The organism is Variovorax sp. P1_G12 (assembly GCF_056405555.1).
The window spans coordinates 55,224-224,301 of record NZ_JBFUBW010000010.1; the positions used below are offsets into that span (position 1 = coordinate 55,224).

General features: G+C 66.8%; 158 protein-coding genes, 1 pseudogene and 2 riboswitches (1 of these 161 running past the window's edge). Of the genes and pseudogenes, 67 read left to right on the forward strand and 92 right to left on the reverse strand.

Annotated features, from left to right (window positions below; genetic code table 11):
- The 9 genes from AC1D2O_RS13495 to AC1D2O_RS13535 form a co-directional block, all read right to left on the reverse strand.
- Nucleotides 1-402, reverse strand: partial view of a hypothetical protein gene (locus tag AC1D2O_RS13495; protein ID WP_478092431.1) — the 5' portion only. The gene continues 225 nt to the left of window position 1, outside the view; the window shows 402 of its 627 coding nt (coding positions 1-402); its start codon is at nucleotides 400-402; its stop codon lies beyond the left edge, outside the window.
- Between the two features lie 11 nt (nucleotides 403-413).
- On the reverse strand, nucleotides 414-1,322 hold the full coding sequence (locus AC1D2O_RS13500) for a DUF2092 domain-containing protein (protein WP_478092433.1): 909 nt from the start codon (nucleotides 1,320-1,322) through the stop codon (nucleotides 414-416).
- Nucleotides 1,323-1,384: 62 nt separating this feature from the next.
- Nucleotides 1,385-2,233: a tetratricopeptide repeat protein gene (locus tag AC1D2O_RS13505; protein WP_478092435.1), complete on the reverse strand. Its 849-nt coding sequence runs from the start codon at nucleotides 2,231-2,233 to the stop codon at nucleotides 1,385-1,387.
- A 114-nt stretch (nucleotides 2,234-2,347) separates the two neighbouring features.
- Nucleotides 2,348-3,298 carry an MlaD family protein gene (locus AC1D2O_RS13510; RefSeq protein ID WP_478092437.1) on the reverse strand — a complete coding sequence of 317 codons (951 nt, stop codon included), beginning with the start codon at nucleotides 3,296-3,298 and terminating at the stop codon, nucleotides 2,348-2,350.
- A 201-nt stretch (nucleotides 3,299-3,499) separates the two neighbouring features.
- The gene (locus AC1D2O_RS13515) at nucleotides 3,500-4,297 is read right to left on the reverse strand and encodes an ABC transporter permease (protein ID WP_478157185.1); all 798 of its coding nucleotides are present in this window, start codon (nucleotides 4,295-4,297) and stop codon (nucleotides 3,500-3,502) included.
- Between the two features lie 4 nt (nucleotides 4,298-4,301).
- Nucleotides 4,302-5,075, reverse strand: a complete 774-nt coding sequence (locus AC1D2O_RS13520) for an ABC transporter ATP-binding protein (RefSeq protein ID WP_478092078.1) — start codon at nucleotides 5,073-5,075, stop codon at nucleotides 4,302-4,304.
- A gap of 25 nt (nucleotides 5,076-5,100) precedes the next feature.
- Nucleotides 5,101-6,102, reverse strand: coding sequence for an ABC transporter substrate-binding protein (locus AC1D2O_RS13525; RefSeq protein WP_478092076.1), 1,002 nt, complete (start codon nucleotides 6,100-6,102; stop codon nucleotides 5,101-5,103).
- A 36-nt stretch (nucleotides 6,103-6,138) separates the two neighbouring features.
- Nucleotides 6,139-7,875 carry a hydantoinase B/oxoprolinase family protein gene (locus tag AC1D2O_RS13530; RefSeq protein ID WP_478092074.1) on the reverse strand — a complete coding sequence of 579 codons (1,737 nt, stop codon included), beginning with the start codon at nucleotides 7,873-7,875 and terminating at the stop codon, nucleotides 6,139-6,141.
- Complete coding sequence (locus AC1D2O_RS13535; RefSeq protein ID WP_478092072.1) at nucleotides 7,872-9,992, reverse strand: hydantoinase/oxoprolinase family protein; 2,121 nt, start codon at nucleotides 9,990-9,992, stop codon at nucleotides 7,872-7,874. The genes AC1D2O_RS13530 and AC1D2O_RS13535 overlap by 4 nt, the downstream gene beginning before the upstream one ends.
- Before the next feature lie 212 nt (nucleotides 9,993-10,204).
- Between AC1D2O_RS13535 and AC1D2O_RS13540 the strand changes: the two genes are divergently transcribed.
- Nucleotides 10,205-10,888 (forward strand): TetR family transcriptional regulator, encoded by a 684-nt coding sequence (locus AC1D2O_RS13540; RefSeq protein WP_478092070.1) that lies wholly within the window; start codon nucleotides 10,205-10,207, stop codon nucleotides 10,886-10,888.
- Nucleotides 10,889-11,025: 137 nt separating this feature from the next.
- Complete coding sequence (locus AC1D2O_RS13545; RefSeq protein WP_478157186.1) at nucleotides 11,026-11,403, forward strand: RidA family protein; 378 nt, start codon at nucleotides 11,026-11,028, stop codon at nucleotides 11,401-11,403.
- A 228-nt stretch (nucleotides 11,404-11,631) separates the two neighbouring features.
- Here AC1D2O_RS13545 and AC1D2O_RS13550 read toward each other — a convergent pair whose 3' ends face one another.
- The 17 genes from AC1D2O_RS13550 to AC1D2O_RS13630 all read right to left on the reverse strand — a co-directional run bounded on the left by AC1D2O_RS13550 (nucleotide 11,632) and on the right by AC1D2O_RS13630 (nucleotide 29,514).
- Nucleotides 11,632-12,327 carry a GntR family transcriptional regulator gene (locus AC1D2O_RS13550; RefSeq protein WP_478157188.1) on the reverse strand — a complete coding sequence of 232 codons (696 nt, stop codon included), beginning with the start codon at nucleotides 12,325-12,327 and terminating at the stop codon, nucleotides 11,632-11,634.
- Between the two features lie 70 nt (nucleotides 12,328-12,397).
- Nucleotides 12,398-13,153, reverse strand: coding sequence for an aspartate/glutamate racemase family protein (locus AC1D2O_RS13555; RefSeq protein ID WP_478092132.1), 756 nt, complete (start codon nucleotides 13,151-13,153; stop codon nucleotides 12,398-12,400).
- Nucleotides 13,154-13,177: 24 nt separating this feature from the next.
- Nucleotides 13,178-14,605 (reverse strand): dihydropyrimidinase, encoded by a 1,428-nt coding sequence (gene hydA / locus AC1D2O_RS13560; protein ID WP_478092130.1) that lies wholly within the window; start codon nucleotides 14,603-14,605, stop codon nucleotides 13,178-13,180.
- Nucleotides 14,602-15,321: a maleate cis-trans isomerase family protein gene (locus tag AC1D2O_RS13565; protein ID WP_478092128.1), complete on the reverse strand. Its 720-nt coding sequence runs from the start codon at nucleotides 15,319-15,321 to the stop codon at nucleotides 14,602-14,604. The genes hydA and AC1D2O_RS13565 overlap by 4 nt, the downstream gene beginning before the upstream one ends.
- Nucleotides 15,322-15,342: 21 nt before the next feature.
- Nucleotides 15,343-16,668 carry an MFS transporter gene (locus tag AC1D2O_RS13570; protein WP_478092127.1) on the reverse strand — a complete coding sequence of 442 codons (1,326 nt, stop codon included), beginning with the start codon at nucleotides 16,666-16,668 and terminating at the stop codon, nucleotides 15,343-15,345.
- Nucleotides 16,669-16,886: 218 nt separating this feature from the next.
- Nucleotides 16,887-18,113, reverse strand: a complete 1,227-nt coding sequence (locus tag AC1D2O_RS13575) for a pyridoxal-phosphate-dependent aminotransferase family protein (protein WP_478092126.1) — start codon at nucleotides 18,111-18,113, stop codon at nucleotides 16,887-16,889.
- 33 nt (nucleotides 18,114-18,146) lie between these two features.
- Complete coding sequence (locus AC1D2O_RS13580; RefSeq protein WP_478157190.1) at nucleotides 18,147-18,917, reverse strand: fumarylacetoacetate hydrolase family protein; 771 nt, start codon at nucleotides 18,915-18,917, stop codon at nucleotides 18,147-18,149.
- 33 nt (nucleotides 18,918-18,950) lie between these two features.
- The gene (locus tag AC1D2O_RS13585) at nucleotides 18,951-19,745 is read right to left on the reverse strand and encodes a 2-keto-4-pentenoate hydratase (protein WP_478089844.1); all 795 of its coding nucleotides are present in this window, start codon (nucleotides 19,743-19,745) and stop codon (nucleotides 18,951-18,953) included.
- On the reverse strand, nucleotides 19,721-21,097 hold the full coding sequence (locus AC1D2O_RS13590) for an amidase (RefSeq protein ID WP_478157191.1): 1,377 nt from the start codon (nucleotides 21,095-21,097) through the stop codon (nucleotides 19,721-19,723). Before AC1D2O_RS13590 ends, AC1D2O_RS13585 begins: the two co-directional genes overlap by 25 nt.
- A 7-nt stretch (nucleotides 21,098-21,104) precedes the next feature.
- On the reverse strand, nucleotides 21,105-22,397 hold the full coding sequence (locus AC1D2O_RS13595; RefSeq protein ID WP_478089846.1) for a TRAP transporter large permease: 1,293 nt from the start codon (nucleotides 22,395-22,397) through the stop codon (nucleotides 21,105-21,107).
- On the reverse strand, nucleotides 22,394-23,041 hold the full coding sequence (locus AC1D2O_RS13600; RefSeq protein ID WP_478157193.1) for a TRAP transporter small permease subunit: 648 nt from the start codon (nucleotides 23,039-23,041) through the stop codon (nucleotides 22,394-22,396). The genes AC1D2O_RS13595 and AC1D2O_RS13600 overlap by 4 nt, the downstream gene beginning before the upstream one ends.
- A gap of 11 nt (nucleotides 23,042-23,052) precedes the next feature.
- Nucleotides 23,053-24,108, reverse strand: a complete 1,056-nt coding sequence (locus AC1D2O_RS13605) for a TRAP transporter substrate-binding protein (protein ID WP_478089848.1) — start codon at nucleotides 24,106-24,108, stop codon at nucleotides 23,053-23,055.
- Between the two features lie 181 nt (nucleotides 24,109-24,289).
- Complete coding sequence (locus AC1D2O_RS13610; protein ID WP_478089849.1) at nucleotides 24,290-25,114, reverse strand: IclR family transcriptional regulator; 825 nt, start codon at nucleotides 25,112-25,114, stop codon at nucleotides 24,290-24,292.
- A 210-nt stretch (nucleotides 25,115-25,324) separates the two neighbouring features.
- Nucleotides 25,325-26,344, reverse strand: a complete 1,020-nt coding sequence (locus AC1D2O_RS13615) for a Bug family tripartite tricarboxylate transporter substrate binding protein (protein WP_478089850.1) — start codon at nucleotides 26,342-26,344, stop codon at nucleotides 25,325-25,327.
- Between the two features lie 31 nt (nucleotides 26,345-26,375).
- Entirely contained in the window at nucleotides 26,376-27,761 is a 1,386-nt protein-coding gene (locus AC1D2O_RS13620; RefSeq protein ID WP_478157242.1) for a sensor histidine kinase, read from the reverse strand.
- A gap of 42 nt (nucleotides 27,762-27,803) precedes the next feature.
- Nucleotides 27,804-28,469, reverse strand: a complete 666-nt coding sequence (locus AC1D2O_RS13625; protein ID WP_478089851.1) for a response regulator — start codon at nucleotides 28,467-28,469, stop codon at nucleotides 27,804-27,806.
- A gap of 25 nt (nucleotides 28,470-28,494) precedes the next feature.
- Nucleotides 28,495-29,514, reverse strand: coding sequence for a Bug family tripartite tricarboxylate transporter substrate binding protein (locus tag AC1D2O_RS13630; protein WP_478089852.1), 1,020 nt, complete (start codon nucleotides 29,512-29,514; stop codon nucleotides 28,495-28,497).
- A 413-nt stretch (nucleotides 29,515-29,927) separates the two neighbouring features.
- On the opposite strand from AC1D2O_RS13630, the gene AC1D2O_RS13635 reads away from it, so the two are divergent.
- The 4 genes from AC1D2O_RS13635 (at nucleotide 29,928) to AC1D2O_RS13650 (ending at nucleotide 32,066) form a co-directional block, all read left to right on the forward strand.
- Nucleotides 29,928-30,113, forward strand: a complete 186-nt coding sequence (locus AC1D2O_RS13635) for a hypothetical protein (RefSeq protein ID WP_478089853.1) — start codon at nucleotides 29,928-29,930, stop codon at nucleotides 30,111-30,113.
- Nucleotides 30,114-30,306: 193 nt separating this feature from the next.
- Nucleotides 30,307-30,912, forward strand: coding sequence for a methyltransferase domain-containing protein (locus AC1D2O_RS13640; RefSeq protein WP_478089854.1), 606 nt, complete (start codon nucleotides 30,307-30,309; stop codon nucleotides 30,910-30,912).
- 258 nt (nucleotides 30,913-31,170) lie between these two features.
- Nucleotides 31,171-31,389 carry a hypothetical protein gene (locus AC1D2O_RS13645; RefSeq protein ID WP_478089855.1) on the forward strand — a complete coding sequence of 73 codons (219 nt, stop codon included), beginning with the start codon at nucleotides 31,171-31,173 and terminating at the stop codon, nucleotides 31,387-31,389.
- A 449-nt stretch (nucleotides 31,390-31,838) separates the two neighbouring features.
- Entirely contained in the window at nucleotides 31,839-32,066 is a 228-nt protein-coding gene (locus AC1D2O_RS13650) for a hypothetical protein (protein ID WP_478089856.1), read from the forward strand.
- A 101-nt stretch (nucleotides 32,067-32,167) separates the two neighbouring features.
- Here the strand turns inward: AC1D2O_RS13650 and AC1D2O_RS13655 are convergent, their stop codons facing one another.
- Nucleotides 32,168-32,377, reverse strand: a complete 210-nt coding sequence (locus AC1D2O_RS13655) for a hypothetical protein (protein ID WP_478157195.1) — start codon at nucleotides 32,375-32,377, stop codon at nucleotides 32,168-32,170.
- Between the two features lie 904 nt (nucleotides 32,378-33,281).
- Between AC1D2O_RS13655 and AC1D2O_RS13660 the strand changes: the two genes are divergently transcribed.
- Together AC1D2O_RS13660 and AC1D2O_RS13665 are read left to right on the forward strand one after the other, a co-directional pair.
- A complete protein-coding gene (locus AC1D2O_RS13660; RefSeq protein ID WP_478085815.1) occupies nucleotides 33,282-33,614 on the forward strand; it encodes a hypothetical protein in 333 nt (110 codons plus the stop codon).
- 335 nt (nucleotides 33,615-33,949) lie between these two features.
- The gene (locus AC1D2O_RS13665) at nucleotides 33,950-34,270 is read left to right on the forward strand and encodes an Mpo1-like protein (RefSeq protein ID WP_478085817.1); all 321 of its coding nucleotides are present in this window, start codon (nucleotides 33,950-33,952) and stop codon (nucleotides 34,268-34,270) included.
- Between the two features lie 149 nt (nucleotides 34,271-34,419).
- On the opposite strand, the gene AC1D2O_RS13670 is transcribed toward AC1D2O_RS13665, so the two are convergent.
- Entirely contained in the window at nucleotides 34,420-35,412 is a 993-nt protein-coding gene (locus AC1D2O_RS13670; protein ID WP_478085819.1) for a LysR substrate-binding domain-containing protein, read from the reverse strand.
- Nucleotides 35,413-35,522: 110 nt separating this feature from the next.
- Here AC1D2O_RS13670 and AC1D2O_RS13675 point away from each other — a divergent pair, with 110 nt between their 5' ends.
- The 5 genes from AC1D2O_RS13675 to AC1D2O_RS13695 all read left to right on the forward strand — a co-directional run bounded on the left by AC1D2O_RS13675 (nucleotide 35,523) and on the right by AC1D2O_RS13695 (nucleotide 39,360).
- Nucleotides 35,523-36,209: an isochorismatase family protein gene (locus AC1D2O_RS13675; RefSeq protein ID WP_478085821.1), complete on the forward strand. Its 687-nt coding sequence runs from the start codon at nucleotides 35,523-35,525 to the stop codon at nucleotides 36,207-36,209.
- An 8-nt stretch (nucleotides 36,210-36,217) separates the two neighbouring features.
- Nucleotides 36,218-37,024, forward strand: a complete 807-nt coding sequence (locus AC1D2O_RS13680) for a pirin family protein (RefSeq protein WP_478085822.1) — start codon at nucleotides 36,218-36,220, stop codon at nucleotides 37,022-37,024.
- Complete coding sequence (locus tag AC1D2O_RS13685; protein ID WP_478085823.1) at nucleotides 37,021-37,764, forward strand: SDR family NAD(P)-dependent oxidoreductase; 744 nt, start codon at nucleotides 37,021-37,023, stop codon at nucleotides 37,762-37,764. The genes AC1D2O_RS13680 and AC1D2O_RS13685 overlap by 4 nt, the downstream gene beginning before the upstream one ends.
- Before the next feature lie 58 nt (nucleotides 37,765-37,822).
- Nucleotides 37,823-38,806 carry an ABC transporter substrate-binding protein gene (locus AC1D2O_RS13690; RefSeq protein ID WP_478157197.1) on the forward strand — a complete coding sequence of 328 codons (984 nt, stop codon included), beginning with the start codon at nucleotides 37,823-37,825 and terminating at the stop codon, nucleotides 38,804-38,806.
- A gap of 65 nt (nucleotides 38,807-38,871) precedes the next feature.
- Nucleotides 38,872-39,360: a RidA family protein gene (locus AC1D2O_RS13695; protein ID WP_478085827.1), complete on the forward strand. Its 489-nt coding sequence runs from the start codon at nucleotides 38,872-38,874 to the stop codon at nucleotides 39,358-39,360.
- Between the two features lie 174 nt (nucleotides 39,361-39,534).
- Here the strand turns inward: AC1D2O_RS13695 and AC1D2O_RS13700 are convergent, their stop codons facing one another.
- Entirely contained in the window at nucleotides 39,535-40,134 is a 600-nt protein-coding gene (locus AC1D2O_RS13700; protein WP_478085828.1) for a hypothetical protein, read from the reverse strand.
- A 370-nt stretch (nucleotides 40,135-40,504) separates the two neighbouring features.
- On the opposite strand from AC1D2O_RS13700, the pseudogene AC1D2O_RS13705 reads away from it, so the two are divergent.
- Nucleotides 40,505-40,795 (forward strand): annotated as a pseudogene (locus AC1D2O_RS13705) (helix-turn-helix domain-containing protein); the annotation flags it as partial.
- A 109-nt stretch (nucleotides 40,796-40,904) separates the two neighbouring features.
- On the opposite strand, the gene AC1D2O_RS13710 reads toward AC1D2O_RS13705, so the two are convergent.
- Together AC1D2O_RS13710 and AC1D2O_RS13715 are read right to left on the reverse strand one after the other, a co-directional pair.
- Nucleotides 40,905-42,824 (reverse strand): serine hydrolase domain-containing protein, encoded by a 1,920-nt coding sequence (locus AC1D2O_RS13710; RefSeq protein WP_478157199.1) that lies wholly within the window; start codon nucleotides 42,822-42,824, stop codon nucleotides 40,905-40,907.
- Between the two features lie 44 nt (nucleotides 42,825-42,868).
- Nucleotides 42,869-44,746: a serine hydrolase domain-containing protein gene (locus AC1D2O_RS13715; protein ID WP_478085831.1), complete on the reverse strand. Its 1,878-nt coding sequence runs from the start codon at nucleotides 44,744-44,746 to the stop codon at nucleotides 42,869-42,871.
- Between the two features lie 416 nt (nucleotides 44,747-45,162).
- On the opposite strand from AC1D2O_RS13715, the gene AC1D2O_RS13720 reads away from it, so the two are divergent.
- Nucleotides 45,163-46,509, forward strand: a complete 1,347-nt coding sequence (locus AC1D2O_RS13720) for a serine hydrolase domain-containing protein (protein ID WP_478085832.1) — start codon at nucleotides 45,163-45,165, stop codon at nucleotides 46,507-46,509.
- A 54-nt stretch (nucleotides 46,510-46,563) separates the two neighbouring features.
- On the opposite strand, the gene AC1D2O_RS13725 is transcribed toward AC1D2O_RS13720, so the two are convergent.
- The 4 genes from AC1D2O_RS13725 to AC1D2O_RS13740 form a co-directional block, all read right to left on the reverse strand.
- Nucleotides 46,564-46,878 (reverse strand): NIPSNAP family protein, encoded by a 315-nt coding sequence (locus AC1D2O_RS13725; protein WP_478085834.1) that lies wholly within the window; start codon nucleotides 46,876-46,878, stop codon nucleotides 46,564-46,566.
- A gap of 102 nt (nucleotides 46,879-46,980) precedes the next feature.
- The gene (locus tag AC1D2O_RS13730; protein ID WP_478085836.1) at nucleotides 46,981-47,748 is read right to left on the reverse strand and encodes an SDR family NAD(P)-dependent oxidoreductase; all 768 of its coding nucleotides are present in this window, start codon (nucleotides 47,746-47,748) and stop codon (nucleotides 46,981-46,983) included.
- Nucleotides 47,745-49,025 (reverse strand): MFS transporter, encoded by a 1,281-nt coding sequence (locus AC1D2O_RS13735; RefSeq protein ID WP_478085838.1) that lies wholly within the window; start codon nucleotides 49,023-49,025, stop codon nucleotides 47,745-47,747. The genes AC1D2O_RS13730 and AC1D2O_RS13735 overlap by 4 nt, the downstream gene beginning before the upstream one ends.
- Nucleotides 49,022-50,569 (reverse strand): GMC oxidoreductase, encoded by a 1,548-nt coding sequence (locus AC1D2O_RS13740; RefSeq protein ID WP_478157201.1) that lies wholly within the window; start codon nucleotides 50,567-50,569, stop codon nucleotides 49,022-49,024. Before AC1D2O_RS13740 ends, AC1D2O_RS13735 begins: the two co-directional genes overlap by 4 nt.
- Before the next feature lie 237 nt (nucleotides 50,570-50,806).
- Between AC1D2O_RS13740 and AC1D2O_RS13745 the strand changes: the two genes are divergently transcribed.
- Nucleotides 50,807-52,603: a glycoside hydrolase family 15 protein gene (locus AC1D2O_RS13745; RefSeq protein WP_478157203.1), complete on the forward strand. Its 1,797-nt coding sequence runs from the start codon at nucleotides 50,807-50,809 to the stop codon at nucleotides 52,601-52,603.
- Complete coding sequence (locus AC1D2O_RS13750; protein ID WP_478085844.1) at nucleotides 52,600-53,529, forward strand: aldose 1-epimerase family protein; 930 nt, start codon at nucleotides 52,600-52,602, stop codon at nucleotides 53,527-53,529. Before AC1D2O_RS13745 ends, AC1D2O_RS13750 begins: the two co-directional genes overlap by 4 nt.
- Nucleotides 53,530-53,591: 62 nt before the next feature.
- Here AC1D2O_RS13750 and glnA read toward each other — a convergent pair whose 3' ends face one another.
- Nucleotides 53,592-55,085, reverse strand: a complete 1,494-nt coding sequence (gene glnA / locus AC1D2O_RS13755) for a type I glutamate--ammonia ligase (protein ID WP_478085845.1) — start codon at nucleotides 55,083-55,085, stop codon at nucleotides 53,592-53,594.
- A gap of 66 nt (nucleotides 55,086-55,151) precedes the next feature.
- A complete protein-coding gene (locus tag AC1D2O_RS13760; protein WP_478085847.1) occupies nucleotides 55,152-55,403 on the reverse strand; it encodes a hypothetical protein in 252 nt (83 codons plus the stop codon).
- A gap of 552 nt (nucleotides 55,404-55,955) precedes the next feature.
- Here AC1D2O_RS13760 and AC1D2O_RS13765 point away from each other — a divergent pair.
- From AC1D2O_RS13765 to AC1D2O_RS13800, 8 genes are all read left to right on the forward strand, one after another.
- Complete coding sequence (locus tag AC1D2O_RS13765; protein ID WP_478157204.1) at nucleotides 55,956-58,040, forward strand: hypothetical protein; 2,085 nt, start codon at nucleotides 55,956-55,958, stop codon at nucleotides 58,038-58,040.
- Nucleotides 58,041-58,051: 11 nt separating this feature from the next.
- Nucleotides 58,052-58,366, forward strand: coding sequence for a hypothetical protein (locus AC1D2O_RS13770; protein ID WP_478085849.1), 315 nt, complete (start codon nucleotides 58,052-58,054; stop codon nucleotides 58,364-58,366).
- An 8-nt stretch (nucleotides 58,367-58,374) separates the two neighbouring features.
- Nucleotides 58,375-60,489 (forward strand): phosphocholine-specific phospholipase C, encoded by a 2,115-nt coding sequence (locus AC1D2O_RS13775; RefSeq protein WP_478085851.1) that lies wholly within the window; start codon nucleotides 58,375-58,377, stop codon nucleotides 60,487-60,489.
- A 120-nt stretch (nucleotides 60,490-60,609) separates the two neighbouring features.
- Nucleotides 60,610-61,386, forward strand: coding sequence for a DeoR/GlpR family DNA-binding transcription regulator (locus AC1D2O_RS13780; protein WP_478157205.1), 777 nt, complete (start codon nucleotides 60,610-60,612; stop codon nucleotides 61,384-61,386).
- Nucleotides 61,387-61,689: 303 nt separating this feature from the next.
- Nucleotides 61,690-62,781, forward strand: coding sequence for an ABC transporter substrate-binding protein (locus AC1D2O_RS13785; protein WP_478085855.1), 1,092 nt, complete (start codon nucleotides 61,690-61,692; stop codon nucleotides 62,779-62,781).
- Nucleotides 62,782-62,785: 4 nt separating this feature from the next.
- The gene (locus AC1D2O_RS13790; RefSeq protein ID WP_478085857.1) at nucleotides 62,786-63,604 is read left to right on the forward strand and encodes an ABC transporter ATP-binding protein; all 819 of its coding nucleotides are present in this window, start codon (nucleotides 62,786-62,788) and stop codon (nucleotides 63,602-63,604) included.
- Nucleotides 63,601-64,419, forward strand: a complete 819-nt coding sequence (locus AC1D2O_RS13795; protein WP_478085859.1) for an ABC transporter permease — start codon at nucleotides 63,601-63,603, stop codon at nucleotides 64,417-64,419. The genes AC1D2O_RS13790 and AC1D2O_RS13795 overlap by 4 nt, the downstream gene beginning before the upstream one ends.
- Nucleotides 64,412-65,365: a substrate-binding periplasmic protein gene (locus AC1D2O_RS13800; RefSeq protein WP_478085861.1), complete on the forward strand. Its 954-nt coding sequence runs from the start codon at nucleotides 64,412-64,414 to the stop codon at nucleotides 65,363-65,365. The genes AC1D2O_RS13795 and AC1D2O_RS13800 overlap by 8 nt, the downstream gene beginning before the upstream one ends.
- Before the next feature lie 13 nt (nucleotides 65,366-65,378).
- On the opposite strand, the gene AC1D2O_RS13805 is transcribed toward AC1D2O_RS13800, so the two are convergent.
- Nucleotides 65,379-65,606 (reverse strand): hypothetical protein, encoded by a 228-nt coding sequence (locus tag AC1D2O_RS13805; protein ID WP_478085863.1) that lies wholly within the window; start codon nucleotides 65,604-65,606, stop codon nucleotides 65,379-65,381.
- Nucleotides 65,607-65,790: 184 nt separating this feature from the next.
- On the opposite strand from AC1D2O_RS13805, the gene AC1D2O_RS13810 reads away from it, so the two are divergent.
- The 12 genes from AC1D2O_RS13810 to AC1D2O_RS13865 all read left to right on the forward strand — a co-directional run bounded on the left by AC1D2O_RS13810 (nucleotide 65,791) and on the right by AC1D2O_RS13865 (nucleotide 78,358).
- Entirely contained in the window at nucleotides 65,791-67,305 is a 1,515-nt protein-coding gene (locus tag AC1D2O_RS13810; RefSeq protein WP_478085864.1) for an amidohydrolase family protein, read from the forward strand.
- 36 nt (nucleotides 67,306-67,341) lie between these two features.
- Nucleotides 67,342-68,460 (forward strand): ABC transporter substrate-binding protein, encoded by a 1,119-nt coding sequence (locus tag AC1D2O_RS13815; protein WP_478085866.1) that lies wholly within the window; start codon nucleotides 67,342-67,344, stop codon nucleotides 68,458-68,460.
- Nucleotides 68,450-69,322, forward strand: a complete 873-nt coding sequence (locus AC1D2O_RS13820) for an ABC transporter permease (RefSeq protein ID WP_478085867.1) — start codon at nucleotides 68,450-68,452, stop codon at nucleotides 69,320-69,322. Before AC1D2O_RS13815 ends, AC1D2O_RS13820 begins: the two co-directional genes overlap by 11 nt.
- The gene (locus AC1D2O_RS13825) at nucleotides 69,319-70,146 is read left to right on the forward strand and encodes an ABC transporter permease (protein WP_478085868.1); all 828 of its coding nucleotides are present in this window, start codon (nucleotides 69,319-69,321) and stop codon (nucleotides 70,144-70,146) included. Before AC1D2O_RS13820 ends, AC1D2O_RS13825 begins: the two co-directional genes overlap by 4 nt.
- A gap of 21 nt (nucleotides 70,147-70,167) precedes the next feature.
- On the forward strand, nucleotides 70,168-71,031 hold the full coding sequence (locus AC1D2O_RS13830; RefSeq protein WP_478085870.1) for an ABC transporter ATP-binding protein: 864 nt from the start codon (nucleotides 70,168-70,170) through the stop codon (nucleotides 71,029-71,031).
- Nucleotides 71,032-71,086: 55 nt separating this feature from the next.
- Complete coding sequence (locus AC1D2O_RS13835; protein WP_478157207.1) at nucleotides 71,087-72,433, forward strand: LLM class flavin-dependent oxidoreductase; 1,347 nt, start codon at nucleotides 71,087-71,089, stop codon at nucleotides 72,431-72,433.
- Nucleotides 72,430-72,765 carry an acyl-CoA dehydrogenase family protein gene (locus AC1D2O_RS13840; RefSeq protein WP_478085872.1) on the forward strand — a complete coding sequence of 112 codons (336 nt, stop codon included), beginning with the start codon at nucleotides 72,430-72,432 and terminating at the stop codon, nucleotides 72,763-72,765. Before AC1D2O_RS13835 ends, AC1D2O_RS13840 begins: the two co-directional genes overlap by 4 nt.
- Nucleotides 72,766-72,890: 125 nt before the next feature.
- The gene (locus AC1D2O_RS13845) at nucleotides 72,891-73,820 is read left to right on the forward strand and encodes a TauD/TfdA dioxygenase family protein (protein ID WP_478157209.1); all 930 of its coding nucleotides are present in this window, start codon (nucleotides 72,891-72,893) and stop codon (nucleotides 73,818-73,820) included.
- Between the two features lie 13 nt (nucleotides 73,821-73,833).
- On the forward strand, nucleotides 73,834-75,078 hold the full coding sequence (locus AC1D2O_RS13850) for an acyl-CoA dehydrogenase family protein (protein ID WP_478085397.1): 1,245 nt from the start codon (nucleotides 73,834-73,836) through the stop codon (nucleotides 75,076-75,078).
- Between the two features lie 78 nt (nucleotides 75,079-75,156).
- A complete protein-coding gene (locus AC1D2O_RS13855; RefSeq protein ID WP_478085395.1) occupies nucleotides 75,157-75,984 on the forward strand; it encodes a MetQ/NlpA family ABC transporter substrate-binding protein in 828 nt (275 codons plus the stop codon).
- A gap of 90 nt (nucleotides 75,985-76,074) precedes the next feature.
- The gene (locus tag AC1D2O_RS13860) at nucleotides 76,075-77,460 is read left to right on the forward strand and encodes an LLM class flavin-dependent oxidoreductase (RefSeq protein ID WP_478085393.1); all 1,386 of its coding nucleotides are present in this window, start codon (nucleotides 76,075-76,077) and stop codon (nucleotides 77,458-77,460) included.
- Between the two features lie 67 nt (nucleotides 77,461-77,527).
- Nucleotides 77,528-78,358, forward strand: coding sequence for a MetQ/NlpA family ABC transporter substrate-binding protein (locus AC1D2O_RS13865; protein ID WP_478157210.1), 831 nt, complete (start codon nucleotides 77,528-77,530; stop codon nucleotides 78,356-78,358).
- Between the two features lie 238 nt (nucleotides 78,359-78,596).
- On the opposite strand, the gene AC1D2O_RS13870 is transcribed toward AC1D2O_RS13865, so the two are convergent.
- From AC1D2O_RS13870 to AC1D2O_RS13980, 23 genes are all read right to left on the reverse strand, one after another.
- Nucleotides 78,597-79,469 (reverse strand): ABC transporter permease, encoded by an 873-nt coding sequence (locus AC1D2O_RS13870; RefSeq protein ID WP_478085389.1) that lies wholly within the window; start codon nucleotides 79,467-79,469, stop codon nucleotides 78,597-78,599.
- Nucleotides 79,466-80,383, reverse strand: coding sequence for an ABC transporter ATP-binding protein (locus AC1D2O_RS13875; protein WP_478085387.1), 918 nt, complete (start codon nucleotides 80,381-80,383; stop codon nucleotides 79,466-79,468). The genes AC1D2O_RS13870 and AC1D2O_RS13875 overlap by 4 nt, the downstream gene beginning before the upstream one ends.
- Nucleotides 80,384-80,425: 42 nt before the next feature.
- A complete protein-coding gene (locus AC1D2O_RS13880) occupies nucleotides 80,426-81,436 on the reverse strand; it encodes an ABC transporter substrate-binding protein (RefSeq protein ID WP_478157212.1) in 1,011 nt (336 codons plus the stop codon).
- A gap of 22 nt (nucleotides 81,437-81,458) precedes the next feature.
- Entirely contained in the window at nucleotides 81,459-82,343 is an 885-nt protein-coding gene (locus AC1D2O_RS13885; RefSeq protein ID WP_478085383.1) for a TauD/TfdA dioxygenase family protein, read from the reverse strand.
- A 126-nt stretch (nucleotides 82,344-82,469) separates the two neighbouring features.
- Nucleotides 82,470-84,368, reverse strand: a complete 1,899-nt coding sequence (locus AC1D2O_RS13890) for a family 2A encapsulin nanocompartment cargo protein cysteine desulfurase (protein ID WP_478085406.1) — start codon at nucleotides 84,366-84,368, stop codon at nucleotides 82,470-82,472.
- A gap of 92 nt (nucleotides 84,369-84,460) precedes the next feature.
- On the reverse strand, nucleotides 84,461-85,393 hold the full coding sequence (locus tag AC1D2O_RS13895; RefSeq protein WP_478085381.1) for a family 2A encapsulin nanocompartment shell protein: 933 nt from the start codon (nucleotides 85,391-85,393) through the stop codon (nucleotides 84,461-84,463).
- A gap of 66 nt (nucleotides 85,394-85,459) precedes the next feature.
- Nucleotides 85,460-85,729: a helix-turn-helix domain-containing protein gene (locus tag AC1D2O_RS13900; protein WP_478085380.1), complete on the reverse strand. Its 270-nt coding sequence runs from the start codon at nucleotides 85,727-85,729 to the stop codon at nucleotides 85,460-85,462.
- Nucleotides 85,726-86,658: a serine O-acetyltransferase EpsC gene (epsC, locus tag AC1D2O_RS13905; RefSeq protein WP_478085379.1), complete on the reverse strand. Its 933-nt coding sequence runs from the start codon at nucleotides 86,656-86,658 to the stop codon at nucleotides 85,726-85,728. Before epsC ends, AC1D2O_RS13900 begins: the two co-directional genes overlap by 4 nt.
- Nucleotides 86,659-86,697: 39 nt before the next feature.
- Nucleotides 86,698-87,177, reverse strand: coding sequence for a rhodanese-like domain-containing protein (locus AC1D2O_RS13910; protein WP_478085377.1), 480 nt, complete (start codon nucleotides 87,175-87,177; stop codon nucleotides 86,698-86,700).
- A gap of 115 nt (nucleotides 87,178-87,292) precedes the next feature.
- Nucleotides 87,293-88,651, reverse strand: a complete 1,359-nt coding sequence (locus tag AC1D2O_RS13915) for an LLM class flavin-dependent oxidoreductase (protein WP_478085375.1) — start codon at nucleotides 88,649-88,651, stop codon at nucleotides 87,293-87,295.
- A complete protein-coding gene (locus tag AC1D2O_RS13920; RefSeq protein ID WP_478085373.1) occupies nucleotides 88,648-89,520 on the reverse strand; it encodes a CmcJ/NvfI family oxidoreductase in 873 nt (290 codons plus the stop codon). Before AC1D2O_RS13920 ends, AC1D2O_RS13915 begins: the two co-directional genes overlap by 4 nt.
- A 405-nt stretch (nucleotides 89,521-89,925) precedes the next feature.
- The gene (locus AC1D2O_RS13925) at nucleotides 89,926-90,360 is read right to left on the reverse strand and encodes a DoxX family protein (protein WP_478085371.1); all 435 of its coding nucleotides are present in this window, start codon (nucleotides 90,358-90,360) and stop codon (nucleotides 89,926-89,928) included.
- Nucleotides 90,361-90,667: 307 nt separating this feature from the next.
- Nucleotides 90,668-91,246: an FMN reductase gene (msuE, locus tag AC1D2O_RS13930; protein WP_478085369.1), complete on the reverse strand. Its 579-nt coding sequence runs from the start codon at nucleotides 91,244-91,246 to the stop codon at nucleotides 90,668-90,670.
- 557 nt (nucleotides 91,247-91,803) lie between these two features.
- Complete coding sequence (locus tag AC1D2O_RS13935) at nucleotides 91,804-92,634, reverse strand: SDR family NAD(P)-dependent oxidoreductase (RefSeq protein WP_478085367.1); 831 nt, start codon at nucleotides 92,632-92,634, stop codon at nucleotides 91,804-91,806.
- A 5-nt stretch (nucleotides 92,635-92,639) separates the two neighbouring features.
- Nucleotides 92,640-93,563: an NAD-dependent epimerase/dehydratase family protein gene (locus AC1D2O_RS13940; protein WP_478157214.1), complete on the reverse strand. Its 924-nt coding sequence runs from the start codon at nucleotides 93,561-93,563 to the stop codon at nucleotides 92,640-92,642.
- Nucleotides 93,560-94,765, reverse strand: a complete 1,206-nt coding sequence (locus AC1D2O_RS13945; RefSeq protein WP_478085363.1) for an ABC transporter substrate-binding protein — start codon at nucleotides 94,763-94,765, stop codon at nucleotides 93,560-93,562. The genes AC1D2O_RS13940 and AC1D2O_RS13945 overlap by 4 nt, the downstream gene beginning before the upstream one ends.
- A 75-nt stretch (nucleotides 94,766-94,840) precedes the next feature.
- Nucleotides 94,841-95,548, reverse strand: coding sequence for an ABC transporter ATP-binding protein (locus AC1D2O_RS13950; protein ID WP_478085361.1), 708 nt, complete (start codon nucleotides 95,546-95,548; stop codon nucleotides 94,841-94,843).
- Nucleotides 95,545-96,264, reverse strand: a complete 720-nt coding sequence (locus AC1D2O_RS13955; RefSeq protein WP_478085360.1) for an ABC transporter ATP-binding protein — start codon at nucleotides 96,262-96,264, stop codon at nucleotides 95,545-95,547. The genes AC1D2O_RS13950 and AC1D2O_RS13955 overlap by 4 nt, the downstream gene beginning before the upstream one ends.
- Nucleotides 96,265-96,287: 23 nt before the next feature.
- Nucleotides 96,288-97,274, reverse strand: a complete 987-nt coding sequence (locus AC1D2O_RS13960) for a branched-chain amino acid ABC transporter permease (RefSeq protein ID WP_478085358.1) — start codon at nucleotides 97,272-97,274, stop codon at nucleotides 96,288-96,290.
- Between the two features lie 24 nt (nucleotides 97,275-97,298).
- Nucleotides 97,299-98,150, reverse strand: coding sequence for a branched-chain amino acid ABC transporter permease (locus AC1D2O_RS13965; protein WP_478085357.1), 852 nt, complete (start codon nucleotides 98,148-98,150; stop codon nucleotides 97,299-97,301).
- Between the two features lie 24 nt (nucleotides 98,151-98,174).
- On the reverse strand, nucleotides 98,175-99,020 hold the full coding sequence (locus AC1D2O_RS13970) for an SDR family NAD(P)-dependent oxidoreductase (protein ID WP_478085355.1): 846 nt from the start codon (nucleotides 99,018-99,020) through the stop codon (nucleotides 98,175-98,177).
- A 130-nt stretch (nucleotides 99,021-99,150) separates the two neighbouring features.
- On the reverse strand, nucleotides 99,151-100,905 hold the full coding sequence (locus AC1D2O_RS13975) for an FAD-dependent oxidoreductase (protein WP_478157216.1): 1,755 nt from the start codon (nucleotides 100,903-100,905) through the stop codon (nucleotides 99,151-99,153).
- A 152-nt stretch (nucleotides 100,906-101,057) separates the two neighbouring features.
- Nucleotides 101,058-101,846, reverse strand: coding sequence for a shikimate dehydrogenase family protein (locus tag AC1D2O_RS13980; protein ID WP_478157218.1), 789 nt, complete (start codon nucleotides 101,844-101,846; stop codon nucleotides 101,058-101,060).
- 103 nt (nucleotides 101,847-101,949) lie between these two features.
- On the opposite strand from AC1D2O_RS13980, the gene AC1D2O_RS13985 reads away from it, so the two are divergent.
- From AC1D2O_RS13985 to AC1D2O_RS14005, 5 genes are read left to right on the forward strand one after another with little or no spacing between them, the layout of a single operon-like run.
- On the forward strand, nucleotides 101,950-103,725 hold the full coding sequence (locus AC1D2O_RS13985; RefSeq protein WP_478085350.1) for an FAD-dependent oxidoreductase: 1,776 nt from the start codon (nucleotides 101,950-101,952) through the stop codon (nucleotides 103,723-103,725).
- A gap of 9 nt (nucleotides 103,726-103,734) precedes the next feature.
- Nucleotides 103,735-104,361 carry an NIPSNAP family protein gene (locus tag AC1D2O_RS13990; RefSeq protein WP_478085349.1) on the forward strand — a complete coding sequence of 209 codons (627 nt, stop codon included), beginning with the start codon at nucleotides 103,735-103,737 and terminating at the stop codon, nucleotides 104,359-104,361.
- 16 nt (nucleotides 104,362-104,377) lie between these two features.
- A complete protein-coding gene (locus AC1D2O_RS13995) occupies nucleotides 104,378-105,205 on the forward strand; it encodes a sugar phosphate isomerase/epimerase family protein (RefSeq protein ID WP_478085347.1) in 828 nt (275 codons plus the stop codon).
- Nucleotides 105,151-106,410: an acyl-CoA dehydrogenase family protein gene (locus tag AC1D2O_RS14000; RefSeq protein WP_478085345.1), complete on the forward strand. Its 1,260-nt coding sequence runs from the start codon at nucleotides 105,151-105,153 to the stop codon at nucleotides 106,408-106,410. Before AC1D2O_RS13995 ends, AC1D2O_RS14000 begins: the two co-directional genes overlap by 55 nt.
- Nucleotides 106,411-106,415: 5 nt before the next feature.
- Nucleotides 106,416-107,999, forward strand: coding sequence for an acyl CoA:acetate/3-ketoacid CoA transferase (locus AC1D2O_RS14005; protein WP_478085343.1), 1,584 nt, complete (start codon nucleotides 106,416-106,418; stop codon nucleotides 107,997-107,999).
- Here the strand turns inward: AC1D2O_RS14005 and AC1D2O_RS14010 are convergent.
- Genes AC1D2O_RS14010 through AC1D2O_RS14020 form a run of 3 tightly spaced genes read right to left on the reverse strand, consistent with a single transcriptional unit; the run spans nucleotide 107,996 to nucleotide 110,948 of the window.
- Nucleotides 107,996-108,340 carry an NIPSNAP family protein gene (locus tag AC1D2O_RS14010; protein ID WP_478085342.1) on the reverse strand — a complete coding sequence of 115 codons (345 nt, stop codon included), beginning with the start codon at nucleotides 108,338-108,340 and terminating at the stop codon, nucleotides 107,996-107,998. The two genes, AC1D2O_RS14005 and AC1D2O_RS14010, sit on opposite strands and share 4 nt — an antisense overlap.
- The gene (locus AC1D2O_RS14015) at nucleotides 108,340-110,109 is read right to left on the reverse strand and encodes an FAD-dependent oxidoreductase (RefSeq protein WP_478085340.1); all 1,770 of its coding nucleotides are present in this window, start codon (nucleotides 110,107-110,109) and stop codon (nucleotides 108,340-108,342) included. The genes AC1D2O_RS14010 and AC1D2O_RS14015 overlap by 1 nt, the downstream gene beginning before the upstream one ends.
- Nucleotides 110,110-110,132: 23 nt before the next feature.
- Nucleotides 110,133-110,948, reverse strand: a complete 816-nt coding sequence (locus AC1D2O_RS14020) for an SDR family NAD(P)-dependent oxidoreductase (RefSeq protein ID WP_478157220.1) — start codon at nucleotides 110,946-110,948, stop codon at nucleotides 110,133-110,135.
- Nucleotides 110,949-111,055: 107 nt separating this feature from the next.
- Here AC1D2O_RS14020 and AC1D2O_RS14025 point away from each other — a divergent pair, with 107 nt between their 5' ends.
- The 3 genes from AC1D2O_RS14025 (at nucleotide 111,056) to AC1D2O_RS14035 (ending at nucleotide 113,954) form a co-directional block, all read left to right on the forward strand.
- Nucleotides 111,056-111,967, forward strand: coding sequence for a helix-turn-helix domain-containing protein (locus AC1D2O_RS14025; RefSeq protein WP_478085338.1), 912 nt, complete (start codon nucleotides 111,056-111,058; stop codon nucleotides 111,965-111,967).
- Between the two features lie 86 nt (nucleotides 111,968-112,053).
- On the forward strand, nucleotides 112,054-113,115 hold the full coding sequence (locus AC1D2O_RS14030) for a Gfo/Idh/MocA family protein (protein WP_478085336.1): 1,062 nt from the start codon (nucleotides 112,054-112,056) through the stop codon (nucleotides 113,113-113,115).
- Nucleotides 113,116-113,156: 41 nt separating this feature from the next.
- Nucleotides 113,157-113,954 (forward strand): IclR family transcriptional regulator, encoded by a 798-nt coding sequence (locus tag AC1D2O_RS14035; RefSeq protein WP_478085335.1) that lies wholly within the window; start codon nucleotides 113,157-113,159, stop codon nucleotides 113,952-113,954.
- Here the strand turns inward: AC1D2O_RS14035 and AC1D2O_RS14040 are convergent.
- On the reverse strand, nucleotides 113,951-114,187 hold the full coding sequence (locus AC1D2O_RS14040) for a hypothetical protein (protein ID WP_478085334.1): 237 nt from the start codon (nucleotides 114,185-114,187) through the stop codon (nucleotides 113,951-113,953). The two genes, AC1D2O_RS14035 and AC1D2O_RS14040, sit on opposite strands and share 4 nt — an antisense overlap.
- Before the next feature lie 641 nt (nucleotides 114,188-114,828).
- On the opposite strand from AC1D2O_RS14040, the gene AC1D2O_RS14045 reads away from it, so the two are divergent.
- Nucleotides 114,829-116,328 carry a PhoX family protein gene (locus AC1D2O_RS14045; protein ID WP_478085332.1) on the forward strand — a complete coding sequence of 500 codons (1,500 nt, stop codon included), beginning with the start codon at nucleotides 114,829-114,831 and terminating at the stop codon, nucleotides 116,326-116,328.
- A 55-nt stretch (nucleotides 116,329-116,383) separates the two neighbouring features.
- Here AC1D2O_RS14045 and AC1D2O_RS14050 read toward each other — a convergent pair whose 3' ends face one another.
- Nucleotides 116,384-116,641 carry a hypothetical protein gene (locus AC1D2O_RS14050; RefSeq protein ID WP_478085331.1) on the reverse strand — a complete coding sequence of 86 codons (258 nt, stop codon included), beginning with the start codon at nucleotides 116,639-116,641 and terminating at the stop codon, nucleotides 116,384-116,386.
- Between the two features lie 713 nt (nucleotides 116,642-117,354).
- Here AC1D2O_RS14050 and bioA point away from each other — a divergent pair.
- From bioA to AC1D2O_RS14075, 5 genes are read left to right on the forward strand one after another with little or no spacing between them, the layout of a single operon-like run.
- The gene (gene bioA, locus AC1D2O_RS14055) at nucleotides 117,355-118,737 is read left to right on the forward strand and encodes an adenosylmethionine--8-amino-7-oxononanoate transaminase (RefSeq protein ID WP_478157221.1); all 1,383 of its coding nucleotides are present in this window, start codon (nucleotides 117,355-117,357) and stop codon (nucleotides 118,735-118,737) included.
- The gene (bioF, locus tag AC1D2O_RS14060; protein WP_478085327.1) at nucleotides 118,703-119,905 is read left to right on the forward strand and encodes an 8-amino-7-oxononanoate synthase; all 1,203 of its coding nucleotides are present in this window, start codon (nucleotides 118,703-118,705) and stop codon (nucleotides 119,903-119,905) included. The genes bioA and bioF overlap by 35 nt, the downstream gene beginning before the upstream one ends.
- Nucleotides 119,902-120,618: a dethiobiotin synthase gene (gene bioD, locus AC1D2O_RS14065; protein WP_478157223.1), complete on the forward strand. Its 717-nt coding sequence runs from the start codon at nucleotides 119,902-119,904 to the stop codon at nucleotides 120,616-120,618. Before bioF ends, bioD begins: the two co-directional genes overlap by 4 nt.
- 47 nt (nucleotides 120,619-120,665) lie before the next feature.
- Nucleotides 120,666-121,673, forward strand: a complete 1,008-nt coding sequence (gene bioB, locus AC1D2O_RS14070; RefSeq protein ID WP_478085325.1) for a biotin synthase BioB — start codon at nucleotides 120,666-120,668, stop codon at nucleotides 121,671-121,673.
- Nucleotides 121,670-122,947, forward strand: a complete 1,278-nt coding sequence (locus AC1D2O_RS14075) for a cytochrome P450 (RefSeq protein ID WP_478085323.1) — start codon at nucleotides 121,670-121,672, stop codon at nucleotides 122,945-122,947. The genes bioB and AC1D2O_RS14075 overlap by 4 nt, the downstream gene beginning before the upstream one ends.
- On the opposite strand, the gene AC1D2O_RS14080 is transcribed toward AC1D2O_RS14075, so the two are convergent.
- Complete coding sequence (locus tag AC1D2O_RS14080; RefSeq protein WP_478157225.1) at nucleotides 122,908-123,471, reverse strand: chorismate--pyruvate lyase family protein; 564 nt, start codon at nucleotides 123,469-123,471, stop codon at nucleotides 122,908-122,910. The genes AC1D2O_RS14075 and AC1D2O_RS14080 overlap by 40 nt on opposite strands.
- Between AC1D2O_RS14080 and pabB the strand changes: the two genes are divergently transcribed.
- Complete coding sequence (gene pabB, locus AC1D2O_RS14085; protein WP_478157227.1) at nucleotides 123,470-124,984, forward strand: aminodeoxychorismate synthase component I; 1,515 nt, start codon at nucleotides 123,470-123,472, stop codon at nucleotides 124,982-124,984. The two genes, AC1D2O_RS14080 and pabB, sit on opposite strands and share 2 nt — an antisense overlap.
- Before the next feature lie 155 nt (nucleotides 124,985-125,139).
- Here pabB and AC1D2O_RS14090 read toward each other — a convergent pair whose 3' ends face one another.
- A complete protein-coding gene (locus AC1D2O_RS14090) occupies nucleotides 125,140-125,556 on the reverse strand; it encodes a PIN domain-containing protein (protein ID WP_478085319.1) in 417 nt (138 codons plus the stop codon).
- Nucleotides 125,553-125,819 carry an antitoxin gene (locus AC1D2O_RS14095; RefSeq protein ID WP_478085318.1) on the reverse strand — a complete coding sequence of 89 codons (267 nt, stop codon included), beginning with the start codon at nucleotides 125,817-125,819 and terminating at the stop codon, nucleotides 125,553-125,555. The genes AC1D2O_RS14090 and AC1D2O_RS14095 overlap by 4 nt, the downstream gene beginning before the upstream one ends.
- 135 nt (nucleotides 125,820-125,954) lie before the next feature.
- Here AC1D2O_RS14095 and AC1D2O_RS14100 point away from each other — a divergent pair, with 135 nt between their 5' ends.
- Nucleotides 125,955-126,119 carry a hypothetical protein gene (locus AC1D2O_RS14100; protein ID WP_478157229.1) on the forward strand — a complete coding sequence of 55 codons (165 nt, stop codon included), beginning with the start codon at nucleotides 125,955-125,957 and terminating at the stop codon, nucleotides 126,117-126,119.
- Here the strand turns inward: AC1D2O_RS14100 and cobF are convergent.
- The 5 genes from cobF to cbiE all read right to left on the reverse strand — a co-directional run bounded on the left by cobF (nucleotide 126,095) and on the right by cbiE (nucleotide 130,069).
- Nucleotides 126,095-126,865, reverse strand: a complete 771-nt coding sequence (cobF, locus tag AC1D2O_RS14105; protein WP_478085316.1) for a precorrin-6A synthase (deacetylating) — start codon at nucleotides 126,863-126,865, stop codon at nucleotides 126,095-126,097. The genes AC1D2O_RS14100 and cobF overlap by 25 nt on opposite strands.
- Nucleotides 126,866-126,899: 34 nt before the next feature.
- Entirely contained in the window at nucleotides 126,900-127,586 is a 687-nt protein-coding gene (locus AC1D2O_RS14110) for an energy-coupling factor ABC transporter permease (RefSeq protein ID WP_478085314.1), read from the reverse strand.
- 79 nt (nucleotides 127,587-127,665) lie between these two features.
- Nucleotides 127,666-128,448 (reverse strand): precorrin-4 C(11)-methyltransferase, encoded by a 783-nt coding sequence (gene cobM / locus AC1D2O_RS14115; protein ID WP_478085312.1) that lies wholly within the window; start codon nucleotides 128,446-128,448, stop codon nucleotides 127,666-127,668.
- A complete protein-coding gene (locus AC1D2O_RS14120; RefSeq protein WP_478157230.1) occupies nucleotides 128,445-128,876 on the reverse strand; it encodes a cobalamin biosynthesis protein in 432 nt (143 codons plus the stop codon). Before AC1D2O_RS14120 ends, cobM begins: the two co-directional genes overlap by 4 nt.
- Nucleotides 128,858-130,069 carry a precorrin-6y C5,15-methyltransferase (decarboxylating) subunit CbiE gene (cbiE, locus tag AC1D2O_RS14125; protein ID WP_478085308.1) on the reverse strand — a complete coding sequence of 404 codons (1,212 nt, stop codon included), beginning with the start codon at nucleotides 130,067-130,069 and terminating at the stop codon, nucleotides 128,858-128,860. Before cbiE ends, AC1D2O_RS14120 begins: the two co-directional genes overlap by 19 nt.
- Here cbiE and AC1D2O_RS14130 point away from each other — a divergent pair.
- The gene (locus AC1D2O_RS14130; protein WP_478085306.1) at nucleotides 130,068-130,841 is read left to right on the forward strand and encodes a cobalt-precorrin-6A reductase; all 774 of its coding nucleotides are present in this window, start codon (nucleotides 130,068-130,070) and stop codon (nucleotides 130,839-130,841) included. The genes cbiE and AC1D2O_RS14130 overlap by 2 nt on opposite strands.
- On the opposite strand, the gene cobJ is transcribed toward AC1D2O_RS14130, so the two are convergent.
- The 13 genes from cobJ to AC1D2O_RS14195 form a co-directional block, all read right to left on the reverse strand.
- Nucleotides 130,802-131,617, reverse strand: coding sequence for a precorrin-3B C(17)-methyltransferase (cobJ, locus tag AC1D2O_RS14135; RefSeq protein WP_478085305.1), 816 nt, complete (start codon nucleotides 131,615-131,617; stop codon nucleotides 130,802-130,804). The genes AC1D2O_RS14130 and cobJ overlap by 40 nt on opposite strands.
- Nucleotides 131,614-132,345 (reverse strand): precorrin-2 C(20)-methyltransferase, encoded by a 732-nt coding sequence (locus AC1D2O_RS14140; RefSeq protein WP_478085303.1) that lies wholly within the window; start codon nucleotides 132,343-132,345, stop codon nucleotides 131,614-131,616. Before AC1D2O_RS14140 ends, cobJ begins: the two co-directional genes overlap by 4 nt.
- Complete coding sequence (locus AC1D2O_RS14145; protein WP_478085404.1) at nucleotides 132,342-132,971, reverse strand: precorrin-8X methylmutase; 630 nt, start codon at nucleotides 132,969-132,971, stop codon at nucleotides 132,342-132,344. Before AC1D2O_RS14145 ends, AC1D2O_RS14140 begins: the two co-directional genes overlap by 4 nt.
- Entirely contained in the window at nucleotides 132,968-134,182 is a 1,215-nt protein-coding gene (locus AC1D2O_RS14150) for a hypothetical protein (RefSeq protein WP_478085302.1), read from the reverse strand. Before AC1D2O_RS14150 ends, AC1D2O_RS14145 begins: the two co-directional genes overlap by 4 nt.
- Nucleotides 134,183-134,192: 10 nt before the next feature.
- On the reverse strand, nucleotides 134,193-134,609 hold the full coding sequence (locus AC1D2O_RS14155; RefSeq protein ID WP_478085300.1) for a DUF1636 family protein: 417 nt from the start codon (nucleotides 134,607-134,609) through the stop codon (nucleotides 134,193-134,195).
- Nucleotides 134,610-134,630: 21 nt separating this feature from the next.
- A complete protein-coding gene (locus AC1D2O_RS14160) occupies nucleotides 134,631-135,185 on the reverse strand; it encodes a vWA domain-containing protein (protein WP_478085299.1) in 555 nt (184 codons plus the stop codon).
- Between the two features lie 125 nt (nucleotides 135,186-135,310).
- Nucleotides 135,311-136,405 carry a magnesium chelatase ATPase subunit I gene (locus AC1D2O_RS14165; protein ID WP_478085298.1) on the reverse strand — a complete coding sequence of 365 codons (1,095 nt, stop codon included), beginning with the start codon at nucleotides 136,403-136,405 and terminating at the stop codon, nucleotides 135,311-135,313.
- Nucleotides 136,405-140,259 (reverse strand): cobaltochelatase subunit CobN, encoded by a 3,855-nt coding sequence (gene cobN / locus AC1D2O_RS14170; protein WP_478085297.1) that lies wholly within the window; start codon nucleotides 140,257-140,259, stop codon nucleotides 136,405-136,407. The genes AC1D2O_RS14165 and cobN overlap by 1 nt, the downstream gene beginning before the upstream one ends.
- Nucleotides 140,260-140,279: 20 nt before the next feature.
- Entirely contained in the window at nucleotides 140,280-141,341 is a 1,062-nt protein-coding gene (cobW, locus tag AC1D2O_RS14175; protein ID WP_478085402.1) for a cobalamin biosynthesis protein CobW, read from the reverse strand.
- 71 nt (nucleotides 141,342-141,412) lie between these two features.
- Entirely contained in the window at nucleotides 141,413-142,729 is a 1,317-nt protein-coding gene (locus AC1D2O_RS14180) for a cobyrinate a,c-diamide synthase (RefSeq protein ID WP_478085295.1), read from the reverse strand.
- A gap of 181 nt (nucleotides 142,730-142,910) precedes the next feature.
- Nucleotides 142,911-143,166, reverse strand: a riboswitch (cobalamin riboswitch).
- A 12-nt stretch (nucleotides 143,167-143,178) separates the two neighbouring features.
- On the reverse strand, nucleotides 143,179-144,696 hold the full coding sequence (locus AC1D2O_RS14185) for a PepSY domain-containing protein (protein ID WP_478085294.1): 1,518 nt from the start codon (nucleotides 144,694-144,696) through the stop codon (nucleotides 143,179-143,181).
- An 89-nt stretch (nucleotides 144,697-144,785) separates the two neighbouring features.
- Nucleotides 144,786-147,029 (reverse strand): TonB-dependent receptor, encoded by a 2,244-nt coding sequence (locus AC1D2O_RS14190; protein ID WP_478085292.1) that lies wholly within the window; start codon nucleotides 147,027-147,029, stop codon nucleotides 144,786-144,788.
- A 127-nt stretch (nucleotides 147,030-147,156) separates the two neighbouring features.
- A riboswitch (cobalamin riboswitch) is annotated at nucleotides 147,157-147,418 on the reverse strand.
- A gap of 59 nt (nucleotides 147,419-147,477) precedes the next feature.
- The gene (locus AC1D2O_RS14195) at nucleotides 147,478-148,509 is read right to left on the reverse strand and encodes a LacI family DNA-binding transcriptional regulator (RefSeq protein ID WP_478085291.1); all 1,032 of its coding nucleotides are present in this window, start codon (nucleotides 148,507-148,509) and stop codon (nucleotides 147,478-147,480) included.
- Between the two features lie 131 nt (nucleotides 148,510-148,640).
- Between AC1D2O_RS14195 and AC1D2O_RS14200 the strand changes: the two genes are divergently transcribed.
- The 6 genes from AC1D2O_RS14200 to AC1D2O_RS14225 are packed head-to-tail and all read left to right on the forward strand — an operon-like array spanning nucleotide 148,641 to nucleotide 153,613.
- The gene (locus AC1D2O_RS14200; protein WP_478085289.1) at nucleotides 148,641-149,507 is read left to right on the forward strand and encodes a dioxygenase family protein; all 867 of its coding nucleotides are present in this window, start codon (nucleotides 148,641-148,643) and stop codon (nucleotides 149,505-149,507) included.
- A gap of 30 nt (nucleotides 149,508-149,537) precedes the next feature.
- On the forward strand, nucleotides 149,538-150,302 hold the full coding sequence (locus tag AC1D2O_RS14205; RefSeq protein WP_478085287.1) for an SDR family NAD(P)-dependent oxidoreductase: 765 nt from the start codon (nucleotides 149,538-149,540) through the stop codon (nucleotides 150,300-150,302).
- Nucleotides 150,299-151,204, forward strand: coding sequence for a beta-keto acid cleavage family enzyme (locus AC1D2O_RS14210; protein ID WP_478085286.1), 906 nt, complete (start codon nucleotides 150,299-150,301; stop codon nucleotides 151,202-151,204). The genes AC1D2O_RS14205 and AC1D2O_RS14210 overlap by 4 nt, the downstream gene beginning before the upstream one ends.
- Complete coding sequence (locus AC1D2O_RS14215; RefSeq protein WP_478085284.1) at nucleotides 151,201-152,208, forward strand: quinone oxidoreductase family protein; 1,008 nt, start codon at nucleotides 151,201-151,203, stop codon at nucleotides 152,206-152,208. The genes AC1D2O_RS14210 and AC1D2O_RS14215 overlap by 4 nt, the downstream gene beginning before the upstream one ends.
- A 20-nt stretch (nucleotides 152,209-152,228) precedes the next feature.
- Nucleotides 152,229-152,585: a cupin domain-containing protein gene (locus AC1D2O_RS14220; RefSeq protein ID WP_478085283.1), complete on the forward strand. Its 357-nt coding sequence runs from the start codon at nucleotides 152,229-152,231 to the stop codon at nucleotides 152,583-152,585.
- A 38-nt stretch (nucleotides 152,586-152,623) separates the two neighbouring features.
- Nucleotides 152,624-153,613 (forward strand): Bug family tripartite tricarboxylate transporter substrate binding protein, encoded by a 990-nt coding sequence (locus AC1D2O_RS14225; RefSeq protein ID WP_478085281.1) that lies wholly within the window; start codon nucleotides 152,624-152,626, stop codon nucleotides 153,611-153,613.
- 249 nt (nucleotides 153,614-153,862) lie between these two features.
- Here AC1D2O_RS14225 and AC1D2O_RS14230 read toward each other — a convergent pair whose 3' ends face one another.
- Entirely contained in the window at nucleotides 153,863-154,105 is a 243-nt protein-coding gene (locus AC1D2O_RS14230; RefSeq protein ID WP_478157233.1) for a hypothetical protein, read from the reverse strand.
- Between the two features lie 244 nt (nucleotides 154,106-154,349).
- On the opposite strand from AC1D2O_RS14230, the gene AC1D2O_RS14235 reads away from it, so the two are divergent.
- Nucleotides 154,350-157,964, forward strand: a complete 3,615-nt coding sequence (locus AC1D2O_RS14235; RefSeq protein WP_478157234.1) for a helix-turn-helix transcriptional regulator — start codon at nucleotides 154,350-154,352, stop codon at nucleotides 157,962-157,964.
- A gap of 25 nt (nucleotides 157,965-157,989) precedes the next feature.
- Here the strand turns inward: AC1D2O_RS14235 and AC1D2O_RS14240 are convergent, their stop codons facing one another.
- From AC1D2O_RS14240 to AC1D2O_RS14250, 3 genes are all read right to left on the reverse strand, one after another.
- Complete coding sequence (locus AC1D2O_RS14240) at nucleotides 157,990-159,366, reverse strand: FAD-binding oxidoreductase (RefSeq protein ID WP_478157236.1); 1,377 nt, start codon at nucleotides 159,364-159,366, stop codon at nucleotides 157,990-157,992.
- 119 nt (nucleotides 159,367-159,485) lie between these two features.
- Nucleotides 159,486-159,764 (reverse strand): DUF4242 domain-containing protein, encoded by a 279-nt coding sequence (locus AC1D2O_RS14245; RefSeq protein ID WP_478085279.1) that lies wholly within the window; start codon nucleotides 159,762-159,764, stop codon nucleotides 159,486-159,488.
- A 556-nt stretch (nucleotides 159,765-160,320) separates the two neighbouring features.
- Nucleotides 160,321-161,070 (reverse strand): GntR family transcriptional regulator, encoded by a 750-nt coding sequence (locus tag AC1D2O_RS14250; RefSeq protein WP_478085277.1) that lies wholly within the window; start codon nucleotides 161,068-161,070, stop codon nucleotides 160,321-160,323.
- Nucleotides 161,071-161,174: 104 nt separating this feature from the next.
- Here AC1D2O_RS14250 and pcaB point away from each other — a divergent pair, with 104 nt between their 5' ends.
- The 6 genes from pcaB to AC1D2O_RS14280 all read left to right on the forward strand — a co-directional run bounded on the left by pcaB (nucleotide 161,175) and on the right by AC1D2O_RS14280 (nucleotide 168,595).
- Nucleotides 161,175-162,551 carry a 3-carboxy-cis,cis-muconate cycloisomerase gene (pcaB, locus tag AC1D2O_RS14255; RefSeq protein ID WP_478085275.1) on the forward strand — a complete coding sequence of 459 codons (1,377 nt, stop codon included), beginning with the start codon at nucleotides 161,175-161,177 and terminating at the stop codon, nucleotides 162,549-162,551.
- A 20-nt stretch (nucleotides 162,552-162,571) separates the two neighbouring features.
- On the forward strand, nucleotides 162,572-163,984 hold the full coding sequence (locus tag AC1D2O_RS14260) for a cation:dicarboxylate symporter family transporter (RefSeq protein WP_478085273.1): 1,413 nt from the start codon (nucleotides 162,572-162,574) through the stop codon (nucleotides 163,982-163,984).
- Nucleotides 163,985-164,012: 28 nt separating this feature from the next.
- Nucleotides 164,013-164,987, forward strand: coding sequence for a tripartite tricarboxylate transporter substrate binding protein BugD (locus AC1D2O_RS14265; protein ID WP_478157244.1), 975 nt, complete (start codon nucleotides 164,013-164,015; stop codon nucleotides 164,985-164,987).
- Between the two features lie 2 nt (nucleotides 164,988-164,989).
- Nucleotides 164,990-166,381 carry a class II fumarate hydratase gene (locus AC1D2O_RS14270; protein ID WP_478090571.1) on the forward strand — a complete coding sequence of 464 codons (1,392 nt, stop codon included), beginning with the start codon at nucleotides 164,990-164,992 and terminating at the stop codon, nucleotides 166,379-166,381.
- Nucleotides 166,382-166,779: 398 nt separating this feature from the next.
- Nucleotides 166,780-166,929 (forward strand): hypothetical protein, encoded by a 150-nt coding sequence (locus AC1D2O_RS14275; protein ID WP_478090570.1) that lies wholly within the window; start codon nucleotides 166,780-166,782, stop codon nucleotides 166,927-166,929.
- Nucleotides 166,930-166,978: 49 nt separating this feature from the next.
- A complete protein-coding gene (locus AC1D2O_RS14280; protein ID WP_478090569.1) occupies nucleotides 166,979-168,595 on the forward strand; it encodes an outer membrane protein assembly factor BamB family protein in 1,617 nt (538 codons plus the stop codon).
- A gap of 252 nt (nucleotides 168,596-168,847) precedes the next feature.
- On the opposite strand, the gene AC1D2O_RS14285 is transcribed toward AC1D2O_RS14280, so the two are convergent.
- Nucleotides 168,848-169,078 (reverse strand): AMP-binding enzyme (locus AC1D2O_RS14285; RefSeq protein ID WP_478157238.1); only part of this gene is annotated, 231 nt, incomplete at its 5' end.

Below are 169,078 nucleotides of genomic sequence, written 5' to 3' on the forward strand. Positions count from 1 at the left end.
GTTGTTGCCGGCGACATTGACGTTGACGTTCCGATTGGCGTTGACGTTCGTATTGCGGTTGGCGTTGACGTTGGCATTGCGGTTGCTGTTGACGTTGTTCGCGCTGGCACTTCGGACGTCATTGGTCCGCGTGTCGGCCCTGCTGTTGTTGACCTGCGCGGCCTGCCTGCCGCCGCCCGCAGCCGCAGCGCCGCCACCGCCACCGCCCCCAGCGCGGGCGCCTCCACCGCCTCCGCCGGCGCTCGCACGAGCCCCGCCCCCGCCACCGCCGCCACCACCGCCGCGGCCCCCGCCCCCACCGCCGCGATCGCCCGCGGCCTCGGCCACAGGGGTCCACGCAAAGCTGACCAAGACCAGGACGGCCAGGGGAGCCGCAAGCATCTTGCTGAATGATCCTTTCATGGTCGCGCTCCTCACCTGGCTTTCACCGGAACAATTTCGATTCGGGTCGCACCCTTGGGTGGTGTGAACCTGAACGTCGCCTCGTTGAAGGCCGGCTTCAGATTCCAGTCCATGAGGGTGATCGATTGCGGTCGCGCATCGTCGCTGCGGTTGGTGATCACGAGCTTGCGCGGCAAGGGCTTGTTGCCCGCCGTGATCCAGATCTGCCAATCGAAATCCCCCTGTCGAAAGGCGTAGTGGTCGCAGAGACTGTCCCCGATGAAGTCCTGCCCGGCATTCATCGCCGATTCGATCTTGTCGACCGGCGCTGCCGGGGTGCCCCAGGTGAACAGGTCGGACATCGGGATCTCGACGCCGTAGCGCTCTTCCAGCTTGCCGACGAGCACGCTGTTGGGCTCCGAGAACTCGACGGTCGAGTAGTACTTCTGCGCAGGGATGTACAGCGCAACCGTCTTGCCGTCATAGAAGATCTCGCGCTCCGAGCGAACACTCCACATCCGGGCGCGCAGCTTGTTGGGACGCTCTGCATCGACCGTGGCCGAGGCCGTGTGCATCAGCTTCTGGCCGTCGCTCAGGACGCGCTCGCCCGTCAGCGTGGTCGAGGCCCGGAACCGGTCCAGCGTCTGCAAGTAGGCGCCCATGTCCTTGAGGGCCTGAATCGAAGCCGGATCGACGGGATTGGCGGCGGGCGGCGGGGCCGCGCCCGCGGGGGCTGTTTGCGCGTCGACGACCGGTGCCGCCAGAGACAAGGCCAGAATGGCCGATGCAAGTCTTCCGAGTTTCATCTGCGCTCCTTTGCAGCTGCGCGTCCAGCATGCGCGAGCGGGTCGGATCGCAAATTGACAAATATCAATCGCCATGCCAAATGCCGAAGTTCGGCCGCGGCCGAGCGGCCTCGTCGCGGCCAGGCGCGAACGCACGGTATCCGGTTCTATCCCAGGCAACGGCGCGGATCGTCCCGCCGTCAACGCCGCGCCGCGGTCTACGGCGCCGCAGCCGCCAGCAGTCTCGCGGTGCGCTCGGCACCCGCCTCGTTCCCGGCGGCGAGGGCCACGTCGCGCGCCCGGGTCCAGTAGTCCCGGGCGAGTTCCGGCTTGTCCTGCGACGCCTGACCCAGGAGCAGCAAGTCCTGGTAGATCTTCTCGCTCGCTCCCGCCGCCTTGTCCATCTTCAAGGCTTCTTCGAGCAGCGGCACCGCGGCGGCCGGTGTCTTCATCGCGAGATAGGCACTGCCCTGCAGGCGCAGCGCATTGGCCTTCTCCAGCGCATCGTCCTTGGCCAGCGCGCGCTGGGCCTGCTGCGCCAGCCGCAATCCCTCCTCGGCGTTTCCGGCGCTCAGCGCCAGATAGGCCTTCAGGTTGAGGATCTTGCCCCTGACACTGCAGCCGCTGCCGCAGAGCGTGGCGGCCTGATCGAGCGATTGCCCGGCGCTCGCGCGATCGCTCGCCTGCACCGCCATGGCGCGACGCAATGCGGCCTCGGCACGGCGCTCGGCGCTGAACGCGAGGCGGCGCTCGTCCAGCACCAGGTCGAGCTGCTTCAGCGCCTCGTCCTGGCGCCCCATGCGCAGGTAGACCATCGAGAGGTTGAGCCGCGTGGCGGCGATGGCGTCATCGTCCTCGATCGACTGTTCGACCACCAGTGCCTGCTGGAAGAAGGCCAGCGCACGCGGCAGGTTCCCCGCCTTGTAGCGATCGATGCCCTGGGTGCTGTAGCCCTGGGCCTGGATCTCGGACGCCGAGCGCACGGGCGGCGTCGAGCAAGCGCCGAGCAGGCACAGGGCCAGGGCACACAGCCCGCAGGCGTTCCGTCTCACTGCGCGGCTCGTCATTGGGAACCTCCGCGCAGCAGCGCTTCGGTACTCGCCTTGGGAGCGGCCCGGCGGCTCATTGGGAACCTCCGCGCAGCAGCGCTTCGGTATTCGCCTTGGGGGCGGCCCGGCGGCTCATTGCACCTCCCCCGGAAGCGGCAGCCCGCCGATGCTGTCGATCGGCAGCGACTGTGGCGTGGTCGGCGTGCCGGTCAGCAGGCTGATCGGCCAGGTCTGGCGCGCATTGCTCACCATCTGGTTGGTCTGCGTCGCCGCGGCCTGGACCTGGTCGAGCACGGCGGGCAATCGCTCCGACGCCTGGGCCGCCATCGCCTGCAGCTCGGCACTGGCCTTCTGCGAGGTGGCCGCGGCCTGCTGCACCTTCTCGATCACTTCGGGGGCGGCCTGCGCCACGACGTCGATGGTCTGGCCGGCCCTCTGCAGCGTGGACACGGCACCGGTCTCTATGGTCTGCACGGCCTGCTGCGTCTTGTCGAGCACGTCGCTGGTCCTCTCGGCGATCGCGGGCATTTTCGAGACGACATCGCGGCCCGCCTGCAGCGTCTGCTGGAAGGCGCCGTCCGGGTCGGTCAGGCTTTCGGTCAGCTTGCGCGCGTCGGCGATCACCGGCATCAGCGCGGTCTGCATCTCCTGCGCGATCAGGCCGCCGTCCCCGCCGCGCTCGAACGCCAGCACCTCGCCGGACGCCACCGGCTGCCCACCGGCCCGCGGCGGCACCAGGTCGATCGCGGGCTTGCCGATCGGGCTCTCCTGCACCAGGCGGGCCCGCGTGCCCTTCGGAATCTGCGCCATGTGGTCGCGGCCAATGCCGAGTTCGAGCCGTGCGCCCGATGCGCCGGCCGGCGACAGCGAGATGGCGCGCACGTTGCCGACCACCACGCCACGGGTGGTCACCGGCATGCCCTGGGCCATGCCGGCGGCGTCGGGCAGGTCGACGAAGAGCCTGTCCTGGCGCTGGAACAAGCCCTGCTGGTAGGCGATCCAGGCCAGCAACGCGGCGATGACCAGGACGAGGACCACCACCACCGCGGGGGCAGTCCGGGGCCTTGTGTCGGATTTGAGCATCGGTATCCTCCGGTGAAAGAGAGCGCCAGATTCCTGAACCTCGCGAGTATCTCCGGGATGGGGGTCCAGGGTGTGCGCGTTCCCGAACGCGGCCGACACTCACTTCGCCACCCGGAAGAAGGTCAGAGGTCCTAAATGCACGTATCACTACCGGCAGCGTGGGAAGTCGGCAAATTCATAGGCGCGCGAAAGTAAATTCCTTCAAGCCGACGCGCCGTTCAGCCCCGGACGCTCGCGCTGCGAGGCATGCCAGACCAGGTAGCGCGCCTCCGCGACCTCGATGGCCTTGAACAGCAGCACCCCCAGGATGCACAGCAGGATCAGCGCGACAAACACCGTGGACGTATCGAAGCTCCCCTGTGCCACCAGAATCACATGGCCAAGCCCCGCCTCGCCGGCGACGAACTCGCCGACGATGGTGCCGACCAGTGCGAAGGACACGCCGACCTTCATGCCCGCGAAGATGCTCGGCAGCGCATTTGGAAATCGGATCTTCCACAGCATCTTGGCGCGCGAGGCATGGTTGACGCGCGCCATGTCGAGCATGTCGGGATCGGTCGAGCGCAGGCCGAGCACGGTGTCGATCAGGATCGGGAAGATCGCGATCAGCATCGCGATCGCGACCTTCGGCATGGCGCCCGTGCCCATCCAGATCACGAACAGCGGTGCCAGCGCGACCTTGGGCACCGCGTTCAGCGCGACCAGCAGCGAGTAGAGTGTGCGGTCCAGGAACTTCGAATACACGATGCCGATCGCCGCAGCCACGCCGAGCAGCAGCGCGAGCGCGAAGCCATAGAGCGTGGTGCGCAGCGTATCGAGGCTTTCGAGCAGCAGATAGCCCGGCTGGGCGAAGAACTGCGCGATGATCTTGGACGGCGCCGGCAGCAGGAAGTCGCGAATGCCCAGCGTTCGCACGCAGGCCTCCCAGATCACGAGCAGCACCAGCAGCGTGAACATCGCCTGCCGGCTTCGCTCGGTTCGGGCCCAGATGTATTTCATGGTATCAGCCCTTGAAGATGCCGATGTCTCGGAAGGTGTCTCGGATGCGGGCGACGTAGGCGGCGAACTCCGCCGTCTCGCGGATGTCGAGCCCGCGCGGTCGCTCGAGTTCGATCGGGATCACGTCGGCGATGCGGCCGGGCCCACGCGCCATCATTACCACGCGGCCGCCGAGGTAGACCGCCTCGGTGATCGAATGAGTGATGAAGACCACGGTCTTGCCCGTGGCCAGCCAGGTCCGCTGCAGCTCGGCATTGAGCTCGTCGCGGGTGAACGGATCGAGCGCACCGAAGGGTTCATCCATCAGTAGCAGCTGCGGGTCGAGCAGCATGGCGCGGCAGATCGACACGCGCTGGCGCATGCCGCCGGAGAGCTCGCGCGGGTAGCGGTCGAGGAAGGCCGACAGCCCGAACAGGCCGAGCAACTCGCGCGCCCGAGGCTCGTGCTGGCGCCGATCGAGATCATGGAACTCGGCTGCCACCAGCACGTTGTCGAGGATGTTGCGCCACTCGAGCAGCAGGTCGCGCTGGAACACCACGCCCATGTCGTCTGGCGGCGCATCGATGTCCCTGCCGCGCAGTGCGAGCTTGCCGCTGGTGATCGGCTCGAGCCCGGCCATGCAGCGCATCAGCGTGCTCTTGCCGCAGCCGCTCGGGCCGACGATGCTGACGAACTCGCCTTCCTCGATGTGCAGGTCGATGTCCTGCAGCGCATGGATCGGCTTGCGCTCCGAGCGGTAGATCTTGTTCAGCCGCTCGATCTCAAGGAAGCTGGACACGGGGGTGTTCCTCGCGGGAGCGGGTTCAGACGGCCAGGAGCGCATTGGTGTAGTAATCCGAGGGTTTGTGGCCGGGCTTGATCTGGCCGGTCTGCTCCATCGACTTGATCGCCGCGGCCCAATCGGCGTCGGTCTGCAATCCGAACGGCAGGTTCTTGGCGGTCGGACTCTCGAAGAACGGGCGATAGGCGGCGATCTGCCCGCGCAGCACGTCGGCATCAAGCTTGGCATTCGGCCGCTGGGCGATGATCGCGGCCACCGCCTCGTCGACGTGGCCATCGTGGATGTACTGCCAGGCCTTGACCTGCACCTGGACGAACTTCGCGATCGCCTCGCGCTTGCTCTCGAGGGTCTTCGGCGTCAGCGCCAGTCCGTAGCTCGGGAAGCTGATGCCGCTGTCACCGAGGAGCAGCGCCGATGCCTTGCGCGTCTTCAGCACCATCGGCTGGCCGAACGGCGCCTGCGACATGAAGCCGTCGCTGTTGCCCGATGCATAGGTCGAGATCATCGCGCTCGGCGCGACCATCACCAGCTCGATGCTGCTCTTCGTCATGCCGTTGGCCTTGAGGAAGGGCTCGATGAAAGGCGCCCACGGGCTGGTCGTGAAGCAGACGATCTTCTTGCCGGCGAGATCCTTGGGCGTCTTGATGCCCAGCGACTGGTCCATCAGCACCGCCAGGTCGCCGGTGCGCGCGAAACCCGCCACCGAGATCAGGTCGAGCCCGTTCTCCTTCGCGACCGCCATCGTGCCGAGTGCGACCTGGCCGATGTCGGCCTGGCCTGCCGACAGCAGTTGCAGGGTCGAGATGGTGCCAGTGCCGTCCTGCACTTCGACGTCCAGGCCCTGCGCCTTGAACAGGCCTTTCTGCAGCGCCAGGTGCATCGCACCATGCATGCCCCAGGGCGAAAAATCCAGCCTCACGCGCAGTTTCTCCGCGCCTTGCGCACGCGCTGGCGCGCCGCCCAGGGAAAGGACGGGCAGGGCAATCATTGCCGCCAGCCCGGTGCTCAGTGTCCGTCGCTTCATTGCATTCTCCGGTTGCAGGTTGTGGGTGGAATCCGTTCAGGAAGGGGTGCTGGCCACGCGCTCGGCGCGCAGCGCCCGCGTCGCGGCGGGGTCGGCCTTGCCGGTATGCGGATCGACGATCGCCAGGTAGTGCTGCCGCACGAACGCCGCGCTCAGCTTGCGATTCCAGACGTCTTTCTCGATCTCGGCCAGCGGGCGTAGCAAGGGATTGCCGAATCCGCCGCCGCCCGGCTGGATGTGCGTCACCTTGTCGTTTCGTGCAATCTGCATGCCGACCTTGCTCGGCAGCGCCTCGTCGACGTCGCCGCGCGTGAGGATGTTCGATGCCGCGGCTGCCGCGCCACCGCCATCGAGGCCGTAGGGCTGAAACTTCATTCGGTCGGCGCGCAATTGCAGCAGCACGTCGTCGGCCAGCACGCGGTAGCTGCGCTGGATGCCGAGGCCGCCGCGGTAGCGGCCGGCACCGCACGAATCGGGCTGCAGCTCATAAGACTCGACTCGCACCGGATGCTGCGCTTCCAGCGTTTCGATCGGCGTGTTGGACAGGTTCTGCGAGGCGTTGGTGATGGCCTCGACGCCATCGGCATGCGGCCGCGCGCCCCAGGCACCGCAGATCATGTCGACGATGATGTAGGGTTGGCCATCGTCCCGCTTTCCCGACAGGCAGACCACCGTGTTGCCGCCCTCGCCCGCCGCCGGGATGCGGTCGGGAACCACCTGGGCCAGCGCACCGAGCATGGTGTCGAACACCCGGTAGCCGGTGAGCGCACGGGCCGCGACGGCCGCCGGCTCGACCGGATTCAGCACCGTCCCTTCGGGTACGTGGATCTCGACGCAGCGGAATACGCCGGCGTTGTTCGGCACGTCGCCCTTGAGCGCGCAGCGCACGCTCAGGTAGGTGCACGAGTTGGTGTACGAGCGGGTCGAGTTGATGGCCGCGCGAACCTGCGGCGACGAGCCGGTGTAGTCGACGCTGACGTGGTCCTCATGCACCGTCAGCGCGACCCGGATCGGGATCGGCTCCGGCGACAGGCCGTCGTCGTCGATGAAGTCCTCGAAGGTGAAGGTGCCCTTGGGCCAGGTCCGTATCTCGGCACGGGTCAGGCGCTCGGCGTAGTCGAGCAGCTCGGCGAAATAGGTGCGTGCGCCCTCGCGGCCATAGCGGTCGAGCAGGCTGGTGAGCTCGCGCACGCCGACCTGGCAGGCGGCGTACTGCGCGCGCAGGTCGCCGAGCACCCGGTCCGGCACCCGCACGTTCTGCGCGATCACGCGCTCCATGATGTCGTTGACCTTGCCGCCGTCGTAGAACTTGACCACCGGGATGCGCAGCCCTTCCTGGTAGATCTCGGTCGAGTCGCTGGCGTTGGAGCCCGGAACGCGGCCGCCGACGTCGGTGTGGTGGCAGATCACGACGCAGAAGCCTTCGAGTTCGCCCTGGTAGAAGAACGGCACGAACATGAAAATGTCGGGCAGGTGCATGCCGCCCTGGTACGGGTCGTTGACGATGATCGCGTCGCCGGGCGCCAGGTCGTTGCCGTAGCGCGCCTTGACGGCCTCCATCGCCTCGGGGATCGCGCCCAGGTGCAGCGCGATGGTCTTGGCCTGCGCGATCATCCGCCCCTGGCGGTCGCAGATCGCGGCCGAGTAGTCCATCACGTCCTTGACGATCTCCGAGCGCGCGGTGCGCAACACGGTGTAGGCGACCTCGTCGACGATCGAGTCCATCGCGTTCTTGATCACGGCGAAGGTGATCGGGTCGATCTGGATGGTCATTGCGCTTGCTCCTGGAGGTCGATGATGATGTTGCCGATCGCGTCCGATCGCACGCTGCAGTGCGGCGGAACCACGATGGTGGTGTCGTAGGACTCGATCACCATCGGCCCCTGCTCGGCCGACTGGCCGATCCTCGCACGCGGCACGATGCGCGTCATGACGGGCGCTTCGCCGGCCGCGAAACTCACCAGCCGGGTGCCGCTCTCGCCCTGTAGCGCGGTCGCGTCGACCTGGCAGCTGGCGAAGTCGAGGCGGTGCTTGCTCCGGCCGCGCGCCGAAACCCGCAGGTTGACCAGCTCCAGCGGCTCGTCACTGCTGTAGCCGAAGGTCTGCTGGTACATCGCCTGGAAATCGCGCGTGAGTTGCGCGACCACGTCGGCGTCGAGGCGCGCCGACGCCAGCGGTATCGTGAGCTCGGAGCTCTGGCCCAGGTAGCGCAGGTCGACGGCCAGCACGGCGCTCGCGTCTTCCGGCGGATAGCCTTCCGATGCCAGCACCGTGTAGCCCTTGTCGGACAGCGCATTCGCGATCGCGCCTATGGCGGCCGGCTCGCAGTCCGCGAGCGGCCGCAGTACGGCCTTGACGAAGTTGTGCTCGGCATCGGCCGACAGCATGCCGGCCGAGCAGAACACGCCGGCCATGATCGGCGCGATCACCCGCTTGATGCCGAGCAGCCGGGCCACGGCGACCGCATGCAGCGGACCGCCGCCACCGAAGGCGATCATCGACATCTCGCGCGGATCGCGGCCGCGTTCCACCGTGACGGCGCGGATCGCACGCGCCATGTTGACGTTGGCGACGTGGCGCACGCCATGCGCAGCAGCCAGCAGGTTGAGCCCGAGCGGTCGGCCAACGTCGTGTTCGATCGCCGTCTTCGACAGTTCGGGCGACACTTTGAGGCTACCGCCCGCCAGCGCCTTGGGATTCAGGTAGCCGAGCACCATGTTGGCGTCGGTCACCGTCGGATGCGGATTGCCGTTGCCGTAGCAGGCCGGGCCCGGGTGCGCGCCGGCCGATTCCGGGCCGACGCACAGCAGGCCGCCGGCATCGATCCAGGCGATCGAGCCGCCGCCGGCGCCGACTTCGGCGATGTCGATCGCCGGCACCTTGAGTACGTAGCCGCCGCCCTTGACGAAGCGGCTCGGCGCACTGATGCCGTCGCGGAACTCGTACTCGTTGGTCAGCGAGGGCTGGCCGTTCGCGATGATCGAAGCCTTGGCGGTGGTGCCGCCCATGTCGAACACGATCAGGTCGGCGTCGCCGCCGAGCGCGCCGATCTCGACCGCACCGGCCACGCCGCCCGCCGGTCCCGAGGCGACCGCGAAGACCGGCTTGTCGCTGGCCGAGGCGATGCCCATCATGCCGCCGTTCGACGCCATCACCTGCAGCGAGGCAGTGATGCCCATGCGCGTGAGGTCGTCGCGCAGCCGGGCCAGATAGGTGCGCATGGCCGGCAGGATGTAGGCGTTGACCACCGTCGTGCTGGTGCGCTCGTACTCCTTGATCTCCGGCAGCACTTCGCAGGAGACGCTCAGCAACAGCTGCGGAAAGTGCTGCTGCAGCAGCGCCTTGGCCGCCAGCTCGTGCGCCGGATTGATATAGCTGTTGAGGAAGCAGATCGCGAGCGAGGTCACGCCCTCGTCGGCCAGCTGCCGCGTCTCGTCGAGCAGTTGCGCCGTGTCGAGCGCCGTGACGACGCGGCCCTGCGCATCGATGCGCTCGCGGATGCCGCGGCGCCAGCGCCGGGTGGACAGGGGTTCGGGCTTGGACCAGCCGAGGTCGAACATCGTGGGCGTGCGGATGCGGCCGATCTCGAGCACGTCGCGAAAGCCCTCGGTGGTCAGCACGCCGGTCGGCGCACCGACCTTCTGCAGGATCGTGTTCGAGGCCGTGGTGGTGCCGTGCACGATCTCGGTGATGTCGCCGGGCGCCACGCCGGCCTGATCGATCAGCGCGCCCAGGCCGTTGACGATCGCCAGGCCGAGGTTCTCCGGCGTGGTCGACGTCTTGTTCACGAACAGCCTGCCGTCGGGCAGGGCCAGGACGATGTCCGTGAAGGTGCCTCCAATGTCGCACCCGACGCGGACGCCTCGAGAGGCGCTCTTGGTCAAGTTCATCCGCTACTCCGTTTCACATGCCTCGCGGCTGGTTGATAATCCGACTCTCCGATAAACTAACTAACTAGCTAGTCCAATATGAAGCGAAATATAGGAGACGTGATGGCCGCCTGTCAACGCGAACTTTCATCAGTTTCGGCAAGAGGTTCGGGATGGGCCCGCTAAACTCGCGCGGCCGGGTTGGGCCCAGCCCGCAGGAGACCGGTGAATCCATGACAGAAACCAAGGCCGCCACGGCCAAGCGCCGGCCACGCAATGCGCAGGCCACGCGCGAGCGCATCGTCAAGATCGCGAGCAAGGAGTTCGCCGCGCACGGCTACGACGGCGCGCGGGTCGATGCCATCGTCGCGCGCTGCAAGATCAGCAAGAACCTGGTCTATCACTACTTCGCGAGCAAGGAAGCCCTGTTCATCGAAGTGATGGAGCATGCCTACGGCGCCATGCGCGAGCGGCAGAATGAGCTCGCGCTGACCGGCGACAACCCGGTCGAGGACATGCGCGAACTGGTGATGAAGACCATCCAGCACTTCATCGATCAGCCTGATTTCCTGCAGTTGCTGTCGACCGAGAACCTGCACAAGGCGGCGCACATCCGCAAGTCCAAGCAGATCGCGGCGATGTTCAATCCGCTGCGCACGGCCCTGGCCAACGTGCTCGAGAAGGGCAAGGAACAGGGTGTGTTCCGGCTGGATGCGGACTGGGTCGATCTCTACGTGTCGATCTCGGGGCTGGGCTCGTACTTCATCACCAACCGCTACACGCTGTCGTATGTGCTCGGCGTCGACCTGGGGGCGCCGGACCGCGTGCAGGCACGGCTACACCATGCGGCCGACATGGTCATCAGCTACCTGTGCGACAAGCGGGGGCTTCCGGCGCCCCCTTCAATCGCTTGCTGAATCCGCGCAACGGTCATCTGAGTTCTCCTTGGCGTCGACGACCCGGCACTTTACGCGGCACTTCGCTTCCTGAAGAATGTGCCGGCGGGTCGCATCGGCACCTCGCCGGGTCCCCTTCTTCACGAAAGGTACCGAAAATGACGACGGAGTTCTTTCGAGAGAGCAATGCGGGTACACGAACGCTGCCGCGCTCGCTGGCGACGAAGGCCGGCGGCTTCGTCTTTGTGTCCGGACAGGTGGCCAGGGACGAAAACGGCAACGTCGTCGCAGGCGGGATCGAGGCTCACACGCGCCAGACGATGAAGAACGTCGCTCATGCACTTTCATTGGCCGGTTGCACGCTCGAGGACGTGGTGAAGACCACGGTCTGGCTCGATGACGCACGCGACTTCGATGAATTCAATCGCATCTACAGCGAGTTCTTCCCTGGAGACAAGCCGGCACGCTCGACAATTCAGGCGACAAACATGGTCGCCACCAAGATCGAGATCGAGGTCATTGCCTACAGGCCGTGAGGCCGATGCCGATCTCTTCTTTCGGCAGCGCCTTGTCCGCCTCCAGCGGGCATTTCGAGCTGGCGCGTCAAGCGCGACGCGCGGGCGGCGTTGTCCCCGGACCCGGTGGACAGACTTGTGGACAACCGCATGCGCAACGCAGGGGATTGACTCCAGACGGGCCTTCCGACGCGATGCCTCAAAAACAGGCAGCGCGCTGATGGAACCCAGGGCGCCCAAAGCCGCCCGCTATCCGAGGATGCTCTCCAGGTCGGCCTCGTCGCTTCCCGCGTCGAGCCGGAGGCTTTGCTGAATGTGGTCCAGATGGTGGAGCATGAGGGTTTCGGCCCGCCGCGCGTCGTTGCGCTTGATCGCGTCGACGATCTCTTCGTGCTCGTCGGCGCGGCAACTGGTCGCGGTGGGCGCGTCGTACAGCGAGATGATCAGGCAGGTCAGCGTCGACAGCTCGCGCATCGTGCGCGCGAGCGCCGAGTTGCCGGCCAGTTCGGCCAGCAGCAGGTGGAATTCGCCCGACAGGCGCACCACGGCGCGCGCATCGTTGCGCTGGCGCGCGTCGGCCTCGAGTTCGAGATGCCGGCGCAGGCGCTGCATCTTGAAGTCGTCCATCGTGCCGATCAGCCGGCGCAGCACGCCGGGCTCGATCAGGCGGCGCGCCTCGAAGACGTCCTGTGCCTGCTCGATGGTCGGCTTGGCGACATGGGCGCCGCGCTGCGGCACCAGCTCGACGATCTGCTCATGGGCCAGGCGGGCCAGCACCTCGCGCACCTTGGCGCGGCTGGTGCCGAAGATGGTTGCCAGCCGGTCTTCGCCGAGCTTGGTGCCCGGCGCCAGGCGGTGTTCGAGAATCGCCGTGGAGATCTTCTCGGCGATGGCTTCGACGCTCTGCTCGCGGCCGGTTGCGCTCGTGTCCTTGGGAGAAATCATTTTCTTTGGCATGCGTTGCGATCTTAGCGACGGATTCAGGCGTCGGAACGCCGTCAGGTCGCCGAAGGCCTCATCTCTGCGCGCGGTCCCGTGCGAGCAGCCTTGCAATGCCCTCGGGCAGTCCGTGGTTCGGCTTGATCGGCGGCGGCGCGAAACTGCCCTGGCGCGCGGGCAGCGTGCCCAGTGACACCAGCGTCTGCGCGTGGCAGACGGCGCTCGACACGCCATCGACCACGGGCACCGGAATGCGGTCCCGGATCGATCGCGCCAGGCCCGCCAGCGGTGCGCCGGCGATGATGATCACGTCGGCGCCGTCGTCCTGCACGGCCGACAGGCACAGCGCTTCCAGGCGCGCCGTGTGGTCTTCCTGGACGCGCCCAATGTCCTTCAGCGGGTTGTCCAGGTTGCGGATGCTTGCCAGGCGCTCGCTCAGGCCGTTGGCCTGGACGCATTCGCGGTACCAGGCGGTGATCCGGTGCGAGATCGCGACGATCGAGAAACGCTTGCCGAGCAGGCAGGCGCTCATCAGCGCGGCCTCGGTCAGCCCGACCACGGGGATGTCGAGCACTTCGCGCAGCCCGTCGATGCCCGGATCGCCGAAGGCGGCGACGACGATGGCGTCATGCCGGTCGCAGTGTTCGGCGGCGAGCGTGGCTGTGGCGTAGGCGCCGATCAGCGATTCGAAGCGCGTCTCGATGTACGCGACGCCGAACGGCGCCGTGAGCACGCGGATCTGCGTGCCCGGCGCGGCCGCGCGGCGCGCCTCCGCCTCGATCAGGTCGGAAACGCTCTGGGAGGTGTTGGGGTTGATCAGCAGCAGGTTCATGGCGGGCCTCGGTTCTGCGTGGCGCTATCGGAGGGGGCGAGCCGGCAGCAGGCTCGGCCGGCCGCGCTTCAGAAACTGTCCGCGGCCGGCGCGCGGATGGAAGGTGTCGCCGTCCCACACCACCTCGCCGCGCGCGATCGTCAGCGCCGGCCATGCCTTCACCTCGATGCCCTCGTAGGGCGTGTAGTCCACCGCGTGGTGAAGATCGGCATTGCGCACCTGGCGCGGCGTGGCGCCCCAGACCACGAGGTCGGCATCGGCGCCGATGGCGATGGTGCCCTTGCGCGGATGCAGGCCGTAGGCCTTGGCAGGGTTCGTCGACGTCAGTTCGACGAAGCGGTTGATGGTGATGCGACCGTCGAGCACGCCGTGCGAGAACAGCAGCGGCAACCGGGTCTCGATGCCCGGAATGCCGTTGGGAATGTGGCGGAACTCGACCTCCTTGCCGCCCGGCTTCTTGCCTTCCGGTGCGTCATAGCGGAACGGCGCATGGTCGGACGAGAAGATCGTGAACAGGCCGTCGGCCAGGCCGTTCCAGATGACCTGCTGGTTGTCCTTGTTGCGCGGCGGCGGACTGCACACGCAGCGGGCGCCGCCGTAGCTGTCGTCGATGCCGAGGTCCTCGGCGGTGAGAAACAGGTACTGCGGACAGGTCTCGGCAAACACGTGCAGGCCGTGCGAGCGCGCCCAGCGGATCTGTTCGACGGCCTCCTTGCCCGACACGTGGACGATCATGATCGGCACGTCGACGAGTTCCGACAGCGCGATGGCCCGGTGCGTGGCCTCGCGTTCGACCAGCATCGGCCGCGAATGCGCGTGAAACCGCGGCGCCGTCCGGCCGCTGGCCTCCAGCCGCTTGGTCAGCCACTCGATGCAGTCCGCGTTTTCGGCATGGATCATCGCCATGGCGTCGTGGCTTCGCGCGACATCCAGCACGTCCAGGATCTGGCCGTCGTTGAGCTTGAGATCGTCGTACGTCATGTAGATCTTGAACGACGTGTAGCCTTCGGCGATCAATTGCGGCAGCTCGTGCTTGAGCACCTCCTCGGTCGGGTCGCTGACGATCAGATGAAAGGCGTGGTCGACGTGCGCGCGGCCCTCCGCGCGCTCGTGGTAGTCGCGCACCGCGGCGCGCAGCGACTGGCCCTTCTGCTGCGCGGCGAACGGAATCACCGTGGTGGTGCCTCCGCAGGCGGCCGCACGGGTGCCGGTGTCGAAATCGTCGGCCATTCGCACCGGTGCCTCCATGGGCTGGTCGAGATGGCAATGGGCATCGACGCCGCCCGGCGTGACGAAGGCGCCGGCCGCATCGATCTCGCGGACGCCGGCGGGCAGGCCCATGCCGAGCTGCACGATGCGGCCGTCGACGATGCCGATGTCGGCATCGAAGGTGTCGCTGGCGGTGGCCACGCGCGCATTGCGCACGACCAGATCAAGACCCTTGGTGATCATGAAAACAGCCCTCCCCAACCCTTGACACTGCGCGTATCGACACCGATGAGCTTCAACGCCTTCCAGACCACGGTCGCCACCGAGTCGTAGATCGGGATGCCGAGCTCGCGCTCCAGCTCGTCCACCAGCGGCGCACCGTGCAGGTTGGTGCACATCACGGTGATGGCGTCGGGCTTGGCCTGCGCCACCTCGCGAATCATCGTGCGCAGCGTGTCGGGCGCGACCTCGGCGAACGAGAAGTTCACCGTGAGATCGAGGTGCCGTTCGGCCACGCACTCGACGTCGAGTTCAGCGTAGTTGGCGACGATGCGCCGCTGCACGTCTTCGACATAGGGCGACACGAGCCCCAGCGTGCGCGCGCCCTGTGCGGCCAGCAGGTCGTTGAGCGCCAGCACCGATGTGGTCGCGGGAATGCCGGTCGCTTCGGTGATGCGGGCGCACAGCGCGCGGTCGCGCTCGAAGCCGAGCCAGCTCGCGGAGGTGCCGCTCCAGCAGATCACGTCGACATTCGCATCGGCCAGCAGCTTCGCCGCGTCGAGGATCGTGCGCTCGTCGAACTGGCTCTGCGACTTGTCGCCCATCGAGATCTCGGTCACCCGGAACCGCGAGAAATGCGCCGTGACACCCGGCACGCCGGCGACCATGGCGCTGGTCAGCGGCTCGAGCGCCGTGTTGGAGGAAGGCGTCAACACGCCGATGCGTTTTTGCTGGGACATTTCGCGAACTTTGAAAGTGAACTAGACGGGCAGCTTCTTGCTGTAGTCGATCAGCAGCGTGGAGCAGACGAACAGGCCCGCACCGGCCGCCGCGAACAGCATCAGCGCCAGGAAGTAGGAGCCGGTCGCCTGCACGATCAGGCCGACCACGATCGGCACGCCGATGCCCGCGACGTTGCCGCCCAGGTTCATCGTGCCGCCGAGGAAGCCGACGTGCGCCCGGCGACCGAGGATCGAAGGCACGCACCAGAACAGGCCGCACCAGCGCAGGAAGAACAGCGTGATCGACAGCAGCACGACCACGACGACCGGGTTCGTGATCTGCGACACCATGTAGATCGCAATGGTGGCGATCACCGACGAGATGCCGAACAGCGTGCGCAGCACCCTGGTGGTCGAGGCGCCCGCGGCCATCCACTTGTCGGCCAGCCAGCCGCCGAACATTTCACCGACGAAGCCCGAGAAGAACATGATGAACACCGCGCCGCCCATCTGCTTGATGTCGAAGCCGTGCACCTTGGAGAGGTAGTTCGGCATCCAGGTGAGCAGGCCGTAGAAGAGCGCGTTGAAGCACATCCAGCCGAAGAACATGCCCCAGACCGAACGGAAGCGCAGGAAGTCGAGCAGGCGGCCGCTGGCGCCTTTCGGCTCGCTGGCGGCATCCTGCGCATGGCTCGCCTCGATGTACTTCGCCTCCGCCTCGTTGACGCCGGGATGTTCGCGCGGATGGTTGCGGATGTAGCTCCAGGCAAAGAAGCCGGCGACGACGGTGCCGACACCCGCGATGACGAAGGCCAGGCGCCATGAGCCGAGCATCGCGATGAGGCCCGAGATCAGGATCGCGCCCAGCGCGGCGCCCAGCGGCGCACCGCCGTCGAGCAGGGTCGCACCCCGGCCGCGCTCGTTCTGCGTCATCCAGATGCCGTTGAGCTTGCCGCCCGCGGGATAGATCGGCGCCTCCGCCGCACCCAGGCCCAGGCGCGTCAGCAGCAAGGGAACCCAGCCGGTGCAGAACGCGGCAATGGCCTGGAAGAAGCCCCAGCCGAGCGTCGCGCCGGCGATGACGATGCGCGGGCCGAAACGGTCCGCCAGCATGCCGCCCGGAATCTGCATGAGCGCATAGGTCCAGAAGAAGGAACTCAACAGCAGACCCTGCACGGCCGGCCCGATGTCGAACTCCTTGGCGATCAGCGGCATGGCCACGGACAGCGACGCCCGGTCGATGTAGTTGATCGAGATGAGGAACAACATCATCAGGAAGATCTTCCAACGCACCTTGGTGGGCTGGAGGGCGGTGTCGGGTGCTGCGGCGGTCGCTGTCGCGTCGGCCGTCATGGTGGGTTGCATCGGTTTGTCTCCTTGCTTGGCACGAGGTGCCAACCTGCAGGGAAGCACCCGGCACGCTGGCGAGCTTGCAGCCGCGATGCGGGCTGGTCTGGCCAGTGCACCTCCGAGGCTGTCCGGTGGAATTTAGATTCCGTCGACTTCAATGTCAACATCAATGTTGACAATGTCGTCGACGTTAGGTGAAAACACCTACCACTCCACCCGCCTCCAAGCCGGAATCAGCTCGCATTCGCCAGGGGCGTTGCCGCAAAGAACGCCATGGCCGCCAGCACGCCGCTGCCGGCCAGCGGAACGCCTGCCAGCTTGAAGCCCATCTCGACGCCCGTCAACGCAGCCATCAGGGTCAGGTCGTTGCAATCGCCCAGGTGCCCGATCCGGAACATGCGGCCCCTCAGCTTGCCCAGCCCGGCGCCGAGCGAGAGATCGAATCGCTCGTGGATCAGCTTGCGCAGCGCATCGGCATCGACCCCTTGCGGCGTGATGACGCCGGTCAGCACCGGCGAATGCACCCGCTCGTCCGCGCATTGCGTCGGCAGGCCCCAGGCACGCACCGCGGTCCGAACCCCCTCGCCCCATCGCTGGTGGCGTGCGAACACCACGGGCAGGCCCTGCTCGAGCAGCATGTCGAGCGCTTCGCTGAGACCGTAGAGCAGGTTCGTGCTGGGCGTGTAGGGCCAGTAGCCGCCCTTGTTCATCTCGACGATTTCATCCCAGGCCCAGAACGCCTTGGGCAAGCGGGCCGTCCGGCTGACTTCGATGGCCTTGGGCGACAGCGCGTTGAAGCTGATGCCCGGCGGCAGCATCAGCCCCTTCTGCGAGCCGCTGACCGTGACGTCGACACCCCACTCGTCGTGGCGGTAGTCGGCACTCGCGAGGCCGGAGATGGTGTCGACCATCAACAGGGCCGGATGGCCCGCCGCGTCGATCGCACGGCGCACCGCGGCGATGTCGGAGGTGACGCCCGTGGAGGTTTCGTTGTGCACCACGCACACGGCCTTGATGCGATGCGCGCTGTCCTTGCGCAGGCGCTCCTCGATCAGATCGGCCTGCACGCCATGGCGCCAGCTGCGCGGCAGACCGGTCTCGTCGGTGCCCGGCAATGCGAGGAACTCGGGCTCGAGGCCGAGCCGTTGCGCCATCTTCTGCCACAGCGTCGCGAAATGGCCGGTCTCGAACATCAGGACGCTGTCGCCGGGGCTCATCACGTTGACCAGCGCGGCCTCCCAGGCGCCGGTGCCCGACGCGGGGTAGACCACCACCGGATGCCGCGTCTGGAACACCTGCTGCAACCCGCCGATCACCTTCTTGCCGAGCGTGGCGAACTCGGGCCCGCGATGGTCGATGGTCGGCAGGCTGATGGCCCGGAGGATCCGGTCGGGCACCGGGCTGGGGCCGGGAATCTGCAGGAAATGGCGGCCGCTGGAATGGTTGTCGAGAGCGATCATTTGTGTCTCAGTCCTTGGGTCTGGTTCGAGGGTCTAGAACTGCACCGACGCGCGGCCGATGCCCGGAAAATCCACGGTGACGAGGTCGCCCTCGACCGCGCTCAGGATGCCCACCCAGGTGCCGCTGGTCACCACCGTGCCGGCCGCCATGCGGTCGCCATGGCGCGTGGCATGACGCAGCCACGCAGGCAGCACGTGGGCAGGGTCGCCGAGCGAGTGGGTGCCGCGCCGTTCGACCGGCGGCTGGCTGCCGATGCGCACCTCGCAGGCCTGTGCGCTCCAATCGCGCCCGGCAAACGGAATCCATTCGCCGAGCACCAGCGCACCGTGCGATTGCAGGTCCGCCAGCTTGCACAGCGCAGGGGCGTCGATGGCCTCCTGCCAGCGCGAGTCGACGACTTCGATCGAGACCGCCATCGCATCGACCAGGGCACGCGCGCTGTCGACATCCAGCGTCGATGCGAGCGCTTCATCGACCTCGCGTCCGAGCCGCAAGGCCACTTCGGCCTCGATGCCGCGCATGTGGAACGGCCAGTGGCCGGCGCGCGCCGGGCTCGTCCACACGCCGGCGGGCGGCAGCGGCGCGCAGGTCAGCTCGGCGTCGCGCGACGGGCCGCCGGCCTTCCAGTAGCGCGGCGGCGAGGTCGCGAACCAGCCGAGCTCGCCGGCCACCCGCTGCTGCACCGCGTAGGCATCGTCCGCGCTGCCCAGCGCATCGGCCAGGGGCGCGGCAAGGCGCAGGGTGTTGTCGCGACGCGCGCGCACCAATGCGTCGGCGACTGCATCGATCTTTGAAAGGGACATATGGATTTCCTGTTGTCGGCTTCGAAAGGAAGCTCAGAAGAACACGCTCAGCGGCGCGAGGCCCGCCACTTCCACCCGCACGGCCGTCCCTTGCGAGGCGAACAGCATGCCGGTGCACGAGCCGGTGGTGACGACCTGGCCGGCCTTGAGCCCGGCACCCCGCGCCGCGCAATGATTGGCCAGCCACACCAGCAGGCCGCCGACATCCGGCTGGGGGTGCTCGCCGACCGTGTGCGCGACGACCTGATCGTCGAAGCGCATCATGACCTCGACCTGCTTCAAATCGAACCAGGCGGGATCGAAAGGCTCGGGCTCGCCGAGCACCAGTCCGCCGTGGCACAGCAGATCGGCGAGGAGCGCGTCAGGGTCCGCATCGAGCCAGTCGGCCAGGCGGGTTTCCGCGATCTCGATCGCAGGCAATACCGACCCGATCGCCAGCGCAAGCTCGTTGCGCGTGTAGGGGCGCGCGCGCGGCGGCAGGTCGGACCCGAGGCGGAAGGCGACCCCGGCTTCGGCCCCGCGCAAGTGCCAGGCGGAGCCCTGGAGCACCGCTGCGCCGGGCACCAGCCCTTCGGCCGGCAGCGGTGCGCAGATCGGCTCCTGGCCGGGGCCGGCCGCGCCGACCTTCCAGCCGCCGATCGAACCGATCGCGACCAGCGTCGCGTCCTGGATCGCATAGGCCTCGCCGCGATTTCGCGGCTGCAGCAGCATCGACGGCACCCGTCGGCCATCGCGCCGCGCACGGCACAGTGCCTGCGCGGCAGCGTCCGGCGTGAGCTCGGCGACCACGGCGGCCGACATCGTCAGAGCTCGGGAAAGCGCTGCCATGGATCCGCCTGTTCGATCGAGCGGGCCAGCGCGAGCAGCGCGGCGTCCGCGCCCTCGCGGGCCACCAGCTGCATGCCGACCGGCAGGCCGTCCGCGAAGCCGCATGGCAGCGCAATGGCCGGCAGGCCGACGGCGTTGGCGAAACCCGCAAACACGGCATGGCCTCGCGGGCCGACCTCGCGTCCATCGATGCGCGTCGGGTGGGTCTCGTTCGCCGGCCAGGGCAGCGCGGCCGCCGCCGGCGTCAACAGGAAATCGTACTGGTCGAACAGGCGCGCCAGCGCGGCGCGCAGCCGTTCTGCCTCGAACAGCAGGTCGAACAGATCGGCCGCCGTGGCCTTGCGGCCGGCTTCGGCGTTCGCCTGCATCACCGGGCCGAACAGCGACGGATCGAAGGGCCGGCCCGACAGCTCCTGCGGATGCGCGACAAGCCACGCCAGGCCCACCTGGGCCAGCAGCGACCAGCGTTCGTTGACCGCTTCGACCATGCCGAAGTCCTGCGCCGTCGTGACCTCGTGCCCCAGCGCTGCGATTCTTTGCGCGGCCGCTCGTGTCAACGCTGCGATCTGCGGATCGACCGGGTGATCGCCGAAGCGCGGTATGAAGAGAATGCGCGCGCCCGGCGAACTCCCCTCCTCCATCGGGCCGCGCCCGATCACCTGCATCACCGCAGCCACGTCTGCCACGCTGCGGGCGATCGGTCCAGCCACTTCGAAGTCGAGAAAGATCGGCGGCAGCCCGCCGCCGCGCGGCACGCGTCCGCGAGAGGGCTTGAAGCCGACCAGGTTGGTGTGCGAGGCGGGCCTGCGAATCGACCCGCCGCCATCGGTGCCCAGCGCGATCGGGCATCCGCCGGCAGCCACCAGCGCCACCGCGCCACCCGACGAGCCGCCCGGCGTCAGCGCCGGGTTCCACGGGTTGCCGGTGGGGCCGAACACCGGATTGTTGGTGTAGCCCTGCATCGTGAACTCGGGCACATTGGTCTTGCCGAAGATCACGGCACCGCTTTCGCGCAGTCTTGCCACCGGAAGCTCGTCGCGCTCGGCGATGAGTCCGCCGAGGGCACGGCTGCCCCAGTGGGTCGGCAGGCCGAGCACCTGCAGGTTGTCCTTGATGGTGACGGGCACCCCGTCCAGCGCGCCGAGCGCCCGGCCTGCGCGCCAGCGCGCGGTGCTTTCCTCGGCGGCGTGCGCCGCGCCTTCGCCGTCGAGCGTGATGAGCGCATTCAGCCGTGGGTTGACCTCGGCGCTGCGCGACATGCAGGCCCGCAGCGCCTCGGTCGGCGTGAACGACGCATCGCGAAAGCCGGCCACGAGCTGCGCCGCAGTGAGCTGCCAGAGCGGTGTGTTCATCGCTTCCTCACATGTGCGCCGGCAACCAGGTCACCAGCTGCGGCACGGCCATCAGCAGCAGCGTGAACAGGATCATGATCAGCGCATAGGGCAAGGCACCGTAGATCGCATCCTCGATGCCGCCCTTGTCCGGACGGATGCCATGCACCACGAACAGGTTCATGCCCACCGGCGGCGTGATCAGGCCCAACTCGCACATCAGCACGATGAAGATGCCGAACCAGATCGGGTCGACACCGATCGCCGTCGCAATCGGGTAGGTGATCGGGATCGTCGCGACCTGCATCGACAGCACGTCCATGAACATGCCCAGGATCAGGTAGAACACGATCAGCGCGAGGATCAGGCCGGTGGCCGACAGGCCCAGGCCCGCGACCCACTTCGTCATCGCCTCGGCCACGCCGGTGAGGCTCACCGTCAGGTTGAGGATGAAGGCCGCCGCGACGATCAGCAGGATCATGCCGCTCACGCGTGCCGTCGAGACAAAGCAGTTTCGCAGCAGCTCCCAGTTCAGCTTGCCCGACTGCCACACGAAGGCAAGCGCCGCCATCACGCCGAGCGCCGCGCTCTCGGCCGCGGTGGCGATCCCGAAATAGAGGCTGCCCATCACGATGCCGAACACCACCATCGGCGGGATCAGATGCACCAGCACGCGCAGCCGCTGGTCGAGCGGCACCTTCGGCTCGCGCATCACCTTGCCGCTGGCCAGGCTCGACAGCGCGATCCAGACCATGAAGCACAGCGTGAGCAGGATGCCCGGGATGATGCCGGCGATGAACAGCTTGCCGATCGAGTTGTTGGTGAGCGACCCGTACACGATCATGTTCACGCTCGGCGGGATCAGGATGCCGAGCGTTCCGCCCGCGGCCAGGCTGCCGAGCGAGGCGCGCATCGGGTAGCCGCGCTTTTGCAGCGAGGGCAATGCCACCGTGCCGACTGTGGCCGCGGTGGCGACCGACGAGCCGGAAGTCGCGGCGAACAGCGCGCAGCTGCCGATGTTGGTGTGCAGCAGCCCACCCGGCAGGCGGCCGAGCCAGGCCGACAGCGCGATGTACATGCGGTCGGCAATGCCGGAGCGCAGCAGCAGCTCGCCGAGCAGGACGAACAGCGGCACGGAGGTCAGCAGGGCTTCGTTCTGAACGCCCCACACCACCGGTGCGATCGAGTCCATGAACGGAACGCCGTAGGCGGCGATGCCGCCGATGATCCCGACCGCCGCCATCGACACGGCGATCGGCATGCCGGCCAGCATCAGGGCGAGCATGGAGAGGAACGCGAATCCGATCAGTGCGATGTTCATGGTGCCTCTCCTTCGACAGCCTGGCGCACCTTGAGGTCGTCCAGTTCCTCCTTCAGCTCTTCCTTCGCGCTCTTCGGATGGAAGTCGCTGTTCAGCGTCGCGATGTCGCCGCGCAGCAGCAGCTGCGTCGCACGCAGCGCCAGGCCGCAGGCCACCAGCGCAAAGATCACGAGGCCTGCGTACCAGACGCCCTGCGGGATGATCAGCGGCGTGGCCCACGGTGTCTGCGCGGTGCTGCGGTAGGCCGTCGTGTCCTGGATCACCTTGAACGCCACCCAGGCGATGAACAAGGCGAGCACGGCCAGCGAGAGGATCGAGATCCAGTTCAGAAGCGCCTGCACGCGCAACGGGAACTTGTCGTGGAAGACGTCGACGCGGATGTGGTTGCGCCCCAGCAGGGCCAGGCTGAAGGCGATCGTCGACCCGACGGCCAACGCGTAGCCACCCAGCTCGTCGGCACCTTGCAGCGAGATGTTGAACACCTTTCGCAAAATGGTCTCGATGGTGACGATCACCGCCAGCCCCAGGAAGATGGCGCCGAACGCGGTGGCCAGCACCGTTTCCATGCGCGTCTTGAAGTCGACAGGCCCGGCAGGCGCCACCTTCCCGGTGGACGCCGCAATGGGCTGCCGCTCGCTCGTCATGGCGCGGCTGTTCACTTCAGCCCCAGCACCGGTGCGACCGTCGCCTGCCAGGTCTTCGAGCAGGTGGGGTTGGACCTGTCGCACACCTCGGCCCACACCGGCAGCGACACCTTGTTGACCGCGCTGCGCACCAGCTCGATGTCGGCCGGCGTGACCGGCACGTTGACGAGGTTGAACTTCTTGCCGGTCGTGCACGGGTCCTTGCCGGCATTGCAGTTCAGGGCGTCCTGGAACAGCTCTTCGGAGTACTTCCACACGTCGTCGGTCAAGGCGTCGAAGGCCTTGGTCAGCTTCACCTGCTGGTCGGGCGTCAGCGCTTTCCATGACTTCATGGTCATGCCGTAGCCGTTGAGCGCCATCTGGAAGCCGATCGCCATCTGGTGGGTCGTCACTTCAGGCCAACCCGCCGAGTTGGCCGAGCTCGGCCCGGTGATCGCGCAATCGACCACGCCGAGCGACAGCGACTGGTGCGTGTCGGCGAACGACACCGGCACCGGCGTGCCGCCCACCATCTCGATGAACTTGGCCAGGTTCTGGTCGTACACGCGCACCTTCATGCCCTTGATGTCGGCCAGCTTGGCGACCGGCTTCTTGCAGAAGAGGATCTGCGGGCCAAAGGGCCAGACGCCCAGCAGCTTGACGCCGAACTGCGCCTGCAGCCGCGCATCCGCCGTGTCGAAGTAGGCCTTGGCCACCTTGCGGCCGGTGGCGTAGTCGGGCGCCGCGCCCACCAGGTCGAGCCCCAGGATGGTCGGCTCGTCGCGGGAGTTCTGCGACACCCGCAGCGACACGATGTCGAACAGCCCGGCCTTCATGACGCGCAGTTGCTCGGTGTCCTTGATGCCCAGCGTATCGATGGGCTTGTAGTCGACGTCGATCGGCAGTCCGGTCCTGGCCGAGAAGTTCTCGAAGAACGGTTGCTCCTTGTTCTTCTGGATCAGCCCGGTGGCCAGCGGCTGGCCGACGGCTTTCAGCTTGATCCTGTCTTGCGCGTGGGCCGCGGGCAGGCCGAGCATCACGGCCAGGGCGACCGTCGCGATGGATTTGAGACGAGGGTGAAACAGCATGAAGACTCCTGGGGATGTGAGACGGGTTGGCGGGCGGCACTTGGGAAGAGATGAGCCATTGGATTCCGCCGCGGCGTGGCGCAGCAGACTATTCCGCTGCGCGGGAAGACGCGCAAAAACTCTTTGGGATCAATGACTTGGCGCTGCGCGCCGGTGGAAGACCCGCGCTGGGGCCCAGCCCCTAGACGCGGCCGCCGTAGGCGGATGTGATCTCGTCGGCGGCGGCGCGCACCGCGGCGCCAAGCTGCACGAAGTCGGTGCTCTTGATGCGCTGCGTGGGCCCTACGAGCGAGATCGCGCCGAAGGGCTGGCCATGCTCGTCGCGGATCGCGGCGGCGATGCATCGCAGGCCGACCGCGTTCTGCTCGTCATCGATCGCATGGCCCGCGCGGCGCACTTCGCCGAGCGTTTCATGCAGTCGCGAGGCGCGCGCGATCGTGTTGTTGGTGAGCTTCGGCAGGCCATAGGTGCGCAGGTACTGCAGCACGTCGTCCTCCGCCATCGCCGCCAGGATCGACTGCCCCATCGCGGTACCGTGCAGCGGCGCGCGAAACCCCGGCTTGCCGATGGCGCGCATCAGCTCACGGCTCTCGACCTGCGTCACGAAGACGATATCGCCGAGATCGGCAATGCCGAGATTGATGCTCTCGCCGGTGCTGTCGCGCAGCCGGCGCATCACCGGCAGCGCCAGGTGCGCGATGCGGCGGCGCCGCGCGAACGCGGCCCCCACGGAGAAGCAGCGCACGCCCACATACCAGAGGTTGGTCTCGCGGTCGAACTGGACGAACTGCCGCTGCTCGAGCGTCGTGAGCAGGCGGTGGGCCGTGGACGACGACAGCCCGCTGTGCGCCGCGATGTCGACCAGGCGATAGCCCTCGTCGTCCTCGGCGAGCAGTTCGAGCAGCTGCATCGCTCGCGTGAGCGACTGCACGGTGCTGTCGCTGTCGCGGTCGATGCGGGTGACCTTGGTGGTCTTGGCGGGCGGGGGAGGCGAGCTGGCGGTCATGGCGTGCCTTTTGCAAGTTGCGCGCCATCGGCCTCTGGCCGTCCGCAGCGCGATCTGGCCGTCGATGGTCCGTGACAACGAGAGCGTCAAACACAGTGTTTACACTGATGTCGACATTGTTCCGGGCGCACCCGGCCCGACGCATGCAGAAAGTCGCACCGCGATGGTGCAGATGGGGTTCCAGTCCATGGCAGGCCAGCGGGAATCTCGCTAGCCGTTCCAGCGCCGCAGCCCCAGATCCGAGGCCAGGCTCCGATAGCGCCCGATGCTGGCCTGGACGTATTCCTCCAGTGCGCGCCCCGTACGTGAGAACGCATGGAGCCGATGGCGCTCGCGCAAGGCCGGATAGCCCGGCGCCTCCATCGCTTCGCGAAAGGCATCGATCCATGCGCGCGCGGCCGGCTCGGGGGCGGCGGCGCTCATGTAGACGCCGCGGACGGTGGGCCAGACCAGGTCCACCTTCTGTTCGCGCGCGGTGGGGATGCCGGCGAGCTGCCCGTCGAGCGCCGTCTCCGACAGCACCGCCAGGATGCGCACCGCGGCACCGCCGGCGATGGCCTGCAGCGCTTCGGCGGCATCGCCGGGAAACAGGTCGACGTGCTTGCCCTGCAGCGCCCGCAACGCATCGCCGCCGCCTTCGAAGGAGACGAAGCGCATCGACCTGGGGTCGCGCCCCGCGGCCCTCAGCAGCAGCGCGGCCTTCACCCAGTCCTGGCTGCCGACCGTTCCGCCGGCGCCGAAGGCGAGGCGCGAAGGCTCCTGCCGCAGGGCCGCGACCACATCCTGCAGCGACTGGTAGGGCGAGTCGCGGTGCACCGCGACCACGCCGTAGTCCGTGCCGAGGGCGGCGATCCAGCGCGCGACATTCGGCGAGTGCGGGCCGAAGCGGCCTTGCGCGATATTGAGCAGGGTGCCGCTGGAGAACGCCACGAGCAGCGAAGGCCCGCCCATCTGGCCGGTGGCGATGCGGTCGAAGGCCACCGCGCCGATGCCGCCGGGCATGAAGCGCTGCGCCAGCGGCGGACGCGCCGGACGCACCGCCTGCAGGCCGTCGCGCGCCAGCGCGCAGGTGAGGTCGAAGCCACCGCCCGCCTTGGCGGGGATCACGCATTCCGCCGCCGCCGCGCTCGGATCATCAGACGGCCCGACGGCGGCCCCGCCGACGCCGGGCAGCGCGAGGCCCGGGAGCGTGCACAGCACATGGCGGCGGGTGACATTCGGCTGGAACATGGTCGACGGCTCTTTCTTTCTCTGCCACGCATCACGGACTGGCCACAGGCCACCACAGCGACGCATGAAGGCCCCGGGTGCCCTCGCGGGCCTTGAGTTCGAGATCACCCTGGTGGCGCTGCGCGATGGAACGCGCAATCGCCAACCCCAGGCCGGACCCGCCCTGGCCCGCGCGGCTGCCGCGCACGAAGCGCCGCCCCAGCGCCGCACATTCCTCGTCGCTGAGCCCGGGGCCGTCGTCTTCCACGGTCAGGCGCCAGCCGCGTTGCTCCTCGACCGCCATGAGCGTGATAGTGCCGCGCGCCGGCGTGTAGGCGATCGCGTTGACGACCAGGTTGCTCAAGGCCTCGCGCAGCAGGCCCGCATCGGCCACGGCGCGGAGCTTCGCGGCCGGCGGGTGGATGCCCAGGTCGATCTGCTTGCTGCGCGCCAGCGGCAGCAGGTCGACGGCGACGTCGCGCAGCAGCGCCGCGAGGTCGACCGGCTCGAACGCCAGCGACACGGTGTCGCTGCGGCCCAGGGCCAGCAGCTGCTGGGTGCTGCGCGTGACGCGGCCGATCTCGACGCCGAGCGCTTCGAGGGCCTGGCCCACCTGGGCCGGATCCTGCGCGCGACGGGCATAGTCGACCTGCATCTGCAGGGTCGTGAGGTGGGTGCGCAACTGGTGCGAGGCGTCGTCGAGAAACTGGCGCTGCTGCGCCACCAGGTCCTGCGTGCGGGCCATCTGCTGGTTCACCGCGCCGACCAGCGGCCGGATGTCCGCCGGCAGGTCGGCATCCTCGATGCGCGTGAGGTCGTCGGGCGTGCGCGCCTGCACCTCGCGCGCCAGCCGCGTCAGGGGCCGCAGCGCCGCCGCCAGGGCCAGCGCGGTGCTGAGCAGGAGCAGCGCCAGCACCACGCCGTCGCGCAGCGCCGCGCGCCGGACGAAGCGCGAGCTGAACGCCTGCCGCGAGCGCGTGCTTTCGCCGACCTGGATCAGCACGCTGCGCCCGCTGCTCCCAGCCGGCGCGCGGTCGAGCTCGCGCCGGTAGGCGGCCAGGCGGACCGGCTCGCCGAAGTAGCTCGCGTCGTAGAACACCGGCACGCCGGGCCTCAGCTCGGCGCGCGGCTCGGGCAGGTCGGCGCTGCCGAGCTCCACCAGGCCGTCCGAAGTCGCCACGCGGAAATAGACCTGGCCGCTGGCGGTCAGCTCGAAGAACTCGAACAGGGTGTATGGCAGCTCGACCGACAGCCCGCCCGAGGCGGTAGAGATGTTGGCATCGATCGACTTCAGGGCGCCGAGCACCGAGCGGTCATAGGCCGCGTTGGCCGCCTCGAGCGCATCGTGCCGGGTCATCCAGAGCTCGATGCAGGTCACCAGCAGCAGCGACGGCAGCAGCAGCAGCGCCAGGCGTTGCCGCAGGCTGGCACGCCGCATCCAGTTCGCGGCGGCGCCGAGGGGCTGCAGCAGCGCGCTCACTCAGCCGAGCTCCAGCGCGTACCCCAGGCCGCGCAGGGTCGTGATGCGAACGCCGCTGCCGTCGAGCCGCTTGCGCAGCCGATGCACGAACACCTCCACCGCCTCGGGGTGCACGCTCTCGTCGTCCGAGAACACCCGGTCGAGGATCTGCTGCTTCGACAGCGGCTCGCCGCTGCGCTGCGCCAGCACCCGCAGCACCGACAGCTCGCGCGGAGACAGCGCCAGCAGCTCGCCGTGCAGCGTGAACTGCTTGCGGCCGCCGTCGTAGACCAGCGGGCCGCAGGCCAGGCGCGGATGCTCGACGCCGCGCGCGCGCCGCACCAGCGCCTGCAGGCGGGCTTCGAGTTCGGCCAGGGCGAAGGGCTTGGCCAGAAAGTCGTCGGCGCCCGCGTTCAGCAGGGCGACGCGTTCGGCCAGCGAATCCCGGGCCGTGAGGATCAGCGTCGGCAGCCGCTGGTCGCGCTCGCGCAGGCGCTGCAGCACCTCGTGGCCATCGAGGCCGGGCAGGCCGAGGTCGAGCACCAGTGCGTCGTGGTCGTGCGCCTGCAGCGCGCGATCGGCCAGGCGGCCGTCGTCCACCCATTCGACCTGGATGCCGGCGTGCTCGAGCGCCTTGCACAGCCAGGTGCCCAGCGTGTGTTCGTCCTCAGCCAGCAGAATGCGCATGGCCTCGATGGTAGGGCCGCCGGCTTCAGTCGGGCTTGATGTTCGCGCGCGCGATGACCGTCTTCCAGCGGGCCTGCTCGGCGGCGATGAACTGGGCGAACTGCTCCGGCGTGCCGCCGACGACCTCGGCGGCATCGCCGCGCAGGCGCTCCGTCGCGGCGGGCGATCGCACGGCCTTCATGGTTTCCGTGGAGAGCTTCGCCAGGTTGGCCGGCGCCATGCTCGCGGGCGCGAGCATCCCGTACCACTGGGTCATCTCGAAGCCCGGGTAGCCCTGCTCGGCCACGGTCGGCACATCCGGCAGCTGCGGCAGGCGCTGGGCCGAGCCGGTGGCGATGCAGCGCACCTTGCCCGACTTGATGAAGGGAATGATGGCGGCCGCGCCGATCGCCGAGGCGTCGAGCCGGCCCGACAGCAGGTCGGTGAGCATCGGGCCGGTGCCGCGGTAGGGCACGTGCAGCATGAAGACGCCGGACGTGACCTTCAGGTATTCGAAGGCCAGATGGCCGGCGCTGCCGTTGCCGGCGGAACCGTAGCTGAGCTTGCCCGGCTTCGACTTGGCGTAGGCGATGAATTCCTTCAGGTTCCTGGCCGGCACGTCGGGATGGACCACGTACAGGCTCGGCACTTTGGCGAGCAGGCTGACGGGCTTGAAGTCCTTGTTCGGATCGTAGGGCAGCTTGTCGAAGATGAAGGGGTTCACGGCCAGCGTGCCGATGTGGCCGAGGATGATCGTGTGCTGGTCGTCGCTGCGCGCGACCTCGGCCATGGCGATGTTGCCGGCGGCGCCGGGCTTGTTGTCGACGTAGACGCTCTGGCCCAGCGTGTTGGAAAGCTCCGCCGCGGTGGAGCGGGCCACGATCTCCGAGCTTCCGCCGGGCGCGAAGGGCACCACGAAGCGCACCGACTTGCCGGGCCAGCTGCCCTGGGCGGATGCGAATCGCGGGACCAACCCCGCCAGGCCCAGGGCGCCACCCGCCTGGAGGAAAGTGCGGCGGGCCAGGTGGGCATCGGCGCGGGAGTCGTCACGGTGGTCAGCGAACATGTTGTCTCCATTCGGTCTTGCAAGGCCGCGATGGTGCGCCTGCCAAGCTTTCGGAATGCTGTCAGTGCCTGCCCGCTTTTGCAAACAGCTCTATCCGTCCGACGCGTCATCGAACGGGAACTCCGCACGAAAGACGAAGCTCCGGCGTTCACACAGCGTCGCTCGCTCCCGCGAGCGCCCTTGTCATTTCCGCTGCTCCTGCTCCGCTTCGTGCCTGGAGCATTCGTGACTTCCGCCTCGCAGGCACGCATCGTTTGTGGTGAATACCCTCGGCAGAACTGTCATGTTGCCCCGCTATATTGGCCCGAGCCAGTAGTCAGAAGAACGAGACAATGTCCTATCAAGAGTGGGTTGAGACCCTGTATATCGCGCCCGGCCACCCTACGTGCCCGGTTTACGCCATGCCGTATCCCATGGCCCGCAACCAGACGCCAGCGGATCTTCCGTTGGAGCACCAGCAGCAGGACTGGCGCGAGGTTGCGAAGTTGGACGGTAACCTCGCGCTCGTGCATATCGAGCCGGGCTACGTGGACTTCGCAGCTGACATCGTCGGCCGGCAGGTCGGCACGCATTTCGAAGTGACCCGGCACGCACATTGAGCCGCTGCGTCGCTGTACGCGCGACCACTTGACGCCGATCGGGTCGAGGCCTACTTGGGGCAGAATCCTTCCGAATGCAAACGACCCCGCAAGCAGGAAGTTCCTCCTGCGCGAAGGCCAAAGGAACCCCAGAGCGAAGTGGCGTCACCTGGTATCGGAACCGTTCGGTCGGCGCCTGACGAGAAGCGTGAATATGCACTCAGCCTCCGCCACCATCTTCGACGAAGCCTATTACCAGCGGTACTACTTCGACAAGAAGACCAAAGTGGTGGACCCACAGCGTGCCGAGCGCTTGGGCGCATTCGTCTGCGCTTATCTGCGATACCTGCGCGTGCCCGTCAATCGAGTGCTCGACGTGGGTTGCGGCATCGGGCTCTGGCGCGACATCGTGGCGCGAGAATTCCCCTTGGCCAGCTACCACGGCGTGGAGTACAGCGAGTATCTGTGCGGGCGCTACGGGTGGGAGCGCGGCTCGGTGGTGGATTACCAAGTCAGGAAGCCCTTTGACTTCGTCATCTGCCAGGGCGTACTGCCTTATCTCAGCCCGCAAGATTTGAAGCGCGCTCTGCGCAACCTGAGCCTGCTGAGCCAGGGCGCCCTGTATGTGGAGGCAGTGACGCGCGAGGACTACGAGCGCGACATCGTCGATGAGGACCTCACCGACCCCCACATCTATCGCCACCGCGCCGAGGTCTACCGGCACGGGCTGTCGCGGCACCTTCAAGAAGTGGGCGGCGGCGTGTGGCTGAGCCGGCAAGCCGACGTGCCACTGTTCTCACTGGAGTGCGTCACAGAGTGACGGTTCCCCCGGAAAGCTCCTCAGGCAAAGGTGCGACTGTGTCGCCGTCGAGTGGCGACCGATTCGAGGCTGAAGGGTGCGGGCTCCGACTGCATGGTTCGCTTGGGCAACGGCGTCGCGCGAACGATTTTTTCCTCAGGCATCGCGTACGGCGCCCATCCACACGCCACAGTTCTACGCAAAATTCGTGAAGTAATGCACGCCCACTAGGCCGTCCGGTCAATGGTGTGGACAACAGGAAGAACCTAACGTTGACACGTGACGCGCACTTTCGTGCGCGGGCTCAAACTGACGCGCGCGAACTCGACACTTCGCCCGTCAACTCCTTCTGGCTGGTTGAGAAAGGTGGAAGCGTTCAACACGCGCGGCCCGCCACCAGCCAGCCTTTTGCTGCCGCCGTGGCACCAGGCGATCCACGAAAAGCTCGCGGTCACCAACGTGGCCGGGTTGATCGAGGCGCTGCGGCTCGCGGACTGAGGCGCTTCGCCGCCATCTGCCGGGCGCTAAAAGAAATGGCCCGGGGCAGATGAACTCCCGCCCGCGGATCCCCAACTGGGAGGCCATGTGGTCGTTGGATTGGCCCAGACGGCGAGGGCCAAAAGCCCGATGAGAAGAAACAGGCCGATAACCGCCCAACGGAGCCATTTCGCCTTCCACACAGCAAGAATCACCACGGCACCAATGCTGGCAGCTATGCCTATCGAAGCAGGGTCTTTCATGGTGCCGGATTATCGGCGGCTTTACCAATCCCATTCCTTGCGATCTGTCAGACAAGCGCCCGAGCGGGGTGCATTTCGCCGCTCCCCCGGCGAAGCGGCGGCCGATCGTGTCGCAATAAGGCCCAGGCTTGACAAGGTTTCGCCCTTGCCCCGCAATGAATCAGATGGCAAAACTGCAGACGTCCAACGTCCCAAAGGAGTCCGAAAATGCCGATGGATTGCCTGCGTCGCATTGCTGAACGGGATCTGCCCTGCTCGGTCTACGAACTGGCCGAGATCGACAACCTTCGCGTCCTGCGCGCTGCCGGAATGATCATGGCCTTCCTGCCGCCGCCTGAACCCTTGCCGCACGGCGCCTTGAGCCAGAAACCAGCCCAGGTACTGGCGATCACGAGAAAGGGGTGGGAGGTGTTGAAAGGTCGAATGGCGGCGTAGGGCCGGCCGCGATGCTCAGCGGCTGCAGCCACATGTCGGCCGCATCGACGTACCCCCTCCTCCGCCATTCTTCATGGGCTGAAATCACCGCTCCTGCTCCACTACGCTCTCGGCCCAAAGTGTCTGAGGGCCTTGCGACCCAGCGCAGTGACCATGTGGACGCAAACAGGTTGGATCGTCCCGGTGGGTGGGAAGCTGCAGGCGACGTGCCCGGCGTCGTGAAGAATCCTGAGCTTGTCCTGAACCACCGGGTCGACGACCTCAAGAGGCATCTCCGCATCGGCGAGCGCCTGGAGCAGTTCCATCGGCATGGCAGACCTCCCCAAATGTGCTGAGCGTTCTGGCGGACGGTCGCCGGCTGCTGCAAGGCTCGAGACAGGTTGCACCGTCCGTATCTGGCGAGAGTTGAGTCGACGAAAGAAGGATAGCCAAGCCAGAATCTATCCCTTTTTTGAGTACTTCTTCTATCAGCTGATGGAGTGAGCCGACAGCGCGGTGTGCGGCGCCAGTGCGCGGGCGGCGCCACGCTTGACCTGGCTGGAGAGCGAGGTTCGCGCCGGCTTACCGGGGCACTCCGGTGATCGAGACCGGCCTACCAGCGCCCAGCGCGCCATCCCACACCGATCGACAAGACCTGTTCACTCCAATCGACTCCACCTGGTTTTGAAACGCTCTCGGACGCATCGAGAAACACAAGCGACATCCGGATGCAGGAGCCACGACTGTCAGCGCTCAGGCGGATGGCGTCAACCTCAGTTTCTTTCGGAAAGTGTCAAGAACTTTCAATTGAATCGCTTCAGAGCATGGACGAACTGTTAAAGGGCCTGCACTTCGAGCGAGAGATCATCGTCATGTGCGTTCGCTGGTATCCCGGCGGAATTCTGGCTCCACGGGCTTGCGCTGATGTAAGCCGCCGACGCTTGACCGCAACATCGAAAAAATCCGAAATCACCTCCACTGGAAGCCTACGCTCAACAGCAGCTCCTGGCCGACCGTAGCGGTTCATGACCATGTTCGAGTTCTTCGACGCACGGCTGGCGCCTAAAGAATTACCAGATTCTGCCGATATCGCTCAAGGCGGTCGCCAAAGACCAAGATTCCTCTGCATATGGTTGGATGGTAGGCGGCAGCCACCTCACTCTCGCCAGAAGCGCAGAAGGAAAGTTGGCTGCGACACGATGGTGCATTTTGTTGGTCACTACGAGGAGAGAGCACGTGCTGATTTGGAGAGGGTATGGAATTGTGGTTGTGGTATTCGCGGTCGTCGGCCTGGTTGTCGGCAAGATTGGTGCGGAGAGTTTGTGGGGGGCCCCGATTCCAGTCGACAAAAGACAATGGTCTGAACTGATAGGCATGTGCCTTGCCGCAGCCTTGGTTTACGGACTGCACCTCCTCTTGCAAAGGGCTTCCGAGCCGCGCGCTGTTATTGACAAGAAGACCGGGAGGGAGATGGTCCTAGTGACCAAGCACGACCTCTTCTTCATTCCAGTGAAGTACTGGCCATTCATTTTGCTCGCGCTGGGATTGGTGTTTTTCTTTGAGAAGTAGTCATCGCTCCCAGCTTGGGACGCTTGCTTTCCGTTGCACTCGTTCCTGATGTTGGCCATGGGATGGAGGGCTGTCGGCTCTGTCATTCTCGTCAACGGAGAGGCGTAGCGACGCACCACAAGGGCAGCGCCGGTGCAGGAGCATTTGATTGAGAGGATGGTCTTGGCCGCGTGCAGCCTTGTCTGTGCCCCCCGGACACCCAGATGCCATCACCAGTGACAAATCGGACGGTGCCGCAGAGAATCCAGCCTGGGGGTTAGCCGCTTGCGCGGTGCTGGTACGGAGCCGAGACGCTGTACACGTTGCGCCAGGTCTTGGCGTGAAGGAGCGAGAAAATGACGACCACGACGGACCCGAAGGCCTGCAAGACCTTCGCCGAGTTCTACCCCTTCTACCTCGGGGAGCACAGCAACCGCACTTGCCGCCGCTTGCACTTTGTCGGCTCGACCCTTGCCCTGGTTTGCCTGGCAATGCTCGCAGCAACTGGGCGGCTGCAGTACATCCTCTACGCGCTGCTGTGCGGCTACGGTTTCGCGTGGGTCGGCCACTACGTGTTCGAGAAGAATCGGCCGGCCACTTTCAAGCGCCCTCTGTATAGCCTGGCGGGCGACTGGGTGATGTACCGCGACATCTGGGCCGGCCGCATTCCATGGTGATGCACGCCGTCCACGCAGCGATGCCGACATCCGCGCCGAGTGCCGCGCACCCAGCCACGTGAGGCGAAGCGAACTGTCCGCGCTAGACCGGTGGGGTGAGTGTGCCAATCTTGGAGGAACTCATCTCTCTCCGGGGTTCGCCGCTTGGTTCATTCGCTCGCGTGTGAGGAGCACTCGACCGCGCGCGGCAGTTCGTCTACCAGGTAATCCAGGAAGGCTCGCACCGAAGGCAGCCAACCCTGCCGAGCGGGCAGTACGGCCGTCAGACGCGAGTCGACTGCGCGCCAATGCGGCAACACCCGGACCAGCCTTCCCGTTGCCTCTTCCTCTCGGCACACGTAGCCGGGAAGCATAACCACGCCCAGGCCGGCACAGGCAGCCTGCTTCAATGCAACCATGTCGTTGCTCACGAAGCGGGCGGTAATTGGCACTATGGCAGCGGGTTCCTCCTCGAATCGAAGAGACCAGCTATTCGTCGTTCCCCGGCCGAGCGCGATGGCACTGTGGGTCACTAGATCATCGGGGTGGTGCGGAACACCTTTGTCATGGAGATACGTCGCAGAGGCGAACAGATACCAGGGAACCGCTGCCAGCCGACGCTGCACGAGTGACGAATCAGGCAGAGGGTCGGCGTGTGCGCGAATGGCCAGGTCGTACCCTTCTCCAACAATGTCCGTCATCACGTCGGAGGCGTGATGCTCGATACTGACCTTCGGATACATGCGCATGAAGGCGGGGAGGATGTCCCGCAACGCAAACTGCGCAACCGTCACGGACGACGTGATGCGGATCGTCCCACTCGGTTCGCTCTGCCGCTGGCGGCCGACATTCTCCGCAGCCTCGGCAGCCCGAAGCAAGGATTGCGCATGGCGGTAGAACTCGCCGCCCACGTTCGTCAATCCAAGTTTTCGGGAGCTCCGATTGAGCAACTGGACCCCGAGATCCGTCTCGAGCTGTTGAACACGCAGGCTCAATGTCGACTTTGACGCGCGCAGCACCCGCGCGGCAGCGGTAAATCCGCCATGGTTCACCACCTGCACGAAATAGAAGACATCTGTCAGGCTCAACATCCCGGCATCATCCCATTTTTTAAAACGATGCGTCAGACTTTCTCTGGCTTCTCGAACGATGAATGAATCCATACAGTTCAGTTCTCAACTTTATGGAGTCGGAGATGTCGAGGTCTTTCTCTAAAAGGGCAGTTGTTCAATTGGCCGTCAGTGCACTGCTCATGGCACTTGGAACCGGTGCCATGGCGGCCGACACCAAGGCGGCACAAGCCGGCCAAACCACCGGAGCTGACATGGCCCAGCCTATGCCAAGACAATTGGAAATGCTGTCGCGCCAGAACACCGTGCTGCTTCTGGTCGATCAGCAGCTTGGCTTGTACACCGGCGTGCGCGACATCCCCGTGGCGGACCTCAAACACAACGTTGCTGCACTGGCCAAGGCCGCCAAAGCGCTGGGCATCCCGGTCGTGCTGACGGCCACCATGCCAGATGGCCTGTGGGGCCCGATCATCCCCGAACTGACTGCGGCCCTGCCCGGAGTGCCGGTCATCACCCGTACGGTGATCAATGCCTGGGACGACCTGAAGGTGCGGGCCGCCATCGAAAAGACCGGCCGCAAGCAGATCCTGGTTGCCGGCGTCTCGCTGGAGGTCTGCGCAGCGTTCCCCGCCATGTCCGCTAAGGCGGCCGGCTACGACGCGCGCGTGGTGCTCGATGCTTCTGGCACGTTCAACGAAGCCAAGCGGGTGGGCGGCCTGCAGCGACTCACGCTCGCGGGGGTGCCGGTGACGGACTACGCCACCGCAGGGGTCGAACTGCTGGGGGACAACGCGGACCCGAAGGCCCATGACGTTTACAACGCGCTGGACATTCCCTTCGCGACGCTGGTCTGGCAGTTGAAAAACGCCCCGCAATCCAAGAACCAGTGAGGACAGCCGTGGGCACCCGATTATCAAAAGTGGCGACTGCGACGGCGCAGCCGGTAGGCGCCGGATGCACCATCGCTCACTTCCGGCACGACGCGTTCGGGGGTACGGCGATGTCACCCTTCGTGATGGTGGATCACTTTCATATGTGGCAGCCCACTTTCGACGTGCACCCCCACGCAGGGTTTTCTGCGGTCACGCTCGTTTTCGAGGACACGAAGGGTTCCATGGTGAGCCGCGACTCGATTGGCAACAATGCGACGTTCGGTGCAGGTGACCTGCATTGGACGATGGCGGGTCGCGGGATCCTGCACACCCAGCTTCCGATGGCATTGGCGCACATCCATGCGCTGCAGATTTTCGTGAATCTGCCAGCATCCCTGAAGCATCTGCCGCCGGATTCGTTCCACATCGGCCACGACCGGATGCCTATCGTCGAAACAGAGAAGGGTACGCGTGTGCGCGTCGTTGCTGGAGATTTCCAAGGTCGGTCCTCCCCAACCCGGGCGCCCTGTCCCATCCTGATGCTCGATGTGCAGCTTGAAAAGGCCGGCGCGTCCATCGAAGTGCCTTTGCCGGGCGAATGGAATGCATGGGTGCATGTGGTCCAGGGGAGCGTTGTCGTGGACGGCAGTACCGAACTGCAGACCGATCAGGCCATCTGTGCCAGTGCCGACGGCACTGGCGGCATCGTCGGTCTGCGCACTGGCGAAGGGGCGCACTGCGTCGTGCTGGCAGCCGAGCGGATCAATGAGCCCGTCATTTCTCACGGGGCATCGAAGTCCATAACCCCTGACCAAATGGAGTGCAGATCATGACCACGAACAAAGTCGCCGTTGTTACTGGCGGCTCACGCGGAATCGGCGCAGCGATTGCCAAGAAACTCGCTGCGCAAGGCACGGCCGTTGCCATTGTGTACCGCGGCAATCGCGCGCAGGCGCATTCGCTCATCGACGCCATCACGGCTGCAGGCGGCACGGCCGCAGCGTTCGCGGCCGATGTGGCTGATCAAGCAGCGGCGCAGAGCGTGATAGACGCGATCGTGGCCCAATTCGGCCATATCGACATTCTGGTCAACAACGCCGGTGTGTTTGAAGCGCGCACCTTTGGCGACATCGACGCCGAGCACGTAAGTCGCGTGTTCAGCGTCAACATCGGCGGCGTCCTGAATATGACCCAGGTTGCTGTACCTCATTTCCCCGCTGCGGGCGGGCGCATCGTCAACGTTTCCAGCAACCTCATCTACGCGCCACGTCCCGGGACAGCGATCTATTCGGCAAGCAAAGCTGCCGTTTCCGTCTTGACCAACGCCTTTGCCAAGGAGCTTGGCGCACGCGGGATCACCGTCAATGCCGTGGCGCCATCCATGACCAGCACGGACATGACCGCTGCCACCCCTGAAGCCCGTCGTCAGGCGGTCATTGCGGCCACGCCTGCAGGCCGCATTGGGGAGCCGGCAGATATCGCTGACGTCGTCGTCTTCCTGACTTCGGAAGATTCGCGTTGGATCACGGGACGCACCATCCTGACTGACGGTGGCTTGACCGATGCGCTGTAGGAGGTTCCATGCATGCGTTCGACCCGCGCTTCGACTGGCCTGGGGCGTGTGCCTGCTGATGGTCACGTTTCACAGTTCTGCTATTGCACAGAGCCAGCGGCCTTTGAAGGCTTTGACGGTGCTCGGATTTGAAGGGGCCTTCAACCTGCCGGTATGGATCGCACAGCGGAACGGCTATTTCGAACGTCAGGGTCTCAGCGTCAAGCTCGAGTATCCAAAGGGTTCCGTCGAGGTCGTCGAACGGTTGCAGGCGAACACCGGTCAGCTGGCGCTCACGAGCGTAGACAACGTGATCGCGTATGCCAACGGGCAAGGCGAAACAACCTCCGGTTTGGCCGCGGACCTCGTCGCGGTCATGGGCGGTGACCGTGGCTTGCTGTCCCTCGTCGCTCGCGCGGATGTGCGAACCGTAGCCGGATTGGAGCACCGCTCTGTGGCAGTGGACGCGATGACCACTGGATTTTCCTTTGTTGCGCAAGAACTGCTGGCATCGGAGGGACTGCAGACTAACTCGGTCGAGTGGCTGACCGCCGGAGGCACTGGGAGCCGCTATCGAGCGCTCGTCGCCGGGAAGTTTGATGCAACCTTACTGCGCTCGCCGTTCGAGTATCTGGCAGGGCAAAAGGGGTTTCGCGTGTTGATGCGCGCGCAGTCTGTCCTCCCGAAATACCTGGGAACCGTCGGAGCGGTTCGGAGCCAATGGGCCAAGGAACATGCAGAGGAACTCGAAGGATTTCTGACGGCGTACCGGCAAGCACTGAACTGGTTCGCGCGCGCCGACAACCGAGAGGCCGTGCTCGCATTGCTCTTCGCGAACTTTCCCGAGCTTCGCGCAGAAGATGCTCGCAAGGTCTATGAAGACCTGCGCGATCCCGCGTACGGACTGATACCGACACTTGAGATCGACGCGGAAGAGTTCGCCACCGTGAAGCGCCTCCGCGCCAAACACACGAGCGTGCCGATGCCCATCAGCGCCAAGCCGCTGATCGACCTCACCTACTTGCAGCGTGCACAAGCGCGCGCCGATTGGCAGGCGTTCTAGGCAGGCTGCATCGAGGTTTGCATGAAGACCGAACGACAACTTTTTTAAACCAAGGAGATCGAAAGATGACGACCTTCAACAGTGTCAAGATTGCGGCCCTGCTGGGCAGCGTCGGCGTGTTGTGCAGCATTCCGGCCGCGGCCGCGGAACATATGACCAAGAACGCGTATCAGACCGAGCGCGCCTTCTCGCCAGCAGTCGTGACCGAAGGCGGGAAGACCATCTGGTTGGCCGGATCCTCTGCGTTGAAAGATGCCAGCGGCAAAGATATCGCATGGGATTTCGATGCGCAATTGAAGCGTGTCTGGGAGCAGATCGACGAGGTGCTCCACAGACAAGGGGGCACGCTCAAGGACATCGTGACCATTACCGTCTTCATCACTGATTCGCGTCTCGGCGACAAGGTGGTCGAGTCACGCAGGCAGATCTGGAGAGATGGTAACTATCCCGGAAGTGCTCTGATCACCGTGGCCAATCTGGCCAAGCCGGGCCTGCTCGTGGAGATCCAGGCAATCGCTGTGGTCGGTGACAAGCGGCCAGAAGCCGCCAACTAGTGGCTGATCCCGTTTCGATTTTACGTACAGCAAGAAGTTGGGAACCTCAGCTGTATGGAGAATCGAAATGCGAGTGTCCGCGCCGAAGTAAAACTGAGCCACCGCTGGAGCAATGGGATGACCAACCCCCTCTTTGTGACAGGGGAGCGGGAATGGAAGAAGCAGCGGGCTGCCTCACCATCCAGGAGTTCCACATGGCAACAGTTCGAGTCGGCATTGACCTGGCCAAGAACGTCTTTCAGGCTCATGGCATCGATGATGCATGGCACCGTGACGTTCAGGCAGCAGTTCAAGCGTGCTCACCTTCGCCCATTTCGCGGGTCGGAATGCGGGGTTCGCGATGTCGCGCAGGGCGCCAATCCGCTCCATCTTCTTTGTGAGGTCCAGCTCGCGCTTCTGATAGTCCTTGTCGTGCAACACGTGCTGGCCCGAGCGATGACGCGTAGCGCTCCTCGGCTCGAAGTACTGAGTGCCGGCGGCTGTGGTTGCGATGCGCCACTTCGAGTTCGAACGCTTTGACGAACGCGACCCGATCAAGCGGGTTCGTTGTGGGGAGGGCGTGACAGAGCTGATGCGCGCCGAGGCCACTTCGCGGCGCCGTTCCTCTTTCGCTTGGAATTCAGCCTCTGAGGCCCTGGCGCGCTCTATCTGTTCCTCCAGCAACTGGGCCGCGAATTGAAGAGGCAACAGCAACTTCCCATTGCCGGTATGTGAACGACCGACTACATAGGGAGAGAAGCATGAAAAATTGGCGGCGACTCGTCTTGTGGACACGAGGGGCTCCTGATGCGGAGCCCCCCGGACCTCAGGCTCCTGGAATTGAACGACCGGCAGAAAGTTCCGGACGGCTCTTCGTCGACATCGAGGTTCGTGCTCGAACCAACTGCATCCGCGAACGCACGAGTTCACAGACGCCATTGACGGCATGCGATCGGTTGACTTCAAGTACAGGGAGCGGGTTGCGGGCCGTGCGGTGGAGCATCTGAGAGAACTTGGATTGCTCGCTCCCGGTTCGGCATAGAGCCCGCTCCGATGCAATCCGCTGCGGATTCAACCGGTCGATGCAACACACTGAGAACTGCGTAGGCAGAAGGAGTGTTGCAGATGAAGCGGAGACCTCGGATCTGAAAGTCAGAAGGCCTTGATGTGGGAGCGCTGGAATGAAGGCGCAACTCTCCATGAGATTGCCAAGTTGTTTGATCGATCCCACCCGTCGATCCAGCGGATTCTGGCCGAGACAGGCGGAATACGACCGCCGGAGCGACACCTTTCCCAAGTGGCGCTGACTTTGGCCGAACGAGAGGAGATCTCGCGTGCATTGGTGGCTGGCTTTTCGATCCGCACGATCTCCATGACCCTCGCGCGAGCGCCGTCTACCGTCAGCCGTGAGATCAAGCGCAATGGTGGTCAAGGATGCTATCGGGCGACTCAGGCTAGCGTGGGGATGAAGGTGCGCTGGTGAGCGCGACGCAGCGCGATCGGTCGACGCGGCCTGCGCCGCACGAACGACATTGACGTTCTTCGGATAGAGGCGCCGCGTCAGGTCAAGGCGCTCGAACGGGAGGTTGCGCCCCAACCCGCTGGAACACCAGGCCGCCGATGTGCATTTCCTCCGGGTCCTTCCCCATCACCATGCGAAGCTCGGCCAGGTCGCGGCCGTCGTTGCCGGGGACCTTGACGGTCATGCCGGCCTCGTTGTCGTTGACCACGCGCAGCAACTGTTCGTTGTCCAGCAAGATGTAGCCCGGCATCTCCGCCAATTCGTCGATGCGCCAGATCATCGGCGGGAGCAGGCGGCTCACGAGCGAATCGGGGGAGTCGCCGACATAGAGCCATTGACTCCCTACGCGCGCTTTCCACGCGGCCGGCAGCGGTGTTTCCAGCGGCGGCAGCCATTCGCCCATGGGGTTCTCGCCCCAGTACAGCGCGTTGGCCGAGAGCGTGCGCCCGATCAGGTAGCGGTGCCCCAGCATGGTCTGGAAGCGGTAGTACACGGTGGTTTGACCATCGGGCCACCAGTTCCCATCGCCTCGCGCGCGAAGCTGCTCCTGCTTCGCGGTGTCCCACTGGCGTTCGTCCTTGCTCCAGCGGCGCAGCGTCAGCGAACCGTCGGCTGCGCTCGAGACCTGCACGGGGGCGATGGAGTTGGCATAGACGCCCACCAGGGCGCTGCGGTCTGGAGCAGGAGACACCAAAGGCGGCACCGTGGAGACGATGGCGGGGGGCAGCGCCCGGATCGCGCCGCGTTCCGCCGCGGCGCGCAGCAGTAGCCCCTCGGCCAGCGCGCGCGGCTCGTAGTCGTGCCCGCTGCCGCTGATCAGCATGGCCAGCCGGGCTTCGGGGAGCACGAAGAAATCGGAGGCGAAGAAGAAGGTGCCACCGTTCTTGGCCCAGGCCCGCAGCCCGGCCGCGTCCAGCCCTGCCTGCTGCATCGAGTCCCATCCCAGCCCCCAGCGCCATGACGATGCAGCGGGATTGAGGCGTGTGCGGGCGCTCTGGTCGATGCCCATTTCGCGCACTGCCTCGGCCGAGACGATCCGCCGGCTCTGGTAGACGCCCTGGTCCAGGAACATCTGCGCCAGCTTCAGCATGTCGGTGGGTGTGCTGAACACTCCGCCGGACGCGAAGGGCGTGGACATTTCCTGTGACAGGCTGCGACCCTTGAAATAGGGGTGCACGTAGGTGCCTTCGGCGGCAGGCGTCACCGGATAGCCGGACAGGGTCATGCCCAGGGGGCCGAAGATTTCCCGCTGGACGAATTCGTGGAAAGGCAGCCCGGTCAGCGCGCGGACCAGCGGCTCCACCATGGTGAAGCCGTCGTTGCAGTAGACCGCGAGTTCGCCCGGCTCGTGCTTCAGATGCAACTGCGCCAGCGCCAGCATGGTGTCCTGGGCATAGTCCAGATAGGGCACGAAGGCCCCGTTGTTGCGCATGTTGTTGCCCGGGAAGCCCGAGGCATGAGACAACAGGTGGCGCACAGTGACCTGCTTGAACTCCGGCGAGAGCATGCGAAAGCCGGGCAACAACTCGACCAGCGGCTGGTCGAGCGTCAATTGGCCGCGGTCGCGCAGGATCATCACGGCCAGGGTGGTCACGACCTTGGAGACCGAGCCGATGTTGAAGCGGGTGTCGGTGGTGGCCTGCACTTCGCGCTCGCGGTCGGCGAAACCGAAGGCCTCGCGCCAGACCACCCGGTCGTCGGCCAGCAGGGCCACGGAAACCGCGGTCGTGGTGGTGCTGTTGCTTCGGTTCAGTGCCGCTTGAATGGTCTCGCGGCACCAGCGCACCGATTCGGGATCGGCCTGCGGCAGCAGCGATGCGGCGGTCGAACCGGAGCTTCCACCGCCGCAGGCCTGCAGCAGTGGCGCCGCCAGTCCTGCGGTCACCCAGCCCAGGCAATCGCGGCGTGACAGTCGAAGGGGTGATGGTGCAGCGGGATCCAGCGGTGCGTGTGGCGTGGTCATCGGGCGTTGTGTGTCGGGCTTCTGCTCATGCATGCGTGGATTGCCTAGGTCGCCATTCGCTGGAACACCAGCGTGCCGCTGTGCATTTCTTCCTGCCCGTTCACCATCACCATGCGCAACTCGACCAGCTCGCGTCCTGCGTTGACGGGAACCTTGATGGTCATGCCGGCTTCGTTGTCGTCGATCACCCGCAGCAGCTGCGCGTTGTCCCAGAGGACGTAGCCCGGCATCTCGGCCAACTCGTCAATGAGCCAGATCCTCGGGCCGAGCCGGGCTTCGACCGAAGCCGGGTCGTCGTTGACACTGAGCCATCGGCTGCGCCGCCGGGCTTGCCACGCTGGCGGCAGTGGCGCGTCCAGCGCCGGCAGCCATTCGCCCACGGGTGATTCGTTCCAGTACAGCTGGTTGTCGGAGAGACTGCGCCGGATCAGGTAGCGACGGCCTTCCATCGTCTGGAAGCGATAGCAGACGGAGGGCTGTCCATCGGACCACCAGCGGCCATCGGTGCGTGCGCGCAGCTGCGCCTGCACGGTGGTCCAGCCAGCCTCGCCCCAGCTGCGCACGGTCAGCGAACCATCGTCTGCGGCGAGCACTTGCGCGGGTGCGTTGTGATTGGCGTAGATGCCCACCAGCGCTGCGCGGTCCGGTCCAGGCGACACCGCCGGCGGAACGATGGGGACGATCGCGGCAGGCATCGCCTGGATCGCGCCGCGCTCCGCGGCCGTGCGCAGCAGCAAGCCCTCCGTCAGGGCCAGCGAGCCGTAGTCGAAGCCGTTGCCGGTGATCATCATGGCCAGCCGGGCCTCGGGGAGCACGAAGAACTCGGTCGAGAAGAAGGTGGTGCCGCCGTTCTTCGACCAGCCCCGCAGCCCTGCCGCCTCCATGCCCAGCTGCCCCACCGTATCCCATCCCAGTCCCACCCTGAAGGTGGGCGTGAGGTTGATGCGCGTGCGCAGGACCTGGTTGACGCCCATGTCCCGGATCGACTCGGCGGAGACGATCCGGCGGCCTTCGTACACGCCTGCGTCGAGGAACAGGCGCGCCAGCTTCATCATGTCGGCGGGTGTGCTGATGACGCCTCCGGTCGCGTAGGCGGCGGGCATCTCCTGCGACAAGGTCCGGCCCTTGTACCAAGGGTGCACGAAGGTGCCTTCGGCGGCGGGTGCCAGCGCAAAGCCGGAGAGGCTCATGCCCAGGGGGTCGAAGAACTCGCGCTGGATGAAGGCCGGATACGACAGCCCGCTGAGCTGGAGCACCAGCAGCTCCACCATCGTGAAGCCGTCGTTGCAGTAGACCGCGAGTTCGCCCGGTTCGTGCTTCATGCGCGACAACGCCAGCGACTGCAGGGTGTCCTGCGCATAGCCCGGTACCGGGGCGAAATTGAAGACGTTGCGGAAGTTGACGCCCGGTACCCCCGAAGAGTGGGAGATCAGGTGGCGCACGGTGATCTGCTTGAAGTTGCCCGAGCGCATGCCGAAGGCGGGCAGCAGCTCGACCACCGGCTGATCGAGGGCGAGCTGCCCCCGGTCGCGCAGGACCATCACGGCCAGGGCAGCGACGACCTTGGCCACCGAACCGATGTTGAAGCGCGTGTCAGGGGCCGCCAGAAGCCCGGTCTCGCGGTTGGCCTGGCCGAAGGCTTCGCGCCAGACCACGCGGTTGTCGGCCAGCAGCGCCACGGACACGGCGGTGGTGGCGCTGTCGCTGCGGTTCAGCGTCTTGAGGATCGCCTCCCGGCACCAGCGCACCGATTCAGCATCGGGCGGGACCGAAAGAAAGGCGGACGTGCCGGACCCACCTCCGCCGCAGGCTTGCAGCAGCGGGGCGGCCAGCCCCGCCGTGGCCAGGCCCAGGCACTGCCGACGCGAAAGGCGGGATGCAGGGAAGGCGGAGGATTCGAGCGAAGTGCGTGCAGAGGTCATGCTGAAGGGCTGTCTGTGTGGGTTGAATGGAGCTCGCTCGCCCGCCCATCCGCCACGCTGGCGATCCTGTCCGCGCGATCGCCGATCACGTGGCACCGGGCATGGAATCCGCGCGTGACAACGCGCTGCGGATGATTGGCCAGGACGTGCCGATGCCGTCGCTTCGAATCGACGCGCAGATTCGAACTGCTGCAGGCAGCAGCGGCTTTGGGGCCGATCACGAGCGGCGGCTGAATCGGACAGGACGGCGCGCGTGCCGGCCGCCAGCGGGATGTGTCCCACTGCTCTGGCGTCGGATCGGCGTCTGACCTTGTTGCAACGCTGACATATTGTGCCAATATAATACGTATTATTGATTCAATCAAGCCCGCAAGATCCCGCGTTCCGGCAGCGCTCGCGGGTCCCGACACCACACCATGAACGACATTGACCAGCGACCGGACTTCCGCACGAACGGCCTGTGGGATTCCATGTCGTCCGCCCTCACCCGCCGCCGCCTTCTGGGTGCAGGCGCCGGTGCCGGATTGGGTTGGATGCTGCCCGCTTGCGGCGGCGGCGGCGCCGGCTCCGGTAGTACGGTGATCGGCGGCGCCGGCGCGCCCCTGACGAGCCGCATGCCGATGGCTTCCACCGACCCAGTGAAGGCCGAGACGGTGCGTGCCCTCGCACGCGCCACCCTCAAGACCCGCTTTGCGCGCGCGGTCCTGGTGCGCGTCACGGTGGATGGCAAGGAAATCATCACCGAGGCCTTCGGCGAGTCCGCCGCCGGGGTGCCGGCCACCACGGACATGCATTTCCGCAATGGCGCGGTGGCCATCGCACTGGTCGCCATGCTGCTGCTGCGACTGGTGGACGAGGGGAAGGTGGCTCTCGATGACAAGGTTGCCACCTGGCTGCCGAAGCTCCCGCATGGAGACCGCGTGACCCTCAGGCACCTGGCTCAGATGACCGCCGGCTATGCGGACTACGTGCGGGACCCGGATTTCGTCAATGCATTCCTTGCGGACCCGTTCCGGCGCTGGACAACTGACGAACTTCTTGCCTTCGCGATCCACAAGCCGCTTTTCTTCGAACCGGGCACCAACTGGGCCTATGCCCACACGAACTACATCATCCTCGGCCTCGCCCTGGAGAAGCTCACAGGACGTTCGGTCAAAGACCTGATGCAGGAAAAGGTGCTCGGCCCCCTCGGCATGACGCAGACCTCCGACCCGGAAAGCGCCTCCATCCCCGAACCGGTGCTGCGTGCATTCTCATCAGAGCGCAGAGAATTTCTCGGCGTTGCGGCCGGTACACCCTTCTATGAGGAGTCCACCTTCTGGGACCCGTCGTGGACCATCACGCACGGTGCGGTGCAGGTGACCGACCTGTACGACCTGCACACCAGTGCAATTGCCTTTGGCAGGGGCACAATCCTCTCCCCCGAATCTCACGCGGCCCAAGTGTCCACCGCGCTGCGTGGCAAGAGCACCCCGGTTCCCGGGTGTGTGACCTGCCTTCGCCAATGGGAGGGCTACGCCTTCGGGCTCGGTGTGGTCACGAGTGGCAACTGGGTGCTCCAGCCCCCGATGTTCGGCGGGTATTCGGCGGTCGCGGGCTATCACGAAGGCAGCCGGCTGGCCATTGCTGTGGCCGTGACTTACACACCCGAGGCTTTCAACGACGCGGGTGACTACAAGAACGGCAACGAAGCGGAGAACCTGTTCGTCAGGATTGCCACGGCGCTATTGCCTGACGACCTGCTACCCATTGCGCGAAGCTGAAAGAAAGCCCTTGGTCACCCCGCCCCCCGACGCGCTGCCCGAGTACGGATGTCCTTACGGCAGAGGAAGCTCGCGCATGAGGTTGCTTCGCACCCACGTGAACGCCCCGGACTGGACGTTGCTCGCTTGCCAGCGGCGGAATTCGGGATCGGCTGACAACGGGTCGGTGACCTTGGCGTACGCCGTCGCGTTCTCGAACTGCACGGTCAGAACATAGTTGCCCAGTTCGCCTGCGGCCACGCTCCAGAACTGCGGGTTGGGCGCGCCATGCTTCTTCCAGAGTGCCGCGCCCACCTTCACGGCTTCGATGACGGCCCCGAGATCGGCGCCGGGGTTGGGTCTCAGGACATATCGCGCTTCGTAGGCCATGGAGGTCTCCTTCGTCGCAGCAAGAGACCGATATTGAAGCACTTGGGCGCTTGCGGGGCAATCGACATTTGCAGGGCCAAAGTGTCGGCCACGTCGATCCCCTCACAGTCCAGGACTGCTTTGCATGATGCCGCCGTCCGCGAAGATCGTGGTGGCCGTCAGGTAGCTCGCGCCATCGCTCGCGAGGAACGCCACCACGCTCGCAATTTCCTCCGGACGGGCCATGCGGCCCAGCGGAATGGCCGAATTGAGTTTCTTCAGCAACACCGGATCGTTCATGGTCGACAGGTTGATCGGCGTGGCCACGGCACCAGGACCGACGCCGACAACGAGGATGTTGTGTGGCGCCAACTCGACGCCCGCCGTGCGCGTGAGCATGCGTATCCCGCCCTTCGACAGGCAGTAGGCTGCGTTGCCCGGCATCGGCCAGTCCTCATGCACGGAGCTGACGTTGATGATGCGCCCACCTCCTCCCTGTTTGATCATCTGCTGCGCGGCGAGCTGGGTGCCGAAAAACGCGCTCTTGAGATTGATGGCGAGCACCTTGTCGTAACCCGCCTCGTCCGTGTCGAGCACGGAGGTGCGTGTCTCGATCCCGGCGTTGTTGACCATGATGTCGACGCGGCGGAACCTCTTGACGGCAGTGGCGATCAGCCTTTGCAAGTCGGCGACCTTGCTCACGTCAGCTTCCACCCCGATCGACTGGTCTCCCAAGGCGAGGACTTGCTTCTCTGTGGCCTCGGTCGCTTCGGGGTGCACGACATAGTCGATGACGATGTTGGCCCCTTGCTTGGCGAGTTCCAGGACGATGGCGAGACCGATGCCGCTGTTGCCGCCGGTGACGACGGCGACTTTGCCTTTCAGGTTCATGGTTCATCTCCTTGATGGGTGATGGTGGAGGTCCGGGTCGAGCTTTGATTCCGCGCGCGCAGCACTTCCGTGACGAGTGGAGATGGGCGGCGGCGGGTGATGAGCACGGCGAGCATGGCGAGTGCCAGCGCGGCGCCGGTGGTCGCGCCATAGATCGCGCCCAGGCTCAAGCCCAACCGGGACTCGAGAGGGCCGACGCCGAAGGCCGCAATCCCGTAGCCGATCTGGTAGGACGCAATCAAGCCGCCCGCCACCGATGCGGCGATGGTTTTGAGTTCCGTCTGACCGAAGCTGATCACCAGCGGCAGCAACGCCGAACAACCGAAGCCTGCCAGGGCAAAGGCCGGGATGCCGAAGAGCGGCTGGGTCGGCCGCAGGAAGGCAATGACGACAAAGCCAGCAGCCACGAGCAGCGGCAGGACCTGGAAGACGGCACGCTCGGGAAACCACTTCTCGATGACGGCGAAGAGGATGCGCCCCGCGGTCACCATCCCCCAGAAAACGGTGAGAGCGAGCGAGGCCTGCGTGGCGCTTGCGCCCAGTTCTTTCGTCATGTAGAGCGAGGCCCAGTTGCCGTTCGTCGTTTCGCAGACACCGTACAAGAGCGCGAATCCGGCGAAGACCCAGAACCGGGAAGGGAATTTCGTCCACCCGCTCATGACCCCGGTGCTGTCAGCCCCAGCACTCGGACTGAGCGGCAATCGCGCACTGAACATGAGCAATCCCAGGATCAACGCGCCCACCAACACCGGCAGTCCCCACCAGATGCCCAAGCCGACGAACACCGCGACCAGGATCGGCGCCAGCGCGGTTCCCGAACCAAGCAGGGCGTTCAGCGCCAGCACCGCCTTGTCCGGTTTCTGTGAAAAGCACGCGGCGGCGAACGTGTTGAGCGTCGGCACGGTGAACCCGAAACCGACGCCGAGGCAGCCGGTGGCGACGAGCAGGACCACGTAAGCGACTGCGTGTTCGCTCATCACGAACCGGCTCAGAACGAGCAACGCCATCGACGCCAGATTCGCGACGAGTCCGATCAGGTAGATGCGCTTGGCGCCGAGGCGTCGTGCCAAACCGGCGCCCAGCAGGGCCGAGCCGATTGCCGTCACCGCCTGGGGCACGAACATGCCGCCGTACTCCGTCCTCGACAGACCGAAATCGTTCGCGCTCGTGAAGACGGCGCTCGCGGCCGGAAACGTGACCAGCGCCACGCCCTGTATCAAGCCGGCGCCGTACACGGCGGCGATCTCTTTGCGCCGGACGATCGGTTGATTTGTCATCGAACGCGTTGCAGCAGATGCTCGCCGACTCGCAAGGCGTTCGCAATGGCGGTCAACGACGGATTCACCGCCCCAATGCTCGGGAAAAAGCTCGTGTCCACGACGTACAGGTTGTCGAGCTCATGCGCCTTGCAGTTGACGTCGAGTACGGAGGCCCTCGGGTCGATGCCGAAGCGGCAGGTGCCGGCCTGGTGAGCCACGCCGGCGATGGGAATGTGCTTTCCCATGTAGAGCGTGTTCGGGATCAGGTGCGGATGCATGTCCATGTGCTCGAGCATCGCCTGCAGTTTCCTTCGCAGGCGATTGAGCGGCTCCACGTTCGTGAACTCGTAGTGAAGCTGGATTTCGCCTCTGGAATTCACGGTCACGCGATTCTGCGGAAGCGGCAAGTCTTCGCTGGTGAGCCAGAAATCCACCGCGTGCCGGGCCATCTGCTCCAACGTGAAGCCGGGCGCGAACTCCGGCGCATCCTCCTTGAACATCGGCCCCTGGGATTTGCCGAGCATCTGGATGTTGCCGAGCGGAAACTCATAGTCCGGCGCGCCGAAATAGAAATCGTTGACCGTGAGCGTCTTCTGGAACTCGGTCGGGTTCTCGCGCCGGGAAAGGGCGACCAGCGCGACGGCGTTGTGAAACATGTAATGGCGACCCACCATGTCCGAACCGTTGGCCAGGCCGCGCGGATATTTTTCGTCCGCCGACATGAGAAGCAGCCGTGCGGAATTGGCGGCGCCGCAGGCTACGACGACGATGCTGCCGGTGTATTCCTCGCGCCGGCCGTCGCGTTGCACGATCACGCGGGTCACCGCGCGTCCGCTGGCGTCGGTTTCGAGCCGCTGGACGTGGGCGTTTCTTGCCAGCGTCACGTTGGGGTACTGCAACGCGGGCCGGACGGCGATGACTTCAGCGTCCGCCTTCGCGTGGACGAGGCAGGGATAGCCGTCGCAGGAATTGCAGCGTATGCACCGGCTGTGGGGACGGTCCGCCTCCTCGAGCATGATGCCCGTCGGCGCGTACGCCGGTCGATAGCCCGCGCGCTTCAAGCCATCGGCGATCTCCTGGACGCGCGGCTCATGGCTTACAGGTGGAAACGCATAGGGTGTGCTGGCCGGTGGATCGGTGGGGTCGTCGCCGCGCTGGCCGTGGACGTGGTAGAGCTTTTCTGCCTGCGTGTAGTAGGGCTCGAGCTCCTCGTACCGGATCGGCCAGTCGGGCGTCGAGCCGTCGGCAGTGCGATGGGCAGTGAAATCCCGTTCGCGCAACCGAAACATCGCGGCGCCGAACATCTTGGTCGCGCCGCCGACAAAGTAATGGACACCCGGCTGGAACGGCTTGCCCTCCGAGTCGTACCACGCGTCCTGCGACACGTAGCGGTTCTTCACGAAGACTTCGGTCGGATCCCAATTCTGCTTCTCGCGCGGCAGATAGTCGCCGCGTTCGAGAATGAGAATGCGCTTGCCGGAAGGCGCCAGCTTGAGGGCGATCGTGCCGCCACCGGCGCCGCTGCCGATGATGATGAAATCGTAGTGATCGTCGCTTTGCATGAGGCTTCCCTGCCGGTGGAACCCAACTGCAGGAGTGGGCGCCTCTTCCGTCTCCGGCAGGGTCGAAAATCGTTACGTTGGTAACTGGACGATGTCGGTACCGCACGCGAGCGGGCAAACCGCCGCGCCGAAATCAGGATGGAAGTTGGCTTCCAACGGACGGCTCGACCGACTAGACTGACAATCTGGTGCCATCACCGAATCCGCCTCGGCGCCGGCTGCCCTACGGGAGGTCGAATGGCTCTTCGCATCGAAGACTACGGACTGATCGGCGACATGCACACTGCGGCACTGGTCGGCATCGATGGCTCCATCGACTGGCTGTGTCTGCCGCGCTTCGACTCTTCCGCGTGTTTTGCGAATCTGCTGGGCACGCAGGAGAACGGTCGATGGCGCATCGCTCCGGCCGGAGACATCGTCGCCACGACGCGACGGTACCGGCCCTCGACGCTCGTTCTCGAAACCGAGTTCGAGACGGCCGACGGCATGGTCCGGATCATCGACTGCATGGCTCTGCGGGTATCGCATCCGCGGATCGTCCGCATCGTGGAGGGCGTGCGCGGCACCGTACCGATGTCCAGTCGGCTCAACCCGCGGTTCGACTACGGCAAGACCGCGCCGTGGATCATCGCCAGGGATCAGGCGGTGAGCGCTGGCGCGGGGCCCGAGGCGGTGGAGTTGCGGGCCGACGTGCCGATCACGGCGCGGGAGCGTCGGCTCGAAGCCGACTTCTCGGTGCGCGCGGGCGAGCGCGCTTGCTTCGTTCTCACGTGGCACCTCTCCTGGGAAGACACGCCGCCGCCGATCGATGCTGTCGATGCCGTGGCCGAGACCGAGGCTTGGTGGCGCGCCTGGTCGGGTCGTTCGACCTACAAGGGTGCGTGGAAGGACGAGGTCGAACGCTCCCTTCTCACGCTCAAGGCCCTGACTCACGCGCCCACCGGCGGGCTCGTGGCCGCGCCCACCACGTCGCTTCCCGAGTTCCTCGGCGGCGTGCGGAACTGGGACTACCGGTTCTGCTGGATCCGGGACGCCGCGCTCGCGCTCGACGCGCTCATGGCGGCTGGCTACGTGGAGGAGGCGACCCAATGGCGCGACTGGGTGATCCGCGCCGTCGCAGGCGACCCTGACGATCTGCAGATCATGTACGGGATCGGCGGAGAGCGCCGCCTCGACGAGTACGAACTCGGCTGGCTGGCGGGCTACGAGGGGTCCGCCCCTGTGCGGGTTGGAAACGCTGCCTCGGGGCAACTGCAGCTTGACGTGTATGGCGAGTTGGCCGACGCGATCTATCGGGCACGGCGGCTCGGCATGACGCCCGTCGCCGCAGCGCTGGATCCCACGCAGAGTTTCGTCCAGTGGCTCGAGCGCCATTGGCGCGAACCTGACGATGGCATTTGGGAGGTTCGGGGCCCTCGGCGTCAATTCGTCCACTCGAAGGTGATGGCCTGGGTCGCCGCCGACCGCGTCGCGAAGATGCTGGAAACGTCGGGTCATGAGGGCGCGCCGGAGGCGTTGCTTCAGATGCGGGACGACATCCACGAGGAGGTGTGCCGGATGGGCTACGACGCCGAGCGAAACACGTTCACCCAGTACTACGGGTCCACGCAGCTCGATGCGGCCCTGCTGCTGATCCCGCAGGTCGGATTCCTGCCGGCGACCGACCCGCGTGTGGTGGGCACCGTGGAAGCCATCCAACGGGAGCTCGTGCACGACGGGTTCGTGATGCGGTACATCCCGGACAAGGACGCGGCCGACGGATTGCCGCCGGGGGAAGGCGCGTTCCTCGCGTGCAGCTTCTGGCTGGTCAACGACCTGGCCATGCTCGGGAGACTCGAAGAGGCCCAGGCGCTTTTCGACCGGTTGCTCTCTCTTCGAAACGATCTCGGGCTCTTCTCCGAGGAGTACGACCCGCAGCACCTGCGACTGATCGGAAACTTCCCTCAGGCGTTCACTCACCTGACGCTCATCGCCAGCGCCATGACCCTCTCGAAGGCTACCGGTGCGCGCGGCTCAACCGCCCGGGACCGATGAGCTCGGTCTACGCGGCCTCGCCACACTCGGGCGCGCAGTACGAAATCCGTCACGGCTCGCAGCGGGCCATCGTGACCGAAGTTGGCGCGACTCTGCGCCACTACTCGGTGGAGGACGCGGACATCATCGATGGATTCGGGATGGAAGAGTGGTCGCCCAGCGGCCGCGGACAGGTGCTCGCTCCCTGGCCGAACCGCCTCGACCGCGGGCAGTACCGGTTCGAGGGTCGGGGCGGCCGAGCGGCGCTGGACGAGCCCGAGTTGCAGAACGCGATTCACGGGCTGGTGCGATGGCTCCCATGGAAAACCGTTTCGAGGTCATCCGGTGAAGTCGAGTTGACCTGCGCCCTTCATCCGCAGCCGGGGTACCCGTGGCGGCTCGACCTGCAGGTTGGGTATCGACTCGATGAGACAGGCCTGACGGTTTCCTTCCGGGCGCGCAACGCCTCGAGCGTCCCCGCGCCCTTCGGAATCGGTTTCCATCCCTACCTGACAGTGGGTACCGCCATCGATGACGCGGTCCTGCAGATCCCGGCGACCCGATGCCTGGTGATGGACGATCGCGGGCTGCCGATCGGAGACGAAGCGGTCGCCGGATCGGACCGGGATTTCACCGAACCGAAGTCGATCGGTTCCATGCGGCTCGATACGGGCTATACGGACCTCGTGCGAGGGGCCGACGGCCTCGCGCGCGCATCCGTGGCAGGGCCCGACGACGGCCGAAGTGCAAGCCTTTGGGCCGACTCGTTGTTCCGATACCTCATGGTTTACACGGGCGACAAGCTCGAGGCCGTCTCGCGTCGACGACGCGCTATTGCGATCGAGCCAATGACGTGCCCACCGAATGCTCTGCGTTCAGGGATCGATCTCTTGAAAATGGAGCCCGGGCAACTCGTCGAGGGCCGCTGGGGGTTGGTGCCGGACTGAGCCTTCCGCGGCAAGGTCGATCGGGATCGATGGTGATCCTTGGCAATGGCCCACGCCGAGTCTCAGGCATCGAAGTAGAGATAGAACTCCCACGGGTGCGGGCGCAGCCTCACGGGATCGACCTCGTGCTTCCACTTGTATTCGAGCCAGGTTTCGATCACGTCCTTGGTGAACACGTCTCCGCGCATCAGGAAGTCGTGATCCTTCTCCAGCGCCCGGAGAGACTCCTCGAGCGATCCAGGCACCTTCGCGATGCCCTTTGCCTCTTCAGGGGGAAGCTCGTAGATGTTCTTGTCGATCGGCGGGCCCGGGTCGATCTTGTTGGCGACCCCGTCGAGGCCCGCCATGAGCATTGCGGCGAACGCGAGGTAGGCATTCGCCGTCGGGTCCGGACAACGGAACTCGACGCGCCTCGCGTTCGGCGATTCCGAATACATCGGAATGCGCGCCGCAGCCGAGCGATTTCGCTGCGACATCACCAGGTTCACCGGCGCCTCGTAGCCCGGGACGAGCCGGCGGTAGGAGTTGGTGGTCGGTGCACAAAACGCCATCAGCGCGTGGGCATGCTGGAGCAGTCCGCCGATGTACCAGCGGCACAGCTCGGAGGTCAGTGCCCAACCCTTGGCGTCGTAGAAGAGATTGCGTTTCTCGCTCCACAGGCTCTGGTGACAGTGCATGCCGCTCGCGTTGTCGGCGAAGAGCGGCTTCGGCATGAACGTGGCCACCTTGCCGTGCCGGCGCGCGATGTTCTTGACGAAGTACTTGTAGACCATCACGTTGTCGGCCATTCGCACGAGCGGCGCGAACTTCATGTCGATCTCGTTCTGGCCCGCGGTCGACACCTCGTGGTGGTGGATCTCGACCTGCACACCCGCGTTCATCAGCCCGAGCACGATCTCCGAGCGGATGTCCTGCAGCGTGTCGTGCGGGGGCACCGGGAAATAGCCTTCCTTGTAGCGCGGCTTGTAGCCGAGATTCCCGCCCCCGAACGCGCCTTCGTCCCGGCCCGAGTTCCATGCGCCCTCGACCGAATCGACGTAGTAGTAGCCGCAATGCGTGTTCTGCTCGAACCGGATCGAATCGAAGATGAAGAACTCGAGCTCCGGGCCGAAGTAGCAGGTCTGCGCGACCCCGGTGTCCTTCAAGTGACGCTCGGCCTTGCGGGCCACGAAACGCGGATCGCGCGAGTAGGGCCCCTTCCGGACCGGGTCGACCACATTGCAGATCATCGAAAGCGTCGGGGTCTCGCACATCGGATCGATGAATGCGGTGGTCGGGTCCGGCTGCAGCAGCATGTCCGACTCGTGGATCTCCTGGAAACCGCGGATCGAGGAGCCGTCGAACCCGATGCCGTCGTTGAACAGTTCGTCATTGAGTTCCGGCAGCCCGATCGAGAAGTGCTGCCACAGTCCGGGCAGATCGGTGAACTTCAGGTCGACGATCTGAACTCCGTGCTCCTGCACGAGGGCAATCACCTCCTTCGCATTCTTCGGCGGATTCACCCGGTAGGCGCCGGGCTCGAACTGGGCGATCAGGCGCTTTTTTTCGGTTGGCATGGTCCTCTCCTCGGGTTGGGGTTACCCAGAAATCCACCACGACTCCCGCTCACGCGGGCATCACTCTCAGTCCTGCGGGGAAGGGTCGCGATTCAGCCTCATCCCCGTGCCGGCCAACGTCATCACGCCATCCTTGTCGACGCCGACATGCCGACCATCGGCCAGCTTGTATTCGGTGAGCCCCGTCGGCTCCCATTGTCCTTGCGTGTCGGGAACCGCGTCGAGACGGGCGAGGTGTTCATAGGCCTGGACGCGGTAGGTCAGTCCATCACTTCCGCGGGCGGTAAAAGTCTCGAGCAGGTGAAGCATTTTTTCCATGCGCGCGCTCTCCTTGTAACGACAGAGCCAGGCGCCTTCGTGCATCCCGATGCGCTTGCGCGCGACCACGACCAGAAGGCGCAGGTCAAAAGGAATTTGACGAACCGCTGACGGTGAAGTTCCGACATTCGTGGCTCGCCGTGCGGACTCGGCTGGCGCGAGCGGCTGCACCGTCCGCGGCGCGTCGGTCCGGACCCCCGGTACAGGGCCTGCGCGTCCGACACGCCACTGATGCACGGCGCCTCTCCACTTGACTGACAAGTCCGAAGGCCCCTTCCGCCTCAGGAATCGTGCGGGACAGAACCCAAACGCCAGTCCATTTCGTTCAGCCGTACATGTCCGGCCATGAGCCGGCGCTGTCAAAGCTCTGTCATTTGACTCCCGCAACATCCGAGGCATTGGTTGCGTTTGAGGCATTTATTGCATATCTCTTGGAACCGCACAGGTCCCGGTAGCTGCAATTGCGCGAAGTGCCTGTCGCAACCACGTTCTCATTCGAGACCGGACAGGTCCCCCGCGACCTCCGGTGTCCCACCTTGCCGGAGATCCCTGATGAACACACTGAGAGGCCGCCTCGGGCGTGCCGCCCTGAGCATGAGCCCGTTGCTTCTGCTGGTCGCCTGTGGCGGCGGTGGAGGCTCGGCGCCTGCATTCCCATTCCTGCCCACACCAGCGCCCTCACCCGCTTCCGCCGCGCCTCCCGCACCGGCGCCAGCGCCTGCTCCCGGCACAGGGCCGCAAGGCAAGGCGCTGGTGATCGGCATCGACGGCGTGCAGTACGAGGCCCTGCAGCAAGCGCTAGTCGCCGCTCGCATGCCGTCCCTCCAGGGGCTTGGCATGGTGCTCCCTGCCTATACCGGGGGCATCAAGGGCAAGACCACGCAACAGCAGGCGACCGACGGCCCGGCGTGGGCCACGCTCCTGACAGGCGCCTGGGCCGACCGCCATGAGATCCGCTCCAACTACGAGGGCCAGAGCTTCAAGGCCGACACCGTCTTCAAGCTGCTGAAGCAAAGCCACGCCTCGGCGCGTACCGCGGCCATTGCCAGCTGGAGCGGCCTGCCGCAACTGCTGCGCGCCGACAGGGCCTCCGGCTACCTGGACCTGGTGAAGGATTGCGAAGGCAACGACAGCTGCGTGTCGTCCGAGGCGGCCGCGGCCATCGAGGGCGGCGGCTACGACCTGATCGTGGCCGACTACCAGGGCCCGGCACAGGTGGCGGACGTGGCTGGCTACGGCACCGACTACCAAAACGCGCTGGCGCAAGTCGACCGGCAGATCGCGACGCTCAAGGCTTCGCTCGCCAAGCGTCGCGCGGCCCAGCCCGGCGAGGACTGGATGGTGATCGTCACCACCACGCACGGCCTGGGTGCCACCGGCGTGGCCGACGGCATTCCGATCGCGTCGAACCTGGCGACGGTCATCGCCATCGACAAGCCCGCCAACCTGGCGGCGGCCGCACCCGCCACGCTGCCGGTGGCCATCGAGCCCTGGTACGCCTACGCCGCCGCGACGGACATCACGCCCACGGTGCTGACGCATCTCTCGGCACGCCCCGGGGCCGACAAGTACGCCATGGACGGCAGCCCGCTGACCGGCGCCGCCGGTGTGCGCCAGCTGGCCGCTGACATGAACAAGAAGCGAAGCGGCATTCGCCTGACATGGACCCTGCCGGCCACGCCGGCGGCCATCGCCGTCATGCGCGACGGCATCGCCGTCGCCACGCTGCCCGGCAACGCCCTGGAGTTCGAGGACACCACGATGGCGCCTGCAGCCAGCGGTTTCTTCACCTACAACTACACCGTGGTCGCCGACCAGACGCCCGTTTCGTTGCGTGCCACGCTCGACTACGTGAAGCCGATCTCGCTGATGCCCGGCGTGGCCACCGGCCTCACGCACCTGTTCGCACTGAAGACGACGCTGGCCGACCGCATCAACGGCGCGCTGGCCTTCACACCCTGGGTGAGCGGAGCCACGCCGATCTACACCGCCGCGGGCGGCGGTCCGTTCGGCGGCACCGACACCGCGCTGCAATCGACCAACTATGCCGGGCCGACCGTCTGCGCCGCTTGCGATGGCGGCTATCGCATTCCCACGGCCAACGTGAGCAGCACCAGCGCACCCTTCAGCTTCGGTTTCTGGTTCCGCTCGGACGCCACCCGCTCGGGCATGCCTGTGGTGTCGAACAAGAACTGGGGCAGCGGCGACAACCCGGGCCTGGCGATCGGCCAATACGGCAGCACGCTGCGCTTCAACATCGGTCGCGGCGGCGCCCGGGCGGGCGACAAGAACCTGAACTTCAGCGCCAACACCTGGGTGTACGCCGCCATGGTGGTCGATGTGCCGGGCCTGGCGGCAAGGTTCCATGTGTACGACCCGGTCTACGGCATGCAGAGCGCATCGGTACCCCTGACCAGCGCCTACGTCGCGGCCCTGAACGGCCTGAACAACGGTTTCACGCTGAACGAGGACGGCGATGGCGGCTATGGCCCCGGCTATCGCAACGGCAATGCGAGCAACACCATCGGCGGCCGCTTCGATTTCGGCGAATTCGGCACCTGGAATCGCGTGTTGACCGCCCTGGAGGTCGAATCGATCGGCCGCTCGGGCACCTCGCTGACCACGCTGGTTCCCTGACGGAGATGCGCATGCACAGCGACCCCACGCCCACCGCGCGCCCGACCGCGGGCCGACGCCTCCTCTTTGCATTCGCGACGCTGGTCGCCGCCACCGCGCTGGGCGCGTGCGGCGGTGGCGGCGGTGGCGGCGGAGGAAGCGGCATCAATGCGCCCCTCACCCCGACCGGCAACCCGTCGAGCACGGGCGCGCCACCCGGCGTGGTGGTCACCCCGAACGACCCGGCCACCGCCGGGCCTCCCGCCGAAGCCGTGACGCCGCCCGGTGCCACGCCCGACAACAAACCACCCGCTCGCCGTCCCGAGTCGGTGCGCTGTGCCCCCTGAGATCGCACATGACAGACCAGCACACCTCCAGTTCCCGACGCGGCTTCCTGCGCGGTGCCGCCACCACCGCCGGTGCCGCTGCCGCACTCGGCCTGCTGCCGCCGGGCATCCGCCGTGCCCTGGCCATTCCGGCCGCACAGGACACCGGCACCATCAGCGACGTCAAGCACGTCGTGATCTTCATGCAGGAGAACCGCTCCTTCGACCACTACTTCGGCACGCTGCGCGGCGTGCGCGGTTTCGGCGACCGCTTTCCGGTGCCGCTGGCCAACGGCAAGCCGGTCTGGAACCAGCCGCCGACATCCGGCAGCGGGACTTGCCTGCCCTTTCACTACGACACGACCAGCACCAGCGCGCAGCGCACTACCGGCATGGCGCACGGATGGGCCGACGGCCAGCAAGCCTGGAACGGCGGGCGCATGAACCAGTGGGTGGCGGCGAAGTCGGCGCGCGCGCTCGGCTACTACCAGCAGAGCGACATGCCCTACCAGTTCGCTCTGGCCGACGCCTTCACGGTGTGCGACGCCTACCACTGCAGCGAGCTCACCGGCACCAACTCGAACCGGCTGTTCCTCTGGACCGGCAGCAACGATCCGCTGGGCCAGGGCGGCGGCCCGGCCATCGACAACACCAACGACGACCTGGCCAACACCCCCGGCTACAGCTGGACGACCTACCCCGAGCGGCTGGAAGCGGCCGGCGTCAGCTGGCAGATCTACCAGGACATGGCGGACAACTTCACGGACAACCCGCTCGAAGGCTTCGACACCTTCCGCCGTGCCTACTATGCAGCGGCCCCGACCGAAGCGCAGCGCTCGCTCAAGGCACGCGGCCTGTCGACGCGTTCGCTGTCCGACCTGGCCGACGACGTGAAGAACGGCCTGCTGCCGCAGGTGAGCTGGATCGTGGCGCCCGCCAAGTACTCGGAGCACCCCGGCCCGTCGTCGCCGCTGTGGGGCGCCGAGTACACCGAACGCGTGCTGGACGCGCTCACGTCCGACCCGGCGGTGTGGAGCAAGACGGTGCTCTTCCTCATGTTCGACGAGAACGACGGCTACTTCGACCACATGCCGCCGCCCGCCATTGCGTCGCGCAACCCCGACGGCACCGACGCGGGCATGAGCACCGTATCCACGCTCGGCGAACGCAACGAGCTGAAGGCGCCGTACATCGGCTCGCCCTACGGCATGGGCTGGCGCGTACCGATGTATGTGGTGAGCCCGTGGAGCAAGGGCGGCTGGGTCAACTCGCAGGTCGCCGAGCACACCTCGGTCATCCGCTTTCTCGAAATGCGCTTCGGCGTGACCGAACCCAACATCAGCGCGTGGCGACGCTCTGTCAGCGGCGATCTCACTTCGTGCTTCAACTTCGCGACGCCCAATGCCGAGCTGCCGGCGCTGCCGACCATCGACAGCGCCGCGGCCGATGCCGCCATCGCGATGCAATTGCTGCTGCCTACGCCGGTCGCGCCAACGCCCGGCACCGGCACGATGCCGCTGCAGGCCACCGGCGTGCGCTACTCGCGCGCGCTGCCCTACGAGCTGCATACCAGCGGTCGGCCCGACGTCGACCGGCAGAAGTACTGGCTGGTGTTCGGCAACACCGGCAAGGCGGGCGCGGTCTTCCACGTCTACAACCACTTGTCGCTGGGCGACCTGCCGCGCCGCTACACCGTGGAGCCGGGAAAGCTGCTCAACGACAGCTGGACGCCGACCTCCGACGGCAGCTACGACCTGTCGGTGTTCGGGCCCAACGGCTACTTCCGCCGCTTCCGCGGCAAGCTGCCGAAGTCGCTCGCGGGCGGTGCCGGTCTGCCCGAGATCCGCGTCTGCTATGACACCGCCAACGGCGACGTGCACCTGGAAATGCACAACCTCGGCAACATCAGCTGCACGGTCGCGGTCGCGCCCACCGCCTACCGCACCGACGGGCCGTGGAATTTCGCGCTCGCGCCCGGTCAGGTGCTGACGCAGCAATGGGACCTGGCCTACAGCAAGCACTGGTACGACTTCAGCGTGTCGGCCAATGTGGACGACGGCACAACCTACCTGCGGCGCTTTGCGGGCCGCGTGGAAACCGGCGCGGACGGCATCAGCGACCCGGCGATGGGCGTGCTGTCCTGACACTCGGCTTCGCCCCGACGGGTGCGTTGATCGGCACAATGGCACCCGTCCCGCGCCCGTCCGCTTGCGGGTCGGCACGGCGTCCCGCTGCACCCTTCTTTTTCACACGCCGGCATCCCCATGCTTCAAGACGAACGATTCCTGCGCATCCGCAGCCTTCTCGCCACGTTCTCGCGGCTCAGCGTCGAGCGCATCGTGCAGGACCTGGCGGTGTCGCGCGAGACAGTCCGCCGCGACCTGCTCGAACTCGAAGGATTGGGCGAACTCCGCCGTGTCCACGGCGGCGCCATCGCCACCAGCGCGGAACCCGAGCCGCCGCTGGCGGTGCGGCTGGTGGCGCGCCAACGGGAAAAGCGTGCCATCGCCAAGGCTGCGATCCGGCTGCTGCAGCCGGGGCAGACGGTCTTTCTGGACGCGGGCAGCACCACCTCGATGCTCGCGGAGGAGATCGGCACGCTCAGCGGCATGACCGTCATCACCAATTCGCTGAGCATTGCGCTCAAGCTCGCAGGCGCCAGCGAAGGGCGCCTCACGGGCAACCAGACCATCTTGCTGGGCGGCCACATCGACGTGAAGACGCAGGCGACGCACGGCGACACCACGATCGAGAAAATCCACCGCTACCGCGCCGACGTCGCCCTGCTGTCGCCGGTGGGCCTGCATGCCAGGCTTGGCGCCATGAGCTTCGAGCACCACGAAGCCGCGGTCGCCCGTGCCATGGCCGAACAGGCGCAGCAGGTGGTCATCCTGGCCGACCACGCGAAGATCGGACAGGCCAGCCGCGTGACCTACATCCGCACGGCCGACATCGACGTCGTCGTCACCGACGCCAAGGCCCGCGAACTGCCCGCCCTGCCCTTGTTGCGCAAGACCTGCCATCGCGTGATCGTCGCCTGACGCAGCGGGTTTCCCGGCCGGGGACAGGGCGTCATCATTTCGCCCTGCGGACAGTGGCGAGATGCGTGGCCAAGGCCTGCGCTCCCGGAGTGCTGCCGGGCGACCCGAAAGGTCGGCCAGAGCCATCTGTCACGCGACACCGATCCTTCGATCGGCAAATGAGACGCCGCAATTTTTCGTCTTGCACGCCAGCGCAGGCCGCATATGCATGCGCGCTTTTCTTCGTTGGTGCGCGGGGTGGTGCTTCCTACGATCGGTAGCTTCCCAACCAGTCCCTGCGCTCCGCCCGCGGAGCCCGACGCCATGCCCATCGAGACGCCCTCTTCCAGCCTCGGCGCCCGCGCGCTGCCTTCACGCCGCCTGGCGCTCAAGACCCTTGCTTCGCTGACCGCCGCGGGCGGCCTCGGCGGCCTCCTGCTTGCAGGCTGCTCGCCGGGCGACGGCAAGAGCGCTGCGGCCGGCGGCCCGGCCGTGGTCGGCAAGGCCGGCGAGAAGGTGGCCTTCAAGTACCCTGACAACCCCTCGTTCGACTTGATCTACCTGGCCGACCAGCTCGGCTACTTCGAGGGCACGAACACGCGCCCGCAGTACGTCGGCAAGATCGCGGCGCCACAGATCATTCCGCTGGTGGGCACGGGCGAGATCGACTTCGGCAGCCGCATGGTGCCGCTGGTGATCTCGGCCATCGCCTCGGGCGCCGACCTGAAGGTGGTGGCCGCCGGCGGCAGGACGCTGCAGGAGGCGCCGCACATGAAGTACTTCGTGCGCAAGGACTCCGGCATCCGCGCGCCGAAGGACCTCGAGGGCAAGACCGTCGGCTTCAACAGCTTCGGCGCCTGCGCCGAGTTCGTCACCAAGAAGTACCTGCGCCAGCATGGCGTGGACGTGAACAAGATCAACTTCGTGGTCATTCCCGACGAGCAGGCCGAGCAGACGCTGGTGACGCGCAACACCGATCTGGCCATCATCCACGCCCCCTTCTCGGGCCGGGCCGAGAACGCGGACCAGCTGCTGCGGCTGTGGAGCGATTTCGACCTCGACGGCGGACTCGGCGGCATGGCGCCCTACAGCGCCCATGGCCGCTTCATCCGCGAGCATCCCGAGGCCGTGCGCGACGTGGTCACCGCGCTGGCGAAGGCGGGCAACTGGGTCAATGCCAACCCCGAAGAGGCGCGCAAGCTGGTGGCCAAGCGCATCAACATGGACCTGAAGAATGTCGATCGCTATGCCTATGTGGAGGACCTGGTGGTGACCGAGCCGCCGATCCAGTACTACGTCGACATCCTGCAATCCGAAGGGAAGATTCCGGCCGGCAAGGTGGCCGTGAAGGAGATCTACACGAACGAGTTCAACCCGTTCGCGCAAAAGCAGCCACAGCAACCGGCGAAGACCTGAGGCGATGAGCATCAAGATCTCTGCCCGCGACGTGCGGATGGACTATGCGGCGCGCGGGGCCAGCGAACGTGTGGCCGTGCTCGAGGGCTTCGACCTCGACGTGCGCGAGGGCGAATTCCTGTCGGTGCTCGGCCCCTCCGGATGCGGAAAGTCGACCTTCCTGGCCATCCTGGCCGGCCTGACCGAGCGCACCGGCGGGCGCATCGCCATCGACGGCCGGCCGATTGCCGGCATCAACCGCAACCAGGGCGTGGTGTTCCAGGGCTACGCGCTCTTCCCATGGCTGTCGGTGCTCGACAACATCGCCATCGGCCTCGAGATCCGCGGCCTGGGCAAGGCGGCGCGACGCCGTACCGCGCAGGCGTACCTCGAGCTGGTCGGCCTGCACGGCTTCGGCGAGCGCTACCCGCACGAGATCTCGGGCGGCATGAAGCAGCGCGTGGCCATTGCGCGCTCGCTGGCCTACGAGCCCGACGTGCTGCTGATGGACGAGCCCTTCGCCGCGCTCGATGCGCAGACACGCGAGGTGCTCCAGGGCGAACTGCTGCGCATCTGGGAGCAGCACCGCAAGACCATCGTCTTCATCACCCACAGCCTGGAAGAGGCGGTGTACCTCTCGGACCGGGTGGCGGTGATGACGCAGCGGCCCGGCCGCATCAAGGACATCATCGACATTCCGCTCGCGCGGCCGCGCTCCGCCGAACTGCGCCACACGGCGGAGTTCGCCGCCTTGCGGCATCGCGCCTGGGAGGTGCTCAAGGACGAGGTACAGCTCGGGCAGCCCGGCCTGCGGCCGAAGTCGCTCGAAGGAGCGGCGTCGTGAGCGCGGTGCTCGACGCGCCGGCGATTCGCCCGCCCAGCCGCATCTTCCGCATCGCGGGCCGCTGGGCCGAGCGCGGCATCGGCATCGTGCTCTTCCTGCTGCTGTGGGAGGCCCTGCCCCGCCTGGGCATCGTGAGCGACGCCTACCTGAGCCCGCCTTCGGCGGTGCTGGCCAGCATCGGCCAACTGCTCGACAACGGGCAGCTGTGGAAGCACGTGGCGGCCAGCCTTCAGCGATCGCTCTGGGGGCTGGTGCTCGCCAGCAGCGCGGGCGTGGTGCTGGGACTGCTGATCGGCGGCTTCAAGCGCCTGGCCGCCATCGTCGATCCGGTGCTGCAGCTGTTTCGCCAGACGTCGGCCTTCGCGCTCTTCCCGGTGTTCATCCTGTTCCTGGGCATTGGCGAGCTCTCGAAGGTGGCGATCATCTTCTGGGCCTCGTTCTGGCCCGTGCTGCTGAGCACCGTGAGTGGCGTGAAGCAGATCGACCGGCTGCTGGTGAACTCCGCGTTGTCGATGGGCGCGTCCCGCCGCTTCATCTTCTTCAAGGTGGTGCTGCCGGCCTCGCTGCCGTCGATCTTCACGGGCGTGCGGCTGGCCGGCGCGTACAGCATCACCGCGCTGGTGGCGGCCGAGATGATCGGCGCGCACTCGGGCCTGGGCTTCCTCACGCTGAATTCGCAGGAGACCTTCCAGATTCCGACCATGTATGCGGGCATCCTGATGCTGGCGGTGCTCGGCCTGCTGCTGAACTATCTGCTTGCGCTGCTGGAGCGCCGGCTGCTGCGCTGGCGCAAGGGGTTGAGCCTCGATGAATGAACGCAGGCAGGCTGCCCCGGCGCCGAGCCGAGCCGCCGCCGGGACGGTATTGGCGGTGACCGTCGCCCTGGCGGCGCTCGGCAGCATCGGCGGCTCGTCGGCGTTCGCGGACCCTGCCGACCCGGGCTTGCCCGCATCGCCGACATGGCTGCGGCGACTGCTGGAGACCGCACCGCCGCTTGCCAACCGGCCGAAAGGGCCCGTGCTGGAGCGTGCGGTGGTACGTGGTGAACTGGTCGTCGGCGTGCGCCGCTACCCGCGCCCCGCGCCAGCGGAAGCCCCCACGCCGCCCGAGCCCGATGCCTTCGACGCCACGCTCGCGCGCCAGCTCGCGGACGCGCTCGGCGTGAAGCTCAGGCTGGTCGGCCTGGCAGCGGACGAGCGGGAAGCCGCCGTGCGCGACGGGCGCATCGACTTGTTGATCGCCGGCGTGGCGAGAGATGAAGCGCCGCAGCAAGGCATCGCTGCGGCGCCAGGCAGCTACGACACGGGCCGCGGCGTCGTGGTGGGCCTGCGGCGCGGCCGGCTGCAGGACGAGGCCGCCCTGCGCGGCGCATCGGTCTGCGTTGGCGAAGGTTCCGGCTACGCGGGCGCGGTGGCGCAACGCTATGGCGCACAGCCGCGCAGCTACCCGTCGTCGGTGCATGCGGCCTCGGCCTTCATGGCGGGCGAATGCGCGGCACTGGCCGAAGACAGTGAAGTGCTGGAGCGGCTCATGCGCAACGAGGAGTGGCGCTTCTACAAACCCCTGGTCCAGGGCCTGCAAGCGCGCTCGGACGCATTGGTTCGACTGGCCGACGGCGACGCGCTGTCGCGCGACTACGTGGCCACGGCGCTGCGCCAGTGGCGTGCCGATGGCACCCTGGCCAAGGCTCGCGCTGCGCGCGCGGGCAATCTGCAGTTCGAGATCACGCTGCTCAAGGACGGGCTGGTCTGCCATTCCTGAGCCGGTGAGTCGCTCAGGCGTCGTGGACGCGCCACTGCGCGAGTTCGAAGTCGCGGCTCACGGGGTGCTCGGCCAGCAGGAACTTCTTGACCTCGTCGAGCAGCGCCACTCCTTCGGCGGGGTAGGCCGCTTCAGGGAATTGCGACAGCGGGTGCGAGACCTTCACGACCTCCAGCGGGAAGCCGCTGACCTCCGCGTGGAAGGCGTAGTAGGCCGCGCTGTCCTGGCGGATCTCCTGCAAGGCGGTGCGACGCGCGCGTGTCCAGGCGGTGGCCAGTCGGGGCGCAGCCCACTTGCCGCTCTCGCCAGCATCGCCTGGCTGATATGCGAGGCGCACCTAAGCAAACGCGAAAGCCTTCCTTGGGCGACACGACGCTCGCACCTAACCTGCGAGTCGTATCCAAGTCACATCGAAGGAGACACCCGTGAACGACCGATTGAGCCCTGTGCGCGCATCGCGATCCGCCGCCGTCAAGGCCGGCCTCCGGCACCCGGTGATCGACACCGACGTGCACGTCAACGACTACGCACCGGCGCTGGAGGACTACATCCAGCACTATGGCGGCAATGCCCTGGTGGACGCGCTGCGCAAGGCCTTGGGCGGACGCTTCGTCACGCGCAACGGCGGCGGCAAGGACTGGTACCAGCAGACGCCCGACGAGCGCCAGTACCACCGCACCCTGCGAGCGCCGTGGTGGGCGCGCGTCACGCGCAACACGTACGACCTCGCGACCTACACGCTGCCCGCGCTGCTGCACGAGCGTCTGGCCGAGCAGGGCTCCGACTACTCGGTCCTGTTCCCCAACGACGTGCTGTCGCCCGCCGCGGCGGGCAGCGAGTTCCGCCAGCCCTTGCATCGCGCCATCAACCACTTCCACGCCGACCAGTACCGCGCCTATGCGGACCGCCTCACCCCCGTGGCCGGCATCCCGCTTCACACGCCGCAGGAGGGCATCGAGGAACTGGAGTTCGCGGTCAAGACGCTGGGCCTGAAGGTGATCAACATCGCCGGCGGCGTGCGGCGGCCGATCCGCGCGATCGCGGACAAGTACCCGGCCAGGGAACACCCCGAGGTGGCGAAGCAGGCGGGTTACATCGATTTCTACGGCATCGACAGCGAGCACGACTACGACCCGTTCTGGGCCAAGGTGGTGGAGCTCGGCGTGCCGGTCACCACGCACTACGGCAGCCAGGGCTGGACGGGTCGGCAGTCGATCAGCAACTACATGAACAACCACATCGGCCATTTCGCCGACGGTTCGCAGGCTTTTGCGAAGGCCCTGTTCTTCGGCGGGGTGACCCGGCGGTTCCCGGGCCTGCGCGTCGGGCTGCTCGAAGGCGGGGCCGATTGGGGCTCGCATGTCTACACGCACCTGGTCGATCGCTTCGAGAAGCGCAACCGCATCGCGGTGCGCAACTACGATCCCGCAGAGGCCGATATCGAACTGCTGGCGTCCCTGTTCGAGCGCTACGGCGGCGACCTGCTCAAGGGCCGCGCGATCGACAAGTCGACGCTGCTGCGCGACAGTCTCGGCATCTCGGCGCTGCCGCACAGCCGCGAGCCCGATGAATCCGAGATCGACGACTTCGCACTGGCCGGCATCGAGCGCGTGGAAGACATCCGGGATCGCTGGGTGAACAGCTTCTACTTCGGCTCCGAGGCCGACGACCGCACCGTGGCGGCGGCCTTCAACGACCGCGTGAATCCGCTCGGCGTGAAGATCAACGCCATCTGGTCGTCCGACGTCGGCCACTGGGACGTGCCGGAGTTCACCGAACCGCTGGCCGAAAGCTGGGACCTGGTCGCGCAGGGCGTGATCACGGCGGGCGACTTCAAGGCGCTGGTGTTCGACAACCCGTACCGCTTCTATACCGAGGCCAATCCGCGCTTCTTCGAGGGCACGGAGGTCGGCCGCAAGCTGGGCCAGCCGACGCCCTGACCCTGCGCCCTGTCCAAAGACTCCCGAAGGAATTCCATGCATACCGCTGTGCCTCGCCTGCGCCGATGGGCCGCCGCCCTGTCCGTCCTGGTCCTGTTGTCGCTGGAGGCGGCCCAGGTGCAGGCCGCGCCTCCCGAGGTGATCCGCATCGGCGTGGCCTCCGCGGGCGGCGGCGACCCGGTCACCTTCGGCGGTTCGCCCGGCGGGCTGGTGCGGGTCAACAACTGGCTGGAGGAGGAGTTCAAGTCCTCCGGCATCCAGGTCGAATGGCTGTTCTTCAAGGGCGCCGGACCGGCCGTGAACGAGGCGCTGTCCAACAAGCAGATCGACTTCGCCTACCAGGGCGACCTGCCGCAGATCGTCGGGCGCTCCAACGGCCTGAAGACCAAGCTGCTGGCGGTCAGCGGCGCGCGCAACAACCTCTACGTGGTGACGCCGAAGGATTCCCCGATCCGCTCGATCAAGGATCTCAAGGACCGCAAGGTCTCGATCTTCCGCGGCACCAACGGCCACCTCGTGGCCATCAACGTGCTGGGTGCCAACGGCTTGACGGAGCGCGACCTGAAGGTCGTCAACCTCGATGCCGGCAGCGCACAGGCGGCGCTGGTCTCCAATGGCGTGGACGCCGCCTTCGGCGGCTACGAGTGGTTCAAGGTGCGCGACGCCGGGCTGGCCAGCATCGTCTACTCGACCCAGGGCCAGGACCCGGCGCTGACCCGCCAGGCCTCGCTGCTGGTGCGCAGCGAGTTCGAAGAGGCCCACCAGGCGGAGGTGCAGCGGGTGGTCGACGTGTTCGTGCGCGCCGCCCACTGGGCATCGGAAGAAAGGAACCGCGACGAACTCTTCAGGGTCTGGTCGCGCAGCGGCGTGCCCGTCGCCTCCTGGGCGGCGGAGTTCGACAAGCAGTCGCTCGCCAGCCGCAATTCGCCGCTGGTGGACGAGTTCATCCTCGGCCGCTACAAGGCGGTCGTGGCCGACGCGCTCAAGCTCAAGCTGATCCGCCACGCCGTCACGGTGGACGACTGGTTCGACACCCGGTATCTGCGGAACTCGCTCAAGAAGCAGGGCCTGGAGAATTATTGGACCGCCTACGACGCCAAGGGCCAGCCGAAGGCCAGGCCGCAGCAGTCGGTGGCGGCGGTCAATGGCCGCTGAGCACGCGACCATCGCTGCCGGTGGCGGCCTGGAAGCGGCGCGGGGCCGCCCGGTTGCGCGGCGCGGGAAGCCGACGCTCGCCGGCCCGGTGCCGCGCTGGCGGCGCACGGTCGACGGCCTGCTGCCATGGCTGCTGCCCGCCACCCTGCTGGCGCTGTGGACCGTGGGTGCCGAGCGAGGCTGGATCTCGCCGCAGGTCTTGCCCTCGCCGCAGTTCGTCTACGAGACGCTGCGCGACCTCGCGACCAGCGGCGATCTCTGGCTCCACGTGAGTGCCAGCCTGCAGCGCGTGCTCGTCGGCTTTGCGGGCGGCGCGCTGCTCGGGCTCGTGCTGGGCTCGGCCATGGGCCTGTCGCGCCGCTTCGAGACCTACGTGCTGCCGACCTTCAACGCACTGGTGCAGATCCCGGTGCTCGGCTGGCTGCCCTTCGTGCTGCTGCTCGTGGGCATTGGCGAGCCGCTCAAGTACATCCTGATCGCCAAGGCCGCGATGGTGCCCGTGGCGCTCAACACCCTGCAGGGATTTCGGCAGACCCCCACGGCCCTGCGCGAGGTGGGGCAGGCCTATGGCTACAGCCGCCGCCAGCAGGTGCTGGAGATCGTGCTGCCGCACGCGATTCCCACGCTGTTCACGGGCCTTCGCCTGGGTTTCACCAAGGCCTGGCTGTCGCTCGTGGTGGTCGAACTCGTGGCCTCCAGCGAAGGGCTCGGCTACCTGATCGTCTACGGGCGCCAATTGTTCCAGCTCGATCTCGTGATGGCCGCGGTCATCGTGGTCGGCGCCATCGGCTATGCGATCGACCGACTGCTCGATGCCGTCGAGACCTTGGCCAACCGCCGCCGGCCGGGGGCGGCGCGATGAGTGCGCACGGGGCGGCTCAGATCTCGCGCGATGCCGCCGAGCTGGCGACCATCCAGCCGCTGCGCCCGGTCGACACCAGCCGCTGGCGCGGCCTGCTGTTGCCGATCGCCGCCATCGCGCTGTGGTGGCTGGCCTCGCAGCTCGACCTCGTGAACTCGGCGCTGCTGGTGTCGCCCGGCAAGGTGCTCGCGACCGCGCTCGACCAGATCACGAGCGGGCGCCTCTGGCGTGCCCTGGGCGCGAGCCTGGCGCGCGAGGCGACCGGCTTCGCGATCGGCACGGTGCTGGGCCTGCTGCTCGGCGCGCTGCTGGGGCTGTCGCCGCTGTTCAACCGCATCGTCGGGCCGAGCTTCAACACCTTCAAGCAGATCTCGCTGTTCGCCTGGATCCCGCTGATCTCGGTGTGGTTCGGGCTCGGCGACGTGGCCAAGGTGGTGTTCCTCTCGCTCGCCGCGCTGGTGCCGGTGGTGGTGAATACCTGCGACGGCATCCGCACCACGCCGCCAGCGCTGCTCGAAGTGGCACGGGTCTACGGCTACACGCGCCGGCAGACCGTCCTCGAGGTGGTACTGCCGGCGGCCATGCCCGCAATCTTCACGGGCGTCTACCTGGCGCTGATCTATTCGTGGCTCGCCACCATTGGCGCCGAGTACCTGCTGGTGGCCGGTCGCGGCATCGGCAACCTGCTGATCGAGGGCAGCGAGCATTTCCGGATGGACCTGGTGATCTTCGGCATGTTCGTGATCGGCCTGGTCGGCTGGCTGATGAACGCTTTCGCGCGACGGCTCGAGCGACGGCTCTCGCGCTGGACCGGCCGCACCTGAAACTTCTGCAAGGCATATGGAATGACTGAGATCACGACGCCCTCCTCCAACGAACTCGATATCCGTGGCGTCGGCAAGCGCTACGCCAACAGCCAGAGCGAGCACGGGGAACTGCAGGTGCTCGACGGCATCGACCTGCACGTGCCCGCAGGCCGCTTCGTGAGCATCGTCGGCGCCAGCGGGTGCGGCAAGTCCACGCTGCTGCGGCTCGTGCTCGGGCTCGACGACCAGTACGAAGGCCAGATCCTGCTCGACGGCCAGCCTGTCTCCGGAACCGGCCCCGAGCGCGGCATCGTGTTCCAGGACCACCGTCTCTTTCCCTGGCTCTCGGTCGAGCAGAACATTGCCGTCGGCCTGCGCAATGCGCCCTTCACGGCCGCGCAGAAGAAGGCGCTGGTGGCCGAGCACGTGGCGCTCGTCGGCCTGCAGGGCTTCGAGAAGTCCTGGCCGCACCAGATTTCCGGCGGCATGGCACAGCGCGTGGCGATCGCGCGCGGCCTGGTCAACCGACCGCGCGTGTTGCTGCTGGACGAGCCCTTCGGCGCGCTCGACGCGCTGACCCGCTCGCGTCTGCAGAACGAGCTGCAGCAGATCTGGCAGAAGGAGCGCATCACCATGCTGCTGGTCACGCACGACGTCGAGGAAGCGGTCTTCCTCGGCGACCAGGTAGTGGTGATGCAGCCTTCGCCGGGGCGCATCCGCCGCATCGTCGATGTCGATCTCCCGCACCCGCGCAACCGCAGCGACCCGCGCTTCATCCGGCTTCGCGACGACGTGCTCGGCGACTTCCTCGACGTCCGGACAGAGCCCCCGCCCGCACCGGCGCAAGCCTCGCCCCGCTGGCCGGCCGCGATCGGGCCGGCCGGCCTGCAGCTCGCCTGGTGAGCGGCGCAACCCAGTTCAAGACCCATTTCAAGACCCATTCCCCGGAACAAAGACCATGACCGCTTCCACGCGCCAGATCAAGCTGGGCGCCTTTCTCATGCAGACCGGCCACCACATCGCCGCCTGGCGCCATCCCTGCGCGCAAGCCGATGCCGGCAGCAACTTCCGCCACTATGTCGATCTGGTACGAAAGGCCGAAGCCGCCAAGTTCGATGCGATCTTCCTCGCCGATGCGGTGGGCGTGCGCAGCACCAACCTTCCCTCGCTCTCGCGCACCGCGCGCGCCGACCACTTCGAGCCGCTCACGCTGCTGTCCGCACTCGCCGCTGTGACGGATCGCATCGGCCTCATCGCCACCGTCTCCACCTCGTTCAACGAACCTTTCAACGTGGCGCGCAAATTTGCTTCGCTCGACCAGATCAGCGGCGGGCGTTCGGGCTGGAACCTCGTGACCTCCAGCGGCGGCGCCGAGGCGCAGAACTTCAACCGCGACGAGCATCTCGAGCACGCCCTGCGCTACGAACGCGCCGCCGAGTTCCACGACGTCGTCACGGGCCTGTGGGACAGCTGGGAAGACGACAGCTTCCCGCGCGACGCGGACAGCGGCCTCTACCTCGACCCCGACAAGCTGCACGTGCTCGGCCACAAGGGCAAGCATTTCTCGGTGCGCGGGCCGCTCAACGTTTCGCGCTCGCCGCAGGGCCGGCCGGTGGTGGTGCAGGCCGGCGCGTCGGAGGCCGGCAAGGACCTGGCCGCACGCACCGCAGAGGTCATCTTCGTCGCCCATCAGACCTTCGAGGAGGCCAAGGCGTTCTACGGCGACATCAAGGCCCGCGTGCGGCGCCATGGCCGCAGTCCCGATGACGTGAAGGTCATGCCCGGCATATTTCCCGTGGTCGGCCGCACGCAGGCCGAGGCCGAGGAGAAGTTCCAGCAGTTGCAGGACCTGGTCCATCCGACGGTCGGCCTCGAGCTCTTGTCCACCGTGGTCGGCGGTTTCGATCTCTCGGGCTACCCGGTGGATGGGCCGCTGCCCGAACTGCCCGAGACCAATGGCCCGAAGAGCCGCCAGCGGCTGCTGGTCGATCTCGCGCGGCGCGACAAGCTCAGCATCCGCGACCTGTACCTGCACATCGCCGGTGCGCGTGGGCACCAGCAGGTGGTCGGCACGCCCGAGCGCATCGCCGACCAGTTGCAGCAGTGGTTCGAGGAAGGCGGCGCCGATGGCTTCAACATCATGTCGCCGTGGTTCCCGGGCGGCCTGGACGATTTCATCGACGGCGTGCTGCCCGAACTGCGCCGTCGCGGCCTGTTCCGCACCGAGTACGAGGGCCGTACCCTGCGCGAGCACCTGGGGCTGAAACGCCCGGTTCACCCCGCGCAGGTCTCTGTGGCGGCGTGATCCTCGGTGACTCGCGACTCTCGGCGACGGTACTGCGCGCCGCCGATGCGCTCGATGCCGCCTGGGCGGATCGACTCGGCGAGGCCGCATTGACCGAGGCCTCGGTGGCGGTCGCCCAGGCCCAGTACTTTGCGGTGGAAGCCGCACTGCGCGCCTCCGAACTCGCCTTCGACGTCGGCGGGGCCTCGGCCACCGACCGGCGCCACAACATGGATCGCCACTGGCGCAACGCGCGCACGGTGGCCAACCACAATCCGCGCCAGTGGAAGGCCGCCGCATCGGGCGCCTGGCATCTCAAGGGCGAGGGACCACCGACCACCGGCTTGTTCTGAAAGCAGCCGGCCGGCCTTGCGCCTTGTGCGCATAAGCAGACTCGAATCGCTTCTATCGCCGAGTCCCGATCGGCCGAACAATTCAGGCCTCCCCGCGCCTGTCGCGTTCCTACCTCGACCCCGCCATGACTCACTCTTCGACGCTCGACGTCTCCCGGCCGGGCCCACCGGCTTCCGACCCATCGGCCCAACCGACGACCGCCTTTCGCATCGCGCCGTTGCAGGCCGCACTCGGCGCGCTAGTGACGGGCCTCGACGCCACGCGCCCGTTGCCTGCGAGCCAGGTGCTGTCGCTCAAGCAGGCGCTGCTCGAGCACCACGTGCTGGTCATCAAGGACCAGCTGCTCGAGGACGACGCGTTCGCGCGGCTCGCGAGCTACTTCGGCAGCGTGTTCCATCCGCCGGCCAACGTGCCTGTGCTGGGATCCGATCCCTATGGCGGAAACACGCCGGACATCGTGCACGTGTCCAACCTTGCCGGTGGCGTGCTCGGCCATGACGAGCTCTCCGCCCATGCCGACCATCACTGGACCCCCACGCCGTCCTCCGGGTCGCTGCTCTATGCGGTCGAGGTTCCCTCGGTCGGCGGCGATACCACCTGGTACAACCTGGCCCGGGCCTACGACGAGCTCGACGCCGGGACACGACGCGAGATCGACGGACTTCAGCTGATCACCTACAACCCTTTCTTGCGCAAGCTCAAGCCGCTCGCATCGGGCTTTGCGCTGTATCGCACGCCGGACATCGAGCCGCTCTCCCCGTTCGAGGTGCATCCGCTGGTGCGCACGCATCCGGACAGCGGTCGACGCATCCTGCACCTGGGCGCACGCACCGAAGTCGAGATCGTCGGCGTCGAGCCGCAGTACGGCGCAGCGCTGATAGGCCGCCTGCGCGAGCATCTGCTGCAGCCGCGCCATGCCTATACGCATCGCTGGTCGGTCGGTGACATCGTGTACTGGGACAACCAGGCCACGCTGCACGCCCGCAATGCCTTCGACAACGGCGAACGCAGGTTGCTCAAGCGCATCAGCCTCTCCGGCAGCAGGCCTTTCTGACATCCCCCTCTGTATGACCCTGAACCTTCCCGCAGCACTCGACCATCCCTGGGGCGCACCGCCCACGCGCCGCTATGAAGCGCTCGCCGAACGCTTCCGCCCGGTCTTCGCGCGCATCCGCGCGGGTGCCGTCGAGCGCGACCTCGCACACCGGCTGCCACATGAGGAGATCGGCTGGCTCAGGGAAGCCGGCTTCACCCGTCTGCGCCTGCCGACCAAGCTCGGCGGGGCGGACGCCAGCCTGCCCGAGTTGTTCGCTCTCCTCATCGAACTCGGCGCGGCCGACACCAACGTCGTGAACGCACTGCGGGCGCACTTCGGCTTCAAGGAAGACGTGTTGCTCGCCGCAGACTCGCCCTGGCGCGCCCAGTGGCTCGACCGCCTGTCGACCGGCGACTTGCTCGGCTCCGGCTTCTCCGAAACGGGCGACGCGAAGGTCGGCGCCTTCTCGACCCGGCTGCGTCGGACCGGCGAGGGCTTGCGCCTGTCGGGTCGCAAGTTCTACACCACGGGTTCGCTGTTCGCCGACTGGATCAACGCAGTGGCCGACAACGACGAAGGCGAACCGGTGATGGTCGCGGTGCCGCGCACCGCCGCAGGCGTGCAGGTGCTGGATGACTGGGACGGCTTCGGCCAGGCGCTCACCGCCAGCGGCACGGCGCAGTTCGAGAACGTCGCCATCGATCCGCAGTGGGTCAATCCGAACCCCGTTCGATTTCCCTATGCCTCGGCCTACTACCAGATGGTGCACCTGGCCTCGCTGGCGGGCATCGGACGGGCGTTGGCGGAAGACCTGGCCGAGCGCGTGCGCCAGCGGGACCGCACCTACAGCCATGGCAATGCAGGCCGTGTCGCCGACGACCCGCAGATCCTGCAGGTGGTCGGCCGCGTGCGCGGTGCTGCCTACGGTGCGGGCGCCGTCGTGCTGCAGGCCGCGGCCGCGCTGCAGCGCGCGCACGACGCCCACTTCGACGCACAGGCCACCGAGCAGGGGCGCGCCGCCGCCGCGCTCGCCGCCCATGTCGAGGTGGACCAGGCGGTCTCGGTGGTCACCAGCCTGGTGCTGGATGCGAGCACGGTGCTGTTCGACGCGCTCGGCGCATCGGCCACGCTGCGCACGCACGGCCTGGACCGCTACTGGCGCAATGCGCGCACCATCTCCTCGCACAACCCGCGCATCTACCGCGAGCGCCAGGCGGGAGCCTTCGCCGTGAACGGTGCGCCGCCGCCGACCTTCTACCGCGTCGGCACCGCCTGACTGGGGACTTGCTGCCCCATCGTCCCCTCGATTCGCACCGCGTGGTGCGCACGGTGCTTCACCTCCCGGAGTTCCCCCATGCTGTCCTCGCCAAGCGCGCCATCCTCGCGCAGCTTCCCCCGCCTTGCGGCCTTCCTGCTTGCCCTGTTGCTGGCCGGCGCCACCCACGCCGCGGACCTGAGCGTCGGCTTCATGCCGGGGCCCTACCGCGACGCCTTTGCCAAAGGCATCGAGCCGGTACTCAAGAAGCAGGGCTACACCATCAAGTACGTCGAGTTCAGCCAGGGCGTGCAGCCGAATGACGCGGTCGAGCGTGGCCAGATCGACGCCAACATCTTCCAGCACACGCTCTACCTGAATGCCACCAACAAGCAGCAGGGCTTCGACCTCGTGCCGATCGTGCACGTACCGACACCCCCGATGGGCCTGTACTCCCAACGCCACAAGACGCTCGCCACGGTACCGGACGGCGCCACCGTGACTCTGCCGGCCGATCCGGTGAATGCAGCGCGCGCGCTGAACATCCTGGCAGCCATCGGCTGGATCGAGCTCAAGCCGGGCGTGAGTCCACTGAGCGTGTCGGAGCGCGACATCGTCGCCAATCGCAAGCAGCTTCGTCTGGTGCCGCTCGATGCCGCGCAGGCACCGCGCTCGCTGGCCGATGCCGATCTCGCCGCGGTGCAGGGCAATTTCGCCGTGGCGTCGGGGCTCAAGCTGACCGACGCGCTCAAGCAGGAGGACATGACGCTGCCCTACGTCAACGTGGTGGCTGTCAAGCGCGGCAACGAAAACGCGAAGTTCGCGAAGGACATCGCCCTCGCCTACCAGTCGGCCGAGTTTCAGCAAATCTTCAAGGCCAACCCGGCGTGGGCCGGCTACCGCCTGCCTGACTACTTCTCGAAGTAAGGCCATGCCCGACTTCCCCGCCGAATACAAGACCCGCAACGTGGGCCGCCGGTTCGTCAGCGACCTCGTGCCAGAACCCGGAACTTTCCAATGAGTGGATCCGCGATCGCGCGCGCGCCGCGCCGCCTGCACCTGAACGTCAACATCCTGCACTCGGGCTTTCTGCCTTCGGCCTGGCGCCCGGCGTGCAGCGACCCGCGCGCCTTCATCGACGTGCGGCACTACATCCGCGTCGCGCAGATCGCCGAGGCGGGCAAGCTGGATGCGGTGTTCCTCGCCGACAACGCAGCCATCGTCGACCAGATCCACTTCCGCCCGATCACCGCGCTGGAGCCGACCGTGCTGCTGGCGAGCGTGGCCGCCGCGACGCGCCACATCGGACTGATCGCAACCGCCTCCACCAGCTACAACGAGCCCTACAACATCGCCCGGCGCTTCGCCACGCTGGACCACGTGAGCGGAGGGCGTGCGGGCTGGAACGTCGTCACGACCGCCGACCTGCCCTCGGCGCGCAATTTCGGCCGCGACGCGGTGCCCGACCACGCGCAGCGCTACGCACGTGCGGCCGAGTTCACCTCCATCGTCAAGGCGCTCTGGAACAGCTGGGAGGACGATGCCTTCATCGGCGATCAGGCCGCAGGCCGCTTCATCGACGCCGCCAAGGTTCGGCCCATCGCGCATCAGGGCGAGTTCTTCTCGGTACATGGGCCACTGACCCTGCCGCGCACGCCGCAGGGCCATCCGGTGCTGGTGCAGGCCGGCGGCTCGGGCGACGGCCGAGCACTGGCGGCCCGCCACGCGGAGGCGGTGTTCTCGGCCTCCCAGTCCTTCGGGGAAGCGCTCGCCTACGCGCGCGACCTCAAGTCGCGTGCCCAAGCGCTGGGCCGCGGGCCCGAGGCACTGCGCGTGCTGCCGGGCCTGACCACCATCATCGGCGACACCGAAGCGGCCGCGCGCCGCCGGCGAGACGAACTGGTCGACCTGATCCCGTGGGACTACAGCCTCACGCGGCTGGCCGGCATCCTGGGCATTGCGCCCGACCGGCTCAAGCTCGACGAGCGGCTGCCCGAGAACCTGTCGCTGCCCGGCGGCGGCAATGGCAACCACACCTTCTTCAACGCCACGCTCGCGACCGCGCGGGGCCTCGACCTCACGGCGCGCGAACTGATCCGCGAACTCGCGGGCGGCGGCGGCCACCGCGTGATCGTCGGCACGCCGGAGCAGATCGCCGACGACATCGAGCATTGGTTCAGGGCCGGCGCCGCCGACGGCTTCAACCTGATGCCGGACGTGCTGCCGGACGGCCTGCAGGCCTTCGTCGACGGCGTCGTCCCGCTCCTTCAGCGGCGCGGCATCTTTCGCACCGAGTACGAAGGCCGTACGCTGCGGGAGCATTTCGGTTTGAAACGGCCGGCCCACCCGACGCACGCCAGTGCCGCGGCCCACCCTCCTAGCAAGTCCATGCGCACCGCATAAGGTTGCACGTTTTCCTTCGTTCCGGAATGGATCGTCGGCGGGCACAGTCGTGCTTTTTCCATACGACATGCTCACCATCATGCTTCCTATCCGCCGCCGCGCCGCGATGACCGCTGCGTTGTCTCTTGCCTCCCTGACTCTTTTCAACACCGGTGCACTGCACGCGCAGGACAAGAAAACCCTCAAGGTCGGCGTCTCCGTCGGCAGCGGCGAGCAGATCTGGGAAGTCGTCAAGAAGGCGGCGGCGCGCGACGGGCTGGCGGTCGAGGTCGTCGTCTTCAACGACTACCAGTTGCCCAACGCCGCGCTGGCGGCCGGCGACCTCGACGCCAACGCCTTCCAGCACCAGCCCTTCCTCGACAACCAGAACAAGTCGCGCGGCTTCGACATCGTGCCGGTCGGTCTCACGATCACGGCGCCGCTGGGCTTCTATTCGCGCAAGATCAAGGCGATCGACGGATTGCCCGATGGCGCCTCGGTCGGCATCCAGAACGATCCTTCCAATGGCAACCGCGCGCTCCTGATGCTGCAGGAAGCGAAGCTCATCACGCTCAAGCCCGACGCCGTGAAGAACAACACCGCGACGCCGCTCGACGTGCTGTCGAATCCCAAGAAGCTCAAGCTGGTGCCGCTCGACGCGGCGCAGCTGCCGCGCTCGCTCGACGACCTGACAATCGCCTCGATCAACAACGACTATGCGGAGAAGGCCGGGCTGACGCTCGCCAAGGACGCGGTGATCAAGGAGTCGCCCAAGGGGCCGTACGCCAACATCATCGCGGCGCGCCGCGCCGACAAAGACAAGCCCTGGGCGCAACAACTCGTGAAGGCGTACCACTCGCCCGAGGTGAAGAGCTTCATCGAGACGAAGTTCAGCGGCGCCCTTGTCCCGGCGTTCTGAAAGATTCAGCTCGCCTGGCCGAAGCCATCGCGCCACATGTGCTGGGCCAGGCATCGGCATTCGATCTTCGGGCATTCGCACACCGACGGACTTGAAAGGACGATCAATGAGGACATCGAGCGCGGCGCCCCGATCGAGGGCGATCACATCCTCGGCGATTTCCTGCGCCGTGGACGCTGGTCAACCGCCGACACGGTTCTTCTGCCGCTGGCCCTCGAGCTGGCGCACGGCGCTCGGGCTACCGTTGCTGTCCCCACTTGCGGACCGTGAGTCGCTCGAGCGTCGCGAAGCCCAGGCTCTCGACCGCCAGGCCGATCAGCACCACCAGCGCGAGCCCTGCGAAGACGCGGTCGGTGTAGAGCTCGTTGCGATTCTGGAAGATGTACCAGCCGAGGCCGCCCTTGCCCGACGAGGCGCCGAACACGAGTTCGGCGGCGATCAGCGTGCGCCAGGCAAAGGCCCAGCCGATCTTCAGGCCCGAGAGGATCGCCGGCAGCGCGGCCGGCACCAGGATCTGCAACACGTAGCGCAGGCCCTTGAGTCCGTAGTTGCGGCCGGCCATGCGCAGCGTCTCGGGAACACCCTGGAAGCCCGCATAGGTGTTGAGGGCCAGCGGCCACAGCACCGAATGGATCAGCACGAAGACCAGGCTGCCACGCCCGAGGCCGAACCACAGCAGCGCCAGCGGCAGCAGCGCGATCGCGGGCAGCGGATTGAACATCGAGGTCAGCGTGCTCAGCAGGTCGCGGCCGATCTGCGTCGACACCGCGAGCGTGGTGAGGACAAAGGCCAACAGCACGCCGGCGACGTAGCCTTGCAGAAGCACGGCCAGCGAAATACCCACTTTCTCGATCAGTTCGCCGCTTGCAAGCCCCTCGACCAGCGCGCGTGCAGTCGCCGAGAAGGTTGGCAGCAGCAGATCGTTGTCCTGCCAGCGCGCAGCCACTTCCCAGATCACGGCGAGCACGATCAGGATCACGCTCTTGCGCAGCCAGCCCTGGGCCCAGAGGCGCGTGGCCAACGGCAGCGAGCGTTCGACCGGCAGCGCGGTGAAGGGCTCGAGCCGGCGCTCGTATTCGGGCCGCACCGGCGGATCGATGACATCGCTCATGCGGCCAATCCCTCTGCAATCGGCTCTTCGAACAGCAGCCGGTGAATGCGCTGCGCCGCGGTCTGAAACTCTGCGCCGCCCTGGCTCTCGAGCGTGAACCCGTGGCTGTTGATCTCGGCGCGCATGCGGCCCGGATGCGGCGACAGCAACGCGATCCGGTTTCCGACCACGAGCGCCTCTTCGATCGAATGCGTGACGAAGAGCAGCGTGAAGCGCACCTCGGCCCACAGCGCGAGGAGCTCTTCCTGCATCTTGCGGCGCGTGAGCGCGTCGAGCGCGGCAAAGGGCTCGTCCATGAGCAACACGCGTGGCTGCATCGCCAGCGCGCGGGCGATCGCCACGCGCTGCTTCATGCCGCCCGAGAGCTGGTGCGGATGGACGTCGGCGAAGGGCGCGAGGCCGACCTTGTCGAGGTAGTGCATCGCGCGCTCTGCGGCTTCCTTCCTGCCGAGCATGCGCGACGCCAGCAGCGGGAACATCACGTTCTGCTTGACCGTCTTCCATGGCGGGAGCTGGTCGAACTCCTGGAACACAACGATGCGGTCGGGCCCCGGCGCGGTGACTGAGCGGCCGGCGAGCCGGATCTCGCCCTCCACCGGCGCAATGAAGCCGCCGATCGCCTTGAGCAGGGTCGACTTGCCGCAACCCGAAGGGCCGAGCAGCACGAAGCGGTCGGCTTCGTGGAGGTCGAAGCTCACGCGGTGGGTGGCTCGCACCACTCGCTCGGGGGTACGGTATTCGAGGCTGACGCCGTCGACCTGCAGCAGCGCAGCGGGGTTCGGTGTCAGCGCCGGGATGCGCGGCAATCCGTCGCTGGAGATCGCTTGCCCCAGGTCGCGTTCCGCCACCGCGTCCACGCTGCGCCAGAAGGCCGACCCAGCGACGCGGGGTGCGTGAAGAACGGGCGAGGCCATCACGATCCCCGCTGCCAGCGGCGCTTCTCGGGCAAGCGCATGTCAATTGCCCCCCGCGATCTGGGCGTCGTCGAAGAAGTAGTCCTTCACCGAGGCCGGCTTGTTCTTGATGGCGCCCACGCGGTGCATGAACTCGGCCAGGGCATAGGTGTTCTGCGGCGTCGTCTTGAACTGGACCTGCGGGTTCTTGATGATCTTCAGCAGCAGTTCGCGATCGATCTTCGCGTTGCCGACCTTGATGTAGATGTCGGCGGCCTTTTCCGGGTTGGCGGTGACGAAGGCAGCGGCTTCGTTCAATGCATCGACAAATGCCTTGTAGGTCTTGGGGCTCTCGCTGCGGAACTTCTCGGTCGCGTAGAGGACGGTGGCCGAGGCTGGCCCGCCCAGGACCTGGTAGGAGTCGAGAACGATGTGCGCCTGCGGGTTGCCGGCCAGCTCCTGTTCCTGGAACGGCGGGTTGCCGAAGTGGGCGCTGATCTCGGTTCCGCCCTTGATGATGGCCGCCGCAGCGTCCGGATGTGGAACGGCGACGCTGAGCTTGTCGAGCCGGGCATGGTCCTTGTCGCCCCATAACTTGGCCGAGGCGAACTGCAGCACGCGCGACTGAACCGAAACGCCGACGGCAGGAACCGCGATGCGATCCCTGTCCGTGAAATCGGCAATGGTCTTCACCGCGGGGTTGTTGCTCACGAGGTAGTACGGGAAGTTGCCGAGCGACGCTACGCCCTTGACGTTCTGCTTGCCCTTGGTGCGATCCCAGATCGTGAGCAGCGGGCCCACGCCGGCGCCGGCGATCTCGATGTTCCCGGAGAGCAGCGCATCGTTGACGGCGGAGCCGCCCGAGAGCTTGACCCATTCGACCTTGGCGTCGATGCCCTCCGCCTTGGCATGCTTCTCGATCAGCTTCTGCTCCTGCGCGACGTTGAGCAGCAGATAGACGATGCCGAACTGCTCGGCGATGCGGATCTGTCCCTCGGCGTGCGCGGCGAGGTTGCCGGCCAGCAAGCCCAGCCCGACGGCCAGTGACGCGGCCTTGCGTGCGATGTGATTCATGAATGCGATGTCCTTCGGGAGTTCAATGGGGCGCGTCGCCGACGATGGTGGTGCGGTAGAGCTTGCGGCGCAGGTGGTCGGGCGTGCCGGCCGCCAGGTGCATCAGCGAGCGGTTGTCCCAGAACACGAGGTCGTGCGGCTGCCAGCGGTGGCGGTAGACGAACTCCGGCTTGACGCTGTGTGCAAACAGCTCGGCCAGCAAAGCGTCGCTCTCGCCCTTCGGCAGGCCGACGATACCGGTCGTGAAATGCTCGCTGACGAACAGCGCCTTCTTTCCGGTTTCGGGATGCGTGCGCACCACGGGCTGCACGGCGGGCGCGACCTGGTCGACCTGCTGCTGCGAAAGCTTGGGCCGCCACGGGTTCTTCGCGCGCAGTTCTTCGTATTTGGCGAGGTAGCTGTGCTCGGCCTTCATGGGCAGAATGCGCTGCTGCAGCGCCGGGGCCAGCGCTTCCCAGGCCAGGTGCTGGTCGGCGAACAGCGTGTCGCCGCCTTCGGCCGGCAGTTCCCGGGCATGCAGCAGCGAGCCGAGACTGGGCTTCGGCTTGTACGAGATGTCCGAATGCCAGTACACGCCCGCGTCGCCGAGGCCGATCGGCCCGCCGTTCTCCTTGATGTTGGAGACGATCAGGATCTCGGGATGGTGGGGCAGCTGGAACTGGTGCAGCACGTGGATCTCGAGCGGCCCGAAGCGGCGGCTGAACGCGATGTGGTCGGCGGGCGACACCTGCTGGTCGCGGAACACCACGACGTGATGATCGAGATGCGCGCGATGGATGCGTGCGAAATCGGTGTCATTGATCGGCTTCGAGATGTCGAGGCCGACGATCTCGGCACCGAACGGGGCGTCGAAGGGCCGAATCTCGAAAGTCTGGGCGGGTGCGTGGGGCGACAGGACGTCCGGCATGAAAGGATCGGTTGTTGGTGAGAGCGACCCGCGACTGTAGGTGTCGCGTTTGCGATCAGGAACAACCCATTTTTCGCTTGCTTATGAACAAACTATCTGAGGCGCGATGCGCCTCGCCCCCACCGCTCAACCCGCCCGCCGCTGCCCCGCCAGCCTGCGCACCACGGCCACCAGTCGGTCGATCTCGTCGAAGGTGTTGTAGAAGGCCAGCGACGGCCGCACTGTGGTCTCGACGCCATTGCGGCGCAAGATCGGCTGCGCGCAGTGGTGTCCGGTGCGCACCGCGATCCCCTCGTCGTTGAGCGCCTGGCCCACCTCCTCGGTGCTGTAGCCGTCCAGCACGAAGGACATCACGCTGGCCTTGTCGGCCGCGGTGCCGATCAGGCGCACGCCCTTGATGGCACCCAGCTGCCGCATGCCGTAGACCAGCAGCTCGTGCTCGTAGCGCGCGATGTTCTCGATGCCGACCTTGTTCACGTAGTCGATCGCGGCGCCCAGACCCACCGCGTCCGCGATGTTTCCGGTGCCGGCCTCGAACTTGTTCGGGATCGGCTGGAAGACGGTCTTCTCGAAGGTCACGTCGGCGATCATGTTGCCGCCGCCCTGCCAGGGCGGCATGTCCTCGAGCACCACGCGCCGGCCCCAGACCACGCCGATGCCGGTCGGACCGAACACCTTGTGGCCGGAGAAGACGAAGAAGTCGGCGCCGATGTCCTGGACGTCGACCCGCATGTGCGAGACCGACTGCGCGCCATCGACCAGCGCCAGCGCGCCGGCGCGGTGTGCGAGCGCTACGATCTCCTTCACCGGCACCACCGTGCCGAGCGCGTTCGAGACCTGCGTGACGGCGACGATCCTTGTGCGGTCGTTGAGCAGCTTGCGGTACGCGTCGAGCAGCACCTGGCCCGAGTCGTCGACCGGGATCACGCGCAGCTTCGCGCCCTTGGCCGAAGCGAGCTGCTGCCAGGGCACGATGTTGGCGTGGTGCTCCAAGTGGCTCACGATGATCTCGTCGCCCTCGCCCACGTGCTGGCCGCCCCAGCTCTTGGCCACCAGGTTGATGGCCTCGGTGGTGCCGCGCACGAAGATCACCTCGTTGACGTCGGGCGCGTTGATGAACTTTCGCACCCGCTCGCGCGCACCCTCGTAGGCATCGGTCGCGCGCGCGGCGAGTTCGTGCGCGGCGCGATGGATGTTCGAGTTCTCGTGTTCATAGAAATACGCGATGCGGTCGATCACCGACTGCGGCTTGTGCGTGGTCGCGGCGTTGTCGAACCAGACCAGCGGCCGGCCGTTCACGCGCTCCTGCAAGACGGGGAAGTCGCGCCGCACGGCATGCACGTCGAAGGGCTGGCGCTGGCCGGCGGCGACCGTCGGCACGTCGCCGTGCGGCGACGGTTTGGCCGGCGTGACGTAGCCGCTCGGCAAGCGGACCGCGTCGACGAAGTAGTACTGCGGCCGCGTCGAGGCATCGGCAGCCGACCCGGGTTGCCCTGGCGGCTTCGCTGCCAGCAGGCCCTGGACATCGGCGCCATCGGGCTGCGCGAACGGATAGCCGGCCAGGTCGTCGTGCACGCGCGGTGCGCTGTCGGTGCCGCGGCCGCCCGCCGACGGCTGGCCGTGGCTGTCGCCAAGAAAGTAGAACGGCGAGGCGCCCACAGCCGGATGCGCGCCCGCCCGCGCGGGCGTTGCCGCCTGCGCCTCGGGCACGCCGAGCACCGCACCGCCGAGGCGCGGCTCGTAGGCCGGCAAGGCACCCAGCACGTTCTCGGGCACGCCGTTGCCCGCCAGCGCGTGCGGTTGCGCCGCCGGTGCGCGGTTGCCGAGCGCCAGCACTTGCGTCGGGGAAGCCGGAATCAGGTTGGTGCCCGGCACCTGCCCTTGCGGGATCGGCGTGCCCGGCACGCTGGCGCCGAAGCCGGCCGGGCTCACCAGCGGCGAACCCGGCGGCGCGAGCTGCGAAGGCGCCTGCACGCCGGGCGGTGCGGCCTGGCCCGGCAGCGCCGCGAACAGTTGGCTCGCCATGCGCGCGAGGATGGCCGGGTCGAACGGCGCCTCGGCTTGCTGCGGCACTTGGGGCAGGCCGTGTGGAGAAAGTGACGTGCTCACCTGGTGGCTTACTTGTAGGTGTCGGCGTAGTCGTGGTACTTGCCGATCTCGACGTCGTCGAGCACCGCCAGCGCGTCGGTGGTCAGCACCGCGACCGAGCAGTACAGCGAGATCAGGTACGACGCGATCGCATGGTCATTGATGCCCATGAAGCGCACCGACAGGCCCGGGCTCTGTTCGCCGGTCAAGCCCGGCTGGAACAAGCCGACCACGCCCTGGCGCTTGTCGCCCACGCGCAGCAGCAGGATCTTGCTCTTGCCGTCGGCCACCGGCACCTTGTTCGACGGGATCAGCGGAACGCCGCGCCAGGTGATGAACTGCGAGCCGAACAGGCTCACGGTCGGCGGCGGCGTGCCGCGTCGCGTGGCCTCGCGGCCGAAGGCGGCGATCGCCAGCGGATGGGTCAGAAAAAAGGCGGGCTCCTTCCAGACCTTGGTCAGCAGTTCGTCGAGGTCGTCCGGCGTCGGCGCGCCGGTCAGCGGGAAGATGCGCTGCTCGTCGGTGACCTGGGACAGCAAGCCGTAGTCCGGGTTGTTGATGAGCTCGCTCTCCTGGTTCTCCTTGATCGTCTCGATGGTCAGGCGCAGCTGCTCCTTGATCTGGTCGTGGGGGCTGCTGTAAAGGTCGGAGATGCGCGTGTGAACGTCGAGCACGGTGCTGACCGCATTGAGGTTGTATTCGCGCGGATGGTCTTCGTAGTCGACCCAGGTGCGCGGCAGCTGGTTCTCGCTTTCCTTGGCCGTGCAGACGACCTGGATCGACTCGGGGTTCTTGACCTTGTTCAGGCGGTAGATGCCGGCCTCGACCGGCACCCATTGCAGCAGGTGCGTGAGCCAGCGCGGACTGATCGTCTCGAGCTGGGGAACGCTCTTGGTGGCGTTGGCTAGCTGGCGGGCGGCGTTGTCGCCAAGGGCGGTGGTACCACCGACGGTTGCGGTCATGGGAAAGGACTCCGTGGTTCGAGAAAGGACGATTGCAGGAAAGTGTCTGGGGATTCGGGTTTTCCCTCAACGGGCTATAGCCGCCAAACTGATGAGCTGTCCGGCACGCTGTTCGCCGAGTTGCTCGCAGCGCGAGAGCAAGGCCGCCACGTCGAGCTGCAACGCCACGGCGATCTTCTCCGCGGTGACGATGGAGGCGATCACCCGCCCCCTCTCGATCTCGCCGACATAGGAGCGATCCAGCTCCGAACGCTCTGCCAGCTGCACCTGCGACCAGCCGTTCTGGACGCGCAGTTGGCGCACGGTCACCCCGAAGCGCTCCACCAGTGCGCTCACCGGACAGCCACCGCAAGTGCCTCGCCGCCCGACGCGGCGTTCTGCAGGCCGGCCTGGGTCACGCTGGCGCCGGGCGGCACGTCGTCGGTCAACCAGACGTTGCCGCCGATGACCGCACCGCGGCCGATCGTGACGCGCCCGAGGATCGTCGCGCCCGCATAGATCACGACCTCGTCCTCCACCACCGGATGCCGCGGCAGGCCCTTCTGTAGCAGGCCGTGGGCATCGACGGGAAAGCGCTTGGCCCCGAGCGTCACCGCCTGGTAGACCCGCACGCGCTGGCCGATCACCGCGGTCTCGCCGATCACGACACCCGTGCCGTGGTCGATGAAGAAGCCGCTGCCGATCTGCGCGCCCGGATGGATGTCGATGCCGGTCTGTCCGTGGGCCAGCTCGGCCACGATGCGCGCCAGCAGCGGCAACTGCAGCCGATAGAGCTGGTGCGCCAGCCGGTGGTAGATCATCGCCAGCACGCCCGGGTAGCACAGCAGCACCTCGTCGACGCTGTGCGCCGCCGGGTCGCCCTGGTAGGCCGCGGTCACATCGCTGTCGAGCAGCCGGCGAATCCCCGGCAGGGCCGAACCGAATCCGCGCACGGCCTCGCGCGCCTGGGCATCGATCTCGGCCGCCGCGCGCGGCGCACGGCGCCCCACGTACTGGAGTTCGAGCCGCGCCTGCTCCAGCAAGGCATGCAAGGCGGCATCGAGCGTGTGGGCCACGTAGAAGTCCTCGCCGTCGTGGCGCAGGTCCGAGGGGCCGAGTCGCATCGGAAAGAGCGCACCCTTGAGCTGCTCGATCACGACCGAGAGCGCATCGCGCGACGGGAACTCCCGACCGGCGGGCTCGCGCGATCGCTTCTGCGCATCGCGCCATTCGTCGCGCACGCTGCGCAGCGCCCCGACCACCTGGTCGATATCGAATCCCGACATTTCCTTCCTCCTCGATTCGGTCACGCGCCGGGCGCGTGCTCAGTCCTGGACCCAGGGCAGCTTGTGAAAGCGCCAGCCGTCCGCCGAGCCGCGGTGCTGGTCGCCATCGATCTCGCCCTCGAATCCCTCCAGCACGTTGAGCACATGGCTGAAGCCTGCCTTGGCCGCCGCCTCGGCGGCCAGCGCCGAGCGCTTGCCGCTGCGGCACAGCAGGAGCACCACGGCGTCCTTGCCGCCGTCCTTGGCCAGCTTTGCCTCGAGCTCGCGCACGAAGCGGGGGTTGCGCGTGAGCGCGGTGCCTGTGGCCCAGGGCACGTGCAGGCTGTGGGGCACGTGGCCCACGAACTTTCGCTCCTCGCCCGAACGCACGTCGACCAGCACCGCTTCGCGCTGCTGAACCAGCTGCCACGCGACCGGCGGCGCGACACCCCCGGCATAAGCCAGGTTCTGTTGCTCCGCTGCGGCCCGGGCTTGCTCCAGCGCGGCCGGCAGTGCGAGGGATTCGACGTCCGATGACATGAAAAAGTACTCCGTTGATTGAGTGGTTGCGGGTCTCGCCTTGATGGCGATAGACCACTCTAGGTCGGACCACGGTCAACACAAACGACCGAAAAGTCGATTCCTAACAACCATCTCATCTATCGCCTGCGGCCCGATGCAGTGCACCAGGATGGGCAGGCCGCGCAAGCCCGAGGTGTTCTCGCAGGGTTCGGCCTTGGTAGTCGGTGCGGAACAGTCCACGCCGCTGAAGTTCGGGAATCACCAGCTCGGCAAAATCCTTGAGTTCGTGCGGCAGCGTCGGCGCCAGCACGTTGAAGCCGTCGGCCGCACTCGTGGTGAACCAGTGCTCGAGCTGGTCGGCAATCGATTCGGCCGTGCCGACGAGGGTCCAGTGCCCGCGCGCGCCGGCGACCTTTTCATAGAGCTGGCGAATCGAAAGGTTGTCGCGCCTGGCCATCCCCTCGAACAGTTCCTGCCGGCTTTTCCATCCTTGCGTGACCGGCAGGTTCTTCGGGAAGGGCCCATCCATGTCGTAGCCCGACAAGTCGACATTGCCCAGGAAGGTCGACAGCAGGCCGACACCCAGAACGGGGTCGATCAAGCCTTGCAGCTGGTCGAACTTGTCCTGCGCCTCCTGCCGGCTGCGCCCGACAAAGGGCGAGATGCCGGGCAGGATCTTGAGTTGATCGGGCATGCGGCCATGTGCGGCCAGCCTGCCCTTGAGGCCGCTGTAGAACGCCCTCGCCTCGTCAGCGCTCTGCTGGGCGGTGAACACCACCTCGGCAGTCGCCGCAGCCAGTTCCTGTCCATCGCCGGAAGACCCGGCCTGTACCAGCACCGGATAGCCCTGGGGCGAACGCGGCGTCTGCAGGGCGCCGTGCACCTTGTAATGCTCGCCCTCGTGCGCCACGCGGTGCAGCCTGGCCGGGTCGAAGAAGCGGTTGGCCGCCTTGTCGTGGACGAACGCATCATCCTCCCAGCTGTCCCACAAGCCCTTGACGACCTTCACGTACTCGTGGGCACGGGCGTAGCGGTGCGCATGGCCGAGTTGCTGGTCGAGACCGAAGCTGCGGGCCTCGAAGTCGCTGCCGGAGGTCACGAGGTTCCAGCCGCTGCGGCCGTGGCTGACCTGGTCGAGCGCCGCGTACTTGCGCGCCAGATGGTAGGGCGGCAGGTAGGTCGACGAGACCGTGGCCACCAGGCCGATGTGGGTGGTGGCCTGCGAAAGCGCTGCCAGCGTGACGAGCGGATCGAGCGGATACCAGAGCGCATTCTTCGCCACCACGCCATCGGGCGGACCCGGCATGCCGACGTTGTCGGCGAAGAAGATGGCATCGAACTTGGCATGCTCCGCGATGCGCGTCCATTCCTTCAGCGACTCGATGCGGCTGGCCGCTGCGGGATCGACGTCCGGGTGGCGCCAGGCCGCCAGGTGATGGCCGACGCCGAAGAAGAAGGCACCGAGGTGCATTTGCCTGCGAGGAGTGTTCATGCGCCGTGCGTCGATTCGGCAGGCCAGAACACCAGCGCCCGGAGTTCGATGCTGCGACGCGGCGGCGCATCGGGCGGTGTGTCCGGATGAACGAACGCACTGTGCGCCGTCAGGCGCGCCGTGCCGTCCTCGCGCGAGTCGTAGATCTTCAGGAGCAGAGGCTCGTCGCTGCGCAGCCGTGGGAACCAGTACCAGCGGTGATCGGGATTGTGCAGAAACGAATAGGTCTCGCCCACCTTGTCGGCGTAGACCAGATCGCTGGGCACCAGATCCCCGGGCGCAATGGAGCGCGCATCGCAGAGCGCCAGCGGCAGTTGCTCCACCGTCGCCAGCGGCCGCCACAGATTGATGATGGCAAAGCGATGCTTCAAACGTTCGGCCGCCTCGTCGGCGGGCAGGTGGTCGCGCACCCGGCGCGGGCCCGAAACGAAGGTCTGGTCGTTGTGCACCCGCCGCACGGGTTCGCGCAGCGTCTTCGTGGCGCGCGATCCGTTCGCGCTGTCGCGCAAGGTATGGTCGAACACCACGACCTTCTCGGCACCGGTCGCGGCGCGCAGCAACGCGGCCGATTCGGGGTAGTAGACCGTGCGGATGGCCGCATCGTCGCTGAAGTCCGTCAACGCGCTGCGGTGCGCGACCTGCGAGAAGCCACTGCGGTCGAGCGAAAGCTCGCCCAGCGCGGCCAGCGAGCGCCCATCGTGGATCGTGACCCACTCCGGCGCCAGCTCGCCGGTGTTCCAGGGAACGCCGGCAGGCGGCTCGAAGGTGTAGCTGACTGGACGAACGCCCCGGGGTGCCAGGTAGTTGAGCTCGGCCTTCACGGCCGAGGCGTTCGCGACGCCCGGCCACGCATTCAGTACGGCACTCATGGGTTCACCTTAGAAGGGGTCCTTGAACGGGCGCAGGTCGGGGCGTGCTGGTCGTCACGCAGACCCAGTGGCGAGTCCGCTCGCACCACGATCGCCTGCGCGGTCGGCGACGGTGGCCGGCCGTACGCCGCCGCGGCTGCGCGGACGCGCCGCATGATCCGAACCGGGACATAGCCGTGCGGTGCACGACGGGCCACTTCGCGCGGCGAGACTGGCGCGATCTGCCAGACCGAAGCCGTTCGCGCGATCACGCGGCGGGCATGCTCGGCGGGCGTCAATTCAGCATTGCGTGTCATGAGGAGCCAGTCGACCCGGAGGAAATGTGATGTCGGTCATGGGTGATGGAATGAGATGGTGCTTCGGACTCAATTGCATATCGCCAGAACAGCCGACCTCGCCGCAAGTTCAGGCCGATGCGGGCAGGCCCGCCGGTGTGATGGCCTTCGAGCGGCGTGCGTCGACGCTCCACGGGCCAGCGCCCGCAGCCGCGAGGTACAGGAACACAAAGGAAAACAACACGGCCGCTTCGCCCTGGTTCAGGGACGGGGCCAGCACGTAGCCCTTGGTGGCGTGGCCCAGAAAATAGGCGAAGGCCAGCAGCCCGGAGAGGATGAACGCCGTCGGACGCGTGAAGAGTCCGATCAGCAGCAGCGCACCTCCGACCAGCTCGAGAACGCCAGCGACGCCGAGGAGGGACACGATCTGGAGATTGTCGAAATAGGCCACGTGAGGAAAGCCCAGCAGCTTGGCCGACCCATGCTGGATCAACAGGAAGGCCGAGACGATGCGCAGCACGGACAGGGCGCGTGGCGCCAGGAGTTCAGGATTGCGAAGCGACATGATGAGCCAATCGATGGTGAAGGTGGGAAGCCCAGGGTGACGAGTTGCGGGGCTTCGACCTGGCGGATTCTGCGGACACGCGACACGCCTGCAAACGAAGGAATACGAGTTTGCAGATGCGTTTTCCGTTGACCCTCCGGGCGCAGGCATCAGAAAGCCGGGGCACAAGCATCGAAGCAATCGGTCTTCGGCGGCGTCGCCCACGATCGCCTACAAAGGCGATCCGATCCGAGCCGAGGGCTTCCGCCGTTGGCCAGCGGCTCAACTGACACGACCTGGCCACCGACCACCCGAGACAACCACCCCGTCAGGCCAGTGCGAGCGTCGGCACCGTCAGTGCACGCTGCCCGCGTTGCCGCAACACAGGCACCGCGCGCTCGACCGCCAGCGCGATCCGGGCGCGCAGCGCGTCACTGTTTACGCGGTAGTTCGCGAACTCCTTGTCGGTCGCATAGACGCCGATGGGCAGCGTGTGGGACTGGAAGAAGCTGAACAACGGCCGAAGTTGGTGATCGATCGCCAGCGCATGCCGGTCACTGCCTCCCGTCGCGGCGAGCAGCACAGGCACGTCAACGAGAGAGTCCTGGTGCACGAAGTCGAACAGGTGCTTGAAAAGACCGGTGTACGAGCCCCGATAGATCGGGCTTGCGACCAACAGCAGGTCTGCCGTTTCGATGTCGCGCAGGATCGATTCGACCTCGGACGGAAGGTGGTTGCGTTGGAGCACGTTACCGAACTTCGGGACGATCTCTCCGAGTTCGATGAGCCGCGTTTCGACGGGCAATGCGTCAGTCAATCCCTCGAGCAGTTGTTCAACCAGCACGAGGGTGCGGGACGGGCGTTGCAGGCCGCCGGAGACGGCGACGATCTTGAGTCTTTTGGCCATGTTGAGCGTTGTGTGAAGTGTTTTGCCTGTTGACCGTGAGCACGGGACAACGAGCGGGCCTCATGTGCGACGGCAACGGTGACGTCGACGAGGCTGCCGCGCGCGGCGAAAAATTGCAGGACACATGACTGTGCAGCCGCCGAGTGCCCTCCGGTGCAGGCGACCTAGAACCATTTCGGCTATCGATATGCGAATTTCGGAGTCAATCGATGCGCAAGGCGAAGCCCGACCAAGGGGTCGGGCCCACCAACCATGTCGCGCAGGCTCGGTTGGAAGTGATGCTGACCTGCGCTGCGCTGGTACGCGGCCTATCCGCTGAGCCTGCGGCACACGAGGAGATGATGGCCGGGGCGGCATGCCCCTTCGTCGCGCGCCACAGCGTTGCTGCGACAGAACCCTCTTCGCATTGAAGGCCCGCCGCACTCAGGAACGACTCAAAATGAGACGGCGATCCAATGTCGGACGTTTTCTTCTCGGAGAGGTTCCATGCTGCATCCGAGTGGTTCACCCGCCACTCGACCTCGTCGAACAGGATGAGCGTTCAGCGCTGCGAGGCCTCACTGAACGACCGGCCCCCTTCCGGGCCGTCCGGGGATAAGCGAAAGAATTCGATCCGAGATACCGCCATCCACTGTCAGGCTCTGCCCGGTCACATATGCCGCGCCCGCGCTGGCGAACCATGCAACGACCGCACCTATCTCCTGCGCCGTACCAATGCGCCCCATCGGCACCAACGACAGGCGTTGATCGAGTATCGCGTCGTCCTGATAGACCGCCTCTGTCAGAGGCGTACGAATCATGCCCGGACACACGGTGTTGACGCGGATCCGGTCGACCGCCCACTCCTGTGCAAGTTGGCGGCATAACATGATGAGTGCAGCCTTTGATGCCGAGTACGCGCCGTAGCCGGGATGGGGCAATAAGCCCGACATCGAGGCCACCGCGATGATGCTTCCCCCCGTGCGCATCAGTTGTGGTCGTGCGGCTTGCGATAGCAGGAAGCACGATCTGGCGTTGAGATTGAAGGTCTTGTCCCACTGGGCCAACGGCAGGTCGGCCAGTTTCCCGGGTCCGGAGGCGCCAGCATTGCATATCAGTGTCGTCAAGTCACCGCCTTTATTCGACGCCTGCGCGATCAGCGCCGAACACTGCGCGGCATCCGTGATGTCCCCCGTGACGCCGCTTGCAGTCGCACCCGCGGCGCGAAGCTCCTCGAGCAGGCCATCGATCTTTTCGCCTCCTTGCGAGGCGGCAGCGCTGATGTGTATCGGCGCGCCGTCCTCGCGCGCTTGCTTGATCAGCGCAAAGCAGATTCCACGACCTATGCCGCCGGTGGCGCCAGTGACAAGGGCATGAACGGGAGGCAGATGGAATGTTTCGGTTTTCATGAGGCCTATTGGAAGTAGTGCCGGATAGTCGACGCGATTCCGCCAGAAAGGCTTGTGCGCTGGCGGGGAGGCAACAAGGCGTCCAATCCTTCCTCCGCAATGCCTGAAGCAATGGTGAGTGGCGGACCTTCTGCGTTGAGTCGGGCCCCCGGAACTTGGCGCCGAATCTCAGCAATGAACTCTTCCACGGTCGCCGATTCCCCAACCAGGTTGCATACATTGGCGCCCTGGGTCGGCGTCAGCAACGCTTGTTCAAATGCATGCGCTGCGTCCTCGACGAAGATCAGGCCCGATGCGCCGGTGTAGCCGATCGTGAAAGCCTCACCGCGTGCCGCGGCGCGGCACGCCAGGCTGGGACCGGCGCTCACGCCGGTCTCACGCCCCGGTCCGTAGACGACGAATGGCCGCAGGCCGACGCTCGCCACGCGATGCTCATGCCAGTAGGCACGCGCAGATCCTTCGACCGCCAGCTTGAAGGCACCGTAGTGCGTCGCGGGCATCGGACGCTGCGCATCGTCCGGACCATAGACGCCAGCGGAACTCGCGTAGACGAGCTGGCCGATGCCCTGGGCACGCACTGCGTCGAACACGTTGAGCGAACCGATCAGATTGATCTCGGCGCCAAGCACCGGGTTTGCACTGCAGTCCGGTGTCAGCACACCGGCCAGATGAACGACACCGTCGCAGCCTGCCATGGCCTGGCGTACGTCGTCGGCCCGGCGGATGTCACCCACTCGCCAGTCGAGTTCCCGGGCCAGGGAGTCGCCAGCGATGGCGGCCACTGTGCTGCGCCTCTCCTGGACGTCGAAAACGCGCGCCTGAATGCCACGCATGCTCAGGCGACGCACGATCCAGGCGCCAAGAAAGCCGCTGCCGCCCGTGACCAGCACTCTCTTCAACTGTGTTCCTCCGGCAGTCGGAGCCGTCATCCTTGGGCCATCTTGCACAGCGGCGACGCTGGCGGTGTCAGCGAGGCGGGGTAGATGTGCTCGATCACCGGAGCGATCGCGCCGTCGACCGGCTTGGCACGCGCGACGTAGTTGGGCAGCAAGAGCTGGTTGTCGGCAGCGCGCATTGTGACCTTGCCGTAGATCGTCTCGATCTCCGCGCCGCGGAGTGCCTTGCTGACCTCCGCAGGCTTGACGCTTCCGGACTTCCTCACGCCCTCGAACATGACCTGCATGCCGTTGTAGGCCTGACCTTCGTTGTCGGTGGGGACACGGTTGAACTTGGCCTTCCAAGCCGCGACGAACGCCTTGCTGTTCGGGTTGTCGAGCGTCGCTGTGTAGGCGGTGTTGCCGGGAGTTCCTTCGAGCGCCTTTCCGGTCGCATTGATCATGAAGTTCTGAATCAATGCATGGCCGATCAGCTTGGTCTTCGGGATCAGGCCGAACTCCTCCGCCTGCTTGACGAAGGCGATCGCGTCACGGCCGGTCTCTGCAACCCAGATCGCCTCGACGTTGGCGTCCTTCAGTTGTGCGATGTAGGGCGAAAAGTCCTTGGTCCCCAGCGGCACGTAGAGGCTCAGCTTGACGCTCTTGCCCGCGGCTTCGGCCGCCTTCTTGAAGGATTCACCCGAATCGCGGCCCCACACGTAGTCGGCGGCGAGTACTGCAAAGCTTTTCTCAGGAAGCCCCTTGGCCCACTCGTTGATCATCGCGATGTCCATCGCGTCTGAATGGTTGGTGCGAAAGCTGCGCGGCTTGCAGGTGTCGCCCGTGAGCTTGTCGGACTTGCTGGCCACCACGAAATAGGCTGCATCCCAGCGGTCCAGATTCTGGGCGATCGCCAGCGAGATCGACGACGGGATTGCGCCGATCAGCAGGTTGTTGCCATCGCGCGCAAGCTTTTCGGCCACCCGCCGTCCGGCATCGGGCGTGCCTTCGTCATCGCCCTCCTGCACCTCGACCTTCCGGCCGTCGACGCCGCCTTTGCTGTTGGCTTCCTCGATGGCGAACTTGACTGCGCGCATCACCTCCTCGCCCTGCTGGGCGAACACGCCCGACTTGGACGATACGAGGCCGACCTTGACGGGCTCTTTGCCCTGTGCGAGCGCCGCCAGCGGGAGTGCCGCGCCGAGCGCAAGGACGGATGCAGCGCAGAGCTGCAAGAGGGGTTTCTTTGTGGGCATGTGTGTCTCCAGAATCAAACGCCGGAGGCGGTCCGGCGGCCGTAACGAAAGAACGGGGCATCGACCGCCGCAGGCTCAGACCATCACGTGCGCTTCGAGGTCGTGCAGGCCTTCACGGCTGTTGTGGACCGGCCCCTGTGCGACGACCGAGCCCTTCGCCATCGCGTAGTAGCGGCTGGCGACGCGCACCACGAGACTCATGTTCTGCTCGATCAGCAGCAGCGCGGTGCCCTGGCCGGCCACCCGGTTGAAGATCACGGCCAATTGGTCGACGATCACCGGAGCCAGGCCTTCGGTCGGCTCATCCAGCAGGATGAGGGAGGGGTTCGCCATCAACGCGCGGCCCACGGCCAGCATCTGCTGCTGGCCGCCCGAGAGCGCGGTGCCGGGCGTGTGGGAACGCTCCTTCAGGATGGGGAAGAGTTTGTAGATCTCCTGCACGGTCCACGGACCTTTGCGGCCGACGGCAGCACCGAGTTGCAGGTTTTCCTCGACGCTGAGATTGGCCACGATTCGGCGTCCCTGCGGAACCACAACCACGCCCTGCTGGGCCGCCTGGTAGGTTCGCGGCCGCGCCAGCAACTTCCCGCCGACCTGCACCCGCCCGCCGCGCAATGCTGCCAAGCCAAGGATGGTGTTGACCACCGTTGTCTTGCCCATCCCGTTTCGCCCGACCAGGGCCACGCGTTCGCCCGCGTGCACTGCCAGGCTCAGGTCATGCAGGATGTGGGCCGAGCCGTAGAAGGCGTTGACCTTCTCGAGTTCCAGCAAGGAGCTTGTCATGCCGCGCTCCCCAGGTAGGCTTCTCGCACGCGCGGATCGGCGCGCACGGCGGCCGGTTCGCCACTTGCGATGACGCGGCCGAGCTCGAACACGGTCACCACGTCCGAGATGCCGAACACCACGTCCATGTCGTGCTCGACCAGCAGCACCGAGACGTTCCAGCGCGAGGTCAGCGCCTTGAGATGCTGGGCCAGGTCCAGCGATTCCTTGACCGAGAGACCGGCCATCGGCTCGTCCAGCAGAAGCACGGCTGGCCGGCCGACCAGCGCCAGCGCCAGGTCGAGCCGGCGCTGTTCGCCGTAGCCCAGGTCATCGGCCACGTCGTCGGCGCGCGGGTGCAAATCCAACTCCCTGAGCACTGCCTCGGCGTCGGCCTCGTAACCCTCTGGATTCATGCGGTGCGAGGCCAATTCGACCTGTCGGCGCACCCTCATCTGGCCGAAGATGCTCGTGCGCTGGAAACTGCGTGAGAGCCCGCGCATGCGCCGCTCCACCACACCAAGGGCGGTCACGTCCTGGCCGCCCAGCATCACCCTGCCGCGCGTCAGGCGGCGACGACCGGTGATGGCGTCGATCACGGTGGACTTTCCTGCGCCGTTGGGACCGATCAAGCCGCGTATCTGGCCGCGCTCCAGGGTCAGGCCCACGCCGTCCACCGCCTTCACCCCACCATAGTGAATGGCGACATCGTCGGCCTGCAACACATAGTCGTTCATGGTTGTCGTCTCCTCTCTGACTGTCAGTGCACCGAGGCCGGCCGGCCCGGGGCGTCCACCTCGCGGCGCTTGCCCTTGGCCAGGCGCTCGAATGCGCCGGCGATGCCGGTGGGCGAGAACACGATGACGGTGATGAGTGCGACGCCGAAGATCGCCATCCAGTGATTGGCGTAGTCGCCCAGCACATCCTTAAACAGGAAGTACACGATGGCGCCAAGCGGTGGGCCCCACAGCGCCTTGTAGCCGCCCACCACCACCATCATCAACGCCACGCCCGACACGCTCCAATGCAGCGCTTCGGGCGATACGAAGCCGGTGTTCAGCGCCGACAGCAGTCCAGCCAACGCCACCACGGTTGCCGACAACGCATACACGCCGGCGCGCGGCAGCAGCGTGCGCACACCGATGAAGCGCGCGCGCTCCTCGTTGTCTCGGACCGCCTCGGTCACGCTGCCGAAGCGGCTGCGCAGCAGAAACGCGAGCGCCAGCATCAGCAGGACCAGGACCGTCCAGCAGATCAGAAAGAGCACCACCGGCTTGTGCAGCAGCGACTGCGGAACGCCGAACAGCGTGGCGGGCCAGTTGACGTTCATGCCGTCGGCTCCGCCAGTCAGTCCACGCGAGCGCGAGGCGGTGAGGAAGAACATCTGGCCGATGGCCAGGGTCATCATGCTGAAGGCAACGCCCGGCACTCTCACAATCACGAGCCCGACGACAAAGGCACAGAGCGCCACCATGGCGAGAGTGCAAAGGATGGCCAGCTCGGCCGGCATCCAGCCCAGTTCCAGCACGATGCCCATCGAGTAGCCGGACAGGCCGAAAAACAGCGCATGGCCAAAGCTGACCATGCCGTTCTGCCGCAGCAGCAGGCCCACTCCCAGGGCAAATACGCCGAAGATGACGGCTTGCGTCAGCAGCGACAACACGGTGCCCGAGCCGACCAATGCGGCCACGACGCCACCTGCTGCCAGCGCACCGGCGGCGCTCGTTCCCAATCGAAGTTTTGTCATTGCGATGTCTCCAGGTTGTGCGACTCAGGTACGGCTGCCTGCGAAGCCCGATGGTTTCCAGATCAGCACCGCGACCATGATCACGAAGGGCAACACCGCGGACAGATCAGGCACGTACACGGCGCCGAGCGCCTGCACCATGCCCAGCACCATCGCGGCAATGAAGGCGCCTGCCAACGACCCGAGGCCGCCAACAACCACCACGACGAAGGAATCGATGATCACGTCGCTGCTCATCGAGGGCGACAGCGACAGGAAAGGCGCGGCCACGACGCCGGCCAGGCCCGCGAGGGCTGTGCCCAGGCCGACCACCCCCGCGCTGAGAAGGTCGGTGTTGATGCCCTGCATGGCCGTCGTGGTGGGGTCGGTGCTGGCAGCCCGCACGAACAGGCCGATCTTGGACATGCGCAGCCAGGCGGTCAGCCCGAGTGCCACCAGCGCGCCGACGCCGATCACGGCCAACCGGTAGGCCGGCAGCTGCGTGCCCAGGAAATCCAACGACGTGGCCAGCGCGCTCGGCATGGTCACTGTGAGATTGCTCTTCCCCCACACCGTCTGGACGAAGTCCTCGATGATCAGGAGCAGGCCGAAGGTCACCAGGACCACCGTGAGCGGGTCGCGATCCTGCAGCAGGCGAAAGCCATAGCGGTCCAGCAACACGCCGAACAGCGCCATGATGGCAGGAGCCGCCACCAGTGCCACCCAGAAATTGCTGTTCAGCGCGATCGAGTAGCCCAGGTACGCGCCCAGCATGTAGAGCGAGCCATGGGCGAAGTTCACGACGCGGCGCAGTCCGTAGATGAGCGCCAGGCCGGAACACATCACGACAAGCAATGCGCCGTATACGAGGCCGTTGAAGATGTTGATGGTGAGCATGGGTTCGCCTCCTGGATGTTTGAGTCAGAGTGCGGGCATCGCACTTTCGGGGGCGCCGAACGCGGACCAGCCTCCGTCCACCGGCAGCACTGCGCCGGTGACGTAACTGGCTTGCGGCGAGGCAAGGAAGGCGATGGCCTCGGCGACCTCGGCCGGTTCGGCCATGCGGCCCAACGGCGTGCGGTGCGCGATGGCAAGGCCATCGATCGCGCGCTCGCGCACCAATCGCGCCACCATCGCCGTGCGCACATAGCCGGGCGCCACGGCGTTGACACGCACGCCCTCGCGCGCCCATTCGCTGGCCAATGCGCGCGTCAGCCCCACGACGCCGGTCTTGGCGGCGCAATAGGCGTTGCGGCCGGGGATACCACCCAAGCTGGCAATCGAACCCAAGTTGACGATGGCGCCGCGGTTGCCTCGGCCGTCTCGGGGCTGCTCTTGCATGACTCGCAGCGTGGCCTGGCTCATCAGGAAGGTGCCGCGCAGATGCACAGCCAGCACCCGATCGAAAGCTTCGATCGATTGCGTGAGGGTCGGACGGGTCTGGTCGCCGATGCCGGCGTTGTTCACGAGTGCATCGATTCGGCCCATGTCCGCGGCGACGGCGGCAATGGCAGCGTCCGCACTGGAGGCATCGGTCACGTCGCAGGCCCGGCCAAGGTGGCCCTGCCCGAGTTCGCCGGCGCGCGCCTCCACCGCCTCGGTCCGCAGGTCGAGCAGCGCGACGCGCCATCCATCACTAGCAAGGCGCTGCGCCGTGGCCCAGCCGATGCCATCGGCGGCGCCCGTAATGACTGCGACGCGTTGGACGGATGGTGCAGGCAGAGGCTCGTCCGATTCCGGCATCAAATCCGGGCGTTTGGCTTGCATTCTCTTTGTCTCCTGTTCGGTCTCGTGCAGGCCGTTCAACTCGGCGCCGCGATAGGCAATGATGTTTTGTCGAGCCTCGCCGTCAGTCGACGATTGCGGCTGAAAGCAGGACTTTTCGTGCGCGCTTGAATCAGGTTTTCCCTAGGTGAGCGCCGCTACGCGCAACGGCATGCCGTGCCGCGAGGTAGGCGAAAACGAGGCCGGGGCCGAGGGTGATGCCAGGGGCGACATAGACGCCGCCCATGATCGAGTGCATGTCGTTGCCGACCGCGTACAGGCCGGGAATCGGTCGATCGTTCTCGCCCAGCACCTGCGCGTCGGCATTGGTCGCCAAGCCGGTGGAAGCACCGATGTCGCCGGGGTAGAGCCGTATCGCGTAGTAAGGCGCCTGCTTCAACGGCCCGATGTTCGGGTTCTTGCCGCTCCACGCGGCATCGCCGATGTTCTGCTGGTAGGCTGTCTCGCCTCTCTGGAAGTCAGGGTCGACGCCCGTTTCCGCGTAGCTGTTGATCGTGGCCACGCTGGCCTTCAGGCCGGCGGCATCGATACCGAGCTTGGCCGCCAATTCATCCAGCGTCTTGCCCCGCGTGAGATAGCCGTCGGCAAGGAACGGCGCGAGGCCCTTGCCGCCGGGGCGCACCATGCCGATGCCGTACTTTCGCAATGCCTCGGCGTCGCAGACCAAGCAGGCTGGAATCGACGGCGACACTTCGTTGGCCTTCTGCATCGCCAACCCGAACAGGTGGTACGAAGTGCTTTCGTTGACGAAGCGCCGGCCCGCTCGATTCACGGTCAGCATGCCAGGCTTGGCGCGGTCCATCACGAAATGCGGGAACGACGCCATGCTGCCATCTGCGCGCTGGCGCAGCGACACGGGCGCCCAGAATGCATGCGACAGGCCGCCATTTCCGTAGCGCGCACCGAGCTTGCGCACCAGATCGTGCGCGGCACCCGTGTGGCCTGGCGCGGCCGGGCTCCAATCCGGCTCGATGCCCGGCAGCAGGGTCTTGCGCAGGTCGGCATGGCGATTGAAGCCCCCGCTGGCCAGAATGACGCCGCCGTCGACGCGCACCCTGCGCCGCTCGCCGTTCAGTTCCAGTGTGACGGCGTCGATGGCGCCCTCCCCGTTCGCTTCACGATCGATGCCTTCGATCGATGTGTTCAGCGCGAGCGTGACGTTGTCGTGCTGCGCCAGCGAATACAGCAAGCGTCCGATCAACGCATTGCCCATGACCAGGCGCGTGCCGCGCGGATGGGTCAGCCGGTCTTTCGCATGACGCGAAATGATCTTGGCCGAATGCTTGAATGACGCCATCGATCGAGTCATGCCAAGCAGGTGGTTGATGTCGTTGCGGTCGACCATCATCCCGCCCAAGACCGTGAACTCGGGGATCGGCGGCCGCACCAAGGACAGGAGCGGGCCGAGCTTGCGGCCATCGAAGGGCAGCGGCTCGAGCGCACGGCCGTTGAGGGTCGAACCGCCAAGGTCGGAGATGTAGTCGGGATGCTTCGGGTACGGCCGGTACTTGACTTCGGAATGCATTTCGATCTGCTTGACCGCCTGCGCGCCGTTGTCCAGGAAGGTCTGCCGCATCGACGCCGGCGTGCGCTCGCCGATTGCATTCGTCAGATAGCGTGCGGCGTCCTCCAGCGTGTCCGTCGGATTCACGGAGGCCGCGTGATGCGTGCCGGGCACCCACGTGGTCGCGGCGGAGCGAGCAGTGGTGCCGCCCACATACTCGGTGCGTTCGACAAGCAGGACCTTCTTGCCGTCGATCGCAGCATAGAGCGCAGCCGCCATGCCGGCGCCGCCGGCGCCGATCACAACGATGTCGTAGCGGGCACCGTCGTGAACAGCGGCGAGGTCGTTCTGGCAAATCCGCATCTCAGTTGCTCCACCGCGCGGTGCGCGACCGACGACCCATGAAACCGGCGCAGTCCGATACCAGGGATACCGCGGAACCGGCTTTGCCGGGCCGCCGGTATCGCCCCCCTTGAGGGGGGAGGCGCCGCAGGCGCTTCGGGGGGAGTTCCATTTCAGACCTCGAGGAGGAAGTCGACCATCAGGTCGCTCACCTTCGCGAACATGTCGGCGCCGGTCAGGGTGGGACAGCCCTTGGAGCGTGCCGCGGCGATAAGTGGCGAGATGGCCGGCGCGGTAATGACGCAGCCCACGAATGTGTGGGCGGCAAGCTTGTCCGTGGCCAGCGGCAGTGGATCGGTGTCCTTCATGCCAACGGGCGTCGCGTTGATCACGATGTCGAAGCCGGCCGGATCGGCCGAGCCCTCGTGGACTGGGCACTTGTCCAGGCCGCCCAGCCGCGCCACCAGCGCGTGGCGGCGCTGCGCGTCTTCGTCGTGGACGGCGAGCGCGCTCACGCCCGCCATCACCAGTGCGTGAGCAATCGCCGAGCCGGCGCCGCCCGCGCCGACCAGCAAAGCCTTCTTGCCTTCGGGCGCGCAACCCTTGTCGCGCAGGGCGGCGACGAAACCCAAGCCATCGAACATGTCGCCATGCCAGCTGCCATTCGCATTGCGGCGCATGGTGTTCGCGGTCTGCAGAAATGCGGCCCGCTCCGAGGACGTGGCGCACAGGTCGAAGCATGCGAACTTGTGCGGCACCGTGACGATGATGCCGTCGACGTTCTTGGACAGCGAAACGCCGGCCAGCCAGGCGGCAAGGTCGGCAGGTGAAGCGTGCGCCGGCACGACCATGGCGTTGTGCCCGCGGTCTTGAAAGGCCCGCGTCACGGCGGCCGGTGACTTCACTTGCGCAATCGGGTCTCCGACGATGAAGTGGACGCGTGTGGCGCCGTCGAGAGTCATGGTGATGTTTCCTGCGAACGGGATCGGTTGGGGCTGATCGTAGGTGAAAATGGAATTGTGTTCAAGTCTTGAACGTAATTCTTTTTTTCGTTAGGATCGCGCCATGCCTGCAGCGCCCCATCGAGAATCCGTCGACCACTGCGACCTGCTCGTGATCGGGTCTGGCGCCGGGGGCCTTTCCGCCGCAGTGACAGCGGCGCACCTCGGGCTCGAGGTGCTGGTGGTGGAGAAGGAGGCGCAGTACGGCGGCACCACCGCCTGGTCTGGCGGCTGGATGTGGATTCCGCGGAATCCGCTGGCAATCGCCGCCGGCATCGACGAAGACATCGGCAAACCGCTGTCCTACCTGCGCCATGAACTCGGCGCTCGGTTCGACGAGTCGCTCGCCCGCGCTTTCCTGGAGAACGGCCCGCGAATGGTCGAATTCTTCAGTTCGCGCACCGCGCTGCAGTTCATCGACGGCAACGGAGTTCCCGACTTCCACGGCCGGACGGTCGACGCCGCGACCGGCGGCCGCTCGCTCTGCGCCGCTCCCTTCGACGGACGGCGGCTTGGCGACCACCTCACACAACTCAAGCCGCCGCTGGAGGAAATGACCTTGTGGGGCATGGGTATCGCGTCCGGTGAGTTGCGCCACTTCCTCAACGCGATGCGATCCCCGGCTTCGTTGCGTCATGTGACAAGGCGCGTGCTGAGCCACTGGCGCGATCTGCTGGCGCATCGGCGCGGCATGCGCCTCGTGAATGGCAATGCCCTGGTGGCGGGCCTGGCGGCCTCGGCGTTCGACGCCGGTGTCGAGATCCGCGTCGGAAGCCCGGCGCTTCGGCTGTTGAAGCGCGATGGCCGCGTGGCCGGTGCCTTGATCGCGACGCCAGCAGGCGAAGTCGACATCTGGGCCACCCGCGGCGTGATGCTGGCTTGCGGAGGTTTCCCTCATGATGTGCAGCGCAAGAGGGTGCTGCTTCCGCATGCCCGAACCGGCCATGCACATTGGTCGGCTGCGTCACGCGGCAATACCGGGGATGGCCTGCGCCTGGGCGAAGCGGCGGGCGGCGTGGTGGCGACTGATCTGGCGCACGCCGCGGCGCTGGCGCCAGTGTCCCTGGTGCCGAGGGCCGATGGCACGGTGACGCACTTCCCTCACCTGATCGAGCGAGCCAAACCCGGGCTGATCGCGGTGACGCGCGCCGGCCGGCGCTTCACGAACGAAGCCGATTCGTACCACGACTTCATGTGCGACCTGCTGGCCGCCACTCCCGCCGGCGATCCCGTCGAAGCCTGGCTGGTCTGCGACCACAGCTTCCTTCGCCGCTACGGGCTTGGCGCCGTCAAGCCCGCACCCATGCCGCGCGGGCGCTTGCTTCGCAATGGCTACTTGAAGCGCGGCCGTACGCTCGACGAACTGGCCGGCGTGTGCGGCATCGACGCGCCAATGCTTCGAGCCACCGTGCTGCGCTACAACGCGCAAGCGATGGACGGCCAGGACGCTGACTTCCGAAAGGGCGAAACGCCCTACAACCGCATCCAGGGCGACGTGGCTGCCGGCCATCCCAATCCCTGCATGGCCCCGCTCCTGAAGCCGCCGTTCTACGCCGTCAAGGTCCTTCCGGGCAGCCTCGGTACCTTCGCAGGGCTGCAGGTCAACGCCAACGCGCAAGTGCTGGATGCGCAAGGCAATCCGATCGCTGGGCTCTATGCAGGCGGCAACGACATGAACAGCGTGATGGGGGGGCGCTATCCCAGCGGCGGCATCACGCTCGGCCCAGCCATGACCTTTGGCTTCATCGCCGCGCACCACGCTGCGGCATCCAGAACCACAGGCCGTGCAGCCCCCTCGCGTGGGGAGCACGAGCACTCGTGCATTGATCCCGAACTTTGAGGAACCGCCATGTACTACGAACTCACCACCATGACCCTGCCCATGGGCACTGCCGCACAGGCGGCAGCCAACGTGCAGGCCTTCGCCGCGGCGAACCAGGCCCACGGCGAGTTTCTCGCCTGCTGGTCGACCGACATCGGCCCACTCAACCAGATGATCGTCATGCGCGGCTTCGACGATCTGGCCACGCTGCAGCTCGAACGCGATCGCACGCAACGTGACGCAAGCCCGTTCGGCTGCGGTGACATCTTCCAAGGCATGGAGCAGCACAGCTACCAGGGCTTCAGCTGGATGAAGCCGGTGCGCCCCACCAGCGAATCGGGTATCGGCGGCCCGGTGTATGAGATACGCACTTACGGCATCAAGCCGGGCGGCGTTCAGCCGACCCTGGATCTGTGGCAGCAGTACCTGCCTGCGCGAGAAGAGATTTCGCCCTGCGTGGTGGCGATGGTCGGGCTCGACGGTCCCCTGCGTTTCACCAACATCTGGGCCTACCCGACACTCGACGCGCGCAGCAAGGCACGCGCTGAGGCGGTCGCACAAGGGATCTGGCCGCCCAAAGGCGGACCTGCGCACCTGACGACGCAAATGACCTCGATCATCGCGTTGCCGACTGTGGTCTCGCCGTTGAAGTAAGCCGGAGAAACGCATCATGTCGCGCGTGCATTCCTTGGCCTACCTCAGCTCCTGCATGCTTTCTCCGCCGCAAGCCGTGCGCCTCGCTGCGCAGCTTGGCTATGAACATGTGGGCCTTCGCCTCCTGCCCAATGCAGCCGGCGCGCAGCAGCAATTCCTGATCGACCGCCCCGAGCAGATGCGCGAAACCGTCTCGGTACTCCGCGATACGGGCGTCGGCGTGTTCGACCTCGAGATCATTCGGATCGGCGAAGGCTTCGAAGCTCGAAGCTTCCTTCCGCTGCTGGAAACCGGCGCGGCACTGTGTGCGAAGGCCGTGCTGGTGGCCGGCGATGACCCGAACCAGGCGCGCCTCGGCGAAGGCTACGCTCGCCTGTGCGAATTGATGCGTCCCTACGGCATGACCGCCGACCTGGAGTTCATGCCCTGGACAGCGGTGCCCAACGTCAAGGCCGCGCTGCGGGTCATACAGGCCGCAGACAACCCGGCCAACGCCGGCATCCTGGTCGACGCATTGCACTTTGACCGCTCCGACACCACGCTGGAAGACATCCGGGCCATTCCGCGCTCGCTGCTGCACTACGCGCAAATCTGCGACGCGCCGACCCAGGCTCAGCACGGCAGGCCATTCGCCATCGAAGAAATGATCCATACCGCACGCTGCGAGCGCTTGCAGCCCGGCGAGGGCGGCATCGACTTGCAAGGGCTTTTCCAGGCCTTGCCGGCCGACCTGCCCATCAGCGTAGAAGTCGTTCACCTCGAGCGAATGGCCGAAGTGGGACAGACCGAATGGGCGCGGCAATGCCTGGCTCACAGCCGCCCGTTCACAGATCCGAAGAACTGAGCAGCATCCTCCCCGAAACACATCACCCAGAGAGACAAGCAACCATGGACTTCGCCCTCAGCGACGAGCAACGAATGATGATCGACACGGTGCGTCGATTCATCGCCGAAGAACTTCGCCCCCTCGAAGATGAACTGGAGAACCAGGGCCGTCTTGACGACGCCAAGGCTGCAGCCGTCCATCAAAAGTCAAAGGAACTCGGCCTGTATGCGCTGAACATGCCCACCGAACTGGGCGGAGGCGGCCTCTCCAACCTCGACCGCATCCTGTGCGAGGAGCAATTCGGGCATACCAGCGACTACCTGATTCGCCGAGCCTTTGGCAATGTGTACGAGCCGCTGCTGCACTGCAAGGGCGCCCAGGTGGAGCGATGGCTTCTGCCCTCGGTGAAAGGAAAGCGAACCTGCGCCATCACCATCACGGAATCGGGCGCTGGCTCGGACGCCGCGGGCATCAAGACCCACGCGAAGAAGACCGACAACGGCTGGGTGCTCAACGGCAGCAAGCACTTCATCAGCGATGGCGAATGGAGCGATTTCTTCCTCGTCTCGGCGAAGACCGGCGAGAAGGAGATATCGATGTTCATGGTCGACAAGGGCCTGGCCGGCTTCACCGTCGGCAAGGACCAGAAGATGATGGGCATCCGCGGCACCCCGCACCTGGAACTTTTCTTTGACAACGTGGCACTCGAGGACGAGGCGTTGCTCGGCGAAGCCGGTCAAGGTTTCAAGCTCGCCATGGGCGCTCTCAACGTGGTGCGGCTGGCGCAAGTTGGCGCTCGCGCGGTGGGCAAAGCCACGCATGTCTGCGAACTGATGGTGGGCTACGCCAACGATCGCAGGCAATTCAACACCCGCATCGGCGACTTCCAAATGGTTCAGCAGATGATTGCGGACAGCGTGATCGAGATCAACGCCGCGCGGTGGATGGTCTACCACGCCGCCTGGATGCTCGATCAGGGCCTGGATGCACGAGAACAGATCGCCATGGTCAAGGTCCTTGCGGCCGAGACGCTGGGTCGTGTGGTGGATCGAGCGGTTCAGGTCTTCGGCGGCATGGGATTCTGCAAGGAGTTGCCGATCGAACGCTACTACCGCGACGCGCGCATTTATCGCATCTTCGACGGCACCAGCGAGATTCACCGCGGCGTCATCGCCAAGAGCGCCCTGCGCAAGGGTGCCCAGCTGTTCGACGTGAACCGGTGAATGCCATGAACAACGAAAAATTCATGACGGCTGCGCAGGCCGCAGCGCTGATCCACGACGGCGACACGGTTGGCTTGATGGGCGGCGGCGGAGGCCTGATGGAAGCCACCTGCCTGTTCGAAGCCGTCCAGGCCCGGTACCTCGCCACGCAGCATCCGCGACGCCTGACCTTGATCCACGCGCTGGGCATCGGTGACAAGAAGACCAAGGGCATGAACTGCTTTGCGCACGAAGGACTGGTCGCGCGCGTGATCGGCGGACATTGGGTCTGGTCGCCCGCGATGCAGAAGCTCGCGGAAGACGAAAAGATCGAGGCTTACATCCTGCCGGGCGGCGTCTCCAGCCAGCTGATGCGCGAGATCGGCGCCGGCCGCCCCGGCCTGTTCACCCATGTCGGCCTGGGCACCGTGTGCGACCCGCGCCAGGGCGGCGGCAGGATGAACGCATCGGCGAAGGAAGACCTGTCGGAGGTGGTACAGGTGGACGGGCGCGAATACTTGCGCTACAAGCCCTTTCCGATCCACGTCGCGCTGGTACGCGCCAGTGCGGCCGACGAAGACGGCAACATCAGCTTCGAGCACGAAGCGGCCAACCTCGATGCCAAATCGCTGGCGCTGGCGGCTCGCAACAGCGGCGGCAAAGTCATCGTGCAGGTCAAGGAGCGGCTGGCGCACGGCGCACTGAAGGCGCGTGAGGTGCGGATCCCGGCCGCCTGGGTCGATGCCATCGTGGTCGATGCCGAGCAGCGAGCCAGCTACGACATACCCTTCGACCCCGCCCTCAGCGGTGAACTGTCCGGCGCCGAACGCCTCGCCAGCGAACGGCGCGACCACGAAGCCGAGAAGGCGGCGGCCGAGGCATTCGGCGAACGCCAGGCCATCGCACGCCGAGCCGCATTGGAGCTGTTCAACACCGGAAAGCTTCGACCGGTCGTGAACTACGGCGTCGGCGTGCCCGATGCCGTGGCCAGACTGATCGCCTCGCGCGGCGAAATGGGCCGCATCTACCAGACGATCGAGCACGGGACCTACGGCGGCACCCTGCTTGACGGCGTGCTCTTCGGCTACGCACGCAACGCCAGCGCCATGCTCGACACGGCCACGCAGTTCGATTTCTACGCTGGCGGCGGCCTGGACATCGCCTTCCTGGGCTTCGGAGAGTTCGACGCCCAGGGGAGCGTCAATGCATCGCGGCTGGGCGGATTGACGGTCGGCCCCGGAGGATTCATCGACATCGCGCAGAACGCGCGCAAGGTTGTGTTCTGCGGCACCTTCGCGGCCAAGGGCGTCAAACTGGAAACCGGCGATGGACGGATGCAGGTACGCCAACAAGGCAGCGTGCGAAAGGTCGTCGCGCAAGTGGAGCAGATCACCTTCAGTGGGCCTCAAGCCCTCCAGCGCGGACAGCAGGTGCTGTTCCTGACCGAGCGCGCCAGCTTTCGGTTGACGCGACAGGGCATCGAGCTGTTCGAGCTTGCGCCGGGCATCGACCTGCAGCGCGACGTGCTTGACCAGATGGGGTTCACGCCGAGGATGGCGCAGGAAGTCGAGATCATGGCCGCGAAGCACTTTCTGGCATCGCAAGCCTAGCTGGGCAACAACCGCCAGCCGGGGAGATCCACCCGCTTGATCAGCCGCGTTTCCTGGGCGGTGATCAGGTGGCCCGACGCCGCCAGGTAGGCCGGGAAATCCGGGTGCGCGTCGCGTGCCTGGCACCGGCGCTCGTAGTCCGCCAGATCGTCATAGCCCCAAAGGTGAACGAACTGATTCTGCGGTCCGACCCATGCGGTGTAGAAGCCGACCGGATGGCCGAGCGTCTCCAGCAGAACCGGCATGGCGAGCCGGTCGAAAACCTCCAGAAACTCGGGCATCTTGCGCAGCGCGATGGTGTAGATGCGGTGATCGACGAGCGGCTTGTTCATCGCGTTCATCAGACAACCTCGACGCTGTGCGCTGAGGTGCGAGCATCCATGCCTGCAGATGTCCGGCCACCGCCTTTGCGCGCTGCTGCCCTGTCGGCAATGTGATTGCCGGTCACGAAACCGAAAGTCATGTTCGGGCCGTGCGTGATGCCGGCCCCGGGGTAGTTTCCGCCCATCACGCTGGCCCGATCGTTACCGACGGCATACAGCCCTGGAATTGGCGTGCCGTCGCGCTTGAGCACTTCGCCGACCACGCTCGTCCTGATGCCGTCGAAAGTGCCGAGGTCTCCCATGATCAGCTTGACGGCGAAGAAAGGCCCCTTCTCGACCGGCGCCACGCACGGGTTCGGCTTGTTCTCGGGGTCTGCCAGATAGCGGTTGAACGAGGTGGTGCCGCGGCCGAACTCCGGGTCCTCACCCTTGACGGCGCCGACGTTGAACGCGTGCACCGTCGCCTCGAGACCCGCCGGGTCGATGCCGGCGTTTCTCGCGAGTTCGGACAGCGTCGCCCCTCGGATCAGATAGCCGCTGCGAAGGTGTTTTCCGATTGGCATGGGCGCAGGCTTGACGAAGCCGATGCCGTACCTGCCGAGCGTCACCTTGTCACACACCAGCCACATCGCTGTTTCCTTCTGCCCGGCGCAGGCGCGCACCATGGCCGCGCCCACGTCGTGGTAGGAGTTCGATTCATTCGTGAAGCGCTTGCCGTTCTTCAACACGCCGATGACGCCCGGCTTGTAGCGGTCCAGCAGGTGCGGGAACACGCCGATGTCGCCTTTGCCATAGTCCACGCGGGACACCGGCATCCAAGCCGCGCTGTCTGCGAAGCGGATGTCGGCCGTGCCGCCGGCGGCCTCAGCCATCGCGAGGCCGTCGCCGGTGTTGCCGACAGGCGTAGGCGACAGGTGCTCTGCGCCGCGCTGAACGTGTGGATAGGCCTTGGCGATGCGTTGGATGTCGTGCGGAAATCCGCCGCAGGCCAGTACCACGCCATGGCGTGCGGTGATCCGGCAGTCGCCCTGCGGGCCTGTCGCAAGCACGCCGACCGCTTTGCCGCCTTCGAGCAGCACCTGCTTCGCGGGTGAGCGCGTGAGGATCCGGATGCCCAGATCCAGCGCAGATTTCGCCAGACGTGCCGCCAGCGCATTGCCGCTGGTCACGTTGATGCCGCGACGGTAGAGCAGCAATTCCTTCATGTGCGTTGCGAGTCGCCGGGCGACGTACAGGAAGGAGGTCAGTGACTTCGTCGCCTGGAAGAAGTGTTTGAGGTCGGCGTTCGAGGAGTTGAACATCATGCCCATGAAGGTGATGGTCTTGAGCGGGGGCTTCAAGCGCGCCATGTCCTTGCCAAGGCCGCGGATGTCGTAGGGGGCCGCCAGGATCGAGCGACCGATGTCTGCACCGCCCGGGGCATCGGGGTGGTAGTCGGGATAGAGCGTCGGCACGAACTTCACGTCGGTCTCGCGTTCGAAGAACTCGACCATCCGTGGACCGTGGTCGAGGAACGCTTCGACCGCGGCTTCGTCGTAGAACGCGCCCGTCTCCTGCATCATGTAGGTTCGCACGGCCTCCCGCGTGTCGGCCGGATTCTGCTTGCGGCCATGCGGGCCCATCGGAATCCACAGCACGCCCCCGGAAAGTGCGGTGGTGCCGCCGAACACCGGCTCCTTCTCCAGCACCACCACATCGAGGCCGCGCTTTCTCGCCGTGATGGCGGTGGCAAGGCCGGCCGCGCCGGAGCCGATCACGATCAGATCGCATTGGAAGTCTTGGGACATTTTCTCGATCTCCGTTCGCGGGTTCAGTTGACGACAGCGTTGTTGAATCCGGGGCGCGGGACCATGTCCATCAACATGGAGGACATGCCACCGTCGACCGAAAGCTCAGCGCCGTTCACGTACGCCGAGCGCGGGCTGGCAAGAAATAGCGCCACGTCGGCGATGTCTTGCGGCTCCCCGATCCGGCGACTGGCGGTCACGGCGGCGCGACGGGCCTCGAAGCCGGCCTCCTCGTAGAAGCCGGCCGAAAGCGCCGTTCGGATCATTCCGGGACATATGGCGTTGCTGCGCACGCCTTCGGGCCCCCACTCCGCCGCCATCTGGCGCGACATCAGCAGCACGCCCGCCTTGCTGGCGCTGTAGGCGCCGCTGCCCGTCTGCGGAAAGAGGGCCGAGATGGAAGCCACATTGACGATGCTGCCGCACCCGGCCTCTCGCATGGGCTCTGCGAAGGCCCGTGCGCACAGCAGGTAGCCCGTGAGGTTGACCGACAGGACATGGTTCCAGTCGGCGAGGCTCACATCCGCCAACCCCCCCGGGCGCAGCAGGCCGGCGTTGTTGACAAGGACTCGGCAGTTGCCGAGTTCGGCCCGCACGTGCTGCGCAGCGGCCTCCACGCTGGCCTCGTCCGCGATGTCGCAGCGCACGGCCAGACCGGAGGCGCCGAGTTCCGAGGCCACGCCCTGTGCCCCCGCGAGATCGCGATCGAGCAGCGCGACCTTTGCGCCTGCCTGCGCCAGGCTGCGGGCGACGGCAGCGCCGATGCCGCTGGCAGCGCCGGTCACGACGCACACCTGTCCTTCCAAGCCGAGCCAGTGCGGCCGAGAGTTGGGGGTCATGAGGTCTCCTTTTTTTGAAGACCAAATTGTTGGCATGCCCGCGCTGACTGGTTTTGACGAATCCAGCAAATGTCAGGACAATTCGTGCAGGCTTCGACGGAAATCACATGGCGAGGGACATTCCGAACTACTCCCTCTACGGGGACCAAGCACTGCCAGCCTGGCAGAGCTTCTTCGATTTCGAATGGATCCCGGAGCGCTCGCTCCCTTACAACTGGGAGATCCGACCCCACACGCACGATGCATTCATCCAGATCCTTTGCCTGACGCAGGGCTCGGTCGAAGTGCTGCTCGATCAGGCACGGATCCAGCTGGCGTCGCCCTGCATTCTTCTGATTCCTGCACAAACCGTGCATGGATTTCACTTTTCTCCCGACGTCGACGGCCCGGTGATCACGGCGGCACAACGCCCGCTGGAATCCTTGGCCGGCGTACTCATGCCAGAGTTGCTGCAGACGGTCCACAAGCCAGGCGCCACCGCTCTGCCAAGCGAACGCGACATTGAAGAACTCATGCCACTCTTCCTGGCGATCGAGCGCGAGAGTCGCTTCCACGCCACCGGCCATGTGGCGGCGGGCATGTCACTGTTGATCGCCCTGCTCGTGAAGATCGCACGACTGCAGGCGATCCAGGCGACGGAGCCGGTGCGGCTCGCTTCACGAAAGGCCGTGCAGATCGAAAAGTTCCGGGCCCTCGTCGACCGGCATTTCAAGGAGCACCTCCCGATGCAGGCGTACGCATCGCAGCTGGGCGTCACACCGGGCCAGCTGACACGTCTCTGCCGCGACGCACTGGGCATGTCCGGCTTGGAAGTGGTGCAAGCCCGATTGATCCACGAGGCCCAGCGGGAACTCGTCTATACCGCGAGCAGCGTCCGCCAGTTGGCCGACGGGCTCGGCTTCGCTGACGAGGCCTACTTCAGTCGATTCTTCCGGAAGCGAACCGGAATGACGCCACGCGAGTTCCGAGCTCGCGCGGCCGAGGCCATGCGCAACCCGGAGCGAACGCTCAAGCCGTAGAGCGAGGACGCCGCTGCACGATCCTGTTTTTTGGAATACTATTCAGATATTGAACTTTGTTCCAACACCCGCATCGGGGATCTGACATGTCTTCATCTGCTTGCGAACCTCATCCCCGCTTCCCCATCGGCGTGATCGGAGCGGGTGCCATCGGCCGCATGCACATCGAACGTCTTGCGCGGCACGACGCGGTCGCGCTAGGCGCCATCGCCGACCCGACCGACGGCGCTCGCCTGCTGGCCGACCGCCTGGCAGTGCCATGGTTCGCCGACTACCGCGACATGCTTGCGCGCGCGCCGATCGAGGGCGCGATCGTCGCCACGCCCAACGCCACCCATGCCGAAATCGGCCTGGCTTGCATCGCCCGCGGGCTTCCCGTCCTGATGGAAAAGCCGGTCGCCGACAACGCCGAGGAAGCGAAGCGCTTGTGCGATGCCGCAACGGCGCACGGCGTGCCGCTGATGGTCGGTCACCAGCGGCGCCACAATCCGATCATGCGTGCGGCCAAGGCGCTCATCGCAGATGGCGTGCTGGGCCGCCCGGTCAGCGTGAACGCCATGGCGACCTGGCTCAAGCCCGACAGCTACTACGACGTTGCTTGGCGGCGGCAGCCGGGCGGAGGCCCGGTGCTGATCAATCTGATTCACGACATCGACATGCTGCGCTACCTGCTGGGCGAAATCGCAGAAGTCCAGGCGCTCACCTCCAACGCCTTGCGCGGCTTCGAGGTCGAGGACACTGCGGCAGTGACGCTGCGATTCGCCAACGGGGCGCTCGGCACGATGTGCGTTTCGGACACGGCAGTCTCGCCGTGGAACTGGGATCTGGCCGCCGGAGAAGCATCACACTATGCGCAGCAGGACGTGAACTCGCATTTCATCTCCGGCACGGAAGGCTCGCTGACATTGCCGCGGCTCGATGTGTGGCGCTACCGTGGCAGCCGCGGCTGGCACGCTCCGTTGACGCACGAACGCACGGCGGTCCACGCCGCCGACCCCTACACCGAACAACTGCGCCATTTCCGTGCCGTAGCGGAAGGTCAGGAGACGCCGGTGTGCTCGGGGCCCGACGCGTTGCGGACCCTCCAGGCGATCCAGGCTGTGCTTCGGGCGGCGCAGACCCGACAACCGGTAAGCTTGGCCATTTAAACAACCCACGCGCGCCTCGAGGCCGCTGAAGGCAGATCCGAATGTCCGGCGTATTGCAAAGAACCCTGGGTATCCTCGAACGGCTGGCCGCCGACGTCAACGGCGTTTCCCTCGCCACCCTGGCCGATGAGCTGGAGATGCCGCGCAGCGCGGCCCATCGCTTGCTCCTGGAACTTGCAGCGCAAGGATACGTTCGGCAGTCGCGAGAGCGCGGAGACTATGTCTTGACGACAAAACTGGTTTCTCTCGGCCTCAACTACCTGAAGTATTCCGGTGTCGTGGATTTGTGCCAGCCCATCCTGGACCGGCTGGCCGAATCCAGCGGCGAACTGGTGCGCCTCGGCGTGGTGGATGTGGATCACCTGACCTGGGTGGCGCTTTCACAGGGCGCGCGCAGCGGCTTGAAGTACGACCCCGACATGGGGATCGACGCACAGCTGTCTTGTACGTCTTCAGGGCAGTGCTGGCTCGCGACACTGAGCGACGACGATGCAATTGCACTCGTTACCAAACAGGGGCTGGGAAAGCCGGAGCGCTTCGGTCCCAACGCCCCCCCTTCCATTGCCGCGCTCATGAAGGCGCTACGCCGAATCCGAGCGGATGGCTATGCCGTCACGAGCGAGACCTATGTGGAAGGGCTGGCGTCCGTCGCAGTCGCGATCCGGCCGGGCAACAAGGGCGCAGTCGGCGTGTTGGTCATTTCCGGGCCGACCGTCCGCCTGAATGAAAAGAAGCTTCGGGAACTCGCCCCGGCGTTGACGGAGGCCGCCAACGAAATTGCGGCCGTGAGTGCGGCCTCGCCGTTGCTCAATCGCGCCCATGCAGGCGCGGGATACTAAGTCTTGCGCCACGACGCTCCTGGCCCGAAGTACCTGAGGGCCTTGTGACCGAGCGCCGTCACCATGTGGACGCAGGCGGGTTGCGGCCGGGCCGTCCCCAGCGGCGGGAAGCTGCAGATGATGTGGCCAGCCTCATGGAGGATTCGCAGTTCCCGTTGGACTGATGGATTGACGATGTCGATCGGCGGTTCGGCATCAGCGAGCGCCTGGAGCAACTCTAGCGGCATCGGCATGGCAGACTCCTCGAACGATGGTCAGCACCTACCCAGACCGGTCGGGGAGGCGGTCCCCGGCATCGGGGAATCCGCTCGGTCAAGAGCGGCGCCTCAGCGTCCCCTACCAGCGCCGGAGACCGCCACATCGCTGTCGAGGTTGTGCGATGGAAAACCGCGTTTGCTACCTCGACTCGAACCCAATCGCCGTTGTGGCCGACAGGGCACCGAAAGAATCTGCCGATGTGCACGGCGTAGCGGCCGCGACGTGAAGTCTAGGGCGGGAACCGAAAATTGATAGAAAAAACTGGCGCGCCTCAGGCTCGACCTCATCAATAGAGGTGAGGCGACCTGTTCAGCGGCTCAAGCCACTCCACTGCCGCATGCCCGCATGAGCCACTGCTCTTCCGAGCCCATCCGCCGCGCTTGCTCGCATCGCGCGGCCACTCGGAGGCGCGGAGGAACTGCTCACGCAGCGAACGCGGCCAGATTCAATCCAAGCGCCGCCGTCGCGCGCAGGTTCGCAGGGACGGATCACGCCGGCGGCTCAACAACTTTGACCAGGCTCGCTCACCATACCCCCCAAGAACCGCGGCCTGTAACGGCACTGTCACGGCGACGCTCTTCAATGCGGGGCACCCCCCACACCCCCAGGAGCTCTCATGTCGCTAAATTCCCGCCGCGGTTTTCTGCGCGGCTCGACCTCGGTTGCCGCCCTCTCGTTCATCGGCACCATGCAGGCGCTGCAAGCTCGAAACGCCCACGCCGCCACCGGCAGCACCGGCCTCGTCGCCAGCCCGTACGGTCCCGTCGCGCCGGCGCTCGATGAAGCCACGGGCCTGCCGCTGCTGCAGCTGCCTGAGGGTTTTGCCTACCGGTCCTACGGCTGGACCGGTGACCCGATGAACAACGGCCAACCCTGCCCGAGCAATCACGACGGCATGGCGGTGATTGCTTCGTACGGTCGCGGCAACAGCGTCGACGTGGTGCTGGTGCGCAACCACGAGCGCGGCCAATCGACAGGCCTGATCCAGGCGCCGGCCATGTACGACACCGCCTCGAGCAGCGTGAACGGTCGATTTGCCGGCGGCGGAACCACCAACCTGCGCTTCAAGGGCCGCCAGTGGCTCGGCATGGAGGCGAGCCTGGGCGGCACCCTCACCAACTGCGCCGGCGGTCCCACGCCCTGGGGCACCTGGCTCAGCTGCGAAGAGACCGGCAGCAACCTCGAATCGCAAGGCGGCAAGAAGCACGGGTACGTGTTCGAGGTGCGCGCTAACGCGGCCGAGACGACGGGCAAGCCGATCGTCTCGATGGGCCGGTTCAGCCACGAGGCCGTCGCCGTCGACCCGAAGACGCGCTTCGCCTACCTCACCGAGGACAGCCGCAACAAGTCGGGCTTCTATCGTTTCATCCCCAACGATGCGAGCGGCCGCCCGGGCAGCTACGAAGCGGGCGGCAAGCTGCAGATGGCCAAGGTGGTCGGCAAGGTCAACGCCGACCTCAATGTCGCCTCGACCGGCGACACGCACAGCCTCGAATGGGTGGACATCGCCGATCCCGATGCCAACCCGGCGTCGATTGCGCTGCCAGGCTTTGCGGGCACCACATCGGTGGCCGGCCCGTTTGCGCAGGGCTGGGCGCAGGGCGGCTTGCGCATGGCGCGAGGCGAAGGCATCTGGCATCACGACGGCAAGCTCTTCATCGTCGACACCGCGACCGGGGTGAACGACGCGGGCGCGGGCGGCAACGGCGAAGGCGCCGTGTGGGAGTACGACCTGGCCACGGCCATGCTCAAGGCGGTCTTCGTGTCACTCAACGCCGTGACCGCCAACAACCCCGACAACATCACGATCAGCCCGCGCGGCGGCGTGCTGCTTTGCGAAGACGGCGGCGGCGTCGACGACCAAGGCCAAGGTCGCATCGAGCGCCTGGTCGGCCTGACCTCCGAAGGTGCGAGCTTCGTGTTCGCGCGCCACAACGTGAACCTCAGCGCCGATCAGATCGCCTCAGCCGGCAAGATGGTCGCGCCGGGCGACTACCGCAACAGCGAGTTCTGCGGGGCCTGCTTCGATCCGGCGGGCAAGGTGCTGTTCGTGAACGTGCAGTCGCCCGGCATCACGTTCGCGATCTGGGGGCCTTGGGCACGCGGCCCGCTTTGATGGCAGGACGGCGTTGGCAGGCACGGCCGCCGGCAGGCAATGCGCACATGGCCATTCACTCGTGGCCGGGCTGCGCAACCCCAGGCGATGGCAGAAAAGGCTGTGTCGCGTCACGCTCCGCCAGACTTTCGAGAATGGCAGCCTGGCGCAGGTGGTAAAGCACCTTTCGCAAAATAGGCTCGGCTTCGTGCTGCAGGAAGTCGTTGGCCTTCGGATCCTTGCGGTACATGCGAAGGACCGTCACAGCCTGCATCGCCTTTTGCCGCCCTCTCAGTCCATGCGATTGCGCAAGTTTTCGCAGCTCCTTTTTCACGCCGGTCCCATGACGCGGTCTTCAGGAACTGTCATGGCGAGGCGAAACGGCGTGCGACCACATCGAACTGATGTTCCTCTTCTCTCGTCCCTCAAGCCGGTAGCCGAACATTGAATCGTCGTTGGTAGTGAGAAAATCGTGACTTTTGCTGAATCCAGTGTAGTTCAAAAGTTCACGGGGCAATCTCTGAAACCCCGATTCGCGCCATGCGTTGGCCCGGGGCACCAGACGACACCGCCGGCTTCGACGGCGGGAACCAACACCATGGCCTGCTCGGCCGAGCGCCTCCGACCCCTCGCGTCCTTCAGCCCTGCTCTGGACGGGCTTGCGCACTTTGCTTGAGATCGACAGGTGCAAAGTACCTGGTCCGGAATTTTTCTTTTGATGGTTCTCCACTAGCATTCGGCGCCTTCGCGCATGGGTCCGAAGCAGAAGCTGCCAGCGAGATCCACTGCCTCTTCCCCACCTATCTCGTCTCATCCTGATGTTTCGTTCATTGCCCAAGTAAGACATGCTGAATGCCACCCACCGCATCGTTGAAGAACGCGCCCACATCCCGGTGCAGCGAGCTTCGGCTGAGGCCGCTGCGGCCTGAGCGTTGGCGCTTCCCGCCCTGATTCGCCTTGCGCGGACAGGCCGATCAGTTCCAGCCGCACTGTCACGCTTGAGCCCCTGGCCGGCGCGGCACACGCAGCACTTCTCATATTCATTGCATGCACACACCCATCGGCCCAAATGCGGCTTGGCAGCAGCGCAGCCTGCGCAGCGTCTGGCACCCGTGCACACAGATGCAGCGCGCCGCCGCAGTCCCGCCGCTACCGATCGCGCGCGGCGAGGGCCCATGGCTCATCGACCACGAAGGCCATCGCTACTTCGACGCCACCAGCTCGTGGTGGGTCAACCTGTTCGGCCATGCCGATGCGCGCATCAACGCGGCCTTGAAGGACCAGCTCGACCGCCTGCCGCACGTGATGCTGGCCGGCTGCACCCACGCACCGGCGGTGGAACTGGCCGAGCGCCTGTCGGCCCTCACCGGTGGCGTGCTCGGCCATTGCTTCTTCGCCAGCGACGGCGCCTCGGCGGTCGAGATCGCGCTCAAGATGAGTTTCCACCACTGGCGCAACCTCGGGCGTCCGGAGAAGCGGGAGTTCGTCTGTTTGCGGCACGGCTACCACGGCGAGACGCTCGGCGCCCTGGCAGTCACCGACGTGCCGGTGTTCCGCGACGCCTACGATCCGCTGCTCATGCGTGCCCACCAGGTGATGTCGCCCGACGCACGCCAGGCCGCGCCCGGCGAGACCGCCGTGGACGTGGCCGCGCGTGCCGCCGCCGAGCTGGAGGCACTGTTCGAAGCGCGCCATGCGCACATCGCCGCGCTGATCATCGAGCCGCTGGTACAGGGCGCCGCCGGCATGGCGATGCACGACGCGGCCTACCTGCGTACGGTGCGCGCGCTGTGCGACCGCTACGAGGTGAGCCTGATCGCCGACGAGATCGCAGTGGGCTGCGGACGTACCGGCACCTTCTTCGCCTGCGAGCAGGCCGGGATCTGGCCGGACTTCGTCTGCCTGTCCAAGGGCATCAGCGGCGGCACGCTGCCACTGTCGCTGGTGATGACGCGCGACGAGATCTACGAGGTTTTCCTCGACGACGACGTTGCGCGCGGTTTCCTGCACTCGCACTCCTACACCGGAAATGCGCTGGCCTGCCGGGCGGCGCTGGCGGTGCTCGACCGCTTCGAAGAGGACGACGTCCTGCAGCGCAACCGGCAGCGCGCTGCGGCATTGACATCGGCGCTCTCGCCCTTGCGGAACGACCCGCGCGTCGAGCACTTCCGCCAGCGCGGGATGATCTGGGCGTTCGATGTGCGGGAGGCCTTCGTCGGTGAGCGCTTTGCCGAACGCTTCCACCTCGCCGGCCGCGCGCGCGAACTGCTGATCCGACCGATCGGCCGTACCGTCTACCTGATGCCGCCCTATGTGCTGGACGACGAACTGGCAGCCTGGCTCGCGCAACGCGTGATGGCAACGCTGGACGCCACGGCCGACATCGAGAACGCCCATGCTGATCGAACACCTGAACCACCAACTGCGTGAGCGCGACGCCCAGGCGCTGCGAAGGCAGCGCCGCACGACCGAGTCGCCGTGTGCGCCGCATCAGCGGGTGTCCGGGCGCGACGTGCTGGCCTTCTGCAGCAATGACTATCTGGGGCTGGCGAACCATCCGGCCCTGATCGAGGCGCTGGCCGAAGGCGCGCGCCGCCATGGCGCCGGCAGCGGCGCGTCACATCTGATCAGCGGCCATTCGCGCGCCCATGTGTTGCTCGAGGACGAACTCGCGCGCTGGCTGTCGCCCTGCATCCCGGAGGCAAGGGCGCTGAGCTTCTGCACCGGCTACATGGCGAACCTGGCACTACTCACCGCTTTGGGCGATGCCAGCGCGACGATCTTCGCCGACAAGCTCAACCATGCATCGCTGGTCGACGGCGCGCTGCTGGCCAAGGCGCCGCTGCAGCGCTACCCCCACGGCCGGCTCGATGTGCTGGCGAGCCATCTCGGGCGATGCAGCACACCGATCAAGTTGATCGTGACCGATGCCGTCTTCAGCATGGATGGCGACCTGGCCGACCTGCCGGCCCTTCTGGCGCTGGCCGAGGCGCACGATGCCTGGCTGGTCATCGACGATGCGCATGGCTTTGGCGTGCTGGGCCCGCGCGGCAGCGGCAGCCTGTCGCACTTCGGCCTGCGCAGCGAGCGCCTCATCTACATGGGCACGCTGGGCAAGGCCGTAGGCCTGGGCGGGGCCTTCGTGGCCGCCCACCCGAGCGTGATCGACTGGCTGGTGCAATCGGCGCGCAGCTACATCTACACCACGGCGGCACCACCGGCGATCGCGCATGCCGTGCTCACCAGCCTGCGCCTGATCGCCGGCGACGAGGGCGACGCGCGGCGGGCCCGATTGGCGCAATCGATCGCCATGCTGCGCGATGGCCTCTCGACATTGACGCAGGAGTACCCCGGTCTCGGCTGGCGCCTGGCCGATTCCGCCACGGCGATCCAGCCGATGATCGTCGGCGACAACGCCGCGGCGCTGGACCTGGCGGCAACGCTCGACGCCCAGGGCCTGTGGGTGCCGGCGGTCCGTCCGCCGACGGTGCCTGCAGGCACCGCACGGCTGCGCATCACGCTGAGCGCCGCGCACACGCCGAAGGATGTGCAGGCGCTCCTCGATGGCTTGACGCGGGCCGCCGGGACGCTGCGATGAGTTCCGCTGCGATGCGTGGTTGCTTCGTCACCGGCACCGACACCGAGGTCGGCAAGACGCGCATCAGCGCCGCGTTGCTGCACTGGCTCGGCGAGCAGGGCCGGCGTTGCGCCGGCTACAAGCCGGTGGCGGCCGGCACCGAGGTGATCGATGGCGAGGACGTCAACGACGATGTGCGCGCGCTGCGCAATGCGAGCTCGGTGGCGTTGGCCGATGCCGAGGTCGGGCCGTTCCAGTTCGAAGCTGCCTGCGCACCGCACATCGCGGCGGCGCTCGAGGGCCGTTCGATCGAACGCGCCGCCCTGCTGCAGGGCGCCCTGGCGCTCGCGACGCGCGCCGAGTATCTGATCGCCGAGGGCGTTGGCGGGTTCCGTGTGCCGCTCGGGCCGGACTTCGACAGCGCCGACTTCGCCATGGACCTGGGCTTGCCGGTCGTGCTGGTGGTCGGGCTGCGGCTCGGCTGCATCAACCATGCACTGCTCAGTGCCGAGGCGATTTGTGCACGCGGTCTGCGATTGGCTGGCTGGGTCGCGAACACTGTCGATCCGGCGATGCTGCATCGCGACGACAACCTTGCCACCCTTGGCCATGAACTGCGGCGGCACTGGCAGGCGCCTTGCCTCGGCGTGGTTCCCCGGCTGGCCAGCCCTGACCCTGCGGCAGTTTCGGCCCACCTCGACGATGCCGCGCTGCGGGCGCTCTTCGGCCTTTGAGACAAGCCCTCTTTGACGCGAAAAACAACCCACGATCTGGAATCCACATGACGACGAACACCATTTCTCTCTCCGCGCTGCGCCCTGCGCCTTCTCGCATCCCGACGCAGGCCGAGGCGCGCTGGCGCGTCGCAGAGATCGAGGCCCTGTTCGCGCTGCCGTTCATGGATCTGCTGTTTCGCGCGCAGCAGGTTCATCGCGAGCATTTCGATGCCAATGAAGTGCAGTTGTCCACGCTGCTGTCGATCAAGACCGGTGGCTGCGCGGAAGATTGCGGCTACTGCCCGCAGTCCGCGCACTTCGACACCGGCGTCGAGGCGAGCAAGCTGATGCCGCTGCAGGAAGTCGTCGAAGCAGCACAGGCGGCCAAAGCCCAAGGCGCCACGCGCTTCTGCATGGGCGCGGCCTGGCGCAGCCCCAAGGCGCGCGACATGGAGCGCGTGACCGACATGGTGCGCGAGGTGCGCGCACTGGGCCTGGAGACCTGCATGACGCTGGGCATGCTCGAAGCGGAACAGGCCCGGGCCCTGAAGGATGCGGGGCTGGACTACTACAACCACAACCTCGACAGCGCTCCCGAGTTCTACGGCAACATCATCGGCACCCGCACCTACCAGGACCGGCTCGATACGCTGGGCCATGTGCGCGACGCCGGCATCCATGTCTGCTGCGGCGGCATCGTGGGCATGGGCGAGAGCCGCGCCCAGCGCGCCGGGCTGATCGCGCAACTGGCCAACCTCGAGCCCTATCCCGAGTCGGTGCCGATCAACAACCTGGTGCAGGTCGCCGGCACGCCGCTGGCGGGCACCGAGCCGCTCGACCCCTTCGAGTTCGTGCGCACCATCGCGGTGGCGCGCATCACGATGCCGACGACCATGGTGCGGCTGTCGGCCGGGCGCGAGCAGATGGACGAGGCGCTGCAGGCGCTGTGCTTTGCCGCCGGCGCCAATTCGATCTTCTACGGCGACAAGCTGCTGACCACGAGCAATCCGCAGGCCGAGCGCGACCGGGCGCTGTTCGAGCGGCTGGGGTTGAGAGCGCAGAGCAAACAATGAGTGCGGTGCTGGCGCCGCCGCCGAACCCGCTCGGCCGTCCGATCATCGACGCGGCGTTCCGCGCCGACCCCTATCCGGCCTACGCCGCGCTGCGCGAGGCCGGGCCGATCCACTGGAGCGACGAGTTCTTCGGCGGTGCGTGGCTGCTGACCCGCCATGCCGATGTCGAGGCGGTGCTTCGCGATGCCGTGCGATTCTCGGCGCAGCGCACCGGCGGCTGGGTGATGCAAAGCCCGGCCGCCCGCAGCGAGCTGAGGGATTTCCAGCAGCTCTTCGCGCGGGCGATGCTGTTTGTCGATGCCCCGGATCACACGCGCATCCGCGGTGTGCTCAACGCAGGCTTTCGCAGCGACGTCCTGCAGCAGTTCGCGCCGGCCATCGAGCGGCGCGTCGACGCCCTGCTCGACGCGGTGGATGCCGACGCGGGCTTCGACTTCATGCAGGCGCTGGCGCGGCCGCTGCCGGCCGAGGTGATGGCGATGCTGATGGACATCCCTGCGGCCGATCGCGGCGACTTCATCGCCTGGTCCGACGATCTGGCGACCTTCATCGGTGCACCCCTGCCGTCGCTCGAACAGGCACGGCGCGCACGCACCAGCCTGCTGGCGATGACCGGCTACTTCGAGCATCTCGTGCCGCAGCGGCGGAGCACCCCGGGCGACGACCTCGTGAGCCGGCTGCTGCGGGCCGAGGCGGCGGGCGACATCCAGCCCGGTGCCGAACTGCTCGCCCAATGCGCGATGCTGCTGTTCGCCGGCCACGAGACCACGCGCAACCTGCTGGGCAACGGCCTGCAGGCACTCCTCGCCGATCCTGGCCAGTGGCAACGCCTCCGGAACGACCCGGCCTTGCTGCCGGGCGCAGTGCGCGAACTGCTTCGCTTCGACAGCCCGGTGCAGTACACCGGCCGCCGCGTGGCGGCCGATCTGGTGCTGCACGGTCGGCAGCTGCGCCGCGGCGACCTGGTGGTCGCGCTCATCGCCTCTGCCAACCGCGATCCGGTGCGCTACTCAGAAGCCGATCGCCTGGACATCGCGCGCCGCCCCGGCGGCTTGCTGTCGTTCGGCGCCGGGCCGCATGTGTGCATCGGCGCCAGCCTGACGCTGATGGAGGCTCAGATCGTCTTCGATCGCCTGCTGCATCGGTTCCCGCATCTGCGCCTGGTCGACGCCCAGCCGCGCTGGAGCGGCAATGCGGTGTACCGAGGGCTCAGCGCGCTGCCGGTGCGTCAGTTTCAGGCCGCCGGTCTGCGCATCAGCATGCCGCGACGATAGGTCTCGGCAATGAGCATGCGCGGGCCCTCGGGTGTCACGATGCAGTACGTGCGCGACGCTTCGGTGTCAGGGAGCCCACCTCCCGCGCCCCAGAGCCGTTCGTACAGCGCCGGCGACGCATCGAGGAACGAGCGGCGCACCCACAGGCGCGACAGAAGATGACCGATCGGCATCGCGCCAGCCTCGAGGTCGCGCTGCACATCCTCCGGCAGGCCCTCGAGTGCGATGTACGACAGGTTGTCCATCATCACCTGGCCGTGAGCGGCGAGGCAGGTGATCCGCTCGATGAAGCTCGCGCCTGGAAGCGCGGCACGCACTTCGGCCGGCACCGCCTGCACGATCCGCTGCTCCAGCACATGCAGCGAAACCGGACCGCCGGCGATGGTTTCGCACAGACGGGTGGTCGATCCATCCTGCGCCAGCAGCAGGCGCAGCACCTCGCGGGCGTGCTCTTCCCGCGCGGGCGAATCCGATGGAAGGTGAAAGCGTTGACGCTCAAGCGCCTGATATTTGAATGAAGACATGATCGAAATTCAAGTGACGATTCGCCCCGTGGCCCTGCCGGACGGTCCACGTGGCACGATGGCGCGGCTGCGCGGCGATGGACGCTTCGCGCTGCTCGAAAGCGCGCTGCCCATGCCGCGCCAGGCCCAGTGGTCCTACGTTGCCGGACCGGCATTGGCCACACTGTACACAGACGAAACCACGACCCGGCTCGAACGGGACGGCCGCGAGATCGCCTCCTGGGCCGACCCCTTCGAAGCGCTCGCAGCGGTCGCCGCGGGGCATCCTGACAGCGTCCGCTTCGAGGGCGACTGTCCCGAGGGCATGGACTTCGTCGGTGGCTGGGTGGGCGTGCTGGGCTACGACCTCGCCCGCCATGTCGAGCGCCTGCCTGAACAGGCCCTGCACGATCCGGTGCTGCCCCGGCAATGGTGGATGGCGGTGGACCAGGTGCTGGGCTTTCACCATCCGAGCGGGCAGTGGTGGGAGGCCACCGTCCGCGGCCCTTCGGAGCGCTGGCCCTGGACCCGCACCGATCGGATCGAAGCCTGGCGCCGCACTGTGGAGCGTGCTTGCGGCCCGCTGCCCGAACGCGGGCACTGGCACGCAGGTCCCCGCACCCTGGGCACGTCACGCGCTCAGTTCGAGAGCGGCGTCCAATCCATCCAGAAGGCCATCGTCCGCGGCGATGTACTTCAGGTCAACCTGACGCGACGTGAAGATCGGGCCTTCGAGGGCGATACCTGGGCCCTGTACGAAGATCTTGTGGCTGCGCATCCGGCGCCCTTCGCTGCCTACCTCGAAGGGCCGGGCTTCGCGATCGCAAGTTGCTCGCCCGAGCGATTCCTTCATCGCAGGGGCGACCGGCTCGAGGCGCGTCCGATCAAGGGCACTGCAGCACGCGGCACAGACGAAGCCGAGGATGCCGCGCGACGCCGGCATCTGGCGGCGAGCGTCAAGGACCGCGCGGAAAACGTGATGATCGTCGACCTGATGCGCAACGACCTTGGGCGCGTGGCGGTGGTCGGCAGCGTTGAAGTGCCCGAGCTGTTCGCGCTGGAGTCCTACGCCAGCGTGTGGCAGATGGTGTCGACCGTGCGTGCTCGAATTCGCCCGGACCGCGGCATTGCGCAACTGCTGCGCGCCTGCTGGCCGCCGGGTTCGATGACCGGTGCGCCCAAGGTCAAGGCGATGCAGATCATCGAGGAACTCGAACCCATGCGCCGTGGATGGTATGCCGGCTCGGTGGGCTATCTGGATTGCCGCGGCAACATGGACCTGTCGGTCGTCATCCGCACGGCGATCGTTGCCGACGGGCGAGTGATGGTGCAGCTCGGCGGCGGCATCGTTGCGGACTCCGAGCCCGCGGCCGAGTGGGCAGAGACGGTGGCGAAGGGACTTCGCATCGTCGAGACCCTGGAACGGGGGGCGAATGGGTGCTCATCGTTGCCGATTCGCGCGGCGAGACAAGCAGAGCACACACGCGAAACGAATGCGCACGCATCACACTGGCGTAGCGGCGTAGCGGCGTAGCGGAGGAGACGGGGTCGGACGCGGAGGCCTGAGTCCCTACGGCACCCGAGTCTCGAACGTCAGCACTTCGTGAAAGGTCGTGGCCATCCTGGGCCTGACGCCAAGGCCGATATCGAGGTTGCCGAAGTGCTCGGCCATCGGTGCGGATTGCTGCTTCAGTGGCCGGCCGCCGGCCGAAGCCAGTTTTCGATCACAAGGCCCGGCACGCGTGCAAAGTGTCGGGTGTTGTCCGTGACCACCACGGCGCCGAGGGCCAGCGCGTGCGCCGCGATCATCTCGTCGAAGTCGCCGATGGGCATGCCGCGTGCCTTCAGATCCGCCCGCAGCGCACCATGCCGGCTCGCCGCCTGGGCATCCCACGGCATGATCGGCACGATGCGCAGAAACTCGTCCACGATCCGATGCAACCGCACGGCCTCAGGCCGCTTGGCGACGCCGTAGCGGATCTCCGAACTGGTCACCGCCGAGATGCACCATTGGCCCGGCGGCAGCGCCTGCAATTTCGCATCGAATGCGGGGTGGCCGCGCATTGCTTCGCTCGCCGCGTTGGTATCCAACATGTAGAGGGTCACTCTTTCCAGCCCTCGAAGGGGTCGCGCTGTTGCTGGTCCTGCTCGCGATCAACCAGGAAGTCATGGGGCACCGGGCCCAACTGTTCGCGCAACTGCATGAACGATCTCCAGTCCACCGGCGAGCGCGCCGAAAGGATGACGTCGCCGGTGATCTCATCGCGGCGGATATACACCTCGGCGGCTCCTTCGAAGCGGAACTCGGCCGGCAGACGCACGGCCTGGCTGCCACCGGTCGCGAAGAGTTTGGCGATGGACTGCGGCATGGCGGACTCCGGGTGCATAAAGTATATACTAATGTATCTACTTTCCCTTGGCGTGTCAACCGCTCCCACTTCGCGGTGCGCCAACGAAATGTCGCATCGTGGCCTTGGTCCAGTTCCTGGATCCGAGGCACAGCGATGGCAATACCGGCGGTAACGATCACCATGTCGACGCGCGAGGTCGATCGGATCAAGACGGTGCAAGCCGTCGTCGACCCGATGACGCGCGCCAGCAAGGCCGCGCGTTCAATCCGTCGAACCGGCAAGACCTGGGAGAACTACACGCTCCGCCGAAGAAGGTAGCTGTCCATGACCCACCCGTGCTCCTCGCGGGCTGCTGCGCGAAGCGCAGCGATGCGTGGTCCGGTGCTGGCAAGAGGGCCGGCAAGAAGCAACTGGTACGGCATTCCGAGATAGGCTGCCCAATAGATCTCAATGCCCTCCGGGGGTAGAACCTGAAATGCGCTGACACCGTCGAGCAGGACCACGACCGTGTCCAGGCCTGCCGGCCAGCCGCCGGCCCTCAACTGACGTCCAGTGGTGATCAGCACCGAGGCCCCCAGGGTGTTGAGCGGGATGGCGTGTGCGGCGGTCAGCAACTGAACGCTGCTCAGGCCGGGAATCACCTCGACCCGCAGCGCCATGCCAGCCGTTTGCAGCCGTTCGGCAATGCGCATGCTGGAGTCGTAGAGGGAGGGGTCTCCCCAGACCAGCAGTGCCACACGACCGCCATGAGGCAGGCATGTGGCGATCTGCCCCGCCCACACGGCGGCAATGGCCGCGTGCCACTCGTGCACGCCGTCGAGATAGCTCGGCGCGGCGGTGTCGCGCACGGGCAGGTCGAACTCGACCAATCGGGCCTGACCGTTCAGATGCGTCGCGCAGATCTTGCGGCGCAAGTCGGCGAGCTCGGCCTTGTCGGCGCCCTTGCGCGGAATCAGGATGAGGTCGGCGCGGTTCAATGCACCGATGGCCTGGAGCGTGAGATGCTCGGGATTGCCGGTGCCGATGCCAATCAGCATCAGCTCGATCGTGGAAACGGCATTCATCGGCGGGCCCGCGCGGCAATCGGCCAGCTCGTGTTCAGGCTGCGTGGTGCAGACGCCGCGTCAGCAGCACCGACCCGCCCTGCCCTGCCCGCCCGCGCAGCCCCTTGGCTGCTGCCAGCACGGCCAGGTCGACCAGCGGCTCCAGCAGCACGACCGTCATGTAGGCGGCGCCGAAGCTGCCCACGGCTTGCAGCGTCTCTGCCCCGAAGCCGCGGCCGTAGATCGTCCAGAAAGCCACCCAGGCGACGATCCCTCCCTGGAACACCACCGACATCTTGAGCACATGCACGTAGCCCAGCTCGACATAGGGAAGCTTGGCCGGCAGCACCCGCTTGGCCACCGCCTGCATGGCGAACAGCGCGGCCAGCAAGGTGGTGACGTTCATGCCGTACTGCGGCAGGTCTTTCGGCTCGAAGAAGAGGCTCTGCAGCGCCAGCCCCGCGGCCAGGCCGATGGCGGTGGGCGCTGCGCCCAGAATCAGGAACAGCGACGAGCCCAGGATCAGGTGAACCTCGGACACGCCGACCGGCGCGTGCGGGAACACCTCGAAGAATACGAAGACCAGCATGGCGGCGAGCACGCTGCGCAGCAGCAGCGAGCCCGCACCCTCCTCGCGAATGTGGTTCAGGGACAGCTTCACTGCATAGAGCGCGCAGGCGCTCGCCGTGGCATAGGACAGCAGGATCTTGCTGCCGTCGACGATTCCGGGTTCCATGTGCATGGCGGGGCTCCGTAGGGTGAGTGCAGTCCGCTCAGCGGAGCTGCGAGGGGGTTGAAGGAAGGGAACGAGAAATGTGATGTCAGGCGGTTGGCGAATTGCCCGGTTCGGCGCGCGTCGGCCGGAACCTCCGGTCGTAGTCGCCGGCATAGAGACGGCTTTCGGCGAAGCCTTCAGCGGCCAGTGCGGGGCCGACGAGTATCAGCGCGGTGCGTTCCACGCCCTCGCCCATCGTCGCCTCGATGGTGGCCAAGGTCGCGCGGAAGATCTGCTCGTCCGGCCAACTTGCGCGATAGACCACGGCCACCGGACACTCGGCGCCGTAGAACGGCACCAGCTCTGCGACCACCTCGGCCAGCTTGTGGATGGACAGGTGCAAGGCGAGCGTGGCTCCGGTGGCGGCAAAGCCAGCCAAGGTCTCGCACGAGGGCATGGGCGACGCGCGGCCGGATGTGCGCGTCAGCACCACCGACTGCGCCAGGCCCGGCAGCGTGAGTTCGGCACCCAGCGCGGCCGCCGCAGCGGCGAACGAGGGCACGCCGGGCGTGACCGTGTAGGGGATGCCGACGGCCCGCAGACGGCGCAATTGCTCGCCCATCGCCGACCACACGGAAAGATCACCCGAATGCAGCCGCGCCACCTCCTGCCCTGCCGCATGGGCGGCGACGAATTCGGCGACGATGGCATCGAGATCGAGTGGCGCGGTGTTGACGATGCGCGCGCCGGGTGGACAGTGCGCCAGGATTTCTTCGGGCACCAGCGAACCGGCATAGAGGCAGACAGGACAGCGGCCGATCAGGTCGCGCCCGCGCAAGGTCAACAGGTCTGGCGCACCGGGACCGGCGCCGATGAAGTGGATGGTCATGGTCGAAACTCCGATTGTTGTGTGCACGCGGCGATCGCGCAGGTGGCAACGCGGTCGGTCGACACCACGCGTGGATGAAGCAACGTTGCACCCGGACCGCCGTGCATCAGGGCTGCCGCCAGGGCCGCCGCTTCGGCGGTGCTGCCGCTGCCGCGCAGCACACGTACCGTGGCGTGGTCGGTCAGGGTGACGGTGGCGTTCATCCGCGCAGCCTCCACGGCGCACACCGGCACACCCAGCTCCTCGGCCAGCGCACGCAGGGACGGTGCGTCGGCCTTGTCTTGCGCAGTGGCGAGCAAGGCAATCGACTGCACCGGCACCGTGGGTTGCAAGGCCGCGGCCGCGTGCGCCAACGCGTCGCGCAGCGATGCCAGCGTCGCACCGCTTCTGAAACCGAAGCCCGCCACCATCATCGCGTCGCACTCCATTGCACGATCGGGTAGGAAGCGCGCCAGGCACGCCGCGTCCCCAAGGGCGCGGCCTCCGCCAGCTCGATGCGTGTCAGGCTGCCGCCGGCGCGCGCGTGCCAGTCGCTCAGCAGCGCTTCGGATTCCAGTGTCACGGCATGGGCCACCACACGGCAGCCTTGCGGAAGCAGGCGCCACAGATGCGCCAGCATCGCGTCGCTGAGGCCGCCGCCGATGAAGACCGCATCCGGCGGCGGCAGGCCGGCCAAGGCTTCGGGTGCGCTGCCTGTCACCAATGCGAGCCGATCGACGCCCAGCCGGTCGGCATTGGCACGCAGCCGCATCGCGCGCTCGGGGTCGCCCTCGATGGCCACGGCCTCGCACCTCGGATGCGCCAGCAGCCATTCGATGCCGATCGACCCGGAGCCCGCACCGATGTCCCACAGCCGCTCGCCGGGCCGCGGAGCCAGGGCGCACAGCGCCAGGGCACGCACCTTCTGCTTCGTGAGCTGGCCGTCGTGTGCAAATGCGTCGTCCGGCAGGCCCGTGCTGCACGGCATGGCCATGCCCGTTCCGGCCACCTGCAAGGCCACGGCCACCGGATGCCGCACATCGGTCAGGTCGAAGGCGGACGCAGCGACGTCGCGCCGCCGCTCGTGCGGGCCACCCAGTGCTTCGAGCACGCTCATCGCGCTGGCGCCGCAATCGTTGTCGACGAGGTAGCGCGCGAGCGCCGCCACTGCGGCACCGTCGCGCAGCAGCAGCAGCAGCCGCTCGCCCGTGTGCAGGTGCGGTCGCAGACGCGCCAGCGGCGCCGCGTGCAGACCCAGGCAGGTCAAGTGCTCCAGCGGCCAACCCAGGCGCGCAGCCGCCAGGCCGAATGTCGATGCAGCGGGCAAGGCATGCCATTCGTGCGCGCCGAGATGGCGCGTCACCGAGCTGCCCGCGCCGAACCAGAACGGGTCGCCGGAGGCCAGCATCGCCACGCGGCGACCGCGCTGTGCCAGTAGGATCGGGATGCCATCGGCGAACGGCACCGGCCATTCGAGCCGCTCGGCGCGCAGACCGGGCAACAACGCCAGATGCCGGGCGCTGCCGGCCACCAGTTCGGCCGCATCGAGTGCTGCGCGGCTGGCGGAAGGCAGGCCCGTCCATCCGTCTTCGCCGAGCCCGATGATCGTCAACCACGGGGTAACTTCAGTGAATTCAGCCATGCGCAATGTCCTGGTCCTGGGCGGCACGCTCGAAGCGAGCGCGCTGGCACGGGCGCTCGCCGAAAGAGGCGAACGCGCCGTGCTGTCCTATGCCGGCCGGGTGGCCCAGCCCAAGGCGCAGCCCATCGCCGTGCGCGTGGGTGGCTTCGGCGGCGTGAGCGGCCTGGTGCGCCATCTGCGCGAAGAGCAGGTGACGCACGTCGTGGACGCCACCCATCCCTTCGCCGCGCGCATGAGCGCGAACGCGGTCGCGGCTTGCGCGGAGTGCGGCCTGCCCTTGCTGGCCTTGACTCGCCCCGGCTGGCAGGCAGGCCCCGGCGACCGCTGGCAGCCCGTGCCCGACCTGCCCGCGGCCGTCGCCGCGCTGAGCGGGCCGCCGCGCCGCGTGATGCTGGCCTTGGGCCGCATGCACCTGTCCGCCTTCGCGGCACAGCCGCAGCATCACTACATCCTGCGGCTGGTCGACCTGCCCGAGCTGCGGCCGCCCTTGCCGCAACACACGGTCATCGTCTCGCGCGGGCCCTTCGACCTGAAGGGCGACATCACCCTGCTGCGCGCGCAGCGCGTGGACGTCCTGGTCTGCAAGAACGCCGGCGGCACCGGTGCAGAGGCCAAGCTGCACGCTGCCCGCGAGCTCGAACTGCCGATCGTGATGGTGGCGCGGCCACCGCTGCCCGCGCGACAGGAAGTGACACGCGTGGCCGAGGTGCTGCTGTGGCTGGAGGCAGCGCATCATGCGGCCACCTCGCGCGGCGCCGAGCGCGGCGTGTAGACCCAGGGTCGGCCCTGGCGGGCAATGACCCGCGTCAGACTGGATCCGACGATGACGACGGTGCGCATGTCGGCCATTTCGGGTTGTGCATCTTGCAGCGCGACCACGCGGATGGTCTCGTCGGGCGTGGACACGGCACGGGCGAAGATCACCGGACGCGCCGGGCTTCCCGCCGCGCCGCAGGCCTCGCGCAGGACGGCCAGCGTTCGGGCGAAGCCGCTCGGGCGGGACACGGAACGCGGGTTGTAGAAGGCCATCGCGAAATCGGCCTGCACCGCCAGCCGCAGACGGCGTTCCACCAGGGCCCAGGGCTTCAGGTTGTCCGACAGGTTGATGGCGCAGAAGTCGTGGCCCAGCGGCGCTCCGGCGCGCGCGGCGGCAGCCAGCATCGCGGTGATCCCGGGCAACACGCGCACGTCCAGCAGGCGCCATGCAGCATCGCCCGCCTCCACCGCCTCGAACACCGCGGAGGCCATCGCGAACACACCCGGGTCGCCCGACGACACCACCACCACGCGCCGGCCTTCGGCGGCCAGGCGCAGCGCGTGGGCGGCGCGTTCCATCTCGACGCGGTTGTCGCTCGCGTGCAGCCTGAGTCCGGCGCGCGGCGCCACCCGGGCCACGTAGGGGATGTAGCCGACCACGTCGGTGGCATCGGCCAGGGCCGCGCTCACCTCGGGTGTCACGCAGCCATCGGCGCCCGGGCCGAGCCCGGCGATGACCAGCCAGCCCGCTGCATGCGTCGGCACCGTGGCCGCGTTCGTCGCCAGGCTCATGGCCGCCGTCCTTGCCCATGCACCAGCACGATCGAAAAGTAGGGCGTGACGCGGCCTTCGGCCTCCGCAAGCCGCATCACCTTCTGACCCGGCATGGTGGCGAACTCGACCAGCCAGGCGTCTTGCAGTCGACCCGCCGTCGTCAATGCACGGCGCACCTTGTCGATGTGGCGACCGATCTTCATGACGACCAGCGCCTCGCTGTCGGCCATGTGGCGCGCGAGCCGCGCTTCGGGCAGCGTGCCCATCAGCACGGTCAACACGTCGTCGCCCCAGGTGATGGGCTGGCCGGTGGCCGTCCATGCACCCGACATGCCGGTGATCGCCGGCACCACCTGCACCGGGTGGGTCTCGATCAGCCGGGTGTAGAGGTGCATGAACGAGCCATAGAAGAACGGATCGCCCTCGCACAGCACGACCACGTCGTGGCCGGCGTCCGACAGCGCCCGCAGCTGCGCCGCGCACTCGGCATAGAAGCCGGACAGCAGTTGGTTGTAGGCCGGATCGTCCACCGGGATCTCGGTGGTGACGGGGTATTCCATCGCGTGTTCCGTCACCGCTTCGGGCAGCAGATCGTCCACGATGCGGCGCGCCTGCCCGGGCCGGCCGGCCTTGCGGAAGTAGGCGACATGGGTCGCGCGCTGCAACAGGCGGTGCGCGCGCACGGTCATCAGGTCCGGATCCCCGGGGCCCAGGCCCAGTCCGTACAGGGTGCCGCGCGGGTTCATTCCAGACGACTCCCCAGCGCGTTGATCGCCGCCACCGTGATGGCGCTGCCGCCCAGGCGCCCGGCCACGATGCAGCAGGGCGCGGGCTGTTCGGCCCACAGCGCGTCTTTCGATTCCGCCGCGCCGACGAAGCCGACCGGACAACCGATGATCGCCGCGGGCCGCGGGCAGGCCGGATCCTGCAGCATGTTCAGCAGATGGAACAGGGCCGTCGGTGCGTTGCCGATGGCCACCACGGCGCCCTGCAGCCGAGGTCGCCACAGTTCCAGCGCGGCGGCAGACCGGGTGGTCGACATGGCCGCCGCCAGACCGGGCACCTCCGGGTCGTGCAAGGTGCACACCACCGCGTTGCCGCCCGGCATGCGCGAGCGGGTCACGCCCTCGCTGACCATGCGTGCATCGCACAGGATGGGTGCACCGGCCGCCAGCGCCGCCCGTGCCGCGCGCGTGAAGCCGGGCTGGAAGCGCAGCTGCGCTTCCAGTCCGATGAGGCCGGCCGCGTGGATCATGCGCACCGCGACGGGCTCGTCGTCGGCATCGAAGCGCGCGAGATCGGCCTCGGCCCGGATCATGGCGAAAGAGCGACGGTAGATTTCCGCGCCATCGGTTTCAAAGACGTGCATCAGGGCATTCCGATGAGTGAGCACAAGGCTTCAGGGGACAGTCGGGTCTGCACGGGCGCGTCCCAGGCGCAGCCGCTGCGCACGAGATCGAAGGCGCCGTTGCGGCCCACCAAGGTGGCATCGGCCGGGCGCGCGCGTGCGCAGCCCTTGGCGCAGCCGGACACGTGCAGGCTGCGGGGTGCACCGGTGCCCGCCGCATCCAGCCCCGAAGCGAGCGCGCGGGCGACCGCATGGGTCGCCACCGTCGCCGAGGCACACGAAGGCGCGCCGGGACAGGCATCGACGCGCAGCAAGGGATCGCCGGCCACGGTGATGAAGGCCCTCGCATCGCACCACCGGCCCCCTTCCAGGACCAGGGCACGATGCGGCGTCAGGCGCAGCCCCACGGCGCCGCTGTCGCGCAGCAGCGTGGCGAGGGCCGCAGCCTCGATCCGTCCGAAAGGCACGCCGTAGACCGGTCCGAGCGAGGACATGCCGGGTGCGGGCAGCGAGGCCGAGGCGGCTGCGGGTTCGAGCGGCTGCGGGCCGTCCGCCCAGCTGAAGATCTGTTGATGGCGACGCATCCGCCGCGATGCCGGTTCGACCCCCTTGGCCGTCGCCGCAAACCAGTCGGCCATCGCAAGTGCCGCATCCACCGCCCCGGCGCGGGACACGCGATGTCCGGCCTCGGCGCCGTCGGCGCGCACCAGCAGGCCACCCGAGCGGGCCCGCTCGATGCGCACGTCGGCCGGGGCCGCAGCCAGGACCGGCGCCGGCCCCGCATCCACTGCGAACCCGAACTTGGGCGGCAGCGCGGGCAGTTCGTTCAGGCGCGACAACAATTCCGTGGCGATGCCTTCGGTGTCATCGCCCGCTTGCCAGCAAGGCGCCACGAGAACCGGCGGCCAGGTTTCTCGCGTGGCGTCCGCATCCGCCAGGCCCAGGGCGCAGAGTGCATCGACCACCGCGCCGTGGTCGTCGGGCGTCACGCCACGCAACTGCAGGTTGGCACGATGGGTCAGGTCGATGAGCCCCGAGCCCAGGCGCCGGGCCAGCTCGCACAGCCCCAGGGCCTGCGCGCTCGTCAAGCGCGCCAGCTGCGGCCGCACCCGCACCAGCAGGCCATCGCCGGAAGCCATGGCGCGATGCGCGCCCGGGCACCAGCCCTTGGCGGCAGGGCGCAGTCCGGTCGACACGGCGTGCGAACCCGCTTCGGAAGGATCGGGAAGTGTCATGCGCGCACGCTCATAAGGCCACCACCGCCGACAGGAACGGCGGCAGCTTGGCAAGGATGCCGCTGCGCAGGCGCTCGGGGCGCTGGCTGCGCGGCAGCGCGCCGTCGACGCTGCGCGCGTGCAAGCCGGCACACGCCAGGACCTGGGCCGCCGTTTCGGGATCGGCAAGCAGATCGCCGAAGTAGTAGGTGGGCTTGCCGGCCGCTTGCAACGCAACCGTGCAGGCCCTCGAGCAACCGCTCATGCAGGCGATGCCGCGCACCTGCACGCCGGAACGGAGGTCTTCGCACTGCAGCATCCGCACCTTGTCCAGCAGGATCTGGCCGGCCGCCGGCACATCGCGCGACGCACCCGCAGGTCGGCAGGTGGTGCAGACGATGACTTCGGTGACGGGTGCGGTGGGCGCTGGGTGAGCTGCGTGGGACATGGTTCTGCTTTTTTCGTGGGGTCACTCGGGTCGGCTGGCGAGGCGATGTTCCGCGCCCCAGCGCTGCGCCCAGGCGGCGCAGCGGCCGATGGCGCGCGCGGCTTCGTCGAAATCGACGATGACGACATGCCGCGGGGCCTCGGGTGCCGCCGGCTGCTCCAGCGTCCGGCCATCGGTCAGCAGCCAGAGCCAGGATTCCGCCGTGCCGTCGCGACGCTCGGCGCGGCGCAGCACCTTGTCGGCCTGTGCCAGGGCATGCGCCAGCGGCGTGCCACCGCCACCGCCCAGCGCTCGAATCTTTTCCCTGCAAGACGCGCGCGCCCGCCCGGGCGGCAGCCGCAGTTCGACGCCCTGACCGCCAAAGCTCAGCATGGCCACGCTGTCGCCGGCGCGCGCTGCCTGCTCGATCAGCCAGGTGGCGTGCCCCTTGGCCAGCGCCAGTCGCCCGCGCTGGCGCATCGAGCCGGAGGTGTCGAGCACGATCAGGTGCAGACGCGCCGGTTGCACCGAGCGCTGGCTGTAGCGCAGATGCCCGCCTTGCAAAGGCTGCGGGCCCTTGGCCAGCAGGGTGGGCAACCATGCGATGGCAGCCCGCGAAGGCCCGGCATCCGGATGTGCAGGCGGCGCCAGCAATGGCTGCCGAGCTGGATTCAGCCACCGCAGACCTCCGCGCCCGGCGCGCATGAGGCGGCTGCGGTGGCTCACGCTTTTTTTGCGGGCCACCCTCCTTCGGGCAGCACGCGGGCAGTGGCTTCGGGAATCGGTGGCAGCGCACCCCAGTCGCCCATGGGAGAACTGTTGGCGGATGGTGCGGAACTGCCGGCGGATGTCGGCGCCGCCTGCCGCATGTCGGCTTTCGGCTCCGGCGCCGGGCTGCTCCTGCCCTCCTCCCGTCGATGGGCCAATGCCAGTTCCGCCACCGCATCGACATCGTCCGTCGTGACTTCGGTGCGACCCTCGAAAGCAGCGAGCGCACGCGCCGCTCTCAGCATCACCAGGTCGGCCCGCATGCCGTCCACGCCGGCCGCGAGCGCGCATTCCGCAGCACGCTGCAGCACGGCATCCGACCACGCCAGGCGCGCCAGCCCGGCGCTGGCTGCAACGACCGCCGCAGCCAGGCGGGCCTGTTCACCGGCATGTGCTTCGGCCACCCCGAGCGGGTCTTCGTCGAAGCGCAAACGCGCGCGCACGATCGCCATCCGCTGCCCGGCTTCGCTCGGGTTGGCCAGCGCCACCGACAGGCCGAAACGATCCAGCAACTGGGGGCGCAGTTCGCCTTCCTCGGGATTCATGGTTCCGACCAGCACGAAGCGCGCGGCGTGCTGCTGCGAAATGCCGTCGCGCTCGACGGTGTTCACGCCGCTGGCGGCGACATCGAGCAACGCGTCGACCAGCGCGTCGGGCAGCAGGTTGACTTCATCGACGTACAGCACGCCATGGTGGGCGCGCGTCAAGAGGCCCGGCGCCAGGCGCAGCCGCCCATCGCGGAGCACGTCCTCGACGTTCAGCGTTCCCACCAGCTGCTCGACGGTGGCGGACAGCGGCAAGGTGACGAAGGGCGCAGCCGATGAAGCGGGCGTAGGCGGCAGCAACGCGGCCAGGGCCCGCGCCGCGGTCGACTTCGCGGTGCCGCGCGGTCCGCTGATGAGCACGCCGCCGATACCGGGATCGATGGCCGCGAGCAAGAGCGCGCGTTGCAGCATGGGTTGACCGATCAGCGCACTGAAGGGGAAGGTCGTCCGACTGGCGGCCTCGAGCCTCGGGCCGGCGATCGCTTCGGTGGAATGGGGTGTCATCAGAGCGGCCCTTCGCCGTGTTCCTCGAGCCGGCGCTCCAGCGCCAGAAGGTGGTGTTCGATGCGTTCGCGGTGGTCGCCGGCCTCTTGCCACAAGCCGCGCCGCATGGCGTCCAGCAGGCGTTCGCCAATGCTGCGCAAGGCCAGCGGGTTGTGCCGCTGCAGGAACTCGCGCGTCTTGTCGTCGTGCAGGTAGGCATCGGCCACCAGCGCGTACTGGTGATCGCCGACCACGCCCGTGGTGGCGCTGTACGCGAACAGGTTGTCCACGGTGGTGGCGATCTCCGCCGCGCCCTTGTAGCCGTGCCGCCGCACGCCGTCCAGCCACTTCGGGTTGACAGCCCGCGCGCGAACCACGCGCGCGACCTCTTCGCGCAAGCTGCGGATACGCGGCGACCCCGGCACGCTGAAATCGCCGTGATAGAGCGCAGCCGGTGCGCCCGCAAGATGCGCCACGGCGGCCGCCATCCCGCCCTGGAACTGGGCGTGATCGGCAGCGTCGAGCACGTCGTGCTCGCGGTTGTCCTGGTTGTGCAGCACCGCATCGAGTTGCCCCAGACGTTGCTCGAACGAGGCGCGCGCGGCAACACCATGTTCGCCCTGCCCGTAGGCAAAGGCACCGGACTGCAGATAGGCCTGGGCGATGTCGGCACTGTGCTGCCATCGACCGCTGTCCAGCACCTCCTGCACGCCCACGCCGTAGCCGCCGGGGCGCGGGCCGAACACGCGCCACGTGGCCTGGCGCTGCGCCTGGTCGACGGGTTGGCCGGCCGCCAGGGCCTCGGCGGCCTCGCGCCGAACGCGGGCACGGATCGGGTTCACCTCGTCGGATTCATCGTCTTCGCTGATCGCGGCCACGGCGCGCACGGCAGTGTCGAAGAGGTCGATCACGTTGGGAAAGGCATCGCGGAAGAACCCCGACACGCGCAGGGTCACGTCCACACGCGGCCGATGGCGGATGGCCATCGGCAGCACTTCGATGTCGATCACGCGCGCGCTGCCGTCGGCCCACTTCGGCCGCACGCCCAGCAGCGCGAACGCCTGCGCCACGTCTTCGCCGCCGGTGCGCATGGTGCTGGTGCCCCAGACGGAAAAGCCCACTTCGCCAGGCATCGCGCCGTGGTCTTGCAGGTGCCGCTCGATCAGTCTTTCGGCCGCGGCCGCACCCATGGCGTAGGCCGTGGGCGTGGGCACGGCACGGGTGTCGACGCTGTAGAAATTGCGTCCCGTGGGCAGCACATCGGGCCGACCGCGCGACGGCGCGCCGCTCGGGCCGGGGGGCACGAAGCGTCCGGCCAGGCCGCGCAGCAATTGCGTCATTTCCTGCGGACCGCAGGCATCGAGGCGCGGGGCCAGCACCTCCTTCAGGCGCTGCAGCACCGGTGCCGCATGCGGCCAGGCATGGACATCGAAGGCATCATGCGCAGCGCCCGCCCGGGTGTCGCCGGACACCGCCTGCTCCGCCACCAGGCGCGCGGCCAGCAGCTCCAGCCGCTCGCGCGTGTGGCCGGCGTGGCGCCATGCCTCGGCACTGAGCGCTTGCAACACCTTGGGACGCGGACCTTGCCACGGCGCGGCCCAGTCCGGCCCCAGAGCGCTGAAGCCGTCCGCACCCTCCACGCCAAGATCTTGCGCCAGTGCGACCAGCAGGCTCTTCTGGCTGGCGCCCGTGCCGCCCGGAAAACGCGCCAGCGCCAGCAGCGTGTCGATGCGCTGGCGGCCTTGCGGCGAACGCCCCAGAACATGCAAGCCATCGCGAATCTGGGATTCCTTGATCTCGCAAAGATAGGCGTCCAGCCCCTTCAACAGGCTCTCCCGGGCGCTCTCGTCGGTCGGCGGCGCGAAACCCAGTTCCTCGTGCAAGCCTTCGCGCACGGTGCGCCCGAGGATGTCCTCGCGCAGCAGCCGCGCGCGTCGCGGGTCGAGCGACAGGGCTTCGTAGTACTCGTCCATCTGCCGCTCCAGCTGCTGCAGCGGGCCATAGGTCTCGGCGCGCGTCATCGCCGGCATCAGGTGGTCGATGATCACGGCCTGGGTACGCCGCTTGGCCTGGCTCCCTTCGCCCGGGTCGTTGACGATGAAGGGATAGAGATGCGGCAGCGGGCCCAGGATGGCATCGGGCCAGCACGCCTCGCTCAGTGCCACGCTCTTGCCCGGCAGCCACTCGAGATTGCCGTGCGTGCCCACATGCACCATCGCGTCGACCGCGAAGGCGCGGCGCAGCCAGAAGTAGAAGGCCAGGTAGTGGTGGGGCGGCACCAGGTCCGCGTCGTGGTAGGTGGCCGCCAGGTCCACGGCACGCCCGCGCGCCGGCTGGATGCCGACGAAGACATGACCGAAGCGCAGGCCGGCAATCGTGAAGCGCCCGCTGCGCAGCGTCGGCTCTTGCTCGGGCGTGCCCCACAGGGCGTTGACCGCCGCCCTGCTGTCGGCGGGCAATCGATTGAAATCTTCCAGGTAGTCGGCCAGGGAAAAGCTCTGCGCGGCGGGCCGGGCGCCATTGGCGTCGCTGTTGTTGGTGATGCCGCGCAACAGCGCTGCGATCAGGGCGTCGCCGCTGGCGGGCAGATCCCCGGTCAGGTACCCCGCGGCCCGCAGTTCCTGCAACACGACCACGGTCGACGCCGGCGTGTCCAGGCCGACGCCATTGGCGATGCGCGCATCGTCGATCGGGTAGTTGGCCAGGATCAGCGCGATCCGCTTGTCGGCGTTGGGCTTGTCGCGCAGCACGCACCAGCGGCGTGCCAGTTCGGCCACGAAGGCCATTCGGCCGGGCTCGGCCTGGTAGCGAAGCACGTCGAGCTCGGTGTGCTCGCAGCGCCAGGCCATGCCCTTGAAACTGATGGCGCGCGTGAGGATGCGCCCATCCACCTCGGGCAGTACCACCTGCATGGCCAGATCGCGCGGCGCGAGGCCGTGCGGGTCGGCCAGCCATTGCTCCTGCGTGCCGCCGGCGGTGATGAGCTGCAGCACGGGGGCGTCCCCGGCCAGCGTGGCGAGCGGCATGTCGCCGTCGCCTGCGCTCCCATCGTCGCGGCCGTCGATCGACGCCACCGCGAAGCTGGTCGCGTTCAGCACGATCGCCACGCGGTGTTCCGCGACCAGGGCCTGCACCGCGGCGTGGCTGTCGGGGTTCTTGAGCGAATCCACGGCGAGTGCCAGCGCGTTCAGGTCGGCGGCCGACAGCGCTTCCAGCATGGCGTCGAACACCGCCGTGTTGCCCGCCTGCAGATGGGCGCGGTAGAACAGCAGCAGCGCCACCGGCGCGCCTGCCTTCCAAGTGGCGCGGCCGGCGGCCTCCGGCGGCCGATAGCGCACGGCCGAAGGCAGGGGCACCGGCTGCGCCGGCCGGCTGCCCAGCCCGAACGCCGCATGGCCGATCAGCGAGAAGAAGGCCTTCGCATTGTCGAGCCCTCCTTCGCGCAGGCAGCGCCAAAGATGGCGGCAATCATCGTGCGGCGCGCTGCTGCGCATGAGCAGATGCATGTCTTCGAAGGCGTCGCCCGAGAATATCGCCAGCCATTGACCGCGTTCGCGCGCCGAGGACATGGCGCGCTCCACCAGGTAGGCCCAGTCGCTCGGGGTACCCAGATGGTCGATCGCCACCACGCGGGCATGGCGCAGCACGTCGTCGACATACATGTCCACGGAAGCCGGCTGTCGAAGCCACATCAGGTTGGCCAGGCGCACGCTGGGATAGTCGGCGCCCATCTGCCCGGCCGCGTCGGCGAGCAGCGACAGGGTGGTGTCGGCGGCGCTGAGCACGACCACCGAGGCGGGCGTCTGCGCCACGCGCACGACGCCTTGGCCGCCGTCTTCGACGTGGCCGCCGGGGCGGGTGGACAGCAGATGCATGAAGGGCTTTCGGTGACGCGTCAGGCCACCGCGGCCACGCCCAGCGCCGCGTCCAGTTCGGCTTGCAAGGCCGCCGCATCGAGGCCTGCCCCGATCAGCACCAGGCGCGTCTGCCGAGCCTCGTCGGCGCGCCAGGGCCGGTCGAAGTAGCTGTCGAAGCGCGTGCCGACGCCTTGCACCACCAGCCGCATCGCCGCGCCGGGCAGTGCGACGAAGCCTTTGGCCCGATAGATCTCGTGGCGCTCGACCAGACTCTGCAAGGCGGCCAGCAAGCGGCCGCGGTCAGGGACCTGCAGGGTGACCGAGACCGAGTCGAAGGCGTCGTGGTCGTGGTCTTCCTCCTCGTCGTGGTGAGTCCTGCGCTGGTCGATCGCATCTTCCACCGCACGCTCCATGCCCAGCAGCACACCGAGGTCGATGCGTCCATGCTGCGCATGCACCAGCTTCACGCCTGTCGCGGTCTCGGCGCGGACGACAGCCTCCACACCGGCCAGCGTCGCCGCGTCGAGCCCATCCGTCTTGTGCACGACCACCAGGTCGGCGGTCGCCAGCTGGTCTTCGAACAACTCCGACAAGGGCGAATCGTGGTCGAGGTTCTCGTCGGCGCGGCGCTGGGCGTCCACCGCCAGCGGGTCGTCCGCGAATCGGCCGGCGGCGACGGCCGGTGCATCCACCACCGTGATCACCGCGTCCACCGTGAAGGCGTTGCGCAGCGCCGGCCACTGGAAGGCCTGCACCAGGGGCTTGGGCAAGGCCAGGCCCGAGGTCTCGATGACCAGGTGATCGATCTGATCGCGCCGCGCGGCCAGTTGCTCCATCACCGGCGCGAACTCTTCCTGCACGGTGCAGCACAGGCAGCCGTTGGCCAGCTCGAACAACTGGCCGTCCGGCGCCCCGGTCTCGTCGCAGCCGATGCCGCAGCCGCGCAGCAGCTCGCCGTCGATGCCCAATTCGCCGAACTCGTTGACGATGACCGCGATGCGCCGGCCCTGGGCGTTCTGCAACAGGTGGCGCAGCAGGGTGGTCTTGCCGCTGCCGAGGAAGCCGGTGACGATGGTGGCGGGGATCTTGCGGCTCTGCATGGGCGTGGGAGTCGAGGTTTGCATGGGCTGTGGTGGTTCGGTGGGTCGTCTGCGGCGTTGCCAGCTCGCGATCAGGGCTTGAACAACGCGGCGATGGCCGCCGGATTGCTCGGAAAGTACAGATGCATGAAGGACGCGAAAAGGCGTTTCTGGCGGAAGACCGCTTCGGCTTGGCCGTGGTGGCGCCGGGCCCGCGTGTGCAGTGCAGCCGGCGCGCGCGTGTCGATGCGGGCGTGATGAAAAGTGTGGCCGCGGACCTCGCCTTCGGGCAACGCCAGACTGTGCATGCCGAGGTTGACGAGCCGGTCGGACATCGCGCCCTGCCCGGGCAGCAAACCCAGCATGGGCGCCTTGTGGCCAGCAGCGTCGCTCAGCGACTCCAGCAGCACCAGCATGCCGCCGCACTCCGCGACCATCGGGCGACCCGCGGCATGGTGCGCAGCGATGGATTCGCGCATCGCTGCATTGCCGGCCAGCGCCCGCAAGTGCAGTTCCGGGTAACCGCCCGGAAGGTACAGCGCGTGCGCCCCTTGCGGCACCGGTTCGTTGGCCAGCGGCGAAAAGAAGCTGAGTTGCGCCCCCAGGGTGCGCAGGAGGTCGAGATTGGCGGAGTAGACGAACGAGAAGGCGGCGTCTTGCGCGATGGCGATGGTGACGCCGGCGAGCGAGACGGGCAGACCTGAATCCGAAGCCGAGCGCAGCGGCGCGTGGAATTCCACGGCGGGCGGCATCGGCAGCGCCCCGTGCTCGGCAAGCGCAAGCGCGGCGGCTCCGATGCGCTCGGCGATGTCGTCCACCTCGCCGGCCTGCACGAGGCCGAGGTGACGCGATGGCAACGCATAGTGCCCGCCGCGCGGCAGCGCGCCGTACCAGGCCATGCCGGCCGGCAGGCTCTCGCGCACCATCTGCGCATGGCCCGCGCTGCCCACGCGATTGGCCAGCACGCCCGCCAGCTGCAGGCCGGGGCGATAGGTCGCCAGCCCGTGGGCGACTGCGCCAAAGGTCTGCGCCATCGACGATGCATCGATCACGGCCAGTACCGGCAGTCCGAAATGCAGCGCCAGATCGGCACTCGACGGCGTTCCATCGTGCAGCCCCATCGCGCCTTCGACCAGGATCAGGTCGGCCTGCGCAGCCGCACTGTGCAAGAGCTCGGCACAGTGCGCTTCCCCCCCCATCCACAAGTCGAGCTGCTGCACCGGCGCGCCGCTGGCACGTTCGAGGACCATGGGGTCGAGAAAATCCGGCCCGGTCTTGAACACGCGCACGCGCCGGCCCTTGCTGCGATGCCAATGCGCCAAAGCGGCAGTCACGGTGGTCTTGCCTTGGCCCGAGGCCGGGGCCGTGACCAGCAGCGCGGGACAGCTGAAGGCTGCGGGCGCAATCATCCCTCGACCCACCTCGGCCTGCCGGCCACTCGCAGCGCATGAACGCGCATGAATGCCACCGCACAGCGGCGTGAGCCAGGGCCATGTCGCCTGAACGGGATACGTGTCATAGGGAAAATACCGCGCCAGCCATGCTCACCCGCTTCCCCGCAGGTACGCACCACAAGGCGCGCCGTTCGCACAGCGCGCCGCCTCGTTGGCCGGTATCCGGGCTGGCGAAGACGACCCGTGTTCCCTTCCCAGGCGGCACCGATTGCGCGGATTGCACCTAGTGGGTTATAGACACGAGCGGCGAGCACGAGGGCTCACGTTCGCTTACCGTTGCGGGGGCAGCTCAGGTTAGGGCGCGCGATGGCTTGCCGCACCACCCCTCCTGATTCCCGTTGAACTGCTTCGACCGGAAAGACGAAGCGAGCACCAACGGGCTGATCATAGCGGAACACCTCCGCTCATGCGATGCGCGGCCCGGTTGTCTTGCGCGCCGCAGTCTTGGGCACCAGAGCGCGCCAGCCGACGACGCACGATGTGATGCACAAGGCGATGCCCAGGGCGGACAGGATCAGCACCAACGCCTCGCGCAACCAAGGTCGTTCCCGCAGCGGTTCGAAGTCGAGGCTGTGCAATCCCTGGTACATGAACCGCTGCCATCGTCCCGAGGGGTCGACCCGCAACAACACCCTGCCCGAGGCGGGATCGGCATAGAGGTCCGTGCCGTCGGACCAATGCGCGCGCCAGACCGGCAAAGGCCGGCCCTCCGAGGCTTCGGCCGAGCCTGGATTCTTCGCGTAGTAGACATCGTCGTAGCGATCCATCCGCACCACGCTCGACGCAGGTGTGTCTGCACCGCGCAGATGCCGCAGGACGCCCGACATCAGCGCGTCAGGCAGCGCCGGATCCAATGTCGATGCAGCGCTCGCATCGTCCGCGCGCACCCACCACCGCCGGCCTGTGCCCTGGATTCGATACCAGACCTGCCCGTCGACTCGAATCCGCTCCAGTTCCAATGGCTGCGCACCGGCCTCGCCGGCCGAGACCGCAGCCAGGGCAAGCGGCGGCGCCAGGACCGCGTCCCGGCTGGGGCCGAGCCAGCGCTCGCGCTCGGAAGCCGATAGCCCGCGTGACGAGAACACGCCATAGGGATTCATCGACATCAGGCCGGAGAAGATCCAGGTGAGCGTGAACACCGCGGCGACCAGGCCCGCGATGTGATGCCAACGCATCCAGAACTTGCGATAGGGAATCCAGCGCGTTCGGTTCAGGAACAGCTGCCAGATGCCCAGCGCCAGTCCGGTCGCGGCCAGCACCACGCCAGGGATCGACAGCCAGACGACCACCTGGTTCCACGCTTGCGGAAACTGCCGGAGCACGGTCGGATAGATCCAGTGCGGGACCGCACCGATCCAGTTCCAGAACCGCTCGCTGCGGCGGGTGTCGCGCACCACTTCGGCGGCGGTACTCGACACGTACAGTTCGAGACCGTCGTCTCCTTCCAGGCTGACCTTGAAGAGCGGACGGTAGGGATCGAAGCCTTGCGGAACCGTCCATTGGTCACGCTCCAGCGCTTCGGCCGAAAGCGCGCGTCGGCCGGTGAAGGACTCGGCCACCTTCATGGCCTGCACGGCGCCGAGCGGGGCCTTCGCGGTGCCGGTGCGGGCATCGAGGGCTTGCCACTGCGCGGCCTTCGCCGGCCCGGCATCGACCAGGAGCCGCCAGAGCGGCTCTCCCGGCTCGGCCATGCCCAGGCGTGCCTCGGTGAAGCTCACGCCAGCCCGCCTGGCAGCCTCTTCGGCGGTCAGGCAGCAACCGGCGCCGAGCGCCAGAGGCTGCAACCCCGCGCGCCGCTCGGCCTGCGAGAGATTCGGGAATGACACGTAGTACAGCACGATCCCGGTGACGAACCACATCAGGAACAGCAAGGCCAGCGAGATGCCGAGCCACTTGTGGATGAAGACCAGTGCGCGCTTCATGCCCGCGCCACCTGCGTTGTCGGATGCGGATCAGGCAAAGCCATGGCGCCGTGGTCTGAATGCAGGGACAGCTCCCCCGCGCGCGCTCATCAGAAGGCCGCCCGGTAGCTGACTTCGAAGCTGCGCGGGGCCCCGATCATGACCTGATTGTTCGAATTGGCGCCGCTCCAAAAGGCGTAGAGCTCGTCGGTCAGGTTGCGCACGCGAAAGGTGATTTCGCCCTTCTGCAGGCTCCAGGTCGCATAGGCGGTCGCGGTCGTGAATCCGTTCATGCGGACCGTGTTGGCGTTGTTGGCGTAGGCGTAGCCGGTTCGGTTGACGCCGCCACCGATGCGCAGCGGCCATCCCGGCACCTTGTAGTCGGCCCAGAGGTTGACAACCGCGCCCGGCACGTTCGGCGGGGTGTTGCCCGCGCGCGAGACGTTGCCGGCCTCGATGAGGCTGTCGAATTGCGCATCGACCCATGCGAGATTGCCGCTCAGTGTCAGCTCGCGTGTCGCCTTCCAGGCCGCGGCGAGTTCCAGGCCCTGCGCGGACTGCTTGCCGCTGTTGACCGTGAGCGTCGGGTTGCTGAAATCGCGCGACAGCACGTTGTCGAGTTCGATCCTGTAGGCCGCCAGCGTGTAGTCGAGGCGGCCCTCCAGCGCCGACTGCTTGAGGCCGAGCTCCAGCTGCTTGCCCGTCGAGAGGCTGAAGCCGGCGTTGGTCGCCGAGAGCAGCAGGAGGTTGCCCGTACCGACCGGCGCACTCGCGTTCGAGTACTGGGCGTAGACCGAAGTGTAGTGGTCGATCGCGAAAACCACGCCCAGACGCGCCGATGTGGGCTTGTACCTCTGCGTGAACGATGCCTGGGCCCCGGTGTTGAGGTCCATGTTCTGGCGCTCCAGCTTCACGTAGTCCTGCCGCAGGCCGCCCACGAGGGTCCATCGGTCGCCGACGGACAGGGCATCTTCCATGAAGATCGCACCCGTGGGAATCCGTGCCTCGAAGACTGTGCGATTGCCGGCACCCGCGAACAGGGCGGGGTTCGCGGCAAAGACGCCGTAGCGTCCCGGGATGGTGGCGAACTCGCTCACCGAGAGCGCATTGTTGGCTGCGGTCGATCCGTTGGAGAAGTCGCGGTTGGAAGAAAAGTCGGTCTTCGTGTATTCGAGCCCCCCCACGAACCGGTTCTTCATTCCCCCGATCGGCGACGTGTTCGTGAGATCGAGCCGATCCGTCAGGATCTGGTGGTCGTGGGTGATGCCAACCAGGTCGCGCACGATGCGGCGCGGGGCGGCGAAGGCATAGGACTCCGAATTGCGCCATGTCCTGTCCGCCGTGTAGTAGGAAAGCTGGTTGCGCAGTTTCCATTCCGGCGCGATCTGCCAGCTGAGCTTGGCGCGCGTCCAGAGGCTGTCCGCACTCATCTCGGCATCGTCGAAGTTGTAGTTGCGAAACGCGATGCCGCGATCGACCACTCGCCCGCCGGCGTCGCTGACGATGTCCGTCGGCTGGAGCGCATAGGCACGCGGCACCAGCGGCGTGCCCTGATAGGACAGCGCACTGTCCCTGGCGTAGTCCATCGACAGATCGAGCGTGAGCTCACGCGTCAATGCCGTGCTGAAGCCCATGGTGAGGTTGTCGTAGCGCTGCTTGTTGCGGTCGATGTACCCATCGGTCTGCTGGTGGCTGTAGTCCAGTCGGAAAGCGCTGGCCTCGCCCACGTTGACGCCCAGGCCGACGCCGGCCCTGGCCGTGCCGAAGCTTCCATAGGAAAGCATGGCCTCGGCCCCAGGGTTGCTGCGGTCGGGTCGCTTGGTCACGAAGTTGACGGCCGCGCCGATGGCGCCTTCACCGTAGAGCACCGAAGAGGGGCCCTTCAGGACTTCGATGCGCTCATAGTTCCAGGTGTCCTGGGTCCGGCTCACCATCGTCGGCACCGCAATGCGATCGCCGTCGAACAGATAGGTGATGAAACCACCGGTGAAGCCGCGCGTCGAGATCACCGATGGCGATCCGGGCGCTCCACCGGCAGTGATGCCCACGCCGCCGCGCAAGGCCTCTTCGAAAGTCCGCGCGCCACGCCGTTCCATGGTCTCCTGGCTGATCACCTCGACCGAAGCCGGCGTTTCCATGACGCTCAGGCCCAGCCTGCCGGCAACTTCGGTCGTTGCCTGAAGCGCCGGCGCCTGATCCTGCTGGATGGCTGTCACCTCGACGGGTCGCAAGCTCACTTGCGCCGGCGCCGAGGTGCTGGCGAGCAGGGCGACAAGGCCCGGGATCGTGATGTGTGGGGTCGTGAAAGGACCTGAAACCCGGGGCCGGATCCCGAGCTCGGCAGGCTTGCGCATATGCGGTTCCTCCAGCCCGCATTCCCGCTGGGCTGTTCAAAGAGAGACACACGCTGCAATTGCACGAGTCGATGCCAACCCGGCACGCAGGTGCCGAGCGGCCCGGACAAACGCACTCCCGCAGCGTCCGAAGGCGATTGCGAAGGCCGGTATCCGGGCTCGCGGGTTGCTGTCATGCGCTTGCGCACGACAACAGAAGCCTCGCCTTCCCACGCTCGACTCGAGCGCAGTGGCTGCGAACACCCGCAGGTGCTCACTCGAAACTTCTCTATCCGCTTACCGTTGCGGGGGCAGCGCAGGCATTGCGCGTCATCGACGCGCGCACCTGCTTCCCGTTTAACCTCCCAAACCATTTCCGGCATGGGGGGCACCTTCGAACCGTGGCGGAGATCGCTCCAGCAAGGAGCGATCTACCGTCGGGGCGGATTATAGGAAGCGCCGACGGGGGTCAGCGCGCCGCCGGTGCGCCTGTCGACTTGCGCACCACCAGCTCCGGCCTCAACACCACGGTCGACGCTGACATCGCGCGCCCGTCGATCTCCTCGAACAGCATCTCGGCCGAGCGCCAGCCGAGTTCGCGATGGGGCAGGCGGATGGTGGTGAGCGGCGGATCGACCATGTCCACGAGCGGCATGTCGTTGTGGCCGGTGACCGAGATGTCCTGCGGCACGCGCAGGCCGGCATCGCGAAGCGCGTCGTAGGCGCCCAGCGCCACGAGATCGTTGCAGCAGACCACCGCCTGGGGCGCGGCGCCGGCCGCGAGCATCTGCTTCATCGCCATCGCGCCCGCCTCGCGGCTGTAGCTCGCGCACTCGACCATGCGGAACGGCTTCATGCGGTGATCGCGCAAGGCCTGCTCCACGCCCAGCCAGCGGCCCACACCGGTGGGAATGGTCTGCGGTCCCGCGAGATGCGCGATGCGCTTGTGGCCCAGGCCGACGAGGTGGTCGACCGCGAGCTTCATCGCGAGCCGGTCATCGCTGACCACGGCCGGCAGGCGGCCGGTTTCATCGGCGCGGTTGACCAGCACCGCGGTCATGCCTGCCTTGGCGATGAAGTCGACCAACGGGTCGTCGCGCGTGGCGGTGGCCAGGATCACGCCATCGACGCGCTGCGCCAGCATGCGCTCCAGCACCGGCCGCGCGAGCGCGGGGTCCACCACGTTGGTGACGAAGACGAAATAGCCGTGCGCGGCCGCGCTGGCCTCGATGCCCTGGAGGATCGGCGGGAACACGGCATTGGTGATGTCGGGCACCAGCACGCCGATGGTGTGGGTGCGGCCCGTGCGCAAGGCCGAGGCCGCGCGGTTGGGCCTGTAGCCCAGGCGCTGCGCCGCCTCCTCGACCACACGCAGCACCTCGTCGCTGATCAATGACCGCTTCTCGGGGCTGAGCGCGCGCGAGACGGTCGACACATGAACGCCGGCCGCGCGGGCAACGTCGCGAATGGTGACGGGGGTGGAAGTCGGGTTGGTGCTCATTGATGCAAACGATTGTCATGCAGGCGGGCGACCCTTGTTCGGCAATCGCCCTCCTTGAACGTCGGAATTCCTCCATTTTACTTTTTGGTGATTTGGGCTAATATCGTGCAAACGATTGCAAGGATCTCAACGTGAACATCGCCACCTCCCCCGATTCGGTGCTGGGCTTCGCGCTCGACGCCATGAAAGGAACGCCCGACCCGCGGCTGCGCACCGTGATGGATGCACTCACCCGCCACCTGCATGCCTTCGTCCAGGAGGTGAAGCTGACCGAGGAGGAGTTCGAGCGAGCGCTCGAATTCATCGTCGCCATCGGCCACGCCACCGGCGAGACCAAGAACGAGGTGGTGCTCGCGGCCGACATCCTCGGCGTGTCCACCGTGGTGGCGCTGCAGAACAACCAGGACCCGCACGGCGAATCGCCGGCCGCGCTGCTCGGCCCCTTCTGGCGCGCCAACTCGCCGGACTGCGCCCGGGGCGACAACATCGCGCGCTCGGGCACGCCGGGCACACCGCTCGACGTGACGGGCACCGTGCGCGACGGCAAGGGCCACCCGCTCGCCGGCGCCACGGTCGACGTCTGGCAGGCCTCGCCCGTGGGCCTCTACGAGAACCAGGACCCGACGCAGGTCGACATGAACCTGCGCGGCCGCTTCACCACCGACGCCGAAGGGCACTTTCATTTCCGCAGCGTGCGGCCGGCCGGCTACCCGGTGCCGACCGACGGCCCCTGCGGCGTGCTGCTGCACGCGCAGCAGCGCCATCCGAACCGGCCCGCGCACCTGCACTTCATGGTGAGCAAGCCGGGCCACAAGGTGCTGATCACGCAGGTGTTCGCCGATGACGACGAGAACCTGGAGAGCGATCCGACTTTCGGCGTGACGCGCCAGCTGATCGGCCGCTTCGCGCTGGCACCCGACGGCAAGACCGCCACGCTGCAGTACGACTTCCAGCTCGAGCCCGGCGAGATGAAGTTCCCCCGGCCACCGATTCCCTGATTGCCCGATTCCACAACCTCCCCTCTTCCCATGAGCTTCGATCCTGTTTCCAGACTCGACGGCAAGGTCGCCGTCATCGCCGGTGGCCTCGGCGCCATCGGCTACGCCACCGCCACGCGGCTGGCCGCGCTCGGCGCCACCTGCGTGCTGCTGCACCGTGGCGCAGACGTTGCTGCCGCACGGGCCGCCGCCCTGCCCGCCGCCCACGGACAGCGGCACGGCGCGATCCGCGCCGACATCGTCGACACGCCCAGCCTGCAGCGGGCCGCCTCCGAGGTGCAGGCCGCCCATGGCCGCTGCGACATCCTGGTCAACAGCGCCGGCCACACGCAGCCGGTGCCAGCCGCCGACCTCGACGCGCTCACCGACGAACTGATCGACGATCTGCTGCGCGCCAACTTCCGCGGCGTGTTCGCGACCATCCGCGCCTTCGCGCCGATGCTCAAGGCCAGCGGCGACGGGCTGGTGGTCAACGTCTCGTCGATCGCCGGCTTCACCGGCGTCGGCAGCAACCTGGCCTACGTCGCGGCCAAGGCCGGCCTCGACGTCGTCGGCGACGCGCTGGCCAAGGCGCTCGCGCCCGCGGTGCGCGTGGTCTCGGTGTCGCCGGGTGCGGTCGAGTCCGGTTTCGTGCCGGGCCGTGGTGCCGAGTTCGCCGACAAGATGGCCGCCACCACACCGCTGGGCCGCATCGGCCGGCCCGACGACGTTGCCGCCACCGTCGAAGCGCTGGCGACCACGCTGCGCTTCGTGACCGGCACCCGCATCGTGGTCGACGGAGGGCGGCACCTGTGAGCACCAAAACCTTGATCACCTGCGCGGTCACCGGCAACCTCGTGAAGCCCGAACAGACGCCGCACCTGCCGATCACGCCGGTGCAGATCGCCGACGAATGCCTGGCCGCGGCCGAGGCCGGCGCGGCGCAGGTGCACATCCATGTGCGCCATCCGGAGACCGGCAAGCCCTCGATGGAAGTCGACCTCTACCGCGAAGTGGTCGACCGCATCCGCCGGCAGAACCGCGAACTCATCATCAACCTCACGACCGGCCCCGGCGGCCGCTTCATACCGAGCGAGGACGACCCGAAGGTCGCCGCGCCCGGCAGCACCCTCCTGCCGCCCGAGAAGCGGGTCGAGCACATCGCACTGATCAGGCCCGACGTCTGCTCGCTGGACCTCAACACGATGAATTCCGGGCCCGACGTGGTGATGAACACGCCGAAGAACGTGCGCCGCATGGCCCGCGTGATCCGCGACGCGGGCGTCAAGCCCGAACTGGAGATCTTCGATTCGGGCGACATCCATCTGGCGCTCGACCTGATCGCCGACGGGACACTCGACGGCCCCGCCATGTGGACTTTCGTGCTCGGCGTGAAGTACGGCTTCGCGCCCACGCCGGAGACGCTGCTCTACGCCCGCAACCTGCTGCCGCGCGGCGCCTTCTGGAGCGCCTTCGGCATCGGCCGCTCGGAGTTCCCGATCGTCGCGCAGGCCTGGCTGCTGGGCGGCCATGTGCGCGTGGGCATGGAGGACAACATCTACCTCGAGAAGGGGGTGCTGGCCCAGAGCAACGCACAGCTCGTGGCCAAGGCGCGCGACATCCTGCGCAGTCTGGGCGGCGAAGTGGCCAACCCGCGCGAGGCGCGCGCCCTGCTGGGCCTGACCGACACCAGCGCCGCGCAAGGAGCAGCACGATGAGCATCGCGGCCATGCATGCGACCCACACGTCCCGCGCGCTGCGCGTGAGCGAGAAGGCCGCCAACCTCGACGCACTGCGGCTCGAAGCCGCGCCGCAGCCGGAGCCGGCACCGCCGCCCGGTCATGCCGTGGTGCGCATCGCCGCCGCCGCGGTGAACCCGAGCGACGTGAAGGCGACGCTGGGCATCATGCCCCAGGCCGTCTGGCCGCGCACCCCGGGCCGCGACTTCGCGGGCACCGTGGTGAGCGGGCCCGCCGAATGGATCGGCCGCGAGGTCTACGGATCCGGCGGCGACATCGGCATCACGCGCGACGGCTCGCATGCGCGCTACCTGGTGCTGCCCGAAGCAGCGCTGCGCGCCAAGCCCCAGGGCATCTCGATGGACGAAGCCGGCGCGGTGGGTGTGCCCTTCGTCACCGCCTACGAAGGTTTTCGCCGCAGCGGCATGCCGCAGGCGGGCCAGACGGTGCTGGTGCTCGGCGCCAACGGCAAGGTCGGGCAGGCGGCGGTGCAGCTCGCGGCGCAGGCCGGCGCGCGGGTGATCGCGGTGCAGCGCAGCGCCGGGCCCTTCGAGGGATTCGCGAGCGGTCCGGTCGACGTGATCGATGCGTCCCGTCACGCCGATGTCGGCGCACAGGTGCGCGAACTCACCGTCGGGCGCGGCGCCCATATCGTCTACAACACCGTGGGCAGCGTGTACTTCGAGGCGGCCAACAAGGCGATGGCCAAGGGCGCGACGCAGATCTTCATCGCCACGCACGACCGCGCGGTGCCGTTCGACATCTTCGCGTTCTACCGCGGCATGCACACCTTCGTGGGCATCGATTCGCTGGCGATGGACTGTGTCGCCGCCACCGCGCAGCTCGACGCGATGCGCGAGGGCTTCGAGCGCGGGACCTTGAAGCCTTTTCCCGTGGCACGCCACTTCGCGCTCGACGAAGCCATCGACGCCTACCGGCTGGTGCTCTCCGGCAGCACCGACCGCGTCGTGCTGCGCCCCTGAACCCGCAAGGAACACACGCCATGCACGTGACCCGTTTCAACGAAGCGCCCCGCTACGAGGCGCCCAATCACTTCGACATGCGCTGCCTGCGCCTGCAGGGCAAGGAAGCCGGCCCCTCCACGCAGATGTGGATGGGCATGAGCCAGATCCTGCCCGGCGGCCACACCGGGCTCGACGGCTCGCCGATGGAAAAGCTCTACCTCGTGCTCGAAGGCCAGCTGCATGTCGTCGGCGAACTCGACGACGCGCATCAGGAAGACGTGCTCCAGCCCTACGACAGCTGCCGTTTCGCGCCTGGCGAAAAACGCCAGCTTGAAAACCGCAGCAACCGGCCCGTCCTGGTCGCGCTGGTGATGTCCAACGCGCCACCGGCCTGACGGCGTACATCGAATTCGACCCAACGGAGACAAGACGCATGAAAAGAGCATTCCAATCGAGCCGCCGGCACGCGCTGGCGATGGCCGCCGCACTCGCGGCCTGCACGCTGACCGGCGCCCACGCGCAGGGCCCATGGCCGGGCTCGCAGCCGATCAGGCTGATCGTGCCCTTTACCGCGGGCAGCGGCACCGACATCGTCGCGCGCCTGGTGGCCGAGAAGCTCGGGCCGGCGCTTGGCACCAGCGTGATCGTCGACAACAAGCCCGGCGCAGGCGGCACGCTGGGCGCGGCCATCGCCGCCAAGGCGCCGGCCGACGGCTACACGCTGCTGGTGCATTCGGCCGGACATCTCGTGAATCCGTGGATCTACAAGGCCTTGTCGTACGACACGATCAAGGACTTCACCGGCGTGACGCCGATGGCCAGCCTGCCCAACGTGCTGGTCACCGCGCCCTCGCACTTCGCGGACGTGAAGGACCTCGTGACCAAGGCAAAGGCCAAACCCGGAAGCTTCAACTACGGCTCCGCGGGCAACGGTTCGGCCACGCACATGAATGCCGAGGTGTTCCGGCTCGCGGCCAACGTCGATGCGCAGCACGTGCCCTTTCGCGGCACGCCCGAGGCCATGACCGAGGTGATGGCCGGGCGCGTCGACTGGTTCTTCGCGCCGATGGTGTCGGCGCTGCCGCTCATCAAGAGCGGCAAGCTGCAGGCGCTGGCCGTGGGAACTGCCAAACGCTCGTCGGCCTTGCCCGACGCCCCCACCACGGTGGAGGCCGGCGTGCCGGGGTCGGCATACCTGTTCTGGGTCGGCCTCTTCGCTCCCGGCAAGACGCCTCAACCGGTGGTGGAGCGACTGCAGGCCGAAGTCGCGAAGATCATGGTGTCGCCCGAGTTGATGGAACGGCTGGAGAAACTCGGCGCCGAGCCGTTCACCATGTCGTCGGCGCAGTTCAACAAGTTCATCGTTGACGAAACCGCCAAGGCGCAGCAGGTGGTCAAGGCCGCGAGCATCAAGGTGGACTGACGACACCACACCTTTCAGCCGGCGCCAGCGCCCGCCGCGCGCGATCGGGCTTTGGTGGCGCCTTGCGGTTCAGAAGGCGGCCTAACCCGTTCCCTCACGGGCGCCGCCACGGCGCATTTCGCTCACCAGGTCACAGACTCCGGTGACCATGCCGCCAGATCCATTGCCAATGTTCCGTACATATCTCTTTTCAACAGGGGGCGAGGGAAGCGGTCCGCCTTCGCATAGTCACGACTGGGACGAGTCCTGCTACGTACTGACGGCGAGATCAGCTTTCTCTGCGACGGTCGCGCCCACGCCTGTCATCCTGGAACGCTCGTGCATGTACCGCGCCGAACGGCGCACGGCTTTCAGTACGGCAAGGGTGGTGGCCGGATGCTTGAGATCACCGGGCAGAACGCCTTGGCCGCCCAAATGTTCACCGGCGTCGACCACGAGATTCCGGTGGGCCCACCCGATATTCCAAAGCTGCTGGCCGTTCTCGATCGCCACGGTGTGACTGTCGCAGCCTGAACGGCACACGAGGCCGCGTCCAGCGTCGTCCGGTCCAGTCCGTCGCGTTCGACCTCGTACGGCAGGTGTGCAGTGGTTGCAGTCCTTCGCCGTGCGCCGACCTGTGACTCAGATCGGGCGTTTTCGGGACCTGAAAATCATCGTCGTAGACGTTTGACCCGGCATCGGATGCCAAACATACTTGGCCCGTCCCTTCGCAATTCCATTCTGTGGACAGCAGCCCGTGACCGAACCTTCTGTCAGGCAAAGACTCACAGCCATTCTTGCCGCCGACGCAGCCGGTTTTTCACGCTTGATGGCTGGCGACGAGCGGGCGACATTGGCAGCGCTGGACGCTGCACGCACCGTGTTCAGAATCGAGATCGAAGCGCACCAGGGCCGTGTCATCGACATGGCAGGCGACGCGGTGCTTGCGGTGTTCGATACCGCCGCCGGTGCGGTCAATGCGGCCCTGGCGATTCAGCAGAGCCTGGCGATCGCTTCCGAGGATACGGGGCAGGACCGTCGCATGCACTTTCGCATCGGAGTGCATCTCGGCGACGTGATCGAGAAGGAAGACGGCACGGTCTATGGTGATGGGGTGAACGTCGCCGCGCGGCTCGAGGGACTCGCCGAACCCGGCGGCATCTCCGTCTCGGACGCTGTTTTGGGTGTCGTCAGCGGCCGGGTCCGTGCAACCTTCGCGGACCGGGGTGAGCAGCGGCTCAAGAACATCGCCAGGCCGATACGCGTCTTCGCCATCCACCCTGGCAGCGGTAAGACCGATGCCGGTGCGACGCGGGAACCCACTCGGAGTGCTGCGCCACCTCAGGGGCAGGAACCCCGTGCGCATGCCTCGGCGGATGAAGCCCCGCCGGCCACTGCGGTGCCGCGGCGCTCGGCCCAGCGTCCGGCCGGCCTGTTCGTCGGCCGCCAGCAGGAAATGGCTCACCTGACGAACGCGCTGGAGAACGCACGAAAGGGTCGCGGACAGGTCGTCTTGTTGGCCGGCTCGGGCGGCATGGGCAAGACGCGCCTGGCGCAGCAGCTGGCCGCGAGAGCCGAACAGGACGGCGTGCAGGTGTTGTGGGGCCGCTGTCTGGAAGAGCCCGGAGCGCCACCCTACTGGCCATGGCGCCAATTGATTCGGGGCTATTTGCGCAGCAATGGCGACAGCGATCTGGTCCTGACTTTTGGCCCGGGACTGGCGGACATCGCAGGCATCGTTCCCGAACTGGCCGAGCGGTTCACCTCGCTCCAGCCCGGCGTCGAATCCAGCGACACCGCGCAGTCGCGTTTCCGCCTGTTCGACGCGGTCGTCGGATTCTGGCGCATGGCAGCGCAGCGCGCGCCTCTGCTCCTGATCTTCGAGGACCTGCACTGGGCCGACCCCACTTCGCTGCGGCTGTTCGCTTTTCTTGCCGCCGAACTCGAGGACTGCGGCCTGCTGGTGATAGGGACCTATCGCGACACGGAGCTGTCGCGTCAGCATCCGCTGTTCGAAACGCTGGGCGAGCTGGCGCGCTCTTCGGCATTCCGTCGCCTCGAACTGACTGGATTGAGCAGCCACGAGACCGAGCAGTGGATGACCGCGGCAAGTGGTGGTGCGGCGAGCGCCGGCTTCGTGAGTGCCATGCACGCTCGCACCGAAGGGCATCCGCTGTACCTCGAGGAGATGCTGCGCTTCATGATGGAGGCGCGTACTTCGCAAGCTGACGGGTCCGTCGGCAACGAAGCGGACCTGCTGATGAAGATCCCGAGCAGCGTGCGCGAGGTCATCGGCAAGCGCCTGAATCGACTCTCGGTGTCCGCCGGCGGGCTGCTGTCGATCGCTGCGTGCATTGGCCGGACATTCGATCTCGACCTCTTGGTGCCGCTTGCGGCCGACAAGTCGGAAGACGAGGTTCTGCTGGCGCTCGAAGAAGCGCTGGCGGTTCATTTGATCGAGCCAGTGCCGAATTCTCAGCAGTTTCGTTTCGGCCACGCGTTGATCCGCGAGACGCTGTACGACGAGATGCTCGGCCGGCGCCGCGCCAGGCTGCACTTGCGCATCGGCGAGATGCTCGAGCAGCGCCGCGGCGACGATGAGGCCCAGGCCCTGCCGCAACTGGCCTACCATTTCAGCGAGGCTGGGCCCGGCGCCGCAGTCGTCAAGGCGTTGCGCTATGCCAAGGAATCGGCCGAGTACGCGGCGCGGTTGTTCGCTTTCGAAGAAGCGGCGCGCCTCTACGGCCTGGCGTTGCGCCTGCAACTGCAGCACTTCGCCAAGGACACGGCCCAGCGCTGCGTCTTGCTGCTGGGTCTCGGCGAAGCTCAGCTGTCGCTGGGATCCGGCGAACCGGCGCGAGCCGCGTACCAGGAAGCGGCCGAACTGGCTCGCAATCACGGCCTAGCCGCGCTATTTGCCCAAGCCGCCGTGGGATTCGAAATTGGCAATGCGATGGCGGCCCGTTCCGGCGAGCCGGCGGTGATCTTGTTGTTGGAGGCCATTGCGCTGCATCAGGCGGATGACCCGTTGCGGGTCGAGTTGCTGGCCCGTCTGTGTCGGGCCTACGTTTACTGCGACTGCGCAGACGAGGCGAAGGAGGCCCACCGCCGCGCCGTGGCGCTGGCGCGTCAGATCGGCGACATGAAGGGCCTGTGCATGGCACTGTCGGCGATTACCGCCGCCATCTACTGGCCAGACCTGCTGCACGAGCGCATGGCGGCCGCCGAAGAGTCCCTGGCCATCGCGGAGAAGATGAACCTGTTGCCGGGCGTCGACTCGTTTCCGTACTTTCTGGCCAACTTGATCCAGGTGGGCGATGCGCGCGCGGTGCGTCGCCTGGTCGACTGGGGTCTTCGCATTTCGGAACAGACCCACTCGCCGTACCTGGAAACCTTGTGCAGGCACACGGAAGCACTGGTGGCCATCAACGAGGGCCGCTTCGCCGACGCGGAGTCCTCGACCACGCAGGCGCTGCACAGCGGACGGCGCCTCGCCGAGGACCAGGCGGTCAGTGCCCACGGCATGCAGATGTTCTGCCTGCGACGCGAGCAGGGCCGGCTGCGAGAGGCGCTGCCGATGTTGCAGTACTTCGCGCGCACCACGCCCGAGGCGCACGCCTGGCAGCCCGGGCTGGCCTTGCTGTATGCCGAACTGGACATGCGAGCCGAGTGCCAAGCTCAATTCGACAGCCTGCCTTGGGACCGGGCAACAACCCTGCTGCGCGACGTCAGTACGACGACCACTGTCATGTTCGCCGCCGAGGTCTGTGTCTACCTCGGCGATGCCGCGCGCGCGGCATTGTTGTACCGTTTGCTGCAGCCCCACGCCGGTATCAACCTGGTGCCCGATTTCGGCGGGCCCTGCCTGGGCTCGTCCGATCGGCTGCTGGGCAACCTGGCCGGCGTGATGGCGCAATGGGACTTGGCCGAGCGCCACTTCGAGGCCGCGCTCGCCATGGACCGCCGCAGCGGATCGCGTGTCTGGCTGGCGCACAGCCGCTATGCCTATGCCGTGATGCTGCATCGGCGCGCGGGGGCCGGCGATTTCGACCGGGCGCGCGAACTGTTGGTCGACGCACGGGCCGAGACTACGGTGCTGGGCATGAACGCGTTAACGCCGCGCATCGACGCGCTCGCCGAACGCATCGGATCGCCGCCGCCGCCGGCATACCCTTGCGGGCTGACCGGACGCGAGGTGGCCGTGCTGCGGCTGATGGCGATGGGCCGCAACAACCGCGAGATCGGACAGGTGCTGGCGATCAGCCCGAACACCGTGGCCGCCCACGTGCGCAGCATCCTCGAGAAGACCTACACGGCGAACCGGACCGAGGCCGCGGCATTTGCCAATCGCGAAGGTCTATTGGAGTCTTGATCCGCCTGCCTGACGACTGCTGCCATTACTGCGGGCGGATGTTCTGGTTCACGCGAAACAGGTTGTCCGGGTCGAACTGGCGTTTCACGGCGGCCAGCCGCGCGTAGTTGCCGCGGTAGGATGCGCGAATCCGCTCGTCGCCCTCGTCCATCATCATGTTGACGTACGCGCCGCCAGCCGAGTAGGGATGCAGCGCATCCCAGTAGTTCTTGGTCCAGGCGGTGATCTTCGGCGCGTCTTTCGCATCCGGACTGACGCCGACGATGACCTCGCCCCACTGCGCGTCGCGGTACGAGAACGGCGTGTCCGCCTGCTGGGGTCGATGCGCCGCGCCGTCGATCGGGTAGAGGTGCATCGTCGACTGCGGGGTTGGGAGGGCTGCGGCGAAGCGCTGGTGCTCGACGATCGCGGCATCCGGAAGTTCATTGACGAAATCCGCGCGCCAATACCACTGGTCGCCCGGCGGATACAGCCCGTCGAAGGCACTTTGCAGGGCCGGGAAGGGCATCAGTTGCACGCCGTGCATCAGCGGCGGCCCGAATTCGCGCACGGGTTTGAATACAGCGTCGGCGTCGGCCGATGGGCCGGTGTAGCACCACACCACGCCACACACCTGCCGGCCATGCAGCGCCGGAGGAAAAGGTGCCACCGGCGGCACGGTCAGGAAGGCGAAGAACCCGTTCAGGTCCTCTGGCGCCGCGAGGATGAAATCGCGATACCAGCGCAAGACGTCGCCAGCCTGTTCGAGTGACCAGAAGGTGGGCCCGGCCACCACCGTGTCGATCGGATGGAGCCGAAACTCGAACGACGTGACCACCCCGAAGTTGCCGCCGCCGCCGCGCAGCGCCCAGTACAGGTCGGGGTTTTGTTCGGCATTGGCAGTCATTAGGCTGCCGTCGGCGACCACCACGTCGGCCTCGATCAGGTTGTCGACCGTCAGGCCACATTTGCGCGTCAGGTGTCCAAGGCCACCACCGAGCGTCAGACCGCCGACGCCGGTGGTGCTGATGATGCCGCTCGGCGTGGCCATGCCGAACGCGTGAGTGGCGTGATCGACATCGCCCCAGGTGCAGCCCCCTTCGACGCGCACAGTGCGCGCCGCTGCGTCGACACGGATACCCTTCATCGCCGACAGGTCGAGGACCATTCCGTCGTCGCAGGTGCCCAGGCCGCCGCCGTTGTGCCCGCCACCGCGCACGGCCAGCAAGAGCGACTGCTCGCGCGCGAACCTGACGCCCTGCATCACGTCGGCCACGTCACGGCAATAGACGATGAGCCTGGGGCGGCGATCGATCATCCCGTTGTAGACGCGGCGGGAAACGTCGTAGTCGGCGTCGTCCGGTTGCACGACCCGGCCGCGGAGCGCAGTGGAAAGCTCGGCAATCTTCTCGGCGTTCAACATGGTGTCTCTCCGGTTGGTGGCACGTCCGGGTGAACGTGAATCCACGAAACGGTTGTACGCCTCGGCCCCGCTTCGGAGAATAGTCAGGTCTGACGATGCGGGTGACCGGCCAGCTCTGATCAGCCTGCCGCCGAGGCCAGCACCCTGGGATCGCGGCCGAACGATTGCGACACTTCGACGATGACGTCGGCCGGTATATTCGCGCGCCGCGCAGCCTCGCGGATCGATTCCGGATCCTTCGATTCGTACAAGCAGTAGCTCTTGCGTTTGTCGGCACTCAGGAAGGAGAAAAGCCAGTTCACTCCCAAATCGCCATTGATCTTCGACACGGCAACCACGTCTTCGTCACTTAAGTCGAGCTTTTCGGCGAAGTTTCGCTCAATGATGTACAGGGGCATATGGACCTCCGTGATGCAGCCGGGATCTCCGGGCAGGGGAACGGAAGCATCGCTACTTTGGCGTTGCCTACTGCAAATTTTACGGTATCAGAACTGCCCATGCACGGCAACCACACGTGGGAGGTGGCGCCTCGCCTCAACCTCCATTCATGCTCACGGGGCCTTTAACACCTATGTTGCCGCGTGTAGGGTGAGGCCTGTCGCCGCCCATCTCCCAGAAGTGGCGACAGTGCGTAAGTCGGCCCGACAAAGGATTGGTCGAGTTTGTGCCTGTGCATGTCGATTTCGTCCGTCTAAGCCGTCGAGCCGGCGCGGAGCTTTCGAACGACCGCTTCGCGGCGTCCAAATAGCTGAACTCGACGACGGCTTCGGGCCCATCCATGCCGTTCGCGCTTTGTCCGTGAATGACAGCAACCAGTCTGGAGCGGTAGTAGCCTATGCGCAGGCGGCAAGCCGGACCCGGCCACATCCGGACCTTCGTTGCGTTTGACCTGAATGTCGCCTTACCTCGAAAGCGGACTTCAGAATCCAGTTCGAGTCCGACGGCAAGCTCCCGTCATCTGCGCAGGCGCATGGACACGGAAAATCTGTCCGCGGGATGCACCGAGACCGAGGCCTCGAACAGCTCGTCGTCGGCATCGAGATAGCGCCGCACGATCTTCAACGCCGAGGTCCCAGGCTCGACGTGGAGCTTCTCGGCCAAGCTGGCATCGGTGATCGTGAACGCCCTCACGTCTTGCTGGATCTCTGCGATCTGACGGCCGTAGCGTTCCTCGATAAGTGAGCTGATCAACGCGTCCGGCGATTCCTCCACAAGTTCTCCGATCTCGGAAAACGCGGCGTCGATATACACGTCCGTCCAGCCGATCGGCATGGCACTTTCGTCTCCGACCATGCGCAAGGTGGAGATGCGCAGCCAGGATGTGCCCTCCCCACACCCCAATTCCTTCGCCAAGTCACCTGTCACCGTTTCGGGCGCGATCGATTGCACCACGCGCAGATGCTCCTCGCCGAACTGGACCAGATCGTCGACGGACGCCAGCGACGGCCGGAAGCCGGCCCTCGGCTTCGCCGAGATGACCCGCGTGCCCACGTTCTTGCGCCGCGATACCAGCCCGAGTTGCTGCAGTTCGGCCAGCGCCGCCCGCACGGTGTGCCTGCTGGTCCCGTAGTGCTTGCACAGCTCGAGTTCGGTCGGTAACAGCGCTCCGACGCTGAAGTGCCCCGACGTGATCGCGTCGGTCAGGTGGCGGGCGATGTTCGCGAAGTTGGCCTTCTGCGGAGCCGGTTCAAGGATGGCGTTCATGGTTCTTAAGGGTAAACCCCATATTGGAGTTATGTCCGAACATATTAAAGTTCAATATGTTCGGACATATTAGCGTTCATCTCTCCCCACTTCAAGAGGCATTCATGTCGACTCCTTCGATTCCCATGGCCAGCACTGTCGTTGATTCCATCCTGTTCCGCGATGCCTTCGGCACGCAGAAGATGAGGCAAATTTTCTCCGATGGAGCGCTCATCCAGCGCTACATCGACGTCGAGGTCGCACTCGCGAAGGCCGAAGCGCGGGTCGGCGTGATTCCCGCCGACGCGGCCGAGGTCATCGCACGCGAATCGAAGCTCGAGCGCATCGACTTCGATCACATGCGCCACGAGACGGACATCGTCGGCTATCCGATCCTGCCGCTCGTGCACCAACTCGTCGGGATGTGCGGCGAGGCAGGCCGCTACGTGCACTGGGGTGCCACGACGCAGGACATCATGGACACCGCCGTCGCTCTCCAGGTGCGGGACGCGCTCGACAGCGTCGACGCCGACATCCGCGAGCTGCGCGGCATCCTCGCCTCACTGGCACGCAAGCATCGCGACACGCCAATGGCCGGCCGCACCCATCTGCAGCAGGCCTTGCCCGTGACCTTCGGCTACAAGGTGGCGATCTGGCTCGCCATGTTCGACCGTCACCAGCAGCGCCTCGCCGAGTTGCGCCCGCGCGTGGCGGTCGTCGAGTTCGCCGGTGCCGCAGGCACGCTGGCATCGCTCGGCGAAAAGGGCTTCGACGTTCAGAAAGCGATGGCCGCCGAGCTCAAGCTGGGCGTGCCCGCCACCACCTGGCACGTGGCCCGCGACGGCTTTGCCGAAGCGGTGAACCTGCTGGCGCTCGTCACCGGTTCGCTCGGCAAGATCGCGCTCGACATCATGATCATGGCGTCGACCGAGTTCGCCGAGGTCTACGAGCCCTTCGTCAAGGGGCGTGGCGCGTCGAGCACGATGCCGCAGAAGCGCAACCCGATCTCCAGCGAGCTGATGCTGGCGGCCTCGAAGGCGGTGCGCCAGCACGCCGGCCTGATGGTCGATGCGATGGTGCAGGACTTCGAGCGCGCCACCGGCCCGTGGCACGCCGAATGGATCGCGATCCCCGAGAGCTTCATCCTGACCTCGGGCGCCTTGCATCAGGCCAAGTTCGCGCTCGGCGGGCTGATCGTCGACGAAGCCCGCATGGCCCACAACCTCGGAATCACCAAGGGTCTGATCGTGGCCGAGGCCGTGATGATGGGCATGGCCCCGCACATCGGTCGGCAGCAGGCGCACGACGTCGTGTACGACGCCTGCCGCACGGTCAACGAGAAGGGCGGCACGCTGGCCGAAGCGCTGGCGGCCCTGCCGGAAGTCACGAAGCATTTCGACCGCGCCACCATCGATCGCCTCACCGACCCTGCCAACTACTTGGGCCTGGCACCGCAGATGGTGGACCGCGCGCTGGCGCTGTCCGCCGAAGTCAGCGCCTGAGACGCCTGGAGAGAGACAACATGACAACCACATCCACCCTCGAGCCCGGCGCGCTCGCCTCGCCGAAGAAGCTGCCCTGGTACCGCAAGCTCGGCATGCAGGTGCTGGTCTCGCTGATCCTGGGCATCCTGGTCGGCTTCGCGTTTCCAAAGTTCGCATCACAGCTCAAGTTGCTCGGCGACATGTTCCTGTCGCTCATCAAGGCAGGAGTCGCGCCGCTGGTGTTCCTCACCATCGTGCACGGCATCGCCTCGGCCGGTGACGTCAAGAGCGCGGGTCGTGTCGGCTGGCGCTCCATCGTGTACTTCGAAGTGATCTCGACGATCGCCCTGTGCGTCGGGCTGCTGGCGGGCAACCTGCTGGGCATCGGCAAGGGCATGACCGTCGCCGGGGGCGGCGCCGTCGCACCGACGGCGAAGGCGGCGGCGCCGCAAGGATTCCTCGAGTTCATGGCGCACATCGTTCCCGACAACTTCGTCGGCGCCTTCGCCAAGGGCGAGCTGTTGCAGGTCGTCGTGCTGGCCGTCATGGTGGGCATCGGCATCCTCGCGATTCCGGAAGGCCGCCGCGAGAAGATCAACGGCGGGCTCGACTACATCTCCGAAGTGCTCTTCTCGTTCATCAACCTGGTGATGAAGCTCGCGCCCATCGGGACCTTCGGCGCCGTCGCCTACTCGGTCGGCAGCAACGGCAGCGCGGTGCTCGTGGCGCTCGCGCAGTTCGTGCTGAGCTTCTACGCGGTCATCGCGATCTTCATCGCGGTCGTCCTTGGCCTCATTGCGAAGTTCGCGGGCTTCAGCCTCTGGCGCTTCCTGCGCTATATCAAGGACGAGATCCTGATCGTGCTCGGCACGGCTTCTTCGGAAAGCGCGCTGCCGCGCCTGCTGATCAAGCTGGAGCGCCTGGGTTGTGCGAAGCAGACGGTCGGCCTGGTGCTGCCCACCGGGTATGCCTTCAATCTCGACGGAACCTCGATCTTCATGGCGATGGGCGTGATGTTCATCTCGCATGCCTACGGTGTTCCGCTGTCGATCGACCACCAGATCGGCATCCTGCTGCTGATGCTCCTGACGTCCAAGGGCGCGGCCACGGTGTCGGGCGGCTCGTTCGTGGTCTTCGCGGCCACCGTGACTTCGACCGGCATCCTCCCGGTCGAGGGACTCGCGGTCATCTTCGGCGTCTACCGCTTCCTGTCGATGGCGATCGCGACCTGCAACACGATCGGCAACAGCGTCGCCGTCGTGGTGGTCGCGAAGTGGTCGGGCACCTTCGACCCGAAGGTCGCCGAGCGTCATCTGTATCCCGAGCGCTACCCGGACATCGCTGCGGCGGACGCGCAACTGGACGACGGCAACCTGCTGCCGGAAGACATGAAGGACACCAATCCCCACCCCGCCGGCATCGACATGCATGTGCCGGCCGCTGCCCGCTGACCCCATCCACGCTCCCAAGGAACTCATCATGAATTCGAACTGGAAACTGGGCGCGCTTGCCCTGGCATTCGTGGCGGGCGGTGCGCTCGCCCAGGCCTATCCGACGAAGCCGGTCACCTGGATCGTTCCCTTCGCTGCCGGTGGACCGACCGACGCACTCGCGCGCAGCATTGCGGAGCGCGTGGCGCGTGAGCTGGGGCAGCCCATCGTCATTGACAACACGCCTGGAGCAGGCGGCACCGTCGGTGCGGCCAAGGCGGCGCGCGCGGCGCCCGACGGCTACACGATGCTGGTCGGCCATATGGGCTACATGGGCGCCGCGCCCGCCCTGTACAAGAAACTCAACTACGACCCAGTCAAGGATTTCGCCCCGGTGTTCCGCTTTCCGGATACGCCGCTGGTGCTGATGGTCCGCAAAGAGCATCCCGCCAAGGACATCAAAGCCTTGGTCGATTTCGGCAAGGCCAACCCGGACAAGCTGTTCATCAGCAATGCGGGGGTCGGATCCAGTTCGCACTTGATCGCTGCACTGTTCGCTTCCTCCGCGGGTATCAAGGTTTCGCAGGTTCCGTACAAGGGGGCAGGGCCGGCACTGATCGACGTGATCGGCGGCCAGGTCGATGGCATCTTCGACCAGACCAACACCGCTTTGCCGCAGATCAAGGAGGCCAAGGTGCGTCCGCTGGCCGTAACTTCGAAAGTCCGCCTGCCCCAGCTGAAGGACGTACCGACATTGTCCGAAACCGTGCTGCCGAACTTCGAAGCGTCGACCTGGTACGGCATCTATGCGCCCAAGGGAACGCCGCAGCCCGCCCTGGACAAGGTGCAGGCTGCGTACCTGAAGGTCATGACCGACAAGGCCTTCACCGACAAGATGGCCGAGCAGGCCATCCAGCTGCTGCCGGCCGAGCAGTACACCGGCGCGGCTTTGGGCAAGCACACCGAAAGCGAGGTCGCACGGTGGAAGACTGTCGCAGCCAAGACCAACATTTCCCTGGATTGAGCATGGGCGCATCACGCATCGAGCATGACGCCTTCGGCCCGGTCGAGATCCCTGCGGACCGCTACTGGGGCGCACAGACGCAACGGGCCCTTGGCGTCTTCGAGGTGGGCGAGGAGCGCTTTCCTGCCTGCCTGGTCAGGGCGTTCGGGCTGCAGAAGATGGCGGCTGCACGGGCCAACCAGCGTTGCGGCGCGCTGAAGGCCGAACTGGCAGAAGCGATCGCGACGGCTGCCGGCGAGTTGCGCGACGGCCGCTTCGACGCGCACTTCCCGCTGACCATCTGGCAGACCGGTTCGGGCACGCAGACGAACATGAACGCCAACGAGGTGATCGCGAACCGAGCCAACGAGCTGATGGGCCGGCCCCTGGGCACCAAGTCGCCGGTGCATCCCAACGATCACGTCAATGCTTCGCAATCGTCCAACGACAGCTTTCCGACCGTCATGCACGTGGTGACGGTGGTGGAACTGGAGCACCGCCTGAAGCCATCGCTCTCATTGCTGCGCAACAGCCTGCGGGAACGCGCCGTTGCCTTCGCCGATGTGCTGAAGATCGCGCGGACGCACCTGATGGACGCCGTGCCGATGACGATGGGACAGAGCTTCGATACCTTTGCACGCCAGGTCGCACACGGGATCGACCGGATCGACGCCACCATGCCCCGGCTTCTGTCGCTGCCGCAGGGCGGGACGGCGGCCGGCACGGGTTTGAACGCGCCGCCGGATTTCGACCTCTACTTCTGCGAGGAGATCAGCGCGCTCACGGGGCGCGACTTCTCGCCCAATGCATCGAAGTTCGAGGGCATGGCCGCGCATGACGCGCTGGTCGAAGTGTCAGGCGCGCTGAACGTGCTGGCGACTTCGTTGCTCAAGATCGCCAACGATGTGCGCTGGCTCGGGTCCGGGCCGCGTTGCGGGCTGGGCGAACTGAAGATCCCGGATGACGGCCTCACGAGTTCGATCATGCCGGGCAAGCGCAATCCGACGATCGCGGAAGTGCTGGCGCAGGCCTGCATGCAGGCCGTTGGCAACCACGCGACGATCACCCTGGCCAACGCGTCGGGCAATTTCGAACTGAACGTCGCGAAGCCCTTGTTGGTTGCCAACCTGCTGCAATCGATCCGCGTGCTCGCCGACGCATCGAGCGTGTTCGCCCGGCGGCTGGTGCTAGGAATCCAGGTGGATCCTGGGCGCCTGGCCGGCAACGTCGAGAACGCGTTGCTGTTGGTGACGGCGTTGAATCCGCACCTTGGCTATGACCAGGTGGCGCGGATTACCGCTGTGGCACTTGAGCAGGGAATCACACCGCGAGCTGCCGCTTTGCAGCTTGGGCTTCTGGACGAAGCGACGTATGACAGGATTGTGGATGCCGCAAGGATGGCCCATCACCAGTAGCCGCGCCCACCGTGGCCCGTTGTACGCAAGCCGCAATGCCCGCTCTTAAGACCATTTGCGGCCGCTCGGTGTGCTTCGTCGAAGGTCGGGACGGGGCCCTACCCCGCCTCCACCGGCGTCCGTCGTGCGGCCGGTGTGCAGCGGTTGCCATCCTTCCCTGCCGGTCGGTGAACTTACGCTGTGACGCCGGTTCCGGTCATCCCGGTGCCACAGGGATCTCGGCATCGACGACCGGATTCAAGGTAGTGCCAACGTAGCCGTGCTAAGCGGCGCCGAAACGGCCAAGCACGCGCCGTCAGCGCTAATCCCGTGGCCAATCGAAAGTCCGCTTCCATGAGTGCCGGAGTGGCGGTCCGGGCCCTCCGGAACTAATCGGCCCGGCAGCCATACTCGATCGAATGGTGCTCATCCCTGTTGTGCTGGTCCCCCTCGCGATATCGGGCGTATTCCCGCATACGTTGTTCGCGATTGCGATTCTTGACCCGACACTGGCCGTCATTGCATTGCTGATCCGCAACCGCGAGCGCGCACCGTCGGTGGCATCCTAGATTTCCCTTCCTGGCTCCGCTGGATCCGTTCATCGAGAGGGACCTCCCAGTGAAAAGATTTCTTGTCATCCTCGGCTTCCTGTTTGTGGCGGGCCTGGCTGTCGCGGGATTTCTCTATGTCACATTCCCGGTACAGATGTCGACCTACGGCGCCATGGGGCTCAACTTTCTCAAGTCTTTTGCTGCGCCGCCAGGGACGCTGACCACCGAAGCGAATTCAGCCTACAAGGCGCCTGGAGCTGCAGTGCCGTCGCCACCGCTGGCAGAGGCGGCGTGGCCCGGTGCAGCGGCCAGCGACTGGCCCAGCTACAACAGGACCCCGACCTCGCAGCGCTTCTCGCCGCTCGACCAGATCAACACGAAGAATGTCGGGAATCTGAAGATTCAGTGCGTCTACGAGGTCGGACAGATCACCGCCTTCGAGTCCGGCCTGATCATGGTGATCAACGCCCTGATCGGCTCCACGCAGTTCGACATCTTCTCGATCGATCCGGCCACATGCGCGGAGAACTGGCGCACGCACCTGGACTATCCCGCCGGCCTATTGCCTTCCAACCGCGGCCCGGCCTACATGGATGGCCTGCTGTTTCGCGGCACCCAGGACTGCCGGGTGGTGGCCTTCGATTTCAAGACCGGCAAGCAGGTGTGGGAGACGCCGATCTGCGACTCGAAACGCGGCGAGTCGGTGCCGTGGAACAACGCGCCGGGCATCCCGATCAGCGGCGGTGGGACCTGGACCTCGTACACGCTCGACATCAAGAACGGCTTGCTCTACGTCCCAGGAGGCCAACCGGCTCCCGACTTCGCCTCGGGAGCACGCGAAGGCGAGAACCTCTTCACGGACTCGGTGGTGGTCCTCGACGCCAAGACGGGCGACTTCAGGAACAACTTCAAGGTCGTGAAGAAGGACTGGCATGACTGGGACGTGTCTGCGCCGCCGATCCTGCTTCAGACCATGGCCGGCAAACAACTCATGTCGGTCGCGCCGAAGGATGGGCATCTCTACGGCTACGACCTCGCGGCCAGCCAGCTGCTCTACCGCGTGCCGATCACCACGATCGAGAATGCCGAGGGCGATTTCGCTGTCGACCAGAAAGTTCATTTCTGCCCTGGGCCGGTGGGCGGCAATGAATGGAGCACCCCGGGTTTCGACCCAATGACGAACCTCATCATCAGCGGCACCGTCGACTGGTGCGACACGGTGACGATCAAGACGGACGAGAGATTGCGCAAGGTGGCCGTCGGTCAGCCCTGGACCGGAATGGCCACCTTGAACCCGATCAACATGTTCGGCAAGGAAGACCGCACCGACGGGCATTGGGCCGGCTGGATCTATGCCAGCGACGCCGACACCGGGGTGTGGAAATGGCGGGCCAAGTCCAACTATCCCTTTGTCGCGGGCATCACGCCGACGGCCGGTGGGATCGTGTTCGTTGGCGACGTCGGCGGCAACTTCTATGCGCTGGATTCCTCCACCGGTCAGAAGCTCTGGGGTGGCCCGCTCGGAACGGGCGGCGGGATCGGCGGCGGCGTGATCACGTACACCGTCGAGGGGGTGCAGAAGGTGGCTGTCGCCGACAACTTCACGATGGCCGCGTGGCCGATAAAGCCGAGACGCGCAAGGATCGTCGTACTGGGTCTGGACAACGCATCGCCAGCCAAGTGACATGTCGCTGGCATTTCAAATGTGTGTCGACCTCATGACTCATAGAAGAGCTCGCGGCAGACGGATCTGAACGATCCGCCGGCGTTTCGGCAGATGGTTGTGCTGTTGGCCTGCCGGATAGCGGACGATCGTCATTGACGGGTCATGGCCGAAACCGTGAGTCTGCAGCCGATCCAGGAAGCGGTCTTCCGCCGAGCGCGGCCATCGCCCTTTCGGCATCCAGACGACCCCATGCGCGCCAGATCTGCCGCTTCAATGCGGCTGCCCCAGCTGCTCCAGAATGGCCGGATTCTCGAGCGTCGAGGTGTCCTGGGTGATGGCCTCGCCCTTGGCAAGGCTGCGCAGCAGGCGCCGCATGATCTTGCCGCTGCGGGTCTTCGGAAGATTCTCTCCAAAGCGGATGTCTTTGGGTTTTGCGATGGGTCCGATTTCCTTGGCCACCCAGTTGCGCAGTTCGGCGGCGACCTTGCGGGCCTCCTCTTC

What these genes read in the sequence shown, in the direction of transcription:
- AC1D2O_RS13505 (WP_478092435.1), bottom strand. Translation starts at nt 2,233, where the DNA reads ATGACGAGCCGCGCAGTGAGACGGAACGCCTGCGGGCTGTGTGCCCTG.
- AC1D2O_RS13510 (WP_478092437.1), bottom strand. Translation starts at nt 3,298, where the DNA reads ATGCTCAAATCCGACACAAGGCCCCGGACTGCCCCCGCGGTGGTGGTG.
- AC1D2O_RS13515 (WP_478157185.1), bottom strand. Translation starts at nt 4,297, where the DNA reads ATGAAATACATCTGGGCCCGAACCGAGCGAAGCCGGCAGGCGATGTTC.
- AC1D2O_RS13525 (WP_478092076.1), bottom strand. Translation starts at nt 6,102, where the DNA reads ATGAAGCGACGGACACTGAGCACCGGGCTGGCGGCAATGATTGCCCTG.
- AC1D2O_RS13530 (WP_478092074.1), bottom strand. Translation starts at nt 7,875, where the DNA reads ATGACCATCCAGATCGACCCGATCACCTTCGCCGTGATCAAGAACGCG.
- AC1D2O_RS13535 (WP_478092072.1), bottom strand. Translation starts at nt 9,992, where the DNA reads ATGAACTTGACCAAGAGCGCCTCTCGAGGCGTCCGCGTCGGGTGCGAC.
- AC1D2O_RS13540 (WP_478092070.1), top strand. Translation starts at nt 10,205, where the DNA reads ATGACAGAAACCAAGGCCGCCACGGCCAAGCGCCGGCCACGCAATGCG.
- AC1D2O_RS13545 (WP_478157186.1), top strand. Translation starts at nt 11,026, where the DNA reads ATGACGACGGAGTTCTTTCGAGAGAGCAATGCGGGTACACGAACGCTG.
- AC1D2O_RS13550 (WP_478157188.1), bottom strand. Translation starts at nt 12,327, where the DNA reads ATGATTTCTCCCAAGGACACGAGCGCAACCGGCCGCGAGCAGAGCGTC.
- AC1D2O_RS13555 (WP_478092132.1), bottom strand. Translation starts at nt 13,153, where the DNA reads ATGAACCTGCTGCTGATCAACCCCAACACCTCCCAGAGCGTTTCCGAC.
- hydA (WP_478092130.1), bottom strand. Translation starts at nt 14,605, where the DNA reads ATGATCACCAAGGGTCTTGATCTGGTCGTGCGCAATGCGCGCGTGGCC.
- AC1D2O_RS13565 (WP_478092128.1), bottom strand. Translation starts at nt 15,321, where the DNA reads ATGTCCCAGCAAAAACGCATCGGCGTGTTGACGCCTTCCTCCAACACG.
- AC1D2O_RS13570 (WP_478092127.1), bottom strand. Translation starts at nt 16,668, where the DNA reads ATGCAACCCACCATGACGGCCGACGCGACAGCGACCGCCGCAGCACCC.
- AC1D2O_RS13575 (WP_478092126.1), bottom strand. Translation starts at nt 18,113, where the DNA reads ATGATCGCTCTCGACAACCATTCCAGCGGCCGCCATTTCCTGCAGATT.
- AC1D2O_RS13580 (WP_478157190.1), bottom strand. Translation starts at nt 18,917, where the DNA reads ATGTCCCTTTCAAAGATCGATGCAGTCGCCGACGCATTGGTGCGCGCG.
- AC1D2O_RS13585 (WP_478089844.1), bottom strand. Translation starts at nt 19,745, where the DNA reads ATGGCAGCGCTTTCCCGAGCTCTGACGATGTCGGCCGCCGTGGTCGCC.
- AC1D2O_RS13590 (WP_478157191.1), bottom strand. Translation starts at nt 21,097, where the DNA reads ATGAACACACCGCTCTGGCAGCTCACTGCGGCGCAGCTCGTGGCCGGC.
- AC1D2O_RS13595 (WP_478089846.1), bottom strand. Translation starts at nt 22,397, where the DNA reads ATGAACATCGCACTGATCGGATTCGCGTTCCTCTCCATGCTCGCCCTG.
- AC1D2O_RS13600 (WP_478157193.1), bottom strand. Translation starts at nt 23,041, where the DNA reads ATGACGAGCGAGCGGCAGCCCATTGCGGCGTCCACCGGGAAGGTGGCG.
- AC1D2O_RS13605 (WP_478089848.1), bottom strand. Translation starts at nt 24,108, where the DNA reads ATGCTGTTTCACCCTCGTCTCAAATCCATCGCGACGGTCGCCCTGGCC.
- AC1D2O_RS13610 (WP_478089849.1), bottom strand. Translation starts at nt 25,114, where the DNA reads ATGACCGCCAGCTCGCCTCCCCCGCCCGCCAAGACCACCAAGGTCACC.
- AC1D2O_RS13615 (WP_478089850.1), bottom strand. Translation starts at nt 26,344, where the DNA reads ATGTTCCAGCCGAATGTCACCCGCCGCCATGTGCTGTGCACGCTCCCG.
- AC1D2O_RS13620 (WP_478157242.1), bottom strand. Translation starts at nt 27,761, where the DNA reads ATGCGGCGTGCCAGCCTGCGGCAACGCCTGGCGCTGCTGCTGCTGCCG.
- AC1D2O_RS13625 (WP_478089851.1), bottom strand. Translation starts at nt 28,469, where the DNA reads ATGCGCATTCTGCTGGCTGAGGACGAACACACGCTGGGCACCTGGCTG.
- AC1D2O_RS13630 (WP_478089852.1), bottom strand. Translation starts at nt 29,514, where the DNA reads ATGTTCGCTGACCACCGTGACGACTCCCGCGCCGATGCCCACCTGGCC.
- AC1D2O_RS13635 (WP_478089853.1), top strand. Translation starts at nt 29,928, where the DNA reads ATGGCCCGCAACCAGACGCCAGCGGATCTTCCGTTGGAGCACCAGCAG.
- AC1D2O_RS13640 (WP_478089854.1), top strand. Translation starts at nt 30,307, where the DNA reads ATGCACTCAGCCTCCGCCACCATCTTCGACGAAGCCTATTACCAGCGG.
- AC1D2O_RS13650 (WP_478089856.1), top strand. Translation starts at nt 31,839, where the DNA reads ATGCCGATGGATTGCCTGCGTCGCATTGCTGAACGGGATCTGCCCTGC.
- AC1D2O_RS13655 (WP_478157195.1), bottom strand. Translation starts at nt 32,377, where the DNA reads ATGCCGATGGAACTGCTCCAGGCGCTCGCCGATGCGGAGATGCCTCTT.
- AC1D2O_RS13665 (WP_478085817.1), top strand. Translation starts at nt 33,950, where the DNA reads ATGACGACCACGACGGACCCGAAGGCCTGCAAGACCTTCGCCGAGTTC.
- AC1D2O_RS13670 (WP_478085819.1), bottom strand. Translation starts at nt 35,412, where the DNA reads ATGGATTCATTCATCGTTCGAGAAGCCAGAGAAAGTCTGACGCATCGT.
- AC1D2O_RS13675 (WP_478085821.1), top strand. Translation starts at nt 35,523, where the DNA reads ATGGCGGCCGACACCAAGGCGGCACAAGCCGGCCAAACCACCGGAGCT.
- AC1D2O_RS13685 (WP_478085823.1), top strand. Translation starts at nt 37,021, where the DNA reads ATGACCACGAACAAAGTCGCCGTTGTTACTGGCGGCTCACGCGGAATC.
- AC1D2O_RS13690 (WP_478157197.1), top strand. Translation starts at nt 37,823, where the DNA reads ATGGTCACGTTTCACAGTTCTGCTATTGCACAGAGCCAGCGGCCTTTG.
- AC1D2O_RS13695 (WP_478085827.1), top strand. Translation starts at nt 38,872, where the DNA reads ATGACGACCTTCAACAGTGTCAAGATTGCGGCCCTGCTGGGCAGCGTC.
- AC1D2O_RS13710 (WP_478157199.1), bottom strand. Translation starts at nt 42,824, where the DNA reads ATGACCACGCCACACGCACCGCTGGATCCCGCTGCACCATCACCCCTT.
- AC1D2O_RS13715 (WP_478085831.1), bottom strand. Translation starts at nt 44,746, where the DNA reads ATGACCTCTGCACGCACTTCGCTCGAATCCTCCGCCTTCCCTGCATCC.
- AC1D2O_RS13720 (WP_478085832.1), top strand. Translation starts at nt 45,163, where the DNA reads ATGAACGACATTGACCAGCGACCGGACTTCCGCACGAACGGCCTGTGG.
- AC1D2O_RS13725 (WP_478085834.1), bottom strand. Translation starts at nt 46,878, where the DNA reads ATGGCCTACGAAGCGCGATATGTCCTGAGACCCAACCCCGGCGCCGAT.
- AC1D2O_RS13730 (WP_478085836.1), bottom strand. Translation starts at nt 47,748, where the DNA reads ATGAACCTGAAAGGCAAAGTCGCCGTCGTCACCGGCGGCAACAGCGGC.
- AC1D2O_RS13735 (WP_478085838.1), bottom strand. Translation starts at nt 49,025, where the DNA reads ATGACAAATCAACCGATCGTCCGGCGCAAAGAGATCGCCGCCGTGTAC.
- AC1D2O_RS13740 (WP_478157201.1), bottom strand. Translation starts at nt 50,569, where the DNA reads ATGCAAAGCGACGATCACTACGATTTCATCATCATCGGCAGCGGCGCC.
- AC1D2O_RS13745 (WP_478157203.1), top strand. Translation starts at nt 50,807, where the DNA reads ATGGCTCTTCGCATCGAAGACTACGGACTGATCGGCGACATGCACACT.
- AC1D2O_RS13750 (WP_478085844.1), top strand. Translation starts at nt 52,600, where the DNA reads ATGAGCTCGGTCTACGCGGCCTCGCCACACTCGGGCGCGCAGTACGAA.
- glnA (WP_478085845.1), bottom strand. Translation starts at nt 55,085, where the DNA reads ATGCCAACCGAAAAAAAGCGCCTGATCGCCCAGTTCGAGCCCGGCGCC.
- AC1D2O_RS13760 (WP_478085847.1), bottom strand. Translation starts at nt 55,403, where the DNA reads ATGGAAAAAATGCTTCACCTGCTCGAGACTTTTACCGCCCGCGGAAGT.
- AC1D2O_RS13765 (WP_478157204.1), top strand. Translation starts at nt 55,956, where the DNA reads ATGAACACACTGAGAGGCCGCCTCGGGCGTGCCGCCCTGAGCATGAGC.
- AC1D2O_RS13770 (WP_478085849.1), top strand. Translation starts at nt 58,052, where the DNA reads ATGCACAGCGACCCCACGCCCACCGCGCGCCCGACCGCGGGCCGACGC.
- AC1D2O_RS13775 (WP_478085851.1), top strand. Translation starts at nt 58,375, where the DNA reads ATGACAGACCAGCACACCTCCAGTTCCCGACGCGGCTTCCTGCGCGGT.
- AC1D2O_RS13780 (WP_478157205.1), top strand. Translation starts at nt 60,610, where the DNA reads ATGCTTCAAGACGAACGATTCCTGCGCATCCGCAGCCTTCTCGCCACG.
- AC1D2O_RS13785 (WP_478085855.1), top strand. Translation starts at nt 61,690, where the DNA reads ATGCCCATCGAGACGCCCTCTTCCAGCCTCGGCGCCCGCGCGCTGCCT.
- AC1D2O_RS13790 (WP_478085857.1), top strand. Translation starts at nt 62,786, where the DNA reads ATGAGCATCAAGATCTCTGCCCGCGACGTGCGGATGGACTATGCGGCG.
- AC1D2O_RS13800 (WP_478085861.1), top strand. Translation starts at nt 64,412, where the DNA reads ATGAATGAACGCAGGCAGGCTGCCCCGGCGCCGAGCCGAGCCGCCGCC.
- AC1D2O_RS13815 (WP_478085866.1), top strand. Translation starts at nt 67,342, where the DNA reads ATGCATACCGCTGTGCCTCGCCTGCGCCGATGGGCCGCCGCCCTGTCC.
- AC1D2O_RS13820 (WP_478085867.1), top strand. Translation starts at nt 68,450, where the DNA reads ATGGCCGCTGAGCACGCGACCATCGCTGCCGGTGGCGGCCTGGAAGCG.
- AC1D2O_RS13825 (WP_478085868.1), top strand. Translation starts at nt 69,319, where the DNA reads ATGAGTGCGCACGGGGCGGCTCAGATCTCGCGCGATGCCGCCGAGCTG.
- AC1D2O_RS13830 (WP_478085870.1), top strand. Translation starts at nt 70,168, where the DNA reads ATGACTGAGATCACGACGCCCTCCTCCAACGAACTCGATATCCGTGGC.
- AC1D2O_RS13835 (WP_478157207.1), top strand. Translation starts at nt 71,087, where the DNA reads ATGACCGCTTCCACGCGCCAGATCAAGCTGGGCGCCTTTCTCATGCAG.
- AC1D2O_RS13845 (WP_478157209.1), top strand. Translation starts at nt 72,891, where the DNA reads ATGACTCACTCTTCGACGCTCGACGTCTCCCGGCCGGGCCCACCGGCT.
- AC1D2O_RS13850 (WP_478085397.1), top strand. Translation starts at nt 73,834, where the DNA reads ATGACCCTGAACCTTCCCGCAGCACTCGACCATCCCTGGGGCGCACCG.
- AC1D2O_RS13855 (WP_478085395.1), top strand. Translation starts at nt 75,157, where the DNA reads ATGCTGTCCTCGCCAAGCGCGCCATCCTCGCGCAGCTTCCCCCGCCTT.
- AC1D2O_RS13860 (WP_478085393.1), top strand. Translation starts at nt 76,075, where the DNA reads ATGAGTGGATCCGCGATCGCGCGCGCGCCGCGCCGCCTGCACCTGAAC.
- AC1D2O_RS13865 (WP_478157210.1), top strand. Translation starts at nt 77,528, where the DNA reads ATGCTCACCATCATGCTTCCTATCCGCCGCCGCGCCGCGATGACCGCT.
- AC1D2O_RS13870 (WP_478085389.1), bottom strand. Translation starts at nt 79,469, where the DNA reads ATGAGCGATGTCATCGATCCGCCGGTGCGGCCCGAATACGAGCGCCGG.
- AC1D2O_RS13875 (WP_478085387.1), bottom strand. Translation starts at nt 80,383, where the DNA reads ATGGCCTCGCCCGTTCTTCACGCACCCCGCGTCGCTGGGTCGGCCTTC.
- AC1D2O_RS13880 (WP_478157212.1), bottom strand. Translation starts at nt 81,436, where the DNA reads ATGAATCACATCGCACGCAAGGCCGCGTCACTGGCCGTCGGGCTGGGC.
- AC1D2O_RS13885 (WP_478085383.1), bottom strand. Translation starts at nt 82,343, where the DNA reads ATGCCGGACGTCCTGTCGCCCCACGCACCCGCCCAGACTTTCGAGATT.
- AC1D2O_RS13890 (WP_478085406.1), bottom strand. Translation starts at nt 84,368, where the DNA reads ATGGCGAGCCAACTGTTCGCGGCGCTGCCGGGCCAGGCCGCACCGCCC.
- AC1D2O_RS13895 (WP_478085381.1), bottom strand. Translation starts at nt 85,393, where the DNA reads ATGACCGCAACCGTCGGTGGTACCACCGCCCTTGGCGACAACGCCGCC.
- epsC (WP_478085379.1), bottom strand. Translation starts at nt 86,658, where the DNA reads ATGTCGGGATTCGATATCGACCAGGTGGTCGGGGCGCTGCGCAGCGTG.
- AC1D2O_RS13910 (WP_478085377.1), bottom strand. Translation starts at nt 87,177, where the DNA reads ATGTCATCGGACGTCGAATCCCTCGCACTGCCGGCCGCGCTGGAGCAA.
- AC1D2O_RS13915 (WP_478085375.1), bottom strand. Translation starts at nt 88,651, where the DNA reads ATGAACACTCCTCGCAGGCAAATGCACCTCGGTGCCTTCTTCTTCGGC.
- AC1D2O_RS13920 (WP_478085373.1), bottom strand. Translation starts at nt 89,520, where the DNA reads ATGAGTGCCGTACTGAATGCGTGGCCGGGCGTCGCGAACGCCTCGGCC.
- AC1D2O_RS13925 (WP_478085371.1), bottom strand. Translation starts at nt 90,360, where the DNA reads ATGTCGCTTCGCAATCCTGAACTCCTGGCGCCACGCGCCCTGTCCGTG.
- msuE (WP_478085369.1), bottom strand. Translation starts at nt 91,246, where the DNA reads ATGGCCAAAAGACTCAAGATCGTCGCCGTCTCCGGCGGCCTGCAACGC.
- AC1D2O_RS13935 (WP_478085367.1), bottom strand. Translation starts at nt 92,634, where the DNA reads ATGAAAACCGAAACATTCCATCTGCCTCCCGTTCATGCCCTTGTCACT.
- AC1D2O_RS13940 (WP_478157214.1), bottom strand. Translation starts at nt 93,563, where the DNA reads ATGACGGCTCCGACTGCCGGAGGAACACAGTTGAAGAGAGTGCTGGTC.
- AC1D2O_RS13945 (WP_478085363.1), bottom strand. Translation starts at nt 94,765, where the DNA reads ATGCCCACAAAGAAACCCCTCTTGCAGCTCTGCGCTGCATCCGTCCTT.
- AC1D2O_RS13950 (WP_478085361.1), bottom strand. Translation starts at nt 95,548, where the DNA reads ATGACAAGCTCCTTGCTGGAACTCGAGAAGGTCAACGCCTTCTACGGC.
- AC1D2O_RS13955 (WP_478085360.1), bottom strand. Translation starts at nt 96,264, where the DNA reads ATGAACGACTATGTGTTGCAGGCCGACGATGTCGCCATTCACTATGGT.
- AC1D2O_RS13960 (WP_478085358.1), bottom strand. Translation starts at nt 97,274, where the DNA reads ATGACAAAACTTCGATTGGGAACGAGCGCCGCCGGTGCGCTGGCAGCA.
- AC1D2O_RS13965 (WP_478085357.1), bottom strand. Translation starts at nt 98,150, where the DNA reads ATGCTCACCATCAACATCTTCAACGGCCTCGTATACGGCGCATTGCTT.
- AC1D2O_RS13970 (WP_478085355.1), bottom strand. Translation starts at nt 99,020, where the DNA reads ATGCAAGCCAAACGCCCGGATTTGATGCCGGAATCGGACGAGCCTCTG.
- AC1D2O_RS13975 (WP_478157216.1), bottom strand. Translation starts at nt 100,905, where the DNA reads ATGCGGATTTGCCAGAACGACCTCGCCGCTGTTCACGACGGTGCCCGC.
- AC1D2O_RS13980 (WP_478157218.1), bottom strand. Translation starts at nt 101,846, where the DNA reads ATGACTCTCGACGGCGCCACACGCGTCCACTTCATCGTCGGAGACCCG.
- AC1D2O_RS13985 (WP_478085350.1), top strand. Translation starts at nt 101,950, where the DNA reads ATGCCTGCAGCGCCCCATCGAGAATCCGTCGACCACTGCGACCTGCTC.
- AC1D2O_RS13990 (WP_478085349.1), top strand. Translation starts at nt 103,735, where the DNA reads ATGTACTACGAACTCACCACCATGACCCTGCCCATGGGCACTGCCGCA.
- AC1D2O_RS13995 (WP_478085347.1), top strand. Translation starts at nt 104,378, where the DNA reads ATGTCGCGCGTGCATTCCTTGGCCTACCTCAGCTCCTGCATGCTTTCT.
- AC1D2O_RS14000 (WP_478085345.1), top strand. Translation starts at nt 105,151, where the DNA reads ATGGGCGCGGCAATGCCTGGCTCACAGCCGCCCGTTCACAGATCCGAA.
- AC1D2O_RS14005 (WP_478085343.1), top strand. Translation starts at nt 106,416, where the DNA reads ATGAACAACGAAAAATTCATGACGGCTGCGCAGGCCGCAGCGCTGATC.
- AC1D2O_RS14010 (WP_478085342.1), bottom strand. Translation starts at nt 108,340, where the DNA reads ATGAACGCGATGAACAAGCCGCTCGTCGATCACCGCATCTACACCATC.
- AC1D2O_RS14015 (WP_478085340.1), bottom strand. Translation starts at nt 110,109, where the DNA reads ATGTCCCAAGACTTCCAATGCGATCTGATCGTGATCGGCTCCGGCGCG.
- AC1D2O_RS14020 (WP_478157220.1), bottom strand. Translation starts at nt 110,948, where the DNA reads ATGACCCCCAACTCTCGGCCGCACTGGCTCGGCTTGGAAGGACAGGTG.
- AC1D2O_RS14025 (WP_478085338.1), top strand. Translation starts at nt 111,056, where the DNA reads ATGGCGAGGGACATTCCGAACTACTCCCTCTACGGGGACCAAGCACTG.
- AC1D2O_RS14030 (WP_478085336.1), top strand. Translation starts at nt 112,054, where the DNA reads ATGTCTTCATCTGCTTGCGAACCTCATCCCCGCTTCCCCATCGGCGTG.
- AC1D2O_RS14035 (WP_478085335.1), top strand. Translation starts at nt 113,157, where the DNA reads ATGTCCGGCGTATTGCAAAGAACCCTGGGTATCCTCGAACGGCTGGCC.
- AC1D2O_RS14040 (WP_478085334.1), bottom strand. Translation starts at nt 114,187, where the DNA reads ATGCCGATGCCGCTAGAGTTGCTCCAGGCGCTCGCTGATGCCGAACCG.
- AC1D2O_RS14045 (WP_478085332.1), top strand. Translation starts at nt 114,829, where the DNA reads ATGTCGCTAAATTCCCGCCGCGGTTTTCTGCGCGGCTCGACCTCGGTT.
- bioA (WP_478157221.1), top strand. Translation starts at nt 117,355, where the DNA reads ATGCACACACCCATCGGCCCAAATGCGGCTTGGCAGCAGCGCAGCCTG.
- bioF (WP_478085327.1), top strand. Translation starts at nt 118,703, where the DNA reads ATGCTGATCGAACACCTGAACCACCAACTGCGTGAGCGCGACGCCCAG.
- bioD (WP_478157223.1), top strand. Translation starts at nt 119,902, where the DNA reads ATGAGTTCCGCTGCGATGCGTGGTTGCTTCGTCACCGGCACCGACACC.
- bioB (WP_478085325.1), top strand. Translation starts at nt 120,666, where the DNA reads ATGACGACGAACACCATTTCTCTCTCCGCGCTGCGCCCTGCGCCTTCT.
- AC1D2O_RS14075 (WP_478085323.1), top strand. Translation starts at nt 121,670, where the DNA reads ATGAGTGCGGTGCTGGCGCCGCCGCCGAACCCGCTCGGCCGTCCGATC.
- pabB (WP_478157227.1), top strand. Translation starts at nt 123,470, where the DNA reads ATGATCGAAATTCAAGTGACGATTCGCCCCGTGGCCCTGCCGGACGGT.
- AC1D2O_RS14080 (WP_478157225.1), bottom strand. Translation starts at nt 123,471, where the DNA reads ATGTCTTCATTCAAATATCAGGCGCTTGAGCGTCAACGCTTTCACCTT.
- AC1D2O_RS14095 (WP_478085318.1), bottom strand. Translation starts at nt 125,819, where the DNA reads ATGCCGCAGTCCATCGCCAAACTCTTCGCGACCGGTGGCAGCCAGGCC.
- AC1D2O_RS14100 (WP_478157229.1), top strand. Translation starts at nt 125,955, where the DNA reads ATGGCAATACCGGCGGTAACGATCACCATGTCGACGCGCGAGGTCGAT.
- cobF (WP_478085316.1), bottom strand. Translation starts at nt 126,865, where the DNA reads ATGAATGCCGTTTCCACGATCGAGCTGATGCTGATTGGCATCGGCACC.
- AC1D2O_RS14110 (WP_478085314.1), bottom strand. Translation starts at nt 127,586, where the DNA reads ATGCACATGGAACCCGGAATCGTCGACGGCAGCAAGATCCTGCTGTCC.
- cobM (WP_478085312.1), bottom strand. Translation starts at nt 128,448, where the DNA reads ATGACCATCCACTTCATCGGCGCCGGTCCCGGTGCGCCAGACCTGTTG.
- AC1D2O_RS14120 (WP_478157230.1), bottom strand. Translation starts at nt 128,876, where the DNA reads ATGGAGTGCGACGCGATGATGGTGGCGGGCTTCGGTTTCAGAAGCGGT.
- AC1D2O_RS14130 (WP_478085306.1), top strand. Translation starts at nt 130,068, where the DNA reads ATGCGCAATGTCCTGGTCCTGGGCGGCACGCTCGAAGCGAGCGCGCTG.
- cbiE (WP_478085308.1), bottom strand. Translation starts at nt 130,069, where the DNA reads ATGGCTGAATTCACTGAAGTTACCCCGTGGTTGACGATCATCGGGCTC.
- cobJ (WP_478085305.1), bottom strand. Translation starts at nt 131,617, where the DNA reads ATGAGCCTGGCGACGAACGCGGCCACGGTGCCGACGCATGCAGCGGGC.
- AC1D2O_RS14140 (WP_478085303.1), bottom strand. Translation starts at nt 132,345, where the DNA reads ATGAACCCGCGCGGCACCCTGTACGGACTGGGCCTGGGCCCCGGGGAT.
- AC1D2O_RS14150 (WP_478085302.1), bottom strand. Translation starts at nt 134,182, where the DNA reads ATGACACTTCCCGATCCTTCCGAAGCGGGTTCGCACGCCGTGTCGACC.
- AC1D2O_RS14155 (WP_478085300.1), bottom strand. Translation starts at nt 134,609, where the DNA reads ATGTCCCACGCAGCTCACCCAGCGCCCACCGCACCCGTCACCGAAGTC.
- AC1D2O_RS14165 (WP_478085298.1), bottom strand. Translation starts at nt 136,405, where the DNA reads ATGACACCCCATTCCACCGAAGCGATCGCCGGCCCGAGGCTCGAGGCC.
- cobN (WP_478085297.1), bottom strand. Translation starts at nt 140,259, where the DNA reads ATGCATCTGCTGTCCACCCGCCCCGGCGGCCACGTCGAAGACGGCGGC.
- cobW (WP_478085402.1), bottom strand. Translation starts at nt 141,341, where the DNA reads ATGCAGAGCCGCAAGATCCCCGCCACCATCGTCACCGGCTTCCTCGGC.
- AC1D2O_RS14180 (WP_478085295.1), bottom strand. Translation starts at nt 142,729, where the DNA reads ATGATTGCGCCCGCAGCCTTCAGCTGTCCCGCGCTGCTGGTCACGGCC.
- AC1D2O_RS14185 (WP_478085294.1), bottom strand. Translation starts at nt 144,696, where the DNA reads ATGAAGCGCGCACTGGTCTTCATCCACAAGTGGCTCGGCATCTCGCTG.
- AC1D2O_RS14190 (WP_478085292.1), bottom strand. Translation starts at nt 147,029, where the DNA reads ATGCGCAAGCCTGCCGAGCTCGGGATCCGGCCCCGGGTTTCAGGTCCT.
- AC1D2O_RS14195 (WP_478085291.1), bottom strand. Translation starts at nt 148,509, where the DNA reads ATGAGCACCAACCCGACTTCCACCCCCGTCACCATTCGCGACGTTGCC.
- AC1D2O_RS14205 (WP_478085287.1), top strand. Translation starts at nt 149,538, where the DNA reads ATGAGCTTCGATCCTGTTTCCAGACTCGACGGCAAGGTCGCCGTCATC.
- AC1D2O_RS14215 (WP_478085284.1), top strand. Translation starts at nt 151,201, where the DNA reads ATGAGCATCGCGGCCATGCATGCGACCCACACGTCCCGCGCGCTGCGC.
- AC1D2O_RS14220 (WP_478085283.1), top strand. Translation starts at nt 152,229, where the DNA reads ATGCACGTGACCCGTTTCAACGAAGCGCCCCGCTACGAGGCGCCCAAT.
- AC1D2O_RS14225 (WP_478085281.1), top strand. Translation starts at nt 152,624, where the DNA reads ATGAAAAGAGCATTCCAATCGAGCCGCCGGCACGCGCTGGCGATGGCC.
- AC1D2O_RS14240 (WP_478157236.1), bottom strand. Translation starts at nt 159,366, where the DNA reads ATGTTGAACGCCGAGAAGATTGCCGAGCTTTCCACTGCGCTCCGCGGC.
- AC1D2O_RS14245 (WP_478085279.1), bottom strand. Translation starts at nt 159,764, where the DNA reads ATGCCCCTGTACATCATTGAGCGAAACTTCGCCGAAAAGCTCGACTTA.
- AC1D2O_RS14250 (WP_478085277.1), bottom strand. Translation starts at nt 161,070, where the DNA reads ATGAACGCCATCCTTGAACCGGCTCCGCAGAAGGCCAACTTCGCGAAC.
- pcaB (WP_478085275.1), top strand. Translation starts at nt 161,175, where the DNA reads ATGTCGACTCCTTCGATTCCCATGGCCAGCACTGTCGTTGATTCCATC.
- AC1D2O_RS14260 (WP_478085273.1), top strand. Translation starts at nt 162,572, where the DNA reads ATGACAACCACATCCACCCTCGAGCCCGGCGCGCTCGCCTCGCCGAAG.
- AC1D2O_RS14265 (WP_478157244.1), top strand. Translation starts at nt 164,013, where the DNA reads ATGAATTCGAACTGGAAACTGGGCGCGCTTGCCCTGGCATTCGTGGCG.
- AC1D2O_RS14270 (WP_478090571.1), top strand. Translation starts at nt 164,990, where the DNA reads ATGGGCGCATCACGCATCGAGCATGACGCCTTCGGCCCGGTCGAGATC.
- AC1D2O_RS14275 (WP_478090570.1), top strand. Translation starts at nt 166,780, where the DNA reads ATGGTGCTCATCCCTGTTGTGCTGGTCCCCCTCGCGATATCGGGCGTA.